The 183,227-nt window shown below is 65.4% G+C and carries 182 protein-coding genes, 4 tRNA genes and 1 pseudogene (1 of these 187 running past the window's edge); 112 read left to right on the plus strand and 75 right to left on the minus strand.

Annotation, left to right across the window (positions count from 1 at the left end; translation table 11 throughout):
* Positions 1–383: the beginning of a beta-propeller fold lactonase family protein gene (locus HB681_RS18075; RefSeq protein ID WP_213956250.1), read on the minus strand. 640 nt of this gene lie to the left of the window's left edge; 383 of the gene's 1,023 nt are visible here — the first part of the coding sequence; the start codon lies at positions 381–383; its stop codon lies beyond the left edge, outside the window.
* A 38-nt stretch (positions 384–421) separates the two neighbouring features.
* Complete coding sequence (locus HB681_RS18080) at positions 422–1,462, minus strand: YeiH family protein (protein WP_256735007.1); 1,041 nt, start codon at positions 1,460–1,462, stop codon at positions 422–424.
* A 217-nt stretch (positions 1,463–1,679) separates the two neighbouring features.
* Here HB681_RS18080 and HB681_RS18085 point away from each other — a divergent pair, with 217 nt between their 5' ends.
* Positions 1,680–2,612, plus strand: coding sequence for a LysR family transcriptional regulator (locus tag HB681_RS18085; protein ID WP_213956252.1), 933 nt, complete (start codon positions 1,680–1,682; stop codon positions 2,610–2,612).
* A gap of 125 nt (positions 2,613–2,737) precedes the next feature.
* On the opposite strand, the gene HB681_RS18090 is transcribed toward HB681_RS18085, so the two are convergent.
* From HB681_RS18090 to HB681_RS18105, 4 genes are all read right to left on the minus strand, one after another.
* Positions 2,738–4,144: an NAD(P)/FAD-dependent oxidoreductase gene (locus HB681_RS18090; protein WP_256734999.1), complete on the minus strand. Its 1,407-nt coding sequence runs from the start codon at positions 4,142–4,144 to the stop codon at positions 2,738–2,740.
* Positions 4,145–4,598: 454 nt separating this feature from the next.
* Positions 4,599–5,075 (minus strand): 2,4'-dihydroxyacetophenone dioxygenase family protein, encoded by a 477-nt coding sequence (locus tag HB681_RS18095; protein WP_213956253.1) that lies wholly within the window; start codon positions 5,073–5,075, stop codon positions 4,599–4,601.
* A gap of 108 nt (positions 5,076–5,183) precedes the next feature.
* A complete protein-coding gene (locus HB681_RS18100; protein ID WP_213956430.1) occupies positions 5,184–6,101 on the minus strand; it encodes a TauD/TfdA family dioxygenase in 918 nt (305 codons plus the stop codon).
* 385 nt (positions 6,102–6,486) lie between these two features.
* Entirely contained in the window at positions 6,487–7,521 is a 1,035-nt protein-coding gene (locus HB681_RS18105) for an AraC family transcriptional regulator (protein WP_213956254.1), read from the minus strand.
* Between the two features lie 217 nt (positions 7,522–7,738).
* On the opposite strand from HB681_RS18105, the gene HB681_RS18110 reads away from it, so the two are divergent.
* Complete coding sequence (locus HB681_RS18110; RefSeq protein ID WP_213956431.1) at positions 7,739–8,680, plus strand: alpha/beta hydrolase; 942 nt, start codon at positions 7,739–7,741, stop codon at positions 8,678–8,680.
* Here HB681_RS18110 and HB681_RS18115 read toward each other — a convergent pair.
* Positions 8,648–9,706 (minus strand): AraC family transcriptional regulator, encoded by a 1,059-nt coding sequence (locus HB681_RS18115; RefSeq protein WP_213956255.1) that lies wholly within the window; start codon positions 9,704–9,706, stop codon positions 8,648–8,650. The genes HB681_RS18110 and HB681_RS18115 overlap by 33 nt on opposite strands.
* Before the next feature lie 108 nt (positions 9,707–9,814).
* On the opposite strand from HB681_RS18115, the gene HB681_RS18120 reads away from it, so the two are divergent.
* Genes HB681_RS18120 through HB681_RS18145 form a run of 6 tightly spaced genes read left to right on the plus strand, consistent with a single transcriptional unit; the run spans position 9,815 to position 16,296 of the window.
* Positions 9,815–10,870, plus strand: coding sequence for a TauD/TfdA family dioxygenase (locus HB681_RS18120; RefSeq protein WP_213956256.1), 1,056 nt, complete (start codon positions 9,815–9,817; stop codon positions 10,868–10,870).
* 25 nt (positions 10,871–10,895) lie between these two features.
* On the plus strand, positions 10,896–11,963 hold the full coding sequence (locus tag HB681_RS18125; protein ID WP_213956257.1) for a TauD/TfdA family dioxygenase: 1,068 nt from the start codon (positions 10,896–10,898) through the stop codon (positions 11,961–11,963).
* Positions 11,964–11,992: 29 nt separating this feature from the next.
* The gene (locus HB681_RS18130; protein WP_213956258.1) at positions 11,993–12,991 is read left to right on the plus strand and encodes a tripartite tricarboxylate transporter substrate binding protein; all 999 of its coding nucleotides are present in this window, start codon (positions 11,993–11,995) and stop codon (positions 12,989–12,991) included.
* Positions 12,988–14,100: an alpha/beta hydrolase gene (locus HB681_RS18135; RefSeq protein WP_256735000.1), complete on the plus strand. Its 1,113-nt coding sequence runs from the start codon at positions 12,988–12,990 to the stop codon at positions 14,098–14,100. Before HB681_RS18130 ends, HB681_RS18135 begins: the two co-directional genes overlap by 4 nt.
* Positions 14,101–14,105: 5 nt before the next feature.
* Positions 14,106–15,269 (plus strand): zinc-binding dehydrogenase, encoded by a 1,164-nt coding sequence (locus tag HB681_RS18140; RefSeq protein ID WP_213956433.1) that lies wholly within the window; start codon positions 14,106–14,108, stop codon positions 15,267–15,269.
* 52 nt (positions 15,270–15,321) lie between these two features.
* Complete coding sequence (locus HB681_RS18145; protein ID WP_213956259.1) at positions 15,322–16,296, plus strand: tripartite tricarboxylate transporter substrate binding protein; 975 nt, start codon at positions 15,322–15,324, stop codon at positions 16,294–16,296.
* Between the two features lie 110 nt (positions 16,297–16,406).
* On the opposite strand, the gene HB681_RS18150 is transcribed toward HB681_RS18145, so the two are convergent.
* The 4 genes from HB681_RS18150 to HB681_RS38135 form a co-directional block, all read right to left on the minus strand.
* Complete coding sequence (locus tag HB681_RS18150) at positions 16,407–17,798, minus strand: NAD(P)/FAD-dependent oxidoreductase (protein ID WP_213956261.1); 1,392 nt, start codon at positions 17,796–17,798, stop codon at positions 16,407–16,409.
* A gap of 387 nt (positions 17,799–18,185) precedes the next feature.
* Positions 18,186–18,662, minus strand: a complete 477-nt coding sequence (locus tag HB681_RS18155) for a 2,4'-dihydroxyacetophenone dioxygenase family protein (protein WP_213956253.1) — start codon at positions 18,660–18,662, stop codon at positions 18,186–18,188.
* A 108-nt stretch (positions 18,663–18,770) separates the two neighbouring features.
* Complete coding sequence (locus HB681_RS18160; protein ID WP_213956430.1) at positions 18,771–19,688, minus strand: TauD/TfdA family dioxygenase; 918 nt, start codon at positions 19,686–19,688, stop codon at positions 18,771–18,773.
* Positions 19,689–20,098: 410 nt separating this feature from the next.
* Positions 20,099–20,320, minus strand: coding sequence for an AraC family transcriptional regulator ligand-binding domain-containing protein (locus HB681_RS38135; RefSeq protein ID WP_256735001.1), 222 nt, complete (start codon positions 20,318–20,320; stop codon positions 20,099–20,101).
* A 54-nt stretch (positions 20,321–20,374) separates the two neighbouring features.
* On the opposite strand from HB681_RS38135, the gene HB681_RS18170 reads away from it, so the two are divergent.
* From HB681_RS18170 to HB681_RS18185, 4 genes are all read left to right on the plus strand, one after another.
* Positions 20,375–21,427 (plus strand): alpha/beta hydrolase, encoded by a 1,053-nt coding sequence (locus tag HB681_RS18170; protein WP_256735002.1) that lies wholly within the window; start codon positions 20,375–20,377, stop codon positions 21,425–21,427.
* 30 nt (positions 21,428–21,457) lie between these two features.
* The gene (locus HB681_RS18175) at positions 21,458–22,816 is read left to right on the plus strand and encodes an MFS transporter (RefSeq protein ID WP_213956262.1); all 1,359 of its coding nucleotides are present in this window, start codon (positions 21,458–21,460) and stop codon (positions 22,814–22,816) included.
* A gap of 47 nt (positions 22,817–22,863) precedes the next feature.
* Entirely contained in the window at positions 22,864–24,501 is a 1,638-nt protein-coding gene (locus HB681_RS18180) for a 3-(methylthio)propionyl-CoA ligase (protein ID WP_213956263.1), read from the plus strand.
* Positions 24,502–24,593: 92 nt separating this feature from the next.
* Positions 24,594–25,670, plus strand: coding sequence for an AraC family transcriptional regulator (locus HB681_RS18185; RefSeq protein WP_256735003.1), 1,077 nt, complete (start codon positions 24,594–24,596; stop codon positions 25,668–25,670).
* A gap of 84 nt (positions 25,671–25,754) precedes the next feature.
* Here the strand turns inward: HB681_RS18185 and HB681_RS18190 are convergent, their stop codons facing one another.
* Both HB681_RS18190 and HB681_RS18195 read right to left on the minus strand, forming a co-directional pair.
* Complete coding sequence (locus HB681_RS18190; RefSeq protein WP_213956264.1) at positions 25,755–26,513, minus strand: 3-hydroxyacyl-CoA dehydrogenase; 759 nt, start codon at positions 26,511–26,513, stop codon at positions 25,755–25,757.
* A 150-nt stretch (positions 26,514–26,663) separates the two neighbouring features.
* Positions 26,664–27,221: a phasin family protein gene (locus tag HB681_RS18195; protein WP_213956265.1), complete on the minus strand. Its 558-nt coding sequence runs from the start codon at positions 27,219–27,221 to the stop codon at positions 26,664–26,666.
* A 215-nt stretch (positions 27,222–27,436) separates the two neighbouring features.
* On the opposite strand from HB681_RS18195, the gene HB681_RS18200 reads away from it, so the two are divergent.
* Positions 27,437–27,877, plus strand: a complete 441-nt coding sequence (locus HB681_RS18200) for a thioesterase family protein (RefSeq protein WP_213956266.1) — start codon at positions 27,437–27,439, stop codon at positions 27,875–27,877.
* Positions 27,878–27,885: 8 nt separating this feature from the next.
* On the opposite strand, the gene HB681_RS18205 is transcribed toward HB681_RS18200, so the two are convergent.
* Positions 27,886–28,290 carry a hypothetical protein gene (locus HB681_RS18205; protein WP_213956267.1) on the minus strand — a complete coding sequence of 135 codons (405 nt, stop codon included), beginning with the start codon at positions 28,288–28,290 and terminating at the stop codon, positions 27,886–27,888.
* A gap of 42 nt (positions 28,291–28,332) precedes the next feature.
* Positions 28,333–28,566: a CsbD family protein gene (locus tag HB681_RS18210; protein WP_213956268.1), complete on the minus strand. Its 234-nt coding sequence runs from the start codon at positions 28,564–28,566 to the stop codon at positions 28,333–28,335.
* Positions 28,567–28,746: 180 nt separating this feature from the next.
* On the opposite strand from HB681_RS18210, the gene pncB reads away from it, so the two are divergent.
* From pncB to HB681_RS18235, 5 genes are read left to right on the plus strand one after another with little or no spacing between them, the layout of a single operon-like run.
* A complete protein-coding gene (pncB, locus tag HB681_RS18215; RefSeq protein WP_213956269.1) occupies positions 28,747–29,952 on the plus strand; it encodes a nicotinate phosphoribosyltransferase in 1,206 nt (401 codons plus the stop codon).
* Complete coding sequence (locus HB681_RS18220; protein WP_213956270.1) at positions 29,949–31,361, plus strand: sodium:proton antiporter; 1,413 nt, start codon at positions 29,949–29,951, stop codon at positions 31,359–31,361. Before pncB ends, HB681_RS18220 begins: the two co-directional genes overlap by 4 nt.
* Before the next feature lie 5 nt (positions 31,362–31,366).
* A complete protein-coding gene (locus HB681_RS18225; RefSeq protein WP_213956271.1) occupies positions 31,367–32,356 on the plus strand; it encodes a D-glycerate dehydrogenase in 990 nt (329 codons plus the stop codon).
* A 20-nt stretch (positions 32,357–32,376) separates the two neighbouring features.
* Complete coding sequence (gene rmuC, locus HB681_RS18230) at positions 32,377–34,011, plus strand: DNA recombination protein RmuC (RefSeq protein WP_256735004.1); 1,635 nt, start codon at positions 32,377–32,379, stop codon at positions 34,009–34,011.
* A gap of 49 nt (positions 34,012–34,060) precedes the next feature.
* Positions 34,061–35,248 carry an MFS transporter gene (locus tag HB681_RS18235; protein ID WP_213956272.1) on the plus strand — a complete coding sequence of 396 codons (1,188 nt, stop codon included), beginning with the start codon at positions 34,061–34,063 and terminating at the stop codon, positions 35,246–35,248.
* Here the strand turns inward: HB681_RS18235 and HB681_RS18240 are convergent.
* Entirely contained in the window at positions 35,236–36,099 is an 864-nt protein-coding gene (locus HB681_RS18240; protein WP_213956274.1) for a TIGR00730 family Rossman fold protein, read from the minus strand. The genes HB681_RS18235 and HB681_RS18240 overlap by 13 nt on opposite strands.
* Positions 36,100–36,171: 72 nt before the next feature.
* Positions 36,172–36,645 carry an Lrp/AsnC family transcriptional regulator gene (locus HB681_RS18245; protein WP_213956275.1) on the minus strand — a complete coding sequence of 158 codons (474 nt, stop codon included), beginning with the start codon at positions 36,643–36,645 and terminating at the stop codon, positions 36,172–36,174.
* A gap of 102 nt (positions 36,646–36,747) precedes the next feature.
* Between HB681_RS18245 and HB681_RS18250 the strand changes: the two genes are divergently transcribed.
* Together HB681_RS18250 and HB681_RS18255 are read left to right on the plus strand one after the other, a co-directional pair.
* The gene (locus tag HB681_RS18250) at positions 36,748–37,908 is read left to right on the plus strand and encodes a M20 aminoacylase family protein (protein ID WP_213956276.1); all 1,161 of its coding nucleotides are present in this window, start codon (positions 36,748–36,750) and stop codon (positions 37,906–37,908) included.
* Between the two features lie 8 nt (positions 37,909–37,916).
* Complete coding sequence (locus HB681_RS18255; RefSeq protein WP_213956277.1) at positions 37,917–39,146, plus strand: diaminopropionate ammonia-lyase; 1,230 nt, start codon at positions 37,917–37,919, stop codon at positions 39,144–39,146.
* 215 nt (positions 39,147–39,361) lie between these two features.
* On the opposite strand, the gene efp is transcribed toward HB681_RS18255, so the two are convergent.
* Together efp and earP are read right to left on the minus strand one after the other, a co-directional pair.
* Positions 39,362–39,916: an elongation factor P gene (gene efp / locus HB681_RS18260; RefSeq protein WP_213956278.1), complete on the minus strand. Its 555-nt coding sequence runs from the start codon at positions 39,914–39,916 to the stop codon at positions 39,362–39,364.
* Between the two features lie 139 nt (positions 39,917–40,055).
* A complete protein-coding gene (gene earP / locus HB681_RS18265) occupies positions 40,056–41,156 on the minus strand; it encodes an elongation factor P maturation arginine rhamnosyltransferase EarP (RefSeq protein WP_213956279.1) in 1,101 nt (366 codons plus the stop codon).
* A 38-nt stretch (positions 41,157–41,194) separates the two neighbouring features.
* Here earP and HB681_RS18270 point away from each other — a divergent pair, with 38 nt between their 5' ends.
* Positions 41,195–41,665: an OsmC family protein gene (locus tag HB681_RS18270; RefSeq protein ID WP_213956280.1), complete on the plus strand. Its 471-nt coding sequence runs from the start codon at positions 41,195–41,197 to the stop codon at positions 41,663–41,665.
* Between the two features lie 18 nt (positions 41,666–41,683).
* On the opposite strand, the gene HB681_RS18275 is transcribed toward HB681_RS18270, so the two are convergent.
* Positions 41,684–43,666: a gamma-glutamyltransferase family protein gene (locus HB681_RS18275; protein ID WP_213956281.1), complete on the minus strand. Its 1,983-nt coding sequence runs from the start codon at positions 43,664–43,666 to the stop codon at positions 41,684–41,686.
* 190 nt (positions 43,667–43,856) lie between these two features.
* Here HB681_RS18275 and uvrC point away from each other — a divergent pair, with 190 nt between their 5' ends.
* The 3 genes from uvrC to HB681_RS18290 are packed head-to-tail and all read left to right on the plus strand — an operon-like array spanning position 43,857 to position 47,281.
* Complete coding sequence (gene uvrC, locus HB681_RS18280; protein ID WP_213956282.1) at positions 43,857–45,806, plus strand: excinuclease ABC subunit UvrC; 1,950 nt, start codon at positions 43,857–43,859, stop codon at positions 45,804–45,806.
* Between the two features lie 21 nt (positions 45,807–45,827).
* Positions 45,828–46,394, plus strand: a complete 567-nt coding sequence (pgsA, locus tag HB681_RS18285; protein ID WP_213956283.1) for a CDP-diacylglycerol--glycerol-3-phosphate 3-phosphatidyltransferase — start codon at positions 45,828–45,830, stop codon at positions 46,392–46,394.
* Positions 46,391–47,281: a DMT family transporter gene (locus HB681_RS18290; RefSeq protein ID WP_213956284.1), complete on the plus strand. Its 891-nt coding sequence runs from the start codon at positions 46,391–46,393 to the stop codon at positions 47,279–47,281. The genes pgsA and HB681_RS18290 overlap by 4 nt, the downstream gene beginning before the upstream one ends.
* Here the strand turns inward: HB681_RS18290 and HB681_RS18295 are convergent.
* Positions 47,244–48,248, minus strand: a complete 1,005-nt coding sequence (locus HB681_RS18295) for a LysR substrate-binding domain-containing protein (protein ID WP_213956437.1) — start codon at positions 48,246–48,248, stop codon at positions 47,244–47,246. The two genes, HB681_RS18290 and HB681_RS18295, sit on opposite strands and share 38 nt — an antisense overlap.
* A gap of 74 nt (positions 48,249–48,322) precedes the next feature.
* Between HB681_RS18295 and HB681_RS18300 the strand changes: the two genes are divergently transcribed.
* The 6 genes from HB681_RS18300 to HB681_RS18325 all read left to right on the plus strand — a co-directional run bounded on the left by HB681_RS18300 (position 48,323) and on the right by HB681_RS18325 (position 52,982).
* Positions 48,323–49,201 (plus strand): alpha/beta fold hydrolase, encoded by an 879-nt coding sequence (locus HB681_RS18300; protein WP_213956285.1) that lies wholly within the window; start codon positions 48,323–48,325, stop codon positions 49,199–49,201.
* A 16-nt stretch (positions 49,202–49,217) separates the two neighbouring features.
* On the plus strand, positions 49,218–50,303 hold the full coding sequence (locus HB681_RS18305) for a tartrate dehydrogenase (RefSeq protein WP_213956287.1): 1,086 nt from the start codon (positions 49,218–49,220) through the stop codon (positions 50,301–50,303).
* Positions 50,304–50,528: 225 nt separating this feature from the next.
* Complete coding sequence (locus tag HB681_RS18310; RefSeq protein ID WP_068642416.1) at positions 50,529–50,801, plus strand: HU family DNA-binding protein; 273 nt, start codon at positions 50,529–50,531, stop codon at positions 50,799–50,801.
* Between the two features lie 16 nt (positions 50,802–50,817).
* Positions 50,818–50,893, plus strand: a tRNA-Val gene (locus HB681_RS18315).
* A 76-nt stretch (positions 50,894–50,969) separates the two neighbouring features.
* Positions 50,970–52,877: a SurA N-terminal domain-containing protein gene (locus tag HB681_RS18320; protein ID WP_213956288.1), complete on the plus strand. Its 1,908-nt coding sequence runs from the start codon at positions 50,970–50,972 to the stop codon at positions 52,875–52,877.
* Between the two features lie 29 nt (positions 52,878–52,906).
* Positions 52,907–52,982, plus strand: a tRNA-His gene (locus tag HB681_RS18325).
* A 71-nt stretch (positions 52,983–53,053) separates the two neighbouring features.
* Here the strand turns inward: HB681_RS18325 and HB681_RS18330 are convergent.
* From HB681_RS18330 to HB681_RS18405, 16 genes are all read right to left on the minus strand, one after another.
* Positions 53,054–54,103: a tyrosine-type recombinase/integrase gene (locus tag HB681_RS18330; protein ID WP_213956289.1), complete on the minus strand. Its 1,050-nt coding sequence runs from the start codon at positions 54,101–54,103 to the stop codon at positions 53,054–53,056.
* On the minus strand, positions 54,100–54,339 hold the full coding sequence (locus HB681_RS18335; RefSeq protein WP_213956290.1) for a DUF4224 domain-containing protein: 240 nt from the start codon (positions 54,337–54,339) through the stop codon (positions 54,100–54,102). Before HB681_RS18335 ends, HB681_RS18330 begins: the two co-directional genes overlap by 4 nt.
* A 2-nt stretch (positions 54,340–54,341) precedes the next feature.
* Complete coding sequence (locus tag HB681_RS18340) at positions 54,342–54,650, minus strand: hypothetical protein (protein ID WP_213956291.1); 309 nt, start codon at positions 54,648–54,650, stop codon at positions 54,342–54,344.
* Positions 54,647–55,315, minus strand: a complete 669-nt coding sequence (locus HB681_RS18345) for a hypothetical protein (RefSeq protein ID WP_213956292.1) — start codon at positions 55,313–55,315, stop codon at positions 54,647–54,649. The genes HB681_RS18340 and HB681_RS18345 overlap by 4 nt, the downstream gene beginning before the upstream one ends.
* Positions 55,312–55,884: a hypothetical protein gene (locus HB681_RS18350; protein WP_213956293.1), complete on the minus strand. Its 573-nt coding sequence runs from the start codon at positions 55,882–55,884 to the stop codon at positions 55,312–55,314. Before HB681_RS18350 ends, HB681_RS18345 begins: the two co-directional genes overlap by 4 nt.
* The gene (locus HB681_RS18355) at positions 55,881–56,495 is read right to left on the minus strand and encodes a J domain-containing protein (RefSeq protein WP_213956294.1); all 615 of its coding nucleotides are present in this window, start codon (positions 56,493–56,495) and stop codon (positions 55,881–55,883) included. Before HB681_RS18355 ends, HB681_RS18350 begins: the two co-directional genes overlap by 4 nt.
* Complete coding sequence (locus tag HB681_RS18360; protein WP_213956295.1) at positions 56,492–56,674, minus strand: hypothetical protein; 183 nt, start codon at positions 56,672–56,674, stop codon at positions 56,492–56,494. Before HB681_RS18360 ends, HB681_RS18355 begins: the two co-directional genes overlap by 4 nt.
* Before the next feature lie 4 nt (positions 56,675–56,678).
* Positions 56,679–57,503, minus strand: coding sequence for a DUF2303 family protein (locus HB681_RS18365; protein WP_213956296.1), 825 nt, complete (start codon positions 57,501–57,503; stop codon positions 56,679–56,681).
* Positions 57,504–57,506: 3 nt separating this feature from the next.
* A complete protein-coding gene (locus HB681_RS18370) occupies positions 57,507–57,857 on the minus strand; it encodes a hypothetical protein (RefSeq protein WP_213956297.1) in 351 nt (116 codons plus the stop codon).
* A 64-nt stretch (positions 57,858–57,921) separates the two neighbouring features.
* Positions 57,922–58,725, minus strand: a complete 804-nt coding sequence (locus HB681_RS18375) for a lambda exonuclease family protein (protein ID WP_213956298.1) — start codon at positions 58,723–58,725, stop codon at positions 57,922–57,924.
* Positions 58,726–58,748: 23 nt separating this feature from the next.
* Positions 58,749–59,984 carry a RecT family recombinase gene (locus HB681_RS18380; RefSeq protein WP_213956299.1) on the minus strand — a complete coding sequence of 412 codons (1,236 nt, stop codon included), beginning with the start codon at positions 59,982–59,984 and terminating at the stop codon, positions 58,749–58,751.
* An 18-nt stretch (positions 59,985–60,002) separates the two neighbouring features.
* Positions 60,003–61,358: a hypothetical protein gene (locus HB681_RS18385; RefSeq protein ID WP_213956300.1), complete on the minus strand. Its 1,356-nt coding sequence runs from the start codon at positions 61,356–61,358 to the stop codon at positions 60,003–60,005.
* A complete protein-coding gene (locus HB681_RS18390) occupies positions 61,355–61,681 on the minus strand; it encodes a hypothetical protein (protein WP_213956302.1) in 327 nt (108 codons plus the stop codon). The genes HB681_RS18385 and HB681_RS18390 overlap by 4 nt, the downstream gene beginning before the upstream one ends.
* A 16-nt stretch (positions 61,682–61,697) precedes the next feature.
* Positions 61,698–62,156, minus strand: coding sequence for a hypothetical protein (locus tag HB681_RS18395; protein ID WP_213956303.1), 459 nt, complete (start codon positions 62,154–62,156; stop codon positions 61,698–61,700).
* A 233-nt stretch (positions 62,157–62,389) separates the two neighbouring features.
* Complete coding sequence (locus HB681_RS18400) at positions 62,390–62,656, minus strand: hypothetical protein (protein WP_213956304.1); 267 nt, start codon at positions 62,654–62,656, stop codon at positions 62,390–62,392.
* A complete protein-coding gene (locus HB681_RS18405; protein WP_213956306.1) occupies positions 62,653–63,396 on the minus strand; it encodes a LexA family transcriptional regulator in 744 nt (247 codons plus the stop codon). Before HB681_RS18405 ends, HB681_RS18400 begins: the two co-directional genes overlap by 4 nt.
* Before the next feature lie 83 nt (positions 63,397–63,479).
* On the opposite strand from HB681_RS18405, the gene HB681_RS18410 reads away from it, so the two are divergent.
* From HB681_RS18410 to HB681_RS18475, 14 genes are all read left to right on the plus strand, one after another.
* Positions 63,480–63,743, plus strand: coding sequence for a YdaS family helix-turn-helix protein (locus HB681_RS18410; RefSeq protein ID WP_213956307.1), 264 nt, complete (start codon positions 63,480–63,482; stop codon positions 63,741–63,743).
* The gene (locus tag HB681_RS18415; RefSeq protein WP_213956308.1) at positions 63,744–63,926 is read left to right on the plus strand and encodes a hypothetical protein; all 183 of its coding nucleotides are present in this window, start codon (positions 63,744–63,746) and stop codon (positions 63,924–63,926) included. It abuts the gene before it with no gap.
* Positions 63,927–63,950: 24 nt separating this feature from the next.
* Complete coding sequence (locus HB681_RS18420) at positions 63,951–64,226, plus strand: hypothetical protein (protein ID WP_213956309.1); 276 nt, start codon at positions 63,951–63,953, stop codon at positions 64,224–64,226.
* Positions 64,223–64,495, plus strand: a complete 273-nt coding sequence (locus tag HB681_RS18425) for a hypothetical protein (RefSeq protein WP_213956310.1) — start codon at positions 64,223–64,225, stop codon at positions 64,493–64,495. Before HB681_RS18420 ends, HB681_RS18425 begins: the two co-directional genes overlap by 4 nt.
* A gap of 3 nt (positions 64,496–64,498) precedes the next feature.
* A complete protein-coding gene (locus tag HB681_RS18430; protein WP_213956311.1) occupies positions 64,499–64,921 on the plus strand; it encodes a hypothetical protein in 423 nt (140 codons plus the stop codon).
* A gap of 3 nt (positions 64,922–64,924) precedes the next feature.
* Entirely contained in the window at positions 64,925–65,827 is a 903-nt protein-coding gene (locus tag HB681_RS18435; RefSeq protein ID WP_213956312.1) for a hypothetical protein, read from the plus strand.
* On the plus strand, positions 65,824–66,036 hold the full coding sequence (locus HB681_RS18440; RefSeq protein WP_213956313.1) for a hypothetical protein: 213 nt from the start codon (positions 65,824–65,826) through the stop codon (positions 66,034–66,036). Before HB681_RS18435 ends, HB681_RS18440 begins: the two co-directional genes overlap by 4 nt.
* Positions 66,037–66,056: 20 nt before the next feature.
* Entirely contained in the window at positions 66,057–66,329 is a 273-nt protein-coding gene (locus tag HB681_RS18445; protein WP_213956315.1) for a hypothetical protein, read from the plus strand.
* Positions 66,326–66,760 carry a hypothetical protein gene (locus HB681_RS18450; protein WP_213956316.1) on the plus strand — a complete coding sequence of 145 codons (435 nt, stop codon included), beginning with the start codon at positions 66,326–66,328 and terminating at the stop codon, positions 66,758–66,760. Before HB681_RS18445 ends, HB681_RS18450 begins: the two co-directional genes overlap by 4 nt.
* Complete coding sequence (locus HB681_RS18455; protein ID WP_213956317.1) at positions 66,757–67,047, plus strand: hypothetical protein; 291 nt, start codon at positions 66,757–66,759, stop codon at positions 67,045–67,047. The genes HB681_RS18450 and HB681_RS18455 overlap by 4 nt, the downstream gene beginning before the upstream one ends.
* Positions 67,044–67,373 carry a hypothetical protein gene (locus HB681_RS18460; protein WP_213956318.1) on the plus strand — a complete coding sequence of 110 codons (330 nt, stop codon included), beginning with the start codon at positions 67,044–67,046 and terminating at the stop codon, positions 67,371–67,373. The genes HB681_RS18455 and HB681_RS18460 overlap by 4 nt, the downstream gene beginning before the upstream one ends.
* Positions 67,370–67,738 (plus strand): hypothetical protein, encoded by a 369-nt coding sequence (locus HB681_RS18465; RefSeq protein WP_213956319.1) that lies wholly within the window; start codon positions 67,370–67,372, stop codon positions 67,736–67,738. Before HB681_RS18460 ends, HB681_RS18465 begins: the two co-directional genes overlap by 4 nt.
* 94 nt (positions 67,739–67,832) lie before the next feature.
* Entirely contained in the window at positions 67,833–68,174 is a 342-nt protein-coding gene (locus HB681_RS18470; RefSeq protein WP_256735005.1) for a hypothetical protein, read from the plus strand.
* Between the two features lie 14 nt (positions 68,175–68,188).
* A complete protein-coding gene (locus HB681_RS18475; RefSeq protein WP_213956320.1) occupies positions 68,189–68,701 on the plus strand; it encodes a nuclease domain-containing protein in 513 nt (170 codons plus the stop codon).
* Here the strand turns inward: HB681_RS18475 and HB681_RS18480 are convergent.
* Positions 68,683–69,081: a hypothetical protein gene (locus tag HB681_RS18480; protein ID WP_213956321.1), complete on the minus strand. Its 399-nt coding sequence runs from the start codon at positions 69,079–69,081 to the stop codon at positions 68,683–68,685. The two genes, HB681_RS18475 and HB681_RS18480, sit on opposite strands and share 19 nt — an antisense overlap.
* A gap of 164 nt (positions 69,082–69,245) precedes the next feature.
* On the opposite strand from HB681_RS18480, the gene HB681_RS18485 reads away from it, so the two are divergent.
* Together HB681_RS18485 and HB681_RS18490 are read left to right on the plus strand one after the other, a co-directional pair.
* Positions 69,246–70,049, plus strand: coding sequence for a hypothetical protein (locus tag HB681_RS18485; protein ID WP_213956322.1), 804 nt, complete (start codon positions 69,246–69,248; stop codon positions 70,047–70,049).
* Positions 70,036–70,575 (plus strand): PIN domain-containing protein, encoded by a 540-nt coding sequence (locus HB681_RS18490; RefSeq protein WP_213956324.1) that lies wholly within the window; start codon positions 70,036–70,038, stop codon positions 70,573–70,575. Before HB681_RS18485 ends, HB681_RS18490 begins: the two co-directional genes overlap by 14 nt.
* Positions 70,576–70,601: 26 nt before the next feature.
* On the opposite strand, the gene HB681_RS18495 is transcribed toward HB681_RS18490, so the two are convergent.
* The gene (locus HB681_RS18495; RefSeq protein WP_213956325.1) at positions 70,602–71,216 is read right to left on the minus strand and encodes a hypothetical protein; all 615 of its coding nucleotides are present in this window, start codon (positions 71,214–71,216) and stop codon (positions 70,602–70,604) included.
* A gap of 598 nt (positions 71,217–71,814) precedes the next feature.
* On the opposite strand from HB681_RS18495, the gene HB681_RS18500 reads away from it, so the two are divergent.
* Both HB681_RS18500 and HB681_RS18505 read left to right on the plus strand, forming a co-directional pair.
* Positions 71,815–71,890, plus strand: a tRNA-His gene (locus HB681_RS18500).
* Between the two features lie 6 nt (positions 71,891–71,896).
* Positions 71,897–71,973 (plus strand) — tRNA-Met (locus HB681_RS18505).
* 227 nt (positions 71,974–72,200) lie between these two features.
* Here the strand turns inward: HB681_RS18505 and HB681_RS18510 are convergent.
* Positions 72,201–72,431: a hypothetical protein gene (locus tag HB681_RS18510; RefSeq protein WP_213956327.1), complete on the minus strand. Its 231-nt coding sequence runs from the start codon at positions 72,429–72,431 to the stop codon at positions 72,201–72,203.
* Positions 72,432–72,874: 443 nt separating this feature from the next.
* Here HB681_RS18510 and HB681_RS18515 point away from each other — a divergent pair, with 443 nt between their 5' ends.
* From HB681_RS18515 to HB681_RS18640, 26 genes are all read left to right on the plus strand, one after another.
* A complete protein-coding gene (locus HB681_RS18515; RefSeq protein WP_213956328.1) occupies positions 72,875–73,393 on the plus strand; it encodes a hypothetical protein in 519 nt (172 codons plus the stop codon).
* Positions 73,386–74,861 (plus strand): terminase family protein, encoded by a 1,476-nt coding sequence (locus HB681_RS18520; protein WP_213956330.1) that lies wholly within the window; start codon positions 73,386–73,388, stop codon positions 74,859–74,861. The genes HB681_RS18515 and HB681_RS18520 overlap by 8 nt, the downstream gene beginning before the upstream one ends.
* Positions 74,862–74,892: 31 nt before the next feature.
* Entirely contained in the window at positions 74,893–75,378 is a 486-nt protein-coding gene (locus tag HB681_RS18525) for a hypothetical protein (protein ID WP_213956331.1), read from the plus strand.
* Entirely contained in the window at positions 75,378–77,789 is a 2,412-nt protein-coding gene (locus tag HB681_RS18530; RefSeq protein ID WP_213956333.1) for a hypothetical protein, read from the plus strand. Before HB681_RS18525 ends, HB681_RS18530 begins: the two co-directional genes overlap by 1 nt.
* Positions 77,790–77,809: 20 nt before the next feature.
* Positions 77,810–78,478 carry a DUF2829 domain-containing protein gene (locus HB681_RS18535; RefSeq protein ID WP_213956335.1) on the plus strand — a complete coding sequence of 223 codons (669 nt, stop codon included), beginning with the start codon at positions 77,810–77,812 and terminating at the stop codon, positions 78,476–78,478.
* Positions 78,479–78,489: 11 nt separating this feature from the next.
* Complete coding sequence (locus HB681_RS18540; protein WP_213956336.1) at positions 78,490–78,705, plus strand: hypothetical protein; 216 nt, start codon at positions 78,490–78,492, stop codon at positions 78,703–78,705.
* A gap of 30 nt (positions 78,706–78,735) precedes the next feature.
* On the plus strand, positions 78,736–79,674 hold the full coding sequence (locus tag HB681_RS18545; protein WP_213956337.1) for a hypothetical protein: 939 nt from the start codon (positions 78,736–78,738) through the stop codon (positions 79,672–79,674).
* The gene (locus HB681_RS18550) at positions 79,671–79,880 is read left to right on the plus strand and encodes a hypothetical protein (protein ID WP_213956338.1); all 210 of its coding nucleotides are present in this window, start codon (positions 79,671–79,673) and stop codon (positions 79,878–79,880) included. Before HB681_RS18545 ends, HB681_RS18550 begins: the two co-directional genes overlap by 4 nt.
* An 82-nt stretch (positions 79,881–79,962) precedes the next feature.
* A complete protein-coding gene (locus HB681_RS18555; protein ID WP_213956339.1) occupies positions 79,963–80,988 on the plus strand; it encodes a LysR family transcriptional regulator in 1,026 nt (341 codons plus the stop codon).
* A gap of 211 nt (positions 80,989–81,199) precedes the next feature.
* Positions 81,200–82,498 (plus strand): porin, encoded by a 1,299-nt coding sequence (locus tag HB681_RS18560; protein ID WP_213956340.1) that lies wholly within the window; start codon positions 81,200–81,202, stop codon positions 82,496–82,498.
* A gap of 296 nt (positions 82,499–82,794) precedes the next feature.
* On the plus strand, positions 82,795–83,919 hold the full coding sequence (locus tag HB681_RS18565) for a N4-gp56 family major capsid protein (RefSeq protein ID WP_213956341.1): 1,125 nt from the start codon (positions 82,795–82,797) through the stop codon (positions 83,917–83,919).
* A gap of 76 nt (positions 83,920–83,995) precedes the next feature.
* Positions 83,996–84,445, plus strand: coding sequence for a hypothetical protein (locus HB681_RS18570; RefSeq protein ID WP_213956342.1), 450 nt, complete (start codon positions 83,996–83,998; stop codon positions 84,443–84,445).
* 91 nt (positions 84,446–84,536) lie between these two features.
* A complete protein-coding gene (locus HB681_RS18575; RefSeq protein ID WP_213956343.1) occupies positions 84,537–85,283 on the plus strand; it encodes a hypothetical protein in 747 nt (248 codons plus the stop codon).
* 3 nt (positions 85,284–85,286) lie between these two features.
* On the plus strand, positions 85,287–85,907 hold the full coding sequence (locus HB681_RS18580; RefSeq protein WP_213956344.1) for a DUF6682 family protein: 621 nt from the start codon (positions 85,287–85,289) through the stop codon (positions 85,905–85,907).
* On the plus strand, positions 85,904–86,464 hold the full coding sequence (locus HB681_RS18585; protein WP_213956345.1) for a hypothetical protein: 561 nt from the start codon (positions 85,904–85,906) through the stop codon (positions 86,462–86,464). Before HB681_RS18580 ends, HB681_RS18585 begins: the two co-directional genes overlap by 4 nt.
* Before the next feature lie 17 nt (positions 86,465–86,481).
* On the plus strand, positions 86,482–86,919 hold the full coding sequence (locus HB681_RS18590) for a hypothetical protein (protein ID WP_213956346.1): 438 nt from the start codon (positions 86,482–86,484) through the stop codon (positions 86,917–86,919).
* Between the two features lie 14 nt (positions 86,920–86,933).
* Positions 86,934–88,403 (plus strand): hypothetical protein, encoded by a 1,470-nt coding sequence (locus HB681_RS18595; protein WP_213956347.1) that lies wholly within the window; start codon positions 86,934–86,936, stop codon positions 88,401–88,403.
* The gene (locus HB681_RS18600) at positions 88,400–88,702 is read left to right on the plus strand and encodes a hypothetical protein (RefSeq protein WP_213956348.1); all 303 of its coding nucleotides are present in this window, start codon (positions 88,400–88,402) and stop codon (positions 88,700–88,702) included. The genes HB681_RS18595 and HB681_RS18600 overlap by 4 nt, the downstream gene beginning before the upstream one ends.
* Before the next feature lie 3 nt (positions 88,703–88,705).
* On the plus strand, positions 88,706–90,385 hold the full coding sequence (locus HB681_RS18605) for a hypothetical protein (protein WP_213956349.1): 1,680 nt from the start codon (positions 88,706–88,708) through the stop codon (positions 90,383–90,385).
* On the plus strand, positions 90,382–92,817 hold the full coding sequence (locus HB681_RS18610) for a hypothetical protein (protein ID WP_213956350.1): 2,436 nt from the start codon (positions 90,382–90,384) through the stop codon (positions 92,815–92,817). Before HB681_RS18605 ends, HB681_RS18610 begins: the two co-directional genes overlap by 4 nt.
* A complete protein-coding gene (locus HB681_RS18615; RefSeq protein ID WP_213956351.1) occupies positions 92,814–93,392 on the plus strand; it encodes a DUF4376 domain-containing protein in 579 nt (192 codons plus the stop codon). Before HB681_RS18610 ends, HB681_RS18615 begins: the two co-directional genes overlap by 4 nt.
* Before the next feature lie 57 nt (positions 93,393–93,449).
* On the plus strand, positions 93,450–94,070 hold the full coding sequence (locus tag HB681_RS18620) for a hypothetical protein (protein WP_213956352.1): 621 nt from the start codon (positions 93,450–93,452) through the stop codon (positions 94,068–94,070).
* Positions 94,067–94,918: a hypothetical protein gene (locus HB681_RS18625; RefSeq protein WP_213956353.1), complete on the plus strand. Its 852-nt coding sequence runs from the start codon at positions 94,067–94,069 to the stop codon at positions 94,916–94,918. The genes HB681_RS18620 and HB681_RS18625 overlap by 4 nt, the downstream gene beginning before the upstream one ends.
* A gap of 3 nt (positions 94,919–94,921) precedes the next feature.
* Positions 94,922–96,316 carry a methyltransferase domain-containing protein gene (locus HB681_RS18630; protein ID WP_213956354.1) on the plus strand — a complete coding sequence of 465 codons (1,395 nt, stop codon included), beginning with the start codon at positions 94,922–94,924 and terminating at the stop codon, positions 96,314–96,316.
* A 43-nt stretch (positions 96,317–96,359) separates the two neighbouring features.
* A complete protein-coding gene (locus HB681_RS18635) occupies positions 96,360–98,153 on the plus strand; it encodes a transglycosylase SLT domain-containing protein (protein ID WP_213956355.1) in 1,794 nt (597 codons plus the stop codon).
* 26 nt (positions 98,154–98,179) lie between these two features.
* Positions 98,180–113,293, plus strand: a complete 15,114-nt coding sequence (locus HB681_RS18640; protein WP_213956356.1) for a PLxRFG domain-containing protein — start codon at positions 98,180–98,182, stop codon at positions 113,291–113,293.
* Between the two features lie 104 nt (positions 113,294–113,397).
* Here HB681_RS18640 and HB681_RS18645 read toward each other — a convergent pair whose 3' ends face one another.
* On the minus strand, positions 113,398–113,946 hold the full coding sequence (locus tag HB681_RS18645; RefSeq protein WP_213956357.1) for a DUF2726 domain-containing protein: 549 nt from the start codon (positions 113,944–113,946) through the stop codon (positions 113,398–113,400).
* A 239-nt stretch (positions 113,947–114,185) separates the two neighbouring features.
* Here HB681_RS18645 and HB681_RS18650 point away from each other — a divergent pair, with 239 nt between their 5' ends.
* The 5 genes from HB681_RS18650 (at position 114,186) to HB681_RS18670 (ending at position 116,983) form a co-directional block, all read left to right on the plus strand.
* The gene (locus HB681_RS18650) at positions 114,186–114,458 is read left to right on the plus strand and encodes a holin (protein ID WP_213956358.1); all 273 of its coding nucleotides are present in this window, start codon (positions 114,186–114,188) and stop codon (positions 114,456–114,458) included.
* Positions 114,455–114,973, plus strand: a complete 519-nt coding sequence (locus HB681_RS18655) for a glycoside hydrolase family protein (RefSeq protein WP_213956359.1) — start codon at positions 114,455–114,457, stop codon at positions 114,971–114,973. Before HB681_RS18650 ends, HB681_RS18655 begins: the two co-directional genes overlap by 4 nt.
* Positions 114,973–115,626: an SGNH/GDSL hydrolase family protein gene (locus HB681_RS18660; protein WP_213956360.1), complete on the plus strand. Its 654-nt coding sequence runs from the start codon at positions 114,973–114,975 to the stop codon at positions 115,624–115,626. The genes HB681_RS18655 and HB681_RS18660 overlap by 1 nt, the downstream gene beginning before the upstream one ends.
* An 85-nt stretch (positions 115,627–115,711) precedes the next feature.
* Positions 115,712–116,239, plus strand: a complete 528-nt coding sequence (locus HB681_RS18665; RefSeq protein WP_213956361.1) for a DUF2514 family protein — start codon at positions 115,712–115,714, stop codon at positions 116,237–116,239.
* Between the two features lie 408 nt (positions 116,240–116,647).
* Positions 116,648–116,983, plus strand: a complete 336-nt coding sequence (locus HB681_RS18670; protein ID WP_213956362.1) for an H-NS histone family protein — start codon at positions 116,648–116,650, stop codon at positions 116,981–116,983.
* 87 nt (positions 116,984–117,070) lie between these two features.
* On the opposite strand, the gene HB681_RS18675 is transcribed toward HB681_RS18670, so the two are convergent.
* Entirely contained in the window at positions 117,071–118,057 is a 987-nt protein-coding gene (locus HB681_RS18675) for an NADPH:quinone oxidoreductase family protein (RefSeq protein ID WP_213956363.1), read from the minus strand.
* A 185-nt stretch (positions 118,058–118,242) separates the two neighbouring features.
* Between HB681_RS18675 and surE the strand changes: the two genes are divergently transcribed.
* The 5 genes from surE to rlmD all read left to right on the plus strand — a co-directional run bounded on the left by surE (position 118,243) and on the right by rlmD (position 123,294).
* Positions 118,243–119,001 (plus strand): 5'/3'-nucleotidase SurE, encoded by a 759-nt coding sequence (gene surE / locus HB681_RS18680; RefSeq protein WP_213956364.1) that lies wholly within the window; start codon positions 118,243–118,245, stop codon positions 118,999–119,001.
* Positions 119,001–119,777: a protein-L-isoaspartate(D-aspartate) O-methyltransferase gene (locus HB681_RS18685; RefSeq protein ID WP_213956365.1), complete on the plus strand. Its 777-nt coding sequence runs from the start codon at positions 119,001–119,003 to the stop codon at positions 119,775–119,777. The genes surE and HB681_RS18685 overlap by 1 nt, the downstream gene beginning before the upstream one ends.
* An 11-nt stretch (positions 119,778–119,788) precedes the next feature.
* Complete coding sequence (locus HB681_RS18690; protein WP_213956366.1) at positions 119,789–120,748, plus strand: peptidoglycan DD-metalloendopeptidase family protein; 960 nt, start codon at positions 119,789–119,791, stop codon at positions 120,746–120,748.
* Between the two features lie 102 nt (positions 120,749–120,850).
* Positions 120,851–121,771: a sigma-70 family RNA polymerase sigma factor gene (locus tag HB681_RS18695; RefSeq protein WP_256354071.1), complete on the plus strand. Its 921-nt coding sequence runs from the start codon at positions 120,851–120,853 to the stop codon at positions 121,769–121,771.
* 92 nt (positions 121,772–121,863) lie between these two features.
* Entirely contained in the window at positions 121,864–123,294 is a 1,431-nt protein-coding gene (rlmD, locus tag HB681_RS18700; RefSeq protein ID WP_213956368.1) for a 23S rRNA (uracil(1939)-C(5))-methyltransferase RlmD, read from the plus strand.
* Between the two features lie 99 nt (positions 123,295–123,393).
* Here the strand turns inward: rlmD and HB681_RS18705 are convergent, their stop codons facing one another.
* A complete protein-coding gene (locus tag HB681_RS18705; protein ID WP_213956369.1) occupies positions 123,394–124,095 on the minus strand; it encodes a Bax inhibitor-1/YccA family protein in 702 nt (233 codons plus the stop codon).
* Between the two features lie 131 nt (positions 124,096–124,226).
* On the opposite strand from HB681_RS18705, the gene HB681_RS18710 reads away from it, so the two are divergent.
* On the plus strand, positions 124,227–124,634 hold the full coding sequence (locus HB681_RS18710; protein WP_213956370.1) for a heme-binding protein: 408 nt from the start codon (positions 124,227–124,229) through the stop codon (positions 124,632–124,634).
* A gap of 175 nt (positions 124,635–124,809) precedes the next feature.
* Here HB681_RS18710 and HB681_RS18715 read toward each other — a convergent pair whose 3' ends face one another.
* The 13 genes from HB681_RS18715 to bfr all read right to left on the minus strand — a co-directional run bounded on the left by HB681_RS18715 (position 124,810) and on the right by bfr (position 135,870).
* Complete coding sequence (locus tag HB681_RS18715; protein WP_213956371.1) at positions 124,810–125,019, minus strand: hemin uptake protein HemP; 210 nt, start codon at positions 125,017–125,019, stop codon at positions 124,810–124,812.
* A gap of 96 nt (positions 125,020–125,115) precedes the next feature.
* Positions 125,116–125,529: a biopolymer transporter ExbD gene (locus tag HB681_RS18720; protein WP_213956372.1), complete on the minus strand. Its 414-nt coding sequence runs from the start codon at positions 125,527–125,529 to the stop codon at positions 125,116–125,118.
* A 5-nt stretch (positions 125,530–125,534) separates the two neighbouring features.
* Positions 125,535–126,248, minus strand: coding sequence for a MotA/TolQ/ExbB proton channel family protein (locus tag HB681_RS18725; RefSeq protein WP_213956373.1), 714 nt, complete (start codon positions 126,246–126,248; stop codon positions 125,535–125,537).
* Between the two features lie 14 nt (positions 126,249–126,262).
* Positions 126,263–126,928 (minus strand): energy transducer TonB, encoded by a 666-nt coding sequence (locus HB681_RS18730; protein ID WP_213956374.1) that lies wholly within the window; start codon positions 126,926–126,928, stop codon positions 126,263–126,265.
* Between the two features lie 132 nt (positions 126,929–127,060).
* Positions 127,061–127,333: a (2Fe-2S)-binding protein gene (locus HB681_RS18735; protein ID WP_213956375.1), complete on the minus strand. Its 273-nt coding sequence runs from the start codon at positions 127,331–127,333 to the stop codon at positions 127,061–127,063.
* 127 nt (positions 127,334–127,460) lie between these two features.
* On the minus strand, positions 127,461–128,141 hold the full coding sequence (locus HB681_RS18740) for a Fe2+-dependent dioxygenase (RefSeq protein WP_213956376.1): 681 nt from the start codon (positions 128,139–128,141) through the stop codon (positions 127,461–127,463).
* Positions 128,142–128,232: 91 nt separating this feature from the next.
* Complete coding sequence (locus HB681_RS18745; RefSeq protein WP_213956377.1) at positions 128,233–130,605, minus strand: catecholate siderophore receptor Fiu; 2,373 nt, start codon at positions 130,603–130,605, stop codon at positions 128,233–128,235.
* A 228-nt stretch (positions 130,606–130,833) separates the two neighbouring features.
* Positions 130,834–132,198, minus strand: a complete 1,365-nt coding sequence (locus HB681_RS18750) for a sulfite reductase subunit alpha (protein WP_213956378.1) — start codon at positions 132,196–132,198, stop codon at positions 130,834–130,836.
* 19 nt (positions 132,199–132,217) lie between these two features.
* Complete coding sequence (locus HB681_RS18755) at positions 132,218–133,117, minus strand: FAD:protein FMN transferase (RefSeq protein WP_256354070.1); 900 nt, start codon at positions 133,115–133,117, stop codon at positions 132,218–132,220.
* 110 nt (positions 133,118–133,227) lie between these two features.
* Positions 133,228–134,022 (minus strand): DUF4198 domain-containing protein, encoded by a 795-nt coding sequence (locus tag HB681_RS18760; protein ID WP_213956380.1) that lies wholly within the window; start codon positions 134,020–134,022, stop codon positions 133,228–133,230.
* 26 nt (positions 134,023–134,048) lie between these two features.
* Positions 134,049–134,573 (minus strand): DUF2271 domain-containing protein, encoded by a 525-nt coding sequence (locus HB681_RS18765; RefSeq protein WP_213956381.1) that lies wholly within the window; start codon positions 134,571–134,573, stop codon positions 134,049–134,051.
* Positions 134,574–134,601: 28 nt separating this feature from the next.
* Positions 134,602–135,246 carry a PepSY-associated TM helix domain-containing protein gene (locus tag HB681_RS18770; protein WP_213956382.1) on the minus strand — a complete coding sequence of 215 codons (645 nt, stop codon included), beginning with the start codon at positions 135,244–135,246 and terminating at the stop codon, positions 134,602–134,604.
* A gap of 147 nt (positions 135,247–135,393) precedes the next feature.
* Positions 135,394–135,870: a bacterioferritin gene (gene bfr / locus HB681_RS18775; RefSeq protein ID WP_213956383.1), complete on the minus strand. Its 477-nt coding sequence runs from the start codon at positions 135,868–135,870 to the stop codon at positions 135,394–135,396.
* A gap of 243 nt (positions 135,871–136,113) precedes the next feature.
* On the opposite strand from bfr, the gene ahpC reads away from it, so the two are divergent.
* The 8 genes from ahpC to HB681_RS18815 all read left to right on the plus strand — a co-directional run bounded on the left by ahpC (position 136,114) and on the right by HB681_RS18815 (position 144,838).
* Complete coding sequence (ahpC, locus tag HB681_RS18780) at positions 136,114–136,686, plus strand: alkyl hydroperoxide reductase subunit C (RefSeq protein WP_213956384.1); 573 nt, start codon at positions 136,114–136,116, stop codon at positions 136,684–136,686.
* 82 nt (positions 136,687–136,768) lie between these two features.
* Positions 136,769–138,370: an alkyl hydroperoxide reductase subunit F gene (ahpF, locus tag HB681_RS18785; RefSeq protein WP_213956385.1), complete on the plus strand. Its 1,602-nt coding sequence runs from the start codon at positions 136,769–136,771 to the stop codon at positions 138,368–138,370.
* Between the two features lie 167 nt (positions 138,371–138,537).
* A complete protein-coding gene (locus HB681_RS18790; RefSeq protein WP_218628253.1) occupies positions 138,538–140,712 on the plus strand; it encodes a TonB-dependent hemoglobin/transferrin/lactoferrin family receptor in 2,175 nt (724 codons plus the stop codon).
* A gap of 26 nt (positions 140,713–140,738) precedes the next feature.
* Positions 140,739–141,788, plus strand: a complete 1,050-nt coding sequence (locus tag HB681_RS18795; RefSeq protein ID WP_213956387.1) for a ChuX/HutX family heme-like substrate-binding protein — start codon at positions 140,739–140,741, stop codon at positions 141,786–141,788.
* Entirely contained in the window at positions 141,785–142,162 is a 378-nt protein-coding gene (locus HB681_RS18800; protein WP_213956388.1) for a VOC family protein, read from the plus strand. Before HB681_RS18795 ends, HB681_RS18800 begins: the two co-directional genes overlap by 4 nt.
* Positions 142,159–143,028 (plus strand): ABC transporter substrate-binding protein, encoded by an 870-nt coding sequence (locus HB681_RS18805; RefSeq protein WP_213956389.1) that lies wholly within the window; start codon positions 142,159–142,161, stop codon positions 143,026–143,028. Before HB681_RS18800 ends, HB681_RS18805 begins: the two co-directional genes overlap by 4 nt.
* Positions 143,025–144,062 (plus strand): iron ABC transporter permease, encoded by a 1,038-nt coding sequence (locus HB681_RS18810; protein WP_213956390.1) that lies wholly within the window; start codon positions 143,025–143,027, stop codon positions 144,060–144,062. The genes HB681_RS18805 and HB681_RS18810 overlap by 4 nt, the downstream gene beginning before the upstream one ends.
* A complete protein-coding gene (locus HB681_RS18815) occupies positions 144,059–144,838 on the plus strand; it encodes a heme ABC transporter ATP-binding protein (RefSeq protein ID WP_213956391.1) in 780 nt (259 codons plus the stop codon). Before HB681_RS18810 ends, HB681_RS18815 begins: the two co-directional genes overlap by 4 nt.
* A gap of 54 nt (positions 144,839–144,892) precedes the next feature.
* On the opposite strand, the gene HB681_RS18820 is transcribed toward HB681_RS18815, so the two are convergent.
* Entirely contained in the window at positions 144,893–145,714 is an 822-nt protein-coding gene (locus HB681_RS18820) for a pyruvate, water dikinase regulatory protein (RefSeq protein WP_213956392.1), read from the minus strand.
* A gap of 186 nt (positions 145,715–145,900) precedes the next feature.
* Between HB681_RS18820 and ppsA the strand changes: the two genes are divergently transcribed.
* The 7 genes from ppsA (at position 145,901) to dnaB (ending at position 152,148) form a co-directional block, all read left to right on the plus strand.
* Positions 145,901–148,294 carry a phosphoenolpyruvate synthase gene (gene ppsA / locus HB681_RS18825; RefSeq protein WP_213956393.1) on the plus strand — a complete coding sequence of 798 codons (2,394 nt, stop codon included), beginning with the start codon at positions 145,901–145,903 and terminating at the stop codon, positions 148,292–148,294.
* A gap of 237 nt (positions 148,295–148,531) precedes the next feature.
* Entirely contained in the window at positions 148,532–149,005 is a 474-nt protein-coding gene (locus HB681_RS18830) for a hypothetical protein (RefSeq protein WP_213956394.1), read from the plus strand.
* A 104-nt stretch (positions 149,006–149,109) separates the two neighbouring features.
* Positions 149,110–149,487, plus strand: a complete 378-nt coding sequence (gene rpsF, locus HB681_RS18835) for a 30S ribosomal protein S6 (protein WP_213956395.1) — start codon at positions 149,110–149,112, stop codon at positions 149,485–149,487.
* Positions 149,488–149,491: 4 nt separating this feature from the next.
* Complete coding sequence (priB, locus tag HB681_RS18840) at positions 149,492–149,794, plus strand: primosomal replication protein N (protein WP_213956396.1); 303 nt, start codon at positions 149,492–149,494, stop codon at positions 149,792–149,794.
* An 18-nt stretch (positions 149,795–149,812) separates the two neighbouring features.
* Positions 149,813–150,094 (plus strand): 30S ribosomal protein S18, encoded by a 282-nt coding sequence (gene rpsR, locus HB681_RS18845; RefSeq protein WP_007830781.1) that lies wholly within the window; start codon positions 149,813–149,815, stop codon positions 150,092–150,094.
* 13 nt (positions 150,095–150,107) lie between these two features.
* Positions 150,108–150,560: a 50S ribosomal protein L9 gene (rplI, locus tag HB681_RS18850; RefSeq protein ID WP_213956397.1), complete on the plus strand. Its 453-nt coding sequence runs from the start codon at positions 150,108–150,110 to the stop codon at positions 150,558–150,560.
* Positions 150,561–150,741: 181 nt separating this feature from the next.
* Complete coding sequence (dnaB, locus tag HB681_RS18855) at positions 150,742–152,148, plus strand: replicative DNA helicase (protein ID WP_213956398.1); 1,407 nt, start codon at positions 150,742–150,744, stop codon at positions 152,146–152,148.
* 52 nt (positions 152,149–152,200) lie between these two features.
* Here the strand turns inward: dnaB and HB681_RS18860 are convergent, their stop codons facing one another.
* From HB681_RS18860 to HB681_RS18890, 7 genes are all read right to left on the minus strand, one after another.
* Positions 152,201–152,896: a YafY family protein gene (locus HB681_RS18860; RefSeq protein WP_213956399.1), complete on the minus strand. Its 696-nt coding sequence runs from the start codon at positions 152,894–152,896 to the stop codon at positions 152,201–152,203.
* Entirely contained in the window at positions 152,896–153,348 is a 453-nt protein-coding gene (locus HB681_RS18865; RefSeq protein ID WP_213956400.1) for an MGMT family protein, read from the minus strand. The genes HB681_RS18860 and HB681_RS18865 overlap by 1 nt, the downstream gene beginning before the upstream one ends.
* A 7-nt stretch (positions 153,349–153,355) precedes the next feature.
* Positions 153,356–153,808: an EVE domain-containing protein gene (locus HB681_RS18870; protein ID WP_213956401.1), complete on the minus strand. Its 453-nt coding sequence runs from the start codon at positions 153,806–153,808 to the stop codon at positions 153,356–153,358.
* Between the two features lie 4 nt (positions 153,809–153,812).
* Entirely contained in the window at positions 153,813–154,184 is a 372-nt protein-coding gene (locus HB681_RS18875) for a VOC family protein (protein ID WP_213956402.1), read from the minus strand.
* Between the two features lie 283 nt (positions 154,185–154,467).
* Entirely contained in the window at positions 154,468–156,264 is a 1,797-nt protein-coding gene (locus tag HB681_RS18880) for a PhoH family protein (protein ID WP_213956403.1), read from the minus strand.
* Between the two features lie 168 nt (positions 156,265–156,432).
* Positions 156,433–156,909: a peroxiredoxin gene (locus HB681_RS18885; RefSeq protein WP_213956404.1), complete on the minus strand. Its 477-nt coding sequence runs from the start codon at positions 156,907–156,909 to the stop codon at positions 156,433–156,435.
* Between the two features lie 136 nt (positions 156,910–157,045).
* Positions 157,046–157,432 (minus strand): Mth938-like domain-containing protein, encoded by a 387-nt coding sequence (locus tag HB681_RS18890; protein WP_213956405.1) that lies wholly within the window; start codon positions 157,430–157,432, stop codon positions 157,046–157,048.
* A 67-nt stretch (positions 157,433–157,499) separates the two neighbouring features.
* On the opposite strand from HB681_RS18890, the gene HB681_RS18895 reads away from it, so the two are divergent.
* The 6 genes from HB681_RS18895 to moaD are packed head-to-tail and all read left to right on the plus strand — an operon-like array spanning position 157,500 to position 163,532.
* Complete coding sequence (locus HB681_RS18895) at positions 157,500–158,723, plus strand: pyridoxal phosphate-dependent aminotransferase (RefSeq protein ID WP_213956406.1); 1,224 nt, start codon at positions 157,500–157,502, stop codon at positions 158,721–158,723.
* A gap of 4 nt (positions 158,724–158,727) precedes the next feature.
* Positions 158,728–160,053 carry a homoserine dehydrogenase gene (locus HB681_RS18900; protein ID WP_213956407.1) on the plus strand — a complete coding sequence of 442 codons (1,326 nt, stop codon included), beginning with the start codon at positions 158,728–158,730 and terminating at the stop codon, positions 160,051–160,053.
* On the plus strand, positions 160,053–161,468 hold the full coding sequence (gene thrC / locus HB681_RS18905; protein WP_213956408.1) for a threonine synthase: 1,416 nt from the start codon (positions 160,053–160,055) through the stop codon (positions 161,466–161,468). The genes HB681_RS18900 and thrC overlap by 1 nt, the downstream gene beginning before the upstream one ends.
* A 24-nt stretch (positions 161,469–161,492) precedes the next feature.
* On the plus strand, positions 161,493–162,038 hold the full coding sequence (mobB, locus tag HB681_RS18910; protein ID WP_213956409.1) for a molybdopterin-guanine dinucleotide biosynthesis protein B: 546 nt from the start codon (positions 161,493–161,495) through the stop codon (positions 162,036–162,038).
* Positions 162,031–163,281, plus strand: a complete 1,251-nt coding sequence (gene glp / locus HB681_RS18915; protein WP_256354068.1) for a gephyrin-like molybdotransferase Glp — start codon at positions 162,031–162,033, stop codon at positions 163,279–163,281. The genes mobB and glp overlap by 8 nt, the downstream gene beginning before the upstream one ends.
* Positions 163,281–163,532, plus strand: coding sequence for a molybdopterin converting factor subunit 1 (gene moaD, locus HB681_RS18920; protein WP_213956440.1), 252 nt, complete (start codon positions 163,281–163,283; stop codon positions 163,530–163,532). The genes glp and moaD overlap by 1 nt, the downstream gene beginning before the upstream one ends.
* Before the next feature lie 105 nt (positions 163,533–163,637).
* On the opposite strand, the gene HB681_RS18925 is transcribed toward moaD, so the two are convergent.
* The 8 genes from HB681_RS18925 to HB681_RS18960 form a co-directional block, all read right to left on the minus strand.
* The gene (locus HB681_RS18925) at positions 163,638–164,324 is read right to left on the minus strand and encodes an RraA family protein (RefSeq protein WP_213956410.1); all 687 of its coding nucleotides are present in this window, start codon (positions 164,322–164,324) and stop codon (positions 163,638–163,640) included.
* Positions 164,325–164,354: 30 nt separating this feature from the next.
* Positions 164,355–165,239 (minus strand): 4-hydroxy-tetrahydrodipicolinate synthase, encoded by an 885-nt coding sequence (gene dapA / locus HB681_RS18930; protein WP_345944701.1) that lies wholly within the window; start codon positions 165,237–165,239, stop codon positions 164,355–164,357.
* A 329-nt stretch (positions 165,240–165,568) separates the two neighbouring features.
* Positions 165,569–165,763 (minus strand): oxidoreductase-like domain-containing protein, encoded by a 195-nt coding sequence (locus HB681_RS18935; RefSeq protein WP_213956412.1) that lies wholly within the window; start codon positions 165,761–165,763, stop codon positions 165,569–165,571.
* A gap of 209 nt (positions 165,764–165,972) precedes the next feature.
* A complete protein-coding gene (locus tag HB681_RS18940; protein ID WP_213956413.1) occupies positions 165,973–166,833 on the minus strand; it encodes an isocitrate lyase/PEP mutase family protein in 861 nt (286 codons plus the stop codon).
* A gap of 20 nt (positions 166,834–166,853) precedes the next feature.
* The gene (gene prpF, locus HB681_RS18945; RefSeq protein ID WP_213956414.1) at positions 166,854–168,047 is read right to left on the minus strand and encodes a 2-methylaconitate cis-trans isomerase PrpF; all 1,194 of its coding nucleotides are present in this window, start codon (positions 168,045–168,047) and stop codon (positions 166,854–166,856) included.
* Positions 168,047–170,656, minus strand: a complete 2,610-nt coding sequence (gene acnD / locus HB681_RS18950; RefSeq protein ID WP_213956415.1) for a Fe/S-dependent 2-methylisocitrate dehydratase AcnD — start codon at positions 170,654–170,656, stop codon at positions 168,047–168,049. The genes prpF and acnD overlap by 1 nt, the downstream gene beginning before the upstream one ends.
* A gap of 2 nt (positions 170,657–170,658) precedes the next feature.
* Entirely contained in the window at positions 170,659–171,816 is a 1,158-nt protein-coding gene (prpC, locus tag HB681_RS18955) for a 2-methylcitrate synthase (RefSeq protein ID WP_213956416.1), read from the minus strand.
* Positions 171,813–172,214: an acyl-CoA thioesterase gene (locus HB681_RS18960; protein WP_213956417.1), complete on the minus strand. Its 402-nt coding sequence runs from the start codon at positions 172,212–172,214 to the stop codon at positions 171,813–171,815. Before HB681_RS18960 ends, prpC begins: the two co-directional genes overlap by 4 nt.
* 123 nt (positions 172,215–172,337) lie before the next feature.
* Here HB681_RS18960 and HB681_RS18965 point away from each other — a divergent pair, with 123 nt between their 5' ends.
* On the plus strand, positions 172,338–173,804 hold the full coding sequence (locus tag HB681_RS18965) for a short-chain fatty acyl-CoA regulator family protein (RefSeq protein ID WP_213956418.1): 1,467 nt from the start codon (positions 172,338–172,340) through the stop codon (positions 173,802–173,804).
* Between the two features lie 53 nt (positions 173,805–173,857).
* Here HB681_RS18965 and metE read toward each other — a convergent pair whose 3' ends face one another.
* The gene (metE, locus tag HB681_RS18970) at positions 173,858–176,173 is read right to left on the minus strand and encodes a 5-methyltetrahydropteroyltriglutamate--homocysteine S-methyltransferase (RefSeq protein WP_213956419.1); all 2,316 of its coding nucleotides are present in this window, start codon (positions 176,171–176,173) and stop codon (positions 173,858–173,860) included.
* Positions 176,174–176,246: 73 nt separating this feature from the next.
* Between metE and HB681_RS18975 the strand changes: the two genes are divergently transcribed.
* Together HB681_RS18975 and HB681_RS18980 are read left to right on the plus strand one after the other, a co-directional pair.
* Positions 176,247–177,170, plus strand: a complete 924-nt coding sequence (locus HB681_RS18975; RefSeq protein ID WP_213956420.1) for a LysR family transcriptional regulator — start codon at positions 176,247–176,249, stop codon at positions 177,168–177,170.
* Between the two features lie 68 nt (positions 177,171–177,238).
* The gene (locus HB681_RS18980) at positions 177,239–177,727 is read left to right on the plus strand and encodes a molybdenum cofactor biosynthesis protein MoaE (protein ID WP_213956421.1); all 489 of its coding nucleotides are present in this window, start codon (positions 177,239–177,241) and stop codon (positions 177,725–177,727) included.
* 82 nt (positions 177,728–177,809) lie between these two features.
* Here HB681_RS18980 and HB681_RS18985 read toward each other — a convergent pair whose 3' ends face one another.
* Both HB681_RS18985 and HB681_RS18990 read right to left on the minus strand, forming a co-directional pair.
* A complete protein-coding gene (locus HB681_RS18985; protein ID WP_213956422.1) occupies positions 177,810–178,658 on the minus strand; it encodes a phosphatase PAP2 family protein in 849 nt (282 codons plus the stop codon).
* A 46-nt stretch (positions 178,659–178,704) separates the two neighbouring features.
* Positions 178,705–179,697 (minus strand): Bug family tripartite tricarboxylate transporter substrate binding protein, encoded by a 993-nt coding sequence (locus HB681_RS18990; RefSeq protein WP_213956423.1) that lies wholly within the window; start codon positions 179,695–179,697, stop codon positions 178,705–178,707.
* Positions 179,698–179,798: 101 nt separating this feature from the next.
* On the opposite strand from HB681_RS18990, the gene clpB reads away from it, so the two are divergent.
* The 3 genes and pseudogenes from clpB to HB681_RS19005 all read left to right on the plus strand — a co-directional run.
* On the plus strand, positions 179,799–182,420 hold the full coding sequence (gene clpB, locus HB681_RS18995) for an ATP-dependent chaperone ClpB (RefSeq protein WP_213956424.1): 2,622 nt from the start codon (positions 179,799–179,801) through the stop codon (positions 182,418–182,420).
* A 6-nt stretch (positions 182,421–182,426) separates the two neighbouring features.
* Complete coding sequence (locus HB681_RS19000) at positions 182,427–182,762, plus strand: hypothetical protein (protein WP_213956425.1); 336 nt, start codon at positions 182,427–182,429, stop codon at positions 182,760–182,762.
* A 150-nt stretch (positions 182,763–182,912) separates the two neighbouring features.
* Positions 182,913–183,227, plus strand: a pseudogene (locus HB681_RS19005) (acetyl-CoA C-acyltransferase); the annotation flags it as partial.

Genomic DNA, 183,227 nt, shown 5'->3' on the forward strand with positions numbered 1-183,227 from the left:
GCGCCGACCGGCAGCCTGTTCACGGTCTCAAGGCTCGCGGTATCGATCACGGCGACGGTGCCCAGGCTGCTGTCGGACACGTAGAACTGCCGGCCAGATGGGGCGAAGATGATGTTGCGCGGTGTCACGAAGCCGTGCAGCACGGCGCGCACCTTGCCCGTCGAGAGATCGAAGACGATCACTTCGGGTCGTTCGCTGTACGACACGACGGCGGTACGCTCGTCGGGGCTCAGGGCCAGCGAGTTGTTGTGAATGCTGCCGTCGAAGGTCCAGCGCGCCGTCACTGCGGGGGAGGGCACCGGCTCCGCGGCCATTGTGGTGCTGGCACCGGCCGCGGCCAGAGCGGCAAGGCAGATCGTGGTGGCGAGGGCGAGGTGTTTCATCCGGGGGCTTTCAAGGTCGGTTGCAGGGGCACGCGGCCTTATGCGAACAAGGCGCTGACACCCGAGTGGATGGCGAGGCCACCACCCAACAACCACGCGGCCAGCAGCGCCGCGAGTGCCAGCGGCTTGATGCCCGCCTTGCGGATGGCCGAGGCATGGGTGGTCAGGCCGAGTGCGGCCATCGCCATCGCGAGCAGCGCGGTGTCGATGTCGACCATCACGCCGACGAGCGGCTTGGGCAGGATGGCCAGGGAATTCAGGCCGGCCACCACGACGAAGCCGAACGCGAACCAGGGAATCACGACGCCACCGGACTTCTGCGCAGGCGCCCCTTGGGGCTGCACGTCGCTCGCATCCTTCGATCGCGACAGGTAGGCCGACAGCACGATCAGGAACGGCGCCAGCATCATGACCCGGACCATCTTCGCGATCACGGCCGTGTTGGCTGCTTCTTCGCTGATGGCGCGCCCGGCGGCGACGACTTGCGCGACTTCGTGGATGGTCGAGCCGGCGAAGATGCCGTAGGCGCCCGGCGACATCGAGATCAGCTGGTATTGCTCGTTCAGGTGATAGAGCGCCGGGTACAGGAACATCGCCAGCGTGCCGAACACGACCACGGTGGAGACGGCCACCGTCACCTGTTCGGCACGGCCGCGCACCACCGGCTCGGCCGCCATCACCGCGGCAGCGCCACAGATGGAGCTGCCGGCACCGATCAGCATGGCGGTCTTGCGATCCAGGCCGAGCACGCGGGTGCCGACGAACCACGAGAGCGCGAAGGTGCTGCACAGCACCAGGGCGTCGATCACCACGCCGGCCATGCCGACATTGCCGATGTCCTGGAAGGTCAACCGCAGGCCGTACAGGATGATGCCCAGGCGCAGCAGTTTCTGCTTGGAGAACCCGACGCCGGCGGCGCTGGCCGGTGCGATGCGCGCATAGACCGTGTTGCCCACCAGCATGCCGAGCACGATCGCCAGTGTCAGCGCGCTGATGCCGTTGGCTTGCAGCCAGGCGATCTTGCCAAGCTCGATGGCGACGAGGGCCACGCCACCGGCCAGTGCCAGGCCGGGCAACATGCCGCTGATGCGCGGCCACACGCCGTGCGGTGATGGATGGGATGCGGCGACATTCGACGGCGCGAGGGCATTAGCGTGGGCGGACATGAGGTGTTGGGGATGGGCTGGATTCGACAGGGCGGATTGCATGGGACGGACTTTGAGCCATCTCGATTCATCTGACAAACGGATAGTTTCCGTATAACCTACCTGTAGATCAGGTAGAAAGGATTTCGCCATGCGCCTCACGCTGCGACAACTTCACATCTTCACGGCGGTGGCCGACACCGGCAGCACCACCGCGGCAGGGCTGCAGGTCGCGCTGTCGCAGTCGGCGACCAGCGGCGCGCTGAATGAACTGGAAGCCCTGCTGGACGCGCAGCTGTTCGACCGCGTCGGCAAGCGCCTGGTGCTGAACGACACCGGCCGTGCCCTGCTGCCGCAGGCCAGGGCCGTGCTGGACGGCGCCCAGGGCATCGAGAAGCAGTTCGGCCTGGCCGGCGGGGCCGACAAGGACATGGGACTCGCCACGCACCTGCGCGTGGGCGCCAGCACGACGATCGGCAACTACCTGTTGCCGGCGCTGGTGGCGAGCCACCTGCGCGACTCGCCCGCAACCACCATCGACGTGACCATCGGCAACACCAGCGAGATCGCCACCGCGGTGGCGCGGCTCGAGGTGGACGTGGGGCTGATCGAAGGCCCTTGCCACGAGCCCGAGCTGCATGCGCAGCCCTGGCTCGAAGACGTGCTGGCTATCGTCTGCGCGCCGTCGCATCCGCTGATGCGCGCAGATCTCGGCGCGCGCGTCGGACTGAAGGCATTGCGCACGCAGCGTTGGCTGCTGCGCGAGCCTGGTTCCGGCACCCGCGAGGCGGTCGAGCACGCCTTGCTGCCGCACCTGCACCAATGGGTGCAACCGATGCAGCTCGGCAGCACCGAGGCCATCAAGCAGGCCGCGGCCGAAGGACTGGGCCTGACATGCCTCTCCCTGTGCGCGGTGCAGGACCTGCTGACGCTCCGGAGGCTGGTGCTGGTGAACACGACCCTGCCGCGCCTGGCGCGACGCTTCTACCTGATTCGCCATCGTCAGAAGAAGTTGTCGAACAGCCTGCAGCGCTTCGTCTCGCGTTGCGAGGCGGCAGATCCCAACCGTCTACTGGAGTCTTAGGGCGGCCTCACCTGCGTCTTGGCGGTCGTCGTCTTCAGGTGCGAATACATGGGGAGCGGCCAGAACCGCTGGCTGGGTCTGAACGACCGGCGAGTGTGTCGCCGGTCTTGTGGTGAGTCGTTGCATCAATGCAGCTTGACCCGCGCAACTGTCCGCCGGAACATGAAGCGCGCCGCTGTACCGAGCGCTGTCTTCCACGCACCATGCAAGGCCAGTTCGTGCATCTTGTAGAGCGACATATACATGCCGCGCGCGAAGAGGCCGTCGATCCACAGGTTGCCGCCGACGAGCCGTCCCATCAGGTTGCCCACGGTCGTGTGCCTGCCGAGTGACACCAGGGAGCCGAAATCGCGGTAGCGCCAAGGCTTCATCGGTTTGCCGCGCAAGAGACCAGTGATCTGGCGAAGCACGTGCGCGGCCTGCTGGTGCGCCACCTGCGCGCGCGGTGGCACGTTGCCGTCTTGTCCGATCCAAGGCGCGGCGGCGCAGTCCCCGATGGCGAAAATGGTGTCGTCGCCGGTTGTCTGCAGCGTGGGCTTTACGACAAGCTGGTTGATGTCGTTGCTTTCCAGGCCGTCGAGTTGGGCGAGGAATGCCGGCGCTTTGACGCCGGCAGCCCACACCACCAGTTCAGCGGGAATGGTTTCTCCGTTCGCGAGCTGCACACCGGCGGCGGTGACGGCGGTCACCCTGGCGCTGGTCCGCACGCGAATGTCGAGCTTCTCGAGCAACTGTGTGGCCGCCGCGGAGATGCGCTCGGGCAGCGCGCGCAGCACGCGCGGACCGGCCTCGATCAGGTTGAGCCTGATGTCGCGCTCAGGATCGATGTGGTCCAGGCCGTAGGACACCAGGGCACGCGTGGCGTGGTGCAACTCGGCGGCCAGCTCCACACCCGTTGCACCGGCCCCGATGATGGCGACCTGCAGCTGTTCAGGTCGAAGAGCGGTGCTCTGTGCGTTTGCGCGCATGCATGCATTGACGAGCCGGCGGTGAAACTGCACCGCCAACGCGGGCGTCTCCAGCCGGATCGCGTGTTCCTGGACGCCTGGCGTGCCGAAGTCGTTGTTGAGACTGCCCACGGCAATGACCAGCGTGTCGTAGCCGAACACGCGCGGGCCGGTGACGTGCTCGCCTTGCTCCGCGTCGATGTAGGGCGCCACATGCACCTCGCGCCGCTGCCGGTCCAGGCCCGTCATCTCCCCCATGCAATAGCGGAAGCCGTGCCAGTGCGCCTGGGCGAGATAGTCGACCGCATGCGCGTGCAAATTGACCGTGCCTGCAGCGATCTCGTGCAGATGCGGCTTCCAGAAATGCGTGCGCGCCTTCTCGATCAGCGTGACCTGTGCCGCACCGCGGTGACCCAATTGGTCACCCAACTGAGTGGCCAACTCGAGCCCGCCCGCTCCACCGCCCACGATCACGATGCGATGCACGGGCGTGCCCGATTGGGCGGGGCGTTCCTCGGTGACAACAGTTGCGGTTTCGGTTGCGTGCGCTCCGCGTTGAAGCATCTTGTTCATTGCTCGCGACATTGGGCGACCTTGTTCGGGTTCATGTCGTCAGGAGCCTCAGCGGGCTTGGGGACCCGGGTGACCGATGGAATCCCCGTGCAGTCAGATCAGTTGACTGCGGTGAGGTCTTTCGATGCGACCTGTCGCCACGAACACCGGGCTGCAGGAACCAGTCCATTTCTTCGGGCGCCCAATCGCGGCGCGCGACGCGAACCTCGCGCAAACACTCTCTCAGGAAAGCCATGCTGCTGTTCTCCAGTTGGGGGTGCCGCGCGTGACGCAGCGGCGTCGAAGTAAAGGGGCCGGTTGGAATGTCGAGCAAATCTGTCGCTTGTCTGCTCGCGCAGTACCCGTCTTAGTCGTCCACGATCAACCTGAAACAGCGGGCACGTTCAGCTGAATGCACACGACGCAAGAGCCTCAGCGGGCCAGGCTTGGAGCCTTGGGTGCCCGCAAGGATCTCCGTGCGATCAGCTCAGTTGAACGCCGTGAGGTCTTTGGCCTCGATGCCGTGCTGCTCGCAATAGGCCAGATAGCGCTTCAGCGAGGTCTTCCAGTTTTCGGATGCGATGACGTTCTCGTTCTCGTCGAGGAACAGGAGTTCGCCGTTCACCTGCACCAGCGTGGTCACGTAGCCGCTGGCGCCTGCCGAGACGGGTTCATAGGTGTGGCTCGATGCGGCGGTCTCGTACACGATGCTGTCGGGCCCGGCGGTCCAGTCGTGTTCCTTGTATTTCCACTGGCCTTCGATGGTGTAGACCATGACCGTGCCGGTGTGGTGGTGCTTGGGCAATTGGACGCCCATCGGGGCCTTCATCATGACGATCCATTCGCCCTTGATCGGGTCGAGCTTGAAGTACTTCAGCAGGATGGTGTCTGCATAGGGCACGAGCGGGACCCAGGGCAGGGATGCGCCATCGGTGACTGCGGTATCGACTTGTTGGTAGAGCATGTTTGTCTCCGTGAGAGAGGTGGGGTTGAGAAATGGTTTTTGAACGTGCCAGGGCTGCCCGCCGTGTTGGCGGTGCCCTGGATTTGCCGCGGGAACTGGTGGGTGGGTTCAGCTCAGCGCGGTGCCCGTGAGGGTGGCGCGAAGCATCTTGCGTGGCGCCTTGCCGTAGTCGGCCACGGCGTAGTGCTGGACCGCCAGGTTGTCCCACATGGCAACCGTGTTGTTTCTCCACTTCAGGCGCACCTGGTATTCCGGAATCGCGGCCTGGGAGGTCAGGTAGTTCAGCAGGTGATGCGCCTCCGGCATGAAGTCCTGGCCGTACCGGATGTCGTCGAAGTTGTAGAAGTTCGAGAAATGGGTCGTGAACACGGTGTTGACGTACAAAACCTTCTCGCCCGTCTCAGGGTGCGTGAGCACCACCGGGTGCTCGGCGGCGGGGTTCTTCGCGGCCATCGCGTGACGGTCTGCGATCGGCATCTGGGCGCCAAAGGCGTGCTCGGCACTGTGCTTGGCGTACAGGCCATCGATGCGTTGCTTGATGGCCTCGGGCAGCTTCTCGTAGGCCATCACCATGTTGGACCAGATGGTGTCGCCGCCGGTGTCCGGACCCAGTTCGCAGCGCAGGATTGCGCCGCGCGGGGGCGCCTTCTTGTAGGTGACATCGGCATGCCAGATGTTTTCGCGGCTGGCCTTCTCGACGAAGCCCTCGGGCTTGCTCGGGTCGAGATTGCGGTACAGCGCCAGCAGCTTGTCCGCCTCGGGATGGCTCGGCGCAAAGGGATGGCTTTCGAGTTCGGCGAATTGAGCGGCAAAGTTCTGCTGCTCCATCGGCGAGATGTCCTGATCGCGAAAGAACAGCACCTTGTGCTTGAGCCACAGCGCACGGATTTCGGCAATGGCGTCAGGGTCGTGGGCGGCATCGGCCAGGCTGATGTTGCTGAGTTCGGCGCCGATGGCGGGCGTGCAAAGCTCCACCTTGATCGAATGCTGGCGCACCGATGGCCGGACGATGGCCGGTGCGGCCATGGGCGTTGCTTGTGGGGTGGCTTGCAGGGTGGATTGCGGGGTTGTGGCGGTTGCTGTCATTGATGTCTCCAATCTGTGTTTGAGCGGGGCGGATCAGTAGCTACGTCCGACAGATGTGGCTGAACAGGAAGGGCCACTGGTTCGTTCGTCTACGGGCTCAATGGTAGATATTGGGGCCGCGAGCTGATTTCAGGGGTGGGACAATTTCGTTCAAAATTGGGACACCGGAGCCAGGAGGCAGCAAGGCTGGCAAGCCGATGGCGAAAGCGCTTCGGCACAGTCCGTGCGGCCGCCAATTGCGGGCAGCGGCGATCTGCAACTTCAGGAACGTATGGGGAGCAGTGCAGGAGTTCAGGCAGCTAGCGTGCCTCTCGCACCTGCGTTCTCAGTTCTGCGAGATGGGCCGGGCTGCCGCCTTGCCCTGCCGGTGGTGGGCCGCCCAATCCGAGGGTGTCTTGCCGAACTGACTGCGGAACCAGCTGGAAAAGTGAGTGCTGGAGGAAAAGCCCAGGAGTTCGGCGACCTCGTACAACCTGCGTTTGCTGTGGGCCAGGTACTCCTCGGCTAGTTCAGCACGTACAGCATTGATGACCGTCGTGACACTCTCACCTTCGGCCGCCAGCTGTCGGTTCAGGGTGCGTCGATGCATGCCAAGGTGCTGGGCAACCCGATCCACCGAGCAAAGTCCGCTGGGCAGCAGCATCTTGACGATCTCGCGTGTCCGCTGCGCCGGCTCGTCGGGGATGTTGACCAGCTGCATCTCCAGCCATCGTTTCACCTCGCGGTTCAGCTTCGGGTCTGCAGCAGGAATTGGCACATCCAGGTCGCGGCCGCGGCAAACGATGGCATTGGATTCCTGGGAGAAATCCATGGCCCTTCCCAGCACGCGGCGATGCACCGCAAGGCTGGCGGGCCGCTCGTGGGTGAAAAGGAACCGTTCCGGCCGGAAGGTATCGCCACTGAGCACTCTCAACACCCGCAGTACGACGCCCATCGCCTGTTCGATGGCCTGGCGCCGGAAGCCCTCGTGCTTCATGTTCACACCTACATGTATCAGCACGAAGTCGCCTTCGTCTTCGAGGCGCAATTGCACGGCGGCGTTGTGCAGCCGCATGTAGCGGACAAACGATTCCAATGCTGCGCGAAGCGTTGGCTCCTCGCGCATCGCCAGGGCCAGCATGCCCAGGTTGGCCAGGCTTCTCGTTTCCGCGAGCAAAAGTCCGAAGGCCTCCTGGCCGGACAGGCGGGCCGACTCCTCCAGCAGCCATGCAACCGAATCGGCACTGATCATCAGATTCGGATCGTCGAGGACGGCGGCTGGCAGCTTGGCCATTCGCAGCATGCGAAACGGATCGAGCCCGACCAGACGGGCGACGTGTTCGTAGTCGGTCAGGCTGGCACTTCGCGTCAGAGTATTCATCGCTGTCACCTGTCCCAATTTTGAAATATTGTGTCCCAAGTAAAACGGCTTGCGCAAGCGACCAAGGCTATCTTGGAGGCTGATAATTTTGGAAGAGGAGTAGACAATGGAGATGAGCGCTTCAACGAACATTGTTCGGCCGCGCCCCCTGGGGCAAGTGGATGCCGACAACCCTGACGCGTTCAATCACTGCTTTGCCGAAGTCAACGGCATTCGCATGCATTACGTCGACGAAGGTCAGGGCCCGCTCGTCATCCTGCTGCATGGATTTCCATACCTCTGGTACATGTGGAGGCGCCAGATCGGGGCCCTGGCCGAAGCCGGCTATCGGGTCGTCGCGCCCGACCTGCGGGGTTTCGGGCAGACCGACCGTTCAGTCTCCATTGAAGCCTACGACATGAGTCGGGCAGTGGGCGACATGGTCGGCCTGATGCGAGCCCTCGACGAGACATCCGCCGTCATCGTCGGACACGACCTGGGCGCCTGGGTCGCTCAAGCGTCCGCCATGCTCAGGCCCGACCTGTTTCGAGCCCTCGTCATGCTCAACACACCGGTGCCGCCCAGGGGCAAGGAATGGCCAAGCGTCGTCTGGCGCGCAATGGGGAAGGACAAGACCTTCTACCAGTTGTACTTCCAGCAAGTCGGCAAGCCCGACCGGGAAATGTCGCGCGACCCACGCAAGACCTTGCGCAGCATCTTCTATTCCATCTCCGGTGACGCGACTGGCAAGGAGCGCTGGCGCTTGTTCGTCGAGCCTGGAGAAACCATCCTCGACACGCTCACCGAGCCAAAGGTCTTCCCTCCCTGGCTGAGCCCGCGGGCCCTCGACTACTACGTCGACGAATTCACGCGCACGGGATTCACCGGCGCCCTGAACTACTACCGCTGCAGGGACCGCAACTGGGAAATCACGGCCTTTCTCGAGGGCGCGGTGGTGAGCCAACCGAGCCTCTTCATCGGGGGTGCTGCCGATCCGGCCTTCGAACAGATCGTCGGCGCCTATGACCAACTCGAAGCGTATCTGCTCGGCCTGCGGAAAAAGGTAATGCTGCCTGGCGTGGGCCATAGCGCGGCAGAAGAACGGCCTGATCAGGTCAACGATCTGCTGCTGGAATTTCTCGAGCAGCTAGCGCCGGTCGATGCCGCGCGAGTGCGTTGATTCGGCCTCCGTTCGAAGGTGGTTGGCTCCCACGTCAGCCTCGTCCAACGTCCAACTCGCGACAGGTATCCCGAACTCGCTGCGGAACCAGCGCGCGAAGGATTGGGGCGCGCTGAAACCCAGCAGCATCGCCAGTTCGTTGCGCGAGCGCGCCGGGCCGGCCAGATAACGTGGAGCGAGTTCGCGCCGGACCTCGCGCATTAGCGCATTGAACGAGGTGGCCTCGCGGTCCAGGTGGCGGCGGAGGGTCCTCACATCCATTGCCAACTGTGCGGCGATGTTGACCTGGGAACAGTGGTCGGTTCCCAGCGCCGCCAGGATCAGGCGGCGCACCTGGTCCGCAGTCGATCGCGGGGTACCCATGTTCAGCGTTTGCACGTAGTCATGCGCATAGCGTCCGAGTTGGGAACTGGTTGACAGCGGGCGATCCAGGTCGACGCGCTTGAGGACGATGCCGTTGATCGCCTCCTTGAAGCTTGCCCTGTTCGAGAACACGCGCCGGATGACCCGCAGATCGCGCGGCGCCTCGTGCATGAAGCAGACGCGGTCGGGCTCCCATCCCTCGGGCAACGCCTGCTTGAGAAAGCGGTACACCACTGTGATCGACTGATCCAGCGACTGCCGCGTGGACGTATGGCGCCCCACGTATTCAAAGCACAGGCGCCCCTGCCGCGTGTCCTCTTCCAGCCAGATCTGAAGGGATTCGGTGTGCAGGTGGATGTAGCTGGAGAGCATCTGCAACGACGCGCGCACGTTGCTCTGTTCGCGGACCAGGAAGGCCAGCGGTCCCAGCACGAGGAACGGCCTGGATTCGGCCAGTCGCACGCCGAAATCCTCCCAGCCCGAGCGCTCGGCCGAGCGCTCCAGCAACTGGCCGATGGACTCGGAAGGCACCCTGAGGTCCGGGTCGTTCAGGCAGGCGGGATCGATCCCGACTTCGCGCAGCATCGCCAGGGGGTCGAGTCCGCCGGCTTGCGCCATGGCGGCGTAGTTGGTCAAGGAGGCACTGCGCGAGAGGGGCTTCATGGTTTACCCGTGCTGTCCGAATATGTTCAGTGTATGGCCGTTTATGTTCATTGCGCGATGGCGCAATCCCTACGCTTGAGCCTGTTCACATGCAAACCAGGAGACACCATGAACTTCAGCGATCGTCCCTACGAACACGCCAGCGCCTGGCGAGGCGACGCCATGAGCCGATCCAGCGAATGGATCGTGAGGCTGGACGCGCAGGACAACGAACTGCTGCACCGCGCGGTGTGCGATGCGCGATCTGCCGGGCTCGGCATTCCGGGGCTGCGCCGCTCGGACATTGACCTCGGGCCGCTGGGCGCCAAGTTGCAGGCCATGCAACAGGAGATCCTGCAGGGGCGCGGCTTCGTCCTGCTGCGCGGCTTCGACATCGACCGCTATACGCTGGAGGACGCGGCGCTGGCCTACTGGTGCATCGGCGCCTACCTGGGGCAAGGCGCTGCACAGAACGCGCAGGGCGACGTGCTGGGCCATGTCACGAACCTGGGCGCGGACTTTCGGGCCGATCCGAATGCGCGCGGCTATCAGACTCGCCAGAGCCTGCCCTACCACAACGACCTCATGGACATCGTCGGCCTGCTGTGCATTCATCCGGCCCGCGTGGGTGGCATATCCCGCATCGTCAGTTCAACGGCGATCCACAACGAGGTGCTCAGGCAGCGCCCGGATCTGCTGCGCCTGGCCTACGAAGACTTCGTCATGGATCGCCGCGGCGAAGCGCCCGAAGGCAAGGGGCCGCACTACGCTATCCCGCTGTTTGCCCGCACAGGTGGCCATCTGTTCGTTCGCTACAACCGGACCTATGTCGAGTCCGCGCAGCGCTTCCCCGATGTGCCGCGACTGAGCGACGCACAGATCGAGTTGCTCGATCTGATAGACCGGCTGTGCAACGACGAGAAGATGCACCTGTCGATGGAGCTGGCGCGCGGTGACATGCAGTTCATCAGCAACCACACCACGCTGCATTCGCGCACGGACTATGAAGACGGCCCGGATCCCAGCCAGCGGCGCCTTCTTCTGAGGCTGTGGCTCAACACCGGCTTCTTCCAGCAGTTTCCAGCTGCGTACCAGGATCGCCTGGAGGACACGGTCGCCTGGCAGAAGAATCCTCGGCCACCGATCTTCGACGTTTCGGCGGTGCAGGTGGAACTGGCCCACTAGCCATCCGCAAAAAGGAGACTGGCCCATGACAACCACCCCTGTTTCAGTTCCGCGCGCCTACCTGCACCCCTGCGCATGGAAAGGCGAGGATCTCTGCGCTCGCAGCGACTGGACCATTCAACTGGATCCGGGCGACATTGCCGAGCTCGAATCAGCACTCGCGCTCGTCAAGTCGCGGGGCATCGGGATTCCCGGGCTTTCCGGGAGTGACTTCGTCATTCCCCGGCTTGCCCGGAAGATGAATTCCGTCCTGAATCAGCTGGAAGACGGGCGCGGTTTCGCCCTGCTCCGCGGCCTGCCCGTCGGGCGCTATTCGAAAGCGGACGCCGCAACCATCTACTGGGGCCTCGGGGCGCATCTCGGCCAGGCCTTCGCGCAGAACGCCCAGGGCGACATGCTCGGCCACGTGCGCGATCTGGGTGCGAACTGGAACACCGAAATGCGTGCGCGCGGGTACCACACGCGATCGCATCTTCCCTTCCACAACGACTCCACCGACGTCGTCGGCTTGCTGTGCCTGCAAAAGGCGAAGCAGGGCGGCACTTCTCGCATCGTCAGTGCCGCCGCGATCCACAACGAATTCGTGGCTCGACGCCCCGACCTGTGGGCGGTGATGTGCGAACCCTTCTGTGTGGACCGCCGCGGCGAAGAAAACGTCGGACAGAAGCGCTATTACGTGACGCCATGCTTCAACCACCTGGATGGCCGCTTGTTCGTTCGGTACAACCGCACGTACATCGAATCTGCACAACGCTTCGCAGAGGTTCCGCGCCTGAGCCCGGAGCAGATGGAAGCGCTCGATCTGATGGACTCCTTGTGCAGCGACCCGGCTTTCCATATGGAGATGTCCTTCGAGCCCGGCGACATGCAGTTCCTGAACAACTACGTGGTGCTGCATTCGCGCGGCGACTATGAGGACTGGCCCGAGGTCGAGCGCAAGCGGCACCTGCTGAGGCTATGGCTGCGGACGCCGGGCTTCTCGCGCTTGCCCGCGCCCTTCGCCGATCGCAACGCCGACATGACGGCCTGGCAACAGCACCCACGCCCGCCGGCGTTCGACGTTGCCGAAATCGAGACCGTGCTTGCGCACTGAGCTTTTTCTTCCACGAGAAAGTACCCACCATGTGCCTCCCGACTCTCCTGCCGTCTGCACGGCGCTACTTCCTGACCCTGGCAGCGGCCATCGTGGCGATGGCTGCATCCGGCATCACTGCCGCCGAGACGCCCTACCCGAATCGACCGATCACGCTGGTCGTCCCTTTTTCGCCGGGCGGCGAGACCGACATCTTTGCGCGCACCCTCTCTCACGAGTTCGGCAAGGCGCTGGGGCAGCCGGTCATCATCGTGAACCGCGGCGGCGCCACCGGCGCGATCGGCACCGAGAGCGTGGCGCGCAGCAAGCCCGACGGCTACACCCTCGTCTTCGGCACGGCTGCGACACACGCGCTGAACATGTCGGCATACAAAAGCCTGTCCTACCATCCGTTGAAGGACTTCGAACCTGTCGCATTGGTCGGAACCGTGCCGGTGGTCCTGTACGCGAATCCCTCCATGCCTCGCAGCGCGCGCGATTTCATCGAGAAGCTCAAGGCCAACCCGAACAAGTTCTTCTTCGGCTCCTCAGGCCTGAGCACGACCTACCTCAGCATGGAGTTGTTCAAGAAAGCGGCCACTGTGTCTGCAACAGTCGTGCCTTTCAAGGGCAATGGTGAGGCGATTCAAGCTCTCGTCGGCGGACAGGTGCAGTTCGGGGGAGGGTCTCTTGGTGTTGGGCGGGAGCTCGTCAAGGCGGGGAAACTGAACGCGCTCGCTGTCTTCAGCAGCAAGCGACTCGCGGCGGCGCCCGAGATTCCGACCTTGTTCGAGGCCACTTCGACACCGCTGGAAGTCGGCTCGTGGAACGTCGTCATGGCACCTGCCGGAACGCCGAAGGACATCGTCGACCGCCTGAACGCCGCGTTGAACGAGGTGATGAAGAGGCCGGCCATCCAGGCCCAGCTTGCCGGGTACGGCATCAGTCCCGTCAGCGATTCGACACCCGCGAGCACGGCGAAATTCGTGGCGAGTGAAATCGCGAAATTCGATTCGGCATTCAAGCTTTCCGGCGCCGAGGCCGAATGAGCCCGGCGCCCGGCATCAGGGCTGACGTCGATACCAGGAACTTTCAAAAATTGGACCAGACAATGAAAACGAACGTCGCAACAAAGGCCGATCCAGTGCACGCCGCATGGGGGCAAGCGGATGCCGACGACCCCGGCGCCTTCAATCACTGCTTCGCCGAGGTCAACGGCATCCGCATGCACTACGTCGACGAGGGGCAAGGTCCGCTCGTCATCCTGCTGCATGGCTTTCCGTACCTCTGGTACATGTGGCGACGTCAGATCCTGGCGCTGGCCGAGGCCGGCTATCGTGTCGTCGCCCCCGACCTGCGTGGATACGGGCAAAGCGACCGGCCGGATGCGGTTGAAGCCCACGACGTCAGCCAACACGTCGGAGACGTCGTCGGCCTGATGGCAGCCCTGGGCGAAGCATCGGCCACGGTCGTCGGGCACGATGTGGGCGCATCGGTGGCTCAATCAGCAGCCATGATGAGACCGGATCTGTTCCACAGCCTCGTGATGCTCAGCACGCCCCTGCCCCCGCGCGGAAGGATCAGGCCGACCATCGGCTTGCGGGAGATGGCGAAGGGCAGGATGCACCACCATCTGTACTTCCTGGCGCTCGGCAATCCAGATCGCGAGTTGGCCAGCGATACGCGCAAGACCTTGCGCAGCATCTACTACTCGGTCTCGGGCAGCGCCGTGGGCGCCGATCGCTGGCGCGTGTTCTTCGAGCCCGGCGAGTCCATTCTCGACGCCTTCACGGATCCGAAGGAGTTCCCGTCGTGGCTGAGCGCGCGGGCGATCGACTACTACGTCGATGAGTACACGCGCACGGGGTTCACCGGCACGCTGAACTTCTATCGCTGCCGCGACCGGAACTGGGAGATCACGTCATTCCTGGACGGCGCGGTGATCCGCCAGCCGAGCATGTTCATCGGCGGTGGGGCCGACCCCTCCCTCGAGCCCGTCGAATTCCGGGGTCGCTATGACCAGCTCGACGCCTATCTTCCGGGATTGCAGAAGAAGGTGCTGCTGCCTGGTGTAGGCCACGGTGCGGCGGAAGAACGTCCAGATCAAGTCAACGAATTGCTCCTGGGATTTCTCGCACAGCACCCCGGATGCCAGTGAAAGTGATGACCAGCTCTATCGCCCGTTCGGGTCTTCAATTGCGCTCGATGGTTCGGCAGGACGCCATGCTCGAGCTCTCGCTCGTCAGCCTCGCCATCCCGGACCCAGCGCCAGACGAAGTAGTCATACGTGTCGAGGCCTCGCCGCTCAACCCTTCCGATCTTGCGCTGCTGTTGGCAGGTGCCGACATCAACTCGGCGCAAGCATCGGGGACCGTGGATCTTCCGGTATTGACAGCCAGCATCCCTGGCCAGGCAATGGGCGCCCTCGCCGATCGCGTGAACAAGCCCTTGCCGGTCGGCAATGAGGGCGCCGGCGTGGTGGTCAGGGCAGGCGCTTCCGACGCAGCGCAAGCGTTGCTGGGCAAGACGGTTGCCGTGTTGGGCCGCGCCATGTATGCGCAGTATCGATGCCTTCCTGCAGAGGCTTGCCTCGTGCTGCCAGAAGGAACGACTGCAGCACAGGGGGCGTCGTGTTTCATCAATCCACTCACTGCACTGAGCATGGTTGAAACCATGCGGCGTGAAGGCCATTCAGCACTGGTCCATACCGCCGCAGCATCCAGCCTCGGCCGGATGCTGAATCGGCTTTGCTTGCGAGACAACATCGGCTTGGTCAACGTTGTTCGCAAAGCAGAGCAGGAAAGAATCCTGCGGGCTGACGGTGCGATGTACGTGTGCAACGCCAGTTCCCCCACCTTTCTTCGGGACTTGACTCAAGCGATCGCAGCGACCGGCGCCACGATCGGCTTCGATGCCACCGGTGGCGGCGAGTTGGCCGGAGAAATCCTGTCATGCATGGAGGCGGCATTGAAAACGATAGAAGGAGAAAGCCACAGCTTCTATGGTTCCATGACGCACAAGCAGATTTACCTCTATGGACGCTTGGACAGCAGGCCCATCAGCTTCACCCAGACCTTTGGCACGGCCTGGGGAATGGGTGGCTGGCTGCTGACGCCGTTTCTGCAGAAACTGGGACCGGCCGCCGTGCGGCAGTTGAGAGAACGGGTAGCCCAGGAATTGAATACGACATTCGCCAGCCAATTCTCGAAGGAGATTTCGTTGGCGCAGGCGCTGCAGCCGGAAACGATCGCGGCCTACGCCAAACATGCGACCGGCGAGAAATACCTGATCAATCCGAGCAAGGACATGTCAGTACCAACCTCGTGACGACACCGATTCGTGACGAGGCCAATGCCCTGGCAACAAGGAGACGAATGACATGACGAACAACATGACCCTCTCGCGCCGCCGCATGCTGGCAAGCGCGGTCCTGCTGGCCGCCGCGCCGTGGCAGGCCGTTCGGGCTGACCAGCCGATCCGGCTGGTGGCGCCCTTCTCGGCCGGGGGCGGCACTGACGTGATAGGCCGCCTCCTGGCCCAGGGACTGGGCAAGGAACTGGGCACCACGGTGATCGTGGACAACCTGGCCGGCGCTACCGGCACCATCGGCGCAGCCCAGGTGGCGCGCGCCGCACCGGATGGGCGCACCTTGTTGCTGGGTCCCACCGCCACGATGGCCATCGCGCCGGCCTTGTTCCATAGCCTGCGCTACGACACGGCCAAGGACTTCATCGCCCTGGCCCCCATCGCCCATGGTGGCAACGTGGTGGCGGCCAACCCCGGCTATCCTGCCAACACCGTGCCCGAGATGGTGGCGCTGGCCAGGCGCACGGGCGAGCCGGTGGTCTATGCCTCCTGGGGCAACGGCTCCGCCGGCCACCTCGCGATGGAGAGCATTCGCGCGTTGACCGGCATCAAGACGGAACACGTGCCCTACAAGGGCGCGGGGCCGCTGGTGCAGGACCTGATTGGCGGGCAGGTCCAGGTGGGCATGGTGGACCTGGCGGGCGCACTGCCGCAAATCCGCGCGGGCAAGATCAAGGCGCTGGCCGTGACCGGCCGCAAGCGTTCGTCGGCGCTGCCGCAGGTGCCCACGCTGGCAGAGGGCGGCATCGCCTTCGACACCGAAAGCTGGTATGGCCTCTTCGGCCCCGCGCGCATGCCCGACGCCGAGGCGCAGAAGATCGCCCAGGCGGCCGAGAAGGTGCTGCGCCAGCCCGAGCTGATTGCCCGCATCAAGGATTTCGGCCTGGACCCCGAGCCCATGTCGCGCGCGGACTTCGACAAGGAATGGCGTGCCGACATGGTGACCTGGGCACGCCTGGTGCAGCAAAGCGGCGCCAAGGTGGATTGAGTAGATGTGGTTGCGAACGGCCGGCTTCGGTCGATTGCCAGCCCCAACGCCGACATGGAGGTAAGTTCGGCGGCAGCACTGACAGCCTGGTCGTGCGGATCGCGCAATGATCAGTGCGGCTTCACCCGCGCCACCGTCCGTCGGAACATGAAGCGCGCCGCGGTACCGAGCGCTGTCTTCCACGCACCATGCAAGGCCAGTTCGTGCATCTTGTAGAGCGACATGTACATCCCGCGCGCGAAGAGGCCGTCGATCCAGAGGTTGCCGCCGACGAGTCGTCCCATCAGGTTGCCCACGGTCGTGTGCCTGCCGAGTGACACCAGGGAGCCGAAGTCGCGGTAGCGCCAAGGCTTCATCGGTTTGCCGCGCAAGAGACCGTTGATCTGCCGAAGCACGTGCGTGGCCTGCTGGTGCGCCACCTGCGCGCGCGGTGGCACGTTGCCGTCTTGTCCGAGCCAGGGCGCGGCGGCGCAATCCCCGATGGCGAAAATGGTGTCGTCGCCGGTGGTCTGCAGCGTGGGCTTTACGACGAGCTGGTTGATGTCGTTGCTTTCCAGGCCGTCGAGTTGGGCGAGGAATGCCGGCGCTTTGACGCCGGCAGCCCACACCACCAGTTCAGCGGGAATGGTCTCTCCGTTCGCGAGCTGCACACCGGAAGCGGTGACGGCGGTCACCCTCGCGCTGGTCCGCACGCGAACGTCGAGCTTCTCGAGCAACTGTGTGGCCGCCGCGGAGATGCGCTCGGGCAGCGCGCGCAGCACGCGCGGACCGGCCTCGATCAGGTTGAGCCTGATGTCGCGCTCAGGATCGATGCGATCCAGGCCGTAGGACACCAGGGCACGCGTGGCGTGGTGCAACTCGGCGGCCAATTCCACACCCGTTGCACCGGCCCCGATGATGGCGACCTGCAGCTGTTCAGGTCGAAGATCGGTGCTCTGTGCATTTGCGCGCATGCATGCATTGACGAGCCGGCGGTGAAACTGCACCGCCTGCGCGGGCGTCTCCAGCCGGATCGCGTGTTCCTGGACGCCAGGCGTGCCGAAGTCGTTGTTGAGACTGCCCACGGCAATGACCAGCGTGTCGTAGCCGAACACGCGCGGGCCGGTGACGCGCTCGCCCTGCTCCGCGTCGATGTAGGGCGCCACATGCACCTCGCGCCGCTGCCGGTCCAGGCCCGTCATCTCCCCCATGCAATAGCGGAAGCCGTGCCAGTGCGCCTGGGCGAGGTAGTCGACCGCATGCGCGTGCAAATTGACCGTGCCGGCAGCGATCTCGTGCAGATGCGGCTTCCAGAAATGCGTGCGCGCCTTCTCGATCAGCGTGACCTGTGCCGCACCGCGGCGACCCAATTGGTCACCCAGCTGAGTGGCCAACTCGAGCCCGCCCGCCCCACCGCCCACGATCACGATGCGATGCAGGGGCGTGCCCGAGCTGAGTCCTCTGGCACCGCCTCCGACAACAACGATTGGATGAACGGCTTCGCCGGTCTTGTTCGCGTTCATGTTGCCAGAAGCCTCAGCGGGCTTGGGGAGCCTGGTGGCCGATGAGATCCACGTGCGATCTGATCAGTTGACTGCGGTGGGGTCTTTCGATGCGACCTGTCGCCTCGAACACCGGTCTGCAGGAACCAGTCCATTTCTTCGGGCGCCCAATCGCGGCGGGCGGCGCGAACCTCGCGCAAACACTCTCTCAGGAAAGCCATGGCTGTTCTCCAAGTGCGGGTGCCGCGCGGACGCAGCGGCGTCGAAGCAAAGGGCCGGTTGGCCTTCTCAGAGCAAATTTATCGCTCGTGGTGGTGGACACGGCAGGCCGAAAAATCGGCCTGCGTGCCCACGGTCAAGATCGCCTGCGCGCGACCCGGGTGGCCATTGAAGCCCCGCGCAATCAGATCAGTTGAACGCCGTGAGGTCTTTGGCCTCGATGCCGTGCTGCTCGCAATAGGCCAGATAGCGCTTCAGCGAGGTCTTCCAGTTTTCGGATGCGATGACGTTCTCGTTCTCGTCGAGGAACAGGAGTTCGCCGTTCACCTGCACCAGCGTGGTCACGTAGCCGCTGGCGCCTGCCGAGACGGGTTCATAGGTGTGGCTCGATGCGGCGGTCTCGTACACGATGCTGTCGGGCCCGGCGGTCCAGTCGTGTTCCTTGTATTTCCACTGGCCTTCGATGGTGTAGACCATGACCGTGCCGGTGTGGTGGTGCTTGGGCAATTGGACGCCCATCGGGGCCTTCATCATGACGATCCATTCGCCCTTGATCGGGTCGAGCTTGAAGTACTTCAGCAGGATGGTGTCTGCATAGGGCACGAGCGGGACCCAGGGCAGGGATGCGCCATCGGTGACTGCGGTATCGACTTGTTGGTAGAGCATGTTTGTCTCCGTGAGAGAGGTGGGGTTGAGAAATGGTTTTTGAACGTGCCAGGGCTGCCCGCCGTGTTGGCGGTGCCCTGGATTTGCCGCGGGAACTGGTGGGTGGGTTCAGCTCAGCGCGGTGCCCGTGAGGGTGGCGCGAAGCATCTTGCGTGGCGCCTTGCCGTAGTCGGCCACGGCGTAGTGCTGGACCGCCAGGTTGTCCCACATGGCAACCGTGTTGTTTCTCCACTTCAGGCGCACCTGGTATTCCGGAATCGCGGCCTGGGAGGTCAGGTAGTTCAGCAGGTGATGCGCCTCCGGCATGAAGTCCTGGCCGTACCGGATGTCGTCGAAGTTGTAGAAGTTCGAGAAATGGGTCGTGAACACGGTGTTGACGTACAAAACCTTCTCGCCCGTCTCAGGGTGCGTGAGCACCACCGGGTGCTCGGCGGCGGGGTTCTTCGCGGCCATCGCGTGACGGTCTGCGATCGGCATCTGGGCGCCAAAGGCGTGCTCGGCACTGTGCTTGGCGTACAGGCCATCGATGCGTTGCTTGATGGCCTCGGGCAGCTTCTCGTAGGCCATCACCATGTTGGACCAGATGGTGTCGCCGCCGGTGTCCGGACCCAGTTCGCAGCGCAGGATTGCGCCGCGCGGGGGCGCCTTCTTGTAGGTGACATCGGCATGCCAGATGTTTTCGCGGCTGGCCTTCTCGACGAAGCCCTCGGGCTTGCTCGGGTCGAGATTGCGGTACAGCGCCAGCAGCTTGTCCGCCTCGGGATGGCTCGGCGCAAAGGGATGGCTTTCGAGTTCGGCGAATTGAGCGGCAAAGTTCTGCTGCTCCATCGGCGAGATGTCCTGATCGCGAAAGAACAGCACCTTGTGCTTGAGCCACAGCGCACGGATTTCGGCAATGGCGTCAGGGTCGTGGGCGGCATCGGCCAGGCTGATGTTGCTGAGTTCGGCGCCGATGGCGGGCGTGCAAAGCTCCACCTTGATCGAATGCTGGCGCACCGATGGCCGGACGATGGCCGGTGCGGCCATGGGCGTTGCTTGTGGGGTGGCTTGCAGGGTGGATTGCGGGGTTGTGGCGGTTGCTGTCATTGATGTCTCCAATCTGTGTTTGAGCGGGGCGGATCAGTAGCTACGTCCGACAGATGTGGCTGAACAGGAAGGGCCACTGGTTCGTTCGTCTACGGGCTCAATGGTAGGTATTGAGGTCGCGAGCTGATTTCAGGGGTGGGACAATTTCGTTCAAAATTGGGACATCGCCACCAGAGGGCAGCAAGGCTCGCAAGCCGATGGCGAAAGCGCTTCGGCACAGTCGAGCGGCCGCCCATTGCGGGCAGCGGCGATCTGCAACTTCAGGAACGTATGGGGAGCAGGCTCAGGCAGCTAGCGTGCCTGGCTTGGGATGACGAAGCTACGCCTTCAGCCGCCCGCGTGCTTCACATTCACTCCACATGTGCCAGCACGAAGTCGCCTTCGTCTTCGAGCCGCAACTGCACGCCGGCGTTGTGCAGCCGCATGTAGCCAACAAACGAGTCCAACGCTGCGCGAAGCGTCGGCTGTTCGCGATTCGCCAGCGCCAGCATCCCCAGATTGGCCAAGCGAAACGGATCGGGTACCTGTCCCAATTTTGAAATGTTATGTCCCACGCAAAACAGCTTGCGCAAGCGCGCATGGCTATCGTAGAGGCCCGAGCAAATTCAAAAGACGGAGACAACGAAATGAACGCTGCAACACACATCGATCAGCCGAACGCGGTGAGCCAGGTGGACGCCGACAACCCCGACACATTCAACCACTGCTTTGCCGAAGTCAACGGCATTCGCATGCACTACGTCGACGAAGGCCAGGGCCCGCTCGTCATCCTGCTGCATGGCTTCCCATACCTCTGGTACATGTGGAGGCGCCAGATCGGCGCCTTGGCCGACGCCGGCTATCGGGTCGTCGTACCCGATCAAAGGGGATTCGGGCAAACCGATCGGCCAGCTTCCATTGAAGCCTACGACCTGAATCAGGCAGTGGGCGACATGGTCGGCCTGATGGCCGCCTTGGGTGAAACGTCCGCGGTGATCGTCGGGCACGACTTGGGCGCATGGGTGGCGCAAGCGGCGGTCACGCGGAGGCCGGACCTGTTCAAGAGCCTCGTGATGCTCAATACGCCAGTGCCACCGCGCGGCAAGGTCAAGCCGACCGTTGGCCTGAAGGCGATGGCCAAAGGCAGGGTGTTTCACCACCTTTACTTCCAGCAGGTCGGCAAGCCGGATCGCGAGTTGGCCAGCGATCCGCGCAAGACCTTGCGCAGCATCTACTACTCGGTCTCCGGCAGCGCCGTCGGCGCCGAGCGCTGGCGCCTGTTCATCGAACCCGGCGAGCCCATCCTCAACGCCTTCACGGAGCCGAAGGCGTTCCCGTCGTGGCTGAGCGCGCGGGCCCTCGACTACTACGTCGATGAATACACACGCACAGGATTTACCGGTGCCCTGAACTACTACCGCTGTCACGACCGGAACTGGGAAGGCACACCGTTCCTGGCTGGCGCGGTGGTGCGTCAACCGAGCATGTTCATCGGCGGCGCCGCCGACCCTTCGCTCGAACAGGTCGAAGTGCGCGCGCTCTACGACCAGCTCGAAGCCTGCATCCCCGGACTGCGCAAGAAGGTGCTGCTGCCCGGCGTGGGCCACAGCGCGGCGGAAGAACGACCTGATCAGGTCAACGAATTGCTGCTGGAATTTCTCGAGCAGTTGGCACCGGCCGATGCCGCGCTGCTGCCCTGAGCCCCACCGTCCGACACATCGAGGTTTCAAATGCACACGCACTCTCTGGATGCAAGGCAGGGGCCTGCCGACAGCTATCTGTTCGGCCCCCGCCCGGCCTGGTTCGCCTTCGCGATGACGCTCGCGCTGTACCTGTTCGACTACATCGACCGCCAGGTGATCGTATCGCTCTTTCCCCACATGAAGCAGGACTGGGGCCTGTCCGACAAGCAACTCGGGGGACTGGTCTCGGTGGTGTCGGTCACCGTCGCGCTCGGGGCCCTTCCGGTGGCACTGGTCGCCGACCGCACCAGCCGGGTCAAGAGCATCGTCGTGATGGCCACCGTCTGGAGCCTGGCGTCGATCTCGTGCATGTTCACGCGCAGCTACGGCCAGTTGCTGGCCGCGCGCGCGCAGATCGGCATGGGCGAAGCCGGCTACGGCGCGGCAGGCGTGGCCCTGATCGCGGGCCACTTTCCGGCGCGCATGCGCGGTGTCCTGATGGCCGGCTTCTTTGCCGCAGCCTCGGTGGGCTCCGTGCTCGGCGTGATGCTGGGCGGCTTGATCGCGGCCCACTGGGGCTGGAAGGCGGCGTTCGGTGTGGTCGGCTTTCCGGGCTTGCTGCTGGCCCTTCTGTACCTCAAGGTGCGCGACTACCCGACCGTGGCGCTCACGCCCAGCCAGAACCTGGCCAGGGGCTCGATGGGCAGCGCCGCGAAGACCATTGCCAAGGCGCTCGTTCGCTCGCGCACCATGCTGTGGGTCTGCGTGGGCGGTGCGGCGCAGATGCTCGTGCTCTCGGCCCTGTGGTCGTGGCTGCCGAGCTTTCTCAACCGCGAGTACGGCATGGCGCCCGACCAGGCGGGCATCAAGGCGGCGCTGGTCGTGCTGTGCGGCGCCGTTGGCAGCGTCGTGTGGGGAGCGGTCGTCGACCGTGCCGGCGCCCGCCGTCCGCGCGCCAGGCTGCATGTGATGACGCTGCTGTGCATTGCCTCGTTGCTGGTGGTCGCGGTGGCCTTCGGCGCGCCGCGGCTCGGCCTGGAGATTTCCGCGCAGGTTCGCTTCGCGCTCATCGCCCTGGGCGGCTTCCTGCTGACCTGCACCGTCGGCCCGGTGACGGCGATCGTCATCGACGTGACGCCGCCCGCCTTGCGCGCCACCAATGCATCGGTGCTGGCGATCTTCCTGGCGCTGTTCGGCCTGGCCGCGGGGTCCTTCATTGCCGGCGTGCTGTCGGACGCCTGGGGACTGACGACTGCGTTGACGGTCATGCCGGCGATCGGCCTGCTGGCGCCGCTGGCCTTCATGTTCGCCGCACGAACCTACGAGGCCGACATGCAGCGCGCCGGTCAGCCCCTCGACGAGCCGACCCCGACCCCCATGGCGGGCGCGGCCAATGCGCCTGCCTGAGGCGCCCTTCGATAGCCCCCTTATCAACCGTTAACAAGACAACCACCATGAACGCAAACATGATGCAGCAGCCGCTGCTGATCTCGACTCTTCTCAATCACGCGGAGCGTCACCATGGCGAGCAGGAAATCGTCTCGCGCCGCGTCGAAGGCGACACGCATCGCCAGACCTACGCCGACCTCGCCGAGCGCGCGCGCCGCATGGCCAACGCGCTGGCCGCGAACGGCATCCGCTTCGGCGATCGTGTCGCGACGCTCGCATGGAACGGCTACCGCCACATGGAGCTGTACTACGCCGTGTCGGGCTCCGGCGCCGTGCTGCACACGCTCAACCCCAGGTTGCATGCGGACCAGGTGGTATGGATCGCCGACCATGCCGAGGACCAGGTGCTGTTCTTCGACATGAGCTTCCTGCAGCTGGTCGAGGCGATTGCCCCGCGCGTGAAGACCATCAAGGCATTCGTTGCAATGACCAGCCGGGAGCACATGCCGGCGCTGTCGTCGTCCTCGACGATCCCGAACCTGTTGTGCTACGAGGACCTGATCGACGCGCATTCCCCGGAATACACGTGGCCGCTCTTCGACGAAAACACGGCCTCGTCGCTGTGCTACACGTCGGGCACCACGGGCAACCCCAAGGGCGCGCTGTACAGCCACCGGTCCACGGTGTTACACACCTATGCCACCGCGCTGCCGGACTCCCTCGACTGCTCTTCGAGCGACACGATCCTGCCGGTCGTGCCGATGTTCCACGTCAACGCCTGGGGCCTGCCCTACGTGGCTTGCATGGTGGGCGCCAAGCTCGTGTTCCCCGGCCCATGGATGGATGGCAAGTCCTTGCACGACCTGTTCGAAACCGAAGGCGTGACCATGTCCGCGGGCGTGCCGACCGTTTGGCAAGGCTTGCTCGCGCATGTCGAAGCCAACGACCTGAAGTTCAGCACGATGAAGCGCACCGTCGTCGGCGGATCGACCTGCCCGCCGGCCATGATGGACGCCTTCGAGGAAAAGTACGGCGTCCAGGTCATCCACGCCTGGGGCATGACCGAACTGAGCCCGCTCGGCACCGTGGGCAAGCCCAAGGGCAAGCACGCGGGCCTGGACGCGGTGCAACGCCGGGCGCTGCAAGCGAAGCAGGGACGCGCGCTGTATGGCGTCGACATGAAGATCGTGGACGAGCACGGCGGCGAGCTCCCGCGCGACGGCCGGGCTTCGGGGGACCTGATGGTGCGCGGTCCCTGGGTCATTGCGAACTACTTCAGGGGCGAGGGCGGTGATCCGCTGATCGACGGTTGGTTTCCGACGGGCGACGTCGCGACCATCGATGCCGATGGATTCATGCAGATCACCGACCGCAGCAAGGATGTCATCAAGTCCGGCGGCGAGTGGATCGGATCGATCGACCTCGAGAACATCGCGATGGCCCACCCGGCGGTGGCGATGGCCGCGTGCATCGGCGTCAAGCACCCGAAGTGGGACGAGCGCCCGCTGCTGGTGGCGGTGAAGAAGCCGGGCGCCGAGGTGACGCGCGAGGAACTTCTCGCCTTCTTCGACGGCCGCATCGCCAAGTGGTGGACGCCGGACGACGTGGCATTCGTCGACAGCATTCCGCTGGGTGCCACGGGGAAGATGCTGAAAAACCGGTTGCGCGAGACCTTCCGCGAACACCGGCTGCCGACCGCCTGACTTCGGAAGTGCACACCATGCCCTCGGGTTCCACGACCTCCTTGGGGACCAGTTCACGCGCCTCTTTGATCCAGCCACGGCTGGCGCATCGAATGCGTAACGAGTTGACTGCCCAGACCATGGGCCCGCGGGTTCGCGCCGCCGCCCTGACCCACTTCCCGGAGGTCGCCGAGAGCCTTGGCTTCGATCCCCGGGAGGCCTTGCGGCATGCAGGCCTGAACCTGAATCTGCTGAAGCATCCAGAACAGCGCATTTCGACAGATGCCGTGGTGGCCTTGCTCGAAGCGTCGGCGGCCGGCTCCGGCTGTGCCACCTTCGGCCTGCGCATGGCGCAGTCGAGGAAATTGTCGAGCTTTGGCGTGGCGAGCATGTTGATCACGCACCAGGCAACCTTGCGCGACGCACTCGTCACGACCATCGAGAACCGCTACCTGTTCAACGAGAGCCTGGCAATGGAACTCGAGGAGGCCGGCGGGGTGGCGATCCTGCGCCAAGAGGTGATAAGCACCAAGCCGTCGCCGCAAGCCGCCGAGTTGGCCGTCGGCGTGCTGTTCCGGATGTGCAGCGACCTCATAGGCGCGCAATGGCGGCCAAGCAGCGTGAACTTCACGCACTCGGCGCCGTCCGACCTGCGCCTGCATCGCCGCGTGTTCGCCTGCAGGCTCGAATTCGACAGCGAGTTCAACGGCATCGTCTTCGCTGCGGCAGACCTCGCGGCACCCAATCCGCAAGCCGACCCGGCCGTGGCGCGCTACGCCCGGCAGCTCATCGAATCGCTGTCGCAGCAGTCGCAGTCGCACAAGCATCCGATCGTGCCCGAGGTGCGCAAGGCGATCTACCTGATGCTGCCCACGGGACGAGCGACCGTCGAAAGCGTGGCACAGGCCCTGGGGATGAGCGTGCGTTCGATGCAACGGCAACTTGATGAAGCCGGCACGAGCTTCACCTTGCTGCTCAACGCGGTGCGCTCGGCACTGGCGCCCCGCTATCTCGAGAACCCGAAATTCAACCTCGGCAGGATTTCCGAGCGGCTGGGCTACAGCAAGCAGGGCTCGTTCACGCGCTGGTTCACGGCCCAGTTCGGGCAGCTACCGTCGAACTGGCGCGAGCGCGAGGAAGCCAGGCATCACTTACACAATCAGGGCCGCGCGCGAGCCCAAGGGGGCTGACCCTCGCAAGTAGCGGCCGGCGCTTGCGCCGCGCTCCATCCCGGCGTTGCGCGACAAGCACGTCGTTCGGAAGCAGCGGTTTGCCTACTTCGGCGGCAGCCGGATCGCCCCATCCAGCCGAATCACTTCCCCATTCAGCATGTCGTTCTCGATGATGTGCTTCGCCAGCTTGGCATAGTCCGCCGGCGTGCCCAGACGCGACGGGAACGGCACGCTGGCTGCCAGTGCGTCCTGCACCTCCTGCGGCATGCCGAACAGCATCGGCGTGCCGAAGATGCCCGGTGCGATGGTCATGTTGCGGATGCCGTTGCGGGCCAGGTCGCGTGCGATAGGCAGCGTCATGCCGACCACGCCGCCCTTCGATGCCGAATACGCCGCCTGGCCCATCTGGCCGTCGTAGGCCGCGACGGAGGCGGTCGAGATGAGCACGCCGCGCTCGCCGGTGGACTCGGGCTCGTTCTTGCACATGGCTTCCGCAGCCAGGCGGATCATGTTGAAGCTGCCGATGAGGTTGACCGTGACCGTCTTGCTGAACACCGCCAGGGCGTGCGCGCCGTTGCGGCCCACTGTCTTTTCGGCCGGCGCGATGCCGGCGCAGTTGACCAGCCCGACCAGCTTGCCGAGCTGGAGCGCCGCGGCGACAGCGGCCTGGCCGTCGGCCTCCTGGCTCACGTCGCACTTGACAAAGACGCCACCGATCTCCTGCGCCACCGCCGCGCCTTTTTCGGCCTGCATGTCGGCGACGACGAGCTTGCCGCCATTGGCCGCAAGCATGCGCGCCGCCCCTTCACCCAACCCGGACGCGCCGCCGGTGACGATGAATACCTTGCCTTCGATTTGCATGCGAATCTCCAAGAAAATGTTGGGCGGCATTATCCGGGAGGCGGGCGCGGCACAAAAAAAAGGGGCCCTGTCTTGCGACAGGGCCCTGAATTGGATCCGGGAGGACCCAAGGAGACAACTTGTAAATAGAGAGGCAGAGGCCCCGAGGGCTTAGCGCTTGCGCGTAGCGGTCTGGGCGGTGCTCTTGGCTGCGTTCACGGCCGAGTTCGACACGGCGGTGAAGTTGGCTTCGGCGACATCGGAGGCTTGCTTGACAGCCTTTTGCACCGATTCGAAAGCGTTGTTGGCGGCAGCCACGGCGCTCTTCATCATGGCGACGGCGGTTTCCGAACCGGCGGGTGCGTTCTTGGAAGCGCTGTCGACCAGGTTCACCAGCGTCGATTGGGCTTCAGCGGCCTTGGCTTCGAAAGCCTTGGTGAATTCGCCGGTCGTGCCTTGAACGATGTCGTACAGGTGACGGCTGTAAGCGGTCGCCTTTTCAGCCAGGGGCTGGAACAGGCCGGCTTGCAGGGCGATGAGTTCTTGCGCGTCCTTCACGCTCAGCACGGCCTGGGCGGTGGTGCCGGCTTCGGCCAGGGCGGTCTTGGCAGCGGTCACGTTCAGTTCGATCAGCTTCTCGACGCCTTCGAATGCCTTGGAGGTCAGGCCGAACAGGGTTTCGACGGTTGCCTTTTGTGCGGCGAGGAATTGGTCAGCGGTCAGTGCCATGTGGAGCTCCAGAGATTTGAGATGAGAGGAAGAGGGGCGGTTTGCTGACATCGCTTTTTGTTGCGCCGCAGCATGGAGTGAAGTATAGGCCTGCCGACGATCAAATCAACCCCTTTTTGTTGCGTTGCAGCAATCTAGGTGACGGCTTCTAAATCAACGAGCCAAATGCACGCCGCAGGCAAAATGCGGCGCCATGAGCAGCGCAGCCCTTTCCGATGTCCTTCAAGCCTTCCCCTGATCGCCGCAGCCAGTACGCCGTGTTCCGCAAGATCCCCACGCGCTGGTCCGACAACGACATGTACGGCCACGTCAACAACGTCGTCTACTACGGTTGGTTCGACACTGCGATCAACGCCCTGTTGATCGAGCGCGGCGTCCTCGACATCTACCACGGCGAAGTGGTGGGCTTCGTGGTCGAGACGCAGTGCAACTACTTTGCCCCGCTGGCCTTTCCGCAGACTGTGGAGGCCGGCATCCGCGTCACGCAAACAGGGGGCTCCAGCGTGCGCTACGAGATCGGCCTTTTTGCCGAGGGCGCCGAAACGGCCGCCGCCCAAGGCCACTTCGTCCATGTCTACGTGGACCGCAAAAGCCAGCGGCCAGTCGAGCTTTCGCCCGAACTGGCCGCGGTAGTTCACACTCTGATGAAGGTGTGACGCAAGCGTCACATCTTCATGGCCTTGATGTCGGCCTTGCCCTTGGCCTCGTCGGCCTTGGCCTGCTTTTCGCAAGCCGTCTTTTCCGCACCCTTCTGGTCGTCGCACTTTTCCTTGGCGACGGCGTACATCGCGTCTACCTTTTCTTCAGCCACCTTGCGTTGATGGCTCGCGCTGGGCTCGTAGCTTTGTTCGAGTTCGGCCTTGGCAACGTTTTCCTTGCCCTTGGCTTCCTTCATGCACACGTCCTTGGCGTTGTCCTTCATCGTGTCGCACTGGGCCTTGTCGACCTTGTAGTCGGCCTCGATCTTTTCCTTGGCCGCCTTGTACTCGTCCTTCGACATGGCATTCGAGGCTTGCGCGCCGAGCAGGCAGGACGATGCGATGGCAAGCATGAGCAGATGTTTCTTCATGATGGGTTCCTCTATGGGTAGTTGCTGAAAAAGTGCGGGAGATCAGACGCGTTCGAACCACAGCGCGCTGGGTTCGCGACCGTCGCGCGTTTCCCATTCGCTGACCTGCTTTTCCGCTTCGTCGCGGCTGATGCCATGGCGTTCCTGGATGCGGCCGAGCAACTGGTCGCGCTTGCCGGCGATCACGTCGAAGTCATCGTCGGTCAGCTTGCCCCACTGTTCCTTGACCTTGCCCTTGAGCTGCTTCCAATTGCCCTCGATGGTGTCCTTGTTCATGGCTTTCTCCTTCGTTGCGGTTGAGGCGTCGGCGTGTTTGCCAACGTGGAGGCAATGTGGCCGAGGCACCCGTGCACGACGGTAGGACTTGCAGGGAAGGGCCCGTAGGCACGCGCCGACGCGAAGCGGCATAGCCCGTGATAATGGGCCGGCACAAAGAGACAACCCGGTTTTGCACCCATGATCATCAACAGCCTGCTCGACACCGACCTCTACAAGTTCACGATGATGCAAGTGGTGCTGCATCGGTTTCCGGGGGCCCGCGTGGAGTACCGCTTCAAGTGCCGCAATCCGGGCGTCAACCTCGCCCAGTTCGCCAACCAGATTCGCGAGGAAGTGCGGCACCTGTGCTCGCTGGAGTTCAAGGAAGCGGAGCTGGTCTACCTGCGCTCGATGCGCTTCATCAAGAGCGACTTCGTCGACTTCCTCGGCCTGTTCCGCCTCAACGAGAAGTACATCCAGATCACGCCGCAAGCCGACGGGCAGCTCGAGATCCTCATCAAGGGACCGTGGCTGCACACGATCCTGTTCGAGATCCCGGTGCTGGCCATCGTGAACGAGGTCTACTTCCGCAACACGCAGCCCGCTGCGGACTTTTCGGAAGGCCGCCGCCGCCTCGCGACCAAGATCGAGCAGTTGCAGGGCGAGGGCCTGAGCGACCTCAAGATCGCCGACTACGGAACCCGCCGCCGCTTCTCCAAGGAATGGCACGAAGAGGTGTTGCGCACGCTGAGCAGCAAGCTCGGCGTGGTGACGGTGCCGGCCCGCCTCGGCGATCGCAGCCCGCAGCTCGCGGGCACCAGCAACGTGCTCTACGCGATGAAGCTCGGCCTGATCCCGCTGGGCACGATGGCGCACGAATACCTGCAGGCCTGCCAGGCGCTCGGTCCGCGGCTGCGCGACAGCCAGGTGTTCGGCTTCGAGATGTGGGGACGCGAGTACCGCGGCGACCTCGGCATCGCGCTGTCGGACGTGTACGGCATGAGCGCCTTCCTGCGCGATTTCGACCTGTTCTTCTGCAAGCTGTTCGACGGCTCACGGCACGACAGCGGCGATCCGTTCCAGTGGGGCGAGCGCATGCTGGCGCACTACGTGTCCAACCGGGTCGATCCGCGCACCAAGACGCTGATCTTCAGCGACGGACTGACCGTGCCGCGCACCATCGAGCTCTACCAGCAGTTCCGCGGACGCTGCCAGCTGGCCTTCGGCATCGGCACCAACCTCACCAACGACCTCGGCTACGAGCCGCTGCAGATCGTCATCAAGATGATTGCCTGCAACGACCAGCCGGTGGCCAAGCTGTCCGACACGCCGTCCAAGAACATGTGCGAGGACGAGAAGTATCTGGCCTACCTGCGGCAGGTGTTCGAAATCGCACCCGCATGAAGACTGTGGCTCGCGCTGCCGCCACCTTCCTCTTCGTCTCCCTGTTCCCGACGCTGGCCGGTGCGGCCGGGTTCGACGCCGCCGCGCTGTCCCCGCTGTGGGGCGTGCCCTTTGCCGGCATTCTTCTTTCGATTGCGTTGATGCCCTTGCTGGTGCCGGCCTTCTGGCACCACCACTACGGCAAGGTGTCGGCTGCCTGGTCGCTCGCGTTCCTGGTTCCGTTTGCGGTGGCATTCGGGCCCTCGCTGGGGGGCGCGCAGCTGGTGCACGCGCTGCTGGGCGAATACATCCCCTTCGTCATCCTGCTGACCGCTCTGTTCGCGGTGGCTGGCGGCATCTACATTCGCGGCAACCTGCATGGCGCACCGGGGCTGAACACGGGCATCCTTGCCATTGGCGCGGTGCTTGCAAGCCTGATGGGCACGACCGGCGCGTCGATGCTGCTGATCCGGCCGCTGATCCGTGCCAACGACAACCGCAGGCACCGGGTGCACGTGGTCGTGTTCTTCATCTTCATCGTGTCGAACATGGGCGGCTCGCTGACGCCGCTGGGCGACCCGCCGCTGTTCCTCGGCTTCCTGAACGGCGTGGACTTCTTCTGGACCTTGAACAATATCCTGCCGGACACGCTCTTTGTGGTCGGCGTGCTGCTCGTGCTGTTCTACCTGGTCGACCGCCACTACTACCGCAAGGAAGGCGTGCTGCCGGTGGACCCGACGCCCGACACGCGCGGCTTCGGGTTCGACGGTGCCCGCAACTTCTGGCTGCTGGCCGCCATCGTCGGGCTGGTGCTGCTGAGCGGTGCGTGGAAATCGCCGGTGAGCTTCGATGTCCACGGCACCGAGGTCGGGTTGCCAGGCATCGTGCGCGATGTGGGGCTGGTGCTGGTCACGCTGCTGTCGCTCCGGATCACGCCTGACAAGGTGCATGCTGACAACCACTTTTCCTGGGCCCCGATGGTCGAGGTGGCCAAGCTCTTCGCGGGCATCTTCCTGACCATCATCCCGGTGATCGCGATGCTGCGCGCTGGCGTGCATGGCCCCTTCGGTGCCGTCGTGTCCGCCGTGACCCAGGCCGATGGCCAACCCGACCCGGCCATGTACTTCTGGGCCACCGGCCTGCTGAGCGCCTTCCTGGACAACGCGCCGACCTACCTGGTGTTCTTCAACACCGCCGGCGGCGACGCACAGGCGCTGATGACCACCCATGCCCACACGCTGGCCGCGATCTCCGCCGGTGCCGTGTTCATGGGCGCTTGCACCTACATCGGCAATGCGCCGAACATGATGGTCCGGGCCATCGCCGACGAGCGTGGCATGGGCATGCCCGGCTTCTTCGGCTACATGGCCTGGTCCGGTGGCATCCTGTTGCCGCTGTTCGTTCTTTTATCCCTCATCTTCTTTCGCTGAACACCATGAGCCAACCCAAGGTACTGATCGCGCGCGGCATCTTTCCCGAGACCATCGCGCGGCTTGAAGAACATTTCGAGGTCGAGTCCAACCAGGCTGACGCACTCTGGTCGAAGGCCGAACTCATCGCGCGGCTGCAAGGCAAGGTGGGCATGTTCAGTTCCGGCACCGAGCGCATCGACGCCGAAGTGCTCGATGCCAGCCCGGACCTGAAGATCGTCTCCAACATGTCCGTGGGCTACAACAACCTCGACATCGACGCGATGACCGCGCACGGCGTGCTCGGCACCAATGCGCCCGACGTGCTCACCGAGACCACGGCCGACTTCGGCTTCGCGCTGTTGATGGCGACCGCGCGCCGCATCGCCGAGAGCGAGCATTTCCTGCGCGCCGGCAAGTGGACCAAGTGGGCCTACGACATGTTCTCGGGCGCGGACATCCACGGCAGCACGCTCGGCATCATCGGCATGGGTCGCATCGGGCAGGGCATCGCAAGGCGCGGCGCGCATGGCTTCGGGATGAAGGTGATCTATCACAATCGTTCGCGGCTCGATGCATCGCTGGAGGCCGAATGCAAGGCCAGCTATGCGGGCAAGGAAGAACTGCTCAGGACTGCCGACCACGTCGTGCTGGTCGTGCCCTACAGCCCCGCGTCGCACCACACCATCGGCGCCGCCGAACTGGCGCTGATGAAGCCGACCGCCACGCTCATCAACATCGCACGCGGGGGCATCGTCGACGATGCGGCACTGGCCGTGGCCTTGCGAGAGAAGCGTATCGCCGCTGCCGGCCTGGATGTGTTCGAGGGCGAACCCAAGGTGCACCCCGACCTGCTGACGGTGCCGAACGTGGTCCTCACGCCGCACATCGCCAGCGCCACCGTGCCCACGCGGCGCGCCATGGCCGACCTGGCGACCGCCAACCTCATCGGCTTTCTCACCCAGGGCAAGGCGGTGAGCCCGCTCAACCCCGCGGCGCTTGCCGCCAAGTCTTGAACGAACAGAAAACGCGTTGAATGAGCGATTGGAATGCATGGATGGTGCCGGCCGCGCTGGCGGCGGTGGCGCTGCTGGTGGGACTGTTGGCGGGCTGGCTTTTTGGCGGCGCCTCGGCGCGGCGCAGCGCGCAGGAGTCCCTGAAGGAGCAGGTGGACGAGGCCCGCGCGCAGGCGCTGCAAATGGCAACCGCGGAGGCCGAGGGCAACCTGCGTCCGCAGATCGCGGTGGCGCAGGAGCGGGCGCGTGGCGTGGAGCAGGAACTCGGCACGCTGCACGCTGAATTCGCCGACCTGCGCGCACAGTCCGACGATTGGCGGGACGCGTTGGACAACGTGCGCGACGAGCGCGCGCAACTGGCCGAGCGGGCCGAGCGCGTACCGGTGCTCGAGCAGGCGTTGATGCAGGAGCGCCACGCGCACGACGCGCTTCGCAACGAGGCCAGCGCGCTGCGCACGCAGGTGGCCGAGTTGAAGACGCAGATGGAAGCAGACCGGCACGAGGCGGGGCAACTGCAGGCGCTGCAACGCGCACAGGCTGAGGAGAAGCTGGCCTACCTCCATGAAGCGCGCGAGGCGCTCGCCAACCAGTTCAAGGCGCTGGCCAACGACATCCTGGAGGAGAAGAGCAAGCGCTTCGTCGAGCAGAACCAGACCAGCCTGGGCGCGTTGCTCGATCCGCTGCGCATGCGGCTGGCCGACTTCCAGGGCCGGGTCGAGCAGTTCTACGACACCGAGGGCAAGCAGCGCTCGGCCTTGGCCCAGCAGGTGACGCAGTTGATGGAGCTCAACCAGTTGCTCGGCGCCGAGGCCCGCAACCTGACGCAGGCACTCAAGGGCTCGTCCAAGACGCAGGGCAACTGGGGTGAGCTGATCCTCGAGCGCGTGCTCGAGGCATCGGGCCTGCGCCGTGGCGTCGAGTACCACGTGCAGCAGAGCCACACGCGCGAGGACGGCTCGCGTGCGCAACCCGACGTGATCATCCACCTGCCGGAAGACCGCAAGCTGGTGGTCGATGCCAAGGTGTCGCTGCTGGCCTACGAGGAATGCGTCAGTGCGGAATCCGACGAGCAGCGGCATTCGGCCCAGCGCAGGCACCTGGCGTCGATCCGCACTCATATCGACGGGCTCTCGAGCAAGCGCTACGAGCAGCTCTACAGCCTGAAGTCGCTGGACTTCGTGCTGATGTTCGTGCCGATCGAGCCTGCGTTCATGCTGGCCGTGTCGGCCGACGACCAACTGTTCATGGATGCCTGGGCCCGCAACGTGCTGCTGGTCAGCCCTTCGACGCTGCTGTTCGTGGTTCGCACCGTGGCGCACCTCTGGCGGCAGGAGCAGCAAAGCCGCAACGCGCAGGACATCGCCAAGCGCGGCGCCGAGCTCTACGACAAGCTCGCAGCCTTCGTCGGCGACCTGGAGCGCGTGGGCAAGTCGCTCGACCAGGCCCAGGCCGCGTACGGCGAGGCCTTCAAGAAGTTCAAGAGCGGCAACGGCAACGCGATCCGGCAGGCAGAGATGCTGCGCGCGCTGGGTGTGAAGCCGACCAAGTCCTTCAGCGCGGCCACCCTCGACGCGGCCATCCCGGAGGCGGGCCTCGAGGCGTCGGAGCCCGGGTTGCCCTTGATCGGCCTTCCGGAAGACCCTCCGCAGACATGACAGCGTTGCGCAGCGTCGCAGGGGCGCAACCGATCGATCGGCTGGAGCGATGACGCCGGACCTGCTGCGCCTGATCGTCGCGCAAGTCTGCCTGCATGCCGCCATGACCGGCACGCGGCTGGCATCTCCGTTGCTCGCGCTGAAGGAGGGCTACAGCGCGGCCACGGTGGGCGTGCTCCTGTCCTTGTTCGCACTCACGCAGGTGTTCCTGGCGCTGCCCGCCGGACGATTTGCCGATCGCCATGGGCTGCGGCTGCCTTTGCAGATCGCGGTGGTTGCCGCCACTTCCGGCGCCGCGCTGGCCGCCTTGTTCCCGGTGCTGCCCGTGCTCTGTCTCGCGGCGTTGCTCACCGGAGGTGCCACCGGCATCGCCCTGATCGCCTTGCAGCGACACGTCGGCCGCGCCGCGACCAACCCGACGCAACTCAAGCAGGTGTTCAGCTGGCTCGCCATCTCGCCGGCTGCCGCCAACTTCGTCGGGCCCTTCGCGACCGGCCTGTTGATCGACCATGCGGGCAGCATGCCCGGCGATCTCGTCGGCTATCGCACGGCCTTCGTCTTGCTGGCCGTGTTGCCGGTCATCTGCTGGTTGCTGGCGCGCGGCACGCCGGAACTGCCGACCACGCGAGCGCCTGCCGGTGCGCCCAGGCCGCGCGCCTGGGACCTCCTGCGCGAACCGATGTTCCGGCGCCTCCTGTTCGTCAACTGGCTGCAGTCGGCCTCATGGGATGTGCACACCTTCGTGCTGCCGCTGCTGGGCCATGACCGCGGCCTGAGCGCGTCGGTGATCGGCTCGGTGCTCGGCGCGTTCGCGGTGGCCGCGGCGGCCATCCGCGTGCTGCTGCCGATGGTCGCCTCGCACCTGAAGGAGCGCAACGTCATCACCGCGTCGAACATCGTCACGGCGGGGGTGTTCATGGTCTACCCGCTGATGACCACGGCCGTCGGCATGGGCGCCTGCTCGGTCGCGCTGGGCCTGGCGCTCGGCGCGGTGCAGCCGATGGTGATGAGCATGCTGCACCAGATCACGCCGCATGCGCGGCACGGGGAGGCGCTCGGCCTGCGGGTGATGACGCTCAATGCGTCCAGCGTCGCGATGCCGATGCTGTTCGGCGCGGCCGGGTCACTGATCGGCATCGCGGGCGTGTTCTGGCTGGTGGGCGGCGTCGTGGCCGCGGGGACGCGTGCGGTGTGGGGACTGAAGGTGCCGCCAGCCCCCGCCGATCACAGCTTGTAGAACTTCCTGATGTAGTCCCACGCATCCGCGGGCGCATCGACGTACTCGAACAGGTTCACGTCACCGGGCGAGATCACGCCTTCGTCCACCATGAAGTCGAAGTTCACCAGTTGCTTCCAGTAGTCGGAGCCGAACAGCACGATCGGCACCGGCTTCGACTTGCGGGTCTGCACCAGGGTGATGATCTCGAAGAGTTCGTCCATCGTGCCGAAGCCGCCGGGGAAGGCCACCAGCGCCTTGGCCCGCATCATGAAGTGCATCTTGCGGATCGCGAAGTAGTGGAACTTGAAGCTCAACGCCGGCGTGACATAAGGGTTGGCCGCTTCCTCCATGGGCAGTGCGATGGCCAGCCCGACGTTGAGCCCGCCGCCTTCGTAAGAGCCGCGGTTGGCCGCCTGCATGATGCCGGGACCGCCGCCGGTGCAGATGAAGAGCTTGTCTTCCGGTTCCTTGTCGTTGCTGTACTCGGCCACCAGCTTGCCGAAGGCGCGGGCCTGTTCGTAGTAGTGCGAACCGCGCGCGAGCTTGCGCAGGCGCTCGACCAGCGGCGCGTCGCCGGCCGCTTCCGCCTGGGCGATGAGGGCGCGCGATTCTTCCTCGCTGCGAAAGCGCGCGCTGCCGAAGACCACCACCGTGTTCTCGATGCCGTGCTTGCGCATCTCCAGGTCGGGCTTCATCAACTCCAGCTGCATGCGGATGCCGCGCGTTTCCCGGCGCAGCAGGAACTCCGGATCGGCGAAGGCGATGCGCGACGGATCCGGGTCCAGCGGCAGGCCGCTGTCGGCGTGGGTCTGCAGCGTGGCCCATGCATCGGCCAGGCGCTTGTCGTGAAGGTTGTGGGTCTTGTTCATGGCGGTGCGGCGAAGAAGAAGTGGACTTGATTGTGCGCGTTGCAGGATGCGGGCCAACCCCTTTTATGAGGGTCAGACCGGCGGCTCGGCGAGCGGTATGCGCGTCTCGAACTTGGAGCAGTTCATGGCGAAGGTGCTCTTGAAGTTGCGCACGTTGTTGTTCGATGAAAACACCTCGCGCGTGAACGCGTGATAGCGCTCCATGGACGCCGCATTGACCACGAGCAGGAAGTCGAATTCGCCGGACACCTCGTAGCAGGCCATGACGTCGGGCTCCGCGCTCATGCGCTTCTCGAAGTTGCGCAGCAGGGCATCGTTCTGCTTGTCGAGCTCGACAGACACGAAAACCGTGAGCGGCCGCCCGACCTTGAGCCGGTCCACGATCGCCACCTGCTTGAGCAGCACACCCGATGCCTTGAGCTGGGCAATGCGGCGCTGGCAGGTCGCAGGCGAGGCACTGACCTTGTCGGCCAAGGTGCGCAGGGGCAGCGAAGCGTCCTGCTGCAGCGCGTCGAGGATCTGCGTGTCGAGGCGATCGAGGTTCATGCGGCGATCCGTTTCATCCGGCGGGCAAAGTCGAGCCAAATGCAGCAAAAGAGGGGCCGGAATGGTAAATCCATTCACCCGCCCGTTCCTAAGATCACTGCCATGAGCACCACCACCTTCGACCAGCAACTCGTGCGCTGGCGCCATCACCTGCATCGCCACCCCGAGACCGGCTTCGAGGAGAAGAAGACCTCCGACTATGTCGCCAGCGTGCTCAATGCGCTGGGCCTGGAAGTGCATCGCGGCATCGGCGGAACGGGCGTCGTTGCCAACCTGAAGGTGGGCGATGGCCAGGGCGTGATCGGCTTGCGCGCCGACATGGATGCGCTCGCGATCACCGAGGACGCCGCCGGCCGGGTGCATGCCTCGCAGGCACCCGGCCGCATGCACGCCTGCGGCCATGACGGCCACATGGCGATGGTGCTGGGCGCGGCGCAATTGCTGGCGGAACGGCGCGATTTCAACGGCACGGTGCGCTTCATCTTCCAGCCGGCCGAGGAACATGGCCGCGGCGCCAAGGCGATGATGGACGACGGCCTGTTCCAGCGCTTCCCGGTCGACGAGATCCATGGCGCGCACAACATGCCGGGCATGCCTGCCGGTCACTTCGCCACCCGCGCGGGCGGCATCATGGCCAGCGAGGACAACTTCGTGATCCGCATCACCGGCCGCGGTGGACATGCGGCCCGGCCGCACATGGGCGTGGACCCGCTGGTGATCGGCGCGGAGATCGTGCTGGCGCTGCAGACGGTGGTGGCGCGCTCGGTCGACCCCGGCATGTCCGCTGTCGTGTCCTGCACCGAGTTCATCACCGACGGCATCCGCAATGCCATCCCGACGCGCGTCACGATCAAGGGCGACACCCGCAGCTACGCGCCCGAGGTGCAGGCGCTGCTGGAGCGGCGCATGCGAGAGATTTGCATGGGCATCTGCCAAGCCCACGGAGCCGAATGCAGCTTCGAGTACACGCACGAGTTCGCGCCGACCGTGAACTGGCCCGAATGCGTGCCGACCGCGCTGGCCGCCGCCACCGCCATCGTCGGCGCCGACAAGGTCGATGCCAACGTGCAGCCGATGATGATCTCCGAGGACTTCGGCGCCTTCCTGCGCCACGTGCCCGGCGCCTTCGTCTTCATCGGCAACGGCGATGCGGGCCAGGGCGGCGTGCCGCTGCACAACGCGCGCTACGACTTCAACGACAGCGTGCTACCCGTGGGCGCCCGCTACTTTGCCGAACTGGCGCGCATCCGCCTGCCGCGCTGAAAGTCACCATGCTGATTGCCAACACGCGCGCCCGGCGCGGCGCCTACCAGCCCGCGCTCGCGCAGGTCATGAACATCGCCACCGCCCGCGAGAGCCGTCGCTGGCTCTCGCACTGGCCGGGCCTCAACGCCGGCGCGACGCCGCTGCGGACGTTGCCCGGGCTGGCGCGGCGGCACGCGATCGCCAGGCTGGACCTCAAGGACGAATCCGCGCGCTCGCCACTGGGCAGCTTCAAGGTGCTGGGCGCCCCCATCGCGCTGCTCCGCTTGGTGCTGCGCCGTTGGCCCGACAGCGGCTTCAAGCCCGCGGACCTGTTCGCCGGGCGGCATGCGCGGGCGTTGCGCGATTTCACTGTCATCAGCGCCACGGACGGCAACCATGGCCGCGCGCTGGCCGCCGCCGCGCAGAGCCTCGGCTGCCGCTGCGTGATCGTGCTGCATGCGCAGGTGAGCCAGGAGCGCAAGGACGCGATCGCGGCTTTCGGTGCAACCATCGTGCGCATTGCCGGCAACTACGACGCGTCGGTGCGGGAGGCGGCGCGGCTGGCCGAGGCCAACGGCTGGCAGGTGGTCTCCGATACCTCGTACGAAGGCTACGAAGAGATCCCGCGCGACGTGATGCAGGGCTACGCGGCCATCGTCGACGAGTTGCTCGAACAGCAACCGGCAGTCGAGTGCCCCTGGACGCACGTGATCCTGCAAGGCGGCGTCGGCGGGCTGGCCGCCGGCATCGTGGGCTACTTCTGCGAGCGCTTCGGCGCCGCGCGGCCCCTCTTCATCGTGGTCGAACCGGAGCAGGCCGATTGCCTCATCCAGAGCGCCCGCCTGGGCCGACCGGCGCTCGCGACCGGGTCGGTCGATTCGGTGATGGCCGGCCTGGCCTGCGGCCAGACCTCGCCCCTCGCATGGCGCTTCCTGGAGCCGGCCGTCGACTTCTTCATGACGATCCCCGACGCCGCGGCAGTGGCCGGGATGCGCACGCTGGCCGATGGGGCGGAGGGCGACATGCCGGTGCTGAGTGGCGAGTCAGGCGCAGCGGGCCTGGCTGCGCTGCAAAGTCTGGCTGGGACGCCGCCATCGCGCCTGCAGGTCGGCCTGGATGGCGACTCGCGCGTCCTGCTCATCAACACCGAAGGCGCGACCGCGCCAGCGGTGTACGGCGAACTCGCTGGCCGATCCCCCGCAGATGTGCTGGCCGCGCAGGCCGACTGGCTCGCCGCGCATCCAGGGCGGCCCTGAGCAAGTCTTCCACGCGGCGCGGGGCCTCACACAGGTCCGGAACCTGTCCAGTCAGCGCCTGGCCCGGGCGCCGATCAAGCGCAATCGAGGTGCGTCCGGAGCTTTCTCTCGCTCCAGAAAGTCTTGGAATTCCTTTCGCGACCTTCGCGTTCGGCTGTCCGACCCAAAAACAAAAAAGGCCCCTTCCGGAGCCTTTCAAGTGTGCGGGGTAAGCCTCAGACGCGCTTGCGGTACTCGCCCGTGCGCGTGTCGATTTCGATGCGATCGCCTTGCGCCACGAACAGCGGCACACCCACTTCGAAGCCGGTCGAGATCTTGGCCGGCTTCATGACCTTGCCGGAGGTATCGCCCTTGACGGCGGGTTCGGTCCAGGTCACTTCGCGCTCGACGCTGGTCGGCAGTTCGACCGAGATGGCCTTGCCGTCGTAGAACACCACTTCGACCGGCATGCCGTCGTCGAGGTAGTTGAGCGCGTCGCCCATGTTCTCGGCTTCGACTTCGTACTGGTTGAACTCTTCGTCCATGCAGACGTACATCGGGTCGGCGAAGTAGGAGTAGGTGCACTCCTTCTTGTCGAGCACGATCTGGTCGATCTTGTCGTCGGCCTTGAACACCACTTCGGTGTTGAAGTTGGCGATCAGGCTCTTGAGCTTCATGCGCACGGTGGCGGAGTTGCGGCCGCCGCGGCTGTATTCGGTCTTGAGGACGACCATCGGGTCCTTGCCGTGCATGATGACGTTGCCAGCGCGGATTTCTTGAGCGATTTTCATATCAGGGTCTCTGGATGTTGGGCCGCTCGGAGCGACTGCAGACGGAGGGCCTGAAGCTGCATGGTTCCCGCGGCGGGTTCAGCGAAAAGGGAGCGGGACCAGATGAGAATCCGGCCCGAATTTCGCAAAGCCCGCAATTTTAGCTTTTTTGCGAAATCAGACTGCGCAACTGTGTCACCAGATCGTTCTGTTGCAACAGCCGGTCGCGCGCGGACTGGGCATTGGCGCGCCATTCGGCCAGCGTCTCCCGGTCGAGCAGCGGCATCGGGCCGGCCTCGAATCCGTTCCAGATCGTGTGGCCATGGCGCAGCGAGGCGGGGGCGCCGAGCCAGTCCAGGAAAGCTGCCAGCTTGATGTGGTGCGCATCGTCGTCCTGCGGGTAGATCTGCCAGACCATCGGCGCGCCGGCCCAGATGGCCCGCACGAAGGAATCCTCGCCCCGGACGAAATTCAGGTCACAGGCCCACAGCAAGTGGTCGAAATCCGGTTGCGCAAGGTGGTGGAGGTAGGAGATGGACAGCGCGCCCAGCCCGCCCGGCAAGCGCTCCATGCCCCGCCGGGAGCCAGTGATCGCCTGGACCGCCTGCGCTGCACGGCCCGGTGTGACCAGCAGGCGAGTGGGCGCCGGCCCGGCGGCAAGCTGCGCCAGCAGGTCCGCCAGCGCTGGCGGCTCGTAGCAAAAGAGCGAGACCAGCCGCTCGCCCTGCCATTCGATGCCCCGCGCGACCAGCCAGGCCGCGCGGTCGAAGGCTTCCTGCTGCGCCGTCAGGTCGGGCTCGCGCAGGAGGCCGCCGGTGGCGGTGGTGAATCCCGGATAGAAGAATCGCTTCGACAGGCCCTCGCCCGGCCCGCGGAACACCGGGGACGGCAAGCCGTGCAGCCTCTCGACATAGGGCTCGGCCGACAGGTATTCGAGGTTGATCCAGGGCCGCGCGGGCCGGCCCTCCGACGCCGCCTCCGCGAACCGCGCGATCAGTTCCGGCGCCGGATCGCATCCGAATGCCTCGATCAGCACGTCCGGCGCCGGCGCCGCTGCAGCCTCGACCACGGCCGCCGGCGCGCGCCAGTCGACTACCTCCACGCCGGCAAGCCCCACCGGCGCCATCCATTCCAGCGCGGCGCCATCGTCCACCCAGAGCCGCACGCCGTCGCCCTGCGCGGCCAGCTGGCAAGCCAGCCGCCAGCACACGCCCAGGTCGCCGTGGTTGTCGATGACTTTGCAGAAGATGTCCCAGCGCATCGCGGTTACTCTACAGCCCCGAATCGAGGTCCCTCGCCATGGCCGTCTATACCGCTGAAATCCATTGGGAGCGTTCCGACCAGGATTTCCTGGACAACCGCTACAGCCGCCGCCACCTGATCCGCTTCGACGGCGGTGCGACACTGGCCGGCTCGTCGTCGCCGCACGTCGTGCCGCTGCCGATGTCGGACGCATCGGCGGTCGACCCGGAAGAGGCATTCGTTGCCTCCTTGTCGAGCTGCCACATGCTCTGGTTCCTGTCGATTGCGCGGGACCGGGGCTTCAGGGTCGATCGCTATCGGGACAGCGCCGAAGGCAAGATGGCGCGCAACGAGGAGCGGCGCGTGGCCATGACCGTGGTCACGCTGCGGCCCAGCGTCGCCTTCTCGGGCGACCCGCAGCCATCGCGCGAGCAGGTCGACGCCATGCATCACGAAGCGCACGCGCAGTGCTTCATCGCCAATTCGGTGAAGACCGACGTGCGTTGCGAACCGGTCCACGGCGATTGACCTGCGCCCGGTACTGCGTCAGCGCGCCGGCGCGTCACCCAGCACGATCCCTTCGCGCCGCGGATCGGACCCGCCCGTCAGCACCGTCACGCCGCTCTCCTTCTTGCGGATGATGGTGGAGATGCCGCTGCTCTGCGCGGCGGTCGACACGGTGTGGCCCAGCGCCCGCAGCCCCGTGATCAGCGCATCGTTGTTGCCGCCGTTGGACGTGTCGATTGCAGGATGCTCGCCGCCGACGTTGGTCGTCGGGCTGTTGGCCGCGCCGAAGTCGACCAGCGACGTGGCCTGTTGCGCGTCGAGGCCCCAGTCGAGCGCACCCACCGTGGTCTTGACGACGTACTGGATGATCGTGCCGCCGCCCGGCGAGCCGGTGGCCATCAGGAAGTCGCCCGTGTCGCTGCCCTTGAACACCAGCACCGGCGCCATCGTGCTGCGCGGGCGCTTGCCCGGCGCCACGCGATTGGCCACCGGTGCGCCCGTCGCATCGACCGGGGATGCGCTGAAGTCGGTCAACTGGTTGTTCAGCATGATCCCGCGCGCCATGTGATAGGAGCCGAGCGTGGATTCGACCGTCGTCGTCATGGTCACCACATTGCCTTCCTTGTCGACGATCGAGAGGTGCGTCGTGCCTTGCTCGACCGTCTTGTCGATGCCCAGCGGCGGCGCGCCGAAGTCGCCCGCGCTGGCCGTGCCCATGCTGCGCGTGAGGCTGATCAAGGCAGCGCGCGAACTCAGGTAGCTCTTGCTGAGCAACGTGTCGGGACTGCCGCCGGGCAGTGGCACGAAGTCGGTGTCGGCCACGTACTTGTCGCGGTCCGCATAGGCCAGGCGCTCGGCCTCGCTCACCAGGTGCACGCCCATCACGGCGGGCTTGCCGCCTTCGAGGTCGATATTGCCCGGCGGATAGTTGCCGAGCGGGAAGTTCTCCAGGATGCCGAGCGTGGACAGCACGCCGATCCCGCCGGACGAGGGCGGCGACATGCTGCAGACGTTGTAGCTGCGATAGGTGGCGCACACCGGATCGCGCCGCTTGGCCTGGTAGTTCTTGAGGTCGGCCAGCGTGGTCTTGCCGGGCGTGATGACCGAGCCGTCCGCGCCCTGGGTCGCCTGGATCTTGGCCACGATGGCCTCCGCGATCGGGCCGGTGTAGAGCGCATCGGCGCCTTGGGTCGCCAGCGCCTTCAGCACCTCGGCATAGGCCGGGTTGGTGAGCGTCGTGCCCAGGGGCTTCGGGTTGCCGGCGGCGTCGAGGAAGTAGGCCGCGGCCTCGGCGTCACGCTTCAGGTTCGGGGCCGACAGCGCGATCGCCGCGGCCATGCGCCCGCCGATCTTGAAGCCGTTGGTCGCGAGGTCGGTCCCTTCGCCGAACAGGTTCTTCCAGGGCAGCTTGCCATGGTCGCCATGCGCCAGGGCGAGCATGCGCATCACGCCCGGCGTGCCGATCGAGCGGCCGCTGGCGCGGGCATTGGGCAAGGGCGCCGTCGGGTCCGAGGCGTCGTCGACGTAGCGCAGGTAGTTGCCGGTGGCAGCTGCCGGCGCGGTTTCGCGGCCGTCATAGGCCTGGACCTTCTTCGTCTTCGCGTCGTAGTGCAGCAGGAAGGCGCCGCCGGCCAGGCTGCTCGATTGCGGTTCGACCAATGCCAGGACGGCCTGCACCGCGATGGCCGCGTCCGTCGCGCTGCCGCCGGCCTTGAGCACGTCGCAGCCGGCGCGCGTCGCCAGCGGGTGGTTGGCCACCACCATGTAGCTTTTGGCCGTGACCACCTTGTGCCCGACGACATAGCCGGAAGCCGGTTCCGGCAGGGCAGGGTCGCCGGCCAGGCCGGATCCGACCGTGACCGAGCCGCCCGACGTGCTGGTCTGGCAACTGGCGTCCACCGCCACGGGCGGCTGCGGCGTGATGGGGAAATAGGCGCCGTTGTTGGAGTCTCCGCCGCAGCCGGCGAGAGCGAGCGACAAGGCGACCGGTGTGGCGAGCCACCAGGGATATCGGGTTTTCATGAGGCAAATCCAGCGTTGGTTTTTTTCGATGCCTCGGCGCGTTGCGCCGGGCCCTCCCGCGTGCCGCACAAGGCGTGCGGCAGCCAGAACATCCTGCTTGAGAAAATGCTGGAATACAAGGCCGACACTACCAAGTGCAGAGCTTGGGCGCACCATGATCGCGCTCGCGGCCCAAGCCACAATAGCCGCCATGTCAGACGTGCATTCCGATCAACTCCTCAGCGAAGTCGCGGCCCTGCCGCAGCTCCCGGGCGTCTACCGCTACTTCGATGCGGCTGGCGCGGTGCTCTATGTGGGCAAGGCGCGCAACCTGAAGAAGCGCGTGGCCAACTACTTCCAGAAGAGCCACGGCGGCACGCGCATCGGTCACATGATCAGCAAGATCGCGCGCATGGAAACGACTGTGGTGCGCTCCGAGGCCGAGGCGCTGCTGCTCGAGAACAACCTCATCAAGTCGCTCAAGCCCAGGTACAACATCCTGTTCCGGGACGACAAGAGCTACCCCTACCTGAAGATCGCCTCGCACACCTTCCCGCGCCTGGCGTACTACCGCGGCGCGACCGACCGCAAGCACCGCTATTTCGGCCCTTATCCGAGCGCCTGGGCCGTAAAGGAGTCGATCCAGTTGCTGCAGAAGGTCTTCAAGCTGCGCACCTGCGAGGACACGGTCTACGCCAATCGCACCCGGCCCTGCCTGCTCTACCAGATCAAGCGCTGCACCGGCCCTTGCGTGGGCTACATCACGCCCGAGGCCTATGCGCAGGACGTGGCCAATGCCGAGTCCTTCCTCATGGGCGACACGCAGGCGGTGCTCGGCCAGCTCGAAGGCCGCATGACCGCGCATGCCGAGAAGCTCGAGTTCGAACAGGCTGCCGAACTGCGCAACCAGATGTCGGCGATCTCGCGTGTGCTGCACCAGCAGTCGATCGAGATCGCATCGGACAAGGACGTCGACATCCTTGCCGTGAAGGTGCAGGGCGGAAAGGCCTGCGTCAACCTGGCGATGGTGCGCGGCGGCAGGCATCTGGGCGACCGGGCCTACTTCCCGGTGCATGTGGAGGACGCCTCGCTCGTCCACCCTGACGAACTGGACGAAGGCAGCGCGCCTGCTGCGGCCGATCCGGTCGAAGTCCAGGTGCTCGAAGCCTTCATCGCCCAGCACTACATCGACGTGCCGGTGCCCGCCACGCTGGTACTCAGCGAACTGGTGAGCCGCTCGCTCATCGAGGCGGTGTCGCAGCAGGCCGGCACGCGCGTGACGGCAGTGTTCCAGCCGCGCGAGCAGCGCCGCCACTGGCTCGAGATGGCGCAGACCAACGCAGGCCTCCAGCTGGCCCGCCTGCTGGCCGAGGAAGGCTCGCAGCAGGCGCGCACGCGTGCGCTGGTGGATGCGCTGGAACTCGCGCCTGACGACCTCGACAGCATGCGCATCGAATGCTTCGACATCTCGCACACGGCTGGCGAGGCCACGCAGGCCTCGTGCGTGGTGTTCGAGAAGCATGCGATGCAGAACCGCGAATACCGCCGCTACAACATCGAGGGCATCACGCCCGGCGACGACTATGCCGCCATGCGCCAGGTCCTGACGCGGCGCTACGCCCGGCTGGCCGAGACCATGGCCGCCGAGACCGACGCGCCCACGCCTGGCGACGGCGCCGGTGCCGACGCACCCGCCGGAACCAAGGCCGCGCGCATGCCCGACCTGGTGCTGGTCGATGGCGGCAAGGGCCAGGTCTCGATGGCGCGCGAGGTCTTCAGCCAACTGGGCCTGCCGCTGTCGCTGATCGTCGGTGTCGAGAAGGGCGAAGGCCGCAAGGTCGGCCTGGAAGAACTGGTGTTCGCCGACGGCCGCGAGAAGGTCTACCTCGGCCGCGACTCCGCCGCCCTGATGCTGGTCGCCCAGATCCGCGACGAGGCCCATCGTTTCGCCATCACCGGCATGCGGGCCAAGCGCGCCAAGGTCCGCGTGGGCGGCAGCCAGCTCGAAGACATTCCGGGCATCGGTCCCAAGCGGCGCGCCCGCCTGCTGCAGCGCTTCGGCGGAATCCGCGGGGTTGCGGCGGCCAGTGTCGAGGACATCGCGTCGGTCGAAGGCATCGCCCTCGACCTTGCGGAAGACATCTACAAGGCCCTTCACTAATCCAAGTCACAATCAAGCGCTATGTTCTGGACCCTGCCGACCATCATGACCTGGACGCGCATCGTCGCGATCCCCCTCATCGTCGGTGTGTTCTACCTGCCCATCGCCGAGCCGATGCGCAACCTCATCGCCACGGTGATGTTCGTCGTGTTCGCCTTGACCGACTGGCTCGACGGCTACCTGGCCCGCAAGCTCAACCAGACTTCCTCCTTCGGCGCCTTCCTCGACCCGGTGGCCGACAAGTTCCTGGTCTGCGCTTCCTTGCTGGTGCTGGTCCACCTGCAGCGCGCCGACGTTTTCGTGGCGCTCATCATCATCGGCCGCGAGATCGCGATTTCCGCCTTGCGCGAATGGATGGCGCAGATCGGCGCGAGCAAGAGCGTGGCCGTGCACATGGTCGGCAAGGTCAAGACGGTGGTGCAGATGGTGGCGATCCCGTTCCTCCTCTACGACGGCCAGCTGTTCGACCGCATCGACACGGGTACCTGGGGCCATTGGCTCATCTGGATTTCCGCCGTGCTCACCGTCTGGTCGATGGTCTATTACCTGCAGAAGGCGCTGCCCGAGATCCGGGCCCGCGCCAAATGACGGCCGAGGCGCGCGACACCGCCTGGCTTCGGCTGATGCCGGCGGTCTTCGTGCTGATCTGGAGCACCGGCTTCATCGTGGCGCGCTACGGCATGCCGTATGCGCCGCCGCTCAAGTTCCTTGCGGTGCGCTATGCCTTCTCGGTGCTTTGCTTCGGGCTGTGGATCGCCGTCGCGCGCGTCGCATGGCCGCAGCGACGGGAACAGTGGCTTCATCTGGTCGTCACCGGCATCCTGATGCAGGCCGGTTACCTGGGCGGCGTGTGGGCTGCCGTCAAGGCCGGCATGGGCTCGGGCCTGGTGGCCTTGCTGGTCGGCATCCAGCCGGTGCTGACGGCGGTGTGGCTCTCGCTCAATGGCGGCGCGATCACCAAACGCCAGTGGGCCGGGCTGCTGCTCGGCTTCGCAGGCCTGGTGCTGGTGGTGTCGCGCAAGCTGGGGCAGGGCGGCGAAGTCACCGCGCTCAGCATGAGCCTGGCCATTCTTGCGCTGCTGTCGATCACGGTCGGCACGCTCTACCAGAAGCGCTTTGTCGCACCCTGCGATGTGCGCAGCGCCAGTGCCGTCCAACTTGCCGCCGCCTTGGTCGTGACCTTGCCATTCGCGTTGATGGAAAGCGACGCCATCGTCTGGAATGCGGCCGTGATGGGGTCGCTGGCCTGGTCTGTTCTCGCACTGTCGCTGGGTGGCAGTTCACTGCTCTACATGCTGATCCAGCGCGGCACCGCGACGGCGGTCACCAGCTTGCTGTACCTCGTGCCGCCTTGCACCGCGGTCATGGCCTGGCTGCTGTTCGACGAACCCATCACCCTGACCACATTGGCTGGCATCGGCATGACGGCCGTCGGGGTCAGCCTGGTGGTGCGCGGGGACGGCGCGCCGGCGTAGCCTTGGCGCCGCGACGTGCCGGCTTCGGCGCGGCTGCAGTCTCGACCTTCCACGGCTCGGAGCGAAACGCCTCGACCAGATGGTCGATCAGCAAGCGCACGCGGCGCGGCGTCTTCGGTCGCCAGGGCGCGATCCAGTGAATGTCCGCATCGGGCATCGCATATTGCGGCAGCACCCGCACGAGTTCGCCCGAGGCCAACTGCGGCGCAATGTCCCAGAGGCTGCGCAGCATGATGCCCCGCCCTTCCAGGCACCAGTCGCGCACCATCTCGCCCGAGTTGCTGGCCAGCGCGCCGCCCACGCGAACGCGCGCGGTGCTGCCATCTCGCGAATGGCGAAGCGACCACAGGTCGACCGGTCGCTGCAGTGCATTGGCGTTCTCGCGAGTCACCAGGCATTCATGCCCCGCCAGCGCCGGCGGATCCGCTGGCAATCCGCAGCGGTCCAGATAGCTCGGCGCCGCAGCCAGCACCCGCTGGTTGCGCGCGATGCGTCGCGTGACCCAGTCGCTCGCGTGCCGGCTCTGCACGCTCCAGAGCCAGATGGCACCGTCGAAGCCTTCGGCGCCGAGGTCGGGCAGTTGCTCGGTCAGGTGGAGATCGATCCGCAGTCCGGGATGCCGCGCCTGGAATGCCGCAATCGCCGGCCCGACCCAGCGGCGGCCGAAGCCGAAGGTCGCGATCAGCCGCAACGTGCCGTTCAATGCGTCCTGCCGTTCCGACAGTTCGGTCTCCAGCGCAGCAAAGCCGTCGAGCAGGCTGTCGGCCCGCAGGCAAAGCGCCTCGCCCTCGGTCGTCAGGCTCAGGCGCCGCGTCGTGCGCTCGAACATGCGCTGTCCCAGCCGCGCCTCCAGCGCACCCAGCCGCTTGGTGATGACCGAGGGCACCACGCCCAGCGCGAGCCCCGCGCCTGCGAGGCTTCCCTGCGCGCGAATGGCCTGCATCAGTTCAAGGTCGTCGCGATCTATTCTTGCCATGCTGGAAAGTATCAATTGGCGGATTGTTGCTTGATGCGCCAAGGCACGCAACGCACAATCATCCTGTGCTCAATTCATTCACCCCCTTCGAAGTCCTGCGCGGCCCGGTCCGCCTGCATGGCCGCATCGGCGGTCGCGGCGCTCCCTTGCTGTTGTTGCACGGACATCCGCAGACCCACGTGATCTGGCATCGCCTGGCCCCCATGCTGGCGCAGCGCTTCACGCTCGTCATGATGGACTTGCGCGGCTATGGCGACTCCAGCCGACCTGTTGCCGGCGCGGACCATGCTGCCTACAGCAAGCGCGAGATGGCGCTCGATGCGCTGGCCGTAATGAAACACCACGGCTTCGATCGCTTCGGCGTACTGGCGCATGACCGCGGCGCACGCGTGGCGCATCGGCTTGCTGCGGACCATGCGGGCGCTGTCGATCGCATGCTGCTGCTCGACATCGCGCCCACACTGGCGATGTACCGCGACACGAGCGAGGCATTCGCACGCGCCTACTGGCACTGGTTCCTGTTGATCCAGCCGCCGCCCCTGCCCGAGGCCTTGATCGAATCCGGACCCGCACGCTATGTGCGCAGCGTGATCGGCAGCCGTCACGCCGGCCTCGTGCCATTCGCAGCTGAAGCACTCGCGGAATACGAGCGATGCGCCGCCATCGAAGGCACGGCCCACGCGATCTGCGAGGACTACCGCGCCTCTGCCTCGATAGATCTCGAACACGACCGCGCCGACATCGCCGCAGGCCGCCTGCTCACCCAGCCCCTGCAGGTGCTGTGGGGTGAGCATGGCGCGGTTGGCCGTTGTTTCGACGTGCTGTCACTGTGGCGCGAGCGCGCACTCGATGTGTCCGGCCGTGCGTTGCCGTGCGGCCACTACCTTCCCGAAGAGGCGCCGCAAGCCATTGCCGACGCGGCCCTCGCCTTCTTTCCCAACTGATTCCTGGAGACCCTGAATGAGCACACGACGCATCGCAGTCATCGCCGGCGACGGCATCGGCAAGGAGACCATGCCCGAAGGCATCCGCGTCCTCGACGCGGCCGCACGAAAGTTCGGCATCGACCTGAAATTCGATCACTTCGATTTCTCGAGTTGGGACTACTACGAGAAGCACGGCAAGATGCTTCCAGACAACTGGAAGGACCAGATCGGCGGTCACGACGCCATCCTGTTCGGCGCCGTCGGTTGGCCGCAGAAGATCCCGGACCATGTGTCGCTGTGGGGCTCGCTGCTGCTGTTCCGTCGCGAGTTCGACCAGTACATCAACCTGCGCCCCGCGCGCCTCATGCCCGGCATCACGGCGCCCGTGGTCCGTCGCGACGGCTCCCCGCGTCAACCCGGCGAGATCGACATGTACATCGTGCGCGAGAACACCGAAGGCGAGTACTCGAGCATCGGCGGACGCATGTACGAAGGAACGCCGCGCGAGATCGTGATCCAGGAGACCGTGATGTCGCGCATCGGCGTGGATCGGGTGCTGAAGTTCGCGTTCGAGTTGGCCCGATCGCGCCCCAAGAAGCACCTGACCAGCGCCACCAAATCGAACGGCATCTCCATCACGATGCCGTACTGGGACGAGCGCGTTGCAGCCATGGCCAAGGACTATGCGGATGTCGAACTCGACAAGTTCCACATCGACATCCTCACCGCGCATTTCGTGCAGCGGCCCGACTTCTTCGACGTGGTGGTCGCGAGCAATCTGTTCGGCGACATCCTCTCCGATCTCGGCCCCGCATGCACCGGCACCATCGGCATCGCGCCCAGCGCCAACCTGAATCCGCAACGCACCACGCCCTCGCTGTTCGAGCCCGTGCACGGCTCCGCACCGGACATCGCAGGCAAGGGCATCGCCAATCCGATCGGCCAGATCTGGTGCGGCGCGATGATGCTCGAGTTCCTCGGCCACAAGAATGCGCACGACGCGATCCTTGCCGCTATCGAGGCCGTGCTGGCACCGAAGAGTGGCGCGCCGCGCACGCCCGACATCGGCGGAACGGCCGGCACGACCGACCTCGGAAAGGCCATCGCCGACGCCCTTTGAAAAGGACTGCACGAAAGGCCCCTAAAATTGCGGAGGCCGTTGGTCTGACCGGCGTGATGTCTTATTGACACCCCGTAGACCAGTGGCTTTAATCGTTGTCGGCAGTGCGCTGCCGACGCGCCGAAACTGTCTCCCTCCTTCTCGCACCGCGCAGCGCGGCACCACTGCGGGGTCGGTCATGCCATCGGCGATACCTGACAACTTTTTTTCCGACAAGAGGCCCTTGTGAACAAGACCGAACTGATTGAACACATCGCAAAGAATGCCGATATTTCCAAAGCAGCCGCCACCCGCGCACTCGAATCCACCATCGGGGCGATTCGCACGACCTTGAAGAAGGGCAACTCGGTGTCCCTCGTGGGTTTTGGTACTTTCGCTGTAGGTAAGCGTGCCGCGCGCACGGGCCGCAATCCGCGCACCGGCGCTGCGATTAAAATCAAGGCCGCCAAGATCCCCAAGTTCCGTCCCGGCAAGGCGCTGAAAGACGCGCTGAACTGAGACATCGTTTTCGGTGGGGTGCTTAGCTCAGCTGGTAGAGCGGCGCCCTTACAAGGCGTAGGTCGGGGGTTCGAGCCCCTCAGCACCCACCACCCGATGCAAAGGCGAACAGGTTGTTCGCCTTTTTTATTGCCTGAGTCCGGGCCGAGTCGATAGAGAGAATGCTCAATGTTTGATTTCTTCCGCAAGTACAACAAGATCGTCATGGTGTTCTTGTTCTTGCTGATCATTCCGTCGTTCATATGGTTTGGCGTCGCTGATCGCTACAACCGGTCTGACCAGGGCGAGAAGGTCGCAAGCGTCGACGGCCACGACATCACGCGGCCTGAATGGGAGCAGCAGCACCGCATCGAAGTCGACCGCATTCGCCAGCAATCGCCGAATGTCGACGTGGCCATGTTCGATACCGATGCGGCGAAGTACGCCACCCTCGAGCGCATGGTCCGCGACCGCGTGCTGCAGATCGCCGCGCAAAAAACCACCATGACGGTGTCGGAAGACAAACTGGCCCGTTACTTTGCAGCTGACCCTGGCCTGGCCATGTTCCGTGGTGCGGACGGCAAGTTCGATCGCGAGTTGTTCCAGCGCGCTACCCAGCAGACGCCCGAGCAATACGAAGCCTCGGTCCGCGCGAGCCTGGCGACGCAACAGGTGTTGCAAGGTCTTGCCGGTTCCGCCTTCGCGACCAAGGCGCAAGCCGATGCAACACTCAATGCTTTCTATGACCGCCGTGAAGTGCAGTTGGCCAAGTTCAATCCGGCCGACTTCGCCAGCAAGGTCAACGTCAACGACGCGGACCTCGAGGCCTGGTACAAGGATCACAAGGCGCAGTTCCAGGCGCCCGAGCAGGCCGACGTCGAGTACGTCGTGCTGGACCTGGATTCGGTCAAGAAGAACATCGCCGTCAGCGAGGCCGACCTCAAGACCTATTACGAGCAGAACAAGGCGCGCTTCACCACCAAGGAAGAGCGCCGCGCCAGCCACATCCTGATCACCGCGCCGGCCAGTGCGCCTGCTGCGGACCGTGAAAAGGCCAAGGCCAAGGCCGAGCAGTTGCTGGCCGAGGTGAAGAAGTCGCCCGCCAGCTTCGCCGACATTGCACGCAAGAATTCGCAGGACCCCGGCTCGGCCGAAAAGGGCGGCGACCTGGACTTCGTGAAGCGCGACGGCACCATGGTCAAGCCCTTCGAGGACGCGATGTTCACGCAGAAGAAGGGCGAGATCAGTGGCTTGGTGGAAACCGAGTTCGGCTACCACATCATCGAGGTCACGGACATCAAGCCGGAGACGACGCCCACGTTCGACCAGGTGCGCGCGCGCATCGAGGACGAGGCCCGCGCGCAACTGGCCACGCAGGAATTCGCCAAGGCCGCGGAGTCGTTCAGCGACATGGTCTTCCAGCAGCCCGACAGCCTGCAACCGGTCGCGGACAAGTTCAAGCTCAAGGTCCAGACGGCCGCCCAGGTCGCGCGCACGCCGCCCGCAAGCGCCACCGGTCCCCTGGCCAACCGCAAGTTCCTGGATGCGCTGTATGCAGCGGACACGCGCGAACGCAAGCACAACACCGAAGCCGTCGAAGTCGGCCCCAGCCAACTCGCTTCCGGCCGCATGACCAAGTACATGGCAGCGCGCACGCAAGAGTTCATCGAGGTGAAGGACAAGGTCCGGACCCTGTTGATCGCGGAGCGTGCCGGCGCCTTGGCCAAGGCCGAGGGCGAGGCCAGGCTCAAGGCGTGGCAAGCCGATGCGGCGGGCGCCAAGTTGACGGAGCCGGTGACGATCTCGAGGCTTGAAGCCCAGTCGGTACCGCCGCCGGTGGTGGAGGGCGCCTTGCGCGCCGACACGACCAAGCTGCCGGCATGGACGGGCGTCGATCTTGGCGCGCAGGGCTATGTGGTGGTTCGCGTGAACAAGGTGGTTCCCCGCGAAGCGCCCAAGCCGGAGCAGGCGACGCAGGAGATCGGGCAGTTCTCGCAGATCGTCGCCGGCGCCGAGAGCAACGCCTACTATGAGTTGCTGAAGCAACGCTACAAGGCAGAAATCGGCGTTCCGCGACCGGCCGCAGCAACGCCCTAAATTTTGACGCTATAATTGAAGGCTCTTTGGTGGCTGTAGCTCAGCTGGTAGAGTCCCAGATTGTGATTCTGGTCGTCGTGGGTTCGAGTCCCATCAGCCACCCCAACGAATACGGGCCTCTCGTGCTACAAAAACGATAGCGCGACGGGCCCAAAATTCCCAAAATGGGAATTTCATCACAGAGCCTTCCGACGGACCTCCCGGCTGCGCTCGTACACCCCAGCGGTTGTTTTTGGATCTGCGTGCAATTCCGGCAATTCGCCGAATTGCAATTTGAAATAGGTCGTGTAGTGGCCCCGCAGGTCGTGGAACGTGAAACGCTCTTCAATTACCTTCTCGTCGAGCGCGCGCTGCATTAGGCGTGCCCACATGGCTTTGAAGCCACTCTCCGAATAGGCCAGATTGGTCCGCGGCGCCCGGAAAACCGCGCCCATCGGTGAATAGCCGGGCATTGCTTTCATGCGGTCAATGACCTCCTGCAATGCCGCGCTGACCCCCACCAATTCCCGCTTGCTCTTCTTGCCGCGCTGCTTGGCACGTTGCAGGCGCACGACTTCCGAGTCGACCTGCGGCCAATGCAGCTGCCGAAATTCGGCGCGGCGGTTGCCGGCCAGGGCGGCGAACTGCGCCATCGACACCAGCACAACGTCGCTCGGGCTGGCCCACTGGCCGTCCGGCGTCTTGGCCAGCGCAAACTTTACAAATGCTTCCAGCTCAGACGCTTCCACCAGCCGGTCGCGCGACTCTTCCCGGTTGCGGCGCACTTCCTTGCAGGGGTTGCGGTCGATGTCGCCGAGCTCGACGCCCAGGTTGAACAGGTTGGACAGCAGCGCAACCTCCCGGTTGGCCACGATCGGCGCCGCGGCGCGCTCCACGCGCAGGTACCGGGCAATGTCTCGGGGCTTCACCAGCGCCACGATGGCGGTGCCGAACTTCTTCTCGAGCTCGTTCCAGTTGTCCCGGTACTGCACCTTGGTGCTGTCGGCCAGGCGCTTGAACTCGACGCGCTCCTGATATAGGCGCCACAGCCGGGTGAACGTGCCTTCGTCGGTGGCCTTGCCGGTGATGTCGAGCACACGTTGTAGGGCCGCGCCCTTGTCCTGGCCGAGGTTGATCGGCTTGCCGGCGACTGGCTTGTAGCGGTAGGTGAAGCCGCCATCCCTGCGGGGGCGGGCTTCCATCCGGGGCAGCAGCCCCAGCTGGGACTGGCGGTCGCGGTGTCTCATGCTGCGGTGCTCCACTTGATGCCCGCCTCGTTGGCGGCGGTGATTGCCGGGTCGCGTTGGGTGCCAAAGGCCATGCCGCGCTTCACCTGTTCGCGGCCGACGATGCAGGAGCCGTCGGTGGTGCGGCGCTCGAAGGGGATCTTCAAGCGGGCGAGGGCGCGCGCCTGAGCGGCGTGCTGCCACACGCCGGTCAGTTCCTGAATCTCTTCGCGGGTCAGTGTTAGGCGTTCGGCCATACTTAGGCTTTCAATGCGAGGAAATAGCGATGGCGACGCAGCACTTTGTCAATATTGAAGACCATGGCGAATACCTCAACTTCCGCGTGCCATTCGAGAAAAATACGATTCCAGTGACCATCAGCCGGGAAGCGCTCGATGACCATTTCCGTGCGAAAGAGTTGGGGGACCTCGTACAGGCTTACGTGCAAGGATCGGAACGGATCAATGCCAGGGCCTTGACGAAAGCGCTGCCAGGTGCGGTCTACACCGTCGCGCAGCCGCTCCGCCTCACAAAAGACGACTTCTAGAAAACCGGGCCTTGCGCTCATGGGTTCACCCGCTTGAACTCGACCACCCACACCCACGGGTTGGCGTCCCAGCTGCCGGCGCCGTTGATCTGATGCCACAGCCTCATATAGGCGCTGCGGTAGTTCCAGCACCACTCCGGGTTGCCGTCGGGCGGCGGTGCGTCGGTGCCTTCCTGATAGTGGGGCGCGCCTTCGGCGATGGCGCCGGCTTCGTCGATGGCCTGCAGGCGCTCGACGCGCACGCCGGTCACTTCGAGGTCGACGCGTGAGAGGCCGCGGGGGCAGTGCATGGGCGGCAGGTAGCTGCGCTTCCAGGGCCACGCATCCGCGACGGTCAGCGCGCCGTCGGCGTGGTAGACGGAGAACACGCGGCCGGTGGCGTCGTCGGGTTCCAGATCCGGCACCAGTCGGATTGCTTCGCGCACCCACAGCTGGTCGCCCGGCTGGCCGTAGGGGCACGGCTGGCACCAGTCGCCACCGATGAACAGGCCGCGCGTGGGCGGGCGGCTCTCCCAAGCGTAGAAGCGCGGGCCTCGGCCGTCTTCCTCGTCCGGGTGGTGCCAGGTGCCGACCTCTACGGTATTTGCGGGCGGCTGCGGCTTCACGATGCGCCGCGTCTGAGTTTTCGTGCCGTCGAGCAGGGCGCGCACCATGGGTGCGCTGAACAGGATGGGGCGCTCTTTCACTTCAAGGGCTCCGCGGGCACCACGATCGGCGTCCAGTGGGTGTGATAGCCGGGCCAGTCGCTGCTCAACGGGGAGCCGCTGTACGGCGCCTCGTTGACCGGGAAGGCCCACCAAAGCGCCGCGCCGTAGTCCTCGTGCCAGTCGGCCAGCGGCCGGGGCGTCCGCTTCTGCCGCAGCGCGATGTTCTCCTTCGTGGCGCGCTTGAGGGCGGTGTCCACGTTTTGCGGGAGGTCGAACGCCGTGTTGTCGTAGGGCTTGCCCTCGAGGGCGAAGAGGGCGCGCTGCTCGATCCAGCGCAGGCGCCGGGTGCTGGTGCGGCTGTTGCGCGCGGTCTTCGCGATGTGGTCCAGCGCGTTGCGCAGCTGCTGGGCGTCCAGCGCTTCGCCCACCAGGTCCAGCAGGGTCTTGGCCTGCGCTGCGCCGGCAACGTCGGGCAGCTGGCCGGCCAGCGCGCCCTTGAAGACGGCCTCGTGGAAGTTGGCCAGCGCCACCACGATCGGCAGCAGCGCGGGGTGGATCGGCCCGCCAGTGGCCAGCGGCTCGGGCGTCGTGAGGGGTTGGAAGGTCATGGGTGCGAGCTTTGTGCCCCGAACAGGGGTGCGTTGTTGTAGAAGAGCCCGGCGAAGGACGGCGCCGGGTTCGCGTCCTGCACGTCTTCGTAGTCGAGCAGCAGGCCGTGGCAGGCGGCGGCGACCTCGAGCAGCTTCTGGCTGAGAACCAAGCGCTGCGCGATGTCGGCCAGTTGTTCGTCGACCAGGGCGTGAAACAGGTTGTCGGCGCCCTTCGACTTGACGGCCTTGCGGCGCTTGTGCAGGCGCTTCTGGCGGGTCTGCCACTCGGCCATGGCCACCTTCGTCTCGAGCTCGAGCGCGCGCAGCGCGATCTCAACGAACGACAGCACCGGCTCGTCGGTGGTCAGGGCATCGCGGAAGAACCGCACCAGCATGCCCATGGCCTCCTGCCTGATCGACCGTTCACCCGAGTCGTCGCCCGACTCGTCGTAGCGCGCCCGGCGCGCCGGGTCGCCCAGCACTTCGTAGGCGGCGTTGATGGCCTGCATGGCTGCGGTGGATCCGCCTTCCTTGTCGGGGTGCGCGGCGCTCGAGGCCCGGCGCCATGCGGCCTTGATTTCCTCGGCGCTGGCGCCGCGCTCGATGCCCAGCGTCTCGTAGTGGTTCATTCGGTCGATTCCTTCTTGGACTCCAGTTCGCCGATGGCCCAGCGGAGGGCGCTGGCCTCGGTGCGGTCGTGGTCGGCGGGGCGCTCGGGGTTTTCCTCGATGCGCCGCTCCAAGTGATCCGCGCGGCGGCGCAGCACCCGGATGCGGCGCGCACGGATCTGTTCGGGGCTGCGCGCCACTTGCTTACGCCTTGCCGTGCAGGACGGTGTAGCCGCTGTCCTTCGACACCTGGGCCACGTATTCGGCGAAAGCGACCTCAATCACCTTGGTGGGGCGCTCCAGTTCGTACCAGAACTTGACGCTGCCGCTGTGCAGGCGGTACTTGAGGCGGGCCGTGAACAGGTCGGCGTTCTTGGCCCCCTTGAACAGTTGCAGGCCGATGGTGAAGAGCTTCGGGATCTTCATCTGGCCGTCGGCGCCGGCCTTGGCGTCGATCGTCTCGTTGTAGACGAGTTGCACCTGGCCGTCTTGCAAGCGCTTCGCACTGGCGAAGTTGATGCCTGTGGTCGCGCTGATGGTGGTGGCCACGGTGAGCAGGTTCTTCGCTTCCTCGCCTTGCAGGTCCGCGAAGTTGTCTTCGATGAACTCGGCGAACTCGGATTGGGTGAAGGCGTGGTTCGCGCCGTCGTGCTCCAGCCACTTCTTCGCCTCGGGCGTGAGCTCGGCCTTGAACACGGCGCGGTGATCGCGCCAGCCGGGGCCGGCCTTCGTGTCGTTGAAGATGGCCGTGAGCAGGCGCCCGTCGGTGTCTGCGTAGATATAGCCGGTTGCCTGGGCGGCTTGGTCCGCGCAGTAGGCCAGCAGGCTCGCCACGTCGCCCAGCTGCACGGTGCCCTTGTGGCGGTACGGCGCCGGCTCGGCCTTCTCGACTTCGGCGGTCAGGTCTTTGAACTGGTGCCCTTGCGGGATGACCAGGCCGAAGGTCTTCTCGACGTGCTTGACCTCGAGGGCGGCGGTCGCCATGGCGGCGATGGATTGGGCGGTGGCGTTGTTGATTGCGTCGGTCATGGGTTACTCGTTTGCGGTGCGGAATTGGAGGGGGGCGGCGGTTTCGACTTGGCGCAGTTCCAGGCTGTGCTGCTTGGGGTGCTGGCGCGAGGTTTCGCCGTCTTCGGTCAGGTAGAAGAAGTCCGAGGGCTGTTCGGCCTTCGGCAGCTTCACGTCGTACTCGAAGGTGATCGTCACCTTGTCGGTGGCGCCGCTGGCGCCCTTCTTGGCGGGCGTGATGGTCAGCTTCGTGGTCAGAGTGGCGCTCTTCCCGGTCGACTGCACGCTTTGGAGGGCTTCGCTCAACGCCGCCGTGACGCCGGCATGGGAAGTGCCGTCATTCAACTCGTTGAGGAACACGGAGTAAGACTTCATGATTTCCTTGGTTGTGGTGATGGATGGGGATGTGTGACAGCAAAAGGGCTTCCGGCGCCGGCTCTCAGGCCGCTTGCGCGAATTGCGGAGCGTTGGCAGCTGCGAGCGCGCGCAGGCACTTCTCCTGGCGGTCGACCTCGGCCTTGAACTCAAGGAGGTCTTCGACCATGGCGTCGATGTAGGCGTCGTCGCGCTTGCACCGGACGATGTGAAGCGGGTAGTTGATGGCGCGCAGCTGCGGGCAATAGAACCCGAGGTGCCACCAGTCGCGGCCGGTGATCCACATGCAGCCCTGCACTTGATCCATGAAGTCGGCTTGGTTGGCCTCGAGCAGCACCGGGCGCAGGCTCGCGGCCGACACCAGGCACTTATATTCACTGCCACCCTTGGCGCCGATCAGGCCGTCGGCGCTGGCGCCGAACACGTTGTCGCTGGTCACGACAAAGCCGGCGCGCTCCACCAGCACGCCCTCTTGGATCTGGTGCTCGTCGCGGGCTTCCGGCTCGAGCTCGTGGCCACGGGCCATCTGCCATGTCTCGAAGCCTTCGTCCATCGGCTCGCCGCTGATGCGCTCAAATGCGCAGCGGAAGGCGTAGTTCTTCGCGGCCTCGGACAGATCGCCGACCTTCAAGCCCTTGAGCGCGCGCTGCACGGACTCGGCCTTTGGCGCGGCCTTGTAGCCCGCGACGTTGCGCGCCTCGAGCTCGGGCATGCCCTTGAGGATCGAGTCGACGTAGATCTGCTGCTGTTCGTTCAGACCATTCACGCGCTGGCGCGCGACCTTGAACATGCTGGCGGTGATGACGCCAGCACGGGCGCGGTGCCAGTCTTCCGAGCCTTGCTCGCAGGGGATGACGCGGAAACTCATGGTGTTCTCCTGTAGTTGAGGGATCAGTTGCGGAGGCCGGCCGCGCGCTCTTCAAAGAAGGCATCCAGCGCGGCCTGGGCGCCCTTGTCGGCCACGTGGCTGATGAGGTCGGCGGCGATCGACAGCGCATCCATGTCCTTCGCATCGCGCAGGCGCTGCGAAACCATTTCGGCGGTGAACACCGGGGCGCCAGTGGCGGTGGGCTCGGCCGGCGCTGCGGGCTCTGCGGGCGCTGCCGCTGGCTTCGGCGCCGGCGCACGGGCGCGGGGCTTTGCTTCCGCAGCTGGCGCCGCGGCCGGGGCTTCTGCCGGTGCTGCGGCCGGCGCGGGCGCCTTCGTGGCGTCGACCGGGTTGTCGACCGTGCGGTGCGCATCGGCCTCGACCACGCGCTTTTGCAGGTCGTCGAGCTCGCCCACCAGAAGGTTGCGTTGGGCGGGCAGCAGCGCCTTCCAGTACCCGGCGAACAGGTCGCGGCCCTTGTCGGCAGCTGCGTAGGCGGCGGTCTTGAGCGATTCGGGCAGGGCTGGCTTGTCGTCCACCACTTCGGCCTGGCCCATGAAGGTCGACGATGACAACTCGTCGGGCGTGTAGACGCCGAGGATCAGTTCCGGCGCGTACAGGCGTGCCCAGCGGTTCGTCGTGAGGTAGGCGATCTGCTGCTTGGGATCTTCGGTCCACAGTGTCGAGTTGCGCGTGCGCGCCTGCGTCATCAGGATCGTCAGCTGGCGGGGCTCGCTCTCGCCGCGCAGCAGGCCGCTCACGATCACGCCAAGGCCGTGCTCGTCGTTCGTGTTCCAGTCGGCCACGATGAATTTCTTCGGGTAGCCGTTGTCGTCCTTCTTGGTCTTGCTCTCGACGGTCTTGAACTTGCCAACGATCTTTTCCCACGGGCCGAACCACTCGTAGCGCAGGCGACCGTTCAGCAGGCTGCTGGTGTTGATGACGGCCGCGACCAGCTGCGCCTCATAGCTCAGGTTGCCGTCTACCACGTAGGTCTTCTTCGCGACCACGAACGGGTCCATGGCCCAGCGCTGGGCTTGCATCACGACCGCCATGCAGTCGGACACGTTGCCTTGCAAGTGGCGCGGCACCGTGGCGCGGCCCGAGGCCATGATTTCGGCAACGCGGTACAGCGCAGCCATCGCCGACTCGTTGAGCAGCGACACGCCGGTGTTCTGGCGCAGGGCCGGGGCGTTGAAGGATTGGGCAGCGTCGATGACGTTGGAAACGTCCACGCGCGGCGCGGTTTGGGTGTTCATGCTTGCTGTCTCCTGGGGTTAGAAGGGAAGTTCTTCGGCGCGGGCCAGCGCGGCGGCGGTGTCGATGCCCTTGATCCACTCGATGGCCTTGGCCGTGTCGACGCGGAAGTGCAGGCAGATCACTTCGATCAGCTGGTCGTCCGTCGGGCGGTGCTCCTTGCGCGGCGCGGCATAGCTGCGGGTGGTGCGGCTGGGGGCGGGCGCTTCCACCACCGGGGCCGGCGCGGGCGCGAACACCGGCGCGGGCTGGTCCGCGGTCCACTCGGGCAGCTTGGGAAGGGCGAAGCCCAGCGAATCGGCGCCCGAGTCATCGCGCGCCGGCACGTCGTCCTGCGGCTCGGGCTCCTGCTCTTCGGGCTCGGCTTCTTCTTCGGACACCGCGGCATCCAGCAGTGCGCGGAGCTCGGGCAGCACGGCGTCCGCGGCGCGCTGGGCCTCGCGCAGGCGGCTGCCATAGACCACGGGATCCAGCGGATCCAGCGAAGCGATGGCGGCGCGCAGCGCACCACTGTCGGACTCCACCATCGAATCGGGCAGCGTATAGATGAGCTCGATGCGTTCGCCGATCTTTTCGCGCCTCGCGATGGCAGCCTCGCGCTCGGCCAGTTCCGCGGCCTGCGCCGCCACTTGGTCGGCGAGCAGCTTGGCGGCGGCTGCGGCGGTTTCGATCTGCCGGGCCGCGTCCAGCATCGCGGCGACCTTGACGCGCGTTTCCTGCACGGCGCGCTTTGCCTCTTCGATGCGGTCGCCGAAGTCCTCTTCGGTCACTTCGGTATCGTCGATCCACGCCAGCGTCTCGGCGATGAACCCGGAGGGCTGGTTGATGCAAGCCTCGACGCGGCTGGTGATTTCGCGCAGGGCTTCGTCAATCTCGGCCTTGCGCTCAGCAGCCTCGCGCTCGAGCCGGGCCTTCTCGTCGGCCAGGCGCTTCTCTTCGGCCTTCACCTGGGCGTCGATCGGGGTTTCCACCGCGGTGATGCGCGCGATGATGGCCTCGCCGCGGGCGGCAATGGCTGCCTTGAGGTTGTTCAGCGGCGCCTTGGCGTTCTTGACGGCGTTCTGCACGGCGTAGCGCGGGTCGCGGCATGCCAGCCGGGCCTCTTTCGCGGCCTTGAATCCCTTGGGCGTCTGCACGTCGAAGATCACGCCGCCATGCTTCGTCTCGAGCGCCTGCAAGCCTGCTTCCACTGCATCGAACTCGGCGATGTTGGCGGCGACCTCGCGCAGGGCGACGCCCGTGGCCGGCTCTTTCGACTCGGCGGCAGCAGCGGGCGCTTCGGCCGGCGCGTCAGCCTTCGGCGGATCCACGTCGAAGGGCGGGTCGTTGGCCGCGTCGGCGCCGGCCTGGGGGACGGTGATGGCCAGCGCGCTCATCCGAACACCCGTGACAAGAGTTGCAGGATTTCGGGGAAGTAGCCGCGAACGACCATCACCACCGACACGCCGAGGCCGATGAGCAGAGCCATCAGGACCAGGCCGGCCATGACGCCAGCTGCGGTCGGGCGGTTGTCTTCGTCGTAGTCGTCAGCGAATGCGCTGGTGGGCTGCGGCGTGTCGTTGGCCGCGTTGTCGATCGGCGCGAACACGAACTCGCCGTCTTGCAAGCGCAGGCTCGGGATGGTGTCGGCGTACACGGGTTGATCGACCATCGGGCGCAGGGTGCGCACGGGCGGCGGGGTCTTCGGCTTGTTGGCCATGGCTTTCTCCTGGGGGTTAACGGAAGCGCTCGACAGCGAGCAGGGCGGCGACGGCCAGGCCGGCGCATGCGCTCGCACGGACGGCGAGGCGATGCGCGACGGATGCGCGGGCGGTGTCGGGGAGGGGGACGATGTGCGCCTGGCTGCTGCGCACATGGGAGAGGGTTCGCGAGAAGCGCATGCCGCCGTCGTCGTCAGCGAAGCGGGGCTCGTCGTCCTGCTCGGGCTCGAGCAAGCTCACTTCGCCGCGGCCCTTGCAGGTCCAGCAGCGGGCGCCTTCGTGGCGACCCTCGCCGCAGCCGAGGCACGTGCCGCAGGTTTCGGTGAACGACTGGTGTTCAGCGCCGGCCTTGAGCCATTCGAGGAAGGTCTGGCCGTCGCGCTTGGTGATGAGGTACTGGCTGTACCGGAACTGACTTTGCAGCTGGCGCCGCGTCAGCCGCGCACGCAGCGGTGCGCTTTGAGGGGATGACATAGCTTTCGTCCTTTCTGCTCGGCTAAACGCCGCAAACAGAATGTAGCCGAAAGCTAAGCTAAATGGAAGCTAAAAGCTAAGCTAGATGAAAATTACCTTCAATATTTAGCCGGAGCCGTGCGTTACTGGCATGTAAAGTTGTCTCACCGCTGAGACACACGAGCAGAAACAAAAAGACCCGCGTTCTGCGGGTCTTTTCAATAGGCCGTTGGGCCAGCGTTGTAGTTACACAATCACTCGCATCTGAACTGGATCTCTGCCGAGGCGTAGTTCCAGCCCGAGTCCTTCGATTCGGAGTTCACCGGGACCACTTGCTTGCCTGACTGCGCGCAGTATTTCGCCGCGTCGGCGTAGAGCTCGGCCTTCACGGTGCCGCCGCTATAGGTGAAAGCACCGCCTTGCTTCGAGGCCATATACATGCCGCTGCCGATCGGCACGACGCCGGTGCTGGCACAGCCAGCGAGAGCCGCAGCTGCGGCCAGGATTGCGAGTGCTTTCATGCGAATCCTCCAGGGCCGGCGCGATGGACGATGCGGCCCAAAATCGTGATGGATTGAGCGACCTCGGGGGTCACTGTCAGCGGACCATGGGCCGGGTTGTCGGCCTCGATGCGCAAGCCGCCGCCAGGCAGCCGGAAGAGGCGACGAATGCGGTCGCCCCCGTCGTAATAGATTGCGTATGCCTTCCCATCAACCACTGTTGTCTGCGACGTGTCTACCACGCATTTGTCGCCTGGCCAGATGCTTGGCCGCATGCTGTCATCCACTACTTTGATGTAGCCCAGCTTGTTAGGTTGAAGTTGGTCGGCCCTGATCCAGTCGGTATCAAAGGTTTGGTGTTGGTGTTGCACGAAAAGGATTGTTACCTGAGCTCCTCCTGACCGTCGACTGATTTCCACAGTCAGCCGAGGAATAAACACGCTCGCGCCGTCGGGTAAATCGCCGGGGTAGTTCCAAGAGAGTAGTGGCGCGCCAGTGACAGCTGGCGCCACGGTGAATGTGCTACCGGAGTGGTCGATGTCGAGCCATCCAGGCTCCTTGCCACACCGCTCGTCTATATAGCGCGCTGTCTCGCTGCGCATCCCCCTTGGCTTGCCGGTCCCCGAATTGATGGACCCTTGCTTCCACTGGCTTACCTGCGACTCGTCCTTCTCCAGTCGCTCGGCCAGCGCCTTGAGCGAACCCATTTCTTTCTCCAGCAGGGCGATGTTCGCCCGGCGTATGTCGTCGATAAGTTTCATGGCCGGAGTGTGCGTTTGCTGGCTAATTTCCTAAATTAGCCTAAAGCTAGGTATGCCTGGAGCTTTAGGCTAAACTCGCCGCCATGAAGCTCAAACCATACCTTGACGCAGAGGGGAAGGGTGCTGCCACCCGCCTCGCGACCGCCATCGGCGCCCATGCCCCCGACGTGTCGGATTGGGCCAACGGGAACCGGCCCATCCCCCCTTTGCGCGCGACCGCCATCGAGAAGGCCACGAAGGGGAAAGTCATGCGCTGGGACTGTCGCCCCGACGACTGGCACGAGCACTGGCCCGAGCTCGCGCGCAAGAAGAGCGCGCCCCCGGTCCCGCAGCGCGTCGAGGTCTGAATGGAAGTCAAGCCCATCAGCGCCCTCACGCGCGCCGAAATCTGCGACCTCGCCACCCACGCGGCTGAACGCGGGGAGCGCATCGAAGACGTGAATCCATTTCCCGAGTGGACGCGCAACCACGTCGTTTTCACGAACGCCTTCGTCAAGCGCGAAGCCGTCCTCCGTCCCTTCACCAGCTGACTCCCCATGACAACCGGAAGCGTTATGTCCTTCACCTCCACCGACGGCGACATCCCCATGTTCGCCCGCGCCACCCTCGGCGGCAAACGCACCGCCAAGTGCGAGGCCCGCATCACCGACGACACGAAGTTCGCCCTCGAGCGCCGCGCCCACGAGTTGGGCATGACGGTGAGCGACTTCATCGAGCGACTGCTGACTGTGACGTTGTTCGGCTTGGACCATGTGCTGAGCATCGAGCAGGAGCGCACTAGAAAGGTCATGGGTTTGTCGGCTGATGTGCAGCAGGGCTCGCAGTCGTGAGCCCGCAGCCCCAGCCAGCGATCGGCTCTGTTCGCACGATCTACCTCGAGCAGCCGCGGCCCACGCAGCGCGGCAACGCCCCGCGGCCCGAGCTCTACCAGTGGTGGGAACTGCCCTCCGGCCAGTGCGTCGAGCTCCGGCGCATCGTCGGCCACCACAACCCCGAGGCCGTGGTGCGCAACGTCAATGCCGACGGCGAAATGGCGCCCGGCGAGTACGTGCTGACGCTCCGCTTTCTTGTCACGCACGGCCGCAAGGTCAAGGGGTAAGCGATGGGCACGGTTCCTGACATCTTCACGCCGCGCCCGATCGCACTGGCGCGCGACCACGGCGACCAGTTCAGCGCCGATTTCCTGGCGTACCTGCCCGACAACCTGCACGTGTATCGCGCTTTCATCGGCGAAGCCTTGAAGGTCGCGCGCAAGGGCTTCCAGCACTACAGCGCCCGCACGATCGTGGAAGTGCTGCGCCACAACTCCGCGCTCCAAGAGGCTGACGGCCCGTGGAAGCTGAACAACAACAACACGCCGTATCTCGCCCGGTTGTTCGCGCTGGACTACCCGATGCACGCGGGCTTGTTTGAGTTCCGCGAGGCCAAGGCAGCGCGGCGCATGGAAGCCGCGAACGATCCCGCCATGTCACGCCATGTCACGCCAAGTCACGCCACGTCACAACGCGGTCACGGGAGGGTGTGACTGATGGCCGGCATGGACTGGTTTCGCTGGCATCACGGGTCCGTCACGGACCCCAAGTTCCAGCTGATCGCGCGCCGCTCCGGCGCGTCACTGCCCGACGTGCTCGCGATTTGGGCCTACGTGCTCGAAACCGCCAGCCAGTCGGAGACACGCGGGATGTTCGACACGATCGACGCCGAAGCGCTGGATTGCCTCTTCAACTTCCCCGAGGGCAGAACGTCGCAAGTCCTTGATGCAATGGACGAAAGAGGCGTCATCGACCGCCAGCTGGGCCTTGTTGAAGCATGGGACAAGCGCCAGCCGAAGCGCGAACGCGAGGACGATGGGGCCGCTGAACGCCAGCGCAACAAGCGCGCGCGTGACAAGGCTCTGGCTGGTGTCACGCCACCTGTCACGCCAAGTCACGCCACGTCACGCCAAGTCACGCCTAGAGTAGAGGAGAGTAGAGAAGAAGAGAAGAACCCCCCCACCCCCCCCGAGGGGGGCTCCGTGGGGGGTGTGTCAGCTTCGCCGACCAAAGCCGGGGAAATCTGCCGCGCCATCCGTGCCAAGGGCGTGCAGGGCGTCAACCCGTCGAACCCCGAACTGCTGGCGCTGGTCGACAAGGGCGTGCCGCTCGAAACCTTCGAGGCTGCCGCCGAAACCTGCGTCAAGGCCACCCCGCCGAAGGGCATGGCCTACCTGCTGGGCATCGTGAAGCGCCAGCTGGGCGAGGCCGCTGCCATCGCCTCCGGTGTCGGCATGCCTGCGAAGCCGTGGGACGAATCGCGCTCGAGCATCGAGGCCAAGGGCGTGGAGTTGGGCCTTGGCCTGTGGAACGCCAACGACCTGAGCGCCACCCGCGAGACGTTCGCGACGTACACGGCGCGCGTGCGGCGGGCGGTCGAGGCAATGCAACCGGCATGACCTACCCCATGTCGACCATCGCCCACGCGCTCCTGCGCTCGCAGCGCATCACCCACATCGCCGCCGTGACCGAGCGCCGGATGCTGACCACGCCCGCGCTCGACCTGATCGTGTACCGCGACCAGGTGGCGGCAATGCACGCCGAGTCGCGCCGCAATGCCGAGCTCTTCGCCATCGGTGCCGAACTTCACCCAGCGGCCAACGACTAGCCGCCGCTTCCCTCGCAAGCATGACCACCACCCTGATCCCGCGCCCCGCTGCGCTGCTGAAACTGCTGGCCCATGGGGCACTGACGCACGACGACTGCCTGCGCATCACCGGCTGGCCTGACGACGAATTGAAGACGATCGTGAAGGAGCTCCGCGCCCGCGGTCGCCTCGGCTACCTCATGCAGCCGTCGCCGTCGCGCCGCATGTACCGCCTGGGCCAGCATTCCTCGAGCAAGTCCCGCCGCGAGAAGGCTCGGCGCCTGGCACGCGCGAAGGCGAGGGCCGCAGCATGAAGCGTCGCCGCCACGCTGGCCCGAGCCTGATCGAGCGCGCGTTGATCGAAAAGAAATGGCATGCCACCACCGTGCGCGCGCAGATCCACGCCGTACTCAGCGACAACTCAGACGAGTTCGTGAACGCGGCCGGCCGCATGCTGTTCGTGGTGCTGGGTGCGTTGATTGCCGAAGAGGTCGACCCGGAAATGCCCGAGGTCCGCATCGTGCGCGGCGCCTGCAATGCGCTGTACGAGCAGGCCGGCGAGCCGACCATCACGCCGGAGCGCCGTGCGTCCATCCGTTCCGGGCTCGAGGCATGCGATCGGCTGATCGGCGCCCTCGAGCGCCGGAGCCTGGCTGCCAGCGCCTGCGAGCTCGAGCTCAAGCTGCGCGCCGGGCACCTGTACTGGAACGACTTCGAGCAGTCCATCGAAGGGCTGACCGCATGAGCCGCACCGACCAGATCCTGGCGCACTTGCCCGCGGGCGTGAAGTTGACCAGCAGCGAGCTCGGCAAGCTGATCGGCCTTTCCCCCAGCATCGCCCGCCAGTGGGTTCTCGTGCAGTCCCGCAAGGGCTACATCGAGCAGGCCATCGGCAACGATTGGCCTCCGAAGTACCAGGCCACCGGCCGGGTGCCGAGTGCGCCGAAGGTCACGCCCAACGAAGGCATCACGCAACGCGCCTTGCGGGTCAGCCCCGTGTCGGTGTGGGCGTTGGGTGGACGCGCAGCGTGATCCAGAACCCGGTCGACGCCAACGGCGACCTGATGCTGTTCCCCGGCGCACCCGCGCCGGATCCGGTTGCGCACCGCGCCGGGATGCTCCAGCACCTGATCGCCTGCGCGCGCCAGGACTCCAGCTATGCGCGCTGGCGCGCGGCCGAGCTCGAGCGCGACAACCCCGACTGGTTCGCCGGCTTCCTCACCGAGCTCGACACCGCGATGGCAGTGCACAAGATCCCGCGCCGCGCGCCGTTCATTGACATCCCCAGCCGCTTGCCCGTCCTGGCCAAGGGGCGCCGGGGGCTCCCCAAACGCAAGTTCTTCCACGACACCCTATGAGCGAACTCCACATTTCCGTACCGCTGCGCACCGGCGCCGGCCAGAACGATCGCGAGCACCACCGGGCCCGTGCGCGCCGCGTGAAGGCCGAGCGCGAGGCTGTCGCATGGATGCTGGCCACCCACAAGCCGCCAGTTGGCCAGGTGCGCGTCACGCTGGTGCGCGTGTCGCCTGGCCGGCCGCTGGACGCGCACGACAACCTGCGCGGCAGCCTGAAAGCGCCGGTCGACCAGATCGCCGCATGGCTCGGCCGCGATGACGCCGACCCGTCGATCGACTGGTGCTACGGCCAGCGGCCAGGCAAGCGCGGCAAGCGCGGCAATCAGGGGGAGTGGGCAATCGAGATTCACGTGGTGCCGGTATGAAACTGATCTGGCAGTCCCCCAGCATGTTCTATTGGGCCGGGCTCTACCTCAAGGTCGGCAACAAGCGCTATCGCATCGTCAAGGCGGGCCCGCGTTGACCACGGACGCCGCCCTGATCGACCCGAACAACGCGGTCGACTTCCTGATCGCCGTGGCCGGCAAGTTCGCCGCAGCCAAGTCGGAGCGCGTGTACCTCGAGGAATTCCGCAAGACCAAGAAGGCCCTGCTGATGAACCTGAGCCCCGAACGGTCAGCCGTCGCCCGCGAGCAGTACGCCTACAGCCACCCTGAGTACCAGCAGCTGCTCGAGGGCCTGCGCGCCGCGGTGGAGGCAGAGGAAACCTTGAAGTTCAAGATCATCGCCGCCCAGCTGCGCGTCGAAGTCTGGCGCAGCCAGAACGCCAACAACCGCGGCCAAGACCGCGTGATGCGATGAAGCGCGGCGCCCCCATGAAGCGCACGCCGTTCGTGCGCAACCAGCCGACGGCCGCGGTCAGGCCGGCGCGCATCAAGCCCGTGGCCACGCCGCTGACGCGCCCGGTGCGCTACGCAGATCCGGCGAACGACCCCGGCGCCAGGCTGGCCAAGCCCGAGGCGCATCGAAATCCCTTCCTGCTGTCCATGGCGCGCGGCCAGCGCTGCCTGCTCCAGGTCGCCGGTGTGTGCAACGACGACCCCAGCACCACCGTGGCATGCCACAGCAACTGGAGCGAGCACGGCAAGGCCGGCGCCCGCAAGGCTGACGACCAGTACCACGTCTACGGGTGCAGCGCATGCCATCGTTGGCTGGATCAGGGGCCCGCGCCGGCCGGAGAGAAGCGCGAGCGCTTCATGGCAGCCCACAGCTGGATCGTGCTGATCTGGCGCGACATCGTGGCTGGCATGGTCCCCGCCACCCCCAAGGAGCGCGCTGCGGCGCGGTGGGCCCTCGACCGAACCAGGGTTCAATCGTCGTTGGGATGAAACCCCGTTGTCACGCCGGGTGCTCGCATGCGCTCGAGCGCGGCATATCCCGTCTCGTGATCCACGATGCACCACCAGGTCTGCAGGCACTCGATCGCCGAACTCTTCGCCCCTTTGAACAGCAGCTCTTTGCCCTCGACCATGATCCCGCCTTCCTTGATCTGCACCACGCGCGCCCAGTGCAAATCGTGTGTCAGGCTGTGCTCAAGCCTACGCGGGTCGAGCAGCTTGGCAACCATCGCCCGAGGGCCGAAACGGTGGCGTGCTTCGGGCTCGACGCGCCGAAAGTCGAGAAAACCTTTGAAAGCGTTGCCCTCAAGGATTTGGGTGCGGCTCAGCCAGCAGCCGCGAAAGCGCAAAAGATAGACGACGCAGAACACTGGATAAGCATACAGTGTTGCAAGGCAACGCCAAAGCTGGCGCGAACAGGTTGCGGGCCGCGATGGATCAAGCCGCCCATGCCTTCGACGACTGACGTGGCGATCCCACATCCGGGTTAGGTAGACGTACCCGGCGGCCCAGTGGAAGGTAGACTGGTTTGACTATGAGCGCGCGATTTAGATTGACGTTGAAGGGCGATGAGGCTGATGACAGCCTGCGGCTCAGCGACCTCATCGACCAGCTCAATGCGGTGAAAAACACGCTCAATCAGATCGACATGGCGGTGTCTGGTCGAAAGGCGCCTGGCCTGTACTACCGCATCACGGCCCTTTCAATGAACAGCCCGGCCACCATTGAAGTCGAGGCGGTCGCGTCTAAGAAGAGCCTACCCAACTACGGACGGAAGGTCGTCTCGAAATTTCAACGGGACTTGAAGTCAGTTATTCGAGGAAAGCGTCCAAAGGATGCTGGGCTAGACCTGATGGACTCCTATAAAGGACTAGCGCATCCGCAGCGCGGTCATGTAGCCGGCATGTCGATTCAATTCGAGAAAGAGAATATTGAGGTTCCGCGCAACCTTGATATGAAGGTTGATGAGATTCTTGGCCCAGACCAGACGGAATTAGGGTCGATCGTTGGCAGTCTGGAGGTTATCAATATTCACAATCAACGCAATGAGTTCAAAGTTTTTCCAATTGTTGGACCTGCGAGTATTAAATGTAGATTTCCTTCTGCGAAACTTGGAAGCGCACTTGCAGGGATAAATCACTTTGTGCGAATTACGGGTACCTTGCACTACAAAAGAGCAGAAAAATTTCCACATTTCGTCCAGGTGGAATCCATTGAAGTTCTGCCAGAGCAATCTGATGTGCCTAAGTTGTCTAGCCTGCGGGGCATAGCAAAGGGCGCCTACGACGGGCTCTCGTCAACTGATTACATTTCCAAGGTGCGGAATGGCGAGTGGTAGGCTAAGGATCTACTGGGACACTGCGCCTCTGATTGCTTGGATTACAGATGAGCGACGGGCGGACCCCGCTGAAATGGACGGTCTGGCTGAAGTTATCGATTTGGTCGATCGGGGGAAGGTGATCCTGATGACATCTGTCTTATGGCGAGCAGAAGTCTTCGATGCAAGCCTCACCGCGGCGCAGAGGCGGCGCGTGGAAGAGGCATTTGAAAGTCGGAGCATTGTGGAGTTGGCAATTGATAGCCGGATCATGTCGCTAACGAGCGAAATCCGTAGTTATCACAAGGCTTCTAAAGCGAAAGACCACCTCAAGAATATTCGAGTGCCTGATGCCATTCATCTCGCCTCGGCAATTCACTATGACGCCGAGGAATTCCACACTTTCGACGGCGCCAAAGTTGGCGGCGCAAAAGGAGGATTGCTTTCGCTCAACGGAAACGTCGCGGGGCATAGATTGAAGATATGTACGCCGAAAGCGAAGCAACTCACGCTCGATCTTGCGAAGGCTGAAGAGGACGCGGAGTAAGGCTAGGGCAATTGCCCGGGCCCCGATCATGCGCTCTTGCGTTTGAATCTCTCCGCAGGCGTCGCCCCACTGCGCTTGACCTTCACCCAATCAGGGGAGCGCACGCCAGGCCGGTACACGCTGTCGAGCCGCTTGGCCACCATGCCCTCGAGCTCCAGCTGGTGCACGGGCCCCTTGAACAGCCAGCGGCCTTCACCCTCACCCTCGAAGCCAGTCACGACCAGGATGCCCGGCGCCCCCTTCGAGAAGAGCGCGATGAGCGCCGGCTTGCGCTCGGATAGGGGCAGCTGGGTGATGTCCCTGCCCTTGTTCACGAGCAGATCGAACACGCAATAGACCACGGCCGGCGCACCGGGGTACCACCGGCGCCTAAGCGCCCGCTGGTGCAGCAGGTCGAAGTCACTGCGCCCCACGTCATCGAGCGCGCATATCTCCCCGTCCAGCACGTATCGACCGGCCGGCAGCGTCTTGCGCAGGCTGTCGACAATCTCGGGGAACCACCGCGAAGAATCGGCGCCGCCCTTGGTGCGCAAGGTGACGACACCGCCATCAATCTCGGCCACGAGCCGGTAGCCGTCGAACTTGATTTCGTACAGCCACCCCAGCTGGTCAAGGTCGAAGGGCCGTTCATCGAGCAGCATGGGTGGGTAGTCGCCGTGAGCCATCGCACGATGATGCCAGTCCCGCGGAAAAGATCGGCAACATCCCGATGGAACTGGTAGTGCATGTCGTAGACGAAAAAGGCCCCGGAATCTCTTCCGGAGCCTTTAGCGCATGGCGCGTCTTACGACGGGTGCCGACGCCAGTGCTGGATCACCGATTCTTCGTTGCCGAAGCGGACGCGGTGATACGACCGGACATGGACCGTCTTGATTTCAGAGGAACTCATGGAGTTCTCCTTTCGCAAGGGTTAACGGCGCGTTCCCTTGCCCCCTCCGATCAAGACCGCATAATGCGGCTTGTGTGTAGCAACACGGGTTGGGCTAGGGCGGTTTCACCGCTCCACCGACCAGAGAAAGCCCGCTTCGGTTCTGCCAGGAACCTGGCGGGTTTTTTCATTGGCGGCGCCATGATACGCAATGCGAAAGCAGCGATTTCCGGGGATGGGTACAACTATTGCGCACCGGCAAAATTGTTGTTTGAGGTCGCGGTGAAGACGTGGTATCGCACCGCAGCGTTTTTCGTCGTGGATCGACCCCCCTTGCGCCACCAGCTGGGGCACCAGCACACTCCGCGCCGGTGCTTGTAGTTCAACGGCCAGAACCCTGGGTTGTGATTCCAGTAGCGGCGGGTTCGATTCCCCCCGAGCACCCCAAATCAATGCGTGGTAGCTCAGTTCGGTAGAGCAGCGGGTTCATACCCCGAAGGCCGCTGGTTCAAATCCAGCCCTCGCAACCAGTCACGCGACCCCCATTGCGACACACACCATCAGGCTGCAACACTTGCCGCCGCGCGATGCCCGCGATAGCCCGACTTGGACGGGTCTGGTCAGGGCCAAATGACCGGGAACCTTTCACCCGCACGGAGCGGGGTCCACAGATCCGTATGGCGCGGAATACTGATTCCGCCGACCCTGTGCCAGAGCAGGCCGCGGCGCCCCTTTGGGGGCGCTTGTCGTTGGGGGCTCAGTAGTCGAAGAATTGAGCCCTGATGTGCGCACCTGCATTCCCGCCCGCATTGCCGTAGGCGTCCCCGATCGTGGCGCATGCGTCGACAACGGACATGGTGTACGTCCACAAGGCATCAGACAGATCCGTTTCGCCGGGCGGAAGCAACTCAAGCTTGATAGCCAGTGCAGTAAAAAACTTCGCTGGATCGCGAATGCCGACGGCATCTGAGTCTTCGTCTTCGATCATGGGCGTCTCCAGCACTCGGGTGTGACTCCGCGAGTCTGACCTTTTTGCTAGGGGCTGCCTGTCAGTCAATCGCTAGGCGCAAGCTTCGACCCCCCTTGAATCCGCCACACCCCTCGCGTTGAATCGGCAGCTTCATCAGTTGTCTCCGTGAGCCTCCCGAAAGCGAGCTCACTTTCACCCACCGGCTAATCCCCGGTGGGCTTTCTTTGCCAGCCAAGAAACCGTCGCCCGCCCAAAACGCCACCAAGCCCACGAAGGCCAAGGCGAAGCCGTCCCCAAAGGCAACAGCAAAGGCATCGGCGAAGCCTTCTCGCAAGCCTTCACCGAAGACTTCCCCCAAGCCACCAGCCACGAAGTGGCGCGTGGCTTCCCCACCGGCACAAGCAGCCTCTGTAGAACCGGAGCAGACCCCCGACGTACAGCGTCAACCAGGGCGGGCTCTCATGGTCATTCCGCAGCCCGAGCCGCTTACCCCGTGGGAAGAGTTCAAGGCAGCCCTGCCGCAGAGCTTCGACGACTTCATTGCCTTCATCGCCCAAGGTGGGCATATGGCCGGTTTCGCCGGCGAAAGGGGGATCAACTACACCACCCTCCTGAAGTTCATCCACGCCGATCCGTCCCGAAGTGAGATGTACGCGCACGCACGCGAGGACCGTGCTGACGTTTTGGCCGACGAGATTGTGGCCATCAGCGACGAAGCCGAGCTCACCGGGAAGTACAAGGGCGAAGAGTTCGTCATCGGGCTGGACGCGGCAACTGTGAGCCGCAACAAGCTGCGCGTGGACAGCCGCAAATGGGTTGCCTCGAAGCTGCGGCCGCGCGTGTATGGCGAGAAGTTGCAGGTCGACGGCACGGTGAATCACCGCGGCATGTCCGACGAGAAGCTGCTGGAGCGCCTTGCATCGTTCGGCATCCTGGCCAGCCTTACGCCGCAATTGGGGGAGGCGAGCGACGATGCTTGACTTGGCGCCACCGCCGACGCCGCGCGTGCCCGTGCTCGAGCTCGGGCTGCTGACGCACGACCAGAAGCTGGAACTGTCGGGGCTGATCGACGAGCTCGAGCGCCGGCGCAAGACCAGGCTGATTGAGTCCATGTTCCCCGACAAGGGGCCGCTGCGCCGCGAGCTCTACCCGCGGCACCTTGAGTTCTTCCTGTCGGGCGCCATCAACGACGAGCGAGTGTTCATGGCCGGCAACCGGGTCGGCAAGACCGTCGCGGCCGGTACCGAGCTCACGTACCACCTGACCGGGCGCTACCCGCACTGGTGGCAGGGCAGGCGCTTCAAGCGGGCCATCCGCGCCCTGGCCAGCGGCGACACGCACGACACCACGCGGGACATCATTCAGGACAAGCTGCTGGGCGGCACCACCGACGAGAGCCTGTACGGCACCGGGTTGATTCCTGGCGATGCGATCGTGGGCTGGACCAAGCGCATGGGCGTGCCTGGCGCCGTCGAGAAGATCACCGTGCGGCACGTCAGCGGCGAGGACAGCGAGCTATGGCTGCGCAGCTACGTGCAGGGCCGCAAAATCTTCCAGGGCTTCGAGCTCGATGTCTTCTGGCCTGACGAAGAGTGCCCCGAGGACGTGTACGAAGAGGGCCAGGTGCGCCTGCTGACCACGGGCGGCATCAGCATGCTGACCTTCACGCCGCTCAACGGCCTGACGGCGCTGGTGCAGTCCCTGACCAGCAACGACCCCGACAAGCCCGCCCTGAGCCGCGATGTCATCCAGTGCGGCTGGGATGACGTGCCCCACCTGTCCGAGATTGCCAAGGCGAAGCTGCTGTCGAAGCTGATGCCGCACCAGCGCGATGCCCGCACGAAGGGCATTCCCGCGCTGGGCTCGGGCGCCATCTACCCGGTACCCGAGACGGACATCGTTATCCCCGACTTCGCGCTGCCCGACCACTGGCCACGCGCCTACGGGTTCGACGTGGGCTGGAACCGCACGGCTGCCATTTGGGCCGCGCTGGACCGCGAGACGGACACGGCCTACCTCTACAGCGAGCACTACCGCGGCCAGGCCGAGCCGAGCGTGCACACCGCGGCGATCAAGGCTCGAGGCGAGTGGATCCCCGGCGCGATCGACCCGGCCAGCCACGGGCGCCAGCAGGCCGACGGCGAGCAGCTGTTCCAGAGCTACCTCGACCTCGGGCTGGACATCACCAACGCTGACAACGGCGTGGAGTCGGGCATCTACGACACGTGGGAGCGCATGTCGACCGGCCGGCTCAAGGTCTTCAAGTCCTGCCGCAACTGGATCGACGAGTACCGCATCTACCGGCGCGACGACAAGGGAAAGATCGTCAAGCAGAGCGACCACTTGATGGACGCCACCCGCTATCTCGTGAAGACCGGCTTGCAGCTGGCCCGCGTCAAACCCCGCGTGCGCGACGGCGTGCGCCAAGGCTCATGGAGAACCGTGTGAGCCACACCCCAACCACCACCAAGGAGCCCGCATGACGGCATCACTTCTCGGCCCACGCGGCACGCCCTACGTTGAGCTCGGCGGCGAGCGCGCATGGAAGCAGTACACCAAGGGCGACATCGTGTGCTCGCTCCAGTGGATCGACCTCCAGGCGCAAGACCCCGAGTTCCCGGAGGACGGGCCGATCCCGTGCATGGTGATCTTCCATGCCTTCCGCCGCATGGAGACGGGCGCGCACGTCATCCCCCAGCGCTTCGCCTACCTGTACGGCGCACGCGAGGGCAAGCCCACCCCGTACTTCTTCTCGGCCGTGGTCAACGCCTGCGAAACCGTGGGTTTCGACCGCAACGACCGCGCCGCGCAGCACCGGATGATGGATCTGGTCGTGGAAGCGATGCCCGAGCTCATCCTGATGCCCACCCAGCAGCCCAGCGCGCTCGAAATCAAGTCGCACCGCCTCGGCATCGAGGCCACGGTGCGCAACGGCGGCAAGACCATCCACAGCGAGGTGATCTGATGTTCGACGAGCTCGCCAGCACCACCATTGCACCGCCCGCCGAGGGCGAGAAGGTGCAGAACCCGGTCGCCAAGGTCTTCGAGGGCCCGGCCGACCCCAACGACGCCAGCAACGACCCCAAGGCGAAGCACCGGCACCACGTCCTGATGGATCTGCTCGAGTACGAGGCAGAGCGCCAGAGCGAAGAGCGCCAGCAAATGCAGATCGACGAGGACTACTACGACCATCTGCAATGGCGCCCCGAGGATGCGCGCGAGCTCATGCAGCGCGGCCAGGCGCCGCTGGTGTTCAACGAGGCCCGCCAGACCATCGACTGGATCAGCGGCACCGAGAAGCGCATGCGCAAGGACTACAAGATCCTGCCGCGCGAGCCAAACGACGAGCAGGGCGCCGAGCTCAAGGGCAAGCTGGTCAAGTACACCGACGACGTGAACCTCACGCAGTGGCACCACTCGAAGGCGTTCAAGCAGGCAGCCACCGCGGGCCTGTCGTGGATCGAAGAGGGCGTGAACCCCGACCCCGAGCAGGAAATCATCTACAGCGGCATGGAGGACTGGCGCAACGTCTACCGCGACAGCCACAGCCGCAACATCGACATGAACGTCGATGCCCGCTACCTGTTCCGCCGCCGCGTGATCGACCTCGACTACGGCATCGCGCTGCTACCCCGCCACGAGGCGCACTTGCGCAACACCGCGGGCCGCATGGGCGACGACGCCGAGACGGATGACATCTGGTACCTCGGCCAGCGCCTCACCGGCGCCAGCGACACCGAATGGTCGACCGCCAACCTGGCCGGCTTCGGTGAGCGCACCGCGTACATGGCGCGCAACGGCTACTTCGACTACAGCCGCCGCCGCTCCGTCGAACTGCTCGAGTGCTGGTACAAGGTGCCCGAGCGCGTGAAGGTGTTCGCCGGCAACGGGTTGCAGGGCAAGGTCGTGAACCCGCAGGATCCGCGGCACGCCGAGGCCATCGCCCAGCGCGCGCCGACCTATGAAGCCGTGAAGATGCGCATGCGGCTCATGATCGCGACGAAGTGGGCGCCGCTGGTCGACATGGCCAGCCCGTTCGCGCACAACCGCTTCCTGCTGACCCCGATCTACGCCTACCGCCGCGCCCGCGACGGCGTGGCCTACGGCCCGATGCGCGGCATGCGCGACATCCAGGACGACCTCAACAAGCGCCGCTCCAAGGCCCTGTTCGCGCTGAGCTCGAATCGCATCGTGATGGAAGACGGCGCGGTCGAAGACATCGAGGATCTGCGCATCGAGGCCGCGCGCCCCGACGCCGTGATCGTGAAGCGCCCGCAGCGCGAGCTCCGCTTCGAGAAGCCCATCGGCGACTACCAAGGCAACCTCGAGCTCGCCGCGCAGGACAGCCAGCTGATGCGCAACGTCGGCGGCGTGACGAACGAGAACCTTGGCCAGGACACCAACGCGCAGTCGGGCAAGGCGATCGGCCTCAAGCAGGATCAGGGCAGCCTCACCACCGGCGAACTGTTCGACAACTACCTGCTGGCCAAGCGCCAGGCCGGGCGCCTGCGCCTGTCGCACATCGAGCAGTTCTGGACCGAGCAGAAGGCCATCCGCATCGTGGGCGACCGCAAGCCGATCGAGTGGATCGAGGTCAACAAGATGGACCCCGCCACGGGCCAGATCCTGAACGACGTGACCGCCCGCGAGGCCGACTACCACGTCGACACGCAGGACTACCGCGCATCGCTGGCGCAGGCCGCGCTCGAGCAGATGTTCGACCTGCTGGGCAAGATCGCCGCGTTCGCGCCGCAGGTCGTGCTCAACGTGCTGGACCTTGTGGTGGAGAGCGCCGACCTCAAGGACAAAGAGGAATGGGTGGCGCGGATCCGCAAGCTCAACGGCCAGCGCGACCCGAGCAAGCCGCCGACGCCCGAGGAACAGAAGATCGAGCAGGCGACCATCGACAAGCAGATGGAGGCCGAGCAGATCGCTACGGACACCGCCAAGGCGCAGCTGGCCGAGCTCCAAGCCAAGGTCGACGTGCTCAAGTCGCAGATGAGCAAGCTGGACGTAGACGCCGTTCTCGGGCGCGTCGAAGCTATGTACTCCGCGCTCCAGGCCGCTCAGATCGTGGCCACGACGCCGGGTGTCACGCCCGCGGCCGACGAAATCAGCAAGTCGGCAGGGGCGCAGGACATGCACCCCGGCGCCATCCCGCAGCCGCCAACGCTCGCCCAGCAAGTGCTCGACGCCACCGGCAACACCGACCCCATGAACTCGGCAACGGGCAACCCAGCGCAGCCCCTCGAGGCCGGCCCGATGGACGCGGCACCGCCGAGCCCGCTGGACGGCGTGCAGGGCGGCATCGAGACGCCCACCGGCGCCGACAACCTTCCCCCACCAGCTGCTGACGCAGCGATTCCCCCGCAGTGAGCTACGAAAGGCAAGAAGCCATGAGTACCCCCGAAAACAAGGTCATCGTCCCCACCATCGGCCGCAAGGTCTGGTTGTGGATCGACTTGGACGGCCCGCGCCGCTTTGCCATGGAGAACGCGCGGGTCGAAGATCCGGCGCAGGCGCTCGACGCAACCGTGGTCTACGTGCTGCCCGTGAAAGGCGAGCTCGACTACTACTACGTCCGCTTGGCGTACATCGACCACATGGGCGTGCCGGGTACCACCGTTGTCCCGCTGCGCCAGGCCGGTCAAGAGCGCCCGAACGCCCGCGAGTGGGCCGAATGGATGCCCTATCAGGTTGGCCAGGCTGCCAAGGTCTACGACTCGCAGGACTTCCCAGCGCCGAGCCGCGAGGACTTGAAGCCGGGCCCGATCGTGCTGGTGCAGAAGGAGTCGCCGCCGTTCAAGGACACGTGCTCCTTCGGCTGGGCCGTCGAACTGTTGAAGGCGGGCAATAAGGTCGCCCGCGCCGGCTGGAACGGCAAAGGGATGTGGCTTTGCTTGGTCGACTGGAGCCAGTACCAGGTCACGGAGGTCGCGCATCTGGTGCACGACACCCCGCGGCCCCTGCCGTGGATCGGGATGCGCACCGCGGACAACGGTTTCGTGCCGTGGCTCGCCTCGCAGACCGACATCCTGGCCGAAGACTGGACGGTGGTGCTGTGAAGCAGGGCCGCATGCTCATGGCCTTGGCAGCCGGTATCTCCATGGCCAGCATCGCCATGGCCGTGCCCGGCCAGCCCTCCGCGGGCTTCACCCGCGGCTCGCACACCACGCGCCGGCGCATCGACCCCGTGCAGCGCCTGCGCCCCACCAAAGACCTCGAGGTAGCGCGCTGGAACGCCGAGGTCGACCGCCGCAAGGCAGAACGCAAGGGCGCGCGCCGCGCCTGACCACCACCCCAACCATTCAAGGAGCCCACCATGGCACTTTCCGAAGACGACCTCCGCGGCCTGAGCGCCGTTGAACGCGAAACCCTCCTGGCTGCCGAGGCCGACGACACCGACGGCGACATCGCGCAGGAACTGAGCGGCGTGCGCACCACGCCAGTCGCCGGTACCGAGACGAACGACGACGAAGCCGTGACCACGGCCGAGGAAGACGCTGCCGCAGCTGCTGCCGCGACCGCCGCCGCCGCCAAGACCACGCCGGCCGCGGGCGAGGGCGAAGCCGCCGCCACGACCGAAGAGGAAGAGGCCGACACGCGCGTGCGCAACGCACCCGCTGACATCGCCGACCAGCGCAAGACCCTGAACGCGCAAGAGGACGAGTCGATGCAGAAGCTGCTCGACGGCGAAATCACGCAGGAAGAGCACGCCAAGGTCAAGAACGAGGTCCGCGAGAAGCTGGACGCGCTGCTGGTGGCCGAGGCCAGCGACAAGGCCGTGCAGAACCTCGAGCACGCCGCGATGATGAAGCTCTACAACACGGACTTGAAGAGCACCGTTGCACTCGGCAAGGCCGCGGGCATCGACTATCTGGACGGCGACACGAAGAAGCAGTTCGACCGCGCCGTGGTCATGTTCTCCAACGAGTTCGCCGAGCAGGGCATCTACGACAAGCCCGGCAATCTGGTGAACAGCCGCGCCGCGCTGGCCGAGGCCCATGCGTACATGATGCGCCGCGCCGGCAAGGCTGCACCAGCCCCGACGGCGGCGCAGGCCACCGCAGCGGCCGCAGCTGTCCGCCCTGCACCCGATCGCTCGAAGCTGGGCATCACCCTGGCTGCCGTGCCCGCCGCATCCGACCCGCGCATCTCGTCCAAGTTCGCGCACCTCGAGGGCATCACCAACCCGGCGCAACTCGAGCGCGAACTGGCCAAGCTGTCGCCGGCCGAACAAGAGGAATACCTGGGCGCATGACCACCAAGCTGTCGACCTTGATCCGCAACCTCCGCATCGGTGAGCGCTTGTCGTTCGACAACGGGCGCATCGTGCTCGGGTTGGACGGCAACTCGCCGAAGACCGCCCGGCTACGGCTCACGCTGCATGAGGATGTAGTAGTCGACAAACCGCGCGAGGCTGCCAATGACGCTACGGGCGTGAGCCGGAGAATCAATCACAAATGAGCGACCTTGAGGGTTTTACCGCGCGATGCGCCCCCCTTTCACTGTTCTCGGGTGTCGAGGACCTCGGTGCTATAAATTGTGCATGCATGAACAATCCGACAGCGCCGGTGACATTCTTGATCTGAATGACTTGCGGATATTTGCAAGAGTCGCTTCGCTAAGAAATTTTTCCGATGCAGCGGCGACCCTTGGGCTCCACAAAGCCACTGTGAGTCGCAATCTCGCAAGGCTCGAGCGTTATCTTGGCGCTCAACTGATCGACCGGAGCACACGTCAGATTGGGCTGACCCCAGTCGGTCGCGAACTGAACAACAAATGCACAGAGCTGCTCTCGATGGTGAGCGCCGCCACAAGCGGAGCAGAGGGCGCGGGCGCGGTCGAAAAGCGGGAGACGGTTACAGTCAACATTGATGAGCGTCTGGGCGCGGGACTGATAAATAGAGCGCTTCCGAACTTTTTGCTTGAGCAGAGTGCCGTGGATCTTGTGTTGGTACGCTGTAAAGCAAGTTTTATACCTGCATCCGGTGATTTGACAATTGTTGTGGGCTATCCGAGGCCGCTGTCTGTTCCCCTTATCCCAGCAGGCATCCTACCTCGATGCATTTGCGCAGCCCCTTCTTACTTAGCTCGTGGAACCGCTCCGCGAACCTTGGACGAAATGGGTTTGCACGATCTGGTAACCATAGACGGTGACCCAGGCCCCGCAAGTTGGATGTCAGGGGGGCGGCGATTTGACGTAGACCCGTTGGCAGACAAGCCAAGAGTCGTATGTGGGGACCTCGATTCGGCCCGCGAACTTGTGATGGCAGGGGTGGGGATCGGGTGCTTGCCGTGGACTTCCGTCTTGGCGGATGTGCAGGGTGGTCGTCTCGTCCAGTTGCTTGATCACGAGGTCGTCGATCCGATTGACCTGAATGTCGCTTTCTCAGCTCAAGGCAGTCCAAAGCTCTCCGCAATGGCCCTCGTGGAGTCGGTGAAAGCAATGCTCGCCGAGGCGTGCGCGAACTTGGTTGGTGTGAATCATGTGCCGGCGTTGCCGGCTAGTGCGGAACCGGTTGAGCGGGGCGCAGCCGAGAAAGCACCGCCTGTTCGCACGCCCGAAACTTGAGAGGCGCCAGCTGTTGTTGATGCACAACGAATCCTCCTGCCGGTGCCCGATTTAGGCCGAATTCTTTTGCCCTGATGCGGCGCGTCTGGTGCAATAGCGACAACTTCCCAAAAGGAGGTTGGCCCGGGGTCCGGTGGGAGCACAGAAAAGTGCCCAGTCACGGTGAGCCCTCCGCACCGGAGCCCTATGTTTAACCTTGGAGAAACTTGCAATGAAAAAATCCCTAGTTGCTCTGGCTGCCCTGGCTGTTGCTGGCGTTGCCTCGGCTCAGTCGTCTGTCACGTTGTTCGGCGTGGTTGACGCCGCTGTCAGCTACTACCAAACCAACAGCAAATTCGTCGGGTTCGCTGGCACGCCAGTGCTCAACGCGATTGGCACTGGTGACCTGAAGCAAAGCCAATGGCAAATGTCCAACTCGGGTTACAACTCGAGCCGCCTCGGCTTCCGTGGCACGGAAGACCTCGGCGGTGGCTTGGCTGCAAGCTTCTGGCTCGAATCTTCGATCAGCAATGACGACGGCGTCACCGGCGCATCGCAATTCAGTCGTCGTTCGACCGTGAGCCTGTCGGGTGGTTTCGGTGAACTGCGTCTTGGCCGTGACTACACGCCCACGTTCTGGAACGACACCGTGTTCGATCCGTTCGGCACCAACGGCGTTGGTACCAACCTGATCTTCTCGATGAGCGCTGGTCCGCGTACGCTGGTTGTCCCTCCAGGTGGCGGTGTGGCCATCAACCGTGGCCTGTTCTCGAACGCCAACTACATTCGCGCCAGCAACTCGGTCGGCTACTTCCTGCCGCCGAACCTGGGTGGTTTCTACGGCCAAGCGATGTACGCCTTCAACGAAGCCATCAAGTACGATCCGGGCACCACGACCCCGAACGTGCTGAACAGCCAACGCACTGGCCGTTATGTCGGTGGCCGTTTCGGTTACGCCAACGGCGGCCTGGACATTGCTGCTGCTTACGGCGAAAGCACGACCGGCGACGACTTCTACGCTGGCCAGACCACCACGGTCAAGACGGCCAACCTCGGCGCTTCGTATGACTTCGGCGTTGTCAAGCTGTTCGGTGAACTGTCGCGCACCAAGAACGACATCGACGTTGACAGCTTCGTGCCGGTCTTCGGCACGGGCTCGTTCAAGGGTGACGGCTACCTGCTCGGCGCTACCGTGCCGGTCGGTCCTGGCCTGATCCGCGTGGCCTACTCGGCGGTCAAGCTGAACTACACCTCGACCCCGACCCTGGCTACGATCGGCCTGGGCACGTTCAACAACTCGGACCCGAAGGCTGACAAGTTCGCCATCGGCTACGTGCACAACCTGTCGAAGCGCACTGCCCTGTACGCAACGGCTGCGTTCGTCAAGAACAAGAACGGCCTGAACCTGAACGCCAACAGCGACTTCACCAAGGGCCCTCAGTTCACGAACACGTTCCTGCTGACCCCCAACGGTGGTTACCAAGCTGACAAAGCCTACGGCTACGACTTCGGTATCCGTCACGCTTTCTGATCTGACGCTGGCTTCCGCCAGTTGAAGTTGAAAGACTCAAGAAGCCACTCGATGAAAGTCGAGTGGCTTTTTTCATTGGCGTGTGCGCATCCCGCAGCGGTTCGCTCGTTTATTTGTAACGGCACTTCGGCAGGCTGACGTTTTGAGGGGTGTTGATTTCCGAGAACCCTGTTGTAGGCTCCTCGTATCGGATCTGCAGACGCATTTGAGTCGGGAGCAGTTCCAGCCTCCGGGGATGTCCCGGTTTCATGCGCAAGACGCGCTACCTCGCCGCAGAGTCGGCATAGGAGCGTGTTATGCGTACCCTCATTGGCGTGGGCGATGTCCAAGCCGTAAAGAAGTGGGCGTCCCTGATGGCTGTGGCCATCAACAAGGCGTCCTACTGGTCCAAAAAATTCGTCGGCGAGGGCAAGGACGCGCGCCTGCCCATCCAGCGCATCGACGACCTTGAATCGGGTGCTGGCGACGAAGTGACCGTCGACCTGCTCATGCCGATGAACATGGAACCGTTGATCGGCGACCAAGTTCTTGACGGCAAGGAACAGCAACTCAAGTATTTCACCGACCGCATCCGCATCGACCAGGTGCGCGGTGGTGCTGACCTCGGCTCGCGCATGACCAAGAAGCGCACCCTGCGCAACCTGCGCCAGGATGCCAAGCGCGTGTCGACCGACTGGTGGAAGCGCCTCCAGGACGAGCTCTACTTCATCTACCTCTCGGGCTCGCGCGGCACGGGCGGCGGTTTCGTGTGGAGCGCCGGCAACCCGATCTTCACGGTCAACCCGCTGACCGCACCGGACACGATGCACCAGATGTACGGCGGCACCGCGACCTCGAAGGCCAGCGTGACCTCGGCCGACACGATGAAGCTGCGCGTCATCGACAAGGCGGTGGCCAAGGCTGAAACCATGGGCGGCGACGGTTCGGATGAACTGTCGATGATCCCGGTGTCGGTCGAAGGCGGCGACCACTACATCGCCCTGATGCACACGTTCCAAGCGGACGCGCTGCGCCAGGACGCTGGCACTGGCGGCTGGCTCGACATCCAGAAGGCTGCCGCGGCTGCCGAAGGTGCCCGCAACCCGATCTTCACGGGCGCCATGGGCATGTACAACGATGTCGTGCTGCACAAGCACCGCAACGTCATCCGCTTTGCGGACTACGGCGCTGGCGCCAACCTGCCGGCCGCTCGCGCCCTGTTCCTGGGCTCGCAAGCTGCACTCGTGGCCTACGGTGACAACGAAACGGGCACCCGCTTCAACTGGACCGAGGAAACGAAGGACCACGGCAACTCCGTTGCCATCGGCACCAACGCGATCATGGGCGTGAAGAAGGCCACCTACAAGTCGAAGGACGGCCAGACCGTTCGCGACTTCGGCGTGACGGCCATCGACACCTACGCGATCGACCCCAACCCCTGATGACCTGACGCCCCGGTGAAAGCCGGGGTGTCGTCGCAGGCTGATCGCCCACCCCCCATCACATCAGGAGTCCACCATGGCCCGTTTCCTCTCCGAAGTGCTGACCGGCAAGAAGCCCGGCCCGCAACCCTACGACGGCAGCGTTCTCCAGCTGCCCGTCACCATCGTGCTGCCGACGGCTGCACTGGCCTCCGGCGACCTGCTCGAGCTCGTCGAACTGCCGCCGTATGTCGACCTGCTCGACTACGACATCTTCGCGCCCCAACTGGACAGCAACGGCACGCCGCTGCTGGCCTTCTCGCTGGGCTCGGAAAACGCGGGCCTCACCGACCTGGGCGTGGTCTACGAAGCCGGCTTGATCTTCGGCCGCACCGCCAACGGTTCGGTGTCGCGCGCGGGCTCGGCCAACCAGCTGGCTGCCGACACCACCGTTGCCCGCCGCCTGGCGTTGAAGGTCACGGCCATCGCTGCCACCTGGGCCGGCGCGGGCAAGACCATCACCGCAATGCTGCACCTGCGCGGCTAAACACCGCAGGCCCCGGTAAGTGTGCAAGGGGCTGCAGCGGTGCAGCCCTTTCTTTTTCCCGCCTCCCACCAACCACTCTCAGGACTGCAAGATGCAACTCCACGCCTATCGCCGCACCGAAGCCGCCCCCGTCGAGCTCTTCGCGCGCGACTACCTCTTCAAGCCCAATTCGCTGGGCCATGTCGTTTGCGAGGTCGATGACGAACGCGCCGTCGAGCGCCTGCTGTCGATCAGCGAGGCTTACCGCGAATACATGGGCGACGGCGTACCAGCCGTGGCACCAGCCCCCGCACCGGCGCCAGCAGCCGCGACCGCGCCCGCTGCGCCACCTGGCGGCGGCGACGACGGCGAAGGCGAAGGCGAGGGCGAGGGCGACAAGGTGTTCGACGAAGTGCTGCTCGGCTCGGAAGCCCTGCCGCAAGTCTTCGACGTGCTGGGCGCCACCCTCACGCAGGCCCAAGTCATCGAACTGGCATTCGCTCGCAGCGGTATGAACCGCGAAGAGTGGAACCTGAACGACGAAGACGACCGTGAAGCCCTGATCGAGGGCGAAGTGGTCAAGCAGATCCAGGCTGCCGAGCAAGCCGCGGCTGCCATCGCCGAGTCCGAAGCCGCAGCTGCTGCCGCCGCTGGCGAAGGCGAGGGCGCCGCCGACCCGGCCGCGACCCCGCTGGTCATCACGAACGATGCCGGCGAAACGCTCGACCTCAACACGCTGAGCGAGCCGAAGCTGCGCGAGTTCGCGAAGGCGCAGGGCATCACCCTGCCGGGCGGCAAGTCCACCAAGGTCGCAGTGCTGCGCCAGATGGTGGCCGACGGCCTGGCCAAGGCGGAATAAGCCATGAAGGCATCCCGTCCGATCAATCAGGCTCGGATCCTCCTTGCGGACCTCGGAAAGGTGCGCTGGGCGGATGACGAACTGCTGGGTTGGCTGAACGGGGCCCAGCTACAGATCGTGGCGGTGCGTCCTGACGCGAAGGCCACGAAAGCCACCATCAACTTGGTGGCCGGCGCAGACCAGACCATCCCCGTGACCGGCACGCGCCTGCTCGACGTGAAGCGCAACGTCGGCGGGCGGGCCATCACCCTCATCAGCCGCGACCAGCTGAACGAGTTCGACCCGGACTGGTACGCCGCCGACCAGTCGGACACGATCAAGCACTACACGTTCGACCCGAACGACCCGAAGAGCTTCGAGGTTGTGCCCCCGGCCATCGCCGGCACGCAGGTCAGCATCGTGTACGCGGCCATCCCGACGGACTGCGCCGACCTGAACGCGGACATCGCGCTGGACGACATCTACGAGGGCCCGCTGATCGACTGGATCTGCTACCGCGCGTGGATCAAGGACGGCGAAACCTCGCCCGACCAGCAGCGCGCCGCCAACGCGCTCGCGACCTTCATGCAGGCGCTGACCGGCAAGACCCGATCCGACCAGGCCACCCGGCCCGCACGCAAATGAAGACTTGGAGCGCCTTCCTCCCCGACGTGCGCCCCAAGGCGCCGGGCATCCCCGAGTCGATCGCGGAGCACGCTGTACTGCGCGCCGCGCAAGACTTCTGCGACCAAACCCGCGTGTGGCAGCTGGAGCTCGACCCGGTGACGACGCAGGACGGCGTGCTCGAGTACGACATCGAGCTCGGGACTGGCACCGAGCTCGTGCGCCTCGAGTCGGCAACGCTCAACGGCGAGCCCTACGCGGTGTGGCGCAAGGAGGGTGTGGCGTGCGACTCCTACGTGAACACGCCCGACGGCAAGACCATCGAGTTCTCGCGCCCTGTGGAAGCCGGCGCCGTACTGGTGCTGCGCTGCTCTGTGAAGCCTGGCAACCGGGCCGCGGGCATCGCCGACGCCATCTACGACCGCTACGTGGGCGACATCGCCCTGCTGGCTGTGGCCGAGCTCAAGGACGACGAAGGCAAGCGCCAGGCGTACCAGCGCCGCGTCGACCGCATCAAGACCCAACTGTGGCGCGGCAACGCCGCCATCCGCCCGCGTAGCCGTCCCAGCCTGTTCTAACTCAAGGAGTTCGCCCCATGTCTTTCAACACCACCTTCGCCAACGACCTGCTCAAGCTGATCTTGCAGGCCACGGCCATCGCCAACCTGGCCGACAACGCCGCCACGTCGCCACTGACCAGCGTGTACCTGGCCCTGCACACCGCAGACCCCGGCGCAGCTGGCACGCAGAGCACGAACGAAATCAGCTACACCGGCTATGCCCGCGTGGCTGTCGCGCGCACGTCGGGCGGCTGGAGCATCAGCAACAACGTGGCCAACCCGGTCGCCAACATCGACTTCGGCGAAATGACCGCGGGCACTGGCGGCACGGTCACGCACGTGTCGGTGGGCGTGGCCTCGAGCGGCGCGACCAAGATCCTGCTGCGCGGCACGCTGACCCCCAACATCGTGGTCGCCAACGGCGTGACGCCGCGCGTGAAGACGACCTCGAGCCTCACGCTGGTCACGACCTAACCGGAGGGCTGTGAGTGGCCCTCTGGACGCCCGCGGACCTCGCGAACAGCAAAGCATGGTTTGTCGCTGACAACCCATCGAACACGCTTGTCTCGGGGGAACTATCGGTCATCGCCGACAAGTCGGGCGCGGGCTATCACGCGACGGCCCTGAGCGCGGCGACCCGCGGCGCCTTCTCGACCACCCTCAACAGCCGCAACGTGTGGCACTCGGGCACCGGCAAGACTGGCGCCTTCAACCTCGCATCGGGCGCCAACGCGCTGTCGAACGCTGCCTCGGGGCTGACGATCTTCGCGGTTCACCGCATGAATTCCCCCACGTCGGTGGATGACAACGTGATCGCGCACTGGAGTCGCGGGGGCGCTGTCAACGCGCGCTTCACGTTCTCGCGAGCGAACAACTCCGCGGGCGGCGTGGACTGCGGCACGCGCCGGCTGGACTCCGATGGCTACCAAGGGCTGGGCGACAACACCAACTACGGTACCGCGTGGAAGGTGCTGGGTGGTGTTATCAACTACTCGGCCGGTACCGGCCTCATCAGCGTCGACGGCACCGCCACGAGCTCGGGGTCGCTGTCATGGGCAGGCGGCAGCGGGAACACGAGCGCAACGGATTCCGCTGTCACGGCCATCGGTCACTACGACAGCGGGTCCGATGCAGGCTGGTTCGACCAGGACATCGCCGAACTGGTGATGATCCGCGGCGCGCTGGGGACCACCGATCGCCAGCTGATCGAGGGCTACCTGGCTTGGCAGTGGGCATTGCAAAGCAATCTGCCGGGCGGGCACCCGTACAAGAGCGCCGCGCCGACCACTGGCAGCACCATCTCATCCGCCGACGCAGACATTCAGGGTGATTGGGCCAGTTCCATCGTCAGCCAGAAGCTGCTCGGCGGCTTGGGCGACCTGAGCGGTACCGACACCGACGCCTACGACGGCGCGAAGATCCGCGGCGGCGACTCCGTGCTGCACAACAGCGGCGAGACGGATCTGTTCGTCGGCACGGGCGTGGGCGGCGGCGCGGCCGCGCTGAGCGGCAACGACACGACTCTGTTCACCAGCACCACGTTCGTCGGCGCGGTGTGGGCCGCGTCGAACGACCTGGCCGCACTCTTCGACAGCAACGCCATCGCAACCGGCCAGGCCGACCTCATGGCCGTCGGCGATGCCAGCGTGCTCTTCCTGAGCGCCGCGTTCGCCGGCATGGCGGCAACGATCGACGGCCTCGACGACACGCGCCTCTACTCCGGCGCCACTGTCGGCTCGAGCGCGTCGATCGACGGCGTGGGCGACCTGCTGATCGCACCTAGCACGGTGTTCTCAGCGGTGGCCGTCGCCGTGATGGACGCGATCCTGAACGGCCAGGGCATCGCAGTTTCCATTCCGACGGGCGTGGACCCGGCCGGCCTGCTGCGCGTCATGCGCCGGCCAGAAGCGCCGCGCCTCATGCAGCGCCCACCCAGCGAACGAAAGATGACCCGATGACCATTCTTGCCAAGCAACGCAAGCAGCCCGGCGAGACGCTGGACTACGACATCGCCTACAGCGGCTCGGATCTGCCAAGCGGCGACACCATCGTGAGCGCGAGCGCAACGCGCGTGTGCCTGACCGATCCGACCGACACCGCGCTCGACATCATGAGCGTGACCTTCACGGCGAAGCGCTCGAAGGTGTGGCTGGCCGACGGCACCAGCGGCAAGCGCTACAAGGTCACGGTGGTGGCCACCAGCGCGGCGGGCCGCGTCTTCGAGGACGAGTTCACTATCGACGTGCGCGAGGACTGATCCATGAAGATCACCTTGCAGGGCTTCGCTGGATCCAACCGGGCGATGCACCCGAAGCTGCTGCCCGACACCGTGGGCGTCGACTCCGTGAACCAGAACCCCGGCCGCGGCGACCTGCGGCCGTGGCGTGCGCCGCTGAACGTGGCCACGGTACCGAGCCCGCGCCAGACCATCTACCGCATGGGGCGTGACGCGCCGAGCGATACGGTCTACTGGCTGTCGTGGACGGGCGTGGTGCACGCCATGCGCGGCTTCATCCCCGACGACACCACCGAGCGCACCTTCTACACCGGCGACGGCATCCCGAAGCAGACCGACAACACCATCGCCATCGCCTCGGCGCCGTACCCGACGGCCTGGCGCGCGCTGGGCGTGCCCGTGCCGACCGTGTCGCCGATCCTGACCGCACTCACGGCCGGCTCTGCCAGTGACACCGAGATTCGGTACTACGTTTTTACTTACGTGACCGACAAGGGCGAAGAGTCGGCGCCCAGCCCGGTGTCGTTGCCGTGCAGCGGCAAGACTGACGCCACGTGGACCATCAGCAACCTGGCCGCGCCGCCAGCTGGGCCCTACGGCATCAACCGCATCCGCGTGTACCGCACGCAGACCGGCCAGGCCGGCGACACCGAGTTCTTCTTCCTGCGCGAAATCGTCAGCACGCTGGACACGACCACCGACGACCTGCGCGCGCTGGGCGAAGTGCTTCTGACGGACGGCTGGCTGCCGCCCAACCCCGACATGACCAACCTCACGCCGATGTGGAACGGCATGGCGGCGGGCATCGTGCCGGGCGGCTCCGTCCGCTACTGCGTGCCCTACAAGCCCTATGCGTGGCCCGTGGCCTACGAGTCGCTGCCACCGGACGCGAAAGCCGTGGCCCTCGGGCGCATCGGCCAGTCGCTGCTGGTGCTGACCACCGCGAAGCCCTTCCTTGTGAGCGGCGCATCGTCGGATTCGCTGACCGACGAACCTCTCGAGTTCGGCGAGTCATGCGTGTCGTCGCGCTCCGTGGTCAGCTTCGGCCATGGCGTGGCGTGGGCGTGCCCCGACGGCCTGGCGTACTACGGCGCGGGCGGGCCCAAGATCCTGACCAACGGGATCATGACCCGCGACGACTGGCAGGCGATCAACCCGAGCACCATCGTCGGCGGCGCCTACGAGGGCGCATACATCGGTTTCTACACCGTGGGCGGCGTGAAGAAGGGCTTCTGCATCGACCCGGTGAGCCCGGCCGGGATCTACTGGCTCGAGACTGGCTACGACAGCATGTTCTTCGACGAGCTCCAGGACGCGCTCTATGTGCTGGACGGCGTGAACGTGCGCAAGTGGGACGCGGGCGAATCGCTGATGACCGCCACGTTCCGGTCCAAGGTGTTCCGCGCCTACGCCACCAACTTCGCAGCTGGGCGCGTGATCGCCGACAGCTTCCCCATGACCATCAAGCTCGAGGCGCAGAACCTCGAGGCCGCGGCGGTCACGGCCATCCTCGCCGCACGGCCAGGCCGCTACACCGCGCCCAACGCCACGACGCTGCGCTACACCGCGGCGGTCGCCGATCGCAAGCCCTTCCGGCTGCCGGGCGACTTCACCGCGCTGGATTGGCAGGTCGAAGTCAGCGGCACCGCCAGCGTGCAGCAGGTCGTCATTGCTTCCACCATGAACGAGTTGGGCGAGGCATGAGCAAGTACGACAGCCGCAAGAGCGTGCCCGGCTCGAAGTCGAGCAACTTCCTCGACTCGATGCGCGAAACCGTGCAGACCTACCTCGGGTTGCAGGGCGACCGGCTGGACCGCGGCGTGACGCTGCGAGATCTGGCGTCCGTCGGGTTGATCGACGTGAGCAAGACCTACCTTGCGGGCGGCCGTGGCAACCCCATCGCGGACATCAACACCATCATCGTGTCGCCTGGCGGCGGCGGCACCGTGGTGATTCCGGGCATCACCTACGAGCCCGACCTGACCCCGCCACCGACGCCGACGGGCTTTGTCGCGACCGCGGGTATCAGCTTCATCGTGGTGGAGTGCGACCCGCAGACCTACACCCAAGGTCACGGGCACGCCATCACCAACCTGTACGGCGCCAAGGTCGGACCCGGCGCGCTGCCGACCTTCGCGAACGCCGTGCTGCTGGCCAGCTTCGGGGGCACGGTCTATGCCTACCCGACCGAGCCCAACACCGAATGGCGGCTGTGGATCAAGTGGGAGACGAAGGACGCCGTTGAATCGGTGTCTCCAGCTGGGGGCACAAACGGCCTGTCATCGAAGACGGGGCAGAACGTCGCGAACCTGCTGAACGCGCTGTCGATCGCGGCGCGCGACAACGCATCGCCCTACGCGCGCATCGTGTGGCGCGCGGACCAGTTCTACATGATCGCCAACGACATCGGCGGCACCGACGCGCCGGTGTTCTCCGTGGTGGCTACGCCGATGACCGTGGGCGGCGTGAACGTGCCAGTGGGGACGTACATCCGTGACGGCTTCATCATGAACGGCACGATCACCAACGCGAAGATTGCCAACCTGGCCGTCGACAACGCCAAGATCGCGAGCATGTCGGTCGACAAGCTGCTGGCGGGCAGCATCGCCGTCGGCCAGTACATCCAGAGCAGCAACTACGTCGCCGGCACCGCGGGCTTTCGCCTGAACTACTTGGGCAACGTCGAGCTCAACAACGCGGTGCTCCGCGGCAGCGCCTTCATCGGTGCGGGCTCCGCGGGCGGCATCATCATCGACTCCAACCGCATCCGCAGCGCGAACTACGACGGCGCGGGCAACGGCTTCGCCCTACGCGACGATGGCACGCTGGACCTGCCGGGCGGGAGCGTCAGCGCCAACATGCTGAACATCGGCACCGGCGCCAACCTGCTGCCCAACTCGCAATGGGTCGACACCAGCGGCTACAACAACAGCGTGCCGACGGGCTGGGGCTTCGGCTACAACGAGCCGGCCTTCCAGTTCGTTCGCACGCCCGACAACTTCGTTGACTGGTGCCCCGCGGGAATGCACGGCGTCGATATGTGGGCGCAGACCGGGCCCAGCAACAACGTCATGTATATGTGGGTGCCCTTCCCGGTGTTCCCCGGCCGGCGCTACGAAGTGTCGGTCTACGCTGGCGCCCACCGCTGCAACGTCTACACGGACATCGAATGGCACGACGGGTTCAACAACGTCATCAGCTACAGCGCTGACAACGGCATCGGCAACAACCAGGAGGCCGCTGGCGGGCGCACGTTGAGCAACTTCAAGCGCATCGGGTGCTTCGGCGTGGCGCCGAACAACGCGGCGACCGGCTATTTCCGCATCATCAAGAATGGCACGCAATCGGGCGGCGACAGCCATGCGTTCCTTGTCGCGCCATATGCCGGCGCGGCGCAACCACGGCAAACCACTTTTTCCCCCTACAGCCCCTCGGGCGTTGGCACGCGCATCACCCCGCAGGGCATCACCACGCCGAGCCTGCAAGCGCTCACCGGCGTCATGGGCGACCTGTACGCGGGCAGCGTGCGCGGCGGCAGCTACGGGCCGAGCTACAGCTGGCCGGGCGACGGCGGCGGCGGCTTCTACCTCGGGCCGGCCGGGCTGCTGCTGGGCAATGGCAACACCGGACGCTACTTCCAGGTGGAGGCGGGCGGCAACGTCTACGCGCCAGGCTTCAACTGCGTCAACGGTGTCCTGAGCATCTGGCAGGGCAACGTCATCAACAGCGGGAACATCGTGCAGGGCGCGGTGACGTTCGGGCAGAACGGTGGCGGCAACAACTCGGCGCACGTGTATGTCAACGTGCCAGGGGGCGAGGTCTGGACGATCCTGCTGGTGGGGTCGTGCGGCCCGTCGAATCAAGTGCCGTTCGCAATCACGGGCGACATCAGCAACGCCAAGCGCCACTTCGGCCTGACCAACAGCCCCATCGGTGAAGTCATCCAGGCGGTTGAGTACAACTCCAATTACACGGCCTTCGGACCGGTCCCGGTCTGGCAGTTCAGTGGGGGCTCCACGCTCACGTCCACTTTCCAAGTCGGCGGCGGCAGCTACGACTTCCAGGCTTACTGCAACTACGAGGCATACGGCTTCAACACCACCGTGTCCCTCACCGCGATCATGTTCAAACGATGAACGAGCAAGGCCCCATCAACTACACCGTCATCGGCGACCACGGGGAAGTGCTGCACGGCGGCACTGCCGACCAGCTGCCCAACGTCGCCGGTGTAATCCCGCACGCCCAGCCCTCGACGCCCAGCTGGTGGGACGGCGAGCGGTTTGTGGCCATCGCTCCCCAGCCGACCCCGTTCCACGTCTACGACTGGCCGAGCCACGAGTGGCGCATGGGCGGCAGCGTGGAGCTCCATCGCGAGGCGAAGTGGCTGGAAATCAAGCGGGCCCGCGAGGACTTCATCCTGGCCGGCGTGCTCACCCCGTTCGGGCGCTTCGACGCCGACGACGCGGCCGTGCTCAAGGTCACGGGCGTCTATGCCGCGCTGAACGACCTGCCGGCCGGCTGGACGATCGACTGGACCCTGTTCGACAACACCGCGGTGCGGCTCGACAAGGAGCAGTTCCGCCAGGTGGCAATGGCCGTGCTCACGCACGCGACCACCGCGCACGGGATTGCCCGCGACATCCGCGATCGGATCGAGGGCGCGACCGACATCCAGCAGATCCTCGGACAGCGCTGGCCCACGGCCGCGTGATTTCGACCCCCCTTTAATTCCGACCGCCCGTTGGGCCAAATCCTCGGCATGAATCTCATGTCGTTGGTTTTGGCCAAGCACGTTGGCAGCGTCTTAACGCTGCCTCTCGCTGCGACCATCGCCCGCGAAGTGTCGCCGTCGGGCCCTCTGCTGCGCGATCTCTGGCCGGCCGGAGCCTATGGCGCCTACACGCTGCAATCCGAGCGGCTGGTGAGTGCCTACGACGCGCTGCGCGGGCATCGCATGCGCTACCTGGCCGAGACGAACCCCGGCCAGCGCAACGACCTCACCGATTGGGACAGCCTCATGGAGTCCCAGCGCATCGGCGAGCATGTCATCTTCACGGCGCGCGGCCAAGCCGGCGACATCGTGGCGAGCCTGTGGCTGTGGTTCGGGCTCGACCTCGATACCCAGCGCTGGCAAGTGCTCGACGACATCTTCTACGTGCTGCCCGAGCACCGCGGCGGCATGCTGGCCGTGCGGCTGTGGCAGTACGCCGAGCGCTGCATGTTCGCGATCGGCGCGCGTGACGCGCAGTTCCACTCCCGCCTCGACAACGGCGCGCAGCGCATGGCGCGCTACCTCGGCTACACGGCAACCGCAACCAGGGTCAAGAAGACCTCCGACGGCGACTCGTTCGCTGACGTGCCCACGCGGCACACGAAGGCCATCCCATGATCCTTTCCTTTGAACGCCGGCACAGCGCCGGCATGCGCCTGACCCCCATGGGCGGCGGCGGCGGCGGCAGTTCCGCGGCGCAGAACTTCACCGCGATGCAGCAGATCCAGCTGGGCAAGGAACAGCTGGATTGGGCGAAGCAAATCTACGCCGAAGAGGCACCCGACCGTGCCGAGGCCATGCGCATCGGCTCCGAAGTCTCGAATGCCCAGCTGGCGCAAATGCGTCAGCAGATGGAGCTCTCGCAGCAAGCGAACGACGACTACAAGAACACGTACCAGCCACTCGAGCAGAGCCTTGTCAAGGATGCTCAAGAGTACGACACCCCCGAGCGCCGCGCCGCCGAGTCTGCCGCGGCATCGGCCGACGTGGAGACGAAGCTGGCAGCCCAGCGCGCCGCCACGGTGCGCGAAATGGAGCGCGCGGGCGTCAACCCGGCCAGCGGGCGCACGGTCGACTTGCAGGGCTCCATGGACCTCGGCGCCGCGAAGCTCAAGGCCGGCGCTGCCAACGCGGCGTCCAAGGCCGTCGAGACGATCGGCTACGGCCGAAAGATGGACGCGGCCAACCTCGGCCGAAACATCGCATCCAGCCAGGGCACCACGGCCGCACTCGGCCTGCAAGCCGGCGCAGCTGCGAACGCATCGCAGGGCGCAGTGATCGCTGCCGGCCAGTCTGGCAACCAGAACATCAACGCCGCCTACCAAGGCGCGCAGGCGGGCATGTCGGGCGCTGCATCGAACTTCGGCGCAGTGCAAGGCTCGGCTGATGCCGCAGCTGCACGCAAGTCTTCCAACACCGCGGCTGCCGTCGGCGCCGTCGCAACCATCGCCGCCGTGGCGATCTGACGCATGAACTTGATGGACCTCGAGGCAGTGGAAGACGCAACCAAGACCGTGCTCGACATGGGCGTGCGCGTCTTCAATGGGGCGCTCTTCGGTGCCGATGAGCGCGAGCACGTCGCCGTGCTGCTGGCCGTGCTGAACCCGCCCGAGGGCGCGATGGTGCTGGACGCCGGTTGCGGTGTGGGCGAAATGGCCATGCTCATGCAACAGGCCCGCCCCGATCTGGACTTCCTGCTGGTGAACGCCAGCGAAGCGCAACTCGAGCACTGCCCGCCGCAGTTCGGCCGGCTGCGCGCCGACTTCCACGACATGCCCGTGCCTGACGCATCGGCCGATGTGGTGGTGTTCTCGTATGCGATCTGCCAGTCGGGCGATTGGCCCCGCGTGCTGCGCGAGGCGCACCGCGTCCTCAAGCCGGGCGGCGTGCTCTTCATCAACGACATGGCGCGCATGGCCGGCGACAACGCCGAGCTCGAGCAGCAGCTGGGCGCGCATGCCCACTTCCCCGAGGTCGTCGAAGCCATGGCCCGCACGGCTGGCTTCCAGCTGGACACCGCCATCGCACCGCCCGTCACGGTCGACCGCATGCGCGAGCTCATCGGCGACAACGACCTGGCCGACCGGCTCATGGCCGACGTGGTGCCGACCATCTGGCGCTTCACGGCGCTCGAGGGAATCATGCGCATGCTCAATGCGCACGAGGGCCGCGTGGGCTTCCAGTTCAGCGGCGGGCGCGATTCCACGGCCGCGCTGTACCTCCTGCGCCCGCACTGGCACCGCATGACGGTCTACCACCTTGACACCGGCGACCAGTTCCCGGAGACGCGCGCCGTGGTCGACGCGGTGGGCAAGGATGTGCCGATCGTGCGCATCACGACCGACGTTGCCGCGGTGCGCGAAGTGTTCGGCCTGCCGACCGACCTGCTGCCCGCCGACAACACGGGGCTGGGGCAGCTGGTGTCGGGCCGCGAGTTGCGCCTGCAAGGCCGCTACGACTGCTGCGCCCGTGCGCTGATGAACCCGATGCACGCGCGCATGCGCCAGGACGGCATCACGCTGCTGATCCGCGGCCAGCGCGACGACGAGTACGCAACGCCGCCCCTGCGCGATGGCGACGTGGCCGACGGCATGGAATTTCACTACCCGTTGCAGGACTGGAACGCCGAGCGCGTGCAGTCCTACCTCGAGGCGAACGGGCTGCCGGTGGCGCCGTACTACGCCGCTGGCACGCGCCGGGCGCCCGAGTGCATCGGTTGCACCGCGTGGTGGGACGAAGGCCGCGCCGCCTACATGAAGGCGAACCACCCGGCCGAGCACGCCGTTTTCATTCAACGCATGGCCGACATCCGCAGCGAAGTGAATCGCTCGATGGCCTGGCTGCAACACGAAACCGAGGTCTGATATGGGATGGGGTGACGCACTTCAAGCGGGGGTCAATGGCTGGATGAAGGGCACGAACTACGTGCGCGACACCAACGAGGCCGACGAAGACCGCGAATGGAAGAAGGAACAGCGCGCCCGCCAGCGCAAGAAGGACGCCGAAGACGACGCCCTGCAAGCTGACCTCAAGACCGCCGCGCGGCCGATCGCCGCCGAGCAGGGCGCGAATGGCTACGTCAAGCCGCCCGAAATGGACAACCGCGACGTGGGCCTCGAGGAAAACGCCGCACTGCCGAACGCTGGCCTGCAACAGGGCGGCTATTCGGTTGCCGGCAAGGCATACGCCGACCAGGCTGCCGCGGATGCGGCTGTCGCCACGGCCAACGCCCCCGAGGCCGTGAGCGCGCGCCTGGCCAACACCTACCGCGCGCACGGCAACGTCGAGAAGGCCATGGCCGTCGAAAGCGCCGACCGCCAAGCTGAAACGCAGAAGCTCCAGCTGGCCGACATGCGCTGGAAGCGCGACCTCGGCGCGGCGATGCGCGGCGGGCACGAAGGGCTCGCGAAGCTGGCCACCAGTTCCGACGCCGGCCCGATGAAGGGCATGAACGTGCAGGCGATCGTCAGCCCCGACGGCAAGACCGTGCAGTACGCAACCGTCGACAAGGATGGCAACGTGGCGCCGATCCCCGGCCTGCAACCGTTCACCAACGACCAGGACGGGATGGTCAAAGCCGCGTGGATGCTCGACAAGACCATCGACCCGGCAGCGCGCATGGCGCACCTTGACCAGCAGAACGAGCGCGACCGCCAGCAGAAGAACACCGACCGCCTGTTCGACCAGAGCGAAAGCCACTTCTCGCAGAACATGGCCCTGCAAAAGGGCGCGGCCGATCGCCAGAACGGCCTTGCCGACTCGCAGATTGCTACGTCGGAGTTCGCGCTACAGGAAGCCCAGCGCGCGGCCAAGATCCCGCCCGGCGTGAAGATGGCCGTGGAATCGCTGCGCGACGAGTCGAAGACCATCAATGCCGCCATCGTGAAGGCGCAGGCTGACGGCACGTGGGACGCGAACAGCCCGAACGCGAAGGCGCTGCTGCAACGCCAGGCCATCGTCAATGCGAAGGTCGGCCAGCACCTGGCCCCGTACCTCAAGGACGAAACCACGGCCGACCCCGCGGGCCTGCGCAAGCAGAAGGGCGAGGGCGGCGGCGCCGGCCGCGGCACCACCCCGAACAGCTACAAGGATCCGGTGTGGGAGGGCGCTGAGCAGGAGGCATCGCGCAAGACTGGCGTGCCCACCGAGGTCATGCGGATCATTCGCACGATCGGCGAGCGCAGCAACGGCGATCAGGTGTCCCCCGCGGGTGCCAAGGGCGTCTACCAGTTCACCGACGCATCGCGCAACCTGTTCCTCAAGAAGTACGGCGTCGATGCGTACAGCAAAGACCCGAACGAGCAGGCGCTGGCCATGGCCTACCACCTGAAAGAGTCCTTCGAGCGCACCGGCTCATGGGACAAGGCGATGGCTGGCTACAACGGCGGGCCGTCGGCCGAGAAGGGCACCAACAAGACCGCCGAGAACAAAGCCTATGCCGAGCGCACTTCGGCCGCGCTGGCTGCCGCCGACCCAATGGAATCGCTCTACCGGAAGCAGGTCGCCGAAATGAATCGCGGCACTCGCTTGGATCTGAGCGCCGACGTGCGCGAGTGGAAGGGCCGGACCGACACGGCCAAGGCCAAGACCGAAGAGCAGCGCTTCAACGCCGCGCAAGCCGCATTCCTCCAGAGCGAAAAGCTCCGCGAGCAGCGCAAGTCCAAAGAGCTCGCCGCCGCATCCGGCGCGCGCGCGTCCTGACCGATCAACCCCCAGCACCTTCGCACATGAACATCAAAGAACTCCGCGCGCAGAACCCCGAATGGGAAACCCTCGACGACGACCAGGTGGTCAACGTCCTGCACGAGGTCTACTACAAGGACATGACGCCGGAGGCCATCGCGAAGGCCATCGGCGCGCAGAAGGTGGCGCCCCCAGCTGAGCCGCGCACCCTCCTGCGCACCGCGGGCGACGTGGGCATCAGCGCGTTGAAGGGCGCCATCAGCGTGCCCGAGGCTGCCGTCGGCCTGGCTGACCTCGCCACGGGCGGCTACGCCGGCAAGGCTGCCGAGGCCGTGGGCTTCCGTCCGAAGGAAGCGAAGGCGATGTTGGACGATATGTATTCGGACCAGCAGAAGCAGGCTTTCAAGAACGTTAATGACGCGCAAGGCTTCGGCGGCAAGTTCGTCGCCGCATTGCAGAACCCGTCCGTCATCGCGCACAGCGTTGTCGAGTCGCTGCCGAGCATGGCTGCCGGTGGCGTGGTTGGTCGTGGCGTCATGGCCGTGGCCCCGAAGGTCGGCGGCGCGCTGGCGGCGGGCATCGGCGAGGGCGTGGTGGGCGGCGGCAGTGCGGCCGAGCAGATCCGCCAAGAGACTGCCGACGGCACGCTGAGCGCTGGCCAGGTCGGCGCGGCACTGACCACGGGTGTCGCGACCACCGCTTTCGGCGCGCTGGGCAACAAGGTCGCGAAGGCGCTGGGCATCCACGACGTGGACAACATGCTGGTCGGCGCGGTGCAGAACCCGGCCGCGGCCAAAGGCATCGTGCGCCGCGTGCTCGAGGGCGCCGCCTCCGAAGGCATCCTCGAGGAACTGCCGCAGTCCATCAGCGAGCAGGTTCTACAGAACATGGCGCTCGGCAAGCCGCTCGACGAAGGAGTCGACCAGGCTGCGGTGCTGGGCCTGCTGAGCGGTGCGGCCATGGGCGGCGGCGCCAACGTGCTCGGCGGTGGCCACAAGCCCGTCAAGCAGGCGGCGAACGACCCCAGCGATACGGCAGTGCCCCCGGCCAATGGCCCGACGTTTGCACTGCCGGCGCCAACCATCACCGTCGGTCCCGACGGCACCGCGCAGACCGCGGACGACCGCCAAGGCGATCGTGATGCGCTGGCTGCCCGCCAAGGCCAGATCGCAGAGCGCGGCCCGCTGTCGCGTGCGGCGAATGTCGCGCTGGCTGCCGGCCAAGTCACCGACGTGGAACCCAAGCCGACCAGCGCGCTCGAGCGCGCGGCGCAATCTGTCAACCCAACCGGAGCAATCAATGAAGGTGCGAGCGATCAAGCGGCGAGTGATGAAGTCGGCCAGCCAGTGGCCGGTGCGAGTGGAGCGGAGCTACAAGGCGCTGCTGCCCCAGCTGCGGAACCCGGAATGGCTGGCGGCATGGCGCCGGGCGTGCTGGGACAAGGGCCGGCCGTCGGCGCTGACGAAGCTGGTCAACCTGGCCAAGGCAATGTAGGCGCCCCGCATCCCACCTACGAAGCGGCCGACGAGTACCGCAAGCAGCAGAAGGTCAACGGCGCGAACGTCACCGGCCTGCCGGTACCGACGGAGGGCGGCTTCCGCTTGGCCACCAAGGACGACCCGGAATACCCGGCTGCCGAGAAGCTGCGCGACGAGCGCAAGCTGGCCAAGGCCCGCGCCGACGCCGGAATCATCGACGGCGACCTGACCAACGCGAAGGGCCTGCCGTTCACGATCCAGCTGCCGGCGAAGAACGCAGCGAAGAAGGCCGGCCCCGGCTACGAAGTGGTGCCCGTCAAGGGCGGTTTCGTCGCGCGCAAGGCTGCCGCAGCTGCACCAGCTGCACCACCTGCGGCCATACCCGGCGCGGATCTGCCGAACGGCTACCGCGCGGGCGGCGATGAGGGCCGGCGCTACCGCGTGGGCGAGTCCAGCGCAGCCGGTGGCGCGCTCACGCTCGAAACGCGCGTTGGGGACGGCGACCCGCTGACCTTCTACGTCGGCGCCGATGGCGGGTTGGTCAACGCCGGCACCGTGCGTTTCAACGACTCGGAATCGAAGGCGAGGCTGTGGAGCCCGTCGAGCGCAGAGCACGCGAGCCAGGCGAAGGAAATCCTCGACGAAATGGGGCGCCTGCCGACCGCGGACCCCAAGCGCAAGGAGTTGCGCGAGCGCCTGAAGGCGCTTGTCGCCGGCGCAACCACCACCCAAGGAGCCACCAGTGAGCAAGCCCCCCAGCCAGCACAAGCCCCGAACCCTGCGCCTGCCTCGCAAGCTGGCGCAGCAACTGAGGGAGCAGGCCGCGGCGAAGCAGCATCTGGACGAAGTGATGACGCGGCTGCCGCCGAAGCACCGGCCGAACTGACCGACGAACGGAGCGCCTACGATGAAATGTCGGCGTGGGGCGGGCCCGACGACGGCGGCGACACCGGCTACGACGCCGACAACAACCCCGAGGACGACGAGCAGCCCAGCAGCGGCGCGGGCAACCCGTTCGGCCGTCCGAGCGCAGCGCCGGCCCCGGCACCCGCGCCCGCCGCCGAGCTCGATGCGCAGGCGCACGAGGCCGCGACCAGCCCGCAGAACGACCTGCCCGAGCCCACGCAGGCGCAGAAAGAGGCCGGCAACTACAAGAAGGGCCACGTCGAGTACCAGGGCCTACCCATCACGATCGAGAACCCGCGCGGATCGACCCGCAGCGGCAAGAGCGAGAGCGGTACCGAGTGGTCGCACGCGATGAGCGATCACTACGGCTACGTGAAGCGCACCGAGGGCGCCGACGGCGATCACGTCGACGTGTACGTGGGCAAGAAGCTCGACGCCACGCACGCCTACATCGTCGACCAGATCGACCAGCGCACCGGCGACTTCGACGAACACAAGGTCATGCTGGGCTTCGCGGACGAGTCGGGCGCCGTGCGCGCCTACAAGAAGAACTTCGACAAGGGCTGGAAGGTCGGCAAGGTCACGGCCATGCCCATGGACCAGTTCAAGGACTGGCTCAAGAACGGCGACACCAAGGCGCCCGCGGCCGAGCCCGCGAAGCCAGCCTCCACCAGCACCGCGCCCGAGCACGCGCACGTCGGTGTCGACGACCGCGAACTGGCGCAGATCGCGAACGAGTTCAACGAAGCGCAGGAGGCGATGCAGGGCGACGAGCAGATTCAACACCTGTTCGACGCGCCGGCAAAGAACGAAATCGTGCGCCTGGCTGACAAGGCCAAGGTCTACCACAAGGACCACGGCTGGATGACGCTGGCCGAGGCCAAGGCCAAGATCGAAGAGTGGAAGGCCCACGCGGCGGCGCAGGGCCAGACCCGCGCTAACGCCGACAAGATCGTGCTGTCCCTGTTCGACCTGACCGGCAAGTGGTCGCAGCCGTGGGAAGAGGCCGGCTACCAGGTGTTCCGCTTCGACATTCAGGACGACCCCGAAGTGGGCGACGTTCACAACTTCTCCACCGGGTTCTTCGGCGACTGGTTCGGCGACTTCGAGGGCCAGGACATCTACGCCATCCTGGGCGCATGCCCCTGCACCGACTTCGCATCGTCGGGCGCGCGGCACTTCGCCGCCAAGGACGCCGACGGCCGCACGGTCGCATCGGTCAAGCTGGTGCACCAGACCCTCGCCACCATCGAGCACTTCAAGCCGTCGGTGTGGGCGATCGAAAACCCGGTGGGCCGCATTGAAAAGCTCGGCGGGCTGCCCCCGTGGCGCCTGTCGTTCGACCCGAACCACATCGGCGACCCGTACACGAAGAAGACCCTGCTGTGGGGCCGCTTCAATGCCGACCTGCCGGTGGCGCCGGTGGAGCCCACCGAGGGCTCGAAGATGCACAGCCAGTACGGCGGCAAGAGCCAGGCCACGAAGAACGCGCGCAGCGTGACGCCCGAGGGCTTCGCCTACGGCTTCTTCATGGCCAACAACGCCATCGACCACCCCGCGATGGCGCTGGCCAACAAGTACGACCGCCTCGACCCGTCGGTGTTCGACAAGGCGGCGGCTGCCGGCCTGACCTCGCAGGAAGTCAGCCACGTGGTCGACGACCCGTACTACATGGATCTGGACGACCAGGCTGCCGAGCAGGCCGTGCTCGACCTGATCGCATCGAAGACCCCGCCCACGGACCCGGCCCCGAAGGGCACCGATGCGCCGGCCGAGCCCCCGAAGGGCTGGCGCCAGTGGTGGGACAAGGAATTGACCGGCGCCGGCCGCACGAAGGCATTCGAGGCAGCCGGCTTCGATCGCGTTCCGGGCGCCATCACCCCGAACCGCATCCTGTGGAATCACATGAAGCCCGAGCGCCAAGCCGCCATTCAGGCGCTCTACCGCGCCGGCTGGACTGGCGAGGAAGCACCAGCAGCAGCGCCGGCCGCAGCGCCCGCGCCGGCTCCGAAGGTCAAGAAGGAATCGAAGGCTGCCCGTGAGGTCCGCGAAGCCGAAGAGGCCCGCGCCGCCTACTACCAGCCCGGCGCCATCGTGAAGAGCTACAGCGGCCACGATCGCGTCATCAGCTACACGCCGGCCGGCAACGAATCGCGCTGGTCGGTCGAAGTGCAGGCTGTCGTGAAGAAGGATGGCCAGTGGATCGACGATCCGCAGGACAACCGCATCCGCACGCACAGCACGCAGCCGTCGGCGCGCGAGCTCGCCGCGGGCCCTGTGCAGCTGGCGCCCGCCGCCGCCGCCCCCGCCGCCGCGCCGAAGGCCGACTTCGATCAGGACTACAAGCCCGAGGGCGAGGCCGAAATCAACGCGGAGCTCGACCGCCTGAGCGACCTGCACCGCGACCTGCACGCGCAGCAGCTGGTCGTGCCAGGCTACGACAGCCCCGAGCGCGCCGCCTTGCTTTCCCGCATGGACAGCATCGACCGTCGCCGGGACGAACTGCGCAAGCTCCTGCCCGAAGAGGAAGCGGTCGACACCGCCGACGAGCAGGACGACGAGCCCTACAGCCCGCCCGACAACTGGTACGACAGCATGCTCCATGCGCGCACCTACGCCCGCGAGCTCGGCATCCCCATGGATGACATCTACGGTAAATCGCTGGAGCAGGTCGTCAAGATGGTGGACGCCAAGCGCGGCGTGAAGACCAAGAAGGCCAAGGCAGCCGCCCCGGCGCCAGCTGCTGCGCCGAACCCTGCGGACCTGCCGAACGGCAAGGTGGTCGGCCGGCGTGCTGACGGCCAGATGATCCGCGAGGACAGCCGCGGCGTGCGCTTCTACACGAAGGACGGCGTGCGCATCAGCGAGACGGTGAACATGGTCCCCACGCGCGAGGGCATGACGATCGCCAAGGGCGAGCTCAAGCCCGAGTTCATGACCGCGGAAGAGTTGGCCGCAGCTGCGCCGGCGCAGACCCCATGGGAGGAATCTCGAGACGCCTACAACGCGGCCGTGCGCGAGCGCCGGGCAGCCATGGACCGCCAGGCGCCGCAACCCGTCATCGACGCGCTGACGAAGAAGCTGGTGGAGGCCCAAGCCAAGATGAAGGGCATCGAGGGCGCCGCTACGAACAAGGCCATGCAGGCGATGAGCGACCGCATGGCGAAGGAGGGCACCGCGCAGATGGCAGCCCTGCCGGTGGGCACCCGCATGCGCCCCAGCGAGTTCCCCGAGTCGAGTGGCCTGTACTGGCAGAAGACCGCGCCTGACACGTGGAAGAAGGTTGGCAGCTTCGGCAACAGCAGCATCCAGACCCGCACCGACGCCGACATGGGCGACGTGGGCGGCATGGTCGCGATGCAGGCCGAGGCCATTGATCCCCCGGCGCAAGCCGACCATACTGGAGCACCGAAAGATGGAAATGCAACACGCGAACTGGATAGCTCAGGCCCGCGAGCACTGGAAGGAGCACCTTCCGAAGATGTACGCGCGCCTGCTGAAAGCGGGGACGCTGGACAAGGCGCTGACGGAAGCGGCCGACGCGACGGCGGCAGCGATTCGCGTCCTGACGACGCAGGGAGCGACCTGGCAGGAGGCATGGGAGCAGGTCCGCGAGACGTACCTGTTTCCACCGGAGGAACCCGCGCCACCCGCAAGAAAGCGCCCAAGCCAGGGGTATCTGGCGCACAAGGAACTGATGCAGGGGCTGTCGACGCTGGGAATGCCACCGGAGGACTGAACCCCGAAGGCGGGCCCAACGAGGCCCCGAACGCGCCCCCGATCGCGGCGCCGCAGATCAAGGCCCCCGACTTCACCATCGAAGACGACCTCGGCCTGGGCGAGGGTGGCCAGAAGACCAAGTTCAAGAACAACGTCGCCGCCATCCGCCTGCTGGCCAAGCTCGAGGCATCCGGGCGCCTGGCCACTCCCGAAGAGCAGCGCGTACTCGCGCAGTACGTCGGCTGGGGCGGCTTGCCGCAGGCATTCGACGCGAACAATGCCGATTGGCAGAAGGAGCACCGCGAGCTCGTGAGCCTGCTGTCCGAGCAGGATCTGGAAGACGCGCGCCGTTCGACCCGCTACGCGCACTACACCAGCCGCCCCATCATCGTGGACGGGATCTATGCCGCGCTGCGCCGCTTCGGCTTCACGGGCGGAAAGACGCTCGAGGCCGGCGCCGGTGTCGGCAACTTCCTCGGCCTGATGCCTGCCGACATGCGCAGCGCCGGTCGCTTCACCGCGATCGAGCGCGAGCCGTTCTCGGCAGCCATCGCCAAGCACTTGTACCCGCAGCAGATCGTGGTGCGCGAGGACTTCACGCAGTTCAAGGGCAACGACGCCTACTTCGACGCGGCCGTGGGCAACCCGCCATTCGCCAGCGACACGCAGACCGACCAGAGCGGGCGCAAGCACCTGTCTGGCCTGAGCCTGCACAACTACTTCTTCGCCAAGGCCGTCGACATGCTGCGCGAGGGTGGCGTGCTAGCGCAGGTCGTCACCAACTCCTTCCTCGACGCCAAGACCGACTCGGCGCGCAAGTACATCAGCGACCGCACGGTGTTCCTGGGCGCGATCCGCCTGCCCAACAGCGCCTTCGCCAAGAACGCGAACACCGAGGTCACGACCGACATCATCTTCTTGCAGAAGCGCCCCGACGCCGAGTTCGGCGGCAAGGCAGCCAAGGCCGACGCGAAGCGCTGGCTCGACATCGGCCGCTACACCGACAAGAACGGGAAGGTCGTCGCGCTCAACCAGTATTTCATCGACAACCCCGACATGATGCTGGGCGACTTCGGTGGCTTCGGCACGATGTACGGGCCCGACCAGCCCGCACTCGTGGCGCGCGACGGCCAGGACACGCTCGCCATCCTCAAGGAGGCGGTGGCCAAGCTGCCGGAGGGCGTCTACCAGTCCATCGCCGACACCGGCACGGCCAACCAGACCAAGGCCGCAATCGTCGCGCTCAAGAACCCGACCGTGAGCGAAGGCGGCTACCTGATCGACGGCGACAAGCTGATGCAGCGCCTGCCCGACTTGGGCGGCGAAGCCCGCGCCACCGAAGTGACGCCGGAGACGCAGTGGACCGAGAAGACGAAGCTGGGCGAGTCCGGTTTCGCCCGCATCAAGGCGCTGGCCGGCATGCGCTCGACGCTGCGCGGCCTGATCGCGGCGGAAATGGCCGACGACGACAAGGGCATGGGCCAGCTGCGCGCCACCCTGAACCAGCAGTACGACGCCTACCGCAAGGAACACGGGCTCATCAACGACCCGAGCACGCTGCGCGTCTTCGAGGACGATCCCGACTTCCCGCTGCTCGCCTCGCTCGAGCACGGCTACGTGCCAGGCATTGGCCCGGCCGCGGCGAAGCGCCAGGGCATCAAGCCCACGAAGTCGACCGCGAAGAAGGCGCCGATTTTCGAGCGCCGCGTGGTGGCTGCCCGCACCGCGGTGCAGAAGGTGGAGACGCCGGCCGACGCGCTGGCCGTGTCGATGGCCGAACGCGGCAAGCTGGACGCGGCCTACATCGGCAAGCTGCTCGGCCGCGATGCCGACGAAGTGCTGCGCGAGCTCGCCAGCGGCGACAAGCCGGCACTGTTCCGCGACCCCGCCACCGACGAGTACGTGCTGCGCGATGCCTACCTGTCGGGCAACGTGCGCGCCAAGCTGGCGCAGGCCCGCGAGGCCGGCATGAGCGCCAACGCGCGCGCGCTCGAGGAAGTGCAGCCCGAGGACGTGGGCGCCAGCCAGATCACCGCGCGCATCGGCTCGCCGTGGGTACCCACCGAGGTCTATCGCGACTTCGCCATCCGCCTGTTCGGCGAGGGCACCAAGGCGCACGTGATGTATACGAAGCTCAACAGCAGCTTCCAAATCGCGATCAACCCCGGCAACAACGTCGCCTACAACGCCACCTGGGGCACGCCCGAAGTGGACGGCGGCTCGATGCTGACCGCGCTGCTCAACAACCGCGCCATCAAGGTCACGTACCGCGACCGCGACGGAAAGACCCACACCGACGTTGACGCGACCGAGCGCGCCAACCTCAAGGCATCGGAAATCAAGGAGGCTTTCAACGACTGGTTGTTCACCGACGGCGACCGCGCGGAGAAGCTGGTGCGCGCCTACAACGACACCAACAACAACTACGTCACCCGCCAGTACGACGGCTCCATGATGACCTTCCCCGGCAAGGTGCCGGATGACGTTATCAAGTTCCGCCGCCACCAGCGCAACGCCATCGCCCGCACGGTGCAGGACCGCACTGCGCTCTACGACCACGTGGTCGGCGCCGGCAAGACCTTCACCGTGGTGGCCAGCGCGATGGAGCTCAAGCGCACCGGCCTGGCCAGCAAGCCCATGGTCGCGGTGCCGAACCATCTGGTGAAGCAATGGGCCGCTGACTTCTACCGCCTGTACCCCGGCGCCAACATCCTGACGGCCACGAAGAAGGACTTCGAGCGGGCCAACCGCCGCAAGTTCTTGGCCAAGATCGCCACCGGCGATTGGGATGCCGTGGTCATCGCGCACTCGTCCTTCGGCTTCATCAAGCCGGCCCCGGAATTTGAGGCCGAGTTCAACAAGCGCGAAATCAAGAAGATCATGGCCACCATCAAACAGGTGGAGGCCGACGACGGCGACAAGCCGGCCAAAAAGCGCACGGTCAAGCAACTCGAGGCCATGAAGGAGCGGCTGGAGAACCGCATCAAGAGCCTGCGCGACAAGCCCATGGACGACCTGCTGGACTTCGAGCAGATCGGCGTCGACCAGTTGTTCGTCGACGAGTTCCATATGTTCAAGAACCTGATGTTCAGCACGAAGATGCAGAACGTGCAGGGCCTGGGCGACAGCGAGGGCAGCCAGCGCGCCTACGACATGCTGGTGAAGATCAACCAGATTTTCGCGAAGAACGGCCGCGGCCAGGGCGTGGTCGGGGCGACCGGCACGCCGGTGTCCAACTCGCTGGCCGAGATGTACCACATGATGCGGTACCTCATGCCGCAGCAGATGGAAGAGCTCGGCTTCGAGTCGTTCGATGCGTGGGCCAACACCTTCGCCAGCGTCGAGCAGGTCTGGATGCAGAAGCCCAGCGGCGACGGCTTCAAGGCCAGCAGCCGCATGTCGAACTTCGTCAACACCCCCGAACTGCTCAAGATGTTCGACCAAGTGTGCGACACGGTGACGATGGACGATATCAAGGCCGCGTACCGCGAAGAGAACGACGGCGCTGAGTTCCCCCTGCCGAAGCTCAAGGGCGACCGCCGCACGCCGGTCAGCCTCGACAAAACGCCGGCGCAAGAGGATTACATGACCGCGCTCGCCGCGCGCGCGCTGGCCGTCGAGCAGCGCAAGGGCCCGCCGAAGAAGGGCGAGGACAACGTGCTGGTCATCATGGGCGACGGCCGCAAGGCTGCCATGGACATCCGGCTGGTGGACCTCGACCGCACCGAGCGCGAGCCTGGCGGGCGCATCGACCGCGCAAGCGAGCAGATCCTGACGCGTTACAAGCAGTTCGCCAACGTCAAGGGCACCCAGCTGGTTTTCTCCGACCTCGGCACGCCGATCAAGCACGCCAAGGCCGAGCTCAAGGAGTACGCCGCCCTCAAGGAGCGCGTTGCCGCCGCGACCGAGGATGTGAACGCATCGGCCGCGCTGGGCAACGAGGCAGCCATGGCCATCCTCGAGGACGCCGCCGCGGCGCAGGAGGAAATCGACGCGAAGGGCCCTGACTGGTTCGACGCGGTGAAGGCCGCAGAGCGCGGGTTCAGCGTCTACGACGACCTGCGCCAGGCGCTGATCGAGAAGGGCATCCCGGAGCACGAGATCGCCTTCATCCACGACTACAACACCGACGACCAGAAGGCGGCGCTGTTCCGCAAGGTCAACGCGGGCGACATCCGGGTGGTGCTGGGCTCGACTGCCAAGATGGGCGCCGGTACCAACGTGCAGGAGCGCCTTGTCGCGCTGCACCACCTTGATGTGCCGTGGCGCCCGTCAGACGTGGAGCAGCGCGAGGGACGCATCATCCGCCAAGGCAACGTGCTGATGACGCAGATCCCCGGCTTCGAGGTTGAAATTCTGGCCTACGTGACCAAGGACACGCTGGACATGCGGATGTGGCAGGTCCAAGAGACGAAGCTGAAAATGATTAACCAGCTGCGCACCCGTCAGGTGGGCCGGGAAATCGACAACGCCTTCGAGGATCTGGAACTGTCGGCCGGCGAAATGCAGGCCGCGGCGACCGGCAACATCGACCTGCTGCACGAGATCCAGCTGCGCGCCGACGTGAAGAAGCTCGAGCAGCGCAAGCGCTCCTTCGACGCCAACCGCAATGAAATGGTCAACCGACGCCGCCGCAACGCGGAGACGCTGGAAGCCCTGCCGAAGCGCATCGCCGAGCGCGCGCCGCTGGCCGACCAGGCGGAAGCCTACGAACGCGAAGCCGCGGCACGTCTGGACGACTTCAAGGCGACCATCGACGGCAAGGAGTTCACCGACTGGCGCGAGCCGCAGGCGTACCTCCGCGAAGTGGATGAGCGCAAGGTGCCGACTGGCGAGAAGGACGACAAGGGCGAGCCGGTGATGCGCGCCGCGCCGATCAAGGTGGACATCAATGGCGAGACGTACACCGCCCGCGCCGCGATGGCCGAAGCGTTCAGCGACCTGCGGGGCGACACGGCGCCGATCCTGTGGGAGGTCAACGGCCAGGAATACCGCCGCCGCACGCGCCTCGCGAGCGCCATCCGCCAAGGGGTGGTCGACGCGCTGGCCGACGAGACGACGAAGCAGCTGGGCACCATCGGCGGCTTCGACGTGGCCGTGGAGGGTTCGCTGGACCGCGCTGGCGATCGGATGCTGGAAATCACGGTTTCCAAGGACGGCCAGGTGGTTGCCGACACGTCCCGCTATGTGAAGGAATCTCTCAAAGCCGCCGACTCGGTGATTGGGGCCGTCGAGAACCTGCTGGACAGCCTCACCAGCGACCAGAGCCACGACAAGCGCTACCTCGAGCGCGCGAAGAAGGAGAAGGCCGACCTCGACGCGACCGCCGAAACCGGCGAATGGCCGGATCAGGGCAAGCTCGACGCGGCCCGCGCGAAGCACAAGGCCGTGCTCGCGCGCCTGTCTGGCAAGGGCGACAAGAAGAGCGCCGCGGCTGCCGCCGATGCGGAGGCCGAGTTGAATCAGGCGCAGACCGGCAACCCGGTCGCGAACACCGCGGACGTGGTTTTCAGCCGCGCCGATGCTGCTGCTGGCGGCATGCCCATCGCGGACGTGAAGCGGGCGGTGGACGCCATCACGTCGAAGTGGGCCAATTCCCCGCCCGTGGTCGTGGTGTCGAGCCTGGCCGACCCGCAAGTGCCGGAAGCGGTGCGCGTGCACGATGCCGGCCAGAGCGCGCAGGGCGCCTCCGGCAACCCCGAGGGCTTCTACTACAAGGGCACGGTCTATATCCTGGCCGACGAAATGCGCTCCGACGAACACGTGGCGCGCGTGCTCTTCCATGAAGCACTCGGCCACTTCGGGCTGCGCGGCGTGTTCGGCGACAGCCTGGCGCCGATCCTCGACCAGCTGGCAGCCGTGCGCCAAGGCGACGTTGCAGCGAAGGCTCGTGAGTACGGGCTGGACATGACCAAGCCCGGCGAGCGCCGCGCGGCAGCCGAGGAAGTGCTGGCCGAAATGGCGCAGGCCCGCCCGGAGATTGGCTTCGTGCAACGCGCCATTGCCGCGGTGCGGACCTGGCTGCGCGAGAACGTCGCGGCCTTCAAGAACCTGTCGCTCTCGGATGCGGAAATCGTGCGCGACTTCCTGCTGCCGGCGCGCGGCTTCGTCGAGCGCGGCCGAGCCGCCAGCGTGAATGCAAGCGCCGATACGATGTTCAGTCGCAGCGCCACGGCGCAGGCCGTGAACGATCCCCGCCAGTTCCGCCAGAAGGCTCAGGACATGGTGGCGGACCTCTTCAACTCGCCTGGCGTGGTGTCGTGGTGGCACAAGACGGTCGGCACCATGCACGACCTCGCCCAGCGCTCGCCGCAGTTCAAGCGGGTCTATGACGCGGTGCAGACCTTCCTGCAAGACGTGAGCTACTACGCCAACGAAGCCGCAGACCTGGCGCCGCGGATCCTCCCGAAGCTCGACTCCCTGCGCGACTTGAAGAAGTCGGCACTGTCGGCAGAGGAAACCAAGGGCCTGAGCCGGCCGGTTTTCGAGGGCACGCTGATTTGGGGCCGCGACCAGGATGGCCGGCTCTTCAAGATGGCGGACCTCGAGGCGCGCTACGCCAAGCTGTCCACCGAAGAGAAGGCGTCGATGCTGCTGCGCAAGCGGCTGGTCACGCCCGAGCAGCTGCGCGCGTGGCAGGGCTCGAAGCTCGACGTGTACGAGGGCGCCGTGCGCAACCGCTTCGAGGAAGAGTTCTTGAAGCCGGGCGTGGTGTTCACCGACAAGGAATTGCGCGACACGTTCGGCTCGACGCCGACGCACATCGAGCTCTACCGCGAGTTCCGCGCGGCCACTGACAAGAGCCTGAACCGCCTCGGCATCAGCGAAATGCTGCGCTTCGGCGGCAAGGACACGGCCAACCTGCGCGACATGGTGATGGACGCCCCGACGGCATCGGACGCGGCAATCATCCTGCGCGATGCCCTGCTGGACCTGGCCGAGGACTTCCCCGACCGCCGCGACGTGCTGATCGACACCGCCAACAAGATGGTGGAGAAGGGCGACAAGATCCAGGGCCTGATCGACCGGGGCTATGCGCCGCTGTCGCGCTATGGCCAGTACACCCTCGACGTGGTAGACGCCGACGGCAATCGCGTGTTCTTCGGCATGTACGAAGGCCGGCTCGAGCGCGGCAAGTGGGCCCGGAAGATGATGGCCAACTACCCCGGCGCGACCATCACGCAGGGCACGAACAGCGAGCAGAGCTACAAGCTCTTCAACGGCATCACGCCCGAAACGCTCGAGCTCTTCGGCGAAATGGTGGGCCTCGAGGCCGACGGCGACGACATCCAGCACCAGATGTTCCAGCAGTACCTCAAGCTGGCCAAGTCGAACCGTTCGGCCATGAAGCGCCTGATTGAGCGCAAGGGCATCGACGGGTACAGCGAGGACGCTGGGCGCGTGCTGGCCGGGTTCGTATACAGCAACGGCCGAATGACCTCGCAGAACCTGCACCAGGGCGAAATCACGCAGGCCACCAACGACATCCCCAAGGACTCGGGCCAGCTGAAAGACATGGCCGTGAAGCTCGCCGACTACGTGCGCAACCCGCAGGAAGAGGCGCAGAAGATCCGCGGCATGCTGTTCACGCACTACCTGGGCGGCTCGCTGGCATCGGCGATGGTCAACATGACCCAGCCGTTCGCCGTGACGATGCCCTACCTGTCGCAGTACGGCGGCATCGCGAAGTCGGCCCAGCGCATGAAGGACGCCGTGCGCGACGTGCTCAAGCACTCCACCGGCGATGCGAAGCTGGACGCCGCGCTCAAGCACGCCGAGGCCGAGGGCATCGTGGCGCCGCAGGAAGTGCACCAGCTGATGGCGCAGGCCCGCGGGCAGGGCGCTCTCAAGGCGAGCGACGGCACGCGATTCGGCGACATCAAGACCGGCGTGCAGAACGCGGGCTCGAAGCTGGGCCTGCTGTGGGGCAAGCCCTTCGCGCTGGCCGAGCAGTTCAACCGGCGCGTGACGTTCATCGCCGCCTACCGCACGGCGGTGGAGCAGGGCATCGCCAACCCGGCGAAGTTCGCCGAGACGGCCATCGCTGACACGCAGTTCGTCTACAACAAGGGCAACAAACCGCAGTGGGCACGCGGCGCCGTCGGCGGCATCGTGTTCACCTTCAAGCAGTACAGCATCAGCTACCTCGAGCTCCTGCACCGCATGGCGACCCAAGGCGGGCCCGAGGGCAAGAAGGCCGCGCTCTTCGCACTGGCCATGCTCTTCCTGCTGGGTGGCGCCGGTGGCATCCCCTTCATGTCGGATGCCGAAGACCTGATCGACGGGATCATGCAGCGGCTGGGTTACAACTTCTCGACGAAGCAGGTTCGCCGCCAGTTCTTCATCGACACGCTTGGCGCCGGCGCGGGCGAGTTCATCGAGCGCGGCGTGTCGGGCATCCCCGGCATGCCGATCGACGTGGCCGGCCGCATGGGCATGGGCAACCTGCTCCCCGGTACCGGCCTGCTGGTGAAGAAGGAGGACCACTCGAAGGACGTGGCCGAGTTCGCCGGCCCGGCCGCGGATCTGGCGCAGCGCGTCTACCAGGGCGCCGGCCTCGCGGCCGAGGGCAAGGTGGTGCAGGGCGCGACCATGATGGCCCCCAAGGCTGCCGAGAACCTGCGCAAGGGTCTGGAAATGATGATCGACGGCCAGTACCGCGATGCCAAGGGGCGCAAGGTCATGGACACGTCGTTCTCCGACGGTCTGGTGAAGGCGATCGGGTTCCAGCCGGCCGACGTGGCGAAGGTCCAGGAGGCAACCTCGACGGCGCAGAACTATGTGGCGCAAAATCGCATGGCCAAGCAGGACTTCGCTGCGGACATGGCCCAAGCCGTGTACGACAAGGACTCACTGGCGCAGCAAGCGGTGCGCGAACAAGTGCGCGAGTGGAACCGCAAAAACCCCCACTCACCCATGACCATCGACATGGCAGCCGTGCGGCGCCGCGTGATGGCGATGCGCGCCGACAAGGCCACCCGCATCGCCAAGGCGGCACCGAAGGCCATCCGCGCCGAGGTCCGTTCGCAACTAACCGAAGGAGCTACGAATTGAGCACTGCAAGCATCCTGCTTGGCGTGGCGGTGGTGGCCACCGTGTCCCCCTGGGTCGCTGGAGCGATGGCCCTCGCATTCGGGGGCTATCTGATCTGGCAGAGGTCAGGCTAGTTCTGGAGCACTCTTCGCTGGTTCTTTGGCAGGCGGGCTCCACGTGGGTTCGACCCTAATCTGCCCCTCTTGCCTCGGGGTGGTGGGCGGCGGGGGCGGCGCAAAGTCCGCCTGCACTCGGTCAATGTTGGGGATGCCCCGATAGCGCAGCACGCGATACCCGGCAGTCGTGAGCAGCGCATCGCGCTTCTCATCGCGGGCCTTTTTGCCGTCGTGGCTGCTGTCGTCCAGTTCGACGATCGCGACGACCTTGAACGACTTCTCGCAGATCACGAAGTCTGCTCGTTTCCTGTCGAACGTATTGCGCACTGGCATTGACTTGGCAGTAAGCAAGGCACCAAAGGAAACCTGAGAAAGCACGATGAGATCCGGCAACGCGCCTTGCAGCCGGAAGAACATTGCCTGTTCGTTTCGCGTGAGTGGCCACGTAGCGCGCGGAACCTCCTTGGAACCTCCGCCACGTGGTAAGAGCCTGGCGATGACCACCAGGACCACGAAGCCAAACGCCATCGCGATCAACAAAGACCCGTATCCCTTCATCCCCGCTCCATTCGTCCGTTGTGCTGTTCTGAGACACCCGCGTCTTGGACGCCGCCTCAATCTGACTCTACCTGATCGGTGATCGACCCCCCTTGAGTCCGAGGTAGGTCGAACCCTATAAACGCAGGGCACACACCGGGGCTCGCGGTCCACACAAGGACTACGATGCCCACCCAAACCACGGCGCCGGCCGCAACCGGCAACCTCCACACCCGCCACCGAAGCCGCGGGGTTTTCGCATGACGCGAGAAACCCTCGAGGCAGCCGCTGCCGCAGCTGGCAGCAAGGTCACGTACACCGGCGCGGGCGCTTCCGTCGTCAGCTGGATCTTCTCGTCGGAGTTCGGCGTGATCTTCGGCATCCTGCTCGGCTTGGCCGGCTTGCTGGTGAACTGGTACTTCAAGCGCCGCACCGACCAACGTGAGCACGCCGAGCACCTGGCGCGCATGCGCAAGCTGGCCGTCGAGTCGGCGCCTGTCGGCCTCCACAAGTACCAGGAGACCGACGAATGAGCAAGGCACGCATCGCCGTTGCCATCCTGTCGCTGAGCGCGGCGGGCTTCATTGGCATCGTCAGCCACGAGAACTTCACCAGCACTGCGGTCATCCCCACGAAGGGCGACCGGCCCACCGTGGGCTTCGGCAGCACGTTCCACGAGAACGGGGCGCCCGTGAAGATGGGCGACACCACCACGCCGGCCCGCGCGCTGGTGAAGGCGCAGGCGCACGTCAGCAAGGAAGAGGCGATCTTCCGCAAGTCGCTCGAGGGCGCGAGCCTCCATCAGGAGGAATTCGACCTCTACATGGATTGGGTCTACCAGTACGGCACGACCAACTGGCTGGGCTCGAGCATGCGCAAGGACATCCTTGCCGGCAACCACGCGAGGGCCTGCGACGACCTCTTGGCCTGGCGCAAGGCCGCTGGCTACGACTGCTCCACGCTGGTCAACGGCAAGCCAAACCAACGGTGCTGGGGCGTCTGGACGCGTCAGCTGGAGCGCAACGCGGCGTGCAAGGCGGTGCAGTGATGAAAGCACTCATCCTTGGCCTGGCCATCCTGCTCGTTGGCTGCGGCGGCGGCGACTCAATCGCGTTCATCCCCACGGTGCCAGCGCAGCCCGCGCCCGCGGCCTCCGTTGAAGCGTGCACGGTCGACCTGTACGGCGACTCCATCATGGCCGGCAATGGCACGCCGGAGACACCCGCCGTGGTGCTTCACGCTCTGCGGCCGGGCTTGAAGGTCGTCGACCACGCGGTAGCGGGCACGTCGCTGGCGATGCTGGCCAACACCTTCGCCACCAGCCCGCGCACGGGGCGCTTCGTCGTTATCGAGAACGGCGTGATTGACTCGTGGACCAGCACGCCGCCCGAGGACTTCCGCGATGCGCTGCGGGGCATGCTGCTGCACGTGCGGGCCGAGGGGCGCGTGCCGGTGCTCACCGGCTACTCGTTCCAGGTGCCCGGCACCCTCACGCCCATGTCGGTGCTGCGGCGTGACCAGTTCAACGCGGTCGCGAAGGCGCTGGCCGGCGAGCTCGGCGTGCCCTTCGCGGATTGGGGCGCTGCGCGCTTCGACGGCGCCGACGACCTCATGGACACCGTGCACCCAGCGCGCGCCTACAGCGATCGACTCGTGGAGCGCCTGGCGCTGGCCCTCGACACCGTGATGGAGTGCAAGTGATGCTGCTGATCTTCTGGCCCCTGATGTTCAGCTGCTGGCTGGATCCGTTCGCCTTGCCCGAGGCGCGCAAGCCCAAGGCCGACGAATGAAAGCCGTCGCTGCCGCGCTCGACCTTCTGCCGGGCTGGATGTGGGCGCTGGTGCTGGCCGGCTTCGTCGCGCTGGCCGGCGCCCGTGAACTGCAGATCCACAGCGCGCGCCAAGCCGTCGCCGAGGCGCGCGCCGACCTCGCGGACTACAAGGCGACGGCCGCCGAGGCAGCCAGGCTGGCCGAGCGCTCGCGCCGCGAAACAGAACAACGCTGGGCCGCTGCGGTCCAAGGAGTCTCGAATGCAGGTCAGCAAAAGATCGACGTGGCGCGCGCTGACGCTGAGCGCGCTGGTGCTGCTGAGCGCCGGTTGCAGCAGCGTGTTTCCGCCTTCCTCGCCGCCATCCGTGGAGCCGCCGCACATTCCGGTATTGCCCCCGCAGGCACGGCAACCCGAGACCCCACCTTATTGCTTGCCGACCTGTTCGGCCGCGCTCGAGACAGAGCTCGACTCCTGGGGCAATTCGCTGACGACGCGCACGCCCGCGGGCAAACCTGCGAAGCCTACGCGGACGCCATTAAGTGAGCGCGGCGGCAATTGAAGCGATGAAGGCGTACCGCGCCCGACTGGTCGCCTCGGGGCGTATGCTCGAGGCCAAAGCCGTCGATCGGTGCATTGCCATCGTAAAGAAGGGGCAATAGAGTGGTCGTCGGGGCGCCGATCGTGTGGGAACCACACGGCGGCAACCCGCATGGATGCTGTGCCACTCCACCCTCGAAAATTCCCACGAACCCGCTGGAACCCGCATGGATGCTCGCTCCGCTGCTCAGATTGTGATTCTGGTCGTCGTGGGTTCGAGTCCCATCAGCCACCCCAAAACATCCTGAAACGCGCCCGTCTTCACGACGGGCGCGTTTTTTTGCGTTTGCCAGTTGGAAGCGTTATTTTTTTGAATTAGAATTTTTTCTTTTCAAAATAGAGAAAGCAGGCCAAATGTCCTCTCTTGCCGATATCAATTCCCAGATCAAGAAGCACGACGAGCAGATCGCGCAATTGCGCAAGCAGGCCGAGGAGCTTCGCAACCAAGAGCGCGCCTCGGTGATCGACGACATCCGGGCGAAGATTGCGGAATACGGCCTGAGCGCTGCCGATCTCAAACTCGTGACGCGCGGTGCAGCCGGCAAGCGCTCCGGTGCAGCGCCCGCAAAGGCCGCCGTCAAATACCGCGGTCCGAATGGCGAGGGTTGGTCGGGTGGTCGTGGTCGCAAGCCGCGTTGGGTGACCGAAGCACTGGCTGCCGGCAAGTCACTCTCCGACTTCGAAATTTGAGCGACGCCCCGGCCTCAAAAGAAAAGCCCGCATCGCGGGCTTTTTCAATGGTGCACCGCCATCGAGTGGCGATCTGCGTGAGCCGTGTCAGTTCACCATCACCAGCTTGCCCTTGACACCGCGTGAGCCCATGTGCGCATAGGCGGCCTTGAGGTCTGCCATGGGCATGGTGCTGTCGATCACGGGCTTGATCTTGCCCTGACCGTACCATTGGGCCAATTCGGCCATCATTGCCGCATTGGCCTTGGGTTCCCTTTTGGCAAAGTCACCCCAGAACACACCCACCAGCGACGCGCCCTTGAGCAGCATCAAATTCAAGGGCAGAGCGGGAATGGGGCCCGCTGCAAATCCAACCACCAAATAGCGGCCACGCCAACCGATCGACCTGAACGCGGGCTCGGCAAAGTCGCCGCCGACCGGATCGTAAATAACATCCGGGCCTTTGCCGTCGGTCGCTGCTTTGATGGCATCGCGGAAGCCGTTCGGCAAGGCATGCGTCGTGTAATTGATGGTGATATCGGCGCCGATGGACTTGCACAGTTCGCATTTCTCATCGGTCGATGCCGCTGCAATCACGCGGGCGCCGGCGGCCTTGGCAATCTGTATTGCGGCCGTGCCGACGCCGCCCGCCGCGCCCAATACCAGCACGGTCTCGCCGGCCTTGAGTTGGGCCCGATCCATCAATGCATGCCACGAAGTGGCGTAGATCATGATGAAAGCGGCCGCATCCACATAGCCGAAGCCATCGGGCAAGGGCATGCATAGCGCGGCCGGCGCCAGCGTGTGCGTGCCAAAGCCGCCGGTGCCCGACAGGCAGGCCACGTTCTGGCCAACCTTGAGGTGGCTCACGCCTTCACCCACAGCCTGGACGACGCCGGCATATTCCGAGCCCGGCACGAAGGGCAGGGGCGGCTTCATCTGGTACTTGTTCTGGACGATGAGCAGATCGGGGAAGTTCAGGCTGGCAGCCTTGATCTCGATCAGCACCTGGCCGGGGCCGGGTTGCGGTGTGGGCAGTTCCTTCCAGGTCAGCGCATCGACGCCGATCGGGTTTTCGCAAAGCCATGCGTGCATGTCAGGCCTCCTGCCGGGCTGCCCCGAGGGAGGCTGCGGCCCCCTGGGGGGCAATGAATACACGAAGTGATGAATGTCGGGGCATAGGTTGAGTCTCCTTGGGGCGGCCATGATACGGTTGCTCTCCTTCGGCCCAATGTCTCTGGCGTGACCGGACGCAACCCTAGAATGCCCGCATCAACGCCATGAAAATTCTCATCTCCAACGACGACGGGTACCAGGCGCCCGGCATCGTCGCGCTGCACGCCGCACTGAAGGACATTGCCGATGTCGAGGTCGTCGCACCGGAGCACAACAACAGCGCCAAGTCGAACGCATTGACGCTGGCCGCCCCGCTCTATGTGCATGCTGCGCACAACGGCTTCCGGTATGTGACCGGGACGCCCGCGGACTGCGTCCACATTGCGCTCAAGGGCCTGCTCGGCTACCGGCCGGACCTGGTCGTCTCGGGCATCAACAATGGCGCCAACATGGGTGACGACACCATCTATTCAGGGACGGTCGGCGCGGCGATGGAGGCGTATCTCTTCGGCATCCCGGCCATAGCGTTCTCGCAGACCGAAAAGGGTTGGGCGCACATCGATGCGGCGGCCGAGGTCGCTCGGCGATTGGTGCTGCAGATCGAGCGCGAGCGCATGCTCGAAGGGCCTGCCTTTCTGCTGAACGTGAACGTGCCGAACCTGCCCTTCGCCGAATTGCAGGCTACCAGGGTTTGCCGGCTCGGTCGGCGTCATTCGGCGGAGAAGGTCATCACGCAAGACAGTCCGCGCGGCGAAACCATGTACTGGATCGCCGGTGCCGGCAGCGCCAAGGACAGTGGCGAAGGCACCGACTTCCATGCCACATCGCTTGGGCATGTCGCGCTGACGCCGTTGCAGATCGACCTGACCGATCACGCAAACCTCGGCGCCTGGCGCGACGCGGTTGCCCGTCTCACGAACTGATGGCCACGCAGCGTCCGAGTTTCCCGGTCCGGCTCAAGCCGACCGCTTCCGCGGCCACGCAAGGCCGCACATCCGCGGTGCCGGTGCGGCCCGCCGTTCTCAGCAGCACGCCGTCGATGGCGTCGGACGCGGTGCGCGCCCGCATGGTGCAAAGGCTTGCGGCGCAAGGCGTCGCCGACACGCGCGTGTTGCGCGCAATGGGCTCCGTCGAGCGCCACCGTTTTGTTGACAGTGCGCTGGTCAACCAGGCCTACGAGGACACGAGCCTTCCGATCGGCCTGGGCCAGACCATCTCCAAGCCGAACGTCGTCGCCCGCATGATCGAACTGCTCCTGGGCGCGCCTGCCCTGAACGGCAAGCCGAGCGATCGGCTCGGACGCGTGATGGAGATCGGCACCGGATGCGGCTACCAGGCTGCCGTGCTGAGCCATGTCGCGAGCGAGGTCTACAGCATCGAGCGCCTGCGCGGCCTGCACGAGAAAGCGCGCGCCAATCTGCGCCCGTTTCGCATTGCAACGGTGCACCTGTTGCTAGGCGACGGCATGATCGGTTACGCCAAGGGTGCGCCGTACGCAGGCATCATCGCGGCAGCGGGCGGCGAGTCAGTGCCGGAAGAATGGGTTTCGCAACTCGCGGTGGGTGGGCGTATCGTGGCGCCGACACACGCCATCTCGGGCGGACAAGCGCTCGTCGTGATCGACAAAACCGCCGGCGGCGTGCAGCGGCGCGTTCTTGAGGCGGTCCACTTTGTCCCCCTAAAATCGGGAATTGCTTGAAGGAAGAACTAATGCAGGGTATTGGCAATCGGAGCTGGGTCGCCGGCGTTGCGCTGGGGTTGACGCTCGTGATTGCGGGTTGTGCCACGCCACGCAGTCCCGCGCCCGTCGAGGACCGTGGCGTGATGACGAGGACGCCAGCAGCTTCCGTACCGGTTGTCCCCAACCCCGGTGGCTCGCCGTTGACCGTCGACCAGCAGGGTCGCCCGCTGGCTGGCATCGAGAACTACGGCAAGCCCGGGTACTACGCGGTGCGTCCCGGTGACACCATTCGCCGCATCGGCATGGACACCGGACAGCGCTGGCAGGACATCGCGCGCTGGAACAACCTTGAAAACCCCGATCAGATCGAAGTAGGCCAGGTGTTGCGCGTCATCCCGCCACCAGGCGGTGGTGCTACAGCGCCGACATCGGTTGCAGCGATCCCCTCGGCCGCCACGACGGTGCCCAGCACGACGACGGCCGCCGCCCCTGCCGTCGCGGCCACGGGGGCCGCGAGTGCCGCCGCCATCGCTGCGACTGCGGCTGCCGCGGCGCCCGCGCCAGCCAAGCCGCCTGTCACGACATCGTCAGTCGCCCCCGCGGCGGCGGCTTCGGGCGACGAGGACGTGGGCTGGATCTGGCCGGCCCAGGGCAGCCTGGTCGCTGGCTTCGACGAGGTCAAGAACAAGGGCCTGGACATTGCCGGCAAGGCCGGCGAGCCGGTGCTTGCGGCCGCTGATGGTCAGGTGGTGTATGCGGGTGCCAACCTGCGCGCCTATGGCAACCTGATCATTCTCAAACACAACAGTACCTACCTCACGGCGTACGCCCACAACCAGACGCTGCTGGTGAAGGAAGACCAGACGGTGCAGAAGGGCCAGAAGATCGCGGAGATGGGTAACAGCGGGACTGACCGCGTCAAGTTGCATTTCGAGATCCGCCGCCAAGGCAAGCCGGTCGATCCGGCCCGCTACCTGCCGCCTCGATAGCGACGTGCGCCCCGCCCCGGTCGAGCACAGGGGCGAGAGGCGACGGATTGCCAATGTGATCTCGCACAACGCCTGCGGATGCCGCTGGCTTGGAGGGAACAGATGGAGTCCCAAAGCGACGAGGACCCGCAGCGCCTCGCGGGTCAGGAACCCTTGCCGGGGCTTGAAGGTGGCGACTCGCTGACGCGCTACCTGCGTGAAGTCCGGCGCACGCAGCTCTTCACTTCCGCCGAGGAATTCCAGACCGCGTGCGCGGCCCGCGCGGGCGACTTTTCGGCGCGCCAGTCGATGATCGAGCACAACCTTCGGCTGGTCGTCAACATCGCCAAGGGCTACCTGGGCCGCGGGGTGCCGCTTGCCGATCTCATCGAAGAGGGCAACCTCGGGCTGATGCACGCCATCACCAAGTTCGAGCCTGAGCGTGGCTTTCGCTTTTCGACGTATGCGACATGGTGGATACGCCAGTCGACCGAGCGTGCCGTGATGAACCAGGGTCGCGCGATCCGCTTGCCGGTGCACGTGGTGCGGGAACTGCAGCAGGTGCTGCGTGCGCGGCGATCACTCGAAGGCGATCCCGATTTTGCCGCGCGTCGCCCTGAGGGCGTCCGCGTCGAAGACATCGCCGCGCTGCTTGGCCGTGACGTGCAGGAGGTGAGCGATCTGCTGGTGTTGGCCGAGACGCCGCGCTCGCTCGGCGCCGGCGGCGAGCATGGCGGCGAAGACGGTTTCAGCCTGGCTGACACGATTCCCTCCGATGACGAAACAACTGATCCGTCCGGCGTGACGCAATCGCATGAAGTCGAGCGGTTGCTCGACAACTGGATCGAGACGCTCAGCGGCCGCGAGCGCGAGGTGCTGGAAGGTCGCTACGGCTTGCATGATCGAGAGCCTGAAACGCTCGAAGTACTGAGCGTGCGTCTCGGCCTCACGCGCGAGCGCGTGCGCCAGATCCAGAACGAGGCGCTGGCCAAGATGCGCCGCCACCTGACGCGCGCAGGCATTGGGCGCGACGCACTTTTTTGAGGCGACGACGGACCCGGCGCCGCGCGGTGCGCCAGTACCCCCTTGCTGCGTCGAGCCGATGACAGTGCATGCGGCGCTGAGACAATCGGCGCATGACAACAGAAACAGCAGAGAAGAAGGCGCCGCCGTCCCCCGATGAGTGGCTGCAAGTCGAGTCCCTCGACCTGGACGCGCAAGGTGTCGCACACAAGTCCGATGGCAAGGTGGTTTTCATCGAAGGCGCATTGCCTTTCGAGGAAGTGCAGATCAAGGTCTTGCGCAAGAAAAACAACTGGGAGCAGGGCGTGCTCACCGCATTGCAGCGCGAGTCTTCGCAACGCGTGCGCCCCGGCTGCCAGCATTTCGGGCTGCATGCCGGCGCATGCGGCGGTTGCAAGATGCAGCACCTCGACGCCGCCGCCCAGGTGGCCGTCAAGCAGCGCGCGCTGGAAGATGCGCTGTGGCACCTCGGCAAGGTCAAGCCGGACAACATGTTGCGACCCCTGGAAGGGCCATCGTGGCACTACCGCTACCGCGCGCGGCTGTCGGTGCGGCACGTGATCAAGAAGGGCGTGGTGCTGATCGGCTTCCACGAGCGCAAGAGCAGCTACGTGGCCGACATGACCGAGTGCCCGGTGCTGCCGAAACAAGTGAGCGACCTGCTGGTGCCACTGCGCGGCCTCATCGATTCGATGGAGGCGCGGCAGACCTGCCCGCAGATCGAACTGGCTTGCGGCGATGCGCCTGGTGGTACGACGCTCGGTGTGATCGCGCTGGTGCTGAGACACCTCGAGCCCCTGGCCGCAGCCGACATCGCACGACTGCGGGCCTTTGCGGCCGCGCATCCCGCCGTCCAGTGGTGGCTTCAGGCCAAAGGCCCGGAAACGGTCAAGCTGCTTGACGAAGGCGGTGCGACGCTGTCTTACGATCTGCCAGATTTCGGCATCAGCATGCCGTTCAAGCCCACCGATTTCACTCAGGTGAACCCGCACATCAACCGCGTGCTCGTCACGCGCGCACTGCGCATGCTCGGCGTGCGCCGCGAAGAGAGGGTGATCGACTGGTTCTGCGGACTCGGCAATTTCACACTGCCGCTGGCCACCTGTGCCGGCGAAGTGCTGGGCATCGAGGGCAGCGACACGCTGGTCGCGCGCGCCAACGAGAACTTCATGCGGAACCAGGCTGCCGCGCCCGCCGGCCGCCCGTTGAGCCCGACCCGTTTCGTCTCGCGCAACCTCTTCGAGATGACGCCGGAAATGCTGATCGCCGATGGCCGTGCCGATCGCTGGCTGGTCGATCCGCCGCGCGAAGGCGCCTTCGCGCTGGCCAAGGCGGTGGCCGAGTTGCACCAGCAACCCGAACGCCGCGGCGACTGGACACCACCGAAGCGCATCGTCTATGTGAGTTGCAACCCGGCCACCCTGGCGCGCGACGCGGGTCTGCTGGTGCACCAAGGCGGCTACCGCTGCAGCAGCGCGGGAGTGATCAACATGTTCCCGCATACGGCACACGTCGAGTCGATGGCTGTCTTCGATCTCGAATAGTCCGCGATGCAAATGGAAAAAGGGGCCGAATGGCCCCTTTTTCATGTGCGCTCCGAGAGCGCTCGATCAAGCGAGGCACCTCGCGGGCACCTGCGCAATTCAGTCGCGTTCGCCGCCGAAGATGCCCAGCAATGCCAACAGGCTCTGGAACACGTTGAACAAGTCCAGGTAGAGCGAGAGTGTTGCGCTGATGTAGTTGGTTTCCCCGCCGTCGATGATCTGCTTCAGGTCATACAGCATGTAGGCCGAGAAGATGCCGATTGCGGCGACCGAGATGGCCAGCATGCCGGCGGTGGATCCAACGAATATGTTGATGATCGAGCCGATGAACAGCACCATCACGCCGACGAACAGGAACTTGCCCATGCCTGAAAGGTCGCGCTTGATCACCGTCGCCAGGGAAGCCATCACGAAGAAGACGCCCGCCGTGCCGCCGAAAGCCGTCATGACGAGTTCCGGGCCGTTCTTGAAACCGAGCACCTGCGCGATCAGGCGCGAGAGCATCAGGCCCATGAAGAAGGTGAAGCCGAGCAGGACCGGCACGCCGGCGGCCGAGTTCTTGGTCTTTTCGATCGCGAACATGAAGCCGAATGCGCCTGCAAGGAAGACCATCAGCCCGAGCCCGCCACCGAGGCGCATGGTAATGCCGGTCTGTACGCCGATCCAAGCGCCCAGCACGGTGGGAATGAGGCTCAGGGCCAGTAGCCAATAGGTATTGCGCAGCACGCGCTGTCGCTCTACCTGCGGTAGCGCCTGGCCGTAGCCGGCAGCGACGTCGATGGAAGTGACGCGGTCGTTCATCTTGAAATGCTCCTTTGGTACTGCTGACTGCAGTTGGGCGCATTTTAGGGGTCTGCAAGGGGGGCTCAGCAAAAACCGCGCCGACCTGTCGCCGTTATGCTTGAGCGTTCACTTCGCAACATACATCGATCATGAAGACCAAGTCCTATCTCGAACTTGCCGACGTCAAGGCCATCGCCGCCGGTGCCGAGGCGGAAGCGCTCAAGAACAACTGGGCGGTGACCATCGCCATTGCCGATGACGGCGGCAATCTGCTGTGGCTGCAGCGCCTCGATGGCGCCAATGCCCTGTCGGCGCACATAGCGCCCGCCAAGGCGCACACCGCCGCCATGGGCCGGCGCGACAGCAAGGGCTACGAGGACATCATCAACGGCGGACGCACTGCCTTCCTGACCGTGCCGGCGCTGCACGCCATGCTCGAAGGCGGCGTGGCCATCGTCAAGGACGGGCAGGTGATCGGCGCGGTGGGCGTGAGCGGCGTCAAGTCGAATGAGGATGCGCAGGTCGCCCAGGCCGGCATCGCTGCCATCGGGCTCTGATTTCTCGCTGCCGCCATGCAAAACGCCGACCCCATGGTCGGCGTTTTCATTTGGCTGTCATCGTGAAAAAAAGCTTGGCTAGTCGGCGAACCGTTGGCTAGCAAAAAACGACCTTTGGAGAATTGCTCTCCTCGGTCGCCCCACGATGAAACTTGCCCGGGGCGGCAGGCCGGCCCTACTTGGTGAGGATCAGCTTGCCCAATTTGGTGGCTTGAAGTCGGTACAGCGATCCGTTGTGCAGGATGCCCACCGTCTTGTTACCTTGCAGCAGCGCCGCGCTTTCAACCAGCGGCACGGGTTTTTCGCCGGGCGCCACGCCTCGGCCATCTGACCGATCCAGCGACGGATGGCTCAGCACTGAAAAGGAGGTCAGGGTGGTTTGCATGGCGAGGACCTTTGCTGAATCGATAAGGTAATGATAATGATTCGCAATACATTTGTCAATCGAAATGATCGAGAAATGCAGTCGAGGGGCTCTTGACTACTTCGCGTCGGGTTCGGTGATGAAGCCGATCTTGCGCACGCCCGCCTCGCGCGCCGCAGACATCGCCTTGGCCACGCGCTCATAGCGGACGTCCTTGTCGCCGCGGATGTGCAGTTCGGGCTGGGGCTCTTTCGCGGCTTCTGCAGCGAGGCGCGGTTCCAGCTCGGCGTCGCTGACGGGCTGGTCGTTCCAGAAGTAGCTGCCGTCGGCCTTGATGCTGAAAACGATGTTCTCGGGCTTGGTCAACTCGCGCTCGCTGCTGGCGCGCGGCAGGTCGATGGCGACGGCGTGCTTCATCACGGGCACGGTGATGATGAAGATGATGAGGAGCACCAGCATGACGTCGACGAGCGGCGTCATGTTGATCTCGTTCATCACCTCATCGGGTTCGTCCTGGGTTCCGAAAGCCATGGCGCTCAGCCTTTCTTGAGCGGCAGCACGGTGGCCGGCTCGCTGCTCTGGACTCGGGCGCCCGTCACGAAGTAGGCGTGCAGGTCGTGGGCAAAGCTGTTGAGCTTGGTCAGCACGAACTTGTTGCCGCGCACCAGCGCGTTGTAGCCGAGCACGGCGGGAATCGCCACGGCCAGGCCCAGCGCCGTCATGATCAGCGCCTCGCCGATCGGGCCGGCGACCTTGTCGATGGTCGCCTGCCCGGCAGTGCTGATGCTCATCAACGCGTGGTAGATGCCCCAGACGGTTCCGAAAAGGCCGATGAACGGCGCGGTGGAGCCAACAGAGGCCAGGATGGCCAGTCCGGTCTGCAGGCGCGCGGTGAATTCGTCGATGCCGTTGCGCAGGCAGCGGGTGACCCAGTCGCTCACGTCCAGCGTGTCGTGCAGGTGCGCCTTGGTGTTGCGATGGTGCGCGGTCGCTTCGCGGCCCTCCAGCGCGAGGGCGCGGAACGGGTTGCTGTCGTCCTTGCCCAGCTTGTTCAGCGCGGTGGCGAAGTCTTCGCTGTGCCAGAAGTCTGACGAGCCGCGCGCCAGACGCTTGTAGCGAATGACGTCCAGCGCCTTGACCAGGATGACGATCCAGGACGCAAGCGACATGCCGATCAACAGCAGCGCAACGCCGCGTGTGACGATGTCGCCCTGTGCCCAGAGGTTCATCAGTCCAAATTGGGAATCCATGTGTTGCTCCAGATCTACTCGGGTTTCGTGAAATTGATGGGCGCCAGGAAGTAGCGCAGCGTTTCGTCGCTGGCGCCGGGGCGGTTCAGCGGGGTGATTTGGGACTTCAGGACGGCATCGCGCGCGGCCTGGTCCAGCCGTTCGTAGCCGCTGGATGTCCGGATTTCGGCGCGTTTCGGAAAGCCGGCGTTGTTGAAGTACACGGCGATGACGACGCGGCCGTATTCGCCCATGCGTGCGCTCATCCGGGGATATTCGCGGGGCGGTTCGCGCACCCACTGAACATCGCCTTCCGACAGGTTGATGATGCGTGGCGGCGCAGGTGGCGCGGGTGGAGGCGGTGCTGGTGGGGCTGGCGGCTCGGGGGCGGCGACCGGCGCGGGTGGCGGTGGCGGCTCGACCGAGCCGGTCGGCGCGTTGGGCGCAGGCGGCGCGGGCGTGCGAATGGCCTGCGGACGCGGCGGCGGCGGGGTCTTGGTGATCTCGCGTTTCACCTGGGGCGGTGGCGGCGGTGGAGGAGGCGGAGGCTCTGCCGGCTTGGGCGGCGCGATCAGCTCGCTGAGGATCTCGACCGGGATCACCACTTCGGCGGCCTTGCGGATCAACCCGGTCTGGAGCGCCCAGAGGGCAGCGAGATGGAACACCACCACGCCACTGGCGATGACGGCATTGCGGGACATCCCCGCAGGAGCATTGAAGCGGTCAGACACGTTCGATCTTTTCGACAAGATGGGCCGCGTGATGCGCCCGGATGCAGCAAACGAACCGCTAGGTTTTTCGAAGAATCCACCAGGCCGAGCCGGCCACGAAAATCAGGCTGCCGCCGAGTGTTGCGAAGAGTTCCATGACTTGCTGCCCTTGATGGAGTTGGCAAGCTGGATCACTTGTGCCTCGTCGCCGCGATGAATCGCGGCAACCGGATGCGAGGCGCTGCACTGCGCGACCAGATCGCGCGCACATCCTTCGCACTGGCCACATTGGGTGGCCACGCCAAGTTCGAATTGCACTTCGTCGAAAGTCATGCCGGCTCGCGCATGACGCGCGATTTCTCGGTCGGACACTCGGCGGCAGACACAGACGATCATGGCGAAGAGGCAGCGGTTGGCTGGCTGTTGGTGAAGACCTGATTATAAATACGAATCTCTCGCATTTGCAATAACTATGCGATTGGCGGGGTCGGGCCGGGCCTTCCGCGAGGCGCAACCACACGCTTCAGACTTCCGACCAGAGCCTCAGCAGGTTGTGGTAGTGGCCGGTCAGGGCGACCGTCTCATCGCATTCGCCGATGCGCGCGCGCAGCTTCTGGATCTGCTGGTCGAGCTCGAACAGCATGGCGCGCTGGTGGTTCTCGCGCACCATGCTTTGCACCCAGAAGAACGAGCACACCCGCGCACCCTGCGTCACCGGCTGGACGCGGTGCAGGCTGGTCGAGGGGTACACGATGAGGTCGCCTGCGGGCAGCTTGACCTCGTGCGTGCCGTAGGTGTCGACCACTTCGAGTTCGCCGCCTTCGTATTCCTCGGGTTCGCTGAGGAAAAGGGTGCAGGACAAGTCGGTGCGCAACTGCTCGCCGGTGCCGGGCACGGAGCGCACCGCGCCGTCCACGTGCAGGCCGTAGTGCTCGCCGCTTTCATAGCGGTTGAACAGCGGCGGCACGAAGCGCAGTGGCAGTGCAGCGGAGAAGAAGAGCTGGTTGCGCGACAGGGCCGTTAGCACGCTCTTGCCCAACTCGCGGCTCACGGAAGAGTGTTCCGGCAACTGGCGATTGCGCTTGACCCTCGCACCTTGCTCGCCGACGGTTTGCCGGCCGTCGACCCAATCGGTGGCCTGGAGCGCGGTGCGCAGGCCACGCACCTGCTCCGGCGTGAGCACATCCGGGACATGAAGCATCATTTTTCGGGGTACCTCACAAGAAGAAAAGGCCCCGGCGGTGAAGCCGGGGCCCGAGTGTCGCACCGCGTCCAGCGCAGTGCGTTGTGATAGATCAGAACGTGAAGTTGGCCATGATCCGGCCCGAGCGCGGCGTACCCGGCAGGTAGCGGTAGCCGCTCTTGTTGATGGCCCCGACGTATTCCTTGTCGGCCAGGTTGTAGACGTTCAGCTGAATGTCGACGTTCTTGTTGATGCGATACGACGCCATCGCGTCGAACACCCAGTAGGCGTCGACGTAGGCCGGTGTGCCGACGGCAGCGTCATAGCCGCGCGTGAGCTTGCCGTTGTAGCGCGCGCCGCCGCCGATCGTCAGGCCGAACGGAAACACGTAGGTGGTCCAGGCGCTGAATGCGTTCTTCGGCGTGTAGGCCACCACCGCGATGGTGTCCGCCACGTTGGTGGTGCCATCGACCTTCGTGTCCTGCGTGGTGAATCCGGCGCTCACGCCCCACGCATTGGTGATGGCGCCGGCCACGCCCAGTTCAATGCCCTGGACGCGCTTCTTGCCGGTCTGGTAGTAGACGGTCGGGTTGGTCGCGTCCTGCACCACTTCGTTCTTCACGTTGGTGCGATAGAGCGCGGCCGTCAGCGAGAGCTTGTTGTTCAGGATGTCCCACTTGGTGCCGACTTCATAGGTCTCCGCTTCTTGTGGCTTGAAGTCGGTGCGTGCGGCGCTGTTGCCCGTGCCGCTCGCTGCCAGGGCGAAGTTGGAGCCACCCGGGGGCTGGGCGCCGTTGCTGTAGCCGGCGTAGATGCTGCCGTTGGGGGCTGGCTTGTAGACCAGGCCGAGCTTGCCGGTAAGCAGGTTGTCCGACGTATTCAGGCTGGTCGGGACCAGCGTGCCCACGGGCAGCGACGGGAAGGTCGTTGCCGTCGAGAGCGTCCTCGCGTCGAAGTCGGTCTTGTAGTGCTCGTAGCGCAGCCCGCCGGTGAGCGACCATTGCTCGTTGAACTTCATGGTGTCGAACACGTAGCCGGCGACCGTCGTGGTCGTGCCGTCGCTGTCGGCGCCGCTGCGAAGGCGGTTGTAGCCTGTCACGTACGGCTGGGGCGCATAGAGGTTGGCGGCTGGCCAGAACCCGTTGTTGACGGGGCGGCCGTTGAACGTGGCGTTCGGGCCGAAATAGCCGAGCGCTTGCTGCTCCTCGCGCATCAGTTCGAGGCCGACGTTCATCGTGTGCGAGAACGAACCCGTGTTGAACCTGGTGCTGACGTTGGTCTGGTTGACCAGGATCGTGTTTTCCTGGTTCTTGTTGGTGGGCAGGTTCCGGGTGACGGTCCAGCCCAGGGGGTTGGCCGGATTCGGCGTGGCCAGGAAGCCGGTGGTCGGCAGCGGCGGAGGCAGCCCGTTGGCCGCGAGGCCACCTGCCTGGAACGAGGTCAGCATGTAATCCTGCGTCGTCTTGCCGTAGCGCGTGGTGTTGCGCAGCTTCGTGTCGGGCGTGAAGTCGTGTTCCACGCGTGCCGTGAACATGTCCGACTTCACCTTGTCGAAGTCGGAACTGGTGCCGTAGAAGTTGCTGGAGTCGACCGGCTGCGCGTAGTTCAGGAAAGTGCGGCGACGCGCTCCGAGCGACAGCGGATCGGGGTTGGTGTAGCCGGGCAGGCCGACGGTGGGAACGCCGCCGTCCGGGATGTTGTTCTGGTCGATGTGGACGTAGTCGAGGTACACGCGCGTCGGCGAGTTCAGGCCGAATGCCAGCGAGGGCGCAATGCCCCAGCGCTTGTTCTTGACGAAGTCGCGGCCGGCCACGTCGGTGTCCTCGGCGACCGCGTTCAGGCGGAAGGCGGCGCCGATGCCGTTCTCTCCGCTCAGCGACTTGTTCCAGTCGACGTTGCCGCGCTTGTAGTTGGCGCTGCCGAAGCCCAGCGAGCCGTAGAAGCTGTCTTGTGTTTGCGGCTTCTTGGTGATCATGTTGATGTAGCCGGTCGGCGCGGTGCGGCCGATGTCGACGCCAGCCGCACCCTTGACCACTTCGACCTGCTCGATGTTGAAGGTGTCGCGGGACACGGTGCCCAGATCGCGGATGCCGTCGACGAAGATGCTGCTGGAGGTGTCGAAGCCACGCAGGTAGATCGAGTCGCCGGTGCTGGTGTTGCCGTTCTCACCGAGGTAGAACGCGCCTGCGCCGGGGGTGTTGCGCAGTGCTTCGGTGAGCGTCGTGGCGCCTTGCTCGCGAAGGATCTGCTCCTTGATCACCTGCACGGTCTGTGGCGTGTCGACCAGGGGCGCGGTGAACTTGGGGTTGGCGGAGGTGTCGGCCTTGTAGTCGACAGCTGGGCCCTGGACCTGGATTTCCTTGAGGGTGCCGGTCGTCTGGGCGACTGCCGGCGAGGCAAACGCGACGAGGGTGGCTGCAGCGACGCTGCCAAAGGGGGGAACGGCACGCGCAACCGCGTGCTTGCGACTCTTGATGTACGCCATGAGAGAACTCCGGAATGAAGATGGGAAATCGTCTCGACTGGCGGGTCTGGCATTGCGCGGCCAAGGGCAGCAAGCAGATTAGCTGGGTCAGAGGGGCTGAAGCGCCCGAGGCCAAATGATAACCAATCGCATTCAGATTTTGTTCATCTAGTAGCAACTATTTCTGCGAAATGGCTCGCGCGTTGCATGACAGACACAATGCGTTAACCGGGAGGGTCCAGCGCGGAGTCAGTAGATGTCGCGTCGATAGCGTGCGGCTGCCACCATCGCTGCGAAGCGGTTCGTGCCGGCCACCTGACGCAGTGCGGCGTCGACATCGGTGGCCATGCCTTGCAGGCTGCCGCAGACGTAGATGGCGGCGCCGCGGTCGAGCCAGGCGTTGAGTTCATCCGCCGCCTCGAGCAGGCGGTGCTGCACGTAGTGCCGTTGGGGCTGGTCGCGGGAGAAAACCATGTCGAGCCGACGCAGCAGGCCTGCCGAGTGCCATGCCTCGATCTCGTGGCGGCACAGCCAGTCGTGCTCGGCGTTGCGCTCGCCGAAAAGCAGCCAGTTGTCGCCACACCCTGCCGCAGCGCGGGCGCGCAGATGGCTGCGCAAGCCTGCCAGGCCGGTGCCGTTGCCGATCAGCACCAAGGGACGCGCCACGTTATCGCCCAGCTGGAAGCTCGGATGAGGCTTGATTCGCAAGGACACCTGGCCTCCTGGCGCCAGCGTGTCGGTGAGCCAGCCCGAGGCAAGGCCCAGCCGGCCGTCGGCGCGCATTTCCTGGCGGACCAGCAATTCGATCGCGCCGTCCTCGGGAATCGAGGCGATCGAATATTCGCGCGGACGCGTCGGGTCGCCAGGCACTTCGATTTGCACCAGGTCGCCGGATTGCCACACGGGTGGATTGCCCTGTGGCGGTGCGAGCACCAGGCGATGGATCGACGTGCCGACGCTGCCCGGGTTGAGCAGTTCGCGCTCTGACAATCGCCACTGCGTGAAAGGCTGCTGGCTTTCCCCTTGATCGTCTTCCGCGAGCCCGAGCCGGGTGTTCCATTGCATCAGCGCCGCAGGATCGGCGTTGTCGACTTCGACGCATGCGAATTCGCGCTTCGCGCCCCTCGCGTGGAGCCATTCGTCGAGTTGCCGGCCGAAGCCGCAGAAGTTCTGATACTGCCGGTCCCCCAACGCCAGCACGGCATAGCGCAGGGAGGGCAGCGAGGGCAGGGCGCCAATGCCCGCCATGATCTTCTCGACGAAGAGGCTCGCGCCGTCGGGCGCATCGCCTTCGCCATAGGTGCTGGCCACGAACAAGGCGCGTGGTGCGGATCGCAACATGTCGGCATCGAGGGCATTGAGGGCCAACACGCGCACGGGTGTGCCAAGCGCATGCAAGCCCCTGGCGGTTTGCCACGCGAGGGCTTCGGCCTGGCCGGTCTGCGTGCCGAACAGCACCAGGGCGGGTGTTGCGCCGTTGCCCGCCAGTGCGCGGGCGGCTGCCCGGTCTGAGGCATGCCGGCGTTGCTCGCGCCACCAGATCGCGCCGCACAACGCTGCGTAGGCGAGCACGGTGCCGGCCGCCGCGGCGCCGCGAAGGGCATCGATGGTCATGGACGGTCCTGCGCTGCGCTCATTTCCAGGCCCGGGAAGTGTGTGCGGCCAAGCCGCCGGGTTCGCGCACAAGGAACAGGGCGGCGACTTTATGCGCGTCCGCAAAGGCAAGTCCATCGACGGGGCCGAGGACGGTGAGCACGGTGGCCAGCGCATCCGCATGCATGCATTCGGCGTGCATCACGGTCACGGAGGACAGCGCGTGACCTATCGGTTCGCCGGATCGCGGATCGATGGCGTGCGACCAGCGGCGACCGGCTTGTTCCCGGTGGTGCCAGCGGTCGCCCGATGTCGCGATGGCCATGTCGGCGAGGGCGATGGCCTGTGATGGCGCAGTGCCTTGTTCGGGCGCGGCGAGCTGAACAGACCATGGCCGGCCGCCAGGCCGGCGGCCAACGCCGCGCAGTTCTCCGCCGACTTCGACCAGGAAGTCCTTCAAGCCCAGCGCCTGCAGCCCGTCGACCATGTGGTCGACCGCGAACCCCTTGGCGATGCCGGAGAAATCCAGCGTGAGTCCGCCCGGCTGCGACAAGGTTCGGCCCTGTGCATTGAAGGAAAGACGGCGCCAGCCACAACGTGCCCGGGCCGCGTCTACGGCTTGGCGCGTGGGCGCCGGGGCGTCGGGGCTGGCATCGGGGCCGAATCCCCAGAGGGCCACCAGCGGCCCCACGGTCGGGTCCAGCGCGCCGCCGCTGGCTTCCGCCCAGTGCAGCGCACAGGCCAGCACGGTGGCGAACTCGGGCGCCAGCGCATGCACGCTGCCGGCGCGCGCGCGGCCATACAGGCTCAGGTCCGAATCGTGTTCCCAGTGACTCATCTGGTCGACCACCCGTCCGAGCGCGGCCTCGGCCGTCGCCCGCACCATGTCGAGCGCGAGCATGCGCGGATTGTCGAAACGCAGCGACCAGGTCGTGCCCATGCTGCGACCGGCCAGGGAATGCAGCGTGGCCGGGTCGGCCTGGCGTGGCGTGACCGCACCGGCGTTCGCGTAGCCGCCCGCGCGCCAGGTCGCAAAGGAAGGTCGCGGATTCAGGGCATCACTTCCAGCGTGGCCGCATAGCTCAGGCGGCGTTCCTTGGCTTGCGGCACCGAGGTCTTGTTGTCGCGCGTGTTGACGTCGAGCCAGTACATGCCGGCGGTCGGCCATGTCACGCTGAACTGGCCCTTGCCGTCGGTCTTGATCTTCAGGTCTTCGAGCTTGTCCCGGTATTGCGTGTTGCCCGCGGTCACGGTCACGTCGAGGTCCTTGGCCGGCTGGCCATCCAGATGGATCGTGAAGGTCGATTTTTCGCCCTTGACCAGGTCGGTCGGTGCAGCTGTCGAGATCAGTTCCAGGCCCTGGCCGATCGGCTTGAGCGGCGAGGGCTTGCCCACCGTGATGAAGGTCTCGATGCGGCCCATCGATTGCGTGATGTTCACTTCTTGCGCATCGGCCGGTATCTCCTTGCCGATGGATTCGGCCGTGCCGCGTGCGCGCTTCTGCTGGCCCGTGGCCTTGTCTTTCCACGCCGCGAACACGCCGGTGTTGAGCACGGCGATGCGGTAGGTGCCCGGCTGCGAGGCGTTCACGTCGAAAACGTTGCGTTGCTTCAGCTTGGCTTCGGACTCGGGCTTGAGGGCGCTGCCGTCGGGTGCGGTGATCTGCAAGCCTTCGAGGCGCAGCGGGTTGTGGTTGGCGACGAACAGGTCGTTCGACACAGCCGCATCGATCGTCACGATGTCGCCCTTCGACAGCACGGTGGTCGACGGCAAGAGCCAGGCGTTGTGCGCCTGGGCGGTGCCCAGTGCGGCGGTAAGTGCGATGGCAAGCAGGGAAGTCTTCATGGTGGCTCCTTTGGAAGGGTGCGCTGTCAGGGTTTGAGTTCGAGCTTGATGCCGCCGAGTTCGTCCTTGCCAGTGGCGGCGAGCGGCTGCGCCGACGTGGGCGGCCATTGGAAGGGGATGCTCACGACCTCGCGGCCGCCTTGTTCGCGCGCGGCCTCGACCACGAACTTGTAGGCGCCCGGCGCCAGCTTGGGCAAGGCGGCCGAGCCTTCGCTGGCGTTGATCTGGTGCGTGCCGGCGGGCTTGGTCGCACCGGTGATGCCATCGACCGGCACCGCCAGTTCACGCCCGCCCCGCCGCCACCACTGGCGCAGGTCCTTCAGCCACTTGGTGCCTTCGCCTTCGGGGTTGTTGGTCTTGACGCGGATGTCGTACCAGACGCTGAGCGTTGCGGCGACGGTGTTGTCGGCTCGTTCGATCCAGGCGGCGACATAGGGCCGGTGGTACTCGGCCACGTTCAGGCGCGGCACCTCGATGCTGGCGCCGAGCCCAGCCGCGAACGCCGGAGCGCCGAACAGTGCGCCGAGCGCGAGGGAATAACGGACTTTCACGAAGCAACCTCGTTTCTCTGGAATAAAGTCAATGGATCAGGAGGAGCGCGAGCAGCATCGGGATCACCAACCCCATCCCGACCATGGGCCAGGTGAAGGGGCGATTGCCGGCGTGCATCTTCAGGATGAACAACCCGGTGATGGAGAAGACCAGCGTGGCCGCCGCGAAGATGTCGATGAACCAGCTCCAGGCCACGCCGGTGTTGCGGCCCTTGTGCAGGTCATTGAAGTAGGAAAGCCAGCCGCGGTCAGTGCGCTCGTACTCGACCTCGCCATCTCCCAGGTTGAGGCGCAACCAGGCGTCGCCGCCGGGGCGGGGGAGGGAGAGATAGATCTCGTCGTCCGACCACTCGGCCTGCTTGTCGGCGGTGTCGATGGCCCAGCGCTCGTGAAGCCAGCTCTGCAGGTCGGGTGGCAATGGGGCCTTGCCTTTGGCGCGCTGCTTGACCTGCTCCAGTTGTGCTTCAAGCGTGGCGAGCAGCGGCGCCTCGACGGTGCCGCGCTGCGTCTGGACGATGGGCCTGGCCTCGATTTGCGCCGAATGATTCAGCGTGAATCCGGTGATGCCGAAGAGCAGGAGGCCGATCAGGCAGACCGCAGAACTGACCCAGTGCCACTCGTGCAAGGTCTTCAGCCAATAGGCTCGGCGGCGGTTGTCAGGAGGGCCACTCATCTCGTGGTGCGGGGTCGAATCAGCATGGAAATGCCGGCGATTCTAGCCACACAGATGAGAATGAATGTTATTTACACGTAAAGTCCGGGCATGAAAAAGGGGCCGAAGCCCCTTGGTAGTCCAGCCTCTTGCGGGGCGGGCTGTAGTTCAGCTCGCTTCGCCCATCTGGCTCTGCAGGTAGTTCTGCAAGCCGACCTTTCCCACCAGGTCGATCTGGGTTTCGAGGAAGTCGATGTGCTCCTCGGTATCGTCCAGGATCTTTTGCAGGAGGTCGCGCGATACGTAGTCACGCACCGACTCGCAATGCGCGATGCCGGCCTTGATGGTGGCTTGTGCACCGGTCTCGCTCTTCAGGTCGCAGTCCAGGATTTCCGGCACGTCTTCGCCCACGTTCAGCTTGCCGAGGTCCTGCAGGTTGGGCAGGCCATCGAGCATGAAGATGCGGTCCATGAGCCAATCGGCATGCTTCATTTCGCCGATCGATTCTTCGTATTCTTTCTTGGCCAGCTTGTCCAGGCCCCAGTGCTTCAGCATTCGGTAGTGCAGGAAGTACTGGTTGATGGCGGTCAGCTCGTTCTTGAGCTGCGCTTGCAGGTGTTCGATGACTTGAGGGTCGCCCTTCATGGTGTTTTTCCTTCTTGTAGAACCCGGGATTGTGCGAGTTTGTTCACACTGCATGCAAGGTGCGTTCCACAAGGCCCCGTGTTGACACTCTGCATGCGTTTGATCGTGATAGGCGTTCGCATTGGCGTCTCATAGTTGAGACGGCAGCGCTTAATAGTTAGGACCTATCAAAATGCGAAAGTGAATTGGGTATACTCATGGCTCACCCTTTTCATTCACGTCTCTCGATCAAGGATTCCAGGCATGTCTCTTATCAACACCGAAATCATTCCCTTCAAGGCGACCGCTTATCACAACGGCAAGTTCGTGCCGGTGAGCAACGAAAACTTCAAGGGCAAGTGGTCGGTCGTGGTGTTCTATCCGGCGGACTTCACTTTCGTCTGCCCGACCGAACTGGGTGACCTGGCCGACAACTACGCTGAATTCCAGAAGCTGGGCGTCGAGATCTATGGCGTGTCGACCGACACCCACTTCACGCACAAGGCCTGGCACGACACGTCGGACACGATCCGCAAGGTGCAATACCCGCTGGTCGGCGACCCGAGCGGCCAACTGGCTCGCGCCTTCCAGGTGATGATCGAAGAAGGCGAAGACGCCGGCCTCGCCTATCGCGGCACCTTCGTGATCGACCCCGAAGGCAAGATCAAGACCGTTGAAGTGCACGACAACGGCATCGGCCGTGACGCCGCCGAACTGCTGCGGCGCGTGAAGGCTGCCCAATACGTTGCGGCCCACCCCGGCGAAGTCTGCCCGGCCAAGTGGACGGAAGGCGCCGAAACGCTGAAGCCTTCGTTCGACCTCGTCGGCAAGATCTAACTCGCCTCTGCGACGAAGCCCGGGCGCTCGACTGGCCCCCGGGCTTTTTTGTTCCCAATCAATCCTTGAAAGTGAATTCTTCATGCTCGACGCAGCCACCAAAGCCCAGCTCAAAAGCTATCTCGAACGCGCCACGCAGCCGATCGAAATCGTCGCCTCGCTCGACGACGGCAAGGCGTCGGCGGATGTGCTGTCGCTGCTGAAGGACGTCGCTGAAGTCTCGCCGCTGGTCAAGCTGACCGAAAGCCGCGACGACGACCATCGCAAGCCCTCGTTCTCGATCAATCGTCCGAGCGAGAACCACGGCCCGCGTTTTGCCGGCCTGCCGATGGGCCATGAATTCACGTCGCTGATCCTTGCGCTGTTGCAGGTCGGCGGCTATCCCCCCAAGGTCGAGCAGGCCGTGCTCGACCAGATCCGCGCGCTCGATGGTGATTTCGAGTTCGAGATCTATGTTTCGCTGACGTGCCACAACTGCCCGGACGTCGTGCAGGCACTGAACCTGATGGCCGTGCAGAACCCGCGTATTCGCGCCACGATGATCGAAGGCGGCACCTTCCAGCAGGAGGTGAAGGAGCGCCAGGTCATGGCCGTGCCGACCGTGTTCCTCAATGGCACGGAATTCGGCCAGGGTCGCATGAGCCTGGAAGAGATCCTCGCGAAGATCGACACCAGTGGCGTCGAGCGCGAGGCGAAGAAGATCGCCGGCAAGGATCCGTTCGATGTGCTGATCGTGGGCGGTGGGCCCGCCGGTGCGGCCGCAGCGGTGTACGCCGCGCGCAAGGGCATCCGCACCGGTGTCGCATCGGAGCGCTTCGGCGGCCAGGTGCTGGACACCATGGGCATCGAGAACTTCATTTCGATCAAGGAAACCGAAGGACCGAAATTCGCCCATGCCCTGGAAGAGCACGTACGCGACTACGACGTCGACATCATGAATCTGCAACGCGCCAAGGCACTGGTGCCGGGCAAGGAATTCATCGAGGTTCAGCTGGAAAGCGGCGCCTCGCTGAAGAGCAAGTCCATCGTCATCTCGACCGGCGCACGCTGGCGCAACATCAACGTGCCCGGCGAGCACGAGTTCAAGAACAAGGGCGTGGCGTATTGCCCGCATTGCGACGGGCCGTTGTTCAAGGGCAAGCGCGTGGCGGTGATCGGCGGCGGCAACTCGGGCGTCGAGGCGGCCATCGACCTGGCCGGCATCGTCGGCCACGTCACGCTGATCGAGTTCGACACGCAACTGCGTGCCGACGCGGTACTGCAACGCAAGCTCAAGAGCCTGAAGAACGTCGACATCTTCACCAACGCACAGACCACAGAGATCACTGGCGACCAGAAGGTCACTGGCTTGATCTACAAGGACCGCGCGACGAGCGAGCTGAAGACGGTGCCGCTGGAAGGCGTGTTCATCCAGATCGGCCTGGTGCCCAACACCGACTGGCTCAAGGGGACGGTCGAGTTGTCGAAACACGGCGAGATCATCGTGGACGCCAAGGGCCAGACTTCGGTGCCGGGCGTGTTCGCTGCGGGCGACGTGACGACGGTGCCGTTCAAGCAGATCATCATCGCGGCGGGCGAGGGCGCGAAGGCGGCATTGAGTGCGTTCGATCACCTGATCCGCACGTCGGCACCGGCGGAAGAACCCGCGACGGCGAAGGATCTCGCGGTCGAATCAGTTGTCTGAATGAGAACGATTCGCATATAATCTGCGGCCCGGGCACATATCGCCCGGTCCACCGCCAGCCAGTCCCCGGCGCGCACGCGCGCCCGTCCAGCGAGCAGTTTCACGACGACTGTTTCCCTGGACCTTTTGTGCCCACTCACTGCGCCCCTGTATTCCGTCTCCGCCCCTTGACCCTGCTGATCGCCTGCGCTTACGCCGTGGGCGCCTCGGCCCAAGACAGCCCGCGCACGTCCGTGCTCAAGGAGGTCGTCGTCACCGCGACGCGCTCCGAGCAGAACAAGGACGACCTGCCCGCGACCATCGAGGTGATCGATCGCAAGACCATCGAGTCGGAGCAGATCAACGACATCCGCGATGCGGTGCGCGACGTGCCGAACGTGTCGGTCAAGCGCGCACCGGCCCGCTTTGGACTCGCGCTCGGCAACACGGGGCGCGACGGCAATGCCGGCTTCAACATCCGCGGGCTCGACGGCAACCGTGTGCTGCTGCTGACCGATGGCGTGCGCACGCCGCGCAGCTATGTGTTCAGCGCCAACGCCTTCGGGCGCGACTATTTCGACGTCAACCTGATCGAGCGCATCGAGATCGTCAAGGGCACGGTGTCGGTGCTCTATGGCTCCGACGGCCTGGCGGGACTGGTCAACTTCATCACGCGGGAACCGGCCTCGTACTTGCGCGACGGCAAGACCTTCGGCGGCAGCGCCAGCATTGCGTACAGCGGTGATGACGACGGCTGGAACACCGGCGTGACCTTGGCGGGCAAGCCAAGCGAGACAGTGCAATGGTTGCTTTCTGCAAGCGTCGGCCGCACGAATGAACTCGAGAACATGGGCCAGAACTACTCGGCCAACACCGACCGCACGGCCCCCAATCCGGAGCGCGACAAGAACCAGGGCCTGCTGGCCAAGGTCATCCTCACGCCAAATGCCGCCCAGCGCCACACCTTCACGCTGGAGCACGTCGACAAGACGGCGAAGTACGACCTGCTGTCGGGCCTTTCGAAGCCACCGCTCAATTCGACTTCGGTGATCGGGCTCGACGCCAAGACCGACATGCAGCGTGACCGGCTCACGTGGGACGGCCGCGTGCGCGTCGACACCGCGGTGGCCGACAACCTGCAAGCGGTGGTGAGCTACCAGAAGGCCAAGTCCCGCGAGTACATCTTCGAAAACCGCCTGTCCGCTGCCGACCGCTCGCGCGACGTGACCTTCGACGAAGCCACCTGGCAACTCAACCTGCAAGCCGGCAAGGCGATCCCCATGGCCAACGGCTGGGGTCAGCGCATCACCTACGGCGCCGATTACATCCGCACCGATGTCGAAAACCTGCAGACCGGCCTGACGCCGCCGGCCGGCGAAACCTATCCGCTCAAGCGCTTCCCGGACACCCGCGAGACCAGCGCCGCCCTCTACATCCAGGACGAGTTCATCCACGACCGTTGGAGCATCACGCCCGGCGTGCGCTACGACCGTTTCGACCTCGACGCGGACCAGGCCGGCTTCAACGCCACCGCCGTCTCGCTCAAGGGTTCGGCCGTGTCGCCCAAGCTGGGCGTGCTGTTCCATGCGACGCCGGACCTGGCGCTGTACGGCAACTACGCCTCCGGCTTCAAGGCGCCCAATGCCTTCCAGGTCAACAACTTCTTCGAGAACGTGATCCAGGGCTACAAGACGATTCCCAATCCGAATCTGAAGCCCGAGAAAAGCCAGAACTTCGAACTGGGCCTGCGCGGCCGCACCGGCATCTTCCGCTTCGAGGCCGCCGCCTTCACCGGCGACTACAAGAACCTCATCGAGAACGACAGGCTGGTCGGCGGCCGCGGCATCCCGCGCATCGATCCGCTGATCTACCAGTCCGTCAACATCGGCCGCGCGCGCATCAGCGGCTTCGAATTGAAGGGCGAGTTCGACTGGCGCGAAGACGGCACCGGCATCTCGATGCCCTTCGCCTACGGGCAGACCAAGGGCACCGATCGCACCAACGGACGGCCGCTCAATTCGGTCGACCCGCAGAAGTTCAACGTCGGCCTCAGGTACACCGCGCCGACCTGGAACGTGCGGCTAGACGCGGTCTACCATGCGGCCAAGAAGCGTTCCGATGTCGACCCGACGGAAGTCGCGACCGGCCTGCAGTTCCTCACGCCATCGGCGACCACGCTGGACCTCAGCGCCCAATGGAGCATCCGAAAGGACTTGCGCCTCAACATGGCCATCGTCAATCTCACGGACGAGAAGTATTGGATGTGGAGCGACGTTCGCGGCGTCACACAGACCTCGCCCATCCGCGACGCCTACACGCAGCCGGGCCGCCATCTCAACGTCACGCTGGTGGCGGACTTTTGATCTTTGAACAACAAAGGAACCACACGATGAACCTGCAAGAGATTCGAGAACGCTTCGCCGTCCTGCGCGCCGAGGGCAAGCGCCACAAGGATGCCGCGGAGGCGATGGGCCTGAGCGAGGGCGCAGCCATCGCGGCCCACGTCGGCGCGCACGAGGCGCCGATCAAGTCCGTGCCCCTGCGAGGCCCCTGGCTGGACCTGTTGCAGGCGCTGGAACTGTGCGGCCCGGTGCTTGCGCTCACGCGCAACGCTTCGACGGTGCATGAGAAGACCGGCGTCTACCAGAACCTCTCGGGCAGCGGCCATGTCGCGCTGGCGCTCGGTGAAGACATCGACCTGCGCATCTTCTTCAATCAATGGCACGCAGGCTTCGCGGTGACCGAGGGTGCGAGCCTGAGCCTGCAGTTCTACAACGCGCATGGCGTTGCGGTGCACAAGGTTTTTGCACGCGATGCCACGGACCGCGATGCGCTGCAATCGGTCATCGACGCGCATGCGGAACCGGGGCAAGACGTCCTGTTCTCTCCCGCGGATCCGAAGCCTGCGCCGCGCGCCGACAGCGCGATCGACGCCGCCGCCCTGGCCGAAGCCTGGGGCGCCATGCAGGACACGCACGAGTTCTTCGGCCTGCTGAACAAGTTCGAGGTCGAACGCCAGCAGAGCTTCCGCCTCACCCAGGGCACGTTCACGCAGCGCGCCGAAAAGACCGCGGTGCGCGACCTGCTCAACGAGGCGGCCTTCGACGGCACGCCGATCATGGTGTTCGTCGGCAGCCCCGGCTGCATCCAGATCCACACCGGCCCCGTCGTGCGCGTGGAGCCGATGGAGATGCGCGGCATGCAGTGGCTCAACGTGCTGGACCCAGGTTTCAACCTGCACATGCGCGAGGACCTGATCGACGCGGTGTGGATCGTCGAGAAGCCGACCAGCGATGGCGTGGTGACTTCCGTGGAGGCCTTCGACCGCGAGGGTGGGTTGATGGCCATGTTCTTCGGTGCGCGCAAGCCGGGCGTGCCGGAGCGCGAGGCCTGGCGCGAGATCGTGCGCAAGCTGCCGCGGATGGAGGTGGTCGCATGACCAATCTCAAGACCGTGGAGATCAAGGCCTTCCTGCCCGCGAAGGACTACGCGCTGTCGCAGCGCTTCTACCAGGACCTGGGCTTCACCATGGCATCGGACGGTGGTGGCGTCTCCTACTTTCACTACGGCAACTCGAGCTTCCTCCTGTGCGAGTTCTACGTGCAAGCGTTTGCAGAGAACCTGTCGATGCACCTGCTGGTGGAAGACGTGCATGCCTGGTTCGAACAGGTGAAGGCCAGTGGCGTGGTCGAGAAGTACGGTGTGCGCCTCACGCCACTCGAAGAGCAGCCGTGGGCCATGATCGACTTCACGTTGGCCGATCCTGCGGGCGTGTGCTGGCGCATCGGCCAGAACATCGATCGAAAAACATGAGGAAGCCGTCGAATCTGCAGCGCCGCGACGTGCTTCGGGGCATCGCCGCATCGGCCGGGCTGCTTGCGCTGCCGGCGCTGGCGCAGGAGAAGATGCCGCGGCTCATCACCATCAGCGGCGCCATCACGGAGGTGGTCTACCTGCTGGGCGCGGAACGCCAGCTGGTCGGCACCGACACCACCAGCCTCTATCCGCAGGCCGCGCAGAAGACGCCCAAGGTCGGGTACATGCGCCAGCTCTCGGCCGAGGGATTGCTGTCGCTCAAGCCCGACGCGGTGATCGCGACGACCGAGTCGGGACCGCCCGTGGTGCTCGACCAGTTGCGCGGTGCCGGCGTCAGGCTGGAACTGGTCGAGGCCGATCACAGCTGGAGCGAGGTGCAACGCAAGGTGCAGGCGGTGGGTCGCGCGGCGGCGCGCGAGGCGCAGGCGCGTGAGCTTCAGGCGGGGCTCGACGGCGAGTGGAGCGAAGTGCAGAAGCGCGTCGCGGCGTCCACGGCGCGCAAGCCACGCGTGCTGTTCGTGTTGTCGCACAGCGCCAGCCCGCAGGTGTCGGGCGAGAAGACGGCAGCCCATGCCGTCATCGGATTCGCCGGTGGCATGAACTGCCTCGGCGGCTTTCAGGGCTACCGCCCGATGACGGCCGAGGCCATGGCCAGCGCGGCGCCCGACATCATCCTCACCAGCACGCAGAGCATCGAGGCGCATGGCGGCATCGACAAGTTCTGGGAGCGCCCCGAACTCGCCTTGACGCCCGCGTTCAGGAAGCGCGCGCTGGTCACTCGGGATGCCTTGCTGCTCCTCGGCTTCGGACCGCGACTGCCCGGGGCCATCGGTGAGTTGCACCAGCGGTTCCTCTCGGTATGAACGCCCGGCTATCGATGCGCGCCGCCATCGTGGGTGGCGGCGTACTGCTGGCAATGTCCGTCGCGCTGGGCGCCGCGTCGGGTGCCTACGCCATCAGCGTCTCGCAGCTCTGGCAAGTGCTCGCCGCAGTCTGGAACGACGCGGCCGACCCGTCGCCCCAGCAGCTGGTCTTCATGAACATCCGGTTGCCGCGGCTGCTTCTCGGCGTGGCCGCGGGTGCGGGCCTGGGCATGTCGGGCGCGCTGATGCAGGGCCTGTTCCGCAATCCGCTGGCCGACCCGGGCCTGATCGGCATCAGCAGCGGCGCGGCGCTGGCCGCCGGCGTGACCATCGTGCTCGGCGCCTGGCTGTGGCCGGTGCTGCCGCGCACGCTGGGGAGCTGGACTCTGGTGACCATGGCATTTGGCGGCGGCTTCCTGGTCACCTTGCTGATCTACAGCCTGTCGCGCAGCGAGGGCGGCACGCGCATGGCGCTGATGCTGCTGGCCGGCATCGCCATCAATGCCCTGGCCGGCGCGGGGCTCGGCCTGTTGAGCGTGATGGGCACCGATGAACAGCTGCGCAGCCTGCAGTTCTGGCTGCTCGGCAGCCTTGGCGGTGCGCGCTGGAGTGCAGTGATCCTCGTGAGCATGGTGGTTCTTGTCGCCTGCGCCTTTGCCTTGACGCTGTCGGCGCCGCTCAACGCCATCGCGCTGGGCGAATCGCAGGCCGCGTTGCTCGGTGTCGACGTCGAGCGCGTGAAGCGGCGCGCCATCGTGGTGACGGCCTTCGCGGTCGGCTCGGTGACGGCGACCACCGGGATCATCGGCTTCATCGGCTTGATCGCGCCGCATTGGGTGCGCATGGTCGCGGGGCCGGACCATCGGGTGGTGCTGCCGGCCTCGAGCCTGCTGGGCGCGGCGCTGGTGCTGGCGGCCGACACGGTGGCGCGCACCTTGATGGCGCCGGCTGAACTGCCGCTCGGCGTGCTGACGGCCTTCATTGGCGTGCCGATTTTCCTGCTGATGCTGCGCCACTTCCGGGATCGCGTATGACCTTGTCGTGTATCGCCGCAAGCGTGCTGATCGGCGCGAAGACCTTGCTCACGGAGTCCACGGTGCACCTGCATCCGGGTCGGGTCACCGCGATCCTCGGGCCGAATGGCGCCGGCAAGTCGACGCTGCTGTCATTGCTCGGCGGCCAGCGCCGGCCGACGCAGGGCGCGGTGCTGCTGGACGACCGGCCGCTGGACGCCTATCCGCCCGCGACGCTGGCCTTGCACCGGGCGCTGATGCCGCAGGAGAGCGCGGTCGCGTTCGACTTCAATGCGCAGGAGATCGTGGCGCTGGGCCGCTTCCCCCACCGACTGAAACCCGGCCGCGACGAAGACCAGATCATCGCCAGCGCAATGTCGCTGACCGACGTCTCGCCGCTGGCGCCGCGCATCCTCAACACGCTCTCGGGCGGCGAGAAGGCGCGCGTTCACATGGCGCGGGCGCTGGCGCAGCTCTGGCATCCGCGGCCCGACAAGGCGACCCGCTGGTTGCTGCTGGACGAACCAACCGCCGCGCTGGACATCGCGCATCAGCATGCCGCGATGCGCCTGCTGCGCGACTGGTCGGCCAAGGGGGTGGGCGTGGTTGCGGTACTGCACGACCTCAACCTGGCACTGCGCTATGCCGACGATGTGGTGGTGGTCCGATCCGGCCATTCCGCGATCCAGGGCGCGGCAGCGGGCGTGTTGCGGCCGGAGTTGATCGAGGAGGTCTGGGGCACCACCTGTCAGCCGGTGGCCGGCCGCGATGGGGCGGTCCAATACCTGTTCGGCTGAATTGCGCGAGTCGATGTGGCCATGCCATCCCGAGTGGGCGGGCATGGACCGGCGCTAGTACGTCAGCCGCTCCGGCCGCAACTCCTGCAGGATCGTCGTCGCGATTTCCTCGATCGACTTGGTCGTGGTCGACAGCCAGCGAATGCCGGCCCGCCGCATCATCGCCTCCGCCTCGGAGATCTCGTGCCGGCAGTTCTCGATGCTCGCGTAGCGCGAATTCGGCCGCCGCTCATTGCGGATCTGCGCCAGGCGCTCGGCCTGGATCGTGAGCCCGAAGATCTTCTTCTTGTGCGGCAGCAGGGCCGGTGGCAACTGCCGCCGGTCGAAGTCTTCCGGAATCAACGGGTAGTTGGCCGCCTTCAGCCCGTGCTGCATGGCCAGGTACAGCGAGGTCGGCGTCTTGCCGCTGCGACTCACGCCGACCAGGATCACGTCGGCGCCATCGAGGTCGCGATTGCTCTGCCCGTCGTCGTGCTGCAGGCTGAAGTCGATGGCCGCGATGCGCGCGTCGTATTCCTTGCTCTTGCTCACGTCGCTGAAGCGGCCGATGCGGTGGTTCGACTTCATCGCCAGTTCGATCTCGAGCGGCCGCACGAAGGTGCCGAACATGTCGAGCAGCATGCCCTTGCAGCCAGTCTCGATCACTTCGAGCACATCCATGTTGGCCAGGGTGGTGAATACGATGGGCCGCTGCCCCTCGATCTCGGCCGTGTGGTTGATGCGCCTGACGGCCTGGTGCGCCTTGTCGACCGTGTCGGTAAAAGGCAGTCGAACGTGGCGAGGCGTCAATTCGAACTGCGCCAGGACCGCGTTGCCGAAGGTCTCTGCGGTGATGCCCGTGCCGTCCGAAACAAAGAAAACTGTGCGAGTGTGCATGTTGGGTTGCCTTTGCTTGCGGCGCGCAGAAACGGTGCGGCGCCTACAATTCGGGCCAATTATGGGGAATCCGTTTCCCCCTGCCTCATTTCTCCCCATGCTCTCCGCGACCGCACCCAAAGCAACGACAACGATCGTGCGCCGCCGCCGGCATGGCCCAAAGGTTTTAACTTCTGGAGCTTTCCCATGTCTGACCTCTTTGAAGCGACCGCCCTGGTCGTTCCGTTTGAGAACCTGAGAATGACCGACGTCGAGTCGGTCGGCGGCAAGAACGCCAGTCTCGGCGAGATGATTTCCCAACTGCCGCAAGGCGTGCGCGTGCCTACGGGCTTCGCGACAACGGCGCATGCGTTCCGTCAGTTCCTGGCGCATGACGGCCTGGCCGACAAGATCAGCAAGCGCCTTGCCGCGCTCGACACCGAAGACGTGCGCGCACTGGCTGTGGCCGGTGCCGAGATCCGCGCAATGGTCGAGGCCCAGCCTTTCCCGGAAGACTTGCAAAAAGCCATTGCCGATGCCTTCGCCACGCTGAGCGCCGGCAACCCGCAAGCCAGCTTCGCCGTGCGCTCGTCCGCTACGGCAGAAGACCTGCCTGACGCATCCTTCGCCGGCCAGCAAGAGACTTTTCTCAACGTGGTCGGCATCGATGACGTGCTGCACAAGATGAAGGAGGTGTTCGCCTCCCTCTACAACGACCGCGCCATCAGCTATCGCGTGCACAAGGGCTTCGCGCATGACGTGGTCGCACTGTCCGCCGGCGTGCAGCGCATGGTGCGCTCCGACCTCGGCGCGGCCGGCGTGATGTTCACCATCGACACCGAGTCCGGCTTCGAAGACGTGGTGTTCATCACCTCCAGCTATGGGCTGGGCGAGACGGTGGTGCAGGGCGCCGTGAACCCCGACGAGTTCTACGTCCACAAGCCGATGCTCAAGGCCGGCAAGCGCTCGGTGATCCGCCGCAACCTCGGCTCCAAGTTGATCCAGATGGAGTTCGCCACGCCGGAGGAAAAGAAGGCGACCGGCAAGCTGGTCAAGACCACCGACGTGCCGACAGAGCAGCGCAACCGTTATTCGCTGACCGATGCGGACGTCGAGCAACTCGGCAGGTACGCGCTTGTCATCGAGGAACACTATGGCCGCCCGATGGACATCGAATGGGGGAAGGACGGCACCGACGGGCTGCTCTACATCCTGCAGGCGCGCCCCGAGACCGTGAAGAGCCAGCAGCAAGGCAAGGCCGAACAGCGCTACAAGCTGCTGGGCAAGGGCGCCGTGCTGGCAGAGGGCCGTGCCATCGGCCAGAAGATCGGCACCGGCCCCGTGCGCCTCGTGCACAACATCAGTGAGATGGACAAGGTGCAGGCCGGTGACATCCTCGTCACCGACATGACCGACCCGAACTGGGAGCCGGTGATGAAGCGCGCCTCCGCGATCGTCACCAACCGCGGTGGGCGTACCTGCCACGCGGCCATCATCGCGCGCGAACTCGGCATTCCGGCCGTGGTCGGCTGCGGCGACGCGACCGAGCTGCTGAAGGAAGGCACGCTGGTCACGGTGAGCTGCGCCGAGGGCGACACCGGCTTCATCTACGACGGCTTGCTCGAAACCGAAGTCACCGAGGTCACGCGCGGCGAGATGCCGCCGATCGACCTCAAGATCATGATGAACGTCGGCAACCCGCAGCTGGCTTTCGACTTCGCGCAATTGCCCAATCACGGCGTGGGGCTGGCGCGGCTCGAGTTCATCATCAACAACAACATCGGCGTGCACCCGAAGGCGATCCTCGACTATCCGAATGTCGACGTCGACCTGAAGAAAGCCGTGGAATCGGTGGCGCGCGGGCACGCGTCGCCGCGTGCGTTCTACGTCGACAAGGTGGCGGAAGGCATCGCCACCATCGGCGCCGCCTTCTGGCCCAAGCCGGTGATCGTGCGTTTGTCGGACTTCAAGTCGAACGAATACCGCAAGCTGATCGGCGGCTCGCGCTACGAGCCCGAGGAAGAGAACCCTATGCTTGGCTTCCGTGGCGCCGCGCGCTACGTGAGCGAGGAATTCCGCGAAGCCTTCCTCATGGAGTGCGAAGCGCTCAAGCGCGTGCGCAACGAGATGGGCCTGACCAACGTGCAGATCATGGTGCCCTTCGTGCGCACGCTGGGCCAGGCCGAGCGCGTGACAGGCCTGCTGGCCGCCGAAGGTTTGAAGCGCGGCGAGAACGAACTCAAGATCATCATGATGTGCGAGGTGCCGAGCAACGCCATCCTGGCCGACGAGTTCCTGCAGTACTTTGACGGCTTCTCGATCGGTTCCAATGACCTGACCCAGCTCACCCTGGGCCTGGACCGCGACTCGGGCCTCGAGCTGCTCGCCGCCGACTTCGACGAGCGCGATCCTGCCGTCAAGGCCATGCTGAGCCGCGCCATCAAGGCCTGCAAGGCGCAAGGCAAGTATGTCGGCATCTGCGGCCAGGGCCCCAGCGACCATCCCGACTTCGCGTTGTGGCTGGCAGAGCAGGGCATCGAGTCGATCTCGCTTAACCCCGACAGCGTGATCGACACCTGGAAGCAACTCGCGGCGCGCTGAAGGCCCGTCAGGCGGCCCGGGCTGAGGCGGGCCGGGCCGGGCGACACGCGCTGTGTTGCTCGCGCTACGCAATCGATCACACTGCGACGCTATTTGCCGCGACTGATTGTGTCAATTTGCAACTTGTTGCCAGTTTGGTGTCAGACTTCTATGTCATCAGGGAATGGAAGTCTGCCGTTTGCCATGGGCGCAAGACCCCGCACGGCTCCTGCGAATCAAATCGCGTGAGAGATAGCCATGATTCTCGTGAAGACCGAAGCCGGGCAACAGGCGTTCAGGGACCGGACGATCCGGCTTACGCCCCGCCAGCGCTCGGCATTCTTCCTTTGCGACGGCAAGCGCACCATCGAAGAAGTTCAAGCTGCCGGCGTGAACATTGCACGCGAAGACCTGGACGAGATGGTTTCGCTCGGCATGCTCAGGGCGATCAACGGCGTGACGCACGATGTCGTGCTGGGTGAGGTCGTCGCTTCGCCAGTCATCGTCACCGCTGAGGCGAGCAATGACGGTCGCTCTGCCCAGGACCGATACAAGGCTGCGTATCCGATCGCGACGCGCCTCTCCGGCAGCTTGGGCCTGCGTGGCTTCAGGCTCAACCTGGCGGTCGAAGGCACGTCCAGTTACGAGGAACTGCTCGCTTTGGCCCCCAGGATCCGCGCTGCCGTCGGGCCGGACAGGGCCGCGGAACTCGATAACGCGTTGGGAACCTGAGGCCGCTAAAACCGGGCTATAATAATCGGCTTTGCCTTGCCACACCGCGCACGACGCTGCGGGTGGCTTAACCCCTTCCCCAGGGAAGACCCATAAGGAGCGCCATGCGTCACTATGAAATCATTTTGCTGATCCACCCGGATCAGAGCGAGCAAGTTCCGGCCATGCTGGAGCGTTACAAGGGCCTGATCACGGCCGGCGGCGGCAAGATCCACCGCGTTGAAGACTGGGGCCGTCGCCAGTTGGCCTACCAGATCAACAAGCTCAACAAGGCTCACTACCTGTGCGTGAACATCGAGGCTGAACAAGCTGTGATGGCCGAACTGGAACACGCGTTCAAGTTCAACGACGCCGTGCTGCGCCACCTCACCGTCCAGAAGAAGAAGGCCGACACCGGTCCTTCGTCGATGATGAAGACGGTCGAGCGCGAAGAAGCCCGCAAGGCTCAACAGGCCGAATACGCTGCCGCCAACAACAACTGATGGCGTGAAGGCTGCCGCAGCCAACCAGGTCCGCCTGACTGCCTGCGTCGCCGAACTCGGAACCTTGCGATACACGCCTGCCGGATTGCCCGCCATCGACCTGAAGCTCGAACACGAGTCGACTGTCGAAGAGGCCGGAAAACCAAGGCAGGTGAAGGCGGCCCTCAAGGCCGTGGCGTTCGGCGCAATAGCCGAGCGACTCGCAAGGCAGGCGATGGGAAGTCTCTGGTTGTTTCAGGGCTTCCTTGCCACTCCGGGGAACGGCAAGCATCCGGTTTTGCACATCCAGGATTTTCAGCAAGATTAATTTTTCAGAGGTCCAACCATGGCCACGTTCAAGAAATTCAACAAAGACAAGCGCCCGAAGCGCAACACCCAGTCGCTGCTGTTCAAGCGCAAGCGCTTCTGCCGCTTCACCGTCGCTGGCGTCGAAGAGATCGACTACAAGGACATCGACACGCTGCGCGACTTCATCAGCGAAAACGGCAAGATCATCCCCGCACGCCTGACCGGCACGCGCGCGATCTACCAGCGCCAGCTCAACACCGCCATCAAGCGCGCACGCTTCCTGGCCATGGTGCCGTACAGCGACCAGCACCGCGTCTAAGGAGCCAGACACCATGCAAATCATTCTTCTGGACAAGGTCGTCAACGTCGGCGCCCTCGGCGACATCGTCAAGGTCAAGGACGGCTACGCCCGCAACTTCCTGATCCCTTCGGGCCGCGCCCGTCGCGCCACCGAAGCCAACAAGGCCGAATTCGCCGCCAAGCGCGCCGAACTCGAAAAGGCTGCGGCCGCCAAGCTGGCCGAATCGCAAGCTCAGGGCGAGAAGCTCGGTGGCACCGCCATCAAGCTGACGCAAAAGGCTGGCGTCGACGGCCGCCTGTTCGGCTCGGTCACCAACCACGACGTCGCCGAAGAGCTGAACAAGCAAGGCTACAAGGTCGTGAAGTCGCAAGTGCGCATGCCCAACGGCCCGATCAAGACCGTTGGCGACAGCACCGTGAGCGTTGCACTTCACACCGACGTGGTGGTCGACATCACCGTCACCGTGTACGGCGAAACCGCTTAAGTCACGCTGATCAGGGGCTGCCTTCGGGTGGCTTCGAACCAAAGGCCGCCTTCGGGCGGCCTTTGTCTTGTGGCGCGCAGGTTGTCCTTTGCGCTCCACCGAAATCCCACTGTTTATCCACAGCGTTATCCCATGACGCAAGCTGCCGTGCGCCTTAGCATGTCGGGTTGCAAGGAATTCCATGTCCGCCGTTTTTTCCTATGCCGACAATGACTCGTCGGCCGATCGCCAAGTCGCACAACTGCGCATCCCGCCCCATTCGATCGAGGCCGAGTCGAGCGTGCTGGGGGGGTTGCTGCTCGACAACGGCGCGTGGGATCGCGTCGCCGACCTGCTCGAGGAAGGCAACTTCTACCGCTACGAACACAAGCTGATCTACACGGCGATCAGCACCCTGATCAACGGCAGCAAGCCGGCCGATGTGATCACGGTGTTCGAGAACCTGCAGAGCCTGGGCAAGGCCGACGAGATGGGCGGCCTGGCCTATCTCAACTCGCTCGCGCAATACGTACCGAGCGCGAGCAACATCCGCCGCTATGCCGAGATCGTTCGCGAGCGCTCGATCCTGCGCAAGCTGGTGAGCGCGGCCGACGAGATCGCGACCAATGCCTTCAACACGCAAGGCAAACCGGTCGACAAGATCCTGGACGAGGCCGAGCAGAAGATCTTCCACATCGGGGAAGAGGGGACGCGCGGCAAGCAGGGCTTCCAGAGCATGGATTCACTCGTGGTCGAGTTGCTCGACCGCGTGACCGAGATGGCCGACAACCCGAACGACATCACCGGCATCCGCACCGGCTTTGATGAGTTCGACAAGATGACCTCGGGCCTGCAACCGGGCGACATGATCGTGCTGGCCGCGCGCCCGTCGATGGGCAAGACCTCGCTCGCGATCAACATCGCCGAGCACGTGGCGCTCAATGAAGGCCTGCCGGTGGCCGTGTTCTCGATGGAAATGGGCGCCTCGCAATTGGCGGTGCGCATCGTCGGCTCGATCGGCCGCATCGACCAGGGCCACCTGCGCACCGGGAAGCTCACCGACGAGGAATGGCCGCGCCTGACGGAAGCCATCGAGAAGCTGCGAACCATCTCGCTGCACATCGACGAGACGCCCGGCCTCACGACCAGTGAACTGCGCGCGAACTCGCGCCGGCTCGCGCGCCAGTACGGCAAGCTCGGCCTCATCGTGGTCGACTACCTGCAGCTCATGAGCGTGTCGAGCTCGATGAACGACGAGAACCGGGCCACGGCGGTGGGTGAAATCTCGCGCGGCCTGAAGATGCTGGCCAAGGAACTGAAGTGCCCGGTCATCGCCCTTTCGCAGCTGAGCCGCGGTGTTGAAAGCCGTACCGACAAGCGCCCGATGATGAGCGACTTGCGCGAATCCGGCGCCATCGAGCAGGACGCGGACTTGATCATGTTCATCTACCGCGACGACTACTACAACAAGGACTCGAAAGAGCCCGGTGTTGCGGAAGTCATCATCAGCAAGCACCGCAATGGCCCGACCGGCACGGTGAAGCTGGCGTTCCTGAAGCCGCTGACGAAGTTCGAGAACCTTGCCGGGTATGGCGGGCATGATTACTAGGGCGATGCCGTCCCTTCGGCCTGGTGATCTCCGCCAGCGCATGTGAACGGTTCTATCCGGCCACGTTGCGCTCGGCACGCACCTTGCGCATGAAGTCCGCCAGGGTCTTGCCGGGCTCGTCGTGGAAGCGTTGCGCCAACGGCTCGGCCATGTCGATGCGATCGACCCGGAAGCCGCGGAAGTCGTTGCGCATCTCGCACCAGGCCGAGAGCGTCCAGACCTTGCCCCAATAGAAGCAACCCAGCGGACGCACCGTGCGCTCGCTCGGCGCGTCGCTCAGGTCGCGATAGACCAGGTGCAGCTTCTGGCGCGAATGCACGGCTTCGCGCAGCGTCTGCAAGCGGGATCGCGTGGCGTCGTCGAGCGCCAGCGCCGGCGCATAGAGGGCGATGGCTTCGGCCGAGATGCGGGCCGCGGGCGGCAGTACCGACAGGATCTTGCCGAGCGCGCTTTCGATGTCGCGCGCCATCGCCGCGTCGACCCAGCTTTGCGCGAGGCGCGCGGCCGCCACGAGTGCGCTGGCCTCATCCTGCGTGAACATCAATGGCGGCAACTCGAAGCCCGCGCCAAGCCGGTAGCCGACGCCCGCCTCGCCCTCGATCGGCACGCCCTGATGCTGCAAGTCCGCCACATCGCGATAGATCGTCCGCTGCGAAACTTCGAGCCTTTGCGCCAGGAACGCGGCCGTGGTCAGGCGGCGTCCGCGGATGAGTTGCACGATCTGAAAAAGACGATCGGCGCGGCGCATCAGATCAGTCGTCTCTCGTAGTCTTCGACGAAAAAGCGCTTGCCGCGCTGCACGACGGTGTGGCCTTCTGCCTCGAGCTTGCGCATTTGCGACTCGATGCCACCGGGATACTTGGGGTTGAGTTCTCCGCCGATCTTCAGTGTGCGCCACCACGGTGTCGTTCCCTGCGCTTCCTCGACGGCATGCGCCACCATGTGCGCAAAGATCGCGGTGGTCACCGTGCAGCCGATGGTCGCATGGTGCCGCGCCGCGATGTCCTCGCCGATGCCGAACACGGTGGCAAGCCGACTCTCGGGCACGCCGCGCATCGCCGCCTCGACTTCCTGCGGCGAGGGCGTGGCGATGGTGCCATCGCCGCGGCGCGCGCGCATCGCGAACGGTATGGGTTTCACATTCGGCAGGTGCGGATAGCTGGCGAGGCGGCTCGTCCAACTCTTCTTCGGCGCGGTCATTCGGGAGTCAAAGCGCCAGCGATGGCAGGTCGGCCCGCATCGCGTCGGCAATCAGGCGCATGTCGTGCGCGCTGACCTCGAACAGTCCGAAGCGGAACCTGGCGCCCCAGCGCTTCGGGTCCTCGACGAAATCGAAGGACTCGATGAGCGGTGCGATCGGCGTCTCCGTTGCCTTGGCATACCTGACATCGCGACGCCATGGCACGAAGCCGTTGCCCATTTCGGCGGTGTACGGCTCGCCGGGCTGGACGATGCCGACGGAGACGAAGCTCTGCAGCTTGTCGGCGCCGCCGAACACTGTGGCCGGCGAATAGTAGGCAATCCTGTCGGCGGGCGCGACGCGCTTCAGCGGCGCGCCCTTGCCATGGCCGACCTGCATGAAGCCGACCGGCTGATGATCGCGGCCCATGCGCGCATGTTCCGCGCTGGCGATGGCGATCCAGTTGCGGGGTGCCGTCATGATCTCAGGCCGTCGCGTGCAGGCCGACCTCGTTGCCCTCGGTGTCGCGCATGTGGGCAATGAAGCCGATAGCCTGCGGCAGCTCGAATTTCGGCGAAACGACTTGACCACCGGCGCCTTCGATGCGGGCGAGCGCGGCGTCGATGCTGGGCATGCAGTCGAGGTAGATACGGATGCCCGCGCCGGGCGCCGCGCTCGCGTTGGCGCCGAGTTGCAGGCAGCCGCCGGTGGCCGGCGCATCGTACGGAAACACAGCCAGGTGTTCACCGCCGAAATCCTGGCGTCGCAAGGAGCGGCCCAGCACCGTCTCGTAGAAGCGCTGCGCGCGGTCCATGTCGGCGACGGGAATTTCGAACCAGTTGATCGCATTGCTCATTTCAAACTCTCTTTCGTTGGAAGGGAGCCCGCATGGTGCGAGGGTGCTGCTGACAGCGTATTGTCAGTAGCCTGTCACCCGGTCGCAAAAAAGCCCACTGCGTCGATGGCGACGAGCGGGCCCATTGTGGAGTGCTGGCGAGATGCGGGAACCGAACGCAGAAGTCGCAAAGGCTCGCAGAGGTCGCAAAAAACAAAGAAAAGATGGAAGCTCTCTCCTTCTGCGACTTTTGCGTTCCTTTGTCTTCCTTCTGCGTTCGGCTACCCGATCCCGATCCTTGATTTCAGAGCACTTCGCTGGCGAAATCGGCCAGCCGCGAGCGTTCGCCGCGTGCCAGCGTGATGTGCCCGCCGTGCGGCCAGCCCTTGAATTTGTCGACCGCGAAGGTCAGGCCGGACGAGCCCTCGGTGAGGTAGGGCGTGTCGATCTGCGCCAGGTTGCCCATGCAGATGATCTTGGTCCCCGGACCCGCGCGCGTGATGAGCGTCTTCATCTGCTTGGGCGTAAGGTTCTGCGCCTCGTCGACGATCACGTACTTGTTCAGGAAGGTGCGGCCTCGCATGAAGTTCATGCTCTTGATCTTGATGCGCGAGCGGATCAGTTCGTTGGTCGCCGCGCGGCCCCATTCGCCGGCGCTGCCACCGTCGCCCTTGGCCAGGAATTCGAGGTTGTCGTCGAGTGCGCCCATCCACGGGCCCATCTTCTCTTCCTCGGTGCCGGGCAGGAAACCGATGTCTTCGCCGACGCTCACGGTGGCGCGCGTCATGATGATCTCGGTGTAGCGCCGGTCGTCGAGCACCTGCGTCAGACCGGAGGCCAGGGCCATCAGCGTCTTGCCGGTGCCGGCCGTGCCGGTCAGCGTGACGAAGTCGATCTCCGGGTCCATCAGCACATTCATCGCGAAGTTCTGCTCGCGGTTCTTGGTCGACACGCCCCAGACGCCGTTTTTGGCGGAGCTGTAGTCCTTCAGCGTCTTGAGTACCGCGGTCTTGTCGCGGATCTCGGTGACGCGGGCGTACATGCTGGGCTCGCCGGGTGCCTCGAAGTACACGAATTGGTTGATGTAGAGATTCGGAACGATCGGGCCGGTGATCCGGTAGAAAGTCGTGCTGCCGCTCTGCCAGCTCTCGACGGTCTTGCTCTGGCGCGTCCAGAAGTCGGGCGGCAGCGCGAGCGAGCCGGAGTAGAGCAGGTCGCCGTCTTCCAGCGTCTTGTCGTTCTGATAGTCGTCTGCGGCAAGACCCAGCGCGCGCGCCTTGACGCGCATGTTGATGTCCTTGGACACCAGCACCACTTCCTGCTTCGGATGGCCGGGGCGATCCTGCGAGTACAGGTCGCGCAACGCGTGCACCACGCCGAGGATCTGGTTGTCGGCCTTGCCCTGCGGCAGGCTGCTCGGCAGCGAGAAGTCCATCACCTCGGTCTGGAAGAACAGCTTGCCGCCGGCACCCGTATGCCCAGTGGTGTCGAGTCGCAGGCCCTTCGCAATGTCCGCGCCTTTGGCGCCAGCAAGCGCATCGAGCGTGCGGCTGGTCTGGCGGCCGTTGCGTGCGACCTCGGTCGTGCCCTTCTTGTGGCCATCGAGTTCCTCGAGCACGATCATCGGCAGGTAGATGTCGTGTTCCTCGAATCGGAACAGGCACATCGGGTCGTGCAGCAGCACATTGGTGTCGAGCACGAAGAGCTTGGCAGGGCCGTTCGACTTGGCACGGCGCGGGCGGCTTTCCTGCGGCGCCGCCTTGGGCCGTGCGATCGGCGCGGGAACGGACACTGGCAGTGGCTCTTGCGGGCCGCGTGCCTGCATCGGCTCGGGAGCCCTTTCGACGATGCGCTCCGGCGCCGGTTGTGGGCGCGGCTTGGTTTCGACCTGGTGCATCACCTCGTTCGACGCCGGGCCACCGGCTTCGTTCGCGCGGGTGTCGAACAATTCCAGCGGCTGCGGCGCCACGCCGCGCGCATTCTCTGCGTGCCGGCTGCCGCTGCTGCGGCGCGAGGGCTTGGATGACGAATGCGCAGGCGCGTCAAGCGCGTCGGGCGAAAGAAGGGCGGCACGCTTCGTGGGGGCGGGGGGCAGGGGCATGGAGTGGTGTGCTCGCAAAGGTGATGGAACCAGAAAATAAAAAAGCCGCCTGGCGAGCCGGGCGGCTTTTTTGGGGGAGCGCGGTTGTTGCGATCAACAGCATTAGGCCACTATACACGCCGCATTACCACGTCAACCTCGCGCGTGGCGAGATTGAAACATACTGTTTCAGGCTGCCTTCTTGAGCGCCTTGACTTCCTTGAGGACGTCGTCGACATGCCCGGGTACCTTGAGGCCGCGCCATTCAGCCTTGAGGATGCCATCGGCGCCGATCAGGAAGGTGCTGCGCTCGATGCCCTTGACCTTCTTGCCATACATGATCTTGTTCTTGACCACGCCGAACATGTGACACATTTTTTCTTCCGTGTCGGCAATGAGTTCGAAAGGAAGCTCGAGCTTGGCCTTGAATTCATCGTGCGACTTCATGTTGTCGCGCGAGACGCCAAACACCGTGGCGCCGGCCTTCACGAAGTCCTTGTAGCGGTCGCGAAACTGCATGGCTTCGGTGGTACAACCGGGTGTGTTGTCCTTCGGGTAGAAATACATCACCAACACGTGGCCGAGGTGGGAGGTGTTCGAGACCTTGATGCCACCGGTCGCGTTGGATTCGAACTCGGGAATGGGTTTGTTGACAACGATCGCCATGAAACTTGTTTTCTCCGTTATGGTTCCCGAGGGAAGATTGGCCGTTGCTTACCGAAAACCGCCGGGACGGCCTTGGGCGCCCGCGGTGAGCGCCCGCCAGCCTTTTTCGCAACCCATGATTTTACCCCGAAATGCCTCAGTCTCCCGCGGCTGGGCTCTCGATCAGCAGCGCCGCCAGGACGTGCCGTCCCTCACCCGCAAGGATGTTGTAGGTACGGCAGGCTGCGGCGGTATCCATCGTTTCCACCCCTGTGCGCAGGGCCATCAACGGCTGTAGCCATTGCGGCTGGGGGAAGCGAATGCGCACACCGCTGCCGAAAATCACCAGTTCGGCGCCCAGTGATGCAAATTGCGCGAAATGCGAGGAATTCAAGTCCTCGAAACGTTCGCAGTCCCAGGCAAAACGCTCGCCGCGAGAGCCGACCACGACGCTGTGACCGACCTTCTCGTTGTTGATCGCAACCCAGCCCGGGCCGTGTGCAGTGATGGTTTGGGTGTCGGATTTGTCGGGCTGGAGCTTCATCAGATGGGGTGTGGAACTGTGGTCAAATTATAGGTTTTCCCCAGTGACAAGCCGCCCGGGAGGGCCTTTGAAAACGCTCAAGAAATCGACCAAGCTCGCCAACGTGCTCTACGACATCCGTGGCCCGATCATGGATGCGGCCAAGCAAATGGAGGAAGAGGGTCAAAAAATCATCAAGCTCAATATCGGCAACCTCGCGATATTCGGCTTCGACGCACCTGAAGAGGTGCAGCAGGACATGATCCGGAACCTGCCGGCATCGGCGGGTTATTCCGACAGCAAGGGCATCTTCGCCGCACGCAAGGCGGTGATGCATGAGACGCAGAAGCAGGGCATTGCCGGCGTCACGCTCGATGACATCTACCTGGGCAACGGCGCGAGCGAACTGATCGCGATGGCGACCAATGCGCTGCTGAACGACGGCGACGAACTTCTGCTGCCCGCGCCCGACTATCCGCTGTGGACGGCGGTGTCGAGCCTGTCAGGCGGCAGGCCGGTGCACTACATCTGCGACGAGGCCGACGGCTGGATGCCGAGTCTCGACGACATCCGCTCGAAGATCACGCCGCGTACCAAGGGCATCGTGGTCATCAACCCGAACAACCCGACGGGCGCGCTGTATTCGGTCGAACTGCTCAAGGGGATCATCCAGATCGCGCGCGAGCACAGCCTGGTGATCTTCGCCGACGAGGTCTACGACAAGGTGCTCTACGACGGCGTCAAGCACACGGCCATCGCCAGCCTGAGCAACGACGTGGTCACGCTCACCTTCAATTCGCTCTCGAAGAGCTATCGCTCCTGCGGCTACCGGGCGGGCTGGCTCGTGGTGTCGGGCGACAAGAAGCGGGCGCAGGACTACATCGAGGGGCTCAACATGCTCTCGAACATGCGCCTGTGCGCCAACGTGCCGGGGCAATGGGCGATCCAGACGGCGCTGGGCGGCTACCAGAGCATCAACGACCTGGTGGGCGAAGGCGGCCGGTTGCGCCGCCAGCGCGACCTGGCCTACGAGCTGATCACCGCGATCCCGGGCGTGACCTGCGTCAAGCCGGTGGCGGCGCTCTACATGTTCCCCAAGCTGGACCCCAAGATCTATCCGATCGAGGACGACCGCCAGTTCTTCCTCGAACTGCTCAAGGAAACCAAGGTCATGCTGGTGCAGGGCACCGGCTTCAACTGGGCCACGCCGGACCATTTCCGCATCGTGTTCCTGCCCCATGAAGAAGACCTTCGCGAAGCGGTGAACCGCATCGCCAAGTTCCTTGAGCGCTATCGCAATCGAAATGACTGAATCCATGAAACCCATCCAGGTCGGCCTTCTGGGCATCGGCACCGTCGGCAGCGGCACGTTCAACGTCCTCAAGCGCAACCAGGAAGAAATCAAGCGCCGCGCCGGCCGCGGCATCGAGATCACGATGGTGGCCGACCTCGACACCGCTCGCGCCAAGGCGGCCGTGGGCGAGGGCGTGCAGGTGGTGAGCGACGCGCGTGCCGTGATCGCCAACCCCGACATCGACATCGTCATCGAACTCATCGGCGGCTACGGCATCGCGAAGCAGTTGGTGATGGAAGCCATCGCCGCGGGCAAGCACGTGGTCACGGCCAACAAGGCGTTGCTGGCCGTGCATGGCACGGAGATCTTCGAGGCCGCGCAGCAGAAGGGCGTGATGGTCGCTTTCGAGGCGGCGGTGGCCGGCGGCATCCCGATCATCAAGGCGCTGCGCGAAGGCCTGACCGCCAACAGCATCCAGTGGATCGCCGGGATCATCAACGGAACGACCAACTTCATCCTGTCCGAGATGCGCGACAAGGGCCTGGATTTCGCCACCGTGCTGAAGGAAGCGCAGCGCCTGGGCTACGCCGAAGCCGATCCGACCTTCGACATCGAAGGTGTGGATGCGGCGCACAAGGTCACGCTGATGAGCGCGATCGCGTTCGGCATCCCGGTGCAGTTCAGCAAGGCGCATGTCGAGGGCATCACCAAACTGGCGGCGCAGGACATCAAGTACGCGGAACAGCTCGGTTATCGCATCAAGCTGCTGGGCATCACCAAGCGCGCCAAGGGCGGGATCGAGCTGCGTGTGCATCCGAGCCTGGTGCCGGCCAAGCGCCTGATCGCGAACGTCGAAGGCGCGATGAATGCGGTGGTGGTGCATGGCGACGCGGTCGGCACCACGCTCTACTACGGCAAGGGGGCGGGCAGCGAGCCGACCGCCAGCGCGGTGATCGCCGACCTGGTCGACATCACGCGCCTGCACACGGCCGATGCGGCGCAGCGCGTGCCGCATTTGGCCTTCCATCCGAACGCGATGAATGACCACCTCGACGTGCTGCCGATGCGCGAAGTCGTGACGAGCTACTACCTGCGCCTGCGCGTGGCCGATGAGGCCGGCGTGCTGGCGAAGGTGACCGGGTTGCTGGCCAGTGCCGGCATCAGCATCGATGCAGTGCTGCAGCGCGAAGCCGACGAAGTCGGCGGCGAGGGGTCCACGCAGACCGACCTGATCATCCTCACGCACGACACGCGCGAAGGCACGGTCGACGACGCGTTGGCGGAGTTGCAGGCGCTGCCGACGGTGCTGGCGCCGATCGTGCGGATTCGCAAGGAAGAGTTGAGCTGATGCGGTATCTCTCGACCCGCGGCGACACCACGCCGCGCAAGTTCTGCGACATCCTGCTCGAAGGGCTCGCGCCCGATGGCGGCCTTTACTTGCCCGAGCGTTATCCGCAAGTCGACACGGCAACGCTCGCCAGGTGGCGCAAGCTGCCGTATCACGAACTGGCCTTCGAAGTCCTCTCGCTCTACATCGACGACATTCCGGCCGCCGACCTGAAGGCGTTGTGCGCGAAGACGTACACCGCCGAAGTCTTCGGCACCGAAGAGATCGTGCCGCTGCGCGAGCTCGAGGACGGCGTGTACCTCGAAGCGCTGTCGAACGGCCCGACGCTCGCGTTCAAGGACATGGCAATGCAGTTGCTCGGCAACCTGTTCGAGTACGAACTGGCGCGCCGCGGCGAAGAGCTCAACATCCTCGGCGCGACCAGCGGCGACACTGGCAGCGCGGCCGAATACGCGATGCGCGGCAAGCATGGCGTGCGCGTGTTCATGACCTCGCCCGAAGGCCGCATGAGCCCGTTCCAGCAGGCGCAGATGTTCAGCCTGCAAGACGCGAACATCCACAACATCGCGATCGCCGGCGTGTTCGACGATTGCCAGGACATCGTCAAGGCGGTGTCGAACGACCTGGACTTCAAGCGCAAGTACAAGATCGGCACGGTCAACTCGATCAACTGGGCGCGCCTGCTGGCGCAGGTCGTCTACTACTTCGCGGGGTATTTCCAGGCGACGGCGAGCAATGACAAGCCGGTGAGCTTCACCGTGCCCTCGGGCAACTTCGGCAATGTGTGCGCAGGCCACGTGGCGCGCATGATGGGCCTGCCGATCCAGACGCTGGTGGTCGCCACCAACGAGAACGACGTGCTCGACGAGTTCTTCCGCACCGGCGTCTACCGCGTGCGTTCGGCCGCCGACACGCACGAGACGTCGAGCCCGTCGATGGACATCAGCAAAGCCAGCAACTTCGAGCGTTTCGTGTTCGACCTGGTCGGGCGGGACGGCGCAAGGCTGCGTGGCTTGTTCGAAGACGAACTCGGCAAGACCGGCCGCTTCGACCTGAGCCAGGACCCGGCCTTCGCGCAGGCTGCCGCACGCTTCGGCTTCCGCAGCAGCCGCAGCACCCATGCCGACCGGCTCGCTACCATCCGCGACACCGACAAGCGCTTTGCCACGCTCATCGACACGCACACGGCCGACGGGCTCAAGGCCGCGCGCGAGCACCTGGTGCCGGGTGTCCCGATGGTCGTGCTTGAAACCGCCTTGCCAATCAAGTTCGCCGAAACCATCGTCGAGGCGCTGGGCCACGAGCCCGACCGGCCGAAGAGATTCATCGGCATCGAGTCGCTGCCCAAGCGGGTCATGTCGCTGCCCGCCGATGCGAAGGCCGTCAAGTCGTACATCGCCGCGCACTGTGACTGAGCAGGGGCCCGGCGCCCATCCGGCATGAAAGTCATCGGCTTCGCCGGCTATTCCGGTGCCGGCAAGACCACCCTCGTCGAACGCCTGATTCCCGTGCTCAAGCGGCACGGACTGCGCGTGTCGGTGGTCAAGCATGCGCACCACAAGTTCGACATCGACCATCCGGGCAAGGACACGTTCCGCCATCGAGAGGCCGGTGCATTCGAAGTCGTCGTGGCGTCAGACCGCCGCCTGGCGCTGATGCGCGAGTTCGAGCAGCCGGCACAACTCTCGGTGCATCAACTTGTTGCCGAACTGGACGCCGGTGTCGACTGGGTGCTGGTCGAGGGATTCAAGCAGAGCGACCTGCCGAAGATCGAGGTCTGGCGGGCGACGGCCGAAGGCGAGACGGAGCGGCCGGCTTGCTATGTCGAAGACGAACGCGTCGCCGCCATCGCGACCGATACGCCCGAATCCTTGCCGTTGCCAACGAGCCTGCCGTTGTTCGACCTCAATGACGCAGAGGCCATCGGGCAATGGCTGATCGACAGCGGTACGCGCTTCGAATACAACCGTGACCATCATGTCTGAAGCTCCTTCCAAACGCCCGCCCTTGATGCCGCTCGACGAGGCGCTCGCCACGCTGCTCGCGAAGGCTGTTCCGGTGATCGGCAGCGAATCGGTGTCGACCTTCGAGGCCGATGGGCGTGTGCTTGCGCAGGAAGTGGTGTCGGGGCTCACCGTGCCGCCGCGCGACAACAGTTCGATGGACGGCTATGCCGTGCGCGTCGCGGACTGCGGTGCGCCCGGCGCGGTGCTCACGGTCGCGCAGCGCATTCCCGCCGGTACGGTCGGCGTGCCGCTGGCCGCGGGCACGGCTGCGCGCATCTTCACCGGGGCGCAGATCCCCGCCGGTGCCGACGCGGTGGTGATGCAGGAGGACACGACGGCCTTGCCAGAGGAGGGTTCGCTGGGCCGGGTGCAGATCGACCTGGTGCCGGCCACCGGTCAATGGATTCGTCGCGCCGGCGAAGACGTCGCCTGCGGCGACGTGGTGCTCTCGCGCGGCGAGCGCCTTTCGCCTGCGGCGCTCGGCTTGGCGGCCAGCGTCGGCATGGACCGCCTGCAAGTGGCCCGGCGCCCGCGTGTCGCGTTGCTGTCGACCGGCGACGAACTCGTGATGCCCGGCGAGGTGGCGCCCGAGGCGATGAAGCCCGGTGCCATCTACAACTCCAACCGCTTCTTCATGCGTGCGCTGCTGAACCGGCTGGGCTGCGAGGTCCATGACCTGGGCATCGTGCCGGACAACCGAGAGACGACGATCGACGCGCTGCGGCGCGCGGCCGAAACCAACGACGTGATCATCACGACGGGCGGCGTTTCCGTCGGCGAAGAGGACCACATCAAGGCCGCCGTGCAGGCGCTCGGCGAATTGCAGCTGTGGTCGCTGTCGATGAAGCCGGGCAAGCCGTTTGCGTATGGGCGCATCGGCAACGCACATGTGACGGGATTGCCCGGCAATCCGGTGTCGAGCTATCTGACGTTCATGCTGCTGGTGCGTCCCTTCCTGCTCACGCTCCAGGGCGCGACGCGCGTCGCGCCGCAGCCGATCGCCGTGCGGGCCGATTTCGACTGGCCGCGCGCGGACAAGCGTCGCGAGTTCCTGCGCGCGCGCCGCAATGCGAAGGGCGGGCTCGACCTGTTTGCGAACCAGAGTTCAGGCGTGCTCACGTCAGCGGTCTGGGGCGACGGCGTCATCGACACGCCTGCGGGCCAACCCTTCAGGTCCGGCGACATCGTGCAGTTCATCTCGTTCGCTTCGCTGCTCGCATGATGCGCGTCACGGTTCGCTATTTCGCTTCGGTGCGCGAGGCGCTCGGCAAGGGCAGCGAGACGGTGGAGACCGGAGCGTCCACGCTGGCCGCCCTGCGCGACGAATTGATCGGGCGCGGCGAGCCCTATGCGAGCGCGCTTGCGCGTGGCAAGGCAGTGCGCATGGCCCTGGACCAGCTCATGAGCGCCGAGGATGCGGCATTGAAGGACGGGAGCGAAGTCGCGTTCTTCCCTCCGGTCACCGGCGGGTAAACGAGCTCGCCCCCAGGCTCCGCGCACTTCGTGCGCTTCTCCTCCCCCCTGCCGGGGGCAGCACCAGCAGCCCGGCAAGGCCTGTTCTGCGGTGCTTCGGCGGATTCACATCACGCCGAAGATCTCCAGCGCCTTGCACGCGCTCATGCCGCCGCGGATCGCGTCGGCGACCTTGTTCTCCGTTCGCACCTTCTCCAGCGCCTTGGCCACGGCCTCCGCTTCGACCGCGCGCGGTATCACGATGACGCCTTCGCGGTCGCCGAAGAGCAGGTCTCCGGGGGCGATGCGCACGCCGTCGATCTCGATGGTGCAGCGGTAGTCGATGACCTGGCCGCGCACGCCCTGGTCCTGCGCGTAGGTGCCGCGGCAGAACACGGTGAAGCCGAGGCTTTCGATCTCGTTGGCATCGCGCACGTAGCCGTCCAGCACGGCGCCTGCCGCTTTCAGGTGCTGTGCGCGGGTGGACATCAGGCCGCCCCACAGGGCGTAGCGCAGCGATGCGCCGGTGGCGATGTAGATCTCGCCCGGCTTCAGGTCGTCGAGCGCTTCCAGCATCAGGCCGAAGGACTTGCCCGAGAGCGGGCCTTTCGATTTCGTGCCGTCGTTGATGACGTCCGCCTCCAGCACCGGCATGGCGCGGCCGATGATGCGCATGGACTTGTCCAGCGGCGTGATGCCGGGCGGCAGGAACTGGTGCTGGTAGCCCATGGTGTCGAGCACGTCTCCCACCGCGGCGACGAAGAGTTCGTCGCGCATCTGCTGGAACAAGGTTGCATCGCTGTGGTCGCTCATGATGTCTCCGGAGTTGGGTGTCGGACGATGCTACGCAAGCGCGGCCAGCAGCGCATGCAGGCGAACACGCATGGACTCGGACGCGCCGGTCATGGGGGCCCGCAGGGCGTCGCCCATGAGGCCTTCCAGCGCCAGCGCAGCCTTGATCGGCGCCGGGTTCGGCTCCGCGAAAAGGCATTCGATCAGCGGCAGCAGCGGTTGCCAGAGCGACCGTGCCTCGGCGAGTCGGCCTTCGCGCAGCCGCTGGATGACATCGACGAATCGCGCCGTCTGCAGGTGCCCGCTGGCCGCGATGGCGCCGACGCCGCCTTCCGCGACCGTGCTGAAGATCTGTGCGTCTTCGCCGGCCAGCACCTGGAGGCGGCCGTCCGCGATCAGGGTGCGGACCTTGTCGGCATCACCGCTGCAATCCTTGACCCCGACGATGTTCGGGTGCGCCGCCAGCGCCAGCAGGGTGGCGCGTTCCAGCGTCGCGCCGGTGCGGTAGGGGATGTCGTAGACAAGGACCGGCGCCGTGCTCGCATCGGCGATGGCTGTGAACCAGTCGACGAGCCCTTGCTGCGACGGCCGGATGTAGTGCGGTGGTGGCACCAGCAGCCCGGCCAGCGGCTCGCGGTTCAGGTGCCGCACCCATTCGAGCGTCTGGCCGAGGTGATAGCCGGAGATGCCCATGACGCGCGGCAATTCCGGTGCGGCGCCGGCGACGGTGGCAAGGGCGGCCATTTGCTCGCGCTCGTCGAGCGCAGCGGCTTCACCGGTCGAGCCGCAGACCACGGTTCCTGCAATGCCTGCGGGCACCAACCGCCGGACCAACGCGCGCAGCGCCGCATGGTCGACCGCATCGCCCTCGAAGGGCGTGACAAGCGGGACCCAGAGGCCGGAAAAATCGGGAGTGAATGAAGAATCGATGGACACGCAGTTTCCTTTCAGGAATCGACCGATGGAATGAACCATCGTCGGATGCGCGCACATCAACACGTGGGGGCCGGGAGGGCTCCTGCTGGTTCCGTCGCTCATCCGACGACGGAACCGAGGCTCCGGTCAGACGAGCTTTGGTTTTTTGGCTTTGCCACCCATGCGTGCGAAGTCCAAGCCTTCCGCAGAAGGCGATTGGAGAAGCAGGAGCCGGGGAGACATGGCCCGCAATGTACTACGGCTTGCGGCGCAAGCGCCAGATTTGCCATGGGCCAGACGCCGCGCGTAGCCTTCCGGACACACGACCTCGACTTGATGGTCGAGAGGGGTCATTGGGGCTTGAGCGGGATCGGCTCCGGGTGCCGGGCGTGCCATGCACGCAAAGCCTGCCGATACTCGTCCATGGCCAGATCGTAGAGGTCGAAGATGCAGGGGTTGCAGCCATCGCCGCAGCAAGCATCCAGGTCGGGTTGCTCGGGCGCCTGGGGCATCGGATCGGGGTCTTGTGCAGTTGGCGATGTCATTGACGCAACAGTAACGGGTCTGTGGTGGCCTTGATGGCGACGCAGGTGTAGCAGGCGCTCATTTCAGTGGCCCATGACGCCGGGCGTCTTCTGCGACGTATGAAACTCGGACGGGGGCGCGGTCCGAGGGCGGTGGGTATCCCCCTCCAAGCGTCCCCGACTCAGCGCCTCGATTGGCACCGAACGTTGCTTTCGTCGGGATGTTTCATCTACGTGTAGCGTTTCTCCAGCGCATCCCATTCCGGCTTGCCGACCAAACGCTGGCGTTCGGCGAAGGGCGTCACCAAGGCCGGGTCTTCGTCGATGCGCCGGGTCTCGCGCAGCACGGTCAGCGCCTTCTGCATGCCGGCCACGGCGCCTTGCAGCGCGGCATTGGCGTACAGCACGATGCCGTAGCCCAACTCGCCCAGTTCCTCTGCGCCAAAGATCGGCGTGCGGCCACCGATCACCATGTTCATCAACTGCGGCTTGTACAGGCGCCTTGGCAGCGCGCGAATCTCCTCGGCCGTGGTGACGGCTTCGACAAAGAGGATGTCGGCGCCGGCCTCGGCGAATTGCTGGGCGCGCTCGATCGCTGCTTCGAAGCCTTGCGTGGCGCAGGCGTCGGTGCGGGCCATGACGAGGAAGTCCGGGTCGTGCCGCGCATCCACCGCAGCCTTGATCTTGCTGACGGCCTCCTCGGTGGAAATGACTTCCTTGCCCGAGAAATGGCCGCAGCGCTTGGGCGCGACCTGGTCTTCGAGCTGGATGCAGTCGGCGCCGGCGCGTTCCAGAACGCGCACCGTGTGGCGCACGTTCAGCGCATTGCCGAAACCCGTGTCGGCGTCGACGATCAGCGGCAGGTTGACGGCGTCGCGGATGCGCGCGGTGTGGTCGGCGATCTCGTGCAGGCCCATGAAACCCTGGTCCGGCATGCCGAACCACATGTTGGTGACGCCGGCGCCGGTGATGTAGACGGCTTCGTAGCCCAGGTCTTCGATGACCTTGGCCGACAGCGCGTTGAACGCGCCGGGCACGATCACGCCGCGGCGTGCTTCGGCCAGGACCTTGAGTTGTTTGCGGGTGGACATTGCTGGATTTCCTCAGGGATTCAAAAACTGTCGGCGGGCACGCGGACCGTGCCTTCCATCAGCACGCGTGCGCTGCGGCTCATCGTGGCCTTGGTGACCGTCCATTGGCCGTCGACGAGCGCAGCCTCGGCGCCCACGCGCAAGGTGCCGGAGGGATGGCCGAAGCGCACGGCCGTGCGCTCGCCGCCGCCCGCCGCCAGATTCACCAGCGTGCCGGGGATGGCGGCGGCGGTGCCGATGGCCACGGCCGCCGTGCCCATCATCGCGTGGTGCAGCTTGCCCATGGACAGGGCGCGCACCAGCAGGTCGACGTCGCCGGCCGCGATCGCCTTGCCGCTGGACGCGGTGTAGCTCCTCGGCCTGGCGACGAAGGCGACCTTGGGCGTGTGCTGGCGCCTGGCGGCTTCGTCGACGTTCTGGATCAGCCCCATGTGCACCGCGCCGTGGGCGCGGATGGCCTCGAACTTGGCCAACGCCTTGGCATCGCCGTTGATGGCGTCCTGCAACTCGGTGCCGGTGTAGCCGATGGATTCGGCGTCCACGAAGATGGTCGGGATGCCGGCGTTGATCAGCGTGGCGTTGAGGGTACCGACGCCGGGAACCTCAAGATCGTCGACCAGCCGGCCGGTGGGGAACATGGCGCCGCCGCCTTCGCCCTCGCCTTCATCGGCGGGGTTGATGAATTCCAGTTGCACCTCGGCGGCCGGGAAGGTCACGCCGTCCAGCTCGAAGTCGCCGGTCTCCTGCACCGCGCCCTCGGTGATCGGCACATGCGCGACGATGGTCTTGCCGATGTTGGCCTGCCAGATGCGCACCACCGCCACGCCGTTGCGCGGCACGCGGCTGGCATCGACCAGGCCGTTGCTGATCGCGAAGGGGCCGACGGCGGCCGACAGGTTGCCGCAGTTGCCGCTCCAGTCGACGAAGGCGCTGTCGATGGACACCTGGCCGAACAGGTAGTCGACATCATGGCCGGGCCGCGTGCTCTTCGACAGGATCACCGTCTTGCTGGTGCTCGAAGTGGATCCGCCCATGCCGTCGATCTGCTTGCCGTAGGGGTCCGGGCTGCCGATCACGCGCATCAGCAGCGCATCGCGCGCGGGCCCCGGCACCTGCGCGGTCGCGGGCAGATCGTGCAGGCAGAAGAACACGCCCTTGCTGGTGCCGCCACGCATGTAGGTGGCGGGGATCTTGATCTGTGGAAGGTGTGGCATCAGGCAGCCTGAGGTTCAGCTTGGTGGGTGGATGCAAGGAAGTCCTGCGCAAAGCGTTGCAGCACGCCGCCGGCCTCGTAGATCGACACTTCCTCGGCCGTGTCCAGCCTGCAAGTCATGGGCACTTCGAGGCGTTCGCCATTGCGGCGCGTGATGATCAGTGTCAGCTCGGCGCGCGGGCGGCGTTCGCCCACCACATCGTAGGTCTCGGTACCGTCGATGCCCAGCGTCAGCCTATTCACGCCCCGCTTGAATTCCAGCGGCAGCACGCCCATGCCGATCAGGTTGGTGCGGTGGATGCGCTCGAAGCCCTCGGCCACGATGGCTTCCACGCCCGCCAGGCGCACGCCCTTGGCCGCCCAGTCGCGCGAGCTGCCCTGGCCGTAGTCGGCGCCGGCGATGATGATGAGCGGCTGCTTGCGCTGCATGTAGGTCTCGATGCCTTCCCACATGCGCACCACCAAGCCCTCGGGCTCGATGCGGGTCAACGAGCCCTTCCTGACCTTGCCGTCGACCACGGCCATCTCGTTGACGAGTTGCGGGTTGGCAAAGGTCGCGCGCTGCGCGGTCAGGTGGTCGCCGCGGTGCGTGGCGTAGGAGTTGAAGTCCTCTTCCGCCAGGCCCATCCTGTGCAGGTACTCGCCGGCCGCGCTGTCCATCATGATGGCGTTGGAGGGCGACAGGTGGTCGGTCGTGATGTTGTCGGGAAGCACGGCCAGCGGGCGCATACCTCGGAGTGTGCGCTCGCCGGCCAGCGCGCCTTCCCAGTACGGTGGGCGGCGGATGTAGGTGCTTTGCGGGCGCCAGTCGTACAGCGGGCTGATCTTCTCGTCGCTGGCCACGCGGATCTTGAACATCGGGTCGTACACGCGGCGAAAGTGCTCGGGCTTCACGCTCTCGGCGACGATCGCGTCGATCTCTTCGTCGCTGGGCCAGATGTCCTTGAGCGTGACGGCCTGGCCGGCGGCGTCGATGCCCAGCACGTCCTTCTCGATGTCGAAGCGCACCGTGCCGGCGATGGCATAGGCCACCACCAGCGGCGGCGAGGCCAGGAAGGCCTGCTTGGCATAGGGGTGGATGCGGCCGTCGAAGTTGCGATTGCCCGAAAGCACGGCCGTGGCGTACAGGTCGCGCTCGATGACTTCCTGCTGGATGGCCGGGTCGAGTGCGCCGCTCATGCCGTTGCAGGTGGTGCAGGCGAAGGCCACGATGCCGAAGCCCAGCTTCTCCAGTTCAGGCAGCAGGCCGGCTTCTTCGAGGTAGAGCTGCACCGCCTTCGAGCCGGGCGCCAGGGACGACTTGACCCACGGCTTGCGCACAAGCCCACGCGCGTTGGCGTTGCGTGCCAGCAGGCCGGCCGCGATGACGTTGCGCGGGTTGCTGGTGTTGGTGCAGCTGGTGATGGCGGCGATGATGACCGCGCCGTCGGGCAATTTGCCGGGGACTTGCTCCCACTTGGCCGCGATGCCACGCGCCGCCAGGTCCGAGGTCGGCAGGCGCTTGTGCGGGTTCGATGGCCCGGCCATGTTGCGCACCACCGAGGACAGGTCGAATCGCAGCACCCGCTCGTATTCGGCGGTCGCCAGTGCATCGGACCACAGGCCCGCTTCCTTGGCATAGAGCTCGACCAGCCGCACCTGCTCGTCCTCGCGCCCGGTCAGGCGCAGGTAGTCGATGGTCATCTGGTCGATGGAGAACATCGCCGCCGTGGCGCCGAATTCCGGCGTCATGTTGGAGATGGTCGCGCGGTCGCCCAGCGTCAACGCCGACGCGCCCTCGCCGTAGAACTCGAGGTACGCGGCGACCACCTTCTCCTTGCGCAGGAATTCGGTCAGCGCCAGCACGATGTCGGTGGCGGTGATGCTGGGCTGCGGCTTGCCGGTGAGTTCCACGCCCACGATGTCCGGCAGGCGCATCCACGATGCGCGGCCGAGCATCACGCTCTCCGCTTCGAGCCCGCCGACGCCGATCGCGATCACGCCCAGCGCATCGACATGCGGCGTGTGGCTGTCGGTGCCGACGAGCGTGTCGGGGTAGGCCACGCCGTCCTTCGCGTGCACCACGGGGCTCATTCGCTCCAGGTTGATCTGGTGCATGATCCCGTTCCCCGGCGGGATCACCTCGACGTTCTTGAACGCCTTCTTCGTCCACTCGATGAAGTGGAAGCGGTCTTCGTTGCGGCGGTCTTCGATGGCGCGGTTCTTCGCGAAAGCGTCCGGGTCGAAGCCGGCGAACTCGACGGCCAGCGAATGGTCGACGATCAATTGCGTCTGCACCACGGGGTTGACCTTGGCCGGGTCCCCGCCCATGTCGGCGATCGCGTCGCGCAGGCCGGCCAGGTCCACCAGCGCGGTCTGTCCCAGGATGTCGTGGCACACCACGCGCGCGGGAAACCAGGGGAAGTCGCGCTCGCGCTTTCGTTCGATGAGTTGCAGCAGCGATTCGCTGAGGATGGCAGGGTCGCAGCGGCGCACCAGGTTCTCGGCATGCACGCGCGAGGTGTACGGCAGTCTGGCCCAGGCGCCGGGTTGGAGCGCGTCGACCGCTTCGCGGGCATCGAAGTAGTCGAGCGTCGTGTGGGGCAGTCTTTTTCTGTATTGGGTGTTCATGGTCACTTTCGCTCGCCGATCGGCACGAAGACGAGGTCTTCCGGGCCGGTGTAGTTGGCGCTCGGGCGGATGATCTTGTTGTCGATGCGCTGCTCGATGATGTGCGCGGCCCAGCCCGAGGTGCGCGCGATGACGAAGAGCGGCGTGAACATGGCGGTGGGCACGCCCATCATGTGATAGCTCACGGCGCTGAACCAGTCCAGGTTGGGGAACATCTTCTTGGCATCCCACATCACGCCCTCCAGGCGCTCGGCGATGTCGAACATCTTGGTCGATCCGGCCTCCTGCGACAGCGTCTTTGCCACGCCCTTGATGACCACGTTGCGCGGGTCGCTCACCGTGTAGACCGGGTGGCCGAAGCCGATCACGACTTCCTTGGCCTCCACGCGGCGACGCACGTCGGCCTCGGCCTCGTCGGGCGAGTCGTAGCGCTTCTGGATCTCGAAGGCGACCTCGTTGGCGCCGCCATGCTTGGGGCCGCGCAGCGCGCCGATGGCGCCGGTGACGGCCGAGTACACATCCGCCCCGGTGCCCGCCACCACGCGGGCGGCGAAGGTGCTGGCGTTGAACTCGTGCTCGGCGTAGAGGTTGAGCGAGGTGTGCATCGCGCGCTCCCAATTGGGGGAGGGCTTGCGGCCATGCAGCAGGTGCAGGAAGTGCGCGCCGATGGAGTCGTCGTCGGTCTCCACCTCGATGCGCTTGCCCTGCGTCGACCAGTGGTACCAGTACAGCAGCATCGAGCCGAGCGAGGCCATCAGGCGGTCCGCAATGTCGCGCGCGCCGGGCAGGTTGTGGTCGTCCTTCTCGGGCAGCACGCAGCCGAGCGTCGAGACGCCGGTGCGCATCACGTCCATCGGGTGCGCGCCGGCCGGCAACTGCTCCAGCGCCTGCTTGACGCTGGCGGGCAGGCCGCGCATGGCCTTCAGCCGGTCCTTGTAGGCGCGCAGTTCGGCGGCCGTCGGCAGCTTGCCGTGCACCAGCAGGTGCGCAATCTCCTCGAACTCGCAGACCTCGGCGATGTCGAGGATGTCGTAACCGCGGTAGTGCAGGTCGTTGCCGGTGCGCCCGACGGTGCACAACGCGGTGTTGCCGGCGGTCACGCCCGACAGGGCAACGGATTTCTTCGGCTTGAAGCCGTTGGGCGACGCGAGGTCGTTCATGCAATCTCCAGTTCTTTTTTCAGGTAGGTGTGGGGAATCGGGGCAGGCCGCCCTTGGGCATCGACTGCCACCATCTCGAAGACGCCGTTGAGCGCCATCTCGGCCTCTTCGCCGAAGCGCTCGGCCATGCCGGTGACGCAGACGGTCATCGAACTGCGGCCGACGCGGCTCACGAAAGCACGCAGGCGCAGCACGCTGCCGACCGGCACGCGCGCCACGAACTGCGCGTCGACGCAGCGGGCCATCACGACATCCGATTTCGCGTGCTGCCGCGCCACCAGGAAGGCGGCCTTGGACATCAAAAGCAGGGCATTGCCGCCGAACAGCGTCCCGTAGTGGTTCGCGTGCTCGGGGAACACGATTTCGGCGACCTCGATGGTGGGAGTTTCTTCAGTCATGCTTCGCAATATACGCAAAGCAGGCGCCATAATGAAGGACTGAAATGGCGAATGATTGCGAATGAAAAACCGTCAAGTTGCGAAGATTGCGAATGATAAGACTCTGGCTTGGAGTGACACCTGATGCGCAAGACCTTCATGGGCGTGCGCCTGCGCAAACTCCGCGCCGAGCGCGGCCTGAGCCAGGTGGCGCTCGCAAACGCGCTCGGCTTGTCGCCCAGCTACCTGAACCAGCTGGAGCAGAACCAGCGGCCCCTGACGGTCGCGGTGCTGCTCAAGATCAGCCGCACGCTCGGGGTCGACGTGCAGCAGTTCTCCGACGACGAGGAAGCGCGGCTCGTTGCCGACATGCGCGAGGCCGTGGCGGACAACCCCGGCGGCGAAGTCATCGCGTTGCCCGAGCTGACGGAAATCGCCTCGCAGATGCCTGCCGTGGGCCACGCACTCATCGCGCTTCATCGACGCCATCAGGAGGCGCTGGAACGCCTTGAAGCCATGTCCACCGAGCTGGGCGACGGGCGCGGCGACTTGGCGCGTGGGCGCCCGATGCCTTTCGAGGTGGTGCGAGACTTCTTCTTTGCCAACCAGAACTACTTCGACGCGCTGGACAGCGCGGCGGAAACGCTGGCCGCCGAGGCACGCGCACACGGCGGACCGCTGGGTGAGTGGCTGATGGGGAGGCTGATGAAGCAGCATGGGGTGCGCGTGGTGCCGTCCGACGAAGGGGCGGAGCTCAGCCAGCGCCGATACGACCCGGCCAGCCGCGTGCTTCGGCTGTCATCCAGTCTGGAACCAGGGCAGCAGGCTTTCCAGCTCGCCACGCAACTGGCGTTGCTGGAGCAGTCGGCGCTCATTGAGGCGCTGGTCGAAAGCGCAGGCTTTGGCGACGCCGCGGCGCACGGACTGGCACGCATCGGACTGGCCAATTACTTTGCAGGCGCCTTGCTGCTGCCCTACGCGGCTTTTCTCGGCGCTGCCGAAAACCTCCGCTACGACATCGACCAGCTGGCGCGACGCTTCGGCGTCGGCTTCGAGACCGTCTGCCACCGCCTGAGCACGTTGCAGCGGCCCGATGCACCGGGCGTGCCTTTCTTCTTCATCCGCGTGGACCGGGCCGGCAACATCTCCAAGCGCCAGTCGGCCACGCACTTCCACTTCTCCAAGACTGGTGGCACCTGTCCCCTGTGGAACGTGTATGAGGCCTTTGCGCAGCCGGGGCGCATCCTGCCGCAACTCGCACGCATGCCCGATGGCCGGGCCTACCTCTGGATCGCGCGAACCGTCTCGCACGGCCAGCGCGGCTACGGCTCACCGAGCAAAACCTTCTCGATCGGGCTGGGCTGCGACGTGCGCTATGCGCCGCGGCTGGTCTATGCCAAGGGGCTGGACCTGAAGGACCCGGAGGTGCCGACGCCCATCGGCATGGGCTGCAAGGTGTGCGAGCGGATGGCGTGCCCGCAGCGGGCCTTCCCCTTCGTCGGCCGGCCGCTGGACGTGAACGAGAACGAGAGCCGGTTCACGCCGTATGCGGTGGCGGGCGGCCAGCCCGGAGCCCCGCCACCCGCACGCAAGGGCAAGGCCACCGGTTAGCGCCGGTTCGCAGGACCCACGGAGTCGCGGTTACTGGTGCGAAACGGTGTCCGTCAACTTGGCGCCAGTTCAGCGCGCAACGCTCGCGCCGCAGCAACCATGTTCGACAGCGCAGCCTCCGTCTCCGGCCAGCCGCGCGTCTTGAGGCCGCAGTCCGGGTTGATCCACAGGTTGGCAGCCGGCACGACGGCCGCCGCCTTGCGCATCAGCCGCACCATCTCGTCGGTCGTGGGCACGCGCGGCGAGTGGATGTCGTAGACACCGGGGCCGATCTCGTTCGGATACTTGAAGTCGCCGAAGCCGCGCAGCAGCTCCATGTCGGAGCGACTGGTCTCGATGGTGATCACGTCCGCATCCATCGCGGCGATCTCCGGCAGGATGGCGTTGAACTCCGAATAGCACATGTGGGTGTGGATCTGCGTGCGGTCGGCCACGCCCGAGGCGCTGATGCGAAACGAGCGCGTGGCGCCTTCCAGGTAGCTCTTCCAGCCCGCGCGGCGCAGCGGCAGGCCTTCGCGGATGGCCGGCTCGTCGATCTGGATGATGCCGATGCCGGCCTTCTCCAGGTCCACCACCTCGTCGCGGATGGCCCACGCGATCTGCTCGGTGGTGACGCTGCGCGGCTGGTCGTCGCGCACGAAGGACCATTGCAGGATGGTGACGGGGCCGGTGAGCATGCCCTTCATCGGCAGCTTCGTCAGGCTCTGGGCATAGGCGGTCCATTCGACAGTCATTGCTGCCGGACGAGCCACGTCGCCATAGATGATCGGCGGCTTCACGCAGCGCGAACCGTAGGACTGCACCCAGCCGTGGGTGGTGAAGGCGAAGCCGTCGAGTTGCTCGCCGAAGTACTCGACCATGTCGTTGCGCTCGGCCTCGCCGTGCACCAGGACGTCGATGCCCAGCGCTTCCTGCTTGCGCACGGCCAAGGCGATCTCGGCCTTCATCTTTTCGGCATAGGTGGTGGCGTCGAGTTCGCCGCGCTTGAAGGCGGCGCGGGCTGCGCGGATCGCAGCGGTCTGGGGGAAGGATCCGATGGTGGTCGTGGGCAAGGGAGGCAGCGCGAAGCGGGCGCGCTGCGCGGCCTGGCGCTTTGCAAAGCCGGAATTGCGGCGATCGTCGCTGGTCACGCTGCGCGCAATGCGCAGGCCGACATCGGCGCGGTGCACACGCGGGCTCGCACGGCGGGCGGCCACCGCGGTGCGGGCGGCGATCAGCTCGGCCTCCACGGCGTTTTCCTCGCCGTCCAGCGCGGCGCGCAGCACGCGCAGCTCATCGAGCTTTTCCACGGCAAAGGCCAGCCAGGGCTTCACTTCCGCATCGAGCCGGGTCTCGCCCGCCAGGCTGAAGGGCACGTGCAGCAGCGAGCACGACGGCGCGATCCACAGCTCACCCCGATGCTTCGCGGTCACCGGCCCCAGGCGCGCGAGCGCGGCGTCCAGGTCGGTGCGCCAGATGTTGCGGCCGTCCACGATGCCGACCGAGAGCACCTTGTGCGCTGGCAACCAGTCGGCCACGCTGGTGAGCTCGGCCGGCGCGCGCACCGCATCCACGTGCAGGCCGGCCACCGGAAGCTGGCAGGCCAAACGCAGGTTATCCGACAGCGGAGAGAAATAGGTGGCGAGCAGCAGCTTGGGCGCGCTGCGGGCGAGCTGCCAGTAGCTCCGCTCGAAGGCGTTGCGCCAGGCGTCGGGCAGGTCCAGGCCGAGGATCGGTTCGTCGATCTGCACCCATTCGACGCCCAGCGACTTGAGCCTGGCCAGCACCTGCTCGTAGACCGGCAGCAGCGAATCCAGCAGCGTGAAGCGATTGAAGCCAGGCTGCTTTTCCTTGCCGAGCCAAAGGAAGCTCAGCGGCCCGAGCAGCACCGCCTTGACCTTGTGGCCGAGCTTCTGGGCCTGGGCAACTTCATTGAACAGCCGCACCGAGGCCAGGCTGAAGCGCGTGTAGGCGCTGAACTCCGGCACGAGGTAGTGGTAGTTGGTGTCGAACCACTTGGTCATCTCCAGCGCAAAGGTCGCGTGGCTGCCGTGCGTGCAGCCTTCGTGGCCGGCCTCGTCGGCCACGCCGCGCGCCATCGTGAAGTAGCGGGCCAGTTCGGGCTCGTCACCCGGAAAGTCGAAGCGCGGAGGCTCGCAACCCAGCATCTGGATGTGATTGGCAACATGGTCGTAGAAAGCAAAGTCGCCGACCGTCACGAAGTCCAGGCCGGCATCGCCCTGCGCCTGCCAGCGGCGTGCGCGCAGCTCGGCGCCAACGGCTTCGAGGCCAGCGGCATCGATCTCGCCGCGCCAGTGCTTTTCGAGGGCGAACTTCAGTTCGCGTTGGGCGCCCATTCGTGGGAAGCCGAGGGTGTGTGTACGTGTCATCCGTCGATCATCCCGTGCCATGCAATATGATTCAAACGAAACTTATTGCCAATCAACGTGAAATTGATTCAAGATGCAGTCGATCCTCGAAATCCGCCACCTGCGCACCCTGGCCGCCTTGCGTGACACCGGCAGCCTGGTGCGCGCGGCGCAGATGCTCAACCTGACGCAGTCGGCGCTGTCGCACCAGGTCAAGCTGCTCGAAGAACACTTCGGCATGCCATTGTTCGAGCGCAAGTCGGTGCCGCCGCAGTTCAGCGGTGCGGGCCAGCGCATCCTGCAATTGGCCGATACCACGCTCGCGCTGGTCGACGAGGCGGAGCGGGACGTCGCCCGCCTGGCGCAGGGCGCCGACGGGCAACTGCGCATCGTGGTCGAGTGCCACACCTGCTTCGACTGGTTGATGCCGGCGATGGACGAGTTCCGCAGCCGCTGGCCCGAGATCGAACTGGACATCGTCTCGGGCTTTCATCCGGACCCGATCGCGCTGGTGTTGCAGGACCGGGCCGAGGTGGCGATCGTGTCGGAACAGGATGCGGACGAGGTAGTCGACTACCACCCGCTGTTCCGCTTCGAGATCGTGGCGCTGCTGGCCAACGACCATCCGCTGGCCGCGAAGGAATACCTCACGGCCCGGCATTTCGCCGACCAGACGCTGATCACCTACCCGGTGCCCGACGACATGCTCGACATCGTGCGCCAGGTCCTGGCGCCGGCGGGCGTCGAGCCCCTGCACCGCCGCACCACCGAACTCACGGTCGCCATGCTGCAACTGGTGGCCAGCGGCCGCGGTGTCGCGACCTTGCCCTTGTGGGCGGTCCAGGGCTATCTGGAGTGCGGCTATGTCACGGCCAGGCCGGTGGGGCGCAAGGGCCTGACGGGCGAGCTGCACATGGCTTGCAGTTCGGCGACTTCGAGCCGCCCCTGGGCTGACGACTTCGTGCGCATCACGCGCGAGACCTGCTTCAAGACATTGCCGGGCATCGAGTTGCTGTAACGGAGCCGACAGATCAAGGTCGGCTTCGATTCGGAACCGGCCTGCGGCGCAAGTGCCACAATTTACCCATGAGCCAGACCCCGCGCGTAGCCATCCAGACACACGACTTTGACTTGGCCGCCGAGGTGGCACTCCTGCGTGGCACCGATACGCGCGTGGGCGCGGTCTGCGCTTTCGTCGGCACGGTGCGCGACCGCAACGACGGATCGGCTGTGGCCTCGATGGAGTTGGAGCATTACCCCGGCATGACCGAGAAGGCGATCGAAGCCATGATCGACGAGGCGCAGCGCCGCTTCGACGTCCTTGGCGCGCGCGTGGTGCATCGCGTGGGCCTGATGCAGCCGCTGGACCAGATCATGATGGTGGCGGTCGTCTCGGCGCACCGCGGCCAGAGCTTCGAGGCCTGCGAGTTCCTGATGGACTACCTGAAGACCCAGGCGCCGTTCTGGAAGAAGGAACAAACGCCCGAAGGCGCCCGTTGGGTCGATGCGCGCGTGGCCGACGACAAGGCGTTGGCACGCTGGGGCATCGACGCTGCCAACGCGGAGAAGGCGTGAATCTTTCTATCGTGGACTCCGATCCCGGGTCTGCGGCGTTGGCTCCGGCATCACAAGCGCTTCCGCGCATACGCGCTCTGGATCAGGGAGCCACAGTGCTGGAGCCCGCGATCGTCGCGCCTTCGGCAGCGCACGCCGCCGCCTGCGGCGCGCCGGCGGCACGGGCCTTGGCGACCTCGTCGCGCGCCGCTGCCAGCTGCGCGTTGAACACCGCGTTGCTGTGCAGGCGCGCCACCGTGGCGGACCCGACCAGTCGGCCGGCCTCGATGTCGCTCTGCCAGTGAACGCCGCAGATGGCGCGGCTTTGCGAGAACGCGCGGCCGCGCTGCAGGATCGCATCAGCGCGATCGGGCGCGACTTCCGCCAGCACCAGCGCCCAGCCCCAGCCGACGGACGAGTGGCCGGACGGGTACGAACCATCCTTGGCCAGAAAGGCTTCTTCCTTCGGCGTGCAGCTCGCGGTCTTGTAGACGACAAAAGGCCGCGTGCGCACGTACTTGTCCTTGGCCTTGTAGGTCGCCAGGCCGGCGTCGGTCAGCGTGCGGCGCAGCAGCATGCTGAGGTTGGGCGTGCCTTGCTCGGAAATCTGTACGCCCAGGGCGCATGAGAAGACCGACGCGGCTTCGGGGAAATGCAGGTTCGCATCCGACACGGCCATGGCGCCGCGCGGCGTGCCCTGCAGCTTGGTGAGGTTGCGGAAGGTGGCGGTGTCGGCGGCGTAGGCCGGCGAATCCGCGGCGGGCGGGGCCGGGAGCAATGCGAGGCTGTCGGGCAACTCGGCGGGCGCGAGGTAGCCCTTGAGGTAGCCGGTGCCGGCGCGCAGTTCGCCCACCTCGGCAGCCGATGTGGGCGCGACGACGCGCGGTGACGTGGTGCATGCGCCGGCCAGCAGCGCGACGGCCAGGGTGGCCGTCAACGTCTTGATCTCCATGGATGTCTCCTCCTTTTTTTTCGGGAGCGCCATGGTAACGGTACAGCTACAGCGCCTTGAAGCCGCTCGCCTGGATGATGCGCTCCCACGACTGCGTGTAGGTGCGCACGCGGCCCGAGAACTGCCCTTGCGGTTCATAGCCCACGCTGAGACCCATGTTTGTGAGCTTGTCGCGCACGTCGGGCATGGCCAGGACTTTCTGCAACGCCGTGCCGAAACGGTCGATGAAGGCCTGCGGCGTGCCGACCGGCGCGAAAACGCCGTAGTACGGCAGGTCGTTGAGGTTGGCGAAGCCCAGTTCCGTGAAGGTCGGCACCTGCGGCAGCAAGACCTGGCGCCTGGCGCCGATGGTGGCGACGATGCGGACCTTGCCGGCGCGATGGTTCTCGATGAAGTCCGGCACCGACGCGATGCCGGCGCTGATCTGGTTGCCCAGCATGTCCGCGGTCATGGGGGCGCTGCCGCGGTAGGGCGCCGACTGGATGTCGAGCTTCGATTTCTCCGCGATCATCTTGACCAGGAACTCCGGGATCGAGGCGGGGGCGGGAATGCCGATGGTGTCCTTGCCGCCCTTCTGGGTCTTGACCCATTTCAGGTATTCATCAAAGGTCTTTGCCGGCGTACCGCCAGAGACGGCCAGCACGTTGGCGAAGGTGGCGAATCCGGCCACGGGCACGAAGTCGGTAGCCGGGTTGAAGCCGGGGTTCTTCACCACTTGCGGAAGGATCGAGATGGTGTGGTCGTGCGACAGCAGCAGCGTGTGGCCGTCGGCCGGCGAGGCCTTGAGCGCCTGCGCGGCAATCTGTCCGCCAGCGCCGGCACGGTTCTCGACGACGATCGGCACGCCGAGTTCGTCCTTGAGCTTTTCGCCGAGCATGCGGGCGATGGCGTCGGTGCCGGCGCCGGCCGGAAAGCCGACGAGAAGACGGATCGGCGTGCCGCCTTGCGCCTGGGCGAGGCCCGAGAACGCAGTGAACGCAGCCAGCGCCACCGCGCTGCGCACGCCGCGCGACAGGACACCTCGTCTTGAAAAGAACATGATCGACTCCAGAGCAGTGATTTGAGGAAAGTCGGCGGCCGGGCGAGATTTGCCCTTGAATCGCCGCGCAACAGTCCTATTTTGAATGCAGGAATCAAGCCATGCGCCAAGACAAACTCACCACCAAATTCCAGGAAGCCCTCGGCGACGCCCAGTCGCTCGCCCTCGGCAATGACAACGCCTACATCGAGCCGGTGCACCTGCTGCTCGCGATGCTGCGCCAGGACGAAGGTCCGCGCGCGGTGCTCGAACGCGCCGGCGCCAACGTGCCGGGCCTCGTACAGGCTGCAGAAGCCGCGATCAAGAAACTGCCGCAGGTGCAGGGGCACGACGTCGTGCAGGTCGGGCCGGACCTCAACAAGCTGCTGCAAGCCACCGAGAAGGAAGCGATCAAGCGCAACGACCAGTTCATTGCCGGAGAACTCTTCCTGCTCGCGGTGGCCGACAGCAAGGCCGAGATCGGCAATCTCGCGCGCAGCAACGGACTCACGCGCAAATCGCTCGAAGCCGCGATCGAAGCGGTGCGCGGCGGGCAGGGCGTCAACAGCGCCGATGCCGAAGGCCAGCGTGAAGCCCTCAAGAAATACTGCATGGACCTGACCGAGCGCGCGCGCTTGGGCAAGCTCGACCCGGTGATCGGCCGCGACGAGGAAATCCGCCGCGCCATCCAGGTGCTGCAACGCCGCACCAAGAACAACCCCGTGCTCATCGGCGAACCCGGCGTGGGCAAGACCGCCATCGTCGAAGGGCTGGCGCAGCGCATCGTCGCGGGCGAGGTGCCCGAGTCGCTGAAGGGCAAGCGCGTGCTGTCGCTCGACATGGCCGCGCTGCTGGCCGGTGCCAAGTTCCGCGGCGAATTCGAGGAGCGCCTGAAGACGGTGCTGAACGAACTAGCGAAGGACGAAGGCCAGACCATCGTCTTCATCGACGAACTGCACACCATGGTCGGTGCCGGCAAGGCCGAAGGCGCGATGGACGCGGGCAACATGCTCAAGCCGGCGCTGGCGCGCGGCGAACTGCATTGCGTCGGCGCCACCACGCTCGACGAATACCGCAAGTACATCGAGAAGGACGCCGCGCTGGAACGCCGCTTCCAGAAGATCATCGTCGGCGAGCCGAGCGTGGAGGCGACCATCGCCATCCTGCGCGGGCTGCAGGAAAAATACGAGTTGCACCACGGCGTGCAGATCACCGACCCGGCCATCGTCGCTGCGGCCGAGCTGAGCGACCGCTACGTCACCGACCGCTTCCTGCCCGACAAGGCCATCGACCTGATCGACGAGGCCGCGGCCAAGATCAAGATCGAGATGGACTCCAAGCCCGAGGTCATGGACCGGCTCGACCGCCGCCTGATCCAGTTGCAGATCGAGCGCGAAGCCGTGCGCCGCGAGAAGGACGAGGCCTCGCAGAAGCGGCTCGGCCTGATCGAGGAAGAGATCGTCAGGCTGCAGAAAGAGATCGCCGACTACGACGAGATCTGGCAGGCCGAGAAGGCGCAAGCCCAGGGCAGCGCGCACATCCGCGAGGACATCGACAAGATCAAGTTCCAGATCGCCGAATTCACCAGCAAGGGTGATTTCAACCGCGTCGCCGAACTGCAATACGGGCAGCTTCCAGCGCTCGAAAAGCGCCTGAAGGAAGCCGAAGCGAGCGAGGCGAAGAAGGGCACCGCGAGCGCGCCGAAACTGCTGCGCACGCAGGTCGGCGCGGAAGAGATCGCGGAGGTCGTCGCGCGTGCCACCGGCATTCCCGTGGCCAAGCTGATGCAGGGCGAGCGCGACAAGCTGCTCGTGATGGAAGGCAAGCTGCACGAACGCGTGGTCGGGCAGGACGAGGCCATTGGCGCCGTCGCGAATGCCATCCGTCGCTCGCGCTCCGGCCTGAGCGATCCGAACCGTCCGACCGGCTCCTTCCTGTTCCTCGGCCCGACGGGCGTGGGCAAGACCGAGCTGTGCAAGGCGCTCGCAGGCTTCCTGTTCGACGCCGAAGACCACCTCATCCGCATCGACATGAGCGAGTTCATGGAGAAGCATTCGGTGGCGCGCCTGATCGGTGCGCCGCCCGGCTACGTGGGCTACGAGGAGGGCGGCTACCTGACCGAGGCCGTGCGGCGCAAGCCCTACAGCGTGGTGCTTCTCGATGAAGTGGAGAAGGCGCATCCGGACGTCTTCAACGTGCTGCTGCAAGTGCTCGACGATGGCCGCCTGACCGATGGCCAAGGGCGCACCGTGAACTTCAAGAACACGGTGATCGTGATGACCAGCAACATCGGTTCGCCCATCATCCAGGCGATGGTGGGCAAGCCGTACGATGAGATCAAGGACGCGGTGTGGGACGAGTTGAAGAACTACTTCCGTCCCGAGTTCCTGAACCGCATCGACGAGACGGTGGTGTTCCACGCGCTCGACGCTAAGAACATCGAGGCCATCGCGGCGATCCAGCTCAAGGTGCTGCAGGCGCGTCTGGCGAAGATGGACCTGGGACTGGAAGTGTCCGCTGCCGCACTGGCGGAAATTGCCAAGGTCGGCTTCGATCCGGTGTTCGGTGCGCGGCCGCTCAAGCGGGCGATCCAGCAGCGCATCGAGAACCCGTTGTCGAAGCTGCTGCTCGACGGCAGTTTCGGGCCGAAGGACACGATCCACGTGACGACCGACACGATCCATTCGCCGGGTGTGTTTCAGTTTGCGAAGTCGGAGGAACCAACCGACGAGGTGGTAGCCTAAGTGCCGATGCTGACCTTTCTACTGCGCGTGATCCTGTTTTGCATGGGGCTGGTGCTGGCCGCTAGCCTCGCCGTGGCCGTGCTGTTTTTGGCCGCGCTGTGGATCATGGGGTACGTGTGGGCCCGCATCACCGGAAAGCCGGTGAGGCCGTGGGTGATGCGATTCAATCCGGGCAGCGGCTTCGACCGTTTCCGCCAGGCCACGAAGCCGCCGGAGCCCAATGCCGCCGACGTGGTGAATGCGCGGGCACGCGGCGAGTCGGTGGAGCAACCGGCGCGCATCGTTCGCGGCGCGGCCGGCGACGTGACCGACGTGATGCCGAAGACGCCGTCGAACCGCTGATCCTCCTTCACGGTACGCGCAAACCTGCGGCCGGTTGCGCGTTGCTGGCGCCTGCGAAAATCGCCGCCTGAGAAAGTAGATGTCGAACAAGTCCCCGGCGGGGCTTTCAGCGTCTCCCTCACCCGATTTTCATAACCAGGAGCTTTTCTCATGAGCACTCGCGACATCTTCGTGGTCGGCACCGCCCGCACCGCCATCGGCACCTTCGGCGGTTCGCTGAAGGACGTTCCCAACACCCAGCTCGCCACCACTGCCGTCAAGGCCGCCATCGAGCGCAGCGGCGTGGCAGCGGACGCCATCGGCCACGTGGTGATGGGCAACGTCATCCCGACCGACGTCAAGGACGCCTACCTCAGCCGCGTGGCCGCCATCGATGCGGGCTGCCCCATCGAGACGCCGGCCTTCAACGTCAACCGCCTTTGCGGCTCGGGCCTGCAGGCCATCGTGTCGGCGGCGCAAGCCATC

The sequence above is a fragment of the Variovorax sp. dw_954 genome, from assembly GCF_018449755.1.
In the GTDB taxonomy this organism is placed as follows: Bacteria; Pseudomonadota; Gammaproteobacteria; order Burkholderiales; family Burkholderiaceae_C; genus Variovorax.

Bases quoted from the DNA above. Each gene is read 5' to 3' on its own strand.
- HB681_RS18560 (WP_213956340.1), top strand. From the start codon at position 81,200: ATGAAAAAATCCCTAGTTGCTCTGGCTGCCCTGGCTGTTGCTGGCGTT.
- HB681_RS18490 (WP_213956324.1), top strand. From the start codon at position 70,036: ATGGCGAGTGGTAGGCTAAGGATCTACTGGGACACTGCGCCTCTGATT.
- HB681_RS18730 (WP_213956374.1), bottom strand. From the start codon at position 126,928: ATGTCCCGCAATGCCGTCATCGCCAGTGGCGTGGTGGTGTTCCATCTC.
- HB681_RS18535 (WP_213956335.1), top strand. From the start codon at position 77,810: ATGAGTACCCCCGAAAACAAGGTCATCGTCCCCACCATCGGCCGCAAG.
- HB681_RS18395 (WP_213956303.1), bottom strand. From the start codon at position 62,156: ATGTCATCCCCTCAAAGCGCACCGCTGCGTGCGCGGCTGACGCGGCGC.
- HB681_RS18745 (WP_213956377.1), bottom strand. From the start codon at position 130,605: ATGGCGTACATCAAGAGTCGCAAGCACGCGGTTGCGCGTGCCGTTCCC.
- HB681_RS18575 (WP_213956343.1), top strand. From the start codon at position 84,537: ATGCAACTCCACGCCTATCGCCGCACCGAAGCCGCCCCCGTCGAGCTC.
- HB681_RS18120 (WP_213956256.1), top strand. From the start codon at position 9,815: ATGAACTTCAGCGATCGTCCCTACGAACACGCCAGCGCCTGGCGAGGC.
- HB681_RS18195 (WP_213956265.1), bottom strand. From the start codon at position 27,221: ATGGCACTGACCGCTGACCAATTCCTCGCCGCACAAAAGGCAACCGTC.
- HB681_RS18085 (WP_213956252.1), top strand. From the start codon at position 1,680: ATGCGCCTCACGCTGCGACAACTTCACATCTTCACGGCGGTGGCCGAC.
- HB681_RS18600 (WP_213956348.1), top strand. From the start codon at position 88,400: ATGACCATTCTTGCCAAGCAACGCAAGCAGCCCGGCGAGACGCTGGAC.
- HB681_RS18175 (WP_213956262.1), top strand. From the start codon at position 21,458: ATGCACACGCACTCTCTGGATGCAAGGCAGGGGCCTGCCGACAGCTAT.
- HB681_RS18740 (WP_213956376.1), bottom strand. From the start codon at position 128,141: ATGATGCTTCATGTCCCGGATGTGCTCACGCCGGAGCAGGTGCGTGGC.
- HB681_RS18975 (WP_213956420.1), top strand. From the start codon at position 176,247: ATGCAGTCGATCCTCGAAATCCGCCACCTGCGCACCCTGGCCGCCTTG.
- HB681_RS18630 (WP_213956354.1), top strand. From the start codon at position 94,922: ATGAACTTGATGGACCTCGAGGCAGTGGAAGACGCAACCAAGACCGTG.
- HB681_RS18645 (WP_213956357.1), bottom strand. From the start codon at position 113,946: ATGAAGGGATACGGGTCTTTGTTGATCGCGATGGCGTTTGGCTTCGTG.
- HB681_RS18225 (WP_213956271.1), top strand. From the start codon at position 31,367: ATGAGCCAACCCAAGGTACTGATCGCGCGCGGCATCTTTCCCGAGACC.
- rmuC (WP_256735004.1), top strand. From the start codon at position 32,377: ATGAGCGATTGGAATGCATGGATGGTGCCGGCCGCGCTGGCGGCGGTG.
- HB681_RS18370 (WP_213956297.1), bottom strand. From the start codon at position 57,857: ATGAAGTCTTACTCCGTGTTCCTCAACGAGTTGAATGACGGCACTTCC.
- HB681_RS18940 (WP_213956413.1), bottom strand. From the start codon at position 166,833: ATGTCCACCCGCAAACAACTCAAGGTCCTGGCCGAAGCACGCCGCGGC.
- HB681_RS18810 (WP_213956390.1), top strand. From the start codon at position 143,025: ATGAACGCCCGGCTATCGATGCGCGCCGCCATCGTGGGTGGCGGCGTA.
- HB681_RS18520 (WP_213956330.1), top strand. From the start codon at position 73,386: ATGCTTGACTTGGCGCCACCGCCGACGCCGCGCGTGCCCGTGCTCGAG.
- HB681_RS18525 (WP_213956331.1), top strand. From the start codon at position 74,893: ATGACGGCATCACTTCTCGGCCCACGCGGCACGCCCTACGTTGAGCTC.
- HB681_RS18420 (WP_213956309.1), top strand. From the start codon at position 63,951: ATGTCCTTCACCTCCACCGACGGCGACATCCCCATGTTCGCCCGCGCC.
- HB681_RS18985 (WP_213956422.1), bottom strand. From the start codon at position 178,658: ATGGAGATCAAGACGTTGACGGCCACCCTGGCCGTCGCGCTGCTGGCC.
- HB681_RS18635 (WP_213956355.1), top strand. From the start codon at position 96,360: ATGAAGGGCACGAACTACGTGCGCGACACCAACGAGGCCGACGAAGAC.
- HB681_RS18170 (WP_256735002.1), top strand. From the start codon at position 20,375: ATGAACGCTGCAACACACATCGATCAGCCGAACGCGGTGAGCCAGGTG.
- HB681_RS18615 (WP_213956351.1), top strand. From the start codon at position 92,814: ATGAACGAGCAAGGCCCCATCAACTACACCGTCATCGGCGACCACGGG.
- HB681_RS18885 (WP_213956404.1), bottom strand. From the start codon at position 156,909: ATGGCGATCGTTGTCAACAAACCCATTCCCGAGTTCGAATCCAACGCG.
- HB681_RS18880 (WP_213956403.1), bottom strand. From the start codon at position 156,264: ATGCCCCTGCCCCCCGCCCCCACGAAGCGTGCCGCCCTTCTTTCGCCC.
- efp (WP_213956278.1), bottom strand. From the start codon at position 39,916: ATGAAAATCGCTCAAGAAATCCGCGCTGGCAACGTCATCATGCACGGC.
- HB681_RS18160 (WP_213956430.1), bottom strand. From the start codon at position 19,688: ATGGCCGCACCGGCCATCGTCCGGCCATCGGTGCGCCAGCATTCGATC.
- HB681_RS18210 (WP_213956268.1), bottom strand. From the start codon at position 28,566: ATGAACAAGGACACCATCGAGGGCAATTGGAAGCAGCTCAAGGGCAAG.
- HB681_RS18625 (WP_213956353.1), top strand. From the start codon at position 94,067: ATGATCCTTTCCTTTGAACGCCGGCACAGCGCCGGCATGCGCCTGACC.
- HB681_RS18405 (WP_213956306.1), bottom strand. From the start codon at position 63,396: ATGAAACTTATCGACGACATACGCCGGGCGAACATCGCCCTGCTGGAG.
- HB681_RS18900 (WP_213956407.1), top strand. From the start codon at position 158,728: ATGAAACCCATCCAGGTCGGCCTTCTGGGCATCGGCACCGTCGGCAGC.
- HB681_RS18570 (WP_213956342.1), top strand. From the start codon at position 83,996: ATGGCCCGTTTCCTCTCCGAAGTGCTGACCGGCAAGAAGCCCGGCCCG.
- HB681_RS18580 (WP_213956344.1), top strand. From the start codon at position 85,287: ATGAAGGCATCCCGTCCGATCAATCAGGCTCGGATCCTCCTTGCGGAC.
- surE (WP_213956364.1), top strand. From the start codon at position 118,243: ATGAAAATTCTCATCTCCAACGACGACGGGTACCAGGCGCCCGGCATC.
- HB681_RS18125 (WP_213956257.1), top strand. From the start codon at position 10,896: ATGACAACCACCCCTGTTTCAGTTCCGCGCGCCTACCTGCACCCCTGC.
- HB681_RS18750 (WP_213956378.1), bottom strand. From the start codon at position 132,198: ATGACCATCGATGCCCTTCGCGGCGCCGCGGCGGCCGGCACCGTGCTC.
- bfr (WP_213956383.1), bottom strand. From the start codon at position 135,870: ATGAAGGGCGACCCTCAAGTCATCGAACACCTGCAAGCGCAGCTCAAG.
- HB681_RS18735 (WP_213956375.1), bottom strand. From the start codon at position 127,333: ATGATCGTCTGTGTCTGCCGCCGAGTGTCCGACCGAGAAATCGCGCGT.
- pgsA (WP_213956283.1), top strand. From the start codon at position 45,828: ATGTTCTGGACCCTGCCGACCATCATGACCTGGACGCGCATCGTCGCG.
- HB681_RS18800 (WP_213956388.1), top strand. From the start codon at position 141,785: ATGACCAATCTCAAGACCGTGGAGATCAAGGCCTTCCTGCCCGCGAAG.
- HB681_RS18475 (WP_213956320.1), top strand. From the start codon at position 68,189: ATGAAGCGCACGCCGTTCGTGCGCAACCAGCCGACGGCCGCGGTCAGG.
- rlmD (WP_213956368.1), top strand. From the start codon at position 121,864: ATGACAACAGAAACAGCAGAGAAGAAGGCGCCGCCGTCCCCCGATGAG.
- HB681_RS18495 (WP_213956325.1), bottom strand. From the start codon at position 71,216: ATGCTGCTCGATGAACGGCCCTTCGACCTTGACCAGCTGGGGTGGCTG.
- HB681_RS18340 (WP_213956291.1), bottom strand. From the start codon at position 54,650: ATGAGCGCAAGGCCCGGTTTTCTAGAAGTCGTCTTTTGTGAGGCGGAG.
- HB681_RS18820 (WP_213956392.1), bottom strand. From the start codon at position 145,714: ATGCACACTCGCACAGTTTTCTTTGTTTCGGACGGCACGGGCATCACC.
- HB681_RS18410 (WP_213956307.1), top strand. From the start codon at position 63,480: ATGAAGCTCAAACCATACCTTGACGCAGAGGGGAAGGGTGCTGCCACC.
- HB681_RS18145 (WP_213956259.1), top strand. From the start codon at position 15,322: ATGACGAACAACATGACCCTCTCGCGCCGCCGCATGCTGGCAAGCGCG.
- HB681_RS18935 (WP_213956412.1), bottom strand. From the start codon at position 165,763: ATGACATCGCCAACTGCACAAGACCCCGATCCGATGCCCCAGGCGCCC.
- HB681_RS18870 (WP_213956401.1), bottom strand. From the start codon at position 153,808: ATGACGGCACCCCGCAACTGGATCGCCATCGCCAGCGCGGAACATGCG.
- earP (WP_213956279.1), bottom strand. From the start codon at position 41,156: ATGCGCTGGGACATCTTCTGCAAAGTCATCGACAACCACGGCGACCTG.
- HB681_RS18890 (WP_213956405.1), bottom strand. From the start codon at position 157,432: ATGAAGCTCCAGCCCGACAAATCCGACACCCAAACCATCACTGCACAC.
- HB681_RS18385 (WP_213956300.1), bottom strand. From the start codon at position 61,358: ATGAGCGCGCTGGCCATCACCGTCCCCCAGGCCGGCGCCGACGCGGCC.
- HB681_RS18330 (WP_213956289.1), bottom strand. From the start codon at position 54,103: ATGAGACACCGCGACCGCCAGTCCCAGCTGGGGCTGCTGCCCCGGATG.
- ahpF (WP_213956385.1), top strand. From the start codon at position 136,769: ATGCTCGACGCAGCCACCAAAGCCCAGCTCAAAAGCTATCTCGAACGC.
- HB681_RS18365 (WP_213956296.1), bottom strand. From the start codon at position 57,503: ATGACCGACGCAATCAACAACGCCACCGCCCAATCCATCGCCGCCATG.
- HB681_RS18860 (WP_213956399.1), bottom strand. From the start codon at position 152,896: ATGCGCCGCGCCGATCGTCTTTTTCAGATCGTGCAACTCATCCGCGGA.
- HB681_RS18875 (WP_213956402.1), bottom strand. From the start codon at position 154,184: ATGAGCAATGCGATCAACTGGTTCGAAATTCCCGTCGCCGACATGGAC.
- HB681_RS18540 (WP_213956336.1), top strand. From the start codon at position 78,490: ATGCTCATGGCCTTGGCAGCCGGTATCTCCATGGCCAGCATCGCCATG.
- prpC (WP_213956416.1), bottom strand. From the start codon at position 171,816: ATGAACGACCTCGCGTCGCCCAACGGCTTCAAGCCGAAGAAATCCGTT.
- HB681_RS18660 (WP_213956360.1), top strand. From the start codon at position 114,973: ATGAAAGCACTCATCCTTGGCCTGGCCATCCTGCTCGTTGGCTGCGGC.
- HB681_RS18135 (WP_256735000.1), top strand. From the start codon at position 12,988: ATGAGCCCGGCGCCCGGCATCAGGGCTGACGTCGATACCAGGAACTTT.
- HB681_RS18200 (WP_213956266.1), top strand. From the start codon at position 27,437: ATGTCCTTCAAGCCTTCCCCTGATCGCCGCAGCCAGTACGCCGTGTTC.
- acnD (WP_213956415.1), bottom strand. From the start codon at position 170,656: ATGAACACCCAATACAGAAAAAGACTGCCCCACACGACGCTCGACTAC.
- HB681_RS18430 (WP_213956311.1), top strand. From the start codon at position 64,499: ATGGGCACGGTTCCTGACATCTTCACGCCGCGCCCGATCGCACTGGCG.
- HB681_RS18605 (WP_213956349.1), top strand. From the start codon at position 88,706: ATGAAGATCACCTTGCAGGGCTTCGCTGGATCCAACCGGGCGATGCAC.
- HB681_RS18205 (WP_213956267.1), bottom strand. From the start codon at position 28,290: ATGAAGAAACATCTGCTCATGCTTGCCATCGCATCGTCCTGCCTGCTC.
- HB681_RS19000 (WP_213956425.1), top strand. From the start codon at position 182,427: ATGCTGACCTTTCTACTGCGCGTGATCCTGTTTTGCATGGGGCTGGTG.
- HB681_RS18720 (WP_213956372.1), bottom strand. From the start codon at position 125,529: ATGGCTTTCGGAACCCAGGACGAACCCGATGAGGTGATGAACGAGATC.
- HB681_RS18400 (WP_213956304.1), bottom strand. From the start codon at position 62,656: ATGAAAGCACTCGCAATCCTGGCCGCAGCTGCGGCTCTCGCTGGCTGT.
- HB681_RS18655 (WP_213956359.1), top strand. From the start codon at position 114,455: ATGAGCAAGGCACGCATCGCCGTTGCCATCCTGTCGCTGAGCGCGGCG.
- HB681_RS18245 (WP_213956275.1), bottom strand. From the start codon at position 36,645: ATGAACCTCGATCGCCTCGACACGCAGATCCTCGACGCGCTGCAGCAG.
- HB681_RS18620 (WP_213956352.1), top strand. From the start codon at position 93,450: ATGTCGTTGGTTTTGGCCAAGCACGTTGGCAGCGTCTTAACGCTGCCT.
- HB681_RS18925 (WP_213956410.1), bottom strand. From the start codon at position 164,324: ATGAGCGACCACAGCGATGCAACCTTGTTCCAGCAGATGCGCGACGAA.
- HB681_RS18235 (WP_213956272.1), top strand. From the start codon at position 34,061: ATGACGCCGGACCTGCTGCGCCTGATCGTCGCGCAAGTCTGCCTGCAT.
- HB681_RS18980 (WP_213956421.1), top strand. From the start codon at position 177,239: ATGAGCCAGACCCCGCGCGTAGCCATCCAGACACACGACTTTGACTTG.
- HB681_RS18150 (WP_213956261.1), bottom strand. From the start codon at position 17,798: ATGAACGCGAACAAGACCGGCGAAGCCGTTCATCCAATCGTTGTTGTC.
- HB681_RS18770 (WP_213956382.1), bottom strand. From the start codon at position 135,246: ATGAGTGGCCCTCCTGACAACCGCCGCCGAGCCTATTGGCTGAAGACC.
- HB681_RS18390 (WP_213956302.1), bottom strand. From the start codon at position 61,681: ATGGCCAACAAGCCGAAGACCCCGCCGCCCGTGCGCACCCTGCGCCCG.
- HB681_RS18185 (WP_256735003.1), top strand. From the start codon at position 24,594: ATGCGTAACGAGTTGACTGCCCAGACCATGGGCCCGCGGGTTCGCGCC.
- HB681_RS18465 (WP_213956319.1), top strand. From the start codon at position 67,370: ATGAGCGAACTCCACATTTCCGTACCGCTGCGCACCGGCGCCGGCCAG.
- metE (WP_213956419.1), bottom strand. From the start codon at position 176,173: ATGACACGTACACACACCCTCGGCTTCCCACGAATGGGCGCCCAACGC.
- HB681_RS18115 (WP_213956255.1), bottom strand. From the start codon at position 9,706: ATGAAGCCCCTCTCGCGCAGTGCCTCCTTGACCAACTACGCCGCCATG.
- HB681_RS18140 (WP_213956433.1), top strand. From the start codon at position 14,106: ATGACCAGCTCTATCGCCCGTTCGGGTCTTCAATTGCGCTCGATGGTT.
- uvrC (WP_213956282.1), top strand. From the start codon at position 43,857: ATGTCAGACGTGCATTCCGATCAACTCCTCAGCGAAGTCGCGGCCCTG.
- HB681_RS18590 (WP_213956346.1), top strand. From the start codon at position 86,482: ATGTCTTTCAACACCACCTTCGCCAACGACCTGCTCAAGCTGATCTTG.
- HB681_RS18110 (WP_213956431.1), top strand. From the start codon at position 7,739: ATGCATTACGTCGACGAAGGTCAGGGCCCGCTCGTCATCCTGCTGCAT.
- HB681_RS18220 (WP_213956270.1), top strand. From the start codon at position 29,949: ATGAAGACTGTGGCTCGCGCTGCCGCCACCTTCCTCTTCGTCTCCCTG.
- ahpC (WP_213956384.1), top strand. From the start codon at position 136,114: ATGTCTCTTATCAACACCGAAATCATTCCCTTCAAGGCGACCGCTTAT.
- HB681_RS18415 (WP_213956308.1), top strand. From the start codon at position 63,744: ATGGAAGTCAAGCCCATCAGCGCCCTCACGCGCGCCGAAATCTGCGAC.
- HB681_RS18805 (WP_213956389.1), top strand. From the start codon at position 142,159: ATGAGGAAGCCGTCGAATCTGCAGCGCCGCGACGTGCTTCGGGGCATC.
- prpF (WP_213956414.1), bottom strand. From the start codon at position 168,047: ATGCCACACCTTCCACAGATCAAGATCCCCGCCACCTACATGCGTGGC.
- HB681_RS18640 (WP_213956356.1), top strand. From the start codon at position 98,180: ATGAACATCAAAGAACTCCGCGCGCAGAACCCCGAATGGGAAACCCTC.
- HB681_RS18795 (WP_213956387.1), top strand. From the start codon at position 140,739: ATGAACCTGCAAGAGATTCGAGAACGCTTCGCCGTCCTGCGCGCCGAG.
- HB681_RS18255 (WP_213956277.1), top strand. From the start codon at position 37,917: ATGCTGATTGCCAACACGCGCGCCCGGCGCGGCGCCTACCAGCCCGCG.
- HB681_RS18665 (WP_213956361.1), top strand. From the start codon at position 115,712: ATGAAAGCCGTCGCTGCCGCGCTCGACCTTCTGCCGGGCTGGATGTGG.
- HB681_RS18155 (WP_213956253.1), bottom strand. From the start codon at position 18,662: ATGCTCTACCAACAAGTCGATACCGCAGTCACCGATGGCGCATCCCTG.
- HB681_RS18755 (WP_256354070.1), bottom strand. From the start codon at position 133,117: ATGGGCACGACCTGGTCGCTGCGTTTCGACAATCCGCGCATGCTCGCG.
- HB681_RS18865 (WP_213956400.1), bottom strand. From the start codon at position 153,348: ATGACCGCGCCGAAGAAGAGTTGGACGAGCCGCCTCGCCAGCTATCCG.
- HB681_RS18250 (WP_213956276.1), top strand. From the start codon at position 36,748: ATGAGCACCACCACCTTCGACCAGCAACTCGTGCGCTGGCGCCATCAC.
- HB681_RS18815 (WP_213956391.1), top strand. From the start codon at position 144,059: ATGACCTTGTCGTGTATCGCCGCAAGCGTGCTGATCGGCGCGAAGACC.
- HB681_RS18510 (WP_213956327.1), bottom strand. From the start codon at position 72,431: ATGATCGAAGACGAAGACTCAGATGCCGTCGGCATTCGCGATCCAGCG.
- thrC (WP_213956408.1), top strand. From the start codon at position 160,053: ATGCGGTATCTCTCGACCCGCGGCGACACCACGCCGCGCAAGTTCTGC.
- HB681_RS18290 (WP_213956284.1), top strand. From the start codon at position 46,391: ATGACGGCCGAGGCGCGCGACACCGCCTGGCTTCGGCTGATGCCGGCG.
- HB681_RS18990 (WP_213956423.1), bottom strand. From the start codon at position 179,697: ATGTTCTTTTCAAGACGAGGTGTCCTGTCGCGCGGCGTGCGCAGCGCG.
- glp (WP_256354068.1), top strand. From the start codon at position 162,031: ATGTCTGAAGCTCCTTCCAAACGCCCGCCCTTGATGCCGCTCGACGAG.
- HB681_RS18670 (WP_213956362.1), top strand. From the start codon at position 116,648: ATGTCCTCTCTTGCCGATATCAATTCCCAGATCAAGAAGCACGACGAG.
- HB681_RS18830 (WP_213956394.1), top strand. From the start codon at position 148,532: ATGATTCTCGTGAAGACCGAAGCCGGGCAACAGGCGTTCAGGGACCGG.
- HB681_RS18275 (WP_213956281.1), bottom strand. From the start codon at position 43,666: ATGAAAACCCGATATCCCTGGTGGCTCGCCACACCGGTCGCCTTGTCG.
- HB681_RS18585 (WP_213956345.1), top strand. From the start codon at position 85,904: ATGAAGACTTGGAGCGCCTTCCTCCCCGACGTGCGCCCCAAGGCGCCG.
- HB681_RS18450 (WP_213956316.1), top strand. From the start codon at position 66,326: ATGAAGCGTCGCCGCCACGCTGGCCCGAGCCTGATCGAGCGCGCGTTG.
- HB681_RS18715 (WP_213956371.1), bottom strand. From the start codon at position 125,019: ATGCAAACCACCCTGACCTCCTTTTCAGTGCTGAGCCATCCGTCGCTG.
- HB681_RS18090 (WP_256734999.1), bottom strand. From the start codon at position 4,144: ATGTCGCGAGCAATGAACAAGATGCTTCAACGCGGAGCGCACGCAACC.
- HB681_RS18435 (WP_213956312.1), top strand. From the start codon at position 64,925: ATGGCCGGCATGGACTGGTTTCGCTGGCATCACGGGTCCGTCACGGAC.
- HB681_RS18130 (WP_213956258.1), top strand. From the start codon at position 11,993: ATGTGCCTCCCGACTCTCCTGCCGTCTGCACGGCGCTACTTCCTGACC.
- HB681_RS18545 (WP_213956337.1), top strand. From the start codon at position 78,736: ATGGCACTTTCCGAAGACGACCTCCGCGGCCTGAGCGCCGTTGAACGC.
- HB681_RS18565 (WP_213956341.1), top strand. From the start codon at position 82,795: ATGCGTACCCTCATTGGCGTGGGCGATGTCCAAGCCGTAAAGAAGTGG.
- HB681_RS18610 (WP_213956350.1), top strand. From the start codon at position 90,382: ATGAGCAAGTACGACAGCCGCAAGAGCGTGCCCGGCTCGAAGTCGAGC.
- HB681_RS18375 (WP_213956298.1), bottom strand. From the start codon at position 58,725: ATGAGTTTCCGCGTCATCCCCTGCGAGCAAGGCTCGGAAGACTGGCAC.
- dnaB (WP_213956398.1), top strand. From the start codon at position 150,742: ATGTCCGCCGTTTTTTCCTATGCCGACAATGACTCGTCGGCCGATCGC.
- HB681_RS18080 (WP_256735007.1), bottom strand. From the start codon at position 1,462: ATGTTGCCCGGCCTGGCACTGGCCGGTGGCGTGGCCCTCGTCGCCATC.
- HB681_RS18180 (WP_213956263.1), top strand. From the start codon at position 22,864: ATGAACGCAAACATGATGCAGCAGCCGCTGCTGATCTCGACTCTTCTC.
- HB681_RS18710 (WP_213956370.1), top strand. From the start codon at position 124,227: ATGAAGACCAAGTCCTATCTCGAACTTGCCGACGTCAAGGCCATCGCC.
- HB681_RS18960 (WP_213956417.1), bottom strand. From the start codon at position 172,214: ATGACTGAAGAAACTCCCACCATCGAGGTCGCCGAAATCGTGTTCCCC.
- pncB (WP_213956269.1), top strand. From the start codon at position 28,747: ATGATCATCAACAGCCTGCTCGACACCGACCTCTACAAGTTCACGATG.
- HB681_RS18485 (WP_213956322.1), top strand. From the start codon at position 69,246: ATGAGCGCGCGATTTAGATTGACGTTGAAGGGCGATGAGGCTGATGAC.
- HB681_RS18725 (WP_213956373.1), bottom strand. From the start codon at position 126,248: ATGGATTCCCAATTTGGACTGATGAACCTCTGGGCACAGGGCGACATC.
- HB681_RS18350 (WP_213956293.1), bottom strand. From the start codon at position 55,884: ATGACCTTCCAACCCCTCACGACGCCCGAGCCGCTGGCCACTGGCGGG.
- HB681_RS18190 (WP_213956264.1), bottom strand. From the start codon at position 26,513: ATGCAAATCGAAGGCAAGGTATTCATCGTCACCGGCGGCGCGTCCGGG.
- moaD (WP_213956440.1), top strand. From the start codon at position 163,281: ATGCGCGTCACGGTTCGCTATTTCGCTTCGGTGCGCGAGGCGCTCGGC.
- HB681_RS18690 (WP_213956366.1), top strand. From the start codon at position 119,789: ATGCAGGGTATTGGCAATCGGAGCTGGGTCGCCGGCGTTGCGCTGGGG.
- HB681_RS18270 (WP_213956280.1), top strand. From the start codon at position 41,195: ATGGCCGTCTATACCGCTGAAATCCATTGGGAGCGTTCCGACCAGGAT.
- HB681_RS18965 (WP_213956418.1), top strand. From the start codon at position 172,338: ATGCGCAAGACCTTCATGGGCGTGCGCCTGCGCAAACTCCGCGCCGAG.
- HB681_RS18550 (WP_213956338.1), top strand. From the start codon at position 79,671: ATGACCACCAAGCTGTCGACCTTGATCCGCAACCTCCGCATCGGTGAG.
- HB681_RS18445 (WP_213956315.1), top strand. From the start codon at position 66,057: ATGACCACCACCCTGATCCCGCGCCCCGCTGCGCTGCTGAAACTGCTG.
- HB681_RS18105 (WP_213956254.1), bottom strand. From the start codon at position 7,521: ATGAATACTCTGACGCGAAGTGCCAGCCTGACCGACTACGAACACGTC.
- HB681_RS18760 (WP_213956380.1), bottom strand. From the start codon at position 134,022: ATGAAGACTTCCCTGCTTGCCATCGCACTTACCGCCGCACTGGGCACC.
- HB681_RS18685 (WP_213956365.1), top strand. From the start codon at position 119,001: ATGGCCACGCAGCGTCCGAGTTTCCCGGTCCGGCTCAAGCCGACCGCT.
- mobB (WP_213956409.1), top strand. From the start codon at position 161,493: ATGAAAGTCATCGGCTTCGCCGGCTATTCCGGTGCCGGCAAGACCACC.
- rpsR (WP_007830781.1), top strand. From the start codon at position 149,813: ATGGCCACGTTCAAGAAATTCAACAAAGACAAGCGCCCGAAGCGCAAC.
- HB681_RS18380 (WP_213956299.1), bottom strand. From the start codon at position 59,984: ATGAACACCCAAACCGCGCCGCGCGTGGACGTTTCCAACGTCATCGAC.
- HB681_RS18705 (WP_213956369.1), bottom strand. From the start codon at position 124,095: ATGAACGACCGCGTCACTTCCATCGACGTCGCTGCCGGCTACGGCCAG.
- rplI (WP_213956397.1), top strand. From the start codon at position 150,108: ATGCAAATCATTCTTCTGGACAAGGTCGTCAACGTCGGCGCCCTCGGC.
- HB681_RS18695 (WP_256354071.1), top strand. From the start codon at position 120,851: ATGGAGTCCCAAAGCGACGAGGACCCGCAGCGCCTCGCGGGTCAGGAA.
- HB681_RS18650 (WP_213956358.1), top strand. From the start codon at position 114,186: ATGACGCGAGAAACCCTCGAGGCAGCCGCTGCCGCAGCTGGCAGCAAG.
- HB681_RS18305 (WP_213956287.1), top strand. From the start codon at position 49,218: ATGAGCACACGACGCATCGCAGTCATCGCCGGCGACGGCATCGGCAAG.
- HB681_RS18335 (WP_213956290.1), bottom strand. From the start codon at position 54,339: ATGGCCGAACGCCTAACACTGACCCGCGAAGAGATTCAGGAACTGACC.
- HB681_RS18675 (WP_213956363.1), bottom strand. From the start codon at position 118,057: ATGCACGCATGGCTTTGCGAAAACCCGATCGGCGTCGATGCGCTGACC.
- HB681_RS18440 (WP_213956313.1), top strand. From the start codon at position 65,824: ATGACCTACCCCATGTCGACCATCGCCCACGCGCTCCTGCGCTCGCAG.
- HB681_RS18555 (WP_213956339.1), top strand. From the start codon at position 79,963: ATGCATGAACAATCCGACAGCGCCGGTGACATTCTTGATCTGAATGAC.
- clpB (WP_213956424.1), top strand. From the start codon at position 179,799: ATGCGCCAAGACAAACTCACCACCAAATTCCAGGAAGCCCTCGGCGAC.
- HB681_RS18095 (WP_213956253.1), bottom strand. From the start codon at position 5,075: ATGCTCTACCAACAAGTCGATACCGCAGTCACCGATGGCGCATCCCTG.
- HB681_RS18355 (WP_213956294.1), bottom strand. From the start codon at position 56,495: ATGAACCACTACGAGACGCTGGGCATCGAGCGCGGCGCCAGCGCCGAG.
- HB681_RS18515 (WP_213956328.1), top strand. From the start codon at position 72,875: ATGGTCATTCCGCAGCCCGAGCCGCTTACCCCGTGGGAAGAGTTCAAG.
- HB681_RS18530 (WP_213956333.1), top strand. From the start codon at position 75,378: ATGTTCGACGAGCTCGCCAGCACCACCATTGCACCGCCCGCCGAGGGC.
- HB681_RS18320 (WP_213956288.1), top strand. From the start codon at position 50,970: ATGTTTGATTTCTTCCGCAAGTACAACAAGATCGTCATGGTGTTCTTG.
- HB681_RS18455 (WP_213956317.1), top strand. From the start codon at position 66,757: ATGAGCCGCACCGACCAGATCCTGGCGCACTTGCCCGCGGGCGTGAAG.
- HB681_RS18100 (WP_213956430.1), bottom strand. From the start codon at position 6,101: ATGGCCGCACCGGCCATCGTCCGGCCATCGGTGCGCCAGCATTCGATC.
- rpsF (WP_213956395.1), top strand. From the start codon at position 149,110: ATGCGTCACTATGAAATCATTTTGCTGATCCACCCGGATCAGAGCGAG.
- HB681_RS18240 (WP_213956274.1), bottom strand. From the start codon at position 36,099: ATGAACAAGACCCACAACCTTCACGACAAGCGCCTGGCCGATGCATGG.
- ppsA (WP_213956393.1), top strand. From the start codon at position 145,901: ATGTCTGACCTCTTTGAAGCGACCGCCCTGGTCGTTCCGTTTGAGAAC.